We start from the raw sequence: 230,686 nt of genomic DNA on the forward strand, positions 1-230,686 counted from the left end.
GCCAAGTCAAACCCGTGATGGCCACTCACTTATATTGCGCGCTAATGTAGGTAACCTAAATGATATAAGTTCATTAATGCAGGTAGGCGCTGAAGGTATTGGCCTGTTTAGAACCGAATTTTTATTGATGAACGCTAAAGCTTTGCCTGATGAAAATCAGCAGTACAAGTTATATTGCGAGGCTATGCATGCACTCAGTGGGCAAATGTTATCGATTAGAACATTTGATGTTGGTGCAGATAAAGAGATCCCTTGTTTACATCAGCTCACTGAAGACAACCCCGCTTTGGGTGTAAGAGGCATTCGCTATAGTTTGCAGCACCCAGACATGTTTATGGTGCAAATTAAGGCTATTTTGCGGGCGGCCAGTCACGGTCAAATTCGGTTAATGTTTCCGATGATAAGCCAGCTGGAAGAACTGCAACAAGCACTTGAACTCATTGAGCAAGCTAAACAACAGCTGCGCCAACAAGATATCCGCTTTGGCTCGGTTGAGTATGGCATAGTGGTTGAAACACCCGCAGCCGTATTAGCCTTAGCAAGTATGTTACCGTATTTAGATTTTGTCAGTATTGGCAGTAACGACTTAACCCAATACACCCTTGCCGCTGACCGAACAAACCTGAAACTTGTTAGCCGTTACCCCACTTTATCACCTGCAGTACTCAGGCTTATCACCATGGCAATCAGTGACTGTCAAAATGCTAAGGTTAAGGTCTGTTTATGTGGGGAACTTGCAGGAAATGAGCACGTCTTACCTTTATTGATGGGCATGGGATTAAATGAGTTAAGTATTAATCCCAGTAATCTATTAGCGGTAAAATCGCGAGTGATTAATGGTAATTACCAAGCATTTTTTCAACATGCACAACTGGTTAAACAATTAAAAACTAATGCAGCCATTGACGAAGCGATAAAAAAGTTTAACTTAGATAATTAATATTAAATTGGTTTAATAAGTGCCCTAGTTGAATGCGCTATGGACCAAAGATTGATACTGTGCTGGATAAGAAACAGTAGTGAAATAATATAAAGCCCAACACTAAAAACAGTAAATAATATACATTCGCCAACGCTTATGTGTTAGAGCAAAGCTTATGTATTAGAGCAAAGCTTAACCCTTGGCACTTAACAGGTATAAAGTGATATGCAGTTCGCTGTGTACTATAACCATAAAGATAACGACATAATAAGAGGCTTGTTCTAATGGGATTTTTAAGCCGTATTCGACGACTAATATCAGGTCAAACTGAACTCACTGGCGGCATTGCTATTTTAGCGCCAGTATCAGGTCAAATTGTACCAATAGAGAAAGTACCCGACGTGGTATTTGCTGAAAAAATTGTAGGTGATGGTATTGCCATTAATCCTGAGGGTGAGTTTATTGTTGCGCCAATTGACGGCACGATTGGTAAAATCTTTGAAACTAACCACGCATTTAGCATTGAGTCAGCCCAAGGGTTAGAATTGTTTGTCCATTTTGGTGTAGGCACAGTTGAACTTCGTGGTAACGGCTTTAAACGCCTTGCTGAAGAAGGGCAACAAGTTAAAGCCGGCGACCCCATATTATCTTTCGACTTAGCCTTTTTACAAGGTCAAGTCGAAAGCTTATTAACACCTGTGGTACTGGCCAATATGGAAGACATTAAAGGCCTAGACAAATCTGTACAAGGTTATGTAACCGCAGGTAAAGATGTGATTTTTACCGTGCAGCTATCTTAATACAAACGCCATAAAGCGTGACCTATGAGTGTTAAATGCAGAATGAGTATCTGCATTCTTTTCTTTTATGATTGGCTAAGTTAATAACAAATATTTGCATGATTGAATTTTATTCAAATGCACGCCTTTATCTTGTTCAAGCGTAATCACAATGCCACAATACTGACAAAGAGTCGTTTTATCGATTAATTTCAAAACATGAGTTAACAGGCATTCATTCAAACGCTTTCATTCACAGGATTAGCAGCGTAGCGAATAATAAACAATTTAGCTGAGGGAGTATTCAGGTTGAAATTATATGGTATCAAGAATTGCGACACAGTTCGTAAAGCGCGAAAATGGTTAGAGACAAACAAGATAGAACATCAATTCCATGACTTTCGTGAGCAAGGATTAGACCAAGAAACTGTCGCCAAATGGTGTCAAACATTGGGATGGGAAACCGTATTCAATAAACGCAGCACTAGCTTTAGAAGCTTAGATGAGGCGCAAAAAGCAGACCTAACCGAGCCAAAAGCCATTGCCTTAATGCTGCAACACCCTACCCTGATCAAACGTCCGGTATTAGATAATGATTCAACTATTATGGTTGGCTTTAAAGAAGCTGACTATCAAGCGTGGTTTACAAAATGAGTCAAGTTATCGATTTAGCCAAAGATTTACTGTCACGCAAATCTGTTACACCACTAGATGAAGGCTGCCAGCCTGTTATGGCTGAGCGTCTTAGCAAGGTCGGGTTTAATATTGAATCTATGGTATTTCACGACACCACTAATTTGTGGGCACGTCGCGGGACTGAGTCACCGGTTTTTTGTTTTGCGGGACACACAGATGTAGTACCAACTGGCGATTTGAATCGCTGGCATACCCCGCCCTTTGAGCCAACCGTAATTGACGGTTACTTACACGGCCGCGGCGCCGCTGACATGAAAGGATCATTGGCGGCTATGATAGTTGCCACTGAACGCTTTGTTGCAAAACATCCCAACCATAAAGGCTCAATTGCTTACCTTATTACCAGTGATGAAGAAGGCCCTTTCATTAATGGCACCCCAAAAGTCATTGAAACCCTAGAAGCGCGTAACGAAAAAATCACCTGGGCATTGGTTGGCGAGCCCTCATCGACACATAAACTCGGTGACGTAGTAAAAAATGGCCGCCGTGGAAGCTTAACAGGCAATTTAACCGTTAAGGGAATTCAAGGCCATGTTGCCTACCCTCATCTTGCTGATAACCCTATTCATAAAGCCACACCAGCATTAACTGAACTTGCGCAAATGCATTGGGATAGTGGTAATGAGTTTTTCCCGCCAACCAGTTTTCAAATAGCCAATATTAATGGCGGTACTGGGGCATCTAATGTGATCCCTGGCGATCTTCAGGTCATGTTTAACTTCCGTTACTCAACCGAAGTGACCGCCGAAATATTGATACAACGCGTGTTAAGTATTCTTGATGCCCATAGTTTAGATTACGATATAAACTGGGTATACAATGGGCTACCTTTTTTAACCGGTGACGGTCCGCTATTAGAAGCCACCAAGCAAAGTATTTTTGAAATTACCGGTTATAACACCGATCCACAAACCAGCGGTGGTACCTCTGATGGTCGCTTTATCGCGCCAACTGGCGCACAAGTTATCGAGTTAGGCCCTGTTAACGCCACCATTCATAAAGTGAACGAGTCTGTTAATATTGCCGATCTTGAGTTACTGACGTTATGTTATGAGCGCATACTGGAAAAACTGTTGTGCAACTAGAACCGATAGCAGATTCAAATCTTGAACAAGCTTCACTGGCGATCCTCAATCCCCATCTTTATGGTTTGGACGACGCGCATTTAGTTAAGTTTGAATCTGTTTTATTACATCAAAATGCCGCCAATGCGTTTGCAAAAATGCGAGAGGCGGCACAACGCCAAGGTATTGATATAGCGATTTGTTCAGCTTATCGCAGCTTTGATAAACAGTTATCAATTTGGAATGCCAAGGCAACGGGTAATCGGCCACTGCTTGATAAACAACATCAACCGCTTCATTTTGAATCCTTATCAGCACAACAAATTATCGATTCAATTTTGATTTGGTCAGCACTACCTGGTGCATCTAGGCACCACTGGGGTACTGATATTGATGTATATGACCCCAGTAAGATTAACCGTGATGGATTACAGTTAGTTGCCGCTGAATATCAAGCCAATGGCCCTTGTCATGCTTTATATCAATGGCTACTACAACATGCTCATCAATTTGGATTTTACTTTCCTTTTCAACAAGGCAAAAGCGGAGTGAGCACCGAAGAATGGCATTTAAGTTATTTTCCTGTGGCCAGCCATTACACCGAGGCATTTTTATGCGCGGATTTATTTAAGGTTTTCGAATACGCGAACTTTGAATTAAAATCACCCGTAATGGCCAGACTAGATGAACTTGTTAACCATTACGTTAAATTTGTCGCCAGTGTACCAATCTAGAGAACTTTAGGCTTTAGGCTTTAATCGTAAACTGTAAGCATGTGGCGAGCCATTGCACTTACACTACTGGCTAGCCCTAACTGACCCAATACAAATACAAATACAAATACAAACACTACAGCAAAAATCACCCAATTTAATTTACTGAGTCCTATTATGTTATCCAGTTCAAAGCATTGTTTAATTGACCAACAGCCACTGCATTACACTGACGTTGGCCAAGGTAAAGTCATCGTACTATTACATGGCTTATTTGCTAATCGACAAATCTGGCAGGCTCAACTACAAAGTTTAAGCCAATACTACCGTTGTATCGCCATTGATTTATGGGGCCATGGCGACAGTAAAAGCATTCCTGCCACTACCAAAAACTTACTTGATGTCGCACAGCATATTGAATTTGCTTTAGCAGAATTAAATATCGAGCAGTACCATATTATTGGCCACGGTTGTGGCGGTGCGATTGCAGCAGAAATGGTGTTAAGCGCTCCAGCAAAAGTACAGTCGCTGGTAATGATCAACGCATTTATAGGCTTCGAGCCAGAAGTGAATTGTGTTAAATATCAGCAATGGTTGAATATCATGAATGATACTAAAACAATCACCCGCGAATTAGCTGACACTATTAGCCGGTTAATGTTTGCTAAAACAAACCAAGATAGTGCTGCAGTTGAACTATTTAGCCAACAACTGCAAAATATTGATAGTCAGCAAGTGCCGGTATTAAGTCGCTTTGCCCACATGGCAATATTTAAGCGCGATACCATGGAATTAGTAGAACAATTTACCCTACCGACATTGGTAATAGTTGGCGTAGAAAACCATCTACGTACTGTATTAGAAAGTTATCTGATGAGTGATGATATCAGCGGTGCAAAACTCCACCATGTGCAGCTTGCAGGCCATTTAGCTATGCAAGAAAAAGCGGATGAAGTAAATCAATTACTGATTAACTTTTATCAGTAATTGATCCACGCCACTAACATTAACCATAAAACCAGTAACACACGCTAATGGCGGCAATTATGCCGCCCAAGTCTGCCGCGAGTCCACAGCCTAATGCATGACGGCCGTTTCGAATGCCCACCGAACCAAAATAAACCGCTAATACATAAAAGGTCGTTTCTGTACTGCCTTGAAAAATCGCCGCTAAACGCCCAGCAAAAGAGTCAACTCCATGATGCTCCATGGTTTCTAACATCATAGCTCTGGCACCTGAGCCGCTAAATGGCTTCATAATAGCGGTGGGCATAGCATCAATAAATCGTGTGTCGTATCCCAGCATAGACACCACACTTGCCAGCCCTTGTAATACATAATCTAATGCGCCCGATGCCCGTAATAATCCAATCGCCAATAACATTGCTAATAAGTAAGGAATTAACTGCACCGCTTGGTTAAACCCGCCTTTTGCACCTTCAATAAACTCATCATATATTTCGACTTTTTTAATACCCGCCACTATTACAAAACTCATGACCAGTAATAATAAAATGCCATTACCTAATACACTCGACACTTGACCAATGGCCTCAGCGCTTAAGCTTAATAAATAAAACATCGACGCCATAATCAGCGACAATAACAAAGCAGCATAAGCTAAAATAACGCTGTTAAATAATGAAATGCGTTGCACTATGGCCACCACCAATAAGCCGACAATGGTTGAGGCACAAGTGGCTAATAAAATGGGTAAAAAAATCTCCGCAGGCGATGCTGCGCCCTGTTGTGCTCGATATAGAAATACCGTGACAGGCACTAATGTTACCGAAGAGGTATTCAGTACTAAAAAAAGAATTTGAGCATTGGTCGCCACAGTTTTGTTAGGATTTAAGCTTTGTAAATCTTGCATCGCTTTCAAGCCAAGTGGCGTCGCAGCATTGTCTAATCCAAGCATATTGGCGGTTAAATTCATGCTAATGCTACCATACGCTGGATGGCCACGCGGAACCTCAGGCATTAGCTTGCACAATAATGGCTCAAACAATTTAGCAAATAACCCTACTACCCTGGCTTTTTCCCCCACCTGCATTAACCCCATCCACAGGGCTAATACACCAATTAATCCTATGGATATTTCAGCGGCGAGTTTAGCACTAGAAAAAAGTGCGCTCACAGAATCACTCAATACCGCCACATTGCCAGATAATAACTGCAATACGATAGCAATGGCTGCAACAACGAAAAAACCTAACCACACTCGATTTAGCACATAGCCTCCCTTTGCTTGGCAAATTTACTTTGAAACGTTTAACGTATTTGTCGCGGTGAGTTTATATCGCTGAATAACCAAGCGGATACATTCCATGATATTATCTCGGTAATTATGCCACGTGAGTAAACAATGTCTGCATTATGGTTCAATTAAATCCAAATTTTATCAAACACATCAGCGATGAATTACCCAAACATCTTTCATTAGATGAGTTTATTGCTATCTGTGACAAGCCGCTGCGAAAATCAATTCGAGTCAATACATTAAAAATCAGTCGCGCTGAGTTTGTAATGTTAATGCAAAATAAAGGCTGGCAATTTGAGCCCATACCTTGGTGTGATGATGGTTTTTGGATTAATGTGGATGACGAGCAACAACTGGGTAATTTAGTTGAGCATATTCAAGGATTGTTTTACATTCAAGAAGCCAGCTCAATGCTTCCGCCAACCGCGTTATTTGACGGTATTTCAGCGCCTGAACTTATTTTAGATGTGGCCTCTGCTCCGGGTTCAAAAACAACCCAAATAGCGGCATTAATGCAAAATGGGGGTTTATTAGTCGCTAACGAATACTCTGCCAGCCGAGTAAAAGTGTTACACGCCAATGTATTGCGCATGGGCGCGAGTAATGTCGCCATAACCCATTTTGATGGTCGGGTATTTGGCGAATACCTGTATGACACGTTTGATGCCATATTGTTAGATGCCCCCTGTGGTGGTGAAGGTACGGTACGTAAAGATCCTAATGCATTAAAAAATTGGGATATCAGCGATGTTACCGCAATAGCAGAAACCCAGAAAGACCTTATCGAAGCGGCTTTTCTAGCATTAAAAACTGGCGGCACTTTAGTGTATTCAACTTGTACCCTAAGCCAACTAGAAAACCAGCAGATTTGTTACCACCTGCAACAAACCTATCCAGATGCAGTTGAGTTTGTATCATTGAATGACTTATTCCCCAATGCGCAAGCTGCCTGCACGCCCGAAGGATTTTTGCATGTATGGCCACAAATATTTGATAGTGAAGGCTTCTTCGTTGCTAAAATTCGTAAAACAGCTCCAGTAGAGCGAATTAAAAAACAGCCAAAATTACAGAAAAACTTTCCCTTTAATATTGCAACCGATAAACATATTGAGGCACTAAAGGACTATTTATTGTCCTATTTTGATATCACCTTGCCAAGTGATGCCACCGTTATGCAAAGAGACCAGGAGTTTTGGCTATTTCCAAATCAGTTTATGCCCATGATAGGAAAAATGCGTTTTCAGCGTATTGGCCTTAAGCTTGCTGATGCAATGAAAAAAGGCTTTAAAGTAAGACATGAAGCCATTATCGCTTTAGTGGGTCCAACGCAACATAATCAGCACAGTATTGAGTTAACATCGCCACAAGCTCAGCAGTTTTTAATGGGGAGAGACATTGAGACGACAAGCTTTAGCCCAGAACTACAACAGTGGCTTAGTGAACATGCACAGGGGGAGATGGTAGTGAGTCATCATCAATGCGCTTTAGGCGTGGTGAAGCACTTAGGCCATAGATTGAAGAACAACCTGCCACGTGAATTAGTGAGAGATAAAGTCGCTTACACATAATAACGCTTATATCCTCAACTAAAGCGCTACCGTTAAAACAAGAAGCCTGAAATCATTCAGGCTTTTTTACTTTTTTACTTTTTTACTTTTTTATAATAAATTAATTATTTGATAAATAATAAGTTTATTCGATAAGGCTAAAGCATTTAATATAAAAAAGTAAATAATTGATGTTTTTTTAGGCAAGAATTAAAAGCGCTGACTATAATTTGTGCAGAGATTAACTCCTCAACTCTAGCGCACGGCTCTGCAAAGAGCCATTTCCCTAGACCCAAGACAATCGGATCGTTTTGGGTCTTTTTTTTGTCAAAAATTTATCATTTATAGATTAAAAAGTCTTATTTAACCTGAACTCGGGTTATTTATCGACCGATTAATTTTCCAGCGTCTTTAAACAAATTAAAGAAGTTTTCTGAAGTATAATCAGCCAGGTCTTGATACTTTTCACCGCGAAGCTCTGCCACAAACTCAGCGACATCGCGAACATAAGCTGGTTGGTTTTCTTGACCACGATGTGGCACAGGCGCAAGATAGGGAGAGTCGGTTTCAACTAGCAGTCGATCTTTAGGGACTTTACGGATAACGCTACGTAAATCACCGGCATTTTTAAAGGTCACAATACCTGATACTGAAATATAAAAACCCAAATCCATCGCAGCTTTAGCCATTTCCCATGTTTCAGTAAAACAATGAAGCACCCCTGCCACTTTGTCTGCTTGACCATTTTTAAGCATGGCGATAGTGTCTTCCCTGGCATCTCGAGTATGGACAATAAGGGGTTTGTTCACTTCAACGGCTAAGGCAATTTGTTGCTCAAAACATTGCTGTTGCAGTATTTTAGTTTCATCAGCATAGAAATAATCTAAGCCGGTTTCACCAATCGCAATCACTTTAGGATCGGTAGCAAAACGTCTAATTTGATCAACATCTAAGCCTTCTTTAACATCTAAAGGATGCACCCCTGATGATAAAAAAATATTATCAAACTGCGCAACTTTATCACGCATTTGTTCAAAGCCTTGCTGACGCACATTCACGCACAACAGATAATCAACACCCTGGGCTTTGGCATTATCCATAATAATTTGTAATGAGGCTTGATCAGGTGCCGCTTTTAAACGGTCAAGGTGACAATGTGAATCAATTAGCATAATAACAGACAAGGATTAGATAAATGAGATGCAGAGGATACCGAGCTACATGGTACAGGTCAAATCACCTGACGATAATTCTTGTGCTAATAACTTTTCAATATGGTGTTTATGGCTTTCAGGATCGGTTCTAATTTTAATACCAATACCTGCGGGTCTTCCACCTGAGGCACCAATAGGATTAATCCATACCACAGAGCCTTTAAATTCATTAATTTGGCTGGTGTTAGGTAAGCGATAAGCAATGGTGAGCTCTTGACCTAAGAAATGGCTTTCTGTGGTTGCTACAAATAATCCCGCCGGTTTAATAAACGGCATATAGGCACGATATAGCTGATGCAAAGTATCGTAATTAACCACCAAATCGACCATATTATCTCTTAATTCTCTTATAAAATGATGTGAATATTATGTTAAGCGGTTTCAAAATAGCACTTAGCTTAATGCTAGCACGTGTCTGAATTTTAAAACATAATTTTGACATAAAGCTTGTGTGTTTACATTCGCCATTGTAGCCAATTTATGGGTCATGTGCATAACATCACCGGCTAATTCAATCACTTTGGATTGAATTAATGGATTTAACTTATTACTTTTTAACACATATTGCCTTAAGTACAAATATAAAACCTTCAAAGCATCTATTATTTGCATATCAGTTAACTTTAACAAGCTGTTTTGTAAGTGACCCGACTGTAAACTTGCGGACCAATCTTGTCGATATTCTAACAATTGTGGGTAATGTTTTGACTGTAGACTCGCGGCTAACTTTAACGGGCCACCCACCACGCCTAAACACCAGGTCACGTCATGTCGTTGCCCTTGGGCATTGGCACTTGGTAATAAATCCTGCGCGTCAAGCCAATCTGTAATCTGTAATTTAGTCGGTTGAGTAAAAGCAATTTTTTGGCAACGACTTGTAATGGTTGGTAATAAGCTCGCTGGAGTATCTGTTTGTAATAATAATAGTGTATTAGCGCCTGGTTCCTCTAAGGTTTTAAGCAGGGCGTTGGCCGCGGCAATGTTCATTCGCTCACTTTGCTCTATTACAGCGACACGTGCCCCTGATTGCTGAGCGGTATGCAGTAATGATTGACATAACTCACGTACTTGATCGACTTTGATTTGATTACCATCACTGCGAACCCAATGTAAATCAGGATGATTACCTGATTTACATAACAGACAGGTTTTACATCTGCCACAGGCACCCTCTGGGGTTTTGTCGATACATAAGGCCATCTGAGCCATTTCAGTAGCCAGCGCTATGCCGCCTAACGCCATATCGACAGGAATAAGTTGAGCATGACTATGTTGATTTTGGTAACACAACTTAGCGAACCGCTCAAATGGAGTGGCCAACCAGGGCAGTTGTTTCAAAGTATAGTCTGTCATCTTGTTACCTGTATATCAGCGATGGCTTAAGGCTATTTTACCGCTAACAATCTATTAGTTAATTGACTGCGAATATCTTGATGTACTTTGTCGATAGACTGACTTGCATCAATAACAATAATTGACTCATCTTCGGCGGCAAAAGCTAAAAACGTTTCGCGGGCACGTTCAAAAAATGCAATATGTTGTAGCTCTATTCTATCAAGTGCACCACGGGCAGAGGCTCGCTGTAATCCTAAACTGGGTTCAATATCTAAATACAAAGTTAAGTCGGGTTTAAAACCATGCAAACTCGCATCGCTAATAGCTTTGACTAATGGCATTAAGCCTCTGCCACCACCTTGGTATGCTAGGGATGATAAATTATGACGGTCACCTAATACCCACAGCCCCTTGGCTAATGCAGGCTTAATGACATTAGTAATTAACTGGGTACGCGCGGCGTAAAATAATAAACATTCAGCCTCATCGCATAAGGGATCGTTATCATCGGCAATTTTAACGAGGTCGCGGATTTTTTCAGCCAGTGGTGTGCCACCAGGTTCACGAGTACACACAGGAGCTTGACCTGTATGTTCAGTAATAATGCTTTGAACTAACGACACGGCACTGGATTTACCAGCGCCCTCTAGGCCCTCGATAACAATAAACTGTCCTAAATGTTGACTCATTTTTTCTTTCTCTGATATTCGTTTACAGCACGATTATGTTCTTTATAGGTCGATGAAAAAATATGACTGCCATCATTTTTTGATACAAAAAACAGATAGTTTACTTTGGCTGGGTTTGCTGCTGCGTATAAAGACGCTTTGCTGGGTGCCGCTATCGGTGTTGGCGGTAACCCATCTATTCGATAAGTGTTAAAAGCGGTTTTTTCTAATATGTCTTTCTTCCTAATATTGCCTTTATATCTGTCGCCCATACCATAAATAATGGTGGGATCAGTTTGTAAACGCATGCCTTTCTTTAAGCGATTATTAAATACTGCACTGACCCAATGACGCTCTTCATCTTTAGCGGTTTCTTTTTCAATAATTGAAGCGATAATAAGCAGTTCATAGGGCGAGTTTAATTTTAAATCGGGATCACGCTGCTCCCAAGCTTGCGCCAAATGAGTTTGCATCATTAAGTAACTGCGTTGCATCATAGCGAATAACGTTTCATCTACGCGATAATGATACGTCTCAGGAAAAAACTTCCCCTCAGGTAACCCTGTAGTATCACCATTGGCTTCAAGGACTTTAATGAACACATTTTCATCATATTGCATGTGTTCTAACCCCTGTAAAACAGGTATCCATTCCTTGATGGTTTTACCTTCAACAAATGTTACTGAAAATACCATTTCTTGGCCTAATCTCAGTCGGTTGATAAAATCCACTAACCTATCACCGGGTACCATTTGATAAAGCCCCGCTTTAATATCGCCTAAGTAAGGCTCAAGTTTGACTAGAAAGCGTACTTTCCAGCTTTCAGTAATAATGCCTTGTTGTTCTAATTCTTGGGTTAGCTTGAGTAAAGATGTGCCTGGGGCTACGGTAATAGTTGTCGACTCAGTCAAGGTTAGTGGCTGATTTTTGTATTGCAAAATATCTTTTGCATACCAATAACTCACTAAACATATAATGGTCAAAAGTGGGATTAAACTGGCTAACAGTCGTGTTATTATTGTTGTTTTCATAGACATCTAATTAGGTGAATGATTTTTGTTGGTACAAATAAAGTACCTTAGCTTAATAGTGTTTGTAACTGCTGTGCAATAGCTTGCGTGTGAGACCATGGCTGATAGCTGCTTTTATCGACTTGTATCACATCAATCACGCCTAGCAAACTATTACTCATCATAATCGCATCAGCCATAAATACATCATCAATTTTTAGCTCAGTCACATGAACCGCAATGCCGTGCGTTAGGATGGCTTCAATCACAGCTTCACGCATAACACCGCTCACCCCAGCTTGATTAATTGCGGGGTAAATACTTGATTATTTTTGACTATAAAGATATTCGCCATTGAGGCTTCAATCAAATATCCTTGGGTATCATAGACTAACCAATCATCAAATTCACTTGGTAGTGAGTGTGATTTAATCAGCACTTGCTCTAACCGATTTAGGTGTTTAATACCCGCTAAAAGCGGTTGACGAGCTAAAGTGACAGGTGATGTTGCTAAAGCAACGCCCTCTTGTTGCCAAGACTGATAATGTGCAGGTATCTCATGTACTGAGGTTATTTCAGTCACTATTGCGGCTTCAGGGGCTTGATAACCACGTCCACCAACCCCTCGGGTCAGCAATAATTTGATACACGCATTGGGATAAGTGCTAGCAAGATAAATTAAATGATGACGTAATTGACTAGAAGCAAACCAATTAAGGTTGAGCCGTTTACAGCCTTGCTCAAGTCTCGATAAATGTAAATCTAACAACATAATGCCAGCTTTGGCAGCGGAACTCGGATAGGTTCGCATAGTTGCAAACAGACCATCGCCATAGGCTAGACCGCGGTCAAATGGGCTCACATTTGCCATGTGTTGTTGATTTACCCATACTTGCGTCATTTATCGTCCTGACTTATCCGACTGGCTACGGCATCTTGTTGGTTGTTATATTTTGCACTTTTACGCTTATTATATGGCCGAGCCACTGGGCCACTTAAACGCTCAAAATTTAACGCGCCAATGGTCATGCCTGGACGAAGCGCCAATGGCAACTTACCACTGTTAAAAAACTCCAATACTATTTTGCCTTGCCAACCGGGATCGATTCGATGTGCGGTAACGTGTACCATTAACCCTAATCGGGCTAATGATGATCGACCATCTAACCAACCAACAATATTGGCTGGCAAAGTAACAGTTTCAAGGGTCACCGCTAAAGCTAACTCACCAGGATGGAGAAAAAATGCTTCACCGTCAGCAATATTAATTTTATCGCCCATCACTTTATCTAATGCAAGTTGCATTTCGGCAGCAGGACCGCTTAAGTCAATATAAGGAGCGGTATGATCTTGAAATACTCTAAATTGACTACCAAGGCGTACGTCAACACTGACACCTGAAATAGCTTCAACTGGAGGTCTTGGGTCAATAATAATCAACCCGTCATCTAAGCTTTGTTCTATTTCAATATCGGTTAAACGCATTTTCACAAACCTTAAATAAGTTATTGAGCCTTTAAAAATGAGTGATTTTACTTCGCTAACAAGTGTTGGATACGTGCTTTTAATATATCGGTTGCAATACGATTTTTACCGCCACGGGGCACAATGATATCGGCATATTGTTTCGATGGCTCAATGAACTGTAAAAACATCGGACGCACTGTTTTTTTATACTGTGAAATAACCGACTCCATTGTTCTACCACGCTCAGCCACATCTCGGGTTAATCGACGTAGAAAACAGATGTCTAGTGGAGTATCCATAAACACACTGGCATCCATGAGATCACGTAACTTAGGATCGGTTAATAGCAAGATACCTTCTAGAATAATGACTTTTTTAGGTTGCATCTCTAACGTTTCAGTCATACGGGTATGTTCGGTATAACTGTAGCGTGGAATGTTAACAGCCTCACCGCGTTTCAATGTTTCTAAATGGCTAGCAAGCAGTTGATGGTCAAGTGCTTTAGGGTGGTCATAGTTGGTTTGAACCCGCTCACCCATAGTCAAATGAGATTGATCACGATAATAAGCATCTTCATTGATAACGCCTATTTGATTAGTACCGAGATCACGGCAAAGCTCTTGAAAAATAGTATTCGCAATTAAGCTTTTACCTGATGCAGATGCACCAGCAATACCAATAATGACACACTGTGGAGAATTCATGCTTTGACCTTACTCGTCGTCCGATATACTAATAGAAACAGTTGATTTAACTTGTTGTAATGCTAATTGCGCACCTAACTTGCGAGCAATCTCACGATAAATACCAGACACTTCAGATTCAGGTTCGGTGACCACGCTAGGCGCACCATTATCCATCGATTCACGAATATTAATATTCAGTGGCAACGCTCCTAATAATGGCACATTGTAGCGCTCAGCAATTTTACTGCCGCCATGGGTACCAAATGGGTGCTCTTTATGGCCACATTCTGGGCATAAATGGAAACTCATGTTCTCTACAATACCAAGTACCGGGATTTGTACTTTATTGAACATGGTAATGCCTTTTTGTGCATCAGCTAAGGCAATATCTTGCGGCGTAGTGACAATGACGGCACCACTGACTGGAAATTTTTGCGATAGAGTTAATTGAATATCACCTGTGCCTGGTGGCATATCTATGATCAAATAGTCCAATTCTGGCCACTGGGTTTCATTCATTAATTGCACTAATGCACCTGCGGCCATGGGGCCACGCCATACTGCGGCCTCACCATCACCTAACATAAAGCCAATAGATTGTGCTGCAATACCATGAGCTGATGCAGCTGTCATCATTTTGCCGTCTGGGCTTTGTGGACGAAAATTTGGAATACCTAACATAAGCGGAATAGATGGGCCATATATGTCGGCATCTAAAATCCCCACTTCCGCACCTTCAGCTTTTAATGCTAATGCCAAGTTAACTGCCGTAGTTGATTTACCAACGCCGCCCTTACCTGATGCAATCGCAATAACTTGCTTAACATTTTTAATCGGCTCAACAGAAGTAATAGCAGAATAAGCCCGCGGCTGAAAATCGATTTCACATTCCACTTCATCAATAGCATCTAACACCGCAAGCTTGTTGGTTATGGCCATTACAGTATCGCGATATTGGGTCATGCACGGATAAGGATAAATCAACCCTAGCTGTAGTCTTTTGCCTTCAATGGCTAATTTAACAACACAACCGGCAGACACTAAACCTTGTTTTAAATAAGGGTCTTGATGGGCATCTAAAATAGCCAGCACTGGGGTTAATAATTGTGCATCAAGTTGATAATCAGGATAGGAAATAGACAAAAGCATGACTCCCGTTGACAAATTTGTGCAAGTGTATCAGAACTTCATAAAATTTTAGTTATTAATACACCTTTTTAGTTCATGTTTTGGTGAAAAAATTGCATTTTTCAGTTAGTATCTTGGCAATATTTTTAGCGAAATTCGATGTTGAGAAAAAATGACCCAATCACAACGTAAAATTCTGGTTACCAGTGCCCTTCCTTATGCTAATGGTCCTATCCACCTAGGCCATATGCTTGAATACATTCAAACAGACATCTGGTCTCGCTATCAAAAGTTGCGCGGACATGAATGTCACTTTATTTGTGCAGACGATGCCCACGGCACGCCTATCATGCTTAAAGCGCAACAACTTGGTATTGAACCAGAAGAAATGATTGCGCAAGTTCAGCAAGAACATCAACAGGATTTTGCTGATTTCAATATTCAGTTCGACAATTTCCACAGTACCCATAGCCCGGAAAACCGTGAACTGGCCAGTAGCATCTATTTGAAACTTCGTGACGCTGGCTACATCAAAACAAAAACAATTTCACAATTATTTGATCCTGAAAAGTCGATGTTTTTACCAGACAGATTTGTCAAGGGGACTTGCCCTAAATGTAAGTCTGAAGACCAATACGGTGATAACTGTGATAACTGTGGTGCAACCTATAGCCCAACTGATTTAATTAATCCTAAATCAGCAGTATCAGGTGCTACGCCAATCATGAAAGACAGCGAGCATTTCTTCTTCGATCTACCAGCATTTGAAGGCATGTTACACACCTGGCTTAACTCAGGTTCATTACAACCTGAAGTGTCTAACAAACTAAAAGAATGGTTTGAGCAAGGCCTGCAACAATGGGACATTTCCCGAGACGCGCCTTATTTTGGTTTTGAAATACCTGATGCACCGGGTAAATACTTTTACGTATGGCTAGATGCACCAATTGGTTATATGGGCTCATTCAAAAACTTCTGTGATAAAAACCCTCATGTTAACTTTGATGATTTTTGGGCAAAAGATTCAACCGCAGAGGTTTATCATTTTATCGGTAAAGATATTGTCAATTTTCACGGTTTATTCTGGCCAGCAATGCTTCACGGCGCTAACTATCGCCAACCAACAAGCGTTTATGCCCATGGTTATGTCACGGTTAATGGCGCGAAAATGTCAAAGTCAAAGGGCACCTTTATTAAAGCGCGCACTTATTTAGACAATTTAGATCCTGAGTTTTTGCGTTACTACTACGCAGCAAAACTGAGCAGTCGCATTGATGACTTAGACTTAAACCTTGAAGATTTTGCCCAACGTGTGAACTCTGATCTTGTCGGCAAATTGGTTAACCTAGCATCACGTACAGCAGGCTTTATCAGCAAACGTTTTGATGGCAAGTTAGCGACCATTGAAGATAACAGCTTAACTGACTTATTTTTAGCCAAACAAGATCAAATTGCTGAGTTTTACGAAACCCGTGAATACGGTAAAGCAATGCGTGAAATTATGACATTAGCTGACATAGCCAACGCTTTTGTGGCCGAACAAGCACCTTGGCAGTTAATTAAGCAAGAAGAACAGCAACAACAAGCACATCAAGTGTGTTCTATTTCATTAAACCTATTCCGCATCTTAGTGACATACTTAAAGCCAGTGTTACCGCGTTTAAGCCAAGATGTAGAAGCGTTTTTACAGGTAGAATTAACTTGGGAAAGCTTAGATAGAGATATGGCTAACCATGAAATCGTACCCTTTAAAGCGATGATGCAACGTGTCGATTTAGACAAAGTCGCTGCTATGGTTGATGCCTCTAAAGACAACTTACAAGTGACTCAACCCCTGGTTGAAGCCAAAGCTCAAAAGGCAACTAAAGCAGATAAAGCACCTGCAAAAGTCAGCACTGGTAATCCGTTACAAGATGATCCAATCAGTGCCACGATTGAGTTTGACGACTTTGCAAAATTAGATTTACGTATTGCCCGTATTGCTAAAGCGGAACATGTGCCTGAAGCTGACAAATTGCTCAAACTTGAGCTGGATTTAGGCGGCGAGACCAAGCAAGTGTTTGCCGGAATAAAGTCCGCTTACGCACCAGAAGATTTAGTGGGTAAATTGACTGTTATGGTTGCCAACCTAGCACCACGAAAAATGCGTTTTGGCATGTCTGAAGGCATGGTATTAGCTGCTGGTCCTGGTGGTGATGAGTTATGGATCCTTGAGCCCCACGAAGGTGCTCAACCTGGAATGCGAGTAAAATAATCGCTGCATATACTTATTACTATGATAATAACCCGCTATTCATGGGTGAAGCATAAGTTAGTAATGCACAATAAATAATGGTTATGCCATTTAAAGCCAGAAGTGTTCGCTTCTGGCTTTTTTGTGTGTTTTTTCAACACAAAGTCATTAGGTTATAAGTTATTGCCATAAAATGTGTAAATTAATTACCATTTTTGTTTATTCGCTATTGCAAACAACAGTAATAGCGGTTAAGTTTTAAGGCATAGAAGTTTACGGGCGTATGCACGGTAACTTCAGCAGAATTTATAAGATAACCATTTGGGTATCTGTATCAACTTTATTAAGAGACAAACAATGATGTTCATCCAAGCAACTACAAACCACCATCACCACCATATGCGGTAGCCTTCGGATGCTTACTGCCGAGGGTTTATTTCCCTTCCGGCGGTGAAACTATCACAAACCCCTGGAAGCAATTTCAGGGGTTTTTTGTTTTTTTAAGTTTATGTTTTTATTTTTACTGAATATTTTTATTTCTAACTAATTGTTTTTATATTTTAAATTTTATTTCAACTTTAATTAATGGGTACATATCATGACTGAATCAAACCGCTTACGCATCGCCATTCAAAAATCTGGTCGCTTATCTAAAGAGTCACAACAATTGCTAAAAAGCTGTGGGGTGAAATTTAATGTCAATGAGCAGCGCCTTATCGCCCACGCCGACAATATGCCTATCGATCTGCTTCGTGTACGTGATGATGATATTCCGGGCTTAGTGATGGATGGCGTGGTTGACTTAGGTATTATCGGTGAGAATGTTCTAGAAGAAGAACAGTTAGAACGTCAACTAGTCAACAAGCCCGCTAACTTCACTAAACTACGTGAACTTGATTTTGGCGCCTGTCGCTTATCATTAGCAGTACCTAATGAGTTCAGCTACAAAGATGCAAGCTCATTAGAGGGCCTGCGTATTGCCACTTCATATCCCAATATTCTGCGCCGTTTTATGCAAGAAAAAGGCATTAGTTACAGCGACTGTATGCTTAAAGGTTCAGTTGAAGTCGCGCCACGTGCCGGTTTATCTGATGGTATTTGTGACTTAGTGTCTACCGGTGCCACCCTTGAGGCAAATGGCTTATATGAAACTGAAGTTATTTACCGCTCAATGGCCTGTATTATTCAATCTAACCAAACTCAAACACCTGCAAAGCAAGCGTTAATCGACAAAATACTGTCACGAGTTAATGGTGTTATTCGCGCTCGCGAGAGCAAGTACATCTTGTTACACGCTCCAACAGCCACTTTAGATCAAATTGTTGCTTTATTACCAGGTGCAGAAAACCCAACAGTATTACCGCTTAATGATGATTCAAATCGTGTTGCTGTGCATGCTGTTAGCTCAGAAGACTTATTCTGGGACACAATGGAGCAGTTAACAGCCTTAGGTGCCACCTCTATTTTAGTGATGCCAATTGAAAAAATGATGGGGTAATACCGATGAGCATGACACAAGCACCATTACAGTCTTCATCACCAATGCAAATCCTTAATTGGAATAGTTTATCGACTAACCAACAAGTTGCAGCATTAAAACGCTCACCTTTAGTGGGTGATAACAGTGTTGAGCAGCTGGTTCGCAGCATTATCGAACAAGTGGTATTAGATGGTGATGCGGCTATTGCTAAATTTAATCAGCAGTTTGATGGCACTATCATTGATGATTTAGCCCTAACAACTGCTGAGATAGACTCTGCCAGTGCGAGAGTGTCGGACAAGGTTAAGCAAAGCATTGCTCAAGCGGTTGCCAATATTGAAGCGTTTCATCAGGCACAAGTATTTAAGCCGATTGATATTGAAACTCAAGTTGGGGTGCGATGTGAGCTCAGATCAGAAGCGATTGAAAAAGTCGGCTTGTATATTCCTGGTGGCACAGCACCACTCATATCAACAGTAATGATGCTTGCCCTGCCCGCTAGAATTGCCGGTTGTGAGCAACGAGTATTAGTTAGCCCACCGCCTATTAATGATGCAATTATTTATGCAGCCAAGGTGTGCGGTATTACTGAGATTTATCAAGTGGGCGGTGCGCAAGCCATTGCAGCTTTGGCATTTGGTACAGAATCCATCCCTAAAGTCGATAAAATATTTGGCCCAGGTAATCGTTATGTTACCGAAGCCAAGCGCTTAGTCTCACAAGATAACCGCGTGAGTGTCACCATTGATATGCCAGCGGGTCCATCAGAAGTGTTGGTGATTGCCGATGACCAAGCCAACCCCGCTTTTATTGCGGCGGATTTATTGTCGCAAGCAGAACACGGCGTTGACTCGCAAGTCATGTTGGTCACAAATAGTAAAGCGCAAGCTGATGCAGTGAATGCTCAGCTCACTATTCAACTAGCATTGTTACCACGACAAGATATTGCCGCCAAAGCGCTTGAATGTAGCCGAAGCTTGGTGGTTAATGACATAGCCCAAGCAGTACAAGTATCGAATCAATATGGGCCGGAGCACTTAATTGTTCAAACTGAGAATCCACGAGCTTTACTCAGCACCATACGCGCTGCTGGTTCGGTTTTTCTAGGGGCGTATACGCCAGAATCTGTGGGTGATTATGCCAGTGGTACTAACCATGTGTTACCCACTTACGGTTATAGCCGTGCGGTATCCAGTTTATCACTCGCCGATTTTAGTCGACGCTTTACAGTGCAAGAACTCAGTGCACAAGGCCTAAAAAACATTGGCCAAACCGTAATGACCCTGGCAGAAAATGAATTGTTAGATGCACACAAAAATGCCGTCGCGATTAGGTTGGCAAGCTTAAACCCGTAAAAGTAATCTTGGCGCCGTGATGATAAACCCCATCGTTGGCAGCAATAATAGAATTGATTTATGAGCACATGTTTATGAACACATTTGATGCAAGAAAATTAGCCAGACCCGAGTTACTTGAACTAACGCCTTATCAAAGTGCAAGGCGCATTGGTGGTCGTGGCGACATTTGGATTAATGCCAATGAATCACCGTTTAACAATAGTGATTTAGATAAGTTAAATCGCTACCCTGAGTGCCAGCCGCCTGCACTTATCAATGCTTATGCTGATTACGCCAGGGTTAAACCAGAGCAGATTATTGCCAGTCGCGGTGCCGATGAAGCCATAGAATTACTTATTCGTACTTTTTGTACACCGGGTAAAGACACGATTGCGTCATTTGGTCCGACTTATGGCATGTACGCCATCAGTGCTGCCACCTTTAATGTTGGCGTAACAGCATTGGGTTTAACCACTGACTATCAATTACCCGATAATTGGCCAGCTGAAATCGGAAATGCCAAACTGGTGTTTATTTGTAACCCCAATAACCCGACAGGTACCATCATCAGTAAACAAGATATTGCCAAGGCGATTGCAAGCGCGCCTCAAGCAATAGTGGTAGTTGATGAAGCTTATATTGAATTTAGCCCTGAGTATTCGGTTGCTGATTTACTGTCGACATACCCAAATCTTGTGGTATTACGGACTTTATCTAAAGCGTTTGCTTTAGCCGGAGCCCGTTGTGGTTTTATGCTGGCTAATGAAGCCATTATCGATTTAGTCATGCTAGTAATAGCACCTTATCCTGTGCCGCTACCCGTATCGGAATTAGCCACTAAAGCGTTAAGCCCTGATGGTATTAGGTTAATGCGTGAACAAGTGACCAGTTTGAATCAACAAGGTGAGCGACTCACTCAAGTACTGCAAAAAATTGGCGCCAAGGTGCTAACAGCAAAAGGCAACTTTGCCTTAGCACGCTTTAACAACGTTGCCGAAATAGCACAATTACTGACAGATAACGGCATTGTCGCTAGGGCTTATAAAGACCCTCGTTTAGCTGATGCTATACGGTTCAGCTTTACCTCTAGCGCCCAAACAGACAAATTAATTGACGTGCTATTAAGCAGCCAAAACAAATAAATTATAACAATATTCCTACAAATTTAAGGTTAGCAAGATGAAACAGAAAATACTTTTTATTGATCGTGACGGCACATTGGTTGAAGAGCCAGTAATTGATAAGCAACTAGACAGCCTAGCTAAATTAGTGTTTGAGCCGCAGGTGATCCCTGCACTATTAAAATTGCAAAAAGCCGGTTTTAGATTAGTGATGGTCAGTAATCAAGATGGTTTAGGCACACCTTCATTCCCTAAAGATGATTTTGATGCACCGCACAACATGATGATGCAAATTTTTCAAAGCCAGGGAGTCAAGTTCGACGATGTGGTTATTTGTCCGCACTTTAATGACGAAAATTGCAGCTGCCGTAAGCCTAAACTGGGACTGGTAAAAAGCTACTTAACTGAAGGCAGAGTCGACTTTACTGAATCCGCTGTTATTGGTGATCGCATTACCGATGTCGAACTCGCCAATGCAATGGGGATTAAAAGCTTCCTTTACAATCGCCAAACCTTAGATTGGGACGCTATTTGCCAGGCGCTTTTAAGCAAAGGCCGCCAAGCAACTGTTGTGCGCACCACCAAAGAAACCGACATTAAAGTGACCATTGACTTAGACAATCAATCAAAAGGTAAAATTGACACCGGCATTGGCTTTTTTGACCACATGCTTGACCAAATTCAAACCCACGGCAATTTCAAGATGGATGTTCATGTTGATGGTGACTTAGAGATTGATGATCATCACAGTGTTGAAGATACGGCACTGGCCATTGGTGATGCGATTCGTCAAGCCTTAGGGGATAAGCGCGGCATCGCTCGTTTTGGTTTTAGCCTGCCAATGGATGAAGCCAACGGCGAATGCTTAATGGACATTTCAGGCCGTCCATTTATCAAGTTCAAAGCTGATTTCGAGCGTGAAATGGTCGGTGAAATGGCGACAGAAATGGTGCCACATTTTTTCCGCTCATTCGCTGATGGTTTACGTTGTACATTACATATCAGCTCTGAAGGTGACAATGACCACCACAAAGTGGAAGCCTTGTTCAAAGTATTAGGCCGCACTCTTCGCCAGGCGGTGAAAGTAGAAGGTGACATACTGCCTTCCAGTAAAGGCGTGCTGTAAGGAGCTAACGTGACAGACTTATCCATAAAAGCGCTATCAAGGGTGCCTAACGATAAAGACAGTAACTTAAGCGATCTTACTGTGATTATCGATACAGGGTGTGCCAATTTAAGCTCGGTGCGCTTTGCGTTTGAACGCTTAAATGCCAATATCGTCGTCAGTGCTGACTTTGAGGTTATTCGCAGTGCAGCAAGAGTGGTTTTACCAGGTGTAGGTACCGCTGGAGCGGCTATGGCAGCGTTAAAATCGAAAGACTTAATCGGGTTAATTAAAAGCCTGACACAACCCGTTATGGGTGTTTGCTTAGGGATGCAAATGCTTGCTTCCCTGTCAAATGAGTATGGCGGACGCAGCACACAGGCCATTGAATGTTTAGGGCTTATCCCGACAGAGATAGGTGATTTAGACAGCAAAGGACTTCCTTTGCCTCACATGGGCTGGAATCAAATAACCGTATCTGATCATCCACTTTTTGCGGGCATAGAAAACGGCAGTTATGCGTACTTTGTGCATGGTTATCGTGCGCCAATCAGTGAATATACCTTAGCAAGCAGTCATTACGGTGAAGATTTCAGCGCCGCTATTGGCAAAGATAACTTTTTTGGGGTGCAGTTTCACCCTGAAAAAAGCGCTACTGTTGGCGCAAAGATTTTACAAAACTTTTTAAACATGGGGAAAGCACAATGATCATTCCAGCAATTGATTTAATTGATGGTCAAGTGGTGCGTTTATACCAGGGCGACTACCAGCAAAAAACCACCTTTGACTTAAGCCCCCTCGCCCAGCTGCAATCCTATGAAGCTCAGGGAGCTAAATTATTACACATTGTCGATTTGACCGGTGCAAAGGACCCATCAAAACGCCAAATAGCCTTAATTGGCGATCTAGTGGCGGGGTTAAAAGCTGACATTCAAGTCGGTGGTGGCATTCGTAGCGAGCAGCAAGTTGAAGAGTTGTTAGCACTAGGCGTTAAACGTGTCGTGATTGGTTCACTGGCGGTGAAAGAGCCTGAGTTAGTCAAAAGCTGGTTTGTTAAATATGGCAGCGAGACTATTTGCTTAGCGCTTGATGTTAATATTAATGATGCGGGTGAAAAAATTGTCGCAGTATCTGGCTGGCAAACCGGCGGCGGTAAGTCTTTAGAATCACTGGTATCCGAGTACCAAAGCGTTGGCTTACAGCATGCTTTAGTCACCGATATTAGTCGAGACGGCACCTTACAAGGTGCGAATACCGATTTATATCAAGAGCTGGCTGCAAAGTACCCCAACATTACTTGGCAAGCTTCTGGCGGTATCGCCACATTAGAGGATGTTGCAGCAGTACGTGATAGCAAAGCCGATGGCATTATTATCGGTAAAGCACTACTGATCAAAAACTTCACCGTTGAGGAGGCAATCACATGCTGGCCAAACGCATAGTTCCTTGTCTTGATGTCCGTGAAGGTAAAGTCGTTAAAGGGGTACAATTTCGTGACCATGAAATCGTTGGCGACATAGTGCCACTTGCGGCGCGTTATGCCCTTGAAGGTGCTGATGAGCTAGTCTTTTATGATATTACCGCTAGCGCCCACGATAGAGTAATAGATAAGTCATGGGTCAGTCGCGTTGCGGAACAAATTGATATTCCGTTTTGCGTTGCTGGTGGGATTAAAACCATTGAACAAGCCCGTGAAAAATTAGCCTTTGGTGCTGATAAAATATCGATTAATTCTCCGGCATTAACCGACCCAAGTTTAATTTCACGCTTACAGGATGAATTTGGTCGTCAGTGTATTGTTATTGGTATCGACTCATTTTATGACGCAATATCAGATAGTTACAAAGTAAAACAATTTACTGGCGATGAAGCCGCGACTAAAGATACTCAATGGTACACTCAAGATTGGGTTGAGGAAGTACAAAAGCGTGGTTGTGGTGAAATTGTCCTCAATGTGATGAATCAAGATGGGGTGCGGGGCGGCTATGATATTAAACAGCTCAGTATGGTTCGCGCTATTTGTGATGTACCGTTAATCGCATCTGGCGGTGCGGGCACCATGGAACATTTTAAAGACGTGTTCCAACAAGCCAAAGTTGATGCCGCATTAGCTGCCAGTGTATTTCATAAAGGCATTATCGATATTGGTGATTTAAAACGATACCTTTACAGCCAAAAAATTGCGATTAGACTATAAAACGCCTCAAATAAAGAGATAAATTATGACACAAGTAACATTGGACAGTGCAAGCCTAGCTTGGGATAAACAGGATGGATTAATCCCTGCTGTGGTTCAAAACCACTTAACAGGCAAAGTCTTAATGCTAGGCTACATGGACAAAGCCGCCCTTGATAAAACCCTATCGACCCATCAAGTTACTTTTTTTAGCCGTTCAAAGCAGCGTTTATGGACCAAGGGTGAAAGCTCTGGCAATACTTTGCAACTTATCGCTATTGATAAAGACTGCGATAACGACAGCCTATTAGTGCAAGTTATTCCTAATGGCCCAACCTGCCACACTGGGACCGAAAGCTGCTGGCCTGATGGTAATGCTCACCCTTTTATTGATAACCTAACAAACGTCATCATTTCACGTAAGGGCCAGAGTGCTGACTCAAGTTATACCGCCTCATTATTTGAACGTGGCACTAAACGTATCGCCCAAAAAGTCGGTGAAGAAGGATTAGAAACGGCATTAGCTGCGGTTACAAATGACAAAGAAGAGTTAGTCAATGAAGCCTCAGACTTGATGTATCACTTAATTGTGTTACTTGAAGATCAAGGCCTTTCTATGGCAGACATTAATCAAAACCTGCTGGTTCGTCATACCAAAGCGACTAAATGAGAGTAAGTGATTAACACTATAATAAAAAAGACGCATAAGCGTCTTTTTTGTTTTAACAATTTACCTAATCCACAAAAGTGGCATATGTTTATTGCGGTCTATCACTATTAGTAATGGTTAGATTGCCATCAACATGAATATCTCGTTGCGGGAAGGCAATAGAAATATCATGTTTATTAAATAAGTCATAAATTCTATAGCGCATTTCACTGCGACGACGGCGAATATCAGTTTCAGATATGGCATTAACCCAAAAAACCATATCAAATATTAATGCACTATCGCCAAAATCTTCAAATAATACTGTGGGTTTTGGGTGTGGTAAAATATCGTCACGTTCTTCAAGCACACCGAACAATAACTTCTGCACTAGCATTACATCAGACCCATAAGCCACGCCGACTCGTATAAAAGTACGCGCATTCTTATCAATCAAGGTCCAATTAGTCACAGTATTTTCAAGAAGCTGGCTGTTCGGAACCAACATATGAACACCATCATTTCGACGAATTAACGTCGAGCGGGTGTTTATCGACTCAACCACGCCTCTTGCATCACCAACCTCTAAAAAATCACCAATACGAATAGGGCGCTCCCACATTAAAATCCAACCTGAAATAAAGTTGTTAATAATGTTCTGCGCACCAAAACCGACACCAATCGCTATTGCACCAGAAACAAATGCAAATGCCGTAAGGGGGATATTAAGTATATCCATGCTGGTTATCGCCAAAATAGCGATAGATAGGACCAAATACATCCGAGAAAATAAATGCACAGCATCGGCGCTCACATTACGTTTTCTTAATGTACTCGTAATTAACTTACCAACCCGACTAACAATAAACCAGGCTAAAAAGATATACAGCGGTACCTGGATGATTTGCAGCAAAGTGATTGGCCGGCTGTCGTAGGTGTAGACCACAAACGACAGCAACGAAAGTAACTCATTAAAGTCCATTAAATTGCTCTCTTGGTTGTTTTTATTGTTAGTGTTTAAGTTTAAGTTTAAGTTTAAGTTTAGTACAACTCTGCTTCACCTGGCGGACGCGTTTTTAAAATTTTCAAAAACCACATATATTGCTCAGGATAGGCTTTTATCACTTGCTCAACAATTTGGTTAAGCACTAAAGACTCATCTTCTTTAGTGGCCATCGTATCAGGATCTAACGCGGCTGATATGGTGGTATGAAATACCATGGCTTTTCTATCATACCCAATCTTAACCGGAAACACTTTGGCATTACCCGCTTTTGCCAAACGTCCAACTACAGGTAACGTCGCTTTAGTGGTATCAAAAAAAGGGGCAAACACGCTTTGTTCTGGACCTAAATCTTCATCGGGTAAATAAAAGAAACTATTATCTTGTTTAAGTTCTGACAATAATGCCCTAATACCCGCTTCACGCATATACACTCGCCCACCTTGGCTACTGCGTAAACGGTTGCTGAACCAGTTAAATAACCCATTACGGTGTGCTTTAGCCATTGTCACCATAGGTATTTCAATATTTACTCGCAGTCCTGCATATTCCATCGGCCAAACATGAGGCATGATAAAAATAATTGGATGTCCCGCTGACCTTGCTTTTGCGACATGCTCAAAACCCTGTAACTGAACGCGACGTTTAATGTGCTCGTTGGACCGAAACAGCATTTCTGCTTGCGATAATAAAACAAGAATAAAAGCTTCAACATTATCACGGACTAATCTATCGACTTCATCTGGTGTCAGCGCTGGTAGACATTGACCAATATTAATCCGCGCAATACTAATGGGCTTAGTCGCTATACGCATCACTAATCTCGCTAAAACACGGCTAATGGGATCTCGAATATATGCGGGTAAAATCCCAAAAAAAGAGAGTACTAGGATAGCCAGCCAGGTTCCCCAGTAACGCGGATGCAATAACCCTGCATTAAAGCGGGTATCAAAATGCTTTTGTTGTCGAGCCAATAGAAAAACCTCATCAAAAAAATCTGCGGCCGAATAATAGCATGACTATTTAGTTGGGCAAATTCAAAAAAAAAGCCACTCTACTAGAGTGGCTATTTCAATTTTTACTATGTAAAGCAGATAAGCTAATTTAACTAGTGAACTTATTTCTTGCCAGCGTTAGCCGCTTCAACACGTGCTTTTAACTTTTGTCCAGGACGGAAAGTTACAACACGTCGTGCAGAAATTGGAATATCTTCACCAGTTTTCGGGTTCCGTCCTGGTCTTTGATTCTTGTCCCTAAGGTCAAAGTTGCCGAAGCCAGATAACTTGACCTGCTCACCATGTTCGAGTGCTTCACGAATTTCTTCAAAGAAAGACTCCACCATCTCTTTAGCCACACGCTTATTGATGCCAAGTGTTTCAAATAGATGTTCTGCCATTTCGGCTTTGGTAAGTGCCATACTTTAATCCCTCAACGATGCGTTGAACTCGGTCTTTAGCGCCGATACCACTGATTCCATAGTCTCAGTAATATCTTTATCTTCAAGCGTACGAGTAATGTCTTGTAACGTAAGTGCGATTGCCAGGCTCTTTTTGCCAGGTTCAACACCTTTACCTAGGTATACATCGAACAAGTTTAAGCCAACCAACTGATTTTCGCCAACTTTTCTTATCAAATTCATAATATCGGTTGCAGATATATGATCATCTACTACTACTGCGATATCACGTCGATTAGCTGGAAACTTAGATACAGCTTGGGCTAGCGGTAAACTGGCATGCAGCAATGCGTCCAGTTCTAACTCAAAAACTATTGTTTTACCATTAAGTCCAAAAGGCTTTTCCAAGCTAGGATGGATAGCGCCAATATGACCAATGACTCGATTATTTCTTAATATTTCAGCGCATTGTCCTGGATGCAGCGCAGGATGAGTTGCTGCTTTAAAACTAAATTCAGAAGCGGCAACTGTCAAGCCGATTATTGCTTCTAAATCACCTTTTAAATCAAAGAAGTCTACAGACTTGGATTCCATTGACCAATGTTCATCATTTTGAACACCGGAAATTACCGCACCAATCATAGCTTGTTGACGTACACCAGCGTCTGAATTTGCATCAGGCACAAAGCGTAAACCCGTTTCAAATAAACGCACGCGACTTTGCTGGCGATTTTGATTATAGCCCACTGCTGACAATAATCCGGTAAACATCGACAAACGCATAGACGACATTTCTGTCGAAATAGGGTTTGGTAAAATCATGGTGTCTTGTTCTGGGTGAACCAGCGCTTGCATTTTGGGGTCAACAAAACTGTAAGTAATGGCTTCTTGGAACCCACGTGCCACTAACATGTTACGCACACGTTTTAGTGGGATGTTTGATTCTTTGTGATCTGACATATTTAATGCAGCTTGCGGCGCTGTATTTGGAATATTGTCATAACCGTAAATACGGGCAACTTCTTCAATCAAATCTTCTTCAATTGCCATATCAAAACGGTAAGTTGCAGTTGTTACGGCCCAATCATTATCAACTGCTGCAACACTAAACCCCAAACACGTTAGAATTTCTACCACGTCAGCATCAGGAATAACATGCCCTAATGTTTTATCTAGTTTGCTACGACGTAATGTGATTTTAGCTGCTGTAGGTAAATGTTCAACGGCAACCGCCTCAACAACTTGCCCTGCTTCTCCACCACAAATATCCAATACAAGACGCGTGGCGCGATCCATTACCTTATGCTGCAGTTGCGGGTCAACACCACGCTCAAAACGGTGTGACGCATCAGTGTGTAAGCCTAAACGACGTGATTTACCCATAATCGCTAAAGGTGCAAAAAAAGCACACTCTAATAGAATATCTTGAGTATTTTCAGTCACACCTGTTGCTTCACCACCAAAGACACCAGCAAGTGCAACCGCTTGTTTATCATCGGCAATCACTAAGGTATCGTTAGGGACCGTAATTTCATTACCGTCTAATAACGTCAGCTTTTCAACACCGTCACCTAAACGTACATTAATTGCACCGTTTAGGGTATTCAAATCAAAGGCGTGCATTGGTTGACCAAACTCAATAAGCACAAAGTTGGTAATATCAACAATGGGATCGATTGAGCGGATACCACTACGACGTAACTTTTCTTGCATCCATAAAGGCGTATCCGCTTTTACGTTGATATTTTTTACTATACGGCCTAAATAACGTGGGCAAGCTTCTTTTGCCTGTACGTTAATGGTTATCGGCGCGTCAATCGTTGCTTCAACGGTTTTCCAGGTAGGCTCTGTAACCACTTGACGATTTAATACACCGACTTCTCGTGCAAGACCTGCCATGCCTAAACAATCGGCACGGTTGGCGGTTAAATCAACATCAATAATCGCATCATCTAAATCTAAATATTGGCGAACGTCTTGACCAATTGGTGCATCTTGCGGTAATTCGATAATGCCATCGCTTTCAATGCTAATGCCTAGCTCGCTATACGAGCACAACATGCCCATTGATGGTTGACCACGAAGCTTGGCTTTCTTAATCTTGAAGTCACCAGGTAAAACAGCGCCTACCATAGCAACGGCAACTTTTAAGCCTAAACGACAATTAGGTGCACCGCAGACGATATCAATTAACTCATCGCTGCCGACATTAATTTTGGTAACACGTAATTTGTCAGCATCGGGATGTTGGCCACACTCAACAACTTCACCCACAATAACACCGCTAAATGCAGCGGCTACGGGATCTATGCCATCAACTTCAAGACCAGCCATAGTAATTTGGTGTGATAATTCGTCACGACTTACAGATGGGTTAACCCATTCACGAAGCCAAGATTCACTGAATTTCATCGGTTTTGTTGCTCCGTTATTTGAATTGCTTAAGAAAACGTAAATCGTTTTCAAAGAAGGCACGTAAATCATTTACGCCATATCGCAACATGGTCAAACGTTCAACGCCCATACCAAAAGCAAAACCAGAGTATTTCTCAGGATCAATGCCAACACTGCGAAGTACATTGGGATGCACCATGCCGCAACCTAATACTTCTAACCACTTACCGTTTTTACCCATGACATCTACTTCAGCAGAAGGCTCTGTGAAAGGAAAGTATGATGGACGGAAACGAACTTGTAAGTCTTCTTCAAAAAAGTTGCGTAAGAAATCGTGTAATATGCCTTTCAATTCGGCAAAGTTAACGTTTTCAGCAACCATCAAACCCTCGACTTGATGAAACATCGGCGTATGGGTTTGGTCATAGTCGTTACGGTATACACGACCTGGTGAAATGATACGTAATGGCGGTTTTTCATGCTCCATGGTACGGATTTGAACCCCAGATGTTTGCGTGCGCAACATTACTTTAGGGTTAAAATAAAACGTATCGTGGTCCGCACGTGCAGGATGATGTTCTGAGATATTTAATGCATCGAAGTTATGGAAATCATCTTCGATTTCAGGGCCATCTTTAACCGTAAACCCAAGCTCACCAAAAAAGGTTTCGATACGATCAATAGTGCGGGTTACAGGATGCAACCCACCATTATCAATTGTACGACCTGGTAAAGTGACATCAATTTGTTCATCGGCCAATTTAGTGGCTAACTCAGATGCCTTCAAGCCATCAATACGTTCAGATAATTTCTGCTGGACGGCTTGTTTTGCTAGATTGACGGCTTGACCAAATGCAGGTTTTTCTTCTGCACTCAATTTCCCCATCATTTTCATCATGTCAGTGATTTGACCTTTTTTACCAAGGTAGTCGACACGGATATCATCCAATGCCTTCAGATCACTGGCCTGCTCTATCACCACCAAGGCTTGTTCTACGATCTCTGTTAACTGCTGCATTTATTCATCCACTGCATCTGGGCATTACTAATGCGATTTTTACCATTAAACATAACGGCAAGATGTTGATAATTCCTTTTAGATAATTCTAAAGGCACTACCCATCAATTAAAATAAAAGAGATAAATTTTACGTTAGCAGCCAGCATATTACTAGGCCTTTTAAGGGTAATTATAAGCTTTTACTTAGGTTTATTCGCTTAAAACAGCTCTGCCTTGCTGCGTTGAGTATTTATCGTCAATTGAACATGAATATTTTCAATCGCCGCTTTACTATATTAAAAGGTGAAATTAATGTTAGATCCTTAATGTGGCTCAACCAATCTGATTGAAAAGTCGATATATTAATCAAGTAACACTTAAAAAAAGCGTTATATACTAAAGTTTAGCTTTTTCGCCCCGATAGCCTATATACTTACCAAAGTACTTATTTAACTGAAGAACTTATTAACTTAAGTTCGCGGCCAAAGACTAGAAGAGGCACTGATGAGAGAAGTTAAATTTAGATGGATAGATCAATATCTTATCCATATGACCTTACAAACAAAGTTTACTATTTTAGCTGTTGTACCCATGTTGATGATTATTGGTTTAACCCTTTTCTTAAATAATCTTCATGCCGATAACTTACAAGACACCACTAACAACAATCAGTTGCAATTCATTAAGCAAGCCAATAATTACATTGAAAACGCTTATGATTTAGTTGATGAAAGTAAACGTAATGACTTAAAAACTCAATTATCTAGTGCCAGTCAAATAGTCAATATTGAGAACTTAGATAACCGGTTGCTAGTGCTTGCACAGCAAGGTGGTGGTATTAGTAAACAAGATAATACCACCCGTATTGTTAGTGGTATCAATAGTCATGACATGGTGATTGTGAGCGAGTTATCCTCAAAACAACTAACCCAAAACAACTCTAATGCTAACGTTGCGTATATCACTATGGTGATATTATTGGCTGTTCTTGCAGCCTTTGCTTACTACATTTCAACCTTTGTCGGCGGCGCTTTATACACCACTGTAACCGCATTGAAACGGGCTGCTAGCGGCGATTTAACAGGCAGGCTTAATTTTTTCGAAGTCAAAGATGAATTTAGCCTACTGGCTATAAGTATTGATGCTTTAGTTGAACGTCAGCACACTTTGGTTAAGCAAATAACCCAAGCGACGGAGCAAATTCGCACCGTGGTGTCAGGATTTAGAACGACGGCTCAAAATGGCCAATCAATGGCAGTGGATCAGCGTGAGCATTTAGATTCATTGGCAACAGCAATGGAACAAATGACCGCAGCGGTCAAAGAAGTTGCCCGAAATGCAGAGCAATCTTCAAGTGAAACTGAGGAAACCAATAATCAAGTGGCTGCAGGTTCAAAAGATATTGCCACCACTGTGCATGCTATTGATATTTTGTCACAAGAGATTGGTCAAGCTTCTAATGCCGTTGGCGTATTGAATGACAATGCCAGTAAAATTGATGCTGTGGTCTCCACCATTAATGCTATTTCCCAACAAACAAACTTACTGGCTCTTAACGCTGCTATTGAAGCTGCACGAGCAGGTGAGCAAGGCCGAGGGTTTGCTGTTGTTGCCGATGAAGTACGTACGCTAGCGGGAAGAACACAAGCTGCTACGGTAGAAATTAAAACCATGATTGAAGCGCTTCAATCTGGTACGCGTAATTTAACCCAAGTGATGTCTCGTACCGTTGAGCAAGCCAATGAAGGTAAAAAACATGTTCTGCAAACTGGCGAGGATTTGAATAACATTGCCCACCACAGTCATCGTGTGCTTGAAATGAGTGTGTTAATTGCAACTTCAGCGGATGAACAGTCTGCCGTTGCTAACGAGATTGCGACCAATTTAATGGAAATCCGCAATCAGTCACATAATGTAGAGAAATCAGCGAACCAGTCAGTATCTGGTTGCGATGAATTACACGCAACTGCTGAACAACTCGATCAATTATTGGTAGGCTTGAAGTTATAATATTTGAGCTTGTGGTAGTTAAATCTGTCAACATAGTTGAACTTGTGTAAATACAACAATTAATCTAGGCGCTGCGGCGCCTTTTTTATTAATCATATCAACATGAAAACTCATTAAAAAACGCCTTTTAAAGCTCACTAAAATTTAAATATTTGTCAGTGAACAGCCTTCGAAGCAATAAGTAACAACTGCGATATAAATAATGGAATTGGAATGGGTATAGAGACCAACTAAGTGACTTAATCGGCTTGGCGCATGGTTTATCAATTAATACAAAAAAGCCTTAGTGCTTACGCTAAGGCTTTAATATTAAATCTGAGAAAGACTCTCTTTAGACACGTCCACCATATAGGTATCTTGTAACCAATTACGCCCTATTAGTAACTTATGGCCCATATTGGTACGGTCTGTTAAGTTGACATCAACTAAATACTCTTGCCCTGGCTCACCAACACTTAAACGAACCCTATAGCGAATTTCAGATCCTTGTGCATTACGAATAAGTGTTTTGCCATAAATTTTAGTCCGAATATCAACCGCATAACCTTGCTCATTCTCGGTAGTAAATGTCACCATTTTACCGATATTGTTTTGCATATCACTTTCATCTTCTTCTTCAATTCGCATATTGACAGCATGAAGTGAGTTTTGACCCGCTCCGGTATCAATACGCGTTTTAAACATTAAACTGGCTTGTTTTATGTTTAATTTAGCTACCAGGCCAATAATGTTATCAGCCTTGTTTTCTGATATATCAACAATATAGTCATCTTTAAGAAAATTACGTCCAATTAACAACTTATAATTCATGTGGCTACGGTCACGTAAATTTACATGGACTGTCTTTAACGCATCAGGAAAACCGACTTCAAGCTTGACCATATAACGTGTTTCAATGCCTTGAGAATTTCTCACCGTTGAGGTTCTGAGTATTTCTGCTTGTAAACGCTTTTGGTCGCCCTGTTCATTTTCAGTGGTAAACTCAATCATTTTACCAATGTTGTTTTTCATTTTTTGCGACGCACCACCGATAACCTCTAAATCGACAGCATGCAAAGACGAATTGACCGCACCAGTATCCATACGCGCTTTATACATTAAACCTGACTGCGCAACAGTCATCAGTTCCTTTTGTTTTAAAATTTGTTTTTCTGCCGCATTAGCTAAAGACAAACTTAACCACAATACAACAAGCAAGGTTATGCTTTTAAACATGTTCATTCCTAACAATAAATATTAAACAATAAAAAATTAATGCAGTATTTTATCAATTTCTTGATCGAACAGATTCTTAATTAAGCCGGAAAATTCGGTTATAAAAATGCTTTGTTCAGGAGTGGCATTTTGATCAGCAACTTTTGCTAATATCTCTTCTAAATCATAAACAATCGCATCAATTTCACGGATAACCATGTTACGTTGAGCAAATGATAATTGCGGGTTTTGACCACAGACCATAATGATTTGAGCTGATAACTGTTCTTCAAATAACTCTAAAACGGTTTCAGACGCCAAAGCATTATTTTCAAAGGTTTCAAATAACCCTAAATGTTCAGTTAAATACTGAATTAAATGCATATAACCGTCTTTATCTGTAACCATCTGAACTCCGAAATCTTGGATAATAATGTGTTTAAAATCTAAGCTATCCAACATAGTGGGTAATCTATTAAATATTTTAACAGCTCTTTTTAATATACATTTTTTAACGTTTATTACTAACGCCCGTTCATGTTAACGTTCGTAATAACTCAACATTGAGTATTTTTTATTTTGATAAGGTTAACACGAATGACACTGGAACCGCCAAACTGATGCTGGTTAATCCAGCTATATTACGTAGCTTTTCAACCCCGGTCACTAAATCAAAATCTCCCGCATTAATAATCACCGGCGTTAAACTAGTCACTAACATTTTAGTCGCTGACAATTTAGCTATCACCACATTGAAAGGCAAAGCTTGCTGCTCTCCATGGAGTGAAATTGTCGCATCTACTTGGGTTATTAAGGTTTCGCCGACTTTTAAGTCACTTATAAGCTTTGGATTAACCCCCGCTTTAAGCTGTAACTTTGGAAACTGAGCCACTTCAAATAATAAACCTTGCATTCTTTCATCGCGAACACTAATCCCCGTATCTACGCTGCTTAAGTCTATTGTTAAACTAAATCCACCAGAATCACTTAAAGCCCCTTCGATTTGTTTAAAGCGATGAACTTCTCCCACATCAGCTTTCTTTATTGAAATAAAGCTGACTGTAGACTGGCTATTATTTACTTTCCAATCACTTGCTAAAGTCTGACTAGAAAGTAACCCTAGTACCATTAACGATAACCCTAGTTTCATCTTAAAATCCTTTTGCGAGTTTATAACACAATAAGTATAGATCAGCCCCAAGTATAGATCAGCGCTGTTTAACTAACCATTTATCCAACGATTGAGCAAATGCATGTTTATCTGTTTGCGAAAACGTATTCGGGCCTTGGGTATGCACACCACTGCTACGCATCTCCTCCATAAAGTCACGCATTGTTACTGTCTGTTTGATATTTTCAGGCGTATAGACATTACCTCTAGGGTTAATGGCTAAAGCGCCTTTTTCAATTGCATCTGAAGCAAGCGGAATATCCGCGGTGATCACTAAATCCCCTTGATTAAGTTGTTCGACAATATAATTATCTGCTTCATCAAAGCCAGAGCTGACTCGGATCATCTTAATAAAGGGCGATATTGGTATCTTAATCATTTGATTAGCAACCAATACAATGTTTACCGACTTACGCTCGGCGGCCCTAAATAGCATTTCTTTTACCGGATTAGGACATGCATCTGCGTCTACCCAAATCTTAGCTTGCATAGCGCGTCCTCATTAAGGTGCTAAACGATCTATTTGCCATGTTGACTCAGGTGACTGACTGTATATAAATCTATCATGCAATCTATGCTCTCCCCCTTGCCAAAACTCGATGCTTTGAGGACGCACTAAGTATCCTCCCCAAAACTTAGGTAAAGGCACTTGTCCTTGAGCAAATTTAGTCTTCATTTCAGCAAATTTACCTTCTAATACTTGGCGAGCAGAGATTTTACTCGACTGCTTAGACACCCAAGCTGCTATTTGACTATCCTTTGGTCGGCTCATAAAGTATTTAGCGACTTCGACCATAGATAAGGGCTCAGCTTGACCAATAACGGCCACTTGTCGCTCTAAAGGATGCCAAGGAAATAACAAACTTATTTTATTATTAGTCGATAATTGCGCCGCTTTACGACTTTCTAGATTAGTAAAAAATACAAATCCGTTATCATCAAACTTTTTAAGCAATACGATACGCTGAAAAGGTTGACCTTCTTCATCAACGGTCGCCACACACATAGCGGTAGGATCGGTTAAATTGGCATCTTTAGCTTGCGAGAGCCATTTTTCAAATAAATCCATCGGATTCGCCGGTAAATCAGCACGGCGTAATCCACCTTGAGAATACTCTCGACGAATATCACTTAAATCGCTCATACCTTCCCCTTATGGGATAAAAACCCACTTTATGCAGGCTTTATATAGAAATATTATTTTTCTAACCAACCTTAGTTGCCAACTTACAAAAACTCAGGACTCAGCACTTCTGGACAAGTCTGCTGATAGTGGCTGAAGTGTACATTATAACCTTGCTGAATTGGATATGAGCAATGGCCTACGCATATATTTTTAGGAACAGTTGGCGCGGCCATCTCGGTATCGAATCCGATGATATCCCAACTTCTTGGCTTCAATATTGCCAACAAGGTTGCCGCTATATCAAATTGATGTTGTTCAAGGTTCACATTAGTTTCTAAACTGACATAAGAGCTCTGCTCTTGTGGCGTAATATGTATGGTGTAGTAAAAATTATCTTTAATGCCGTTGATTGAAAAGCCAAGCGGAGTAAAAACATGTGCATCATATTCAAAGCCTGCAAATAACTTATCGAGTAACAACAGTTGATATATATCTGCTACAGTTTGTTGCTCAGTACATAAATAGTCTGCCACTGAACCACTAATGTGGTACATCAATAATTCGCAGGTTTTATCCTGCGGCACAATTTGACAACTTTTATCACTGGTAAATAAAAAGTGATGATGATTATCTAAATGACCAACTCGACAGGCGGTGCCAGGCACTCGCTGTCTTAGGGTGCTAATGTCATCTATAAACGTGCTGGCCTGTAAATAGGCTAAATATTCATTTTTACGTTGATAACGGATATATGTCAGCTTATCTACTGTCACTTTATCAATTAATGCACTCACTGAATCAATTAATGTTGATAAACCACATGTCAGTATGACCACACTATGATCCCACACAAATAAACTCGACTCACTGAGTATATAGGCATCGCATTGATCATTCTCAATATGGGACAGAATATCTGCCTTGGCTAAACTGACAATATGCTCCCAGAAGGATAGCGGTAAAGCACGAAGTGAACCGAAACTCGGATCAACGCATAACGCTACTTTTTTTCTGAACCTTCAAAAAACATATTAATGGCGAATAACTCGATTGATTGGAAATAAATAAAGGCTTAGTCATTATTCATAACTAAGCCTTCTATTCAATGATTTACTGATTAAAATTTACATAAATTAATCTTAAAAATCTTCAAGGTAAGTATAACCGTCTAGACCTGCTTGCAATTCTTCAAGGGTACTTACGCGCTCGTCAGGTGTAATGTGCTGTTCTACTAACTCTTCGAAAGTACGCATAAATGCATTAGCATCTAAGTTCACATAACGTAATACATCAGCAACTGTGTCACCTTGTAACACTGATTCGATGTTAGTTTGACCATTGTCATCTAAACGAATAACCGCAGAGTTAGTATCACCAAATAAGTTATGCATATCACCTAAAATCTCTTGGTATGCACCCACCATAAAGAAGCCGATTAGATATGGACTCTCTGCGCTCCATGCTGGTACAGGCAATGTTGTTTCAATCCCTTGACCATCAACATATTGATCAACAATACCGTCTGAGTCACAGGTAATATCCAACATTACCGCACGGCGCTCTGGCGCTTTATCTAATCCAGATAAAGGCAATACTGGGAACACCTGATCAATACCCCATGCATCCGGTAATGACTGGAATAATGAGAAGTTAACAAAGAATTTATCAGCTAATTTTTCATTCAACTCATCAATCACAGGACGGTGATAGCGGTTATTATTGCTTAGTAAACCTTTTACTTCGTGACAAACACGTAAATGAGCCTGTTCAGCCCAAGCACGATGTGCCAAAGTAAATTGACCTACTGCGAATAATGAATGCGCTTCAGCAATGTCACTTTGGGTATCATGATAAATCTCAATGATAGCGCGTTGATCTTGACCACCACTGATTTCTTCCCACGACTGCCACATGTTGTGTAGTAACTGAGGAGCATCTTCATCAGGCGCTACAATCACTTCAGGCATGTAAGCTTCTGTGCCGATAACATCGGTAATTAATACCGCATGATGCGCAGTTAAATGACGACCAGACTCAGAAATAATACGTGGCATTGGCTGCTCGTATTCATGGCATAAGTCAGTTAATACATTAACGATGTTGTTAGCATACTCACTTAAACCATAATTCATTGAGTTGTTGCTTTGGCTTCGAGTACCATCATAATCAACAGCTAAACCACCACCGACGTCAAAACAATCAATTTTGGCACCTAATTCGCGAAGTTCGCAATAAAAACGACCCGCTTCGCCTACACCTTGGCGGATATCACGAATGTTGGCAATTTGCGAGCCTAAGTGGAAATGCAGTAGCTGTAATGAATCCAGCATATCAGCGGTTTTTAGTTGTTCGAGTACTTTAAGTACTTGCGCAGCAGACAAACCAAACTTTGACTTTTCACCACCGCTAGCTTGCCATTTGCCTTTACCCTGGAATGCTAAACGCACACGAAGACCTAAACGAGGTGTCACGCCTAATAGTTTAGCTTGTTCTAATACCATAAGCAGTTCAGACATCTTTTCAAGTACGATGTAAACTTTATGGCCCAACTTTTCACCAATAAGTGCTAAACGTACATATTCTTTATCTTTATAACCATTACACACAATCACAGAACTGGCTTTTTGAGCCATTGCAAGTACAGCCATTAGCTCTGGTTTACTGCCGGCTTCTAAGCCTAGCTGTGGTACTTCTTTAGACTTTTGACTGGCTAAAATTTCTTCAACTACGGTTTGCTGCTGATTAACTTTAATCGGATAAACTAACAAATAATCATTTTGGTATTCGTATTTTTTAATTGCATCATTGAATGCCTCACATAAACTTTCTACACGATGATGTAAAATTTGAGGAAAACGAACTAGCACAGGTAATGAAACACCTTCTTTAACCAAATCCTTGGCTAAAGTACTTAATGCAACTTTATGATCGGGTTGACTTGGATTAGGTGATACAGTCACTTCCCCATCTTCACGAATACCATAGAAGCCATGGCTCCAATGAGTGACATTATAGCCCGCACGAGCATCTTCAATTGACCAATCAGACATAATTATTTTCCGTATTTGCCCTATCACATCAAAATCACATTCTGACGCAATATGGCTTGTGAATAAAATCATCATAACGTTAGCACATTATGAGATGTATAGTAGATGATCAGTTTTTACTTTGACGGCTAAATTAGATTAATTTAGTTACACTGTTATCATCTATACGTACTTTATTTGCCGCATTACTGCCTAGTATTTATCAATGCTAGGGCGACAATACAAACACTTGTCTAAGTTTACTAAACGCATATATGAATACTTATGACTCATAATCGCATAAATACTTAAGCCTATTTTTTAAAGGCTATAAAGACCTATCTGTCAGTATGTTAAACCTTAAAAACTGAGCCTTTAAAAGCGGCGCAATTAAACCGCGCATTGTGCTTCAATGCAAGTAGAATAAGCTTTCGTATAAATAAAAAACCTAGATTCTATTTCTCTTTGCAGATCAATTTTGCACTAATACGGTGTATTTCTATTATCAGCTCACTGTTAACGTAAAATCACTCATAATTTAAAAAAACGTGTATACTAACTGCCTCTGAATATTTGCAATATTCACCTATTATTTTGCTCCCACAGATAGAGATTCACATGATACAAATCGGAAAAAGCTATTCACTCGAAGTCGTTAAAGAAGTCAGTTTTGGTATTTATGTTAATGCCCTTGAGCTTGGCCAAGTGTTAGTTCCGAAAAAGTTTGTCCCTAAAGTATATGAAGTCGGTCAAAACATTACTGTTTTTTTATACCTAGACTCCGAAGATAAAGTGATTGCAACGACACAAAAACCTTTTGCACAGGTAGGCGAATTTGCTTATTTAAAGGTTGCAGCTTTGAGTGAGTATGGCGCGTTTTTAGATTGGGGCTTGGATAAAGACCTCTTCTTACCTTTTGGTGAGCAGCACAAAACCATCGAAGAGGGCCGTTCATATTTAGTGTATGTCCATGCCAACAGAGCCGACGAGCGGATAGTTGCCTCGTCTAAAGTGGATAAGTTTTTAGATAAAACACCAGCAGATTATGAAGTCGGTGAACAAGTTAATTTAATTATTGGTGGCTCTACCGACTTAGGTTTTAAAGCGATTATCAATAATAAGCATTGGGGCGTTATTTATGAAAATGAAGTTTTTCAAAAATTACGCTTTGGCCAAACAATCACTGGCTTTATTAAAACATTACGCAGTGATGGCAAAATTGACCTAGTACTTCAGAAAGGCTCTCAGCAAGAACTGGATAAACAAGCGATTCAAATTATGAATAAACTTGCCAAAGCAGATGGTTTTTTACCTTTGCACGATAAAACAGACGCCGACGTGATTTATGCACAATTGGCTATGAGTAAAAAAGCCTTTAAAAGATCGATTGGTGGCTTATTCAAAGGTGGTCAAATTACTATCGAAAAAGACGGTATCCGCCTGGTTTAATAGATAAACCCTCAGTTATTGTATACTAGATAACCGATTACATTGATATCGTTGTTAAAACCAGCATGGGGATGCTATAACATCTTCATGCTTTTTTATTTGAGGAACACCATCAATGGAATTAAATGCACTTGAAGCCAGAGTTATTGGCTGTTTGATGGAAAAAGAAATCACCACCCCAGAGCAATACCCCTTATCTCTAAACTCAATAACGTTAGCCTGTAATCAAAAAAGTAGCCGCGAACCGGTAATGACGTTAACTGAATCTGAAGTACAAATTATCATCGATGGCTTGAATAAAAAACGATTAATCTGCGAGCAGTCAGGTTTTGGTAGCAGAGTCATTAAATATAAACACCGCTTTTGTAATACCGAGTTTAGTGATTTAAAACTTAACTCAGCCGAATACGCGTTAGTGTGTGTTTTACTGTTAAGAGGCGCCCAAACACCTGGTGAATTAAAAACCCGCACCAATCGCTTACATGAGTTTTCAGATGTTGCCCAAGTAGAATCTATTTTGATCGCGCGCGCAAAACAAGATAAGCCTTTTATTGCACAGCTAGCTCGTGAAGCCGGTAAACGTGACTGTCGTTACATCGAATTATTCAGTTCCTCAATAGAAGATCACCAAGTTAATAGCTCAACAAACTTAGAAGTGTCAGCCCAAGTACAGCAAAACTCTATCCAAGATAATAAAATAGCTGAGTTAGAACAACGAATTGAGGTATTAGAAACTGCGTTAGCAAAATTATTACCACCGTCTTAGCAAGTTTCTCATTTGTTTCATTAATTACGGGCGTTAATCACTGAAGGATCTTTATGAATAACCCAACACTTTCACCTCCATCAGCCCTGTTTCATATTTGGTTGCTTGCCCGCTTCGAACTGACAAAGCGTTTCAGTAGCCGCAGTGGGATAATCGCATTAATCGCCTTTATCATGGTTTGGAGTATTATTTTAATTTACCCTGTTAAAGAAGCCGCTACTATTATTATGCAACCCAGCTTTAAAGAGTTTATGGCCGCGGTATTTGGCCCTACAACCCTTGATCAATTGTTTAATTGGAAGGTTGCTGAATTTGCAGTCTTTTGGGTCGCTGCGCTGTACTTGTTTCCATTATTCAGTATTTTTATCTCGGCAGATCAATTTAGTTCAGATAAACAGCGAGGCACTTTACGTTTTATCAGTTTAAGAGTAAGCCGTAATAGTTTATTTTTAGGACGCTTTATTGGCCAAGTATTGATTCAATCATTACTTATTTTACTGACGTTAATTGTCGCTATTGCGCTAATTATGAGCAGAGACAGTAGCTTACTTTTTCCTGCTATCAACACAGCTATGATTATTTTTGCCAGTGTATTGATTGTTGTATTACCTTATATTGCCATGATGGCGCTATTGTCTATTATTGCCAATAGCGCACGTCAGGCAAGTATCTTCGCCGTGATTTTATGGATTATTGTCTCGCTGGTCATTACCTTAGTTAATGTTCAATTACCAGGTTTTGACGTCGTCAGTTATTTGCTGCCTGGGTCTCAATTATCTGACATGGTTAATACCCAAGGTTTAGCTGCATTTACCTACACTCCCATTCCGTTGCTGCAAACTGTGGCTATATTAATCATAGGCCGCATTGTTATGCAAAGGAGTGCATTATGAATCTAATCCACTGTGAACAACTCAGTAAAAGTTATAACGGTAAGCCAGTTCTGAATAAAGTCGATATATCATTGGTTGCTGGGGCGCCAATTGCCCTTGTGGGTCCCAATGGAGCCGGTAAAACGACGCTTTTTAGTATTTTATGCGGTTATATCAAACCCAGTGCAGGAGACGTTACTATTTTAGGAGAGCCCGTAGGCAGCCCTAAATTACAAGGTCTGTTGTCTGCATTACCACAGGATGCACAATTAGACCCGGACTGTTCTATTTTAAGCCAATTAAAATTGTTTGCTGAACTACAAGGGATTAAAGGCAAAGCTGCCAAGCAAGAAGCTATGCGAGTATTAAAGTTAGTGGACTTGGTTAATGAGGCTAAAGCAAAACCGAAAAGCTTAAGCCATGGAATGAGTAAACGGGTTTCGATTGCCCAAGCTTTAATTGGCTCGCCTAAATTGGTGTTATTAGATGAGCCAACCGCAGGCCTTGATCCGGCTAATGCTAAGAAAATTCGTCAAATCGTTAAAGAACAATCTGAACATACAACTTTTGTGATCAGCTCACACAATTTGGATGAATTAGAGAAATTGTGTGATCAGGTAATTTATCTAGAGGGAGGCCACCTTAAACAGTCGTTATCGATTCATATGGCTCAGGACATCGATTACCTAACCTTAATTATGAAAAAGGCTGATATGGCCGCTGTGCATCAAGCACTACTTGGACTCACTGCTATCACTAAAGTCAGTCAAAGTGCCGATAATCAATTTATTATTGAATACCCTACTCAGTCTAACTTCAATTTAGAACAGCAATTGTTCAGTTTATTAGACCAACACCAATGGCAATATAAATCTATCATGAAAGGTCGAACGTTAGAAGATACCTTATTCTCTTCTTAGGTTGAATACGCACCCTAGAACCAGTTTGTGTGCACATAGTTTGATTGTGTATAGTACAAACAAAAAGCCGGATAACTGTTAAGTTAACCGGCTTTTTATATATCTGAATATATAATTTACCATTCCAATTGATACAAAACATTACGTATATTGAAATAAATTATACTTACGAAGATATTAATTTTTACCTAAAAAAAGGCAAAAAAAACTGCGGCAAATGCCACAGCTTTAAGTCCATTTCACCGTAGTGAAATATTTTAGCTTAAACTAAAGAAACGTTTTCAGCTTGAGGACCTTTCTGACCTTGGGTCACAGTGAAAGAAACTTTTTGACCTTCGTCTAAAGTTTTGAAACCGTCTGAGTTGATTGCACGGAAGTGAACGAATACGTCTGGACCAGACTCTTGCTCGATAAATCCGAAACCTTTGTCAGAGTTGAACCACTTAACAACACCAGTAACTTGAGACATGATATAAATCCTGTAAATATAAAATAAAGCCTAAACGGCGGTAACGCTGGAAAATGCCGGTATTACTTATGTTAACAGGACGAAACGGGTCGTATTGAAACACAAAAAATAAGTCCAACCTTCAAGCTATGTAAACTATAAACCATTTAAAAAATAAGTCAACAAGCATGATAGTCATGACTCAATTAATTAATGCTTAGCCTAATGCTGTTTATCTAAATTCATCAACAAGTTATTGGTGTAATTACTCAGTTTATCCAGCCGTATTATGGCGCTTATGAACCTCAATTTTAAAATCTAATTCACAGTTAAGTCCATCTACCGCCATCTGTTGCTTTTGACTCGAGGATAACTTCCAAGCATATGGGGTCATATTAAGCAAATGTTCAATATCACTTTCGTCCGTTAAGTGCAGCATATACTCAAGACTATACCGACCTAGATAGTCAAAACCTTCCAATAATAGCGACTCTTGTGGATGTAACCTAGGCTGGTCATAAATTTTTTGTTTAATCGCAAGGTGATGTTTAGGCCCTGGAGAAACTGTAATTAATATCCCTTCAGGCTTAATTACCCGTTGTAGCTCTTCAACTTTAGACGGTGCATATATGCGAATAGCTAAATCAAAACTGTTCTCAACAAATGGCATTTCAAATACGCTCGCCACGCAAAAGTGCATATCAGGATATTTTTTAGCCGCATACTTAATCGCAATTTTAGAGATATCTAATCCCCATAATTCACAGTCACTTTGTGTCTGATGAAGCTGATTAATTAAGCGATGACTATAATACCCTTCCCCGCAGCCAATATCTAAAATAGCTTTTGCCAGTGGCTGATACTCACTCGCTAACTGATTTACTTTATCACTGAGCGCTTGGTAATGTCCTTTATTCAAAAACTCACGTCTTGCCAACATCATTTCTTTATTGTCGCCAGGATCTTTCGATTTCTTTTTTTGTACCGGTAGCAAATTCACATAGCCTTCTTTAGCTGTGTCAAATTGATGATTGTTTGTACAACACCAGGTTTTAGTTTGATTTTGAGCTAAAGGAAGCTGACAAATAGGACAGATATAGGACATCAATAATTCTTAATAAGTGGTTAGTTTTCATCATCTGATAGTTGATTAACTAATTCAGTGACATCAAAAGGAGCCAGTATGTTATAGCATTCGAGTTTTTGCTGTAGCTTTTCAATATCTAAAGATGCTTCATTTGCCGCTCTAGATAAACTAGGGCGCTCCAAAGATTGATGATATGTACGTAAAAGCCATTGGCGCTTATTCTGCAGTAAATGATCCAGTTTTAACAGTTCGGTCGACACACCTGGGTGAATTTTCCCAGACTCACCGCGCATATAATCTGCAATTTCACGCCTCACCTGCTCCAATTCACTAATATGAACAGCAAGTCCGGCTGTAGATTCACTGTGTTTAGGTTTTTGACCTAAAATGGTTTTAGCCACAACCAACACTTGTGGCTCACACAATAATCGTAAATCATGCTCCAATGGGATTAATTCAAACTTACCCTGCTCAACCGTACTAAAAAACATCCTGCCATCAGCTTGGATAATGATGTCAATACCAGTTTTTAATTGCTCAATACATACTCTAGGAGCAACAGCCATTCTAGAGTAAAGCCTAACACCTTGGCCAATAACGCGATTAACATCGTATTGTTCAGCAATACAATGTGTTGATTGATAGTCTATATTCACAAATGCTTGCTGGCGAACAATTAAGGTAGCTTTAACGCCTTCGACTTGGCTCACTATCATTTCGAATAATGGATTGGTTAAAGACGCTAAAACCAGTAAATCATCAATATTATCCAATAAACGAACCGTAACTAGAGTTGGATGGTTTATTTGAATCACATTGGGATGACTAAAAATATGCTGGTGCATTCAAAACAATCCTTTTTACATTATGATTTGCGAATGTTATCGGCTGACATCGTATTATCTGCATATTAAACTAGCAATCATTCAATTGATAAATCAACAAGCACTTAACCTAACCAGAATTAATGCTAAGATAATGAAATCATTTAGCAAGAAACTTGATTATGGCTGATGCAATACAACCCACATTATTCTGGCACGATTACGAAACATTCGGCGCAAATCCAGCCAAAGACCGTCCTTGTCAGTTTGCTGGGATCCGTACCGATCTTGAATTAAATATTATTGGCGAGCCTGAAACCTTTTATTGCCAGGTTGCACCTGATTATTTACCGTCACCTGAAGCGATATTAATCACTGGGATAACGCCACAGCTGGCTAATAATAAGGGAATGCCTGAAGCTGAGTTTATGAAGCGTATTAACGCATTATTCAGCCAACCAAATACCTGTGTTGTCGGCTATAACTCGTTACGTTTTGATGATGAAGTGAGCCGTTATGGTTTTTATCGCAATTTTATCGACCCGTATGCAAGGGAATGGCAACAGGGTAACTCTCGCTGGGACTTAATTGATCTTGTAAGAGCCTGTTATGCATTTCGCCCAGATGGTATTAATTGGCCAAAAAAAGAGGATGGCTCTCCTAGCTTCAAATTAGAGCAATTAACTGTTGCCAACGGCTTAAGCCATGAAAAAGCCCATGATGCCATGTCTGATGTATATGCCACTATCGCCATGGCCAAATTGATAAAACAACAACAGCCAAAACTTTATGACTATTACTTCAAATTACGTCGTAAACAAGTTGTTAGTGATCAAATTGATGTCCTAAAAATGCAGCCTTTGGTTCATGTAAGCTCTAAAATTAGCGCGCTTAATGGCTGTACGACTTTAATTGCTCCTGTCGCATTTCATCCGACCAATAAAAATGCCGTTATTTGTGTTAATTTGGCTATGGATATTTCACCACTGCTGACATTAACAGCTGAAGAAATTCAAGCTCGAATGTATACTTCCCGTTCAAATCTGGCACCTGACGAGTTGCCCATCCCAATTAAACAAATTCACATTAATAAATGCCCGTTTATTGGTTCAGCTAAGTTATTAGATGATGATATAGCACTGCGTTTAAATCTAGATAAAGCCTTTGCTAGAGAACAATATAAACGCTTAAAACAATCAAGCGATATTCGTGAAAAATTAAATGCCGTATTTGAAATAGAACCAGATAGGCCTGCTATAACCAACCCTGACTTAATGCTTTATAGCGGTGGTTTTTTCAGTCATGCAGATAAAACCAAAATAGACATTGTGAGTCATACTCAACCGCAGAATTTGGCGGCTCTGGAACTACAATTTGATGACCCTCGTATTAACACCATGCTGTTTCGTTATCGAGCCCGTAATTACCCACAAACATTAAGTCATCAAGAAAGCCTTAAGTGGCGTGAATACTGCCAACAACAACTAATGGATGCCGATTATGTGATGCGTCTCGAAAACTTAGTTGAAGAAACCAGCGACAATGAGCACAAACAAAAGCTATTAAAAGCCCTATATCAATACTTACAATCACTCTAGTTTGTATAATTTGTCATAAGCTTAAGCCTAATATGACGCTTTTTATTTTTAAGGATAAGGGAAATGCAAAATCGATTTATAGACGCTATTAATCAACTTCCAAAACCACTAGCAACAGCTTTAGTTCCATTATTAAGTGATAATTTCGGTGGTCATATTAATGCCAATCAATTATCAAATTTAATGACTGCAAGTCAATTAAATGAACAAGAGCTTTTACTCGCCTTATTACCCATAGCCGCAGCATTAGCAAGCCCACACCTTAGTCAGTTTTATGTTGGCGCAATTGTAAAAGGTAGCAGTGGCGATATTTATATGGGAGCCAATCTTGAATTACCTGGTGAAGCTTTGTTTCATAGTGTTCATGCAGAGCAAAGTGCAATAAGCCATGCATGGCTGTGCGGCGAAACCCATATAATGGACATAGTGGTTAATTTCAGCCCATGTGGACATTGTCGCCAATTCATCAATGAACTAGTTGATGGCAGTAAAATTAATATTCACTTACCGGGTCAGAAAACAGCCCCGTTAAGCCATTACTTACCGTATGCATTTGGACCAGCAGACTTAAATGTGACTCGCCCATTACTATCTAAAAGTCATATTGAATTCGCATTAGAGTCAAATGATCCAACAATTATTGAAGCGTTAGATCAAGTAGGCTTAAGTTACTCACCTTATACTAACTGCCACGCTGCTGTTGTTTTAGAAACGCAAGATGGCGCCACTTTTTGTGGTCGATACGCAGAAAATGCGGCATTTAATCCATCGATGCAGCCTATGCAAATGGCATTATCAAACCTGATAAGACATAACCGTGATTATAGTGAAATTAAACGTGCAGTGTTAATTGAGTCATCTAAAGGCATGATAAGCCTTGTGGGTGCAGCTATGGATGCGCTACATGCTGTCGCGGCTGTAGAGTTAGAACACATTGTGGTAAAGCCAACTGAGATCTAGTTGAAATCAACTCATATAAAAAAGGACTGCATAATGGCAGTCCTTTTTTATTTATGTATGTCATTAAACTGTTAACGATTTTTCTCTAAACGTGCTAATAAACTTGAAGTGTCCCAGCGATTACCTTTCATAGCTTGAACATCGGCGTAGAATTGATCAACAAGCGCTGTAACAGGCAAAGTCGACCCATTACGACGAGCTTCATCAAGTGCTATGCCTAAATCTTTACGCATCCAGTCAATGGCAAACCCAAAGTTGTACTCACCTTGCCACATGGTTTTGTAGCGGTTTTCCATTTGCCAGCTTTGTGCGGCTCCCTGGCTAATAACTTCGATCACTTTCAAACCATCAAGGCCGGCACTTTTGGCAAAATGCAGTCCTTCTGCCAAGCCTTGTACCACACCTGCGATACAAATTTGATTGACCATTTTAGTTAATTGTCCTGAACCTACCGGTCCCAGTAACTCAGCACAGCGACTATAAGCAGCAATAACTGGTTTAACAGTATCAAAAGCTGCCTGTTCGCCACCCATCATAACGGTAAGTATGCCTTTTTCGGCCCCTGCTTGACCGCCCGAAATAGGTGCATCTAAAAAGGCAATATCTTTGGCGGCTAACACAGCAAAAATCTCACGTGCAACATCTGCTGAAGCTGTGGTGTGATCAACTAAAATACTGCCAGCATGCATGCCATAAATAGCCCCATCTACACCTAAAACCACCTGACGTAAATCATCGTCATTGCCAACACAGGTGAAAACAATATCCTGACCCATGACTGCGGTTTTAGGCGTTGGAGCTGATTTACCTTGGTAGGTTTGGGTCCATAAATCTGATTTAGCCTGAGTACGGTTATACACAGTCACTTCATGTCCCTGGCTCACTAAATGACCTGCCATGGGGAATCCCATCACACCCAAACCTAAAAATGCAACCTTAGCCATAACTTCTCCGATAGGTAATTAATTAATATTTATTTTACTCAACGATTGGTTTTACGTGAGCTTCCATCTCTGCTCCAATGCGTTTGCGCATGTCCATTAACCGTAATGCAGAATCTCGTAAACGAATGTCATCTTCGGTCTTTGGGATCCACTCTGGTACATCAGTCGGTTTACCAGCATCATCAACCGCCACCATAATCACAATGCAATGGGTGGTTAAATGACGTTCTGAATATTTTGGATCACCCGCTTTAACATCAATAGCAACATGCATTGATGTTGTGCCTGTGTAGATAATTTTACCTGTCACTTCGACTATATTGCCTACATGAATAGGTTTAACAAAACGAATACCACCGGCATATACGGTAATACAATATTTACCACTCCAACCTGCAGCTGACGCATAAGCAGCTAAATCGATCCATTTCATTACTGCTCCGCCATGCACTTTTCCGCCAAAATTGACGTCTGCGGGCTCAGCTAAAAAACGTAATGTCAGTTGTCTGTCTATACCGGCCATATATTTGATCCTCGAAAATGTCTATTGTCAGTTTACGCTAAATAAACTTAGCAAAGGAATGGTTAATTAGTCACATTAAGACTTAGCATATAAAAAAGGGAAGATATGATCTTCCCTTTCTATGAGTTCTATTTGCCAGTACATTAGATTTTCTTAAATAACAAAGAAGCGTTAGTACCACCAAACCCAAACGAATTACATAAAGCGTAATCAAATTGATGCTTTCGTGATGTATGGGCAACAAAATCTAAGTCACAACCTTCATCAGGGTTATCTAAATTGATTGTGGGTGGAATATGTTGGTCTTGTAATGCCAGTAAGGTAATAATCGCTTCAACAGAGCCTGCTGCGCCTAACAAGTGCCCAGTCATTGATTTAGTTGAACTGACTAATAAATCGTAGGCATGGGCACCAAATACTGACTTCACTGCAGCGGCTTCAGCCTTATCGCCGGCGGGTGTAGAGGTACCATGAGCATTAATATAACCAATCGACTCTTTGGTAATACCTGCATCATTAATTGCATTCACCATAGCGGCTGCCGCACCTGCACCATCAGCTGGAGGTGATGTCATATGAAACGCATCACCACTCATGCCAAAACCGATAAGTTCGCCGTAAATTTTTGCACCGCGTGCTTTAGCGTGTTCATACTCTTCCATCACTAACACACCCGCACCATCACCGATAACAAAGCCATCACGGTCTTTATCCCATGGGCGACTAGCCGCTTGATAGTCATCGTTACGGGTAGATAAGGCTTTAGCTGAACCAAAACCGGCAACGGCTAACGGGCTAGTAACATCTTCTGCCCCGCCAGCAACCATCACATCTGCATCACCATAAGCAATAGTACGCGCTGCAAAACCAATGTTATGCACACCTGTTGTACAAGCCGTGGTGACCGCAAAATTAGGCCCTGTCATACCATACATAATCGATAAGTGGCCCGAGATCATATTAATGATCGTGCTGGGTACATAAAATGGTGAAACTTTGCGGGGGCCGCCTTTGAGTAAAGCGCTATGGTTTTGCTCAATTAGATGCATTCCGCCCATACCTGAGCCGATTGCGGTACCCACACGTTCTGGACGCTCCTGGGCCATATCTAAACCCGAGTCTTTCATGGCTTGGATGCCAGCAACCATCCCATATTGGATAAATAAATCCATTTTACGTGCATCTTTTTTAGTTAAATACTGTTCAACATCAAAATTTTTGACTGAACCACTAAAGCGAGTGCTGAATTCTGTAGCATCAAATTTGGTAATTGGCTCAATACCACTTTGGCCAGCAAGTAATGCTTTCCAAGATGATTCAACATCATTACCCACTGGGGTCACTAATCCTAGACCCGTAATTACCACACGACGTTTAGACATGATTTTCACCTTTAATTCTGAATACACAATGCCAAAGAGTCTAGCAACGGCGATTAACCGGAAGGAGAAATATGGAGAGAGGTTAACCTACTAGAACAGGCGTTTTCTAAATGAACTGTTACAACTAGTTAATTTTATTACTATGCTAGAAACAAAAAAAGACGACAATAAATGCCGTCTTTCTCTGTGAATTCTGGATTACTGATTCTTAGAAACGTAATCGATCGCTGCTTGAACAGTAGTGATCTTTTCAGCTTCTTCATCAGGGATCTCGGTATCAAACTCTTCTTCTAGAGCCATAACCAATTCCACTGTGTCCAGAGAATCGGCACCTAAATCGTCCACGAAAGAAGCAGCAGATTTAACGTCTTCTTCTTTAACACCTAGTTGCTCAATAATGATTTTCTTTACACGTTCTTCGATGTTGCTCATTAGTTCTCTTTCCTATTCAAATTACGCACTTGCGTAAGATTGCGAGTAGTTTATTCGATTTAGATAACATTGCAAGCTTAGATTTTGTGGTCTAACCACAAAAATAAATCTGCCCTGCTTCTAACTCTGACTCAAATGAAGGTAGTTTCCTACCAATCGTCCTTAAACCATGTACATTCCGCCATTCACATGCAGTGTTTCACCTGTGATGTAAGCGGCTGAATCTGAGGCCAAAAACAATACTGCATTGGCAATTTCTTGCGCTTGCCCTAAACGTTCCATCGGAACTTGCGACATAATAGCTTGTTGCTGCTCTGGTGTCAGCTCATCTGTCATATCAGTCTGAATAAATCCAGGTGAAACAGCATTAACTGTTATTTGACGAGATGCAACCTCTCTTGCAAGAGATTTAGTAAATCCTATTAAACCGGCTTTAGCGGCAGAGTAATTGACTTGACCAGCATTACCCATAGTACCAACAACAGATCCGATACTGATGATACGTCCAAAACGCTTTTTCATCATAGATCGCATCACAGGCTTAGACAATTTAAATAATGAAGTTAAATTAGTGTCAATGATATCTTGCCACTCATCATCTTTCATTCTCATTAATAAATTATCACGTGTAATACCTGCATTATTCACGAGAATATCAACATCGCCAGCTTTTTCTTTAATTTGGCTATATAATTGTGCAACAGATTCGCTATCTGTGACATTAAGCACAAGACCTAAACCTTTATCGCCAAGATACTCTTGAATCGCTGCAGCGCCTTTCTCACTGGTTGCTGTACCAATTACCACTGCGCCAGCTTGTACCAATGTTTCTGCAATTGCACGTCCAATACCGCGACTTGCACCAGTGACAAGTGCCACTTTACCTTCTAAATTAAAGCTAATGCTCATTATTATTCCTTACTCAGTTAATGCAGCAAATGATGCAACATCATTGACAGCTTGGGCTGAAACAGATTTATTAATACGTTTTGTTAAGCCAGTTAATACTTTACCTGGTCCCATTTCAACTAATTCAGTGACACCTTTGTCGGCCATATAATTAACAGTATCGCTCCAACGAACCGGGCAATACAGCTGGCGTACTAATGCGTCTTTTATTTCTTCGCCGAGTGTAGGCATAGCCACATCAACGTTATTAATAACATTAATTAGCGGGGCTGAAAATGCAATTTCAGCTAATGCTAGTGCGAGTTTATCAGCAGCAGGCTTCATCAGGGCACAATGAGACGGCACGCTTACTGGCAAGGCTACAGCCATTTTTGCGCCCGCAGCTTTACACGCAGCAGCGGCGCGTTCAACGGCCAGTTTCTCACCGGCTATTACCACTTGCCCAGGACTATTGTAGTTAACAGGGCTAACGACATCGCCTTGTGCTGACGCTTCACATGCTGCTGCAATCGCATCATCGTCTAAACCAATAATGGCATACATAGCGCCGGTTCCCGCAGGAACCGCTTGCTGCATTAATTGACCGCGAAGTTCAACTAACTTAACTGCATCTTTAAATGCTATGACACCTGCACACACAAGCGCGGAATACTCTCCTAAACTATGCCCAGCAAGATAAGCTGGCATGGCTTTGCCGCTAGCTTGATAAGCACGCCAAATAGCGACACTGGCGGTCAGCAATGCTGGTTGGGTTTTATCGGTTTCATTTAATGATTCTACTGGCCCGTCTTTTACAAGTGCCCATAAATCATAGCCAAGTACCTGTGAAGCCTCGATAAATGTTTGGGCAACCACATCATGTTCTAGGGCTAAGTCGGCTAACATGCCGACAACTTGTGAACCTTGGCCCGGAAATACAAAAGCCACATTTTCCATTGTTAATTACCTGTATTAAATAAAAAGAATTAGAAGCGAATTAACGCACTGCCCCAAGCAAATCCTGCTCCAAAGGCTTCTAAAAGTAATAATTGACCACGTTGAATTCGACCATCTCGCACCGCTTCATCTAGTGCAATCGGCACAGATGCTGCAGAGGTGTTACCATGCCTTGCTAAAGTTAAGACCACTTTATCTAAACTCATATTTAATTTTTTAGCGGTGGCATTAATAATTCTAAAATTGGCTTGGTGTGGCACTAGCCAATCAATTTCAGATTTATCGATATTATTAATCCGCAGAGTTTCAGTAACCACATTTGACAGTTGAGTGACCGCCACTTTGAAAACATCATTGCCCTTCATGGTCATATAACCAACCGCTTCTGAGGATTCATTTGCACGGGGAGGAAATGAGCATTTTAGCAAGTCACCCTGACTGCCATCGGCATATATATGAGTATTAATAATACCTGGTGTATCACTTGCTCCAATCACAACCGCGCCTGCACCATCACCGAACAAAATAACCGTTGAACGATCATCAGGTCCGCACATGCGTGATAATACATCTGCGCCAATAACTAGCACTTTTTTAGCCGCGCCAGTTTTAACAAATTGATCTGCTACTGATAATGCGTAAACAAACCCTGAACACGCTGCAGCAATATCAAAAGCAGGTATTTGTTTAACACCTAGCATGGCTTGAATTTCACAAGCTGCTGCAGGAAAAGCATTCGGAGCACTAGTCGTACCACACACTATCATGTCAAGATCTGTCGCTTCAATACCAGCCATTTCAAGTGCTTTAAGTGCAGCTTGATAACCCATAGTCGACACTGATTCATCAGTGGCTGCTATGCGGCGTTCTGAAATGCCTGTCCGATCCATAATCCATTGATCACTGGTGTCGACCATTTTTTCTAAATCTTGATTACTGCGCACTTGCACAGGTAGATAACTACCTGTTCCGAGAATTTTTGTATGCATATGATGGGATCAGCTATTGATGTCTAAAAGAATCGACTCCAAACGATCATTGATCATTTCAGGAAGACGACGTTTCGCTTCAGTTGCTGCTAAATTAATGGCTTGTAGATAGGCAGCTTCATCAGCGTTTCCATGACTCTTTACTACTATTCCGCGCAATCCTATCAGACTTGCACCGTTATAGTGGTCGGGGTTCATCTTACTGAGTACAGCTTGAATGCGTGGCGCGATGAGTTTGGACAATAAACGCACAAATATACCGCTATTTAAACCACGTTTTAATTGATGGACTAATAGCTTGGCAATGCCTTCAGAGGTTTTTAAAGTGATGTTGCCGACAAAACCGTCGCACACTATCACATCTAAATTGCCGGTGTAGATTTCATCACCTTCGACAAAACCAACATAATTGAGTTGATCAGTGTGTTGCAGAAGACGTCCAGCTTGTTGAACTTGATCATTACCTTTAATTTCTTCAATGCCGACATTTAATAAAGCCACTTTAGGACGAGATTTTTTATGTACCGCTTCGCACAAAACTGACCCCATAACAGCAAACTGAAATAAGGTTTCTGAATCGCATGCGACATTAGCGCCTAAGTCTAGCAAATAAACAGGTTTGCCCGTCACTGTTGGTAAACATGAAACTAAAGCCGGTCGATCAATACCTGGTAACGTTTTTAATAGCACTTTTGCCATTGCCATTAACGCACCAGTATTGCCTGCACTAATACAAGCTTCAGCTTTTCCATCTCTGACTTGCTCAAGGGCTACTCGCATTGAACTATTTTTACGAGTACGCAAAGCATGTACAGGTCTGTCATCCATAGTGACTACTTCTGTAGTATGGATACGTTCAATTCGCGATAAAATAGTGGGATCTGCTAACGAAAGAAAAGGGTCAATTTCAGCTTGATTGCCGACAAGAATAATATGAATAGAGGAATTAGATTTCAGTGCCTGCAAGGCTGCAGGCACTGTGACGTGGGGACCATGATCACCCCCCATCGCATCTAACGCGAGCGTCAGATTCGTCATTAGGTCGTCAACAAATTACTTGTTGATAACCTTTACACCGCGATAAAAACCATCAGCAGTCACGTTGTGACGTAGATGTAATTCACCGCTAGTTGCGTCTACAGATAATTGAGCAGTGCTCAATGAATCATGTGAACGGCGCATTCCGCGCTTTGAACGAGATTTTTTATTCTGTTGTACAGCCATTTGACTTGTCTCCTACGATTACTTGCTCTTCAGTTTTTCTAACACTGCAAACGGATTTGGACGCTCCTCATGAGCGGGGTCGATCTCGCCTACAACTATATCTTTCGATCCCAAACTGCAATCAGTATCTTCATGCACTGGAATAATCGGCATAGCGACTATCAATTCATCTTCAATCAATTGATGCAGACGTACTTCACCAATATCATTACACTCAATTGGGTCATACGCATCCAGGAGCTCATCGATTTCTGTTTCATTCTTACAAGGACTGAAACAAAAGTCGACCGTAACCTCAGTAGTATATTGTGTCATGCAGCGTTGACATAGCAGAGTGAGCTCCGTCACAGCCTTCCCGCGAAGGTAGACTATCCCCTGTATGTCGACACCACATTCCAACGACACAACTACGTCGGAACAGTCGCCGGCACATAACTCATTTAATCGCTTATTTTGCTTACTAGGAACGATGCCATCATAACGAAGACTGCTGCTAGCGGCGCGAAAAGGATCAATTGAAACCGGTATCTTTACTGTTTGCATAAGGCGCGCATATTATAGTTTGAAAACGTTGGAGTCAAAGAAAATTTCTGCAAAATGCACTAAAATCTACCCTAAGATATATTCAAGCTCTCTATCACTACCAACATTAAATTTGAATGATGGCAAATTTTACCCAACAGTCCTTGCTTACACAAGCATTTGCAGCGATATTTCCCGCATATTAACGATTAATGGTAAACTTTGTGTCATCAAAGACTGATTAGATAAGAATTTATGCCTATAAAGTTAATTTTAGCCTCGACATCCGTGTATCGTCAGCAGCTGTTATCTAAATTAAATTATCCATTTACTGCTATCAGCCCCAATATTGATGAATCACCGTTAATAGATGAAACAGCAATACACTTGGTTGAGCGTCTAGCACGGCAAAAAGCATTGGCGGGCAGTGTATTAATCGCTACGGACACATCATCACAAGCCGCTGAAGATAACAATATTATTGTTGGCTCTGATCAAGTAGCACTGATAAATGGTGACATTGTGGGTAAACCCCATACGGTTGAAAATGCGATTAAGCAACTCAAACAAACTTCTGGCCAAGCCATTACCTTTTATACTGGCCTAGCCGTTTATTGCACTGACACCAAAGTAATGCACAGTTGTGTTGAACCCTTTACGGTTCATTTCAGACAGTTAACAGAGGCTCAAATTCGCTATTACGTTAATACTGAACAGCCACTGCATTGCGCAGGTAGTTTTAAAAGCGAAGGATTAGGCATTGCCCTGTTTGACAAGCTTGAGGGCGATGACCCCAATACACTTATTGGTTTACCGCTAATAAAGCTTATTGATTTGTTAGCGTTGCACGGAATTGATGTGTTGGCAGAACATTTTTCTCACTAAACCCACATATCATCAGCCTTTAATCTAATGAGTAACCCATTAGATTAAAGGTGATGCACTAGTTCAGCAACATTATCGACAATCGCTAACGGATTAGCGGTTTGCAGTTGTTCCACTAAATTAGCACCATAACTAACCCCTATTGCGGCAACGCCCGCATTATTGGCCATATGTAAATCATGAACTGAATCCCCTATCATCACCGCGCGATGAGCGGGCACATTAAAATGCGCCAACAAGGTATCAATCATCATAGGATCAGGTTTGCTTTTCATTTCATCAGCACACCGACTCGCTGCAAAATAATGTCCCGTACCACTGAGTGTTAACACCCTTTCTAGTCCCGAACGACCTTTACCTGTGGCAATCGCTAATGTGTAACCTTGAGTAAAAAGCTGGTTTAATAACCGTTCACTTCCCGCGAACAATGGACTAACTGTATTAGTTGACAAGAAATGGTGTCTATAACGACTGACAATATCTTCATGTAAATGAACCAAATCAGTGAATAAAATGTTAAGTATTTTTGGCAATGAAAGTCCTATCAAGTCACGAATAGCACGTTCACTTGGCACCTCAATGTTAAGATCCTCAGCCGCAGCTTGCATGCAACTTACAATGGCTCCGATGGAATCCATCAAGGTGCCATCCCAATCAAAAATCACTAAGTCATATTTATTCTGCAATGTCATATCATTCACTTTTCAATCATCACAACTGATATTAAATCTTGTTGAGTTTTTCCAGTGTTTGTAACAGCACATCATCTAACGGGGCACTAACTTGCATGGTAGTATCCGTTTCAGGGTGCGTGAACTTAAGCTCGGCAGCATGTAAAAATAACCGATTCAAACCTATCGCACGCATACTGTCGTCAAATTTCTGCTCGCTATACTTATCATCACAGGCAATTGCATGGCCTGCAAATTGACAATGAACCCGAATTTGATGGGTTCGACCAGTCACAGGACTTGCTTTGACTAAAGTAGCGCCGTCAAAGCGTTGCATAATTCGATAACGCGTTTCGCATTCTTTGCCTTCTGGATTAACCCTAACAATTCGCTCACCCGACTTTAGGGTAATTTTTAACAAGGGAGCTTTTATTACCTTATCTTTTGCCTGCCAATCGCCGCGCACTAATGCTAAATAATCTTTTTGCATTGTTTTACTGCGTAGCTGCTCATGTAGGTGCTTTAACGCGCTGCGCTTTTTAGCCACCAACAAAACGCCAGAGGTATCTTTATCTAAACGATGTACCAGCTCTAAAAACTTTTGTTGAGGTCGAAGTGAACGCAGCCCTTCAATTACACCATAATCTACGCCACTGCCACCATGCACAGCAATACCTGCAGGCTTATTCAATACGATAAGATACTTATCTTCATGAATAATGCGCTCTTCTAACTGAGAGACTCTGGATAAATTAGGCGACGGTGCAGTGCGATTATCTTTTTCTGCCACTCTAACGGGTGGAATGCGCACAACATCATCTATTTGAAGTTTATATTCCGGTTTAATTCGTTTCTTATTAACTCTCACCTCGCCTTTACGCACGATTCGATAAATCATGCTTTTAGGAACGCCTTTGAGCTTAGTTAATAGAAAATTATCAATTCGTTGTTCAACATTATCTTCGTCTATGGTGACGAAGTGAACTTGGGGGGTAGTTTCAGTATTCATGATGCGCCAATTTGTGAGAACGTCGCTATTGTAGCTTATTTCAATAAAACTTGGCTATCACAAGCACGGGGCAATTATATTATCCACATGAATGCTGCTCTATACACTATATAAGGCATGAATAAACGGCGTATAAATGAACAATTGCAACTGTTTTAAAAGAAAAAGAAAAATTAAGTAACACTGTCACGAGGCCAGCTTTCACAGATATAACAATGCTTTAAGCTGTGCCTAAAACAATCATCACTTAAAAGATTATAGGCTTTTGATTGCCGAACTTAGCTAATATTGCTATATTTGCGCATTGAAAGAGAACAAACCGTGGATAAACTGTTTACAACTCATTCAATAAATGAAATTCAGTGCAATTTACACATGAGCTTTATCGGTAGCAAGTCATTGATTTGCAGATTATAAGTTTTTAAAACACGTCATTATTATGTGTTTATAATTAAATCGTAAGTTTATTTTAAAAATGTAAAAACTGCCTGATTTCACCGCCAAATTCGAACAATATTTTAGCTTGTTATCAAACAACCGATTCGATTAGGCATTACTGGAAGATACTGATATTTATGGGGTTGGTTGCAATGCAACGGATTCCTTGTTTTTGTAAACACTAGAAAATAAGCCATAAATTAGGCCGCGACACGCAGAGAATGCGTTTAACAGTCGTACTGCGCGCCTATATAGCCTGTAACAAGCCGTGAGGCTGCTAAACAATTCGCAGGCCCGTAATGCAAATAATTGTTGTTTGATGACCTTTATAGAAGAATCACGTCATCATGAAACGTATGTTAATTAATGCAACTCAATCTGAAGAGTTGCGTGTCGCCCTAGTAGATGGGCAACAACTGTATGATCTGGATATTGAAAGCCCAGGTCACGAGCAGAAAAAATCAAATATTTACAAAGGTAAAATCACCCGCGTAGAACCCTCTTTAGAAGCAGCATTTGTAGACTATGGCGCTGACCGTCATGGTTTTCTTCCGTTAAAAGAAATTGCTCGCGAATACTTCCCTAAAGGTTACTCTTTCCAAGGCCGTCCTAACATCAAAGAAGTGGTGCAAGAAGGTCAAGAAGTTATCGTTCAAATCGATAAAGAAGAGCGTGGCAACAAAGGCGCGGCCTTAACAACCTTTATCAGTCTTGCTGGTTCTTATTTAGTATTAATGCCAAACAATCCGCGCGCAGGTGGCATATCTCGTCGCATTGAAGGTGATGAACGTACTGAATTAAAAGAAGCCATATCAGAACTGGAAGTCCCTAATGGTATGGGCTTAATTGTTCGTACTGCAGGTGTTGGTAAGGAATCAACAGAATTGAAGTGGGACTTAAAAGTCTTACAACATCACTGGGATGCCATTCAAGAAGCCTCTAAAACTAAAGGTGCTCCTTTCTTAATTCATCAAGAAAGTAATGTTATTGTTCGTGCAATTCGTGACTATTTACGTCGCGATGTCGGCGAAATCCTCATCGATCATCCACGTATTTATGAAGAAGCTAAATTACATATTGGCTTGGTTCGTCCAGACTTCCTTGAACGCGTTAAGATGTACGATTCAGAAGTGCCATTATTTACCCATTTCCAAATCGAATCTCAAATTGAGTCAGCTTTCCAACGTGAAGTTCGTTTGCCATCAGGTGGTTCAATTGTTATTGACCCTACTGAAGCATTAACCTCTATCGATATTAACTCAGCCCGCGCCACTAAAGGCGGTGATATTGAAGAAACAGCATTAAATACCAACCTTGAAGCTGCAGACGAAATTGCCCGTCAATTACGTTTACGTGATTTGGGTGGATTAGTGGTTATCGACTTTATCGATATGACGCCTGTTCGTCATCAACGTGAAGTTGAAAATCGCATGCGTGATGCTGTACATCATGACCGTGCACGTGTGCAATTAGGCCGTATTTCTCGTTTTGGCTTAATGGAAATGTCACGTCAGCGCTTACGCCCTTCTTTAGAAGAGTCTGCTGCACATTTATGCCCTCGCTGCCATGGTCAAGGTACTATCCGTAGTACAGAATCTTTAGCGTTATCGATTTTACGCTTAATGGAAGAAGAAGCCATTAAAGAGCATACCACTCAAATTGAAGCCATTGTTCCGGTTGATGTTGCCGCGTTTTTACTTAACGAAAAACGTAAAGCCATTCGCATTACCGAAGAACGTCATGGTGTAGAAGTCTATGTTATTCCTGATGCGCACATGCAAACACCTGAATATCGAGTGATCCGCCGTAAAAATGATGATGAAATCACAGAATCAAGCTTTAAGCGCGTAGAAGCACCTAAATCGGAATTGTACGAGCCTCGTAAATTAGAGCGAACTTTAGCACCAGAGCCTGCTTTAAAAGGTTTTGCCGCACCGCAAAAAACTGTTGAAGAGCCGAAAGCAGCTCCAGTTCAACCGGTAGTTGCTGCTATTCCTGGTTTATTCAGTCGCATTACGTCTGCAATTAGTGCTTTCTTTAACAGTAATGAAACTGAAACAAAAGAAAAGCCTGTAGCTAATAAGCCTGCGGTAACACTAGATAAAACGAACCCTCGTCGCAGTCGTCGTAATGATACTGGTGATAATCGTAATGAAAGTCGTAATGACAGCCGTAACGATACTCGCCGTAAGCGTAACGATAAAGATTCAGCAACAGCTGATAACAAAACTACTCGTGGTCGTAATAAGCCTACCCGTGACAAAGATGACACTAAAACAGTCAACAAATCTGAATCGCTAGCTAAGTCGGTAACAAGTGACGATAAGCCTACCAAAACTGTTGCGGCTGAAAAGACACCTAAACAAGAAGCCGCTCGTGAACGTCGTCAGCGCCGTAATATGCGCAGAAAAGTACGAATAGAGAATGAGCAAACGAGTGACGAAGCCGTTTTAGCCACTACTTTAGCAAAAACGCCTAACGAAGCCACCCCAGCTGATTTAACTAAAGATGTGCGCAATGATGCTAACAATGTTGAGACAGCTGAATTAGTTGCTAATGTTAATACTGATGATAAAGCTAATTCTGAAGTTAACAACTCAGCTAAAGACAGCAAGCCTGTACGTAAACGTCAGCCTCGTAAAGAAAAATCTACTGATGCTCAAACAGTGGATAATTCAGCGACAGTTGAACAAACCAATGTAGTAGCAGAAGACGCAGCAGGCACCCCTGTAGCAGCATCGGAAGAAGCTGTAACCACTACAGAGCCAACTACACTTGTTGATGAAGATGTTAACGTGACAGCAACTGCGTCTGAACATGATGAGTCTGATGATGATAAACGTGATGGTCAGCGTCGCAGTCGCCGCAGCCCTCGCCATCTTCGTGCAGCCGGTCAACGTCGTCGCCGTGATGATGACGAAGGTACCCCTTCTGATGCCGCGCCAGTGTTCACACCTGTTGATGAGCTTGATAGGCAATTAACTGAAGAACTCGCACAAACTCAAGCTGCTAGCGTAGTTGAAGTTAATCAACCGGCTATCACAGTACCAGTATCAGAAAATACAACTACTGAGACAACAGTTACTGAAGTAAAAGTAGAAGCATCAACTGAATTAACACAAGTGGCAGAAGTGCAAACCGCACCTGTCATGGAAAGTAAAGCTGAAGCTGAAACTAAAGCTGAAACTGAAAATAAAGTGGTTGAAGTTACTGCTGAAAAATCGGTATCAGTGACACCTGAAACACAGCCCGCGACAGTAATAACTGAAGTAGCTGAAGTTGTAACACCAGAAAAAGACGTGCTGTCAAAGCCAGCTGAAGTTAAGCAGACTAAATCCGCTGTGAATGCGCCTATGGCGAAGCCTGCTCCAATGGTACGTAAAGCGGTTGAGAAAGCTACTGAGCCAAAAGCTGAGCAAACTAAAGCAGAACCTGTTACGTCACCAAAACCTGCCAGCAATAGCCGTTTTGGTTCAATGGTGAGTTCAACTACAACTAAACCTACGATTGAAGTTCGTGAACAGCAAGCTGTACCTCAAGGTAAAAGCTATGCTGAAACAGACAAGCCGGCTGTAAAATCAAGCTTTGCTAACAGTGCAACGGCTGAGATGACTAAACCGCAGTCATAACAAAGTCTCTCAATGAATGAAAGCCATGCTAATGCATGGCTTTTTTTTGAATCAATTTTGATATAAATGTCATTAATTGTTCTTCATGTCAGATTATTAGTTTAGAAGTGGTACGATTTTTGGTAAGATTGCGCCTCTAATCATCATTAAAATATACTTAATAGAGGCTAAATGTTCGATATCATTCGTCATAAGACTGCCAGTAGTAAAGCAGATATTCTCTCAGGCTTAACCGTTGCACTTGCGCTTATCCCTGAAGCGGTCGCATTTGCGTTTGTTGCACATGTTGAGCCAATGGTCGGGCTATATGCGGCATTCATTATGGGCTTAATAACCGCTGTCATTGGTGGGCGTCCAGGTATGATCTCCGGTGCAACCGGTGCAATGGCCGTTGTAATGGTGTCATTAGTGGTTGAGCACGGGGTACAATATTTATTTGCAGCGGTGGTACTTGCCGGCATAATCCAAATTTTGGCAGGTGCTTTTAAACTCGGAAAATTTATTCGTATCGTGCCATACCCTGTCATGATAGGGTTTGTAAATGGTTTGGCTATTGTTATCTTTCTCGCTCAGCTTGGACAATTTAAAGTTAAAGACGCTGCGGGTAATATGGTGTGGTTAGCGCAAGAGCCCATGATGATCATGATTGGTTTAATTTTACTCACCATGGCTATTATTCATTTTCTCCCCAAAATCACCACTGCCATTCCATCTTCATTAGTAGCCATCCTTACTGTTACCGGATTAGTGGTTGGTTTAGAAATGGATACTCGCAACGTATTGGACTTTTTAAAAACCATGAGTGGCAATGATGCTGTAACGATTGCAGGCTCACTACCCAGTTTCTCTATACCTAGCGTACCGTTTAATTTTGAAACCTTGTATATCATTTTACCGTACGCATGTATTTTAGCCGCGGTAGGGTTAATTGAATCGCTGCTAACATTAACGGTTATCGATGAAATGACCAATACCCGCGGTAAAGGTAATAAAGAATGTGTCGGACAAGGCGTTGGTAATATCACTAGTGGCTTCTTTGGCGCTATGGGTGGTTGTGCCATGATTGGCCAGTCTATGATTAACATTAACTCTGGTGGCCGTGGACGTTTATCTGGCATTACGGCTGCACTCGCCCTGCTAGCATTTATTCTATTTGGTTCTGCATTTATCGAAATTATTCCACTGGCAGCATTAGTCGGTGTGATGTTTATTGTAGTGCTCGGAACCTTTGAATGGGCAAGCTTTAAGGTAATGAACAAAGTGCCTAAGCATGATGCATTTGTCATCGTGCTGGTGACAACCGTGACGGTATTTACTGATTTAGCATTTGCGGTATTTGTCGGTGTTATTGTGTCGGCTTTGGTATTTGCTTGGGAACATGCCAAACATATCAATGTTGAGATAAGTGAAGATGAAAATGGCTGGAAAGTTTATCGTTTAAATGGGCCACTATTTTTTGGCTCTGTCGCTAATTTTCTTGAATTATTTGACGCGCAAAATGATACACAAGATGTCATTGTTGACTTTAAAAACTCACGAGTTGCGGACCACTCGGCATTAGGAGCGATTGATACCTTAGCAGAACGTTATGTTAATGCTGGTAAACGCTTGCATTTAAGACATTTAAGCCAAGATTGTATTACTTTATTGCATAAAGCTGGTGACTTAGTTGAAGTCAATTTAATTGAAGATCCACATTATAAAGTGGCTGATGACAAATTAGATTAGTAGATTCAAACTAGCACATTTTGTGAACTAACCACAAAAAGACTGATAAAAAAGAGGGCGGCAGTAATTAATACTGTCGCCCTTTTTCTATAAAATAATTAATCAAGCCAATCTTCAACTAACTGACTTAAATTATCTGATAGTGTCTTACTTTAATTTGTCCGCAAACAGTGACTTAAATTTATCAAATTTAGGTTTTACCACCAGTTGACAATAAGGTTGTTCACCATGTTTAGCAAAATAATCATTGTGATAGTTTTCTGCTGGGTAAAATACATCAAAGGCTACCACTTCCGTCACAATAGGATCCGGCCAAATTTTAGCTTGCTGTAAAGCATCAATTATCTTATTAGCGCTGTCTACTTGAGCGGCTGTATGAGCAAAAATAACAGAGCGATACTGCGGCCCCTTATCATTGCCCTGTTGATTTAATGTCGTAGGGTTATGGCTTTTAAACAATATTTCTAATAGTTCTTCAAAACTGATGATAGTCGGGTTAAAACTAATATGTACCACTTCTGCATGGCCAGTTCTACCAGAACAAACCGCATCATAGTTTGCATGTTTATCCTCTCCACCAGCATAACCAGACTGCACACTATCAACCCCCTTCAGCGCCGAAAATATTGCTTCGACACACCAAAAACAACCTGCGCCAAAAGTGGCTTGCTCTAAGGTTGCTGTTGAAGCTTTAGCCGTTTCGTCTGCTAAACTTGAGCTTGCCTTAAACACCATGGAAACAGAGTTAACACAATGACGAATATTTTTATCGGTTAATCGCTCGCCTTCAAAAACGTGGCCTAAGTGCCCGCCACACTGATGACAGGTTATCTCGACTCTTTGCCCGTCTGCATCAATTGTGCGATCAACTGCACCTGCAATTTCATCGTCAAAAGCTGGCCAACCACAATGAGCGTTAAACTTATGCTCACTTTTATATAATGGCGCTAAACATTTTTTACAGCAATATAGACCTGCTGCATCATGATTAACGTATTCGCCGGAAAATGGTCTTTCGGTGCCCTTTTGCTCAATGACAAACTTTTCAATTTCGGTTAATAGTTGCATTCATTATCTCCACTTTAATCATTGACCCAACCAAGTTACCTCATTCTACGTTACTTAATCGTAAATCGTTCAATATAAAAGACCGTGAACGACCGCAAAAAATTGCAGCATTCTATGACAAGCGTTACCATTACCGCGGGTCAAAAACTAATAAGAAACTAATATGAAACTAGAAACGATTGATTACCGTGCACCTGACAGTGCCGAGCGATTTGTAAAATCATTGCATGAAACTGGATTTGGGGTGCTATCCAATCATCCTATCAAGCAAGCTTTGGTCGAAACAATATATCAAGAATGGTACGCATTTTTTAATAGCGAAGAAAAACAAGCGTATTTATTTAAGCCTGAAACTCAAGATGGCTTTTTCCCTGCTTCAATATCTGAAACAGCAAAAGGACACAACGTAAAAGATATCAAAGAATATTTTCACGTCTATCCTTGGGGGCGCATCCCCGATACATTGCGTGATAATATTTTGGAATATTACCAACAAGCTAACCATTTTGCTTCGGAGTTGCTTGGGTGGATAGAGCAACACTCGCCTGCAGATGTTGCTGAAAAGTATTCGATACAATTATCTGAAATGATCAGTAACAGCCAAAAAACCCTGTTACGCATTCTGCATTATCCGCCAATGCAAGGCGATGAAGAGTTAGGTGCTATTCGCGCCGCAGCGCATGAAGATATCAACCTTATCACTATTTTACCGGCTGCGAATGAACCTGGTTTACAGGTCAAAAATAAACAAGGTGAATGGGTGGATGTACCCAGCGATTTTGGCAGTATCATCATCAATATTGGCGATATGTTACAAGAAGCGTCAGGGGGATATTTCCCATCAACATCACACAGAGTGATAAACCCACAAGGCGCGGACAAAACTAAGTCACGCATTTCTCTGCCCTTGTTTCTTCATCCAAATCCTGAAGTAGTGTTGTCTGAGCGACATACTGCTGACAGTTATTTAATGGAAAGGTTACGTGAATTAGGCGTAATTTAAACCATTAAGCACCCACAGAGCGCCTTAAGGCGCTTTTTTTATGCTTTTCATTTGGGTTCAAGGTACAATATTGGCATTGTTACTCAGTAGTAAAAAGGCAGCATCATGGCAATTCAGTGGTATCCAGGACACATGCACAAAGCACGCAAAGAGATTGAAGAGGTTATGCCTCAAGTCGATTTGGTGATTGAAGTGCTAGATGCCCGCATTCCGTATAGTAGTGAAAACCCCATGGTGACTCAGTTACGTGGCGGTAAGCCCTGTATTAAACTGCTGAACAAATCAGATTTAGCCGACCCAAAAGTAACCGAGCAATGGATTGAATACCTAGAACGGGAACAAGGTGTAAAGGCCTCAGCCATTACGACGCTACAACCCGCAATGGTCAGAATGATCCCCGATTTATGCCGCAAGTTAGTCCCACATCGCGATATTATTGAAAAAGATATTCGTACCATGATTATGGGTATTCCTAACGTGGGTAAATCCACTATTATTAATACATTAGCAGGACGAGTTATCGCCAAAACAGGTAATGAACCTGCGGTGACGAAAAAGCAGCAACGAATTAACTTACGTAACGGTATTGTATTATCTGATACACCAGGCATTTTATGGCCAAAAGTTGACAATGAAGCAAGCAGTTATCGATTAGCTGTAACCGGCGCAATTAAAGATACCGCAATGGAATATGAAGATGTGGCCATGTTTGCTGCTGAATACTTACTCAAAGCCTATCCAGAGCTTATTTGTGAACGCTATAAAATTGATCATTTACCTAATTCTGACTTTGAATTATTGGAAGAAATTGGTCGTAAACGCGGGGCATTACGTCCTGGTGGGCGTATTGACTTACATAAAGCATCAGAGCTACTGCTGCATGAGTTCCGCTCAGGAAAAATTGGCTTGTTGAGCTTAGAAACCCCAGCGATGATCGAAATAGAGAAAGTTGAAGTTGAACGAATTATCGCTCAAAAAGAAGCTGATCGATTGAAAAAACTAGAACTTAGTAAGCTTAAACAATCTGGTAAACGTCATCAGGGCTAATACTTTCCATTTCCTTATTTGTAAATTAAACGTGTTAAAACGCTAATGAATATAAAAAGCATGAATTTTTATGCTTTTTATATTCCAAGTAAAATCCAAGCCTATTCTAGACTGTCTCACCTATTACTTTGCAATAGCTTAGCCAAAGCGGTCAAACTATTTTCAAGTAAATCAATCACCAGGTCAAAGCCATTGCCACCGCCATAATAGGGATCAGGCACATCTTTGATATTTTTAAGGTCTTTGACATTTGTGTCTCCATAAGCAAGCATCATTGATAGTTTATGTCGATATTGCTTTGGACACCGCGCCACAAGATCTTTCATATTGGCGGCATCGGCTGCAAGAATAAGGTCAAAATCAACAAAGTCTTGTTCAATAACCTGCCTGGCACGAATACCACTAAAATCTATCCCACGAGCCTCACCCGCTTTAACACTGCGAGGATCAGGTAAGTCACCTTGGTGATAGGCTATTGTACCTGCTGAATCTACTTTTATATCAAGCTGATACTGTTGGGCTTTTTGTCTAAAAATAGCCTCTGCAGTGGGAGAGCGACAAATATTCCCCATACAAACAAATAATATCGACTTTACTTCTGTCATCACAATTAGGTTACCTTTCTAACACCGATCAAATCTAGAGAACTTACGGTTCCTTAGGTTCATCATCTCTTATCCGCCAAAAGCTTGCAAACCTTGGCACCCCATTTTTAGTAAAACCAATATGATGATAACTTATCAATGTGCCTATTGAAGGTGGGTTTTGACGTTGAAGATCGGTAAACCCTGTACCAATATCAAACACGATCCCATTTGGCATTTTCACCGTTAATGCGCCCATCACGCCAGTATATTTACCTTTGCCTTCTGTGTGTCCGATGACGATAGCGTCAGCATCACTTTTAAGTTTTAATTTTAATATATTATCTGTACGACCTGTCACATAAGTCGCTTGTTTTCGATGTAACATCAGGCCTTCAGCCCCCTGGCCAACAACATGCTTTAATCGTTGATACAACTCAAGCTCTGAATAAATAGTGACCTGATCTATTGCTTCTAAATATTCTGACTTAGCAGCAATGATTTGTAATTGTTGATACCGCTGCTCAAAAGTTAAGTCTGATAAGGGTAAATCAAATAACATCAACTTTACTTTACTCCAAGCGGTATCATTCGCTTCTGCTTGTCTCACCAGACCTGATACCACCTCAAATTGCCCGCGGCCTATCCATAACTCGCCTTCAAATACAGTATTAGGAAAATCCTCAATAAACCAAGCTGGCGAATGTATCAGTTTCCCGCTTTTTGTTAATAGTTGTTGTCCATTCCAATAAGCTCTGACACCATCTAACTTTTCACTAACAAGATAATTCTCAATGGTCACAGTGCCCGTTAGTGACTTAGCTAATTGTATTTGCGGTTTAGAGTTTTCCTGTTCAGCATGAGCATAGCTGGCGAAAAAATGTAGCAGTAATACGCTAATAATAACGACATAAAAACCAGGGGAATAGCCGTTTATTGAAGCACGTTTTAGATTAACTCGCAGTATATTGGTAGGCATTATATCAGTCAGAAATGTGTTCATTAGCAGTCCTTTGCTTTACCAAACTGACTACAAAAGTTAATCGATATTGAATACTCGATTAACAAATATATAGAAGAATGGCATAATCCGTAAAGAGTTTAGTGTAGTACATAAAATGAAGGCTTGAATGAAACCTAAAAATAATCATGGATTTAAACGCGTTATTAGAGCGACAGGCTTTTCTATACAGGGATTTAAAGCGGCATTTAGAGATGAAGCGGCATTTAGGCAAGAACTCGTATTAGCCGCTATTATGCTCCCCATCGCATTACTCATAGATGTCAGCATATTAGAACGCTTAATGTTAATATTAGGTGTTTTTTTAGTGCTAATTGTAGAGTTACTCAACTCAGCAATTGAAGCTGTAGTTGACCGTTTTGGTGGTGAAATACATCCCTTAAGCGGTCAAGCCAAAGATATAGCTTCAGCCGCCGTTTTTCTTAGTTTGCTATTTTGTGGGATATGCTGGGTCGTTATTATTGGCCCATTAATTTGGTAATTTTTCCAGTCAAAAAGGCAGAAACATGAGTTACATTGAGTTTGCGTTGCTTATTTCTGCCTTGGTTAAATTAGATCTATAGACACTTTATCTTGCAGCAGCATAAGGGCCTTTTCAATTTGTTCTCGCCGTTCATTTCCCGTCCAAAAAGCACCATATACAGTGCGATCAATAGTAGCAGCTTGCTCAACAACAAAGACTTGCTGGGATGCTAAATACGGTTTAATAAATGAGTGTGGTAAAAAAGCACTGCCACCATTCTTGTGTAAAAAATCTAATGCCATTCTTGCCGAACTGGTATGTAAGGTCGGCACTGGCAACATGGTAAATGTCTGTGCATGGGCAATATTAAATGCTGTTCCCCAATCCACTTTAATATAATTTATTGTCCCTATATTGCTTAATGACATCCCCGCTTGGTGGCACACTAAGCACAAACTCACATCCATTAATTTCACCGTGTCTACATCTTCCAATTTTGGCGTGTCAAAACTAATGGCAATATCAATACTTCGTTCAATCAATTGTCGAGTCATAACTTGGGGGGTAATCACTTCTGTACGAAGTAACACTCCAGGTAATCCTTGATGTAAAGACTGAAAAAAGTGTTGTAAATAAGTATCCCAAATATTATGCCCTGTGCCCAAAGTGAGCTGTAACAAGTTCTCTTGATGCAAACTAACATCTTGCTTTGCTTTTTCCCAAGCCGTTAACACCGCTTCAGCATGGCCGAGCATTCTTTCCCCTGCTGGGGTTGGGTGAATATTATTACGAACACGATCGAATAACTCTACCCCGAGTAACGATTCTAACTGCTTAACCCTAAAACTGACTGCACTGCGGGTTAAAAAAAGATTTTCAGCCGCCTTACCAAAATGTCGTGTCTTTGAAACCTCAAGAAAGGTCTTTAATAAATCCGTGTCCATAAAAATTCTTCACCGAAATGGATAAAATATTTTGATTTAAAAAAATTTCAAGCTGGCCAATACTCCAATTGAAATTTTTATTCACTTAATCTTATAGGTAAATGCCATGTCACAGCAATCATATACACATGTAGCTGCCAGTATTGACACTATAGCCAATGGCACAGCTAGCTTTGTGAGCAACAAGCGTTTTTACGACGATGTTAATTTCCCAAAGGGGTTTAAACGTTGTGGAGACTTTACCAACAAGGAAGCTGAATTGCTTGAACAACATGGTCAAGCGCTGAAGAATTTATTTGAAGGCACACAACTGCCTTGTTCGCCAGATGAAGACCAATTTGTAAAAGTAACCCAAGGACTACTTCCACCGACGACTGCAATGGAATTACTATGGTCAAAATACACTCGGTTAGCCAAAGGTAAGCCGTTTTATGCCGTAGTTGGCACTATTCATAACCCTGGTCCATCAGCAAAAGTCGAAATAGAGATTGACTTCGATGACATCAGTGATGATGAAGAAGAAGCCTCAAGTACAGAAGACTAGATAACGCCTAAGGGCTAAACACTCAAGTTTTGTAAATAAAGGGGCTTTCAGCTCCTTTATTTTTTGTTCGAGCTGTCAATTGTTGAATATAAGTGAGTCGCAAGCCCCATAGGACCGCTAATAGCTCGCCTTATAGTAAATAGAAACAACATAAAACAGGCCTTAATTCACATCTATCATCCTCCATACTGAAAAATTTTGATTTTAAGCAGCTTTAATGAAACAAAGTTTTTACATTTCATTACACAATGCTACAATTATTATCGTGTTCTAGTGACAGTATTTTTGTCGCACACATTCAGTCCTGTTACTCGTGAATCTTTAATTGTTATTTTTCTTCTGTCGTCGTTTATTTAGAAGAAGCACTACGAGTAAACAATGTATATTGCCATCAATGAGCAATAACTATAAAAAGAAAAATCCGGAGTTTTTATTTATGTTCAAAACTTTGATGTCATGTGCCTTGCTATTTATAGCAACCTCAGCATTTGCCGACGAGAATAATGTCACCACCTCAGAATCTGTTTATGTTTTTCCAGATTCATTCTCCTTAAATATTGGTGGATTATATGCAAACTCTGACTCGTACATGGTCGTCACTAATCCTCGTACTGGTGGTACTTTTCCATTAGATTTTGAAGATGATCTAAACCTTAAAGAAAAACAATTTTTACCTTTTATAGAATTAGCCTACTCATTTAACCAAAGACACAATATTTATATAGATTTGAAGTCTTTACACCGCACAGCTGTGTCCCCTCAAATTGCGAAAGACTTTCAATTTACATTACCAGATTCAGATATTACCTATGATGTTGAAGCAGGCATCAGCTTAAAATCAACCTTAGATATTGATATTTTACGTTTAGGTTACGGTTATGATATTTGGCAAGGAGAGAACTACACAATAGGCGCATCTGTCGGTGTGCACACTATGTTCGTCAAAACGGCTTTTGAAGGTGAAATAGGGATTTGTGTACCAAACACTCAACTTGAACAGTATTGTGGCGAAAAAATCACCTCCCCTAGAGTTGTCGACAAGAGCTTAACGGCTCCATTGCCCAACTTTGGTGTTTATGGCCACTATGAGTTTATCTCTGGTTGGGTTTTTAAGGCTTACGCACAATATTTTTCACTTGAATATAATGATGCTGAAGGCTCTTTAGTTGATGTTCGGGCAGTAGTAGAAGCGGAATTAAACGAAAACTGGTCGTTAATCGCAGGCTTTAATTACTATGAAGTCGACATAGACTACGAGCAAACATTAACCGCTTTAGACCAAGAATTTTATATTGCTAACTATAATGTTAATTATAGCTTTACTGGACCGATGATTTCTGTGCAGTACACCTTTTAAATCAAATTATTAAATATCACTCGGTACTGGTTTTTTAAGTTACACTCTGCTGTATTACTGTTATATTTTTTTATCACTACAATAGAGAATTAAAGGATTAGAATGTCAACCACGCTTTTACAGCTTTCTGCAGCTAACTTAAAAAAAGCTGTACCTTTAATGCTTAAGTATCAAATACCTACAACGCCGACTAATTATGCGCTCTGGTATGCCTATGTAGGCGAGAAAAACCCACAGTTAAATGTAGAACTTGATAATGCCATCAAGCAAAATCAAACCTGCTCTCCTGTCACCAGTGAATTATTATTTCGTAAACACGTCGCAGATCCTGTTGAACTTGATGTGCGTGATATGCGTAAAAACCTCGATGCCATGGTATGTGATTTATCTCAATCTTTAAAAGACACCAATTCAGATACCGAATCATTTCAAGCACAGATTAATAAAGACTTTACCCGTTTAGCCGATCTTGAAAACCAAGGTTTTTCATTAGAACAAGTTATCGGTGTCGTGCGTAACATAGTTAAAGAGTCTGAAAATATTCGCACCAGTACGATCTGTTTTACCCAGCAATTACAAAAAGCTCAATCTGAAATTGATACGCTTAAAACGCGCTTGGCTGAGTCGGAAAAAGATGTTCTATATGATTCATTAACTAATGTACTTAATCGTCGTGCTTTTGATGAAGATATCAATGCTCAAATTGAATTAGCCCCAGAAGGCTGTTGTTTGATTTTAATTGATATTGATCATTTCAAAAAGTTTAACGACTCTTTTGGCCACCAACTTGGTGATCTTGTTTTAAAAACAGTGGCAAAACGTGTACAAGAAGCATGTCGTGACGGCATTAAGCTTTATCGCTTTGGTGGTGAAGAATTTGCTATTATTGTGCCCAAAAGCCAGCTAAGAGTTGCTCGCCATCTTGCAGAAGCAAATCGACGTGCAATAGAGAAACTCAGTGTAAAAGATAGACGCAGTGAAAAAATGATTGATTCGATCACCGCATCTTTTGGTGTGTCTGAATGGAAACCCAAGCAAGATGTCGGTCAACTAATAGAAGCCACTGACAAATTGCTTTATGAAGCTAAGCGACTGGGTCGTAATCGTGTTATGCCAATATCTAACTAGTTATTGGTCCATTAAATCAAGTTTGATGGACTTATTGATATAGCCTTTGCTTCAACAATGTAACGAAGGTCTGCATCACCTCCCAATTTATCAAATGGGTAGCAGGTTATTAAGGTTAATCGACTGTCATCTGTCATGGCCATTTCATCAACTTGGGTTTCATGTACGACTCGTAAATCAGTCACTATATAACGAGTGTACTGACCCTGGGCATTTTGCAACTCGATAGTATCACCCAATGTTAAGTACTTCAGTTTCAGAAAGTGGCTATCTCGATGTCCTGCAATAATAGTATTCCCTTGCTCACCTACATTCGCCCCACCTAAATATAAACCAGGGCCAAATGCCAATGTTCTGCCCGAGATCCCCGCCAAGACATAAATATCTTGTTTGCTTAGTTTTTTCCGTTGATCAATAAAACGAATTTTTGCCACCGGATGAGTATCAGCCCAAGACCAAGGTTTATGCGGTTTGTTATCAATCAAGGTTTGTACAAATGCACGCTCAATCAAATACTGAGCAAAATGGGCTTTAGTTTGCATGTAACCTCCTTTTATAATCATTGCTGACGCCATAAGTAACAAAGTACAAAAAATTATCCATGGCAAGTTAATTGATCTTATAAATCTAGCTAACATAATGTTACTCCGCACTTTTTAGAATAAGCCTTTGTGCAGGTAATAAACCTTTTAGCCACAGACCGTAGAGTAAGGTCAACGCTAATAAACTCATTCCTACCAGCAACCATAAACGACTCGCCGTTGCTGTCTGTGGCAGCACACCTTGTTGGCTCGCATTAGTTTGCCATCCAGCAGGTAATAACGTCGCTAATTGATGCTCAGGCTTATTAGATTGATGCGGATTCACCGGAGTAACATCTACCGCCAGTAGACTGGTTTGGTTACTGACTAAATGGTACTGCATAGCTAACGCTTCGACTTGCCTTGCAACTTTTTGACGATTCGCATGACTTTGACTTAGCTCCAACGCGGTTATTTGCGTATTAGCCCACAGTAAATCAATTCCCATTGCTGCTCGGCCCAAGTTAAAATCCAGCTGTTGTTGCCAATATTGACCATTTATATGGCCCGAAATAATCACTGGCTGCAGTTGATGTTCGGGTATTTTAAAGCTGACTGTCACCGGATTTTTTTGATAAACATCATCAATTTGTGCAGGCCAATAATCTGGTACGCTACCATCAAGAAAATATAATTCAACATCGGTTAATATCGGCTGACTTATTTTGGTCAATAGCTGGGATATTTTTTGCTCAACCTCCGCTGATTTACCGATATAAGTGAAGGTACCTCGTCCGACGCTAGCTGCACGTGTCATAAAGTGTGAGTTAGGTGCTGAACCAATCCCGACCGTAAATAGCCTTGAATCTTCTAGTTGGTGGCTAATTTGTTCAAATAACTTCGCCTCATTTGATACCGCACCATCTGTCATAAAGATAACTTGTCTTAGGCTACCTTCTTTGCGGCTAGCATTAGTACTGCTAGTCAATGCCCTGTCCAATGCGGGTGCCATTTCAGTACCACCATCCGCATTTAAAGAACTAATGAATCGCTTTGCCTCTTGTAAATACAGACTATTCGCTGGTTTTGCTTCATTGAACAATGCACTGACATTAGAATTAAATTCAATAATATTAAAGCTGTCTGTAGGTTTAAGTCCTGTTAAGGCAATACTTAACGCCTGCTTAGCTTGAATGATGGACTCTCCAGCCATTGAGCCTGATGTATCAATAACCAGAATTAATTCTCGATTAATTTGCTGCAAAGTCCTAGGGGCTAAACTTGGCGGAAACACCATAGCCATCGCATATACATCTTTTGGTTGATCAATCGTTAAGCCATTATCTGGTTTTTTGGGATAAGTTTTACCTGTTTGAAAAAAAACTGTGGCAGCCACTTCATCACCGACATTGGTTTGCCACTGTAAAACAAAATCACGATCTAACGGCACTTTCCCTTGCAGGCTTATATTCGTTTTTCGCCCATTTTGATCTTGTTGTATATCGTGATAAGGACTGCTTAATTGGGTAATATCAAAACCACCGTCTATGTCGATATTTATCGATACCTTATGGCTTGGTGATGTATTTTTTCCCTCGGAATGACTCTGCACACCTGAGAAATCAACTGTGGGGGATATTAGCTGTTTTGCTTCAGAGAATTCACTGCGTTGAAAATCAGGTCTATAGCGCGGCGCGACCACTAGCGGAAAACGTAAGCTGAACAAACCATCTTGATAGCTAATTGTTTGCAGATAAGTAATTTCAACGCTGACTTGCTGTAATGGACCAATATTAGCCAGTTGAGTGGTAAACACATTCGAGCGTTGCTGACTGACTAAACTCGCTTGCTTGCCTTGTTTTTTAGCTTGTTCAAATTGCTGTTTAGCCTGTTGCTTAGGTTTGATCATGCCTTCAATTACACGGTCGCCAATCAGCAAGTTCATTCCATCAACCGCAGCATTGTCAGGTAATGGGAACACATATTTTGCATCAACCCAGCTGTCTTCAACATTATTAAAAATCTGTTTTACCGTCACTCTATTCACTAACCCTGACACCGTCATTTCAACCTGGGTATCTAGGGCAAACATCTGTTTATACTGATTATTAATATGATAACTGATCAAACCTTGGGTGATTTCGTCAGCTTCAGCTGTCGTATTTGGGTTCGAATATGCATTTTGTGATGCCATGCTCGAATAGGAAAAACTTAAACAACATGCGCTGATTAGGCACAACCAAAAGGGTAATTTGACGAACATAACATCTCCTTTGCGGCATGTTATTCATGCCGCTAACTAAATCCATAACGTGGAACAAACGGTTAAATTAATTGGCAGCTAATTGCGCACTTTCAGGAATAAGCGTGAGTGTTACACGACGGTCAAAAAAATCATTTTCAAAATTTTGGGTTTGATGCACAGGTGCGCTGGCACCATAGGCTTGACCTTGTAAACGTGACTTATCAATCCCTTGGGCGACAATATAATGGGTCACTTCAAGTAAACGCTGTTCCGATAACGCTTGGTTATAATCATCATTACCACGACGGTCGGCAAACCCCATTAGATCAACATTAAGTTCAGGCATCGATGCCATCATGTAAGCCACATTATCTAACTGTTGCTTAAACAAAGGTTCAATTTGGCTGGAACCTGTCTTAAATTGCACATTCATGCCAATACTTAATTCTGTTAAGGTTTGTTGTTGATGTGCTTGAACACGCGCTAATTCTGATTTCATTTGTACTAAGGATTGCTGCTGTTGATCCATTTGTGCAATTTTTTGGCTCGTCTCATTAATTTCATATTGCTGCTGCGATAATAAAGACTGTTGTGTTTTAATCTCAGAGTTATCCCCTACAGACTTACCAATTAATGAGCCGGTTAATCCACCAATAAAAGCACCAATAGGCCCGCCTACTACGGCCCCTAATATTATCCCGGAACTTAAGCCAACAAGTTCTTCAGTATTTTCACGTTCAGGTACTACATTAATTTGAGCTGCGTAGCTTATATTGGTAAACAGTACTGATGAGATAACGGCGATAGCGACCAGTTGCTTTTTCATAATGACATTCCTGTTTTTAATATTGATAAATGAGTTGTTCGATATGAGCCCTCGACTCGATGAAACTATTAAACAACACAGAAATGGCTATTTATGGGTTTAAAAATGGCAATCTTATGCTCAATTGTGGCAACAAAATGGCAATTGATTTTGAACCCTTTAACCCGCTATAAATTACTGTATAGTCACAACAATAAACAGATTATGGAATTTGCTGATTAATGAAACGCATCGCGATTGTTGAAGATGAAGCCGCTATTCGCGACAACTATAAAGAAGTACTTCAGCAGCAAGGTTACAGTGTACAAGCCTACCCTAACCGCCCAACGGCGATGTTAGCCTTTAATGCTCGCCTACCCGATCTAGCCATCATTGATATCGGCCTTGAAGGGGAAATTGATGGTGGTTTTACCTTGTGCCAATCTTTACGAGCCATGTCGAGTAGCTTGCCGATTATCTTTCTCACCGCACGAAGTGGCGATTTTGATACCGTTTGTGGTTTAAGGCTAGGAGCTGATGACTATCTCACCAAAGATGTCAGTTTCCCGCATTTATTGGCGCGTATTGCGGCATTATTCCGTCGCTCCGAATTGATTGGTTCAAGCCCGATTGAAGATAATCTAATGATACGCAATCATTTACAAATTGACGGTAACCGTATTCAGGTAACTTGGAAGCTCCAGCCGATTGAATTAACCGTTACCGAGTTTTGGATGGTACACGCTATGGCTAAACATCCAGGACATGTCCGTAGCCGACAGGATTTAATGCAAGAAGCAAAAATTTATGTGGATGACAGCACGATTACTTCCCATGTAAAGCGGATACGAAAGAAGTTTTTAGCCATCGACAATGAATTTGATTGTATCGATACCGTGTATGGCATGGGTTATCGTTGGGATAGTGTATAAAGGAAACGGTTATACATGTATTTGCCATTAGGCCTTAGGGCAAAAGTTATTATTCTGTCACTTTTTTTACTCTGCCTACCTTGGCTTGGGTATGAATATGTATGGGAAATGGAAAAGTACTTACGCCACGGGCAAGAAAAAACCCTAGAAGGTACCACTCAAGCGTTGGCAACTGCACTACATGAACGTCCTAAACTGTTTGACAATCAAGCCAGTTTTTTAACTCAAGTGCAAAAGGGCCGAGACTTATACGCTTACCCGCTATCGGGGCCAATTCAACTTGACGGAAAATTAGAAGACTGGCAATTATACCGCCACCGAAAACTGCATTATGGTAAAGAACACATTGTTTATCAACAAAATGCGCAGCAAGACATCAACCTTAACTTTACCCATATGGTGGGGAAATACGGGGGTTATTTATATGGCTTTTTTGAGGTCAATGATGCAAATGTCATCTACCGCAGTAAGAATAGTTTACGGGTTGATAGAAATGATCACTTAGTCATGGCAACTCTTGCCCCTAACAATTTATTTATGCGCTATGTGATTGCTAACACTAAAGATGGCTGGCTAAGCGCTTATCAGTTGCCTCAAGATCCAACACAATCAATGCCCGTCATTCCGGAAAATCGTATTCAAGGTCAGTGGCAAAAAACAGCCAATGGCTACAATATTGAATTTCGAATTCCACTAGAGATGATTGGCAGTAAGCTCGGATTCGCTATTCATAATGTGGATGACAATGAAGTGCGCAATTTAACCTATATTGTAGGTACTTCAGCCACCACCTCAGTTGCAGAGTTAGGTACCGTTCTGGTGCCTTCGCCTGAAATTGAAAGTATAGTTAAAGGTATGGGCCACAATAGTTCACGCATTTGGGTCGTCGATAATCATGGCAGAGTATTAGCTCGCTCGGGTGATATTCGAACATCAAGTAATACCTGGGACATTGATTTAGTCGATCCCAAAACTGAAAGCGCTTGGGCGCACTTCCATAAACAATACTTATTACCCTTATATTATAAAATTCTCACTAGACCACCGCAGGATTTCATTGATTCATTACAGGACTCAACTGAATTAAGTGGTAGCCATATTGAAAATGCCCTCGCAGGTAAACAAGCTTCAACTTGGCGATTAACCCCCGATAGTAAAGCCGTGGTATTAGCTGCTGCAAGCCCTATTTGGATTGATGACAAAGTGATGGGCGTTGTCATTGCCGAAGAAACAACTCACGGTATCCGTAGTTTGCGCAATCGAGCACTGGAAAAGCTATTTAACGTTATTCTCACTATTATGAGCATGGGCACATTAGCGTTATTCATTTTTGCATCGAGCATTTCTAGCCGAATTCGCCGCTTACGTGACCAAGCAGAATTAGCCATTGACAGCCAGGGACGGGTAAAACATCAAATAACCCCATCTAGAAACCGCGATGAAATTGGCGATCTATCACGCAGCTTTGCCAATATTGTCGGTAGGTTAAGTCAGTATACTCACTACTTGGAAAACATGTCATCGCGGCTATCGCATGAACTACGTACCCCTGTCGCTGTGGTGCGCAGTTCTTTAGAACACCTCAGTAATCAAAGTTTAGATCAAACAAGTAAGAAATATGTCAATAGAGCGCAGGACGGGGTAAATCGGTTACATTTGATTTTAAATAACTTAACCGAAGCAACCAACCTAGAAGCCAGTTTATTGCATGCTGAACGCACCATCTTCCCATTAAAAAAGGTTATCGGCGGCTGTATGCAAGGTTATCAAATGACCTATCCAGAACAGCGCTTTGACGTATTGATTGAAGATAAACTGATGATGTGTAATGGCGTGCCTGAATATATTGCTCAATTAATGGACAAGCTTATTAGTAATGCGATTGAGTTTAGCCATCCCGATACTGCTATTAGTGTCAGGCTAAATCAACACCACAAGCAGGCGATTTTAAAAGTCACCAATATCGGCCCCAAATTACCTGAAGACATGAGCGAGCAGATTTTTGAATCTATGGTTTCAATCAGGCCACAAATGCCAACAAACAAGCCCCACCTTGGTTTAGGCTTGTATATCGCAAGATTAGTGACCGATTTTCACCATGGCACGATTAAAGCGAGTAATGTGAGTGGTAATGTTAGCCGTGTGTTAGAAAGTCAGACTGACAAAACGATTCCTCAATCAGATGAGCTTAATCAAAGCGGCGTTGAATTCCGTTTAATCTTACCCCTAGTGGAAACGGTATAAGCTTTCTGGCAAATGTAGTGGATATTATCTCTCTTTAGCCTCTTTCATTTAGCCGTATAGATGTTAGGATGGCTAAATAGGTTTTTAGTGGATAAATAAATAATGAAAAAACACGGTAAACAAGCAACCCAAATAGTCAGTTTAGGTCGGGACAAAAAATACACTAAAGGCATTATTAACCCGCCGGTATTTAGAGCATCGACAGTCGTGTTTGATACGATGGACGACATGCGTTTTGCCATTAAAAATAAAACTAATGGCGAATTATTCTACGGTCGTCGTGGTACGCCAACACACTTCGCCTTTCAAGAAGCTATTGCAGAGCTTGAAGGCGGCTTTGGCACTGCGCTATATCCATCGGGTGCTGGGGCTATTAGTGCCGCACTATTATCATTTCTAAAAAGTGGTGACCATTTGTTGATGGTCGACACTGCCTATGAACCGACACGCGATTTATGCGACAAAATGCTCGCAGGATTTGGCATAGAAACCAGTTACTATGATCCTATGATAGGTGAAGGCATACGTGAACTAATTCGTCCAAATACTAAGGTGCTATTCCTGGAGTCACCAGGGTCTATCACCATGGAAGTACAAGATGTTCCAACACTCAGTCGCATAGCTCATGAACATAATATCCTTGTGATGCTGGATAACACTTGGGCTTCACCGATTAATTCTCGCCCGTTTGAAATGGGCGTTGATATCTCTATTCAAGCCGCGACTAAATACATTGTGGGTCATTCTGATGTGATGATGGGTACAGCAACAGCAAACGAGGTTCACTGGCCACAATTACGTGAAAACAGCTACTTAATGGGACAGACAACCTCACCCGACGATGTCTTTTTAGCAGCCAGAGGCTTACGCACATTGGGCGTTCGCATGGCGCAGCACCACAAAAATGGTCTTGAAGTGGCTAATTGGTTAGCAAAACGCCCTGAAGTTGACCATGTCAGACATCCTACATTTGAAACATGCCCAGGTCATGAATTCTTTAAACGTGACTTCACCAGTGCTAATGGGTTATTTTCATTCGTACTAAAAGATGGCGATCTCAGAAGCATTACCGCTTTTGTTGAAAACATGCAGCATTTTAAAATGGGCTTTTCTTGGGGAGGCTTTGAGAGTTTAATTTTAGGTGTTTTCGGTATCGATAAAATAAGATCTGCAACTCAATGGGATAGCAGTAAACCGCTTATTCGCTTGCATATTGGTCTTGAAGACACTGAAGATTTAATCGCCGATCTTGAACGCGCTTTTGAGCGATATAATCAAGCGATTGCTAAGTAACTTCAGCTCAAAATAATCAACAACTATCAAATAGGCCGCACCAATATTGGTGCGGCCTATTTTGTTATGCTATCTAAATATAACCTTAATTTTTACTGTCGATTTTCAATGAATCCCATGCTTGAGTACCATAAAGCGGTACCGTTGATAAAGCATGCTTATGGCTGCCGTTGGTCTCTTTAGTTGAATAAGATAAATACAATAAGGTTTGATTTTCTCTGTCCAAAATCCGTCTAACTTTTAAGCTTTTAAATAAAATGCTTAACGACTCTTTAAAGACCACTTCACCACTTTTACTGGTATCTATGTCAGCTAAATCATTTGCTGAAATAGGTCCAGTTTGACGGCAACTAATGCTCATATCAGAAGGATCAGCAAAGTCTAAATCAGCTTTAATACGGCTAATATGACAAGTCACACCTGGTATTTTAGGGTCATGCTTTGCGTCAATAATCACATCTTTGGTAGTAAATAGCCCTAAGCTTACTTTACCGACATCGTCACTGCAGCTCATCATTAATCCGCTCAGTGCGACTAAAGCAACTAATTTCACCTTAATATTCATTAAATTTCCTTAAAATATTGTTGTGCCATACGCGTTAACCCTGCGGTTACAGAACCAAAGTGATCACCCACCACCACGTGTGCTTGAGGATACACTTTGGCAATTTGTTTGTATATTGCAGGGCTTCTAGCGGTACCGCCAGTGATATAGACAATATCAGGGTTATCTAACACATTACCCTGACTATCAAGGCTACTCATAGCCTGACGCATTAATTGACTAACTTTATCCAGTGACGGCGCAATGGCTTGTTCAAACTGCTCGACACTGACCTCGATAGTTAAGCCATTCTCCACAAATGACAGCGCGGCTATATTAACAGTGGAATCAGTTAACGCCACTTTAGCAAGCTCAGCTTGACGCACCACTTGAAAGCTCATTTGATTTTTTTGAATGGTTAATAAACGCTGCAGTAATTCAGGCTGTTCGGCGCCATTAATCAAGGTTTCGATTAATTTCTTGCTGGACAAATGATAAAAATCTCGTTGGGCGCTAATATCATTAACGGCAACAGCATTCCAAAACAAATTCGAAGGGATAGGCTTGCCATCTAACATAGTACTGCCACTGCCAAAACTTGGCATAAAGCCTTGCATTGCAAGGGCTATATCAAGGTCATTACCGCCTATACGTTGCCCGCTGTGACCCAAACAGTCTTGATCTCGTTGTTGGTTATTCATTAACTCAGGGCCCATTTTTACTAATGAGCAATCTGTGGTACCACCACCGACATCGACAACTAATACATTGGCTGACTTGTTAAGCGTTGATTCAAAATCCATTCCTGCGGCAAGTGGTTCAAATAAAAATCCTACCGAGCTAAAGCCTGCTCTCATAGCCGCTAAAGTTAAAATGGCTTCTGCTTGTTGATTGCTTTGTTCACCACCAATACCTTGAAAGTTAACGGGACGGCCAATCATCGCATGGGTAGCCGTACTTAGGCCTTTAGCCGTGAGCTGTTGATCTACACGTTGTTTAACGTGTTGCATCATCAAGGTGACGATATCCTCAAATAAAGCCACTTGTTCAGCTCTAAGCCCTGTCGCGCCCAAAAAAGACTTTGGCGAACGCACATAAAAACCTTCCTCAGGCATTTCAAGATAAGCATCAATCGCGGCTTGACCAACAAATACAGCGGGTTCATCAACCAATAAATCGAGTTCATGACGAATTATTTTCGCCCGCATTAATTGGGAGCTACGTAAATGAGAAAATTCAGCTTTTAAGGCTTCAGGTAAACCGTTATAAACGGCCTCAGCAATCAACTCACGGTCCATGGCATAGAGCGTCGAGGGCATATAACTCGAATTTTCACTAAGGGGGATTAACTCTATTTGCTCATTAATCCAAGCCCCAACTGAACAATTGGCACTGCCATAATCGAAACCCACTATCATGAATAAACTCGCTTAAAAAAATCAAACGAACAAATTACCACACTCAAGCCGTAAATGGATAATTTTTAGCATGAAGATGAGTTGAGTGATGGATTTTAAAACATTAGCGGGATCTAGATTTAACTTGGAATTAAAACTGACATAAGTCGATAACATGACATCAACCTAACCTCTACTTAGGTTAAAAAATCAATAAATCACCATGAGACCACTTAAATCTAAGTATTAACTTGTTAACGTTGAATCGAATGTTAACACCCGCTCACCAAGTGCAAGTTAACGAGGTTAATATACACAATCTATCAAACCAGACTCACCTAAGAGTCAAGTATGGCTACAGGTTATTCCCTTAACAAAAACGCCATCAAAATGATGGCGTTTTTAAATTAAGCATTAAGCAAAAACTACTTTTTAGTTTTTTTCTTAGGCGACTTTGTCGACTCAGTTACCCACTTGCCACCAATAAACTTAGATGACCAACCTGTGGCTTTACCGTCTACGTCGGTAGCAACATATTGCTCTTTCGTTTTACGGCTAAATCTAACAGAAGCTTTGTTGCCATCATCATCTTCAACGGGTGCATCGGCCAAAAAGGCATACTTGTCCCATAATAGATCTCGATATTGAACCAACTCTTCAACTAGCGGCGCACGGGTTTCACGGGATTTAGGGAACGTGCTTGCGGCTAAGAATATGCCAGCAGCCCCATCACGTAATACAAAATGCGCATCCGACTTAGTACACTTAAGATCCGGTAAGAAAATAGGATCTTCTTTTGGTGGTGCCGCTTCACCGCTTCTTAACAGTTTACGGGTGTTTTTACATTCAGTATTGGTACAACCAAAGTATTTACCAAAACGGCCATTTTTCAGTTCCATATCATGACTGCAACGATCACACTCAATCAAAGGTCCTTCATAGCCTTTTATTTTAAACTGACCTTTTTCAATCTCGTATCCATCACAGCTTGGGTTATTACCACAAACATGCAGTTTACGTGACTCGTCAATTAAATAGCTGTCCATTGCGGTACCGCATTTACCACAACGGTGCTTGGCACGAAGCGCATCGGTTTCAGCATCTTCATTATCACTAATGGCTTCATCACCAGGAGTTAAGTTAACCGTAGTTTTGCATCGCTCTTTAGGTGGTAATGCATAACCACTACACCCTAAAAACACCCCTGTTGAGCCGGTACGAATACCCATTTTTCGTTGACATGTTGGACACTCAATATCGGTCAGCACTGGGTCGTTTAAACGCATGCCACCTTCAGTTGGGTCCATTTCTGCCATTAACAGTTGCTTGGTAAAATCACCATAGAAGCCATCGAGTACTTTTTTCCAATCTAACTTACCCTGAGCAACATCATCAAGAGTTTGTTCCATACTGGCGGTAAAGTCATAGCTCATTAAATCTTTAAAGCTTTCAACTAAACGCTCACTGACAATTTCGCCCATTTTTTCAGCAAAGAAACGGCGATTATCTACTCGTACATAACCACGGTCTTGAATAGTTGAAATAATAGTCGCATAAGTTGAAGGTCGACCAATACCACGCTTCTCCAACTCTTTTACTAATGATGCCTCACCGTAACGAGCCGGTGGTTTAGTAAAATGTTGTTTGGGTAAAAGTTGATCAAGCGTTAGTACATCACCCACTTCTACTACAGGTAATGTACTAGTGTCTTCGTTTTTCTTGCTCATTGGCGGTTGTACACGTGTCCAACCGTCAAAGCGCAATGTACGACCACTGGCTTTTAATTCATAATCGCCGGCAACCACAGTTAACCGTGTGGCATCATATTGAGCCGGTGTCATTTGACACGCCACAAATTGACGCCAAATTAGTTCATAAAGACGTTGAGCGTCACGCTCCATATCCGTCATTGACGCCGATTGCACATCCACATTTGAAGGACGAATAGCTTCATGCGCCTCTTGGGCACCTTCTTTGCTACCATAACGAATAGGATCTGCAGGTAAATACTTGGCACCAAATTCTTTGCCAATCATCTCACGCACATTTTCTACCGCTTCTTGGCTCAGGTTGGTTGAGTCAGTACGCATATAAGTAATATGCCTGGCTTCATACAACCGCTGCGCCATCATCATGGTTTTTTTAACGCCATAACCCAAACGTGTACTTGCCGCTTGTTGCAGTGTAGAGGTGATATAAGGTGCAGAAGGCTTGCTTGATGTCGCTTTATCTTCGCGGTTAGCAACCTTGTAAGTCGCCCCTTTTAACGCATCAACCGCAACTTTTGCCTGAGCTTCATTAATGGGTTCAAATGCCGCTGATTGATATTTCAACACCTGCATTTTCAACTGTTCAGCTTTACTGGTGTTCAAGTCCGCGTGAATGTCCCAAAACTCTTCAGGAACAAACGCTTTAATTTCACTTTCTCGCTCAACCACTAATCTAACAGCAACAGATTGCACTCGACCAGCGGATAAACCCCGTGCGACTTTTTTCCACAACAGTGGCGACACCATAAAACCTACAACACGGTCGAGGAAACGACGCGCTTGTTGGGCATTCACCATATTGGTGTCTAATGTAGATGGCTTACTAAAAGCATCTTGAATTGCTGATTGAGTGATTTCATTAAACACCACTCGTTGATACCGTGAAGCATCACCACCGATAATTTCCTGTAAATGCCAGGCGATAGCTTCCCCTTCACGGTCCAAATCGGTTGCGAGATAGATTTGGTCAGCGGACTCTGCGAGTGCTTTTAATTCTTTCACTACCTTTTCTTTACCAGGTAGTATTGCATATTTCGCTGCCCAGCCTTTTTCAGGGTTAATCCCCATGCGGCCAACAAGCGCTTGTTTATCTCTAGCCTGCTTATATATAGCTTTGGCTTCTGGTGACATCTTACGGACTTCTGCAGCAGTTTTTGCTGGAGGAGTGCCATCAGACGTGGATGAAGTCGGTAAATCACGGATGTGACCTACGCTCGACTTCACGATGAAATCTTTACCAAGATACTTATTAATTGTCTTGGCTTTAGCCGGCGATTCGACAATAACTAACGATTTACCCATAGTTTGATTTGCGCCAAATAGTCTCAGAAAATAACAAAATTGATTCCATATATAGAGTGTTGCGGCAAGACTTTCAAGTAAATCTGGTTTTTATCTGCATTAATGAGCAATTTTCCAGCCAAAAATAAAAAAAATGAAAAATAATATGCGATTTTTAAAACTAATTTCTCAAAAAAACACTTTTGAGAGCAACTTGAGTGCATTTTTAGTCAAAAAAGCCCAATTGAACAAAAACCAAACAGCTTGTTAACCCTCTTAGCTTGCGTATACTTGCGGTAATTTAGTCATTTCTTACATGCAAATTTAACGTTATTTCCATGTCGAAATCATAATAACAATAATCAATGAAGGATTAGCCATGAAGCAATTTGAAGCAAATTTTGATGGATTAGTAGGCCCGACTCATAATTATGCCGGTTTATCATTTGGTAATGTGGCATCGTATTCTAATGCCGCACAAGCCTCCAATCCAAAAGCAGCTGCCAAACAAGGGTTATTAAAAGCTAAAGCGCTTGCAGACTTAGGTATGGTACAAGGTGTACTCGCACCTCAGGAGCGCCCAGACCTTTATACACTGCGTAGAATTGGTTTTAGCGGAACAGATTCAGAAGTAATACAAAAAGCCGCTGAGCAAGCCCCTGCGTTACTAAACGCTTGTTGCAGTGCCTCAAGTATGTGGACTGCCAATGCGGCAACAGTATCACCTTCCGCAGATACCCGTGATGGAAAAGTGCACTTTACCCCAGCTAATTTGGTGGATAAATTGCATCGAAGTATTGAACCGCTAACTACCGGAAGCATATTAAAAGCAACATTTAATAACGACCGATATTTCAAACATCATCTACATTTACCTGAGCATGCCAACTTTGGTGATGAAGGCGCTGCCAATCACACTCGTTTATGCAGTGATTACGGTAAAGCCGGTGTTGAGTTATTTGTCTATGGTCAAAGTGCAACAAATCCCAATGCGCCAAAACCCAAAAATTTTCCAGCACGTCAAACATTAGAAGCATCACAAGCTGTCGCACGTTTGCACCAACTTGAAGATGAAAGCTGTGTTTTCATGCAACAAAATCCTGATGTGATTGATCAAGGTGTGTTTCACAACGATGTTATTTCAGTCGGTAACCAGAATGTGCTGTTTTATCATGAGCAGGCATTTTTAAATACTGAGGCAAAATTTGCTGAAATTCGTCAAAAAATGAATTCAGAAGTACATTTTATTAAAGTGTCTACCGATCAAGTATCTATTGATGATGCGGTTAAAAGCTACTTATTCAATACTCAAATCATCACTTTACCTAATGGTGAAATGGCCATCATTGCGCCGACTAACTGCCAAGAAAACCCAGCGGTATTCGCATATTTAAATCAACTTGTTACCTTGGGTACTCCCATTACACAGGTTAAATACTTTGATGTAAAACAAAGTATGCAAAATGGCGGCGGACCGGCATGTCTTCGTCTTCGTGTTGCAATGAATGAGTTAGAAATTGAAGCGGTCAATCAACACACCATAATGAATGACAACTTGTTTACACGTTTAAACACATGGGTTGATAAGCATTACCGCGATAGCCTAACTGTTGCAGATTTAGCTGACCCTCAGTTGATCATTGAGTCTCGCACGTCATTAGATGAATTAACCCAAATATTGAAATTGGGTAGTGTGTATCAGTTCCAGAAATAGTTGACTTGATTGTGGTATAAAAATGGCCATCGTGATTAGCGATGGCCATTTTTATTGAAAGATAATCTTGTGGAAACATAAACATAGATCTATTTATTCAAGTCTCTTTTTTACGTAAATAAAAAGGGCGCTAACTGCGCCCTTAGTATTTATGATTAATGCGTTATTACAGAATGTTTACGCCAATGGAAACAACTTCGGTAACTAATCCATTAGGTGTTTCAACCTCAACCAAGAATACACCAGAGTTAGGCTCATCCTCACCTTTAATTGTTACACCAAAGTCGCGACCACCATTATAACTGCTGCTTGGCCACACATACTCACTTGCACTAACAACTGAACCCGCTGATGTTTTAAATCTGACAATTGAGCCAGCTGGCATTTGTTGGTTATGTAAATCAGAAATAGTGAAAAATACTGATGCAGCACCTTTACCAACGATAGTAATATTGCCACCATAATGCTGACCATCTCTATCATCTATTAGGATTTGACTATGTTCTGTTGCGTACGCAGTACTACCTGACATCACCATAACTAAACTACGACGAACATACAGTGATTTAGAGTTGCTCACGCCATCTGCACAACCTGCATGTGCAGGTGAAGAACACAATACGCCGTTGTACAATCCATCTTTAACATCAAACGTGCCATTTGAGTTAAAATCAACTAACTCTTCTAATGCACCACCATTTTGTCCACCCGCCTGTTGAGGGTTAAACAAAGTATCTTCGTTGTAATCATTAAATGCATCATTCAAGTCAAATGCTTGACCAGTAACATCAACACCTGTAGTGAATTCATTCAATTCACTTGCGTCAAATCGACCATTACCATTTAAATCAGGGAAAGATTCTTCACCAATGGCTGTCGCGGTAATCGTTGCACGACCACCGTATTTTTGGCCGTAAATATTACCATATACATTCAATGCAGCATCATAAGCTAAGGTTGAATTTGGATTGCGGAACATAGCACCAGTGCCATTAATTAACACTTCACCTTCTGGTCTTGGTAATTGGCTAGTCCATTTAACAGAACATGCACCTTTTACCGTTTGACATGCATCTTCAATAGAGCCACCTTCTGTGGTGAATGACACTGTTGTTCCATCTGGTACAGGGTTGTTAAATGCATCCGCCATACGAGCGGTCACTGTCACTTCTGTCCCGTCGATATCCCAACCTTCAGCATTTACATATTCAGCCGAAAGCGAGAAGCTGTCTTGGTCAGGAATGCCGGTAGAAACGATTAATTGTTTTGATTGGCTTGATATAGCTGGCACAGCACCATTTTCAACTTTTGCTGTCACACGTAATGATGTGGCAACAGTACCAGTGTTAACAACTGTTTGAACTATACCTAAATTGTTTGTTGTAGCTATAACGGGTGTAATAGCCACGCCACCAACCTTAGTATTCAATGCAAATGATACCGACTGATTGCTAACCGGATTACTATTTTTATCTAATACTTTAAACTTAACCGTTGAAGATTCAATCCCGCCAGTACCTAGAATACTAATATTTTCAGGTACAGCTGATACAAATGAAATACTGCCTACATCTGCTTGCAATACATTAATAGTGCCTACCGCAGATAAGCTTATGCCCCCTGCATTAGCAGTGACATTTATTTGATCTTCGCCAACACAACCTTGCGCTAAATAAGTTGAGGTAGCAACACCATTACTTGACGAAACTGGTGAACTTAATTCCGCTTGAGCAGGATTTTTGGTCGCACACGTAGATGAAAAATTCACATCAACGGGCTGATTAAAAGGTTGGCCTAGATCATCTTGAATTCGCACGGTAATGGTTGCTGTACCACCAGCTGACAAATCTGTGGTACTGACTTCAGCTTGCCCTGCTACAAATGTAGTGCCTGAACCACTCCCCATAACAACATTGGTTGCGCCAACAACCACGATGGTTTTGCCTACTTCGTTAGTCGGTAAGGTTGCACGCACTTCACCTGCACCTAATGAGCTACCTGCATATATATCTACAGTTGCTTTACCTTGAGCATTTGTTACTGCGGTTTTAATCGGCAGATCACCAATATCAGACTCAAAAGTCACAATCGTTGGCTTGGAAATACCTGTCACTGTCGCGGTTAATTTACCCGGAGACAGTGTACTAATAGTTTGAACGGTTGCCCCAGCAGCATTGGTCAACACTAATGATACTTGTGAACCGCCACCTGCTTCACCGCCATCACCGACCATAGTGACATTTACCGACGCGGTTTCGCCTGAAGTAATTGTTGCAGTAACACTTGCCCCAGTATTTACCGATGCCGTGTTTAACGTCACAGAGGCTACACCATTAGAGTTTGTTGCAACCTGACCCGTTCCCGGTGAGAAAGTACCGTAACTGTCATCGTTTAATTTGAAACTGACTAAAGTGTTTACGGGTTGACCTTTAGAGTCGGTAACGGTAGCAGTAATAATTGCAGGCTCTGCAACAGACACTTGAGTATTGTTAATTGATAACGCGACTGAAATAGTCACAGGAGCAGTGCCACCATCACCACTACCATCTTCTGTAATGCCGCCGCCACCGCCGCCACAAGCGAAGAGTAAAAACGAACAAATTAACGTTATATAGACTTTAATTGCTGACTTCATTGTCAGGCTCCCTGTTACATTAAAATAATACTTATGATTTATAATAGTTACCTATTGAACAATAATACACAAATATCTGATAACTATGCCACAACATGGTCAGTTTAATCGGTACATTTTAGTATAAACTTTAACTTTTATACCATTTCATAACTAAAGTTTTCCTGCTACGCTTTAGTCTATCAGCCAAACAATACTTAAAAAAATAATTGGAAGGAAAGATTGTGAGCAATAAAAGACAGCTCGGACTTACAAGTAAAATTTTAATCGGTATGGGTACAGGTATAATATTAGGCCTGCTTTTAAGAAATATCTTTCCAGACAGCGTATTTATTAAAGACTACATTACTGAAGGTTTATTGCACGTTTTAGGTGCAATTTTTATCTCCAGCTTAAAAATGCTTGTTGTCCCACTCGTTTTTGTATCATTAGTGTGCGGTACTTGTTCTTTAAGTGATCCTTCCAAATTAGGCCGACTAGGCGGTAAAACCATATCTTTCTATCTATTTACCACTGCTATTGCGCTTACCATTTCTATCGTGGCCGCAATTTTGGTTCACCCTGGCAATGCCAGTTTAGTTAGTTCGACTATGGAGTATACGGTAAAAGAAGCCCCAAGCTTGTCAGAGGTGATTATCAATATAGTGCCAGATAATCCTATTCAAGCTATGACTCAAGGCAACATGCTGCAAATCATTTTATTTGCGGTCATATTTGGTTTTGCGATATCTCATATTGGTGAACGTGGCGAACGTGTTGCCCGTTTCTTTAATGACATCAACGAAGTGATCATGCGCGTTGTTACCCTAGTGATGCAGTTAGCACCCTATGGTGTTTTCGCCTTAATGGCAAAATTAAGCTTAACACTCGGAATGGAGACATTTGGCAGTGTGGTCAAATACTTCTTACTTGTGGTTGTGGTACTGCTCATTCAAGGATTAGTTGTATATCCTATTCTGTTAAAAGTATTTTCTGGCTTAAACCCACTGATGTTTTTACGTAAAATGAGAGATGTGCAATTGTTTGCTTTTAGTACAGCAAGCTCAAACGCTACTTTACCTGTCACCATTGAAGCCTCCGAACATCGTATGGGGGTAGATAACAAAATTGCTTCATTTACACTTCCGTTAGGCGCCACCATTAATATGGATGGTACTGCAATAATGCAAGGTGTGGCGACGGTATTTATCGCCCAGGTATTTGGCATTGAATTAAGCTTAACTGATTACGCTATGGTCGTTGTAACTGCTACCTTAGCGTCAATTGGTACCGCTGGGGTTCCTGGTGTTGGACTTATTATGCTTGCAATGGTGTTGAATCAAGTAGGCTTACCGGTAGAAGGCATTGCATTAATCATTGGTGTAGATCGCTTACTCGATATGATAAGAACCGCTGTAAACGTCACCGGTGATACGGTTGCCACTGTGATAATTGCTAAGTCTGAAGATGCATTCAATGAAGATATCTTTAATGACTCTCAAGCGGGTAAAGCGGCTACAAGTTTTGAACAGCAAGTGTTGAACACTAAGGCTGCATCAAAAAATTAACTATCATTGAATTATTTGTTCAATTATTAAAGGCGCATTGATTGCGCCTTTTTTATTTTTCCTTTATAAATAATAAAACAAAGTATTATAAATCAGGAATTTGAATGGACTTCACCCTACTTGCTAGCTTGGCCGTTATTCATACTATTGCGTTGATCAGTCCAGGTCCTGATTTTGCCATTATTGTTAAAATGGCTAGTCAACAAAGCCGAAACACTGCCGTCGCTTGTGCTCTTGGCATCGCCATCGCCATTTTAATTCATACATTATTATCCTTGTTGGGGATAAGTTTAATGATCCGTCAATCACCTCTTGCCTATACCATAGTGCAATGTGTTGGAGTAAGTTATTTAGCCTGGATGGGATTTCAAGCGCTAAAATCCGCGTTAAGCCGCTTTAAATCAATAGCCGCTTCAACCGAAAAAACGATGCAAACATTAACAACAGACAAACCAAACACGGCCAGTTTCGGATCGCTAAAAGGCTTTAAAATTGGCTTACTGACTAATTTATTCAATCCTAAAGCGTTGATTTTTTTTATCACTTTATTTACTGTTTTGATAACCCCTGATGTAAATTTAATAACAAAAATTGCGGCGACCACGCTATTATTCTTCTTGTCACTTATCTGGTTCAGCTTATTAGCACTCGTGTTATCCAAACCGTTAATTCAAAGTAAATTATTAAACGTGAGCCACATTATTGATCTGCTAGTCGGTATTATTTTTATCGGTGTTTCAGTTACTATTGCTGTGAATTTAATTAACGATTTTTAAAGTATTAATCAAACAACAAGCAGTCTCAAAGTACTTACACTTAAGCATTTAGCATCAGGAGCTGAACATGCGAATTTTAGTGATAGAAGACGATCCCATTTTATCTCATCACTTAAAAGTGCAGTTGAGCGAACTGGGTAATCAAGTTCAAATAGCTGCGACGGCTCAAGAAGGCTTTTATCAAGCCAGTAATTACCCAATTGATATTGCTATTGTCGACTTAGGTCTACCCGATCAAGACGGTATTAGTTTAATAAAGTCCATTCGGGACGCTAATGTTACTGCCCCGATCCTCATTCTTACTGCCAGAGTAAACTGGCAAGATAAAGTCGAAGGTCTCAATGCCGGTGCTGATGATTATTTAGTTAAACCGTTTCAAAAAGAAGAGTTAATTGCTCGTCTTGATGCATTGGTGCGTCGCAGTGCAGGATTTGTAAAATCAATTATCACCTGTGGCACGCTGTCAGTGGATTTAGCCAGTAAGCAAGTGTCCCTTAATGACAGCCATTTAGACATAACTGCATTTGAATACCACATATTGGAGTACCTAATGCGCCACAACCATGAGGTGGTGGCTAAACAACGCTTATTAGATGTGGTTTATGCCGATAAAGAAGGTGACCCTAACACAATTGAAGTAATGGTAAGCCGTTTGAGAAAAAAATTAGCCCACGGCGGTATCGAAGACGCCATCATGACAATACGCGGCCAAGGATATAAATTCAATTTACCATGCAACTAATCATGAAACCGCAGAAACGTTTACTCACCAGGATGTTTATTACCTCCTTAAGCATTATCGCCTTAGTGGGGTTTGGATTTGCCTGGCTGGTAACATTATTGAATGCCCAAAATCGTTATACTCAGATCACGGCTGATTATATTGCCGAGCTGCCAATCATTGCCGCAGAGTTTCGCGAGAATAACTTAGTCCCTATTACCGAAGCACAAGATAACGATAATATTGAAACCAGCTACATAATGGCTACCTGTGACGAGCAATATACAAGCTTATGGCGCTCTGAACTGGCTAAAGACTTATCGCTGACTAACATTTGTGAAAAATATAACCTCATCAAAAACGACTCTCAAGCTTACTTTCTGGAATTTGAAGGCTTGCACACTTACTTAGTCTTTAAACTCAGCACTTTAATTGAGGGTAAGCCGTTCCATCTATTAATACTGCAAGATGCTGAAGCCATAAAAAAAGAACTTAAAAAGTTTAATCGTCTTACTTATTTCAGGCTTGCTATTGTATTAGGTGCAGCATTTTTCTTACTCGTTAGTGCCGCTTACTGGGGGATGCTGCCACTGAAGCAATTAAAGCAGGAGTTGCTCAAACTTAAGCAGGGTAAACAGCAAAATCTGTCAAATGATTATCCTGTCGAGTTACAGGAAATTACCCAATCATTAAATCAACTGTTGGATCAAAATCAGCAACGTCAAACTCGTTATCAAAATGCGATGAATGACTTAGCTCACAGTTTAAAAACGCGACTGGCCGCTAGTATTGCACTAATTGATGATACCTCTCTAAATGCAAAGGATAAAGAGAGCCAAATACTAACCCAAATAGAAGACATGGACCATTTAGTTAAGTACCAGTTAAAACGCGCTATGATGGGCAGACAAGGCTTATTAAAAGAACACACTGAGATAAAACCTATACTAGAGCAACTGGTATTAATGTTGTCAAAATTATATCAAAGAAAAAATATTAACTTCATTATTCACTGCCCTGATGAGTTAGCTTTTCCGGTCAGTAAAGGAGATTTAATGGAATTGTGCGGTAATTTGATTGAAAATGCCGCTAAATTTTGTATCAGTACGATTGAAGTCACCGTTCAGCAGTATAACGGCTTGCTAAGGTTACAAGTAGATGACGATGGCCCTGGCGTTGAAGAAGCCTACAAACAAAAAATATTTCAACGGGGAGTGCGAGCGGATACTCAACATAATGGTCAAGGTATTGGCTTAGCTGTTTGTTTTGAGCTTGTTAGCAGTTACGCTGGCACCTTTCAAATACAAACCAGCCATTTAGAGGGGGCTTCTTTTATTATAGAACTCCCCAATACCAGCCAATAAAAAAGCATATCGCATCCCTTTTATGACATAGACCCATCTAGGGTTAAAATCATTTATGGTTTAAGTTAATTGCTGAGTTTATCACTCAGGTCAATTTATAATTTTGGCGAACTTATTTATTGGTAGCGCTGGGCTTAATCGCAGCGTACAAGTGTTCAGCACGATTAAACATAATCCATGAGGTGGCGATAAATTTATCACTGCTTAAGGGAATATTACCCCGATGACTATGGGTAAAGCCCGCAGGTGCTATAACCATTGTCCCTTTTCTGGGTTTTATTTTTTGCTGCTGATAATAAAACTCCGTTTCCCCGCCTTCTTCAACATCATTTAAGTAGAACATATAAAGCACGACTCTATGTAAGGCTTCATTGTGGCCTTCCTGAGGGAATTGTTCAGAATGCCAATGAGGATAACCACCTTTCCCTTGCTGATAATGCTGTATATTAATCGTGCCACTGCGAAATAAATAACGCACAATCGCGTTAACTTTATCGGCGCCTAACTTATCAAAGTTTTCAGGTTGCAGCGCTACAGGTTGGCCATTTTCATCATTAACCGATACTGACACAGCTCCCATCAATGCTAATGCATACTTTTTAAAGTAATCAACGCTATTGGCCAGTGTTAACTGCAATAATTCATTGCGTAACTCGGCTAAGTCAGCATGTTGATCTAACATAAGATCACGACTAAACTTCTTACTGAGATCAACGCCATTACCAGTAACGCCTTGGATCACACTTGGATGATGTGTTATCGCATCAATCAACTTGTCACATAATTCATCACTAATCGCATTAGGGTATACTTCAATAAAGTCCATAATTCACTGCTTAATTTTTAAAGTTAATGTTAATATGCTGCATGTAACTTATCTATTTGTAAAGTCTGACTGAATTTTATTCACCCTTGACGCTTAACGATATCTATCTATGAATTTTACCTGAGCCTAATCACCCACTTTTATGAAAAAAAACGTCAAAATTGCTGTATCAGGACTAAAAGTTGGTGTTTACGTTAACTTGCCTATCTCATGGAAAGATCATCCATTTTTATTCAGTAAATTCAAAATTACCTCACAAACTCAAATTGAGTTAATTAAGTCATTAGGGGTAAAAGATGTTTTTTACGACCCAGAGCGAAGCGATATTCAGCCTGTTACCACAGAGATGCCAATAGAGCCAGAAACGCTTGATAAAGCATCACTTGATACCATAAAACAAGGTATGCTTGATTACAAATCTGAACGTATCGATAAGCAACAAAAGCTAAAACGCAATATCAAAAAAACTGAGGAACAATTTCAACGCTCAGTATCAATGATGCACACCATGGTGGCGAAAATAGCCAGCCGGCCACTCAATGCTGTCAGTGATGCCAAAGATCTGATCAGTAATCTAACCAAGCTATTACTTGACGAAGATAATCTTGCTTTACACTTGATGAAAAATGCCAACCCTAAGGATGTTATCCATCACCACTCATTAAATGTGTCCATGGTGTGTATGTTAATGGCGAAAGAGCTTGGCTGGAGCAAAGAAGAGATAGAGTTATTGGGTATTGGCTGCTTATTTCATGATATTGGTAAATTAAAAGTCCCCTCTAATATCTTGAATAAAGTGGTGCCATTATCAACACCAGAAGACAACTTAGTAAAACAGCACCCTTTAATGAGTATTAACTTTTTAAAGCTAGCTGACACCTTTCCAGAAGAAGCCAAACCTATGATAGCCAATCATCATGAGTATCTAGATGGCAGTGGCAGCCCGCAAGGATTAAAAGCGGGTCAGCTAGATAAATTCTCTCAACTTATCGCTGTAGTCAACACATACGATAATTTATGCAATGGCGGCCATTTTATCAAAGCCAAAACCCCCAGTGTTGCCTTAGGCTTATTATACAGAAATTATAAAAGTAAATTAAACACTGAATACGTGCAAAAATTAATTAAAATGCTTGGGGTTTATCCACCTGGTAGCATTGTAGAATTGTCTAATGGTCATTTTGGGTTAGTGATGTCGGTGAATTTAAATAATATTTTATATCCGTCAATCGTTGCATACGATCCTATTGTTCCTTTAGTACAATCTCCAATAATTGAGTTAGAAAAAGAAGGCATGAGTATTATAAGAAGTCTTCCTGCAGCGGCTTTACCCGATAAAATTTATAAGTATTTAAATCCAAGAGAATCCATTAGCTATGGGTTTGGTAAAGGTTAATGTGGACATCATTAACCTACAAAAATAGGCAATATTAATCTGCCCATTTTTTCAGACTTGCATATATGCTACAGCCAGCCTTTTTGTTTAAAAAAGAAGTAAGTGCCCGCGGCACTGGCAAACATTAACCCAACCGCCATTGGATAACCTAAGCGCCAATCTAATTCAGGCATAAAAGCAAAGTTCATCCCATAACTACTGGCAATCAAGGTGGGGGGTAAAAATACCACTGCCGATACCGAGAAAATTTTAATAATCTTATTTTGTTGCAAACCACTAAAACCCATTGCGGCATCAAGCAAAAATTTTAATTTATCAAAAATAAATTGGCTATGTGGCATCAAAGATTCAATATCAGATAACATTTCTCGAATATCTTTCAAGTTATCATCGGCCAAATGTTGTCGATAATAACGCTGTAAATAACGCAGTGAACGCTGGGTATCAAGTAAACTTAAGCGAATTTTACCATTAGAATCTTCTTGTAAAGTAATCTGTTTAAATACGGCATCTAATTCTTCGTCATTAAAAACCTGCTCACTCAAATTATCCAGCACGCTATACACATCTTCAATCAAATCGGATAGATAATCTACTTTAAGGGTGAATAACTCTAATAACAAACCTTCTGGGGTATCAGTATCTAGCCGACCTAAACGCATATAATTTCGAAGCAAACGAATTAAGCCGATATCTTCTTCACGTATGGTTAATAGAAAATTTTGACGTAAATTAAACGAAACGTTTACGGCTCTCACATCTGAGCCAACACGTTGTGGAAATAACGAGTTAATGTGCAAACCATCTTGGTTTTGGAAAAATCGAGCTGACGCTTCAATTTCGTTGATATCTTCCTCGTCAGACACTTCCTCTGCAGAAAAGTGACGCAGCCAATGACGTTGCTCCTCATTAGGTTTATATAAATCCAGCCAGAGAATATTATCAGGTAAAGAGTCTTCAACAGAAAGTTCAGTCATCGTAAGCTGATGATTTTTGTAGGCGTAAGCGGTGATCATAGAAGTCCCCCATTTGCATATGGTTCACACTATTGTGTAACACAGCAGGATGTTGGTAAAAACTGGTGCTAGTTTACTAATTTCCAATCCAATGAAAAGTAAAAAACACAATTAATACCCATTTATAGTGCAATATAGTCTCAACCTGGCATTTTGACCCTTTAACAGCTTCAAAAAAGTGCCTTTGGTAGGCACTTAATTTTAAAATGCTGCTTTTATACTCACTATTTTTAAAAAAGTCAGCTTTGAATAACACACTGACTATTCACCCTTTAATCGACGATCTAATTGATCTTTTAAATTCGCGGGAACACCTTTTATTAAAATGGTATCTGAAATAGGGTCGTAAATAACTCTCTCGCCTAAATGGCCACCGTCAAAACTGAGGGTTACACCACCACCAGTACCAGAGAACTTTTTCAAACTACGAAGACTGGCTTTATCTGCAGGAAATTCGTCATCTAATTCATAATTTCCACCGCAGGCAAAATCATAAAATGATTCCATACCCTGATCGGCCAATTCATCACCCAAATCTTTCACTTCAATATCAGCACCAACATCGGCACGTTCAGCGCAATACTCAAACACTTTGTCGCGGCATTGCTGACGTTCATCCTTGGTTAACTCACTACCAGCAACAAAGTCTTCAACCGCATTTATCAATGTTTTGTTCTGTGCTTTAGTATTTACGCCCTCAACACAACCCATAAAATCTAAAAAGAAATCAGCTACTTTTCGGCCCGCTCTGCCCCGAATAAATGAGATATATTTTTTTGACGCTTTATCGGCCTGCAATTCGGTTAGGTCAATTCGCGCAGCTAATTGAATATTATTTAAATCTAAATGATTATTCTGTGACAATTCCATATCATCTAGCACTGTCATGGATGATTTAGCACTCAGCAGCGCAACAAAAAGATAATCACTCGCCATGGCTGAATAACATGACATCAATAAAAAACCGCCTTGGGAGAAGTCATACTTAGTTAATTCTTGCTGCAGTAACTTACTGGCGGTCACTGTAAAATCAACAAAGCCCGACTGACCTTCACGGTAAGATTGAAGCGCGTTAGCAAAGGCATCATTAGCATCACCGTCTTCATTTGGCACACCAAAATAGCCAAAGCCTTTGCCCGCTTTACTTGAGTAAGTCTGGTGCAACTCTTCAAGCATAGCCTCAACCGCTTTACTATTTAATAAAGGTTGCGGACGTAAACGGCAGGCCATTTGCCCCTGACTGTCGAGTGATATTTCGTGAATAATGGCTTGTTCAATATTAATCGTCATAAATCCGATAACCTTTGGTAAGTCAAATACTGCTAAGGAGACTGACCATGATATAACTATTTTAATCATGAAGGTATAGAAAACATGAGGCGAGCTTGATTGAAATCCGTTATCATATAACACAATTGAGAACTCATTCAGACAAGAAAAACATGGCCATTAAATCAAAATACAGCAACACTCAAGTAGAAGCCTTAATCAGTGAGATGCTAGCACTATTGAATAAACATCAAGCCCCTACCGATTTAAGCTTAATGGTATTAGGCAATTGCGTCTCTCACTTATTAGAAAAGAAAGTGCCTTCTGAATCACGTCAAATGGTTGCAGAGCAGTTTGCTAAGGCATTAACTCAGTCGATTAAATAACACATTGAAAGTAAGTTAACTAATTCAGGTTAGCTGTCGATAATCTATGTAATAAGGGATCCATTAAGGCATGATTGAGCGTAGAAAGCAGATGACACGAGATAAAGTCTCGCGCCTGATAAATTGGGGGCATTGGTTTGCCTTTTTCAATGGCTTGCTCGCCATGATTATTGGTTCCCGTTATATTGGCAGTGTAGGCCAACCAGACTCTATTATAAGTTGGGGCTATCTCGCGTTAAGTACCATAGGGCATTTCACATTTTTAGCCTTTATTGTATATGTGATTTTTATCTTCCCAGTCAGTCTACTCTTGCCCTACTCCAAAATTCTACGAGGGTATGCCGCCTTTGTTGGGTCAATGGCTTTGTATATTTTGCTCTACGACACCATTATTTATGATGATTACGGCATCCATCTTAGCCCATTTGCGTTTGACTTAGCTTGGCAAGATTTAAATGCGCTATTGCATAGCACCTCTTATATCATCACGCCAATCGTAATCCTTGTTATCGAACTGACTGCTGCCAATTTCATTTGGAAACGCATCGATAAAATTCAAAAGAAACAGTGGGGCAATAAAGTAGTGCTGTTTGTTGGTACCTGTTTTATTAGTAGCCACTTAATTCATATTTGGGCTGATGCCGCCAATGTCACTGATATTACTCGTTTTGATGATGCGTACCTGGTTTCATATCCAGCGACGGCTAGAACCTTTATGGAATCACACGGGGTTGATGGCAACACAGTGACCAGTGATGAACCTTCCCAAAAAACGTCAAATTTACATTACCCTATTGAGCCATTGCAGTGTCAGACAGAGACTCAAACCAATGTGCTGGTTATTGCTATTGATAGCTTACAAGCCGCAATGGTAGATGACGTCACCATGCCTTTTTTAAGCCAGTACACCCGCGAGTCACTTAACTTTACCCAGCATTATACCGGTGGCACTCAATTTAAAAGCAGTATGTTTACCTTAATGTATGGTTTACAAGGCAATTATAGCGATAAGAAAGACTTTACCATTATCCCCCCCATCATCAATCAAGAGCTTACTCGTCAGGGTTATCAGCTAGGACTATTTACGGCACGCTCACTGACTGAACTCGCTTCAACCGGCGCTATGTTTAAGGGGTTTCAACCCCATATTAGTGTCAGTGATGATGGCAGCGCTACCACAGATATTCAAAGTATTACCGCATTGAATCAGTGGCAACATAATCAAACCGCTCCCTGGTTTGCGGTGCTAAACCTCACTGCCCCGCAAGATTACGATACACCGGTAGGCTTTTTGGGGATTGAAACCATTAAAGCACCCACATCGTTAAAACCGGCACAAAAGGTGCTATTTAACCAATACCGTCAATCTTTAAAGTTTATTGATAACCAGCTTAGTCAGTTGTTACCTGAAATTGATGACAATACCATAGTGTTTATTACTGGCACCCATGGCCAGGTTTTCACCAGCAGTATTGAAGATGCAAGGCGCGATTTATCACCTGACAATGTTAAAGTGCCATTAGTCATCCACTGGCCTAACATTAGTCCAAGTGAAACCCATTACCGCACCAGCCATTACGGAATTGCGCCAACGATTTTAAGTAAAATATTAGGCTGTACAACAGCTAGCGAGAAATACAGTTCAGGCAGAAGTTTATTAGAACCTAATCAAGAGTCTTGGATATATATCGGCAATAGTCGTGAATTTGCGATTTATCAGAAAGATGAGATTACAGTTCTGGGTCGATATGGAAAATACCGCATATACGATGCAAACTTTGAACAACGACTCAACAAAAAAATGAGTGCACCTGAATTGATTCAAGTCATGCGTGAAGGTCGCCGACTATATCAAAACTAGCTAATGGCATTTAACCCGCAGTCGTCCTTCTAATAGCGTCAAATGAGTTAACTTGAATAGAATATAATCAGTCAATAAATGCTGATTAACTAAGTGCTTGCGCCAAGCTCGTTCAATTGATAAAGTGCTTGCTCACTAAGTTTACCCCACCTTTTGAAGCTTAGTAATGCAACAACATTCGGTATGTAGCGCAGCTCGGTAGCGCACTTCGCTGGGGGTGAAGGGGTCGGAGGTTCGAATCCTCTCATACCGACCAAATTAAAGAAGCCAGCTTAACCGCTGGCTTTTTGCTTTTGATTTTTTAATCATCATTCTAGCGCTCAAACCTCCATTTATATGAACAAGTAAACAGAACACATTGTTAAGCAAGCGTAAGATAATGACAAATTATCAAAAGGAGCCTGACTATGTGGTGGAGAGTGCTTATCATTACCTTAGCTTATTTATTAATTGGGGCTCACTTCCTAAGATTTAACAACATAGAATTGGCCGTTATCACCACAACATCACCTTTATTAATGTTTATAAAGCATGTTTTTATCACTCGATTATTGCAACTAGGATTAATTCTAAGCAGCATTTTTGTGTGGGGATTTAGTACCGCAGAATTTATTGATATGAGGATTAACTTAGAAGCCCCATGGATGAGGCTTGTATCTATAATGGCTGGAGTTATTGTATATACCTTATTTGCGGCCTATTTATGCAATGGATTAACAAAGCGAAACAAGGGCCTGCACTTATACTACTCGCTTTTCATTTTGTCAGAATGTGAGGGTAATAAATACTCCTAGCTGAGAATAATAAGCTTGGCAGTAACTTTATTGTCGTCGCTTAAATATTTTATGCCGACGTAGGAACAGTAAACACACACAAATCATAATATAGATACTGGGCTCAATAATTTCAGATTTAACCGACCAATAGAAATGAATTGGCGCCAATAAAGCGACGAAATAAACCCAGTTATGCAATTGCTGCCAACGCTTGCCCATTTTTTTCTTAATCGCCATAAACGAAGTCACACTGAGTAAAAGCAAAATACTATAAGCTATCGCACCCACTAATATATAAGGCCGTTTGGCTACTTCTTCGAACAAAAAGCCCCAGGCGAACAATAGATCTAGGCTAATAAATGCCATGATATGTAAAGTGGCATAGGCAAAAACATATAAGCCAATTAAGCGCCGTGTTTGTAATAACAGCCCTTGTTTGAGGTACTTGGCCAAAGGCGACACGACTAATGCCGCCAACAAACTATTTAATCCGCCCATGCCAGTATAATGAATAATATATTGCACAGGGTCACCGCCAGCATTGTCACTTAACACCAAATACACTAGGTACATAATTGGCAAGATAAAGACGATATGCAAAGCGCCTTTTAACCACCACAAGCCACGTGGAGTAATGCGCATTAATAAAACTTCCTTAAGTCGAGATTTTTGTATAAATCTGCAACTGAGTCACCATAACCATTAAACATTTGCGTAGGAATGCGTTTAGCAGAAAACAAACCGCCCTCACCTATGCTTCGCTCCGATGCCTGTGACCATCTTGGATGATCCACTTGTGGGTTAACATTGGCATAAAAACCATACTCATTAGACGCAAGTTGATTCCAACTGGTGGGTGGTTGCTTGTCCATAACCCGAATTTTGACAATCGATTTAATACTTTTAAAGCCGTATTTCCACGGTACAACTAAACGAACAGGCGCACCATTTTGCGGTGGCAGCGTTTTGCCGTATAAACCGACCGCCAGAAATGCCAACGGATTCATTGCTTCAGCCAGAGTAAGCCCTTCAACATATGGGTAATGAATTCCCCCACCCATTAAGCGGCTTTTCTGCCCAGGCATTTGATCTGGGTCAAACAAGGTTTCAAATGCAACATGGGTTGCGGATGATTTCACCCTGGCTTCTTTTAATAAACTGGCCAGTGAAAAACCGATCCAGGGCACCACCATAGACCATGCTTCAACACAGCGTAATCGGTAGGTGCGCTCTTCTAATGCAAAGCGTTTAGTTAAATCATCTAAATCTAAGGTTATTGGCTTGTCTACTAACCCTTCAATTTGCAGTGACCAGGGGTTAACCTTAAATTGTTGTGCGTTTTCAAAAGGGTCTTGTTTACTGGTGCCAAACTCATAAAAATTATTATGGCGGGTAATTTTATTTTCTGGGGTTAAGGTGTCTGGTATAACAAATGCTTTAGGTTGGGCAAATTGCAATGGTGAGGTGGTAAATGAAGGCGTTGATTTATTGCTGCCAAAATCAAATAAACCAGCTTGCACATAACCTGGAATACTGGCACCCAAAGCGCCAAACCCTAGGGCTTTAACAATATTGCGACGGTCTTTAAAAACCGACTCAGGGGTCACTTGGTTATCGGGTAAATCCCATGTTGATTGGCGTTTAATTCCCTTGGTAAAGCGTGCTTTATTGACCATGTTATTCCCTCAATACTGTATAACAACTTATTCATAAGACAGGTTAATACGTTAAAAAATTTCATTTCGATTCAAAAATAAACGAATCAATGAAAAAACATTAAATTGTTCACCATAATACTTGCAGGCCAAACTTTAGCATGCGAACCTTATCGAGTTTTTATTTCAAAGGGTTATGTTATGCCATTCGTTGTTGATTTCACGCCACCACAGATTGCCGCCATGGTTGCAATTGGTGTGCTAAGTTTTTTAATAGGTGCATTACTTAACCAAAGATTGACCCGCCAACGTTGGGAGCAATTGAAACAAAAGTATCAAGCTGAGGCGGATCTAGCCCTGACCGAGCTACAACGTCAAGTTGTTCAAATTCAAGATGTCCTCGATGATAAAATTGATAGCTTAAATCACCTACAGTCAAAGCTTGAATCTTATATTAGTCAGCTTGCTAGAGCGCAGGCGCAAGTTGAGCGCATTCCTCACTTAGAACAGCAGCTAGAAGATAGCCAGCGAAAAATATTAGAATCGCAGCTTAATCTATCAAAATCGAATGCCATGCAACAAACCATCATCGCTAAAAGAGAAGCAGAAAACAAAGCATTAGAAGATAAAATTAATTTACTGGAAGTGGCTGAAGAAAGATTAAAAGTACAATTTGAAAACTTGGCTAATCGTATTTTTGAGCAAAAAAGTGAGAGTTTTAAACAACAAAACGTCACGCAAATTGACGGTGTACTCGGCCCGCTTAAACAGCAGTTAGATGGATTTAGACAACAAATTCAACAGTCATATAACCATGAACAGTCTGAGCGAAGCGCCTTAAAACATCAGTTAAACCATTTACGTGAGCTCAATTTAAAAATGAGCCAAGATGCAATAAATCTGACCAAAGCGCTTAAAGGTGACAATAAGCAACAAGGCAATTGGGGTGAAGTGATACTGGAACGAGTATTACAAGAAAGTGGCCTGCGTGAAGGACATGAATATGACACCCAACAAGATTTAAAAAATGATGAGGGCAAACGATTTAAACCTGATGTGATTGTTCATTTACCCGATAACAAAGATGTGGTGATTGATGCAAAAATGTCACTGGTTGCATATGAACGCTACTTTAACAATGATGATGAAGATGTTCGGCTGCAAGCTTTAAAAGATCATGCCCTGTCTATTCGAATGCACATCAAGGGGCTAAGTCAAAAGGATTACCATAAATTACATGGACTAAAAAGCTTAGATTATGTGCTAATGTTTATCCCTGTTGAACCGGCATTTTTACTGGCGATAGAGTACGATCCCAGCCTAATTAATTTCGCCTTAGAGCAAAACATTATGTTAGTTAGCCCAACTAACTTGTTGGTGGCTTTGCGAACCATTAATAATATATGGCGCTATGAACATCAGAATCAACATGCACAAACCATTGCTAAACAAGCCGCTAAAATATATGACAAATTGTGCAGTTATATTGAGGATATGGATAAGCTAGGACGCGCGCTTGAAACAGCTGATAAAAGTTATCAGCAAGCAATGGCTAAATTATCATCAGGTAAAGGCAATTTAATCCGCCAGGCGCATACTTTACAACGCTTGGGTGTAGATACCAGTAAACAGCTTGATAAGCAGATACTTAACCGTGCACTCGATGAATCGTTAGACAAAACTGAAGGATAATATGGCAAAATTAATCATCAGTTAATTATTTGCTTTAATACTGTTAATGTTTTAACAGTTTCACGAAAAACTATTTTATATCACTTTATCGCAAACGATGTACTGAGGCGGAGATTCTCATTTAAATGCGTAATACATGGGTCAATACATGTTCATCTAAACTGCTAACAAGGTTACTTGTTGTCACGGCGCTGGCTATTTTATCTAGCAACCCAGCCAATGCTTACACGGTTAAGCAACAGCAATATCTTGATGCAAAACAAGCTTTAGACAGCGGCCAAACCAGTCGTTACCAGCAACTTAGGCAACAACTCGGTGATTATCCGTTAGCCGTCTATCTCGATTATCACAACAATATTGACAACATAGTACGCATGACCGGTAATAAGGCGCATGTCGAAATAGAAAAATTTAACACCACACCTTTGTATAATTCAGCCCGCTATCGTTATTTGATGAATGCCGGCAATACACAACGCTGGCAAGATTTTTTAGCTATCTCACCGACCACGCCTAATGACATGCGTTTACAGTGTTATTTCTTACGTGCGCAATTAGCTACAGGTGATAAAACAGCCGCCTATAAAGGCGCTGAGCGACTATGGCTCTATGGTCACTCTCGACCAACAGAATGTGATCCTTTGTTTAACCAGTGGACCAATGAGGGTTACCGCACCCAAGAACTCATATGGGGACGAATGCTGCTCAGTTTTGATGCAGGCCAATCAAGTTTATTAAGCTATTTAAGCCTAAAAGTCAGCAAACACCGTGACGATGCTGAACTGCTACTAAAAGTCTACAAAGACCCTAATATATTAAGAAATACTAAGCTATTTAGCAGTTCTAAACCTATTGTGAGTGATATTGTCGATGCTGGTTTAAGAAAACTTGCCAGAAAAGATCTGAAACAAGCCACCAAACTTTACGTTAAATATCAAAAAGCGGGGCGATTCAGTGACATCAAAGGCCGTCAATTAAATCATTATCTGGTCAGACGTGGATTGATACATCAAGAAGAAGCTTTAAAAGATCATATTGATGCTATGTTACCGCTATTAGAGTCTGATGACTTATACGAAATGCGCCTTCGTTGGGCTATTCGCCAGCAAGACTTTAATACCATAAACATCTACTTGGCGCTATTAAGCCAGCAAGGCAAAGATCACTCTCGTTGGCAATATTGGCAAGCCCGCATGAATGAGCAACAAGATACCCAAATAGCACAGGAAAGCTATTTACGACTGTCTCAGCAACGGGATTTTTACGGCTTTAATGCCGCCAAAATGATCAATAAACCTCTATCACTTAATGATGACAACTTAATCTCAAATAAAGCATTACGCGCCAAATTATTAGATGACTCAGGAATGGCTAGAGTCATCGAACTAAGAGCAATTGATAAATATTTGGATTCGCGCACAGAGTGGATATACCTCATGCGCCGCCATGATAAAGCCATGACAGCTGAATATGGGCTTTATGCCCTAGAGCAAGGCTGGTATGACTTAAGTGTAGAATCAAGTATTCAAGGACAACAATGGAACGCATTAAATCTGCGTTTCCCTAATGCTGCCAATGAAGAGTTTGTTACTGCCAGCAAAAAATACAAAGTCGATATTAATGAAATTAGGGCTATTTCACGCCGTGAAAGTGCATTTAATTACTATGCGACTTCAGGTGTGGGGGCCAGAGGCTTAATGCAACTAATGCCTGCAACAGCCAAACAAACTGCACAAAAGAACAAAATTCCCTTTAACGACGTAAAAGACTTATACAAGCCAAGCGTTAACGTCATGCTAGGCAGTGCCTACTATTCAGAGCTACTAAAGCAATTTAGTAATAATCGTGTATTGGCAACCGCGGCATATAATGCAGGCCCAGGCAGTGTAAGACGTTGGTTAAAAGTATCGAATGGGTCATTAGATGCAATGAGTTTTATTGAAACTATCCCTTACACTGAAACCCGTGAATATGTTCAAGCGGTATTAAGTTATCGAATGATTTACTTACAACAAGACAATCAGAAAGCCGATATGTTTACCAAACAAGAACTGAATTACGCTTATTAAGGCCTCAGTTTGAGTTGATAGCAAACCAGGGTTAAAACAATCGTTGAAAAGGTCAATTGAATAAACAGCTATTACAACTAATATAAAAACAAGAGAGGATTAACAGTGTCCCATAGCGCAATCAAACAGCTAATCAGTCAACTTGAATATGTTTTGCTTGGCAAGCCCTTGCAGATAAAGTTAGCGGTTGCGTGTATTTTGGCCAAGGGACACCTGTTAATTGAAGATTTACCTGGCATGGGTAAAACCAGTTTATCCCATGGTATTGCCACCAGCTTAGGCATGAGTTACCAACGAATACAATTTACCAGTGATATGTTGCCTGCTGATATTCTAGGGGTATCCATTTTTGATCAAAACCAGCAAAAGTTTGAGTTTCATAAGGGGCCGATATTTAATCAAATGTTGCTTGCCGATGAAATCAATCGCGCCAGTCCTAAAACCCAAAGTGCGCTACTAGAAGCCATGGCGGAGCAACAGATTACTCAAGATGCTCACACCTACTCTTTGCCTAATCCGTTTTTTGTTATCGCCACCCAAAACCCACAGGATCAATCAGGTACATTTCCGCTGCCAGAGTCGCAATTAGACCGTTTTATGATGCGTATATCGATTGGCTACCCCAGCGCAGAAGCTGAAATGACCATGCTAAAAAACCAACAACACGGCCATAAACGTCCCCCATTACAGCAATGTTTAACCTCTGCAGAATTAATTAAGCTACAAACGGAAGTTAATCAGGTTTCGGCATCCGATGCGGTACTTAAATATCTATTAGCACTTGTCGAATTGTCTCGTCAACAAAACCAGGCCAGCGGGTTATCACCTCGGGCAAGCTTAGCCCTACTGCAAGCAGCAAAAGCCTGGGCAGTCATAGAACAACGCAATTATTTGGTGCCCGAAGATATTCAAGCGGTATTCCATGCTGTTGCAGAGCACAGAATAAGCACCCATGGACAGTTTCAAGGTAAAGCCTTGTCTGATACGCTTCTCGCCAGCGTTAATCCCATTCTTTAATGATTTTTAGCCGTAAAAGTCGTCAAGTTAATCCTAACCCACCCGAGCGGCAAAGCTGGGTAATGCGGTTTATTCCCAACTCTGTACAAAAAAAATGGTCCCGCTGGATAAGCCGTAGATTACCGCCACAAGAAAGAGTCACCCTAAGCCACAAGGGTATTTTTATTCTGCCTAGTGCGTTTGGTTTGGCTTGGTTAGCACTGATTGTCTTGCTGTACTTATTTGGCACCAACTACCAAAACAACTTGGTGATTGGGCTTAGCTTATTACTGGCCAGCGTTTTTCATACCTGTATTATATACAGTTACAAAAATCTAGCCAGGTTAACCTTTAACGCCATCACTCCTGCCGATGCTTACGCCGGACAAACACACTCCTTTCCGATAATGTTGACCGGGCATAGCAAACAAAAATACCGTGATACGACTCATCAACAAATCTGCCTGCAATTTAGTGGTCAGCGCCATGTGCGTCTGCAACAAACCGAAGATCAATCTATTGCTACTGTGCAATATGCTCAACCCAAGCGAGGTTTATTAACGCCCGGGCGGATTAAAGTTTGGTCACATTTTCCATTAGGGCTATTTAAAGCCTGGTCCTATGTTGATCTCGACTTACATCAGGTTGTTTTTGCACAACCACTGGAATGCGATATCCGCTTAACCAGTCAAACAAGTGATGCTAATAATGATATCAACCATGGTAAAATTCGCCCTGGGGTCGATGATTACACAGGGCTGCGCGGCTATGTAACAGGTGAGTCTTTAAAACAAGTGGCATGGAAACAATGGGCCCAGGGCAAAGGCATGTTAACTAAAGAGTTTAATGAACCCGAGGGCTCACCAGTTTGGTTATCACTTGATGATACCCAAGGCCAAGATTTAGAACAAAAACTGGGTAAACTTTGCTGGCAAGTTAACTATCTTACTCAAAAAAACCAAGTGTTTGGCTTAATATTAAATAACAGCACCTTAGGTCAAAGTAGTGGTGAAAGTCATCGAATAGCCTGCCAAAAAGCCATCGCTATGTACCGCCCAAGTTTTAATATGAATGCTGAACCCGCATCAGGAGGCGATGATGCACGATAACTTTGACAGTATCATCAGCCGTAATACCCTGTTTTGGTTATTAATCACTAATGTCGCTGTGCTTACGCCTCAATTTGCACACGCAACCGCATGGACCACCGCAATCTGCGCGATTTGTTTTGTCTGGCGCATGGGCATTTATTACGGCAAAGTGGCTGCACCGCCTAAAATATTAGTTAATGGCTTAGCCATCGCGGCCGCGGTAACCTTAGGGTTAGTATCATCACAAATTGGGCTGTTAAATGCGCTAATTAACCTGCTGCTTTTGGGTTACGCGTTAAAGTACATTGAAATGCGTGAGCTTAGAGATGTTAAAACCGTAGTATTAGTCGGCTATTTTATTATTGCGCTGACCTTATTAGATCAACAGGCCATTATTAACACCTTACACTTAACCCTTATCGCCATTATCAATACCAGCGTGCTAGTCAGTGTTTATCAAGATAAAAGAAAACCTTTCGCAAACTTACATTTTAGTGTCAAAATTATTCTTCAAAGTATGCCTCTGGCGATAGTTTTATTTGTGGTATTTCCTCGTCTAGGCCCTCTGTGGTTAGTCCCCAGTATGAAAGCGGCCAAAACCGGCTTATCAGATGAAATGTCATTTGGTGATATCAGTAAACTGACCCGCTCTGATGAGTTGGCATTTCGAGTCGGCTTTGATAACGCTGACGGCAGCACAGTAGGCCCAAAAAATGCGGACCTTTATTGGCGCACATTAGTGATGGAAAGCTATGATGGGAAAACATGGCGACAAGACTCGAATATAAAAGAGCTACAAGGTCAATCACGTTACCAAAAATTTAACCGCCCCCTACCACAGGACGACAATCAAAAAACCAATCCACTAGAGTATGTGGTTATTAGCGAGCCAAGCCACCAGCGCTGGCTATACGGGCTTGACCAAGCCTTTAGTCAAGACAGCAATATTGTAGAATTATCCGACTACAGCCTTTACGCCATGCGGCCAGTCGCACAACGTCAAAGTTATCGAGTGGTGTCTTACCCTAATAGCCTAATGGATGAAAGCTTAAGCCCCAATATCCGTAGCATCAATCTTGCTTTACCTGAAAATGCCAATCCGCAAACCAGGCATTTAGCACAAAAGTTTAGTCAGCAATATCCGCAGCCTAAAGCGCGTATTAATGCCATGATGAATTACTTTGCCGAGCAAGCCTATTACTACACACTGAGCCCCCCCGTACTGGGTGATGAACAGATTGATGACTTTTTGTTTAAAAACCGCGCAGGGTTCTGTGCCCATTACGCTTCTGCTTTGGTGTATTTAGCCCGAGCCAGCGGTATCCCAGCCCATATGGTAACCGGCTATCAAGGCGGTGAATACAACCCTAAAGCTGGCTATTACAGTATTTATCAATATATGGCCCACGCCTGGACCGAAGTGTGGTTTGAAGGTGAAGGCTGGCAGCGTTTTGACCCCACGGCCATGATAGCGCCACAACGTATTTTAGATGGCTTTGATGCCACATTTGACAGCCAATCTAGCTACTTACTAGACAGTCCTTTTAGTAGCCTACGTCTGAAGCAATACCCATGGTTAAACGATATACGCAATCAAATTGCCAGCATGGACTATTACTGGAGCGTATGGGTGTTAGGCTTTGATGAGCAACGTAAACAGCAGGTGTTGAAAAAGTTACTTGGTGATATCAGCACCAGTAAAATCGCCATTGCCATGCTGATATGCCTGCTGATTATCTTATTATTTATTGCTTACTTTGCCGGGTTATTTGAGCTTAAGCCAAAACAAGATTTACTGATCCGCCGCTATAAAACCATAACCCAACTGTTAACCTTAAAAGGAATTAACAGCCCACAGCAGCAGCCACCTTTAGCTTATGTGCAACAATTAGCACTTGAGCTAAATGACATTCAGCCGCAACTACTGCAGCAATTTAATCTGTTTACCGCTTGTTTTGTTGCATTAAAATACCAGCCTCTTTCAGCGCCGCAACATAAGCAACACTTACGCCAATACACACGTCTATATTGGACATTAAGGTTCAAACTGCTAATGATTAAGCAATTGAAATAACATTATTATATTAGTCGTTGATGCAAGCGAGCTAACCCCATAGAATGGCATGAGATGTTCTATTGTGAGTGCCCTATGCTGTCATTAATTCAATCCAATCAAATGGAAGTCTTGTCTGAGCAATTAGCTAAAATGCTGGCAACACCTTTGCCTAATACTAGCCTGCTTACAACCGAGCAAGTGTTAGTACAAAGCCCAGGCATGTCGACATGGCTGCGTTTAGAAGTGGCTAAACATAACCAAATAGCGGCAGCACTCACCTTCCCTTTACCGTCTAGTTTTATTTGGCAACTTTGCCATCAATTATTACCCAATGTGCCAAAGGAAAACGCCTTTACCAAAGCGGCGATGACCTGGAAGCTAATGGATTTAATCCCAAGCTTACTTGATGATGCCGATTACCAACCTTTGCAGCACTATCTAACCAATGGTAATTTGGAAAGTGAGAATAACGCCTCATCCAACTCACAAGACGCTATTAAGCTGTATCAACTATCAAATCGCATTGCCGATATTTTTGACCAGTATTTGGTGTATCGCCCAGATTGGATCCAAGCATGGGAAAACAACCACCCACTGACCGAGCTAAACCCACGTTTTAACTTAGATGAAAACCAGTTATGGCAGCCTAAGCTTTGGCGCGCATTAGTGGATTACAACGATACCAAACTACAGGCTAGCCAATATCACCGAGCAAACTTACACCAGTCATTACTGAACGCATTAGCTGAGCCTACAACCAATATCAGTATGTTACCCAGCCGATTATTTGTGTTTGGTATTTCTTCAATGCCACCACAAACATTAGACGTTATTTATGCACTGGCCCAGCGTATTGAAGTGGTCATGCTGGCACTCAGTCCTTGTCAGCACTATTGGGGCGACATTATCGACCCTAAAGTCAGAGCCAGAATGGCGTTAAAATATACCCATAAAAAACAACTTGCCGAAGATTGGGAAGACAAACTTGAGGTAGGGAACCCAATACTGGCCAACAATGGCAAAATGGGCCGTGAGTTATTAGATTTGCTATTGAGCTTGCCGCCTGAAAACACCAATTTTAGCTACGACTGTTATGTCGAGCCCACCCCGAATAACCTATTGCACGGGGTTCAATATGATATTTTACAAATGGAAACCCTAGGACAAGCATTAGGGCCAGATGCTAATTTGTATCAGCAAATTGAAAAACGCCGTTTACTTAACAATAATGACACCTCTATTACCCTGCGCAGCTGTCATAGCCCACTGCGGGAAGTAGAAACATTACACGATCATATCGCAAGCTTATTAGATGCAGATCCCACTTTAGAGCCAAAAGACATTGTGGTAATGATGCCCGATGTTGCCGCCTACGCCCCTTATATTGATGCGGTATTTGGCACAGTAAACAGCCAGTATTACTCCAATTTTCAGCGCGGAGCTAACGCCTCTAATCCAAATAACACCGCAAAAATGCCAAGGCAACTTGCGGTGCCCTATGCTATTGCTGACCGTGGCGCCGCCCAGGAGTCACCACTCATTAATAGTTTTTTAACCCTACTTAATATCAACCAAAGCCGTTTTGGATTAACAGAGGTGCTGTCTATTTTAGAAGTGCCAGCAATTTTAAGACGCTTTGAATTAGATGAAGATGACTTTAATATTATTAAGCGTTGGCTAGATCATGCCAATGTGCGTTGGGGACGGGATGCAAACAGCCGCACTCAATTAGGCTTACCGGCCTTTGGGCAAAACTCTTGGTCATTTGGTATTAAGCGATTAATTTTGGGTTATGCACTTAATGATCAATCCGCTATGTATCAAGGAATATTACCCGTCAGTGGCGTTGAAGGCCAATCAGCACAAGCCTTGGGTAAATTACTTAACTTTTTAGAAGCGATTGACGATCACACCCAGGCTTTTTTCAAGCCCAGCTCAACAGCCGACAGACTGAGCCAAATAAACCAATTAATTGAAGACTTTTACCAAACCGTTGACGATGAGCAAAGCCAAATACTCACCATCAGAAATGCGCTTGCTTGCCTATCAGATGAACTTATCGAAGCGGGTCATCAAGCTCAGATTAATATTGAAGTACTCAAGCAATGGTTTAATCAAACCTTAAATGACTCACGCGTGGGTCAGCGCTACCTTGCCGGCAGTGTTAACTTTTGTACCTTAATGCCTATGCGCTCAATTCCATTTAAAATTGTGTGTTTGCTGGGCATGAACGACGGCGTTTACCCGCGAGTACAGCATCCTGTCGGATTTGATTTAATGGCGCACTTTGGCGCTCAAAAAGGCGACCGTTCACGCAGATTAGATGACAGATATCTATTTTTAGAGGCACTACTTTCAGCGCGTGAACAACTTTATGTTAGCTACATTGGCCACAGCGAACGTGACAATGCAGAACGTATTCCGTCAATGCTGATTTCAGAGTTAGTTGAGTTCTGCCAAATGAGTTATCTGCCGCAGCACTTATCAAGCAACACATTAACCGAAGATGATGTTGAGCGAATTGAACAAGCGGTAAGCCAGCAACTTATTCAAGCTCAGCCACTGCAACCCTTTGATCATAAATTATTTACCCAAGGTAGCCCTTTACAAAGTTATCATCAGCGTTGGTGTCCTCCGCCGTTAGATAAACAGTACGATCAACGTTTTTTCAACCCACAGCAACCGATTATTGCTGAAAAAAATGGTCAACTGAGCAGTAATCAAAGCCAACAGAATGGCAACCAAAGTGATGAACTAGAGCTGTCAGCATTAATTCGATTTTTCCGTAATCCGGCGCAATTTTTCTTCAACCGTAGTCTAAAAGTTGACTTAAACTTAAATTTGCAAGCCGATGATAATGACGAACCTTTTAGTTTAGATGGTTTAGGTCGCTATAAATTACAATCTAATCTTATCGACTCAGCTTTAAGTCAAACTAACAGTGACGTCGATATTGAGCTACTTAATCAACTCAAAGCCAGTGGTAGCTTACCTATGGCTCCATTTGATGATATTTTATTGTCGCAATATCAACGCGATATAGCACCTTTGATTAATCGAATACATTTTTTACAAGATGAGCAAACCAGCGAATCGATTGATATCGACCTAACTATGCAAGTCAACTCACCTGACAATCAGCACTTAAGTCACTTAAACCTGGTTGGACGCATCGATGATGTTAGCCCTAAAGGCTTAATTAATTATCGACCTGGCACCGCCCACGGCAGAGATTTAGTTCAGTGTTTTATCCGCCATTTATGCCTTAATGCACAAGGTATTATCAAATACAGTTACTTGTTAGACATGGGCCATTTTCATTGTTTTGCCCCGTGTACCGCCGAGCAAGCCAAGTTACAATTGAGTCAGTTTGTACAAACTTATATTAATGGCCAACGTCAGCCATTATGTTTTGCCCCCCGTACAGCCTGGCTTTATGCACAAACCGACGGCACGCACACTGAAAAATTGCATGCGGCACAAAAACAGTGGCGAGACGAGCAAACACAATTAGGGGAAGGATTTGAGCCACATCATCAACGTTTATTCACTTTTCCGGATGATTTTAGTCAGGCCACATTTGGCCAGTTAGTGGATACTTTATTGCAACCGATGGTGAGCTTATACCACAAGGGTAAACTCGGTGAGTTAGATGACTTTGTCAGTGGTGATGCGGCTGTGCAACAAGCTGCAATAATCGCTAAAACAGTTAATCTTTAGTTTTTAGCCGCTTTATCTATTGAGCCAACATAACAAACAGCAGACGCACAGTATCGGAGCAAGATATATCACTTATGAATAACGCCAAGTCAGCTAATATTACCGTGTCAGCACTGGATGCGCTCAACTTACCTTTTGCAGGGTCTAGCCTGATAGAAGCCAGCGCAGGCACAGGTAAAACCTATACTATTTCAGGGTTATATTTACGTTTGCTGTTAGGTCATGGCGGCCAAGCACCGTTACTGTGTGAACAAATTTTAGTGGTTACCTTTACCAATGCGGCTACAGAAGAGCTGCGAGATCGAATACGTAAACGGATCCAAATTGCGTATAAACGTTTTTTAGGCGTCACCACAGATGATCTCTTTGTTGAGCAGCTTTATCAGCAGATCCCAGAGGATGAACGCGCCATTGCGTTAAAACGCTTTGATCTGGCACTTAAGTCACTCGACGAAGGCGCTATTTTCACTATTCATGGTTTTTGCCAGCGTATTTTGGCCGATATGGCATTTGAATCGTCATTGTTATTTGAATCAGAATTCACCTTAGACGACAGTGAGTATTTACACCATGCGGTGCGCGATTTTTGGCGCGAAGCCTGTTATCCGCTGCCATTATTTTTAGCCCAACAGATCAGTAATACCTTTGGTGAGCCAGAAAAACTGGCTCAAAAGGTGCGCGCGTTACTCGGTGCTAGCCAAGCGATAGCCTCTGACACGCCGCCAGATTTTATTAAACTGTCTGAGTCATTAGTGCAAAGTCTACAGCGTTTTAAATTACGCTGGCCTACAGAGCACCCAGCTATGTTAGCGCTGTTAGTGGATTTACCCTTAAATGGTCAGCGCTTTGGTAAAAAAGCCGATGGTTACCCTAAATTGCTGCAATTATTCGATGACCTCACCCATTGGGTTAGTTACGGCCAAGGTTTACCGCCGTTAAAGCCAATGGAGCAGTTAGCCTTATCAGAGCTGAGATTAAATAAAGGCGGTGAAATTCCATCAGCGCAGGATGCACCATTACTGGATCATATCGAGCGGTTATTGGGATTAATCAATGCCATTATTCCTGCCTTTTTAGTTCGTGCTCAAGCAGGCATTAAGCAACGGTTTATTCAACAGAAACATCAACGTAATTTGATGACACCCGATGACTTGTTAACTAGCCTTGCCAAAGCGCTTGAGCATAATCCTGATACCTTGCCCAATGCCATCGCAAAGCGCTTTCCAATTGCGCTGATTGATGAGTTTCAAGATACTGACCCATTACAATTTCAAATATTCAATACTGTATATCAAGCGCCAAAAAGTGATCCGCACAGCTCACAAGCGGGCGGCTCTGGCATTACCGAACAACAATCGACCACACCTAACAACGCCATAGGCATCTTAATGATTGGCGATCCAAAACAAGCCATTTATGCCTTTCGCGGTGCTGATATTTTTACCTATATTAATGCCCGTAATCAGACCGAAGCGCACTATAATTTAGATACCAATTACCGCTCGTCAGCACAATTAGTTAACGGTGTTAATCATTTTTTCAATCAGCACCAAGACCCATTTATCAGTGATGCTATTCTCTATGATCCGGTAAAAACCCCAGCATCTGCGCAAAAAAAGATATTGATTGAAGCAAGCGAAAAAACAGCGGCATTGCGGATCAAACTGCTTAAAGAACACGAGCAAACAGGATTAAACAAAACTACCGCACGTCAAATACTTGCCAACGACGCCGCAGCAGAAATAACCCGCTTATTAACAGAAGCACAGGCCGGCCAATGCGTGATAAACGGCGAAGCATTAATTGCCAAAAATATTGCGGTATTGGTCAGGGACAGAAACGAAGCTGCGGTGATTAAAGCCGCCTTAAGTGCCCGCAACATTGGCGCGGTATTTTTAAGTCGCGATAGTGTATTTGACACCAATGAAGCCAAAGAGACCGCCCTTATTCTGCGGGCATTAGCTAACCCCAAAGATGAGCGTGCCATTCGTGCAGCGTTAGCGACTGAGTTAATCGGCTACAACGCCAATAAAATTCATCAATTTAATCAAGACGAAGCACTGCGTCAAAAAGTGTTAGATTTATTTACTCACTGGCACCAGTTGTGGTTATCAAGCGGCATTATGCCTGCGTTACTGAGTCTGGCTAATGACACTCGCTTAGTGCATCGACTATTAGCTAAGCCTGTCATGACTACCTCTTCCGAGTCAGGAGCAGAACTAGAGTCAGACATTGACTCAAACTTAAGCTCAACCACAGCTGATGACGATGAGTTTATGAGTATCAGCGCAAGTGGCGAGCGCCGCTTAACTGATTTTCGTCACCTAGGTGAACTACTGCAACAAAAGGCCACGGAGCTTGACGGTAGCAGTGCATTAATTAACTGGTTTGAGCAACAACTGCTCGGCACTCAGGGCCAAGATGAACAACAACTGCGGTTAGAAAGCGAGCAAAATCTGGTGCAAATTGTCACCATTCACAAATCAAAGGGACTTGAGTACCCTATTTGTTTTGTGCCTTTTATCAGCCTAGCCAGAGGAGGTAATCGCCGCCCTGAGCCTATGCTATACCATAGCCAAGGTAAGTTAATTTGGGATATTTATGGTAGCGATGAAGGTTGGGAGCAATATAAGCGTGAAACCTTAGCCGAAGACTTACGCTTGTTATACGTGGCGCTAACCCGACCCATTTATGCCTGTTACCTGTATATCGCCAACCAATCAAGGCAATTAAAAGCCGGCATTAGCTCGCAACTGCATGAAACCGGTATAGGCTATTTATTAGGTATTACTGATAAAGATTGTGATGGCGAACAAATGGCGGCTAAAGTGGCACAATTAGCCACAATTGATGCTATTAGTGTTAGCCAAGTGGCTGACACTATCGACACTACAGTATTAGTCGACAATATCGATACCCAGCGAACCTATGCAGCCAAACAAACCACTCGAAAACTGGGGTTACCTTGGCGTGTGGGCAGTTACTCAGGGTTAGTCAAACATCTTGCCCATGAAAAAACCATTCCCCGGCGCCGATGATGAGGACTTTAGCGAAGAAGCGCTAATAGAAGTGGTGCTACCTGCGGCAAATATTTTAGACCGCTTCAGCTTTGAGCGCGGCGCTAATGCGGGTAGTTTCATGCATTTAGTATTAGAGCTATTTGATTTCACCCAAGCAGACACTGAATTGCAACCGGCATTAATCAAAGCGATGCAACAATATGGTTTTGATCAGCAAATTTGGTTGGCCCCGTTAACCTTGTGGTATCAACAAATTCTAGCCACCCCCTTAGTGAAATCCTTAGATAGAAACGTGCAGAATAGCTCGCATCAAGCTGATCTCGCCCCAATTTGTTTACAAGAGTTAACTCCCCAACAAACCTTGGTAGAAATGGAGTTTTACTTACCCATCACTGAGCTACATGCCAAAAAGCTTAATCACTTATTAGACCAATTTGGTTATGAGAACAACTTCAGCTTCGATACCTTAAAAGGGATGTTAAAAGGCTTTATCGATTTAACCTTCGAGCATCAAGGTCAGTTTTATATTGCAGATTATAAGTCAAATCACTTAGGCCACCAGCTGCAGGATTACAACCAAACTGCGATGGCTAAAGCCATCAATAGCCACAGATATAACTTGCAGTACATTCTGTATACTTTAGCCCTGCATCGCTATTTACGCCTGCGGATGCCAGATTATAACTACCATCAACATATTGGCGGCTGTTTTTATTTATTCCTCAGGGGCATGAGCCTGGATGCGCTTGGCTCTGGGGTCTTTTTTGATAAACCTGACGCAGCCCTTATTGATCAGTTAGATAAATTATTTTCAACCCCAGAACTTGATGCCCATACAAGTATTGATAATAACAACCATAGTGCAAACGAACGCGGCGCGGAGAAGCGATAATATGTTAACGACTTTACTGCCTATGGCACAATTGCTTAAACAGTGGCAACAAGCAAAATTGATCACCGCGCTGGATAGGCATTTTGCTCTTGAGCTAGCCAACATTGAAAACATGACTGTCTCAACCATTATGCCAATGAGCGATAGCAATGGAAGCGAAAATACCGATACAGTTGACCAAGAAAACAGTGATTTATTGTTATTAATCTGTACCCTACTCAGTCAGCAATTATCTAATCAGCACAGTTGTTTAGTGTTGCATAATATTGTGCTGGCCAATCCTATGGCTGAAGATATTGGTAGCCACCCTTTTGCCGTTGGGGCTCAAGCATCATGCCAAATCACTGTCGACCACAATCACTTAATTAAGCAGCTTAGCCAGCTAAATGCAGTGGGTAAACCTGGCGATAATACCCCGATGGTTATCGAATTCGACCGACTTTATTTAAATAAATACTATGTATTTGAAACTCAAGTGGCGCAAAAATTACGTCAACTTGCCAGTATTGATATACCGGCCGACAACCCATTACTGCCAAGCTACTTAGATAATTTATTTCCGCCACAAGTTAATCATCAATTCGACTGGCAAAAAATAGCCACTGCAACCGCGCTCACTAAAGCACTTGCGGTAATTACAGGCGGCCCAGGTACGGGTAAAACCACCACAGTCACCAAGTTACTGCTGTTATTACTGACTCAGCAGAATATGACCATTCGCTTAGTTGCCCCAACAGGTAAAGCGGCCGCTAGACTGAGTGAATCGATTAAAGCATCTAAAAATCGTTTAAGACAAAGCTTAGCTGATAACCATCAGCCTCAAGCGCTCTTAACCGCACTTCTAGTAGCATTAGAAGCGATACCTGAAGACGCCGCCACTTTGCACCGTTTACTCGGTGTCATACCGCACTCGCACCAATTTAGGCATAACAAAGACAATCCACTGCGGCTTGATTTACTGGTTATTGATGAAGCCTCCATGGTCGACTTACCCATGATGAACAAAATATTAACCGCACTGCCAGACAAGGCTCGACTCATTTTGTTAGGCGATCAAGACCAATTAGCCTCAGTTGAGGCCGGTGCCGTGCTAGCGGATATTTGCCAAGGGTTAAAACAAACTGCAACAACAGGCATAAACGCTAACATCAAAGCAGAGCAAACAAACCTGGCGCCATGGCGTATGCATTATAGCCAGCAACAAGCTGACAATATTAAACGGCTGACAGGCCAGGATGTGAGTCAGTTTGTTGATAGCCTCAAAGTCAATAACGCTCAATCACTTGAGACACATAGCACCGACTCGAATAGCACCGGCATACAGAGTAAAGGCAATCAGTTTGGCGACAGCTTATGTATGTTGATGCATAGCCACAGATTTAAAGGCGATGCCGGTATTGGTCAATTAGCTAACGCGGTCAATGACGCTAATGTCAGCCATATTAGACAGGTTTGGCAACACGGTTATGCTGAATTAAATTGGTTTGAGCATCAAACCCATTCCAATCAGAACAGTGCCAATAAAATCAGCGCCAATCTAGACAATGCAGGTAAACAGCAATTATTAGCCTTGTCAGTCAGTGCTTATCAGCCGTACTTAGATATGATTCATTTTAATCAGAATGTGTTTAATAATAATGTCGCCAACACACAGGTTTATGGCGCGGAACAAATTATTGAGCAATATAATCAGTACCGTATGTTATGTGCCATGCGCGCATCTGAATACGGGGTCGACGGAATGAATGTGGCGATTACCGACAGTTTGCGCCAGGCTCAACTTATTCAACCTAAGCAAGAGTTTTACCTTGGACGGCCAATCATAGTTCAAAACAATGATTATAATTTAGGCTTGTTTAATGGTGATATCGGCCTAATTTTGCAGGATCAGCAAAATCCAGCTCGGTTAATGGCACACTTTATTCAAGCTGATGGCAACTTATTGAAAGTATTGCCCGCAAGACTGCCTAAGCATGACACCTGTTATGCCATGACGGTACATAAATCCCAAGGCAGTGAGTTTGATCAAGTCAGTTTTGTGTTGCCGCCAAGGCCAAGTGTTGCACAGTGGCAACTGCTGACCAAAGAATTGCTTTATACCGCGATTACCGGGCAAAAAATCATTTCTATTGCTTAGGCAGTACCGCGGTGTTTGAACGTGCAGCAAAACAAGTCACCACTCGAGCATCAGGGTTAGCGCAGCGTTTATGGAACACATAAACGTATTCAGGCATCCGATACTGATGCAGATTAAATCAATTAGCCTATGCCTATTGAGTTTATGATAACTGAGTTGATGCAAATTACTTTACATAAACGTGCTAGACGATTCTGCTATTTATAACTGAAATATTGTTAACCTCTACTTGCCATGACCCAGTGTGGATCTTTATCATAAGCAGGTCATTTCAGGGCGCATTCATCTAGCCCTATTTTATTCATTTTTAGGAGCAAGCATGCCAAAAATTAATCTGCTACTGTTATGTGGCGGTGGCGGCGCGGAACACGATATTTCATTAATGTCGGTTAAGTTTTTTGAGTCATCACTGGCTAAGTCAGATAAATTCTCGGTACTACGTTTAGAGCTAGATAAGCACGGACATTACAAAAACCAACACGGTGATGTATGTGAGCTAACTAACCGCCGTGAAGTGCGTTTTGAAGATGAGACAATACCAACATGGCCGGTAGATTATGTTATTCCTTGTATTCATGGTTACCCTGCTGAAACCGGCGATATTCAATCCTATTTTAATTTAATTCAATTGCCCTACTTTGGTTGTGAATCGGAAGCATCGAGTAATTGTTTTAACAAAATCACCGCCAAAATGTGGTTTAGCGCTTTAGGTGTACCTAATACACCGTATATTTTCCTGCATCAATATGATGATGACGCGATAGCCCAAACGACTGCAGCGTTTGATAAATGGGGATCGTTATTTATTAAAGCAGCCTCTCAGGGATCATCTGTCGGGTGTTATAAAGTCGACGATAAAACCCAAATTGCCAGCATATTAAAAGAAGCGTTTAGCTATTCACCCTATGTGATTGTCGAGCAAACCATAGTTGCCAGAGAGCTTGAAGTAGCCGTCTATGAATACCAAGGTGAAATTGTGGCGACAAAGCCAGGTGAAATTGTCTGCGACAGTAATAATTTTTATAGCTTCGATGAAAAGTATGCCACTAACAGCAAAGCTAAAACCTTTATCGAAGCGATTAATGTCCCCGACGACATTAGTGAACAAATTCGCGCTTATGCTATCAAAGCATTTAAAGGAATGAAGCTACGTCATTTATCACGAATTGATTTCTTTTTAACCGCTGACAATCAAATTCTATTAAATGAAATCAACACCTTTCCAGGTTTAACGCCAATTTCAATGTTCCCTAAAATGTTACAAAACCATGGCCATGATTTTACCGCGTATTTAGTGGATGTGATCAACAGGCAAGTCGAATTGTAATCAATCATTACATTGTTTTACTTTAAAAATTCACCATAAAAATAAAAAGGCCAAAGCAAATTGCTTGGCCTTTTCGTGTATAGCTAACAACGATTAGAAGCCTTCTACACCCGCCATATCAGGTAATTGGTGTGCAATCCCTTTATGACAATCGATACAGGTTTTTTCACCACTTGCCAATGACGTGGAATGCATCTGCGACGCACGCTTTGATTGACGCGTAAAATCCATGTAATCAAAGTTATGACAGTTACGACATTCAAGTGAGTCATTTGCCTTCAAGCGTGTCCACTCATTTTCAGCTAAATGGCGACGTTTCGCTTCAAACTTTTCACGGGTGTTAATCGTACCAAACACCTTGCCCCAAACTTCTTTTGAAGCTTGCATTTTACGGGCAATTTTATCAGTCCAGTTATGGGGAACATGGCAATCAGGACACGTTGCACGTACACCACTTCGGTTAGTGAAGTGAATCGTGCTTTGTAATTCCTGATAAACGTTATTCTCCATTTCATGACAACCAATACAGAATTTTTCTGTATTGGTGACTTCTAAAGCGGTGTTAAAGCCCCCCCAGAAAATCACCCCAGCGACAAATCCACCTAAGGTCAAAAAACCAAGGCTGTAGTGAACACTCGGACGGTTAAGTACCTTCCAAAGCAGTTTTAGTTTTTCCAACAAATTAGCCAACATAATCGCTCCTAATGCTTAGCAGGTTTAGTGGCATTCATTAGATGTTCGAGGTCGACAAAGTCGTTTTCGACCAACAACTTGGCATCTAATTGAATCACATGGCACTGGGTACAGTTATAACGTCTTGGAGAAAGCTCTGCCAAGAAGTTATTGTCTCTGTCCATGTAATGAGTCACGCTAACCATAGGCGCTTGAGAGTGCCCAGTGCTAGTGCGAGCATGACACTGCATACACTTATTGACCTTCAAATCCAACTGGTAGCCATCAATTTTGTGAGGGATCAAAGGTGGTTGCATTGGATAATTACGCATTTGCTTCAAGTCGGTATTAAGCACTTTCTGCATTGCAGGTGGCGTTGGCTCAATATTGATTGGCGCCAAACGTAAAGTGTCAATTTGGTCTTCAGGCACACTGGTCGCCAGTACGCTAAATGATAAACCTAAAATCGCAACGATTGACGCAACTTTGATAATATTCATGTGTTTTCCCCTTATGCCTTCATAATCTTAATGGCACACTTTTTAAAGTCTGTTTGCTTAGATATTGGATCGGTAGCATCTAAGGTCACTTTATTAATCAGTTGACTTGCATCAAACCAAGGTACAAACACTAAGCCCACTGGCGGCTTGTTACGACCACGAGTTTCAACACGAGTCTTAATTTCACCTCGACGTGAGATGACTTTAATTTCATCACCACGGCGTAAGCCACGCTTTTTAGCATCTTCAGGATGCATAAAGCACACTGCATCAGGGAAAGCCTTATAAAGCTCTGGAACACGCTGAGTCATTGAGCCTGAATGCCAATGCTCAAGTACTCGACCGGTTGATAACCAAAGATCGTATTCCTCATCAGGTGATTCCGCTGCGGGCTCATAAGGTAGTGCGAAAATAACCGCTTTACCATCTGGCTTGCCATAGAATTCAAATCCCTTACCAGCTTTGACATACGGGTCTGAACCTTCACGGAAACGCCATTTAGTTTCTTTACCATCAACTACAGGCCAACGCAGACCGTGCTCTTTATGGTAGGTATCAAAGTCAGCTAAATCATGGCCATGACCACGACCGAAGGTGGCGTACTCTTCAAACAGCCCTTTTTGCACGTAGAAATTGAACGCTTGGTTTTCATCGTTAAGAAACTTAGGATCCGCATCAGTAACAGGGAATTTATTAACATTGCCATTTTGATACAAGACTTCATATAAAGTCTTACCTTTAAACTGAGGATTTGCAGCCAATACTGCCTCAGGCCAGACTTCGTCTGTGGTGAAGTATTTTGAAAACTCCATTAGCTGCCATAAATCTGACTTAGACTCTCCTGGTGCTTTGACCATTTGATGCCAGAACTGAGTACGACGTTCAGCATTACCATAAGCCCCTTCTTTCTCAACCCACATGGCTGTTGGTAAAATCATATCAGCGGCTTGGGTCGTGACTGTTGGATAGGCATCTGACACCACGATGAAGTTTTCTGGATTGCGGTAACCTGGTAAGACTTCTTCGTTAATATTAGGTCCGGCCTGCATGTTGTTATTAACTTGTACCCAATAACAGTTTAAGTCGCCATCTTTAAGGCGGCGGCTCTGCTCAACGGCATGGTAACCTGGCTTTTCAGGAATAATACCACTAGGGATTTTCCAAATATTTTCAGAAATTTTTCTGTGCTCAGGGTTAGTCACCACCATGTCCGCAGGCAAGCGGTGCGAGAAAGTCCCCACTTCACGTGCGGTACCACAGGCAGAAGGCTGACCTGTCAGAGAGAAAGGACTGTTACCTGGAGTTGAAATTTTACCCACAAGTAAGTGAATGTTATACATCAAGTTGTTACACCAAACACCACGAGTGTGTTGGTTAAAACCCATGGTCCAAAATGAAGTGACTTTTCTTTCAGGGTCAGCATAAAGCTCGGCAAGTTCAAGCAGTTTGTGCTCAGGAACACCTGAAAGCTTACTTACTGATTCAACATCATAATCAGCAACAAACTTTTTAAACTGTTCAAAATCGATTGGGGTTGAATCGTTGGCGGTATCGGCATTTTTAGACTTCATCTGGGTAGGATGAGTCGCACGTAGCCCATAACCTATGTCTGTGGTGCCTTTACGGAAATTGACATGCTTATTAACAAAATCCCAATTAACCTTGTCATTTTGAATAATGTAATTAGCAATAAAGTTCAGAATGGCTAAATCTGTTTGCGGGTTAAATACCATTGGCAAATCAGCTAGATCAAACGATCTGTGCTCAAAGGTCGATAATACCGCCACTTTTACATGAGGTGCACTTAAACGGCGATCAGTTACCCGCGTCCATAAAATCGGGTGCATTTCCGCCATGTTAGAGCCCCATAATACAAACGCGTCAGCCGCTTCCATATCATCGTAACAACCCATTGGCTCATCAATGCCAAAGGTACGCATAAAGCCAGCAACAGCCGAAGCCATACAGTGACGCGCATTAGGGTCGATGTTATTCGTACCAAAGCCAGCTTTCATTAGCTTAACAGCGGCATAACCTTCCCACACAGTCCATTGACCTGAACCAAACATGCCAACGGCTGTCGGTCCTTTTGCCTTAATGGTTGCTTTCCACTTTTGTGCCATTGTTTCAAAGGCTGTACTCCAGCTTACTGGAGTGAACTCACCGTGCTTGTCATACTTACCATCTGTCATACGTAACATAGGCGAAGTTAAGCGGTCACGGCCGTACATAATTTTGGATAGGAAATAACCTTTAACACAGCTTAAGCCGCGGTTAACTTCACTATTAGCATCGCCATGGGTGGCAACAACTTTACCATCACGAGTGGCCACCATCACAGAACAACCTGTACCACAGAAACGACAAGGCGCTTTATTCCATTCAAGCTTTGTTTGCTCTGAGCTGGTAATTAGGTTGCTTGCTGCTGCGGGCAATGCTAATCCAGCGACACTTGCTGCTGCCATTGCGGCATTAGCTTTCATAAAATCACGTCTGTTCATTTTCATATCTCACCCTCTTCAAGCTCTTCACTTTGGTGGTAAACCATGGTCGCTGATAACACGCCAGGTAATGCATTAATTGTCGAAATATCATCCATTAATGACCTTTGGCTTGTACCTTCAATCACCACAACAAGCTTGACGTCATTGTTTGCTGAAAGCTCTGCGTTTTTGATTGCCATAATTTTTTGTCTAACATCAGCCATTTTGTCTGGACGTACTTGGACAATTAAACTGGTTACGTGAAGTTCATTACTCATTAATCACACTCACATGTTTATTTTTAATTTTTATATTAACCAACACCTGGTGGGCCCGTTAAAATTTGGCTAAACCAGATGCTAAAGCCTAGTGCACTGACAAGCAGCACAGATAAAATAGGTGCAAGGAAGACAGTCAAGAAGATAAAAATTTTCAATTCGAGACTTTTTTCACTTTTAATGTCTTTACTCATGGAGCCTCCAAGAGTGGTTGGAATGGGGACTTAATCAATTAAGTCACTGTCATTATTTTGCTTTACGTGGATGTTAACGCTAAACCGTTTGCAATCTATATACTCACAAATTGGTAAACATGTGTTTATTTGATCTAGATCATTAAAATAGACAAACTATTACTCAACACCCCGTTTTTAAACATAAACATCGATAAACAAAGCTCACTTTAATAATGAAACCACGTATTTAAGCCTAGCGTAATTTAGCTTTTTTACTACCACCTGTGGGTGATATAAGTCAGATATGTAACCAAAGTGTGATCTGTATACGGAAACGACGATTAGATAATATGTAACTGATGTGTGTAATTTATCGATTAAATATTAACAGGGGGACAGGATTATTATTGGCATTCAATGACGATAGCTAAAATTGAAATATGAAAGTTAAAATGAGAAGGTTAAGAGCAGAAAAATACAGCGATAAATGGAATCAAACTCTCAACAATTATGCTATTGAGAGCTTGGTCTAAAGCAGAAATAGCACTTAACTATGTTTAAATCATAGCGTAACGTAACACCTTCAACGATTTTTGCTCATCTATATCAGCAAAAACATCAGGGTTGGCGATACGCTCAATATAATGCAATTGCGGTGCGGTATCATCGACTTGTTGCATTAAAAAATCACAACCTAATTCTGGTGCATTTAAACACAATAACACCTCACCATTTGGAGCAAGTAAGCTCGGTAAACGTTTCAATAAACGCTCATAATCCTTAGTCGCCACAAAACTGCCTTTTTGATTACTTGGCGGATCGGCAATAATTAAATCATAGGGGCCTAATTTAGTCAGTTTACCCCAGGATTTAAAAATATCATGGCCAAGATACCTTGCCCCGTGTGGTAAATCATTGAGAACATGATTCTGCTTACCTATACTTAATGCACCTTTGCTCATATCCATATTGACGACTTCGTCCGCGTCACCCAGCAAGGCGGCAACCGAAAAACCACAGGTATAAGCAAATAGATTCAATACTTTCTTGCCCTGAGCATGCTGCCTCACCCAGCGTCTACCATTAGCCATGTCCAAGAACAAGCCATGGTTTTGACCACGCATCAGATGAACATTAAACATGGCTCCCTGCTCTGTGACCACATGGTTATCTGGTACACTACCACAAACCAATTCAGTAACAGTTTGCCCGCCGCTACGATGTTGAAACACTAAGTTAAGCGGTTCAGCGCTGGCTTGTTGCTGATATTGATGGGTAATAGCGCTAAACAAGGCTTGCTGTTCTAACTCATCCAATGATTTAAAGCTGGTCAGCAATAGCACTGGAGGGTACCAATCAAGACACAAATGCTCTTCACCTTGAAACAAACCACCACGGCCATGAAACACACGCTGAACCTCATTATCAAAAGCAAATTGACTTAAGGCTGTTATTAATCCAGACATAAATATAATGTATTCTCTTATCGTTCTATTTTAAGTGGAAGTTATTGATGGCTATTAATACCTTAACATTTAAGGATTATTGGCTTATTAAGATCGCTCTAACACTGGCGCTTAACCAGTGCTAAAGCTGTAGATATGAGTTAACAGTATTAACTCTTCTGACTTACTTCATCATCTGTATCATCGAGCTTATTCACTGCAGCGATTGATTCAACCTGTACATTATCTATCTCGAGCTCTTCACTACCGGCTTGGGTCTCTGTGTCTAACTCAATCATTTTATCCTCGGCATCGTCGACATTATCAGCGAGTAAAATGGCTAACCACATACTTGATTGACTCGACTCCATACCAATTTTAACTACCATAGTCAGCGGTACTGATAATAACATGCCAACAGAACCTAATAACCAGCCCCAGAAAATTAATGAAAGGAAAACCACTAAGGTTGACAGCCCTAACCCTTTACCCATAAATTTAGGCTCAACCATATTTCCCATTACCATATTGGTGCCAAGATAAAGTAATCCGGTTGCCCCAGCAGCGCCGGGACCAAACTGAATAAAAGCCAATAAAACAGCCGGTATAGCGGCAATAATTGAGCCGATATTAGGAATATAATTGAATAAAAAAGCGATGACAGCCCACAACAGCGCATAATCGACGCCAATAATCGATAACCCAATGCCAACAATAATACCGGTAGCCAGACTCACCAAGGTCTTGATCATCATGTACTGGTTAACTGAACTTAAAAATTTATCAATTTGCTGCAAACGCATGTCAGGAGAATCTAATGCCAGGTGGAACTTTTTAGGCATATCTTTCGCTTCAAATAGCATAAATACAATGGTCAAAATAATTAAAAACAAATTAGCCATTACATTACCCACGCCAGACAGCATATTGGTAGTCATACTTAACGCCATGCCGGGGTCAAAATACTCTAATACTTTATCGCGGGAAATATTAATATTGAACGACCTAAGCTGGTCTAACACCCAAGCAAACTGTTCTATTAATTGCGCACGGTAAACTGGCAGTTGTTTTGAAAACTCAGTAATAGAACTGCCCACTAAACTGGCTAACCATAACCCAATCAGCACAATAAATAACATCAGCAGTAACACAGCGAGAGCTTTAGGTATTTTGAATCGACACATTAATGTAATGGCGGGATTACAAATCATCGCTAAGAAAGCGGATAAAACAAAAGGGACGACAATGGGGCTAGCGGTTTTAATACCTGCAAGAATAATAACCACACAGGCCATTATAATAAAACTGCGAATCGCCATAGACGATTGATGTATATCCTTCATAGAAGAAAAATCCTTGTTGCTACCTAAGTGTGAAATTAGTTATGTTAAGCTTACTCATTGAAAAACATTTATTACTCGAACATATTATGAACTCAGAAACCGCTATTATACGCATAAAAAATCTTCGTTTACGCACCTATATCGGCATAAAAGAAGATGAAATTCAAAATCAACAAGATGTAATCATTAATGTCATCATTCATTACTGCGCTGACAAGGCGCGTAACAGTGATAACGTAGCAGACGCGCTCAATTATCGCACTATAACTAAAAAAATCATTTCCTTAATTGAAAATAATCGTTTCTCGTTACTGGAAAACTTAACTAACCAAACCTTAGAGATTGCCAGTGAGCATGACTGGGTTGAGTTTGCCAGTGTTGAAATAGACAAGCCACATGCGCTTAGATTTGCCGACTCAGTATCTATGGAACTTTGTTATCAAAAGTCTGTTTAATTATCGCTATGCGTCAGGACAGTGATCGGCCTAATATGCTACTGCGTATGTAAATTCGAATGATAATTAATTGGCTAGAGGGCGTATGAATATATTGATAACCGGTGCTACAGGCTTTGTTGGTAAACATTTGGTTGCCAAACTAACCGATCACCCATTAACCATCCTCTCTCGCGACATTGAACGTGCTGCAAAAGTGCTCGGTACCCATCACACTTTTATTGAAGATATTAACCAACTGAGCCATTTAAATAACTTCGATGCGGTAATCAATTTGGCTGGTGAGCCTATTGTGGCGAAACGCTGGACTAAAAACCAAAAAATACGTATTTGTCAAAGCCGATGGGATATTACACAAAAACTCAGTCAATTAATCGCTTCAAGCCAAAAACCACCACATACATTTATTAGTGCTTCTGCTATTGGTTACTATGGTCGCCAGGGTGATCAGCCAGTTGATGAGCAAAGTCAATTTTATGATGAATTTAGCCATCAAATATGTCAAAAATGGGAACAACTGGCTCTTGAAGCAAACTCAGCGACAACACGGGTGTGCATTGCCCGTATTGGCATAGTGCTAGGCAAAAATGGTGGTGCTTTAAGCAAGATGCTACCGCCATTCAAACTGGGCTTAGGCGGCCCTATAGGCAAAGGTAAACAAGGCATGAGCTGGATACATCAAGATGATTTAGTGCGTTTAATCACCTGGATGTTAACCACACCTAGTACACTAGGCATTTACAACGCCACCGCACCTAACCCTGTTAGTAATGCCGAATTTTCATCAGCCTTAGGCCTAGCATTAAATCGTCCAGCAAAGATTATCACGCCACCTTTAGCGTTAAGATTGGCCATGGGGGAAATGTCTGAACTACTCACTGAAGGTCAATATGTATTACCTTCACATGCATTGTCAGAAGGATTTACCTTCAAGTTTACTGATATAAATACAGCGTTAACAGCCATAGTTTAGCGCTAGAATTATGCTCATACTTAGCCTCAGGACTAAGGCCAGTTACCCCAATGGTAATTGGGCTAGAATTATTTCAGTTCAATAATCAAGAAAATCCAGAGAACAACATCCAGAGAGCAACTTCGAATACTGGAAAACCGGTATCTTCCACTTCTGTGTTCAAGACCCTGATGTTGAAGGCTTAGCGGAGAAGATTGTTGCCGCTGGCGGTAAGAAACGCATGAAAGCCCCCGTTACTATTATCCGGGTGAAAAACCATACCGTATGATTTATATGGAAGATCCATTTGGTAATATTTTAGAAATTTACAGCCACAGCTATGAGTTACATTATGCCAGTGGCGCCTATAATAACTAGGGTCTGTTATAAATTAAGATCAAAAAAGCTCAAGCTATAACGGCTTGAGCTTTTTATTATCACCACAATTTTATGACTAAAACCGCCGTAATAGGTCTCATCGTTAGAATGGCATTTTCATGCCTGGCGGTAACTGCATACCACCTGTAACGTCGGCCATTTTAGTTTTCTGATTTTCTTCCACACGACGAACGGCATCATTACATGCTGCTGCAATTAAATCTTCCAGCATTTCTTTATCGTCTTCCATTAAACTTGGATCAATTTCAACACGACGTACATTGTGTGCGCCCGTCATGGTGATTTTCACTAAACCTGCGCCTGACTCGCCAACAACTTCCATACGGGCAATTTCTTCCTGCACTTTGGCCATTTTGTCTTGCATCATTTGGGCTTGCTTCATTAAGTTGCCCATGCCGCCTTTTCCAAACATAATCTTTTCTCTTTCTCTATTAAATAATTTGAGTTATAGCAAGTCGCCAAAATTAACCTGATTTTACTGAAATTAATCAGATTAGCAAACGGGTTAATATAAATTTGCGAGCTTATACCTATTCAAAGTGAAGGTTAACGCCTAATAGCGATTGTCAAACTTCACTATATCGAAGCGATGAATTGGATAACAAGTGAATTTTTGCCCATAAATGGCGTTTACCCGAGTAATGCGGGAATTTGTTCCGCCACAGTATTAAGCTGCTCTGGTGGATACACCACTGAGTCATCATCTAATTGTGCAGCAAGCTCATCTATCATCCACTTTACATTGTCATCTGTTAATATTGATTGCTTAGCCTGTAACACTAACTCTCGGTGAAAACGTTTGCGTAACTCTAGCGGCGTTTCCCGTTGTGGATCTTGGCCAATATCAATATTCACTTGAATATCTTGTTGTAAAAAAGCTGATAATCCAGCTTGTAATTGCCCAATAGCAATATCAGCACACAGGTGTTTTTGATCCGGCTTTAAGGTGAGTTGTATCGGATTTGACACCGCTTTACATAAAGAGTTCACCCCAAGCTGTCTAACACGTCCACCGACTTTAACTTGCGCCATCACTTGATACCAATGTAAGTCGACAGCATGGCCAGTAATTTCATGGCCAATAACCGTAACATCGGTCATTGTGGACGTTGTAATAGTGGATGCTGTCGATGTTGCTATCGGTATCGTCGTCTGGCTTATAGCGGGTGCAATTGAAGCTATAGACTCAGCTTGCACATGCTGCTGAGTATCAATATCAGTCATCATATTGGCATGACTGGCAGACACAGACGTTATTTCTGGCTCTGATATTGGCTCTGAAGATAAACTCAAAGGCTCACTTTGCGGTAATGCTAGTGATGTTTTTTGAGCTAGATCTTCATCTGTAGGTGCTTCCCAGGGTGGTCTGTCATAAGCAGTATCAGCCTGATAAGAGTCTGCATTTTGAATAGGCGCTGTCACTGTAGTGGTAGAATTAGAAGCTGATTCTGCTGTTACAGTTAGCGGTACTTCATCTTGGGCTAATGACTGCTGTGGGGCTATTTTATCATGACTTTTAAGCTCAAGAGTGCTTACACTACCAAGCTTAGATTGCTTCACTTGCTGCTTATCTGCCGCTTTTTTATGTGAAGCATCGACTTCATCCTGTGCTTTATGGGCAATGACTTCAGCCAATAAAGTGTCTCGACTGGCTAATACAAGATCAAGAATGTCATCTAATGGATCATCATCCAATTCAACCAATACTGGGGGATTATTTTCGCTGTCATCATGTTGCTGAACGGATGAAACGTCTAATGAATCAAATGGTTCATTATCAGCTCTAAGCTCTTCTGTAGGCTGAATAGGTGATAATGACGCATCTCCTGCAGAGTGTTGATTATAAGCAAGATAATCTTCATAGTGACTATTATCTTGGTCGTCCTCATCATCGTCTTGAATGTCACCATAATCAACATAGTCGGTGACAGAGGATTGATCATTTAAGTGATCCTCTAAGTGTACATTCAAGTGACCGCTTAACTGATTATTATCAATAACATCAGGCCCAATAGTGCCCGCAGCATTGACTTCGGTTTGAGATTGAAGACTTACGTCACTAGTCTCATTATCATCAGTGTCTTTGCTATCATCGCTATTACGTGCAAAGCCCATACTTTCTGCCTGATTAAGCAACATGGCCTGCTGGGCAATTAACTCTGCGGCGGCATCATCTTCATTATCAAGCACAGTTTTATCGTCAAGGTCATCTTGAGGTTGAGATTTAGTTGAAGTTTGAACTGGTTCAGATAACAGCGTGCTTTGCTCAACTAATCTGTCGGCATCACTGACTACTGCGCCAACATGTTCAACATTGGCGCCATCTAAACTCGCTGCATCGGCGCGAATCGTATCATCAGTAACAGCTACTGAAGCCTGTTCAGTAACATTCTCAGCTGCGGACTTTGGGCGAGTCTCTGTGACCTCTTGCGATGTTTGCGCGGCCTCAGTCAAATCGACTTTAGCCGGAGTGTCTGTTATCCAGCGTTTAACCTGCTTTTCTGGCACAAATGCCACCGCGCGCAGTAAAGCCATCTCTAAACCTGATTTAGGATCGGGGGCAAAAGGGAGGTCTTTACGTCCAGCAAGTAGCATTTGATAATAAAGTTGGATCTGTTCTGCGGATATTTGCTGGGCAAAAGCCAAAATCTGTTCGCTGTATAAAGATGACTGCGCTGCTGCGGGCGCAAATTGAGTTAAGGTAATTTGATGCAGCAATTCTAGCAAGCTACGCAGTACTTCTTGCGCATCAGCACCAAATGCTAATACTTTAGCAACGGTATGCATTAAGGGTTCAATATCAGCATCACAAAGCGCTTTTAGTAGTGCAATAACCTGCTGCTGGTCAATACTGCCTAGCATGGTTTGCACTTGTTGATGCATCACTTGACCCGAACCAAAGGCAATAGCCTGATCGGTCAAACTTAATGCATCACGCATACTGCCATTAGCGGCTTTAGATAATAAGGTCAGCGCCTGGTCTTCAAAGGGTAATTGCTCTTGGGTTAAGACAAAATCTAACTGTTTAGCAATTTCTTCTTGGGATAGACTTTTTAAATTGAACTGCAAGCAACGTGATAGCACAGTTACAGGTAACTTTTGCGGATCAGTTGTTGCTAACAGAAATTTTACGTGTTCCGGAGGCTCTTCTAAGGTTTTAAGCAAGGCATTAAAACTACTACGCGAAAGCATATGAACTTCATCGATTAAGTAGACTTTATAACGGCCTCGCGAAGGACGATATTGAACGTTATCTAATAATTCGCGGGTGTCATCAACTTTGGTTCGTGAAGCGGCATCCACCTCAATGAGATCGACGAATCGACCTTGGGCGATTTCTTCACAGCTTGAACATACGCCACAAGGATTTGCCGTCACACCTTGTTCACAATTTAAGCCTTTGGCAAACAGGCGCGCTAAACTGGTTTTACCTACCCCACGGGTGCCGGTAAATAAATAGGCGTGATGTAAACGTTGCTGACTTAATGCGTTGGTCAGTGCTAATAATACATGCGCTTGACCGACCATTTGTTCAAATTTGGCAGGGCGCCATTTACGGGCTAACACCTGATAAGACATGCAATTCCCCAAGCTAACACAGTTCGGGAATTGATCCCGCTAATTATGCCAAACAATAACATGCAAAACAGCTACAGGCTATTGTTTGGCGGCTATTAGCTGGCTTTATCGACAATTTGATCTTGCTAATTAAACTGCTTACTCGCCTTCAAACTCACATAGACTTAATACTTCTATGCCCATATCTTTTAAGCGTGCTTCACCACCAATTTCAGGCAGGGAAATCACAAAGGCAGCATGTTCGACTTCACCACCTAATTGGCGAATCAATTTAACCGTGGCTTCAATTGTGCCTCCGGTCGCTAATAAATCATCAATCACTAGCACTTTGTCATTGGCATTAATGGCATCAACATGAATTTCTAATGTGTCTTTGCCATATTCTAGCTGATAGCTTTGACTGATGGTTTCACGCGGTAATTTACCTGGTTTACGCACAGGAACAAAGCCGATACCGAGTTCAAGCGCTAAAGGTGCACCAAATAAAAAACCACGGGCTTCAGTACCGACCACTTTGGTAAAGCCTTTGGATTGATAATGCGCAACCAATAAAGCAATAGTGGCTTTGTAAGCTTCAGCATTTTCTAGCAGACTGGTGACATCGCGAAACATGATTCCCGCTTTAGGGTAATCAGGAATGGTTTTAATGCTTTGCTTAATCAGCGCTAAACTGTCTTTATTCATCATAATGAAAACTCTTTAAATGTGATGGCAATAAAAAAGCCCCACTGGGGACTATTTTAATTATAGAAGGGATCTTAAGCCTGTTGTCTATGGCTTGCAACTGTTGTGCAATTATTCTGTTAACTCTGGGATCTGCCACAAATAAAGTAACAAACCACATAACATAAACAACAGTATTACTTTTACCCACACAATGGGCACAATGATGATGCTTAACCCAAAACTTAATGTGGTCATTATCATCGCGCGGCGCTTTAAGGCTTTATTCATTGCCCGTTTAGTTTGCCAATTAATTAACGCTTCAGAAAACCAAGGATGAGTCATTAACCATAAGTGCAATTTGTCACTTGAACGCGCAAAACAAAAGGCAGCCAATAGAATAAAAGGCACTGTTGGCAGTAAAGGTACAACAATACCTATGATGCCAAGCACGAAACTAAGTAGTCCTACGCAAAGATATAAGCCACGCTTTAATATCATACTTAGCCACCCTAAAATAAAAAACCACTCTAAATGAGTGGCTCTGGTCATGCTGGCTATTATAACCCAATTATAGGTTTAAATTAAGCCAGATACTTTTAACCAAGTTAACGTCGCTGGCAGGGTAGGAATAAGTAAAACAGCAACAAAACCAATTAAATACAGAATGTTGAATGGATCTTTAAACGGCTCGCTCATGATATTTCCTTGGGCAAAAGTACTTGGTTATGTATGACCTGTGCTCGAGTTAACATTTCGCGTTAAAAATCGTCCGCAAAACGAGAACCTGATCACAACGACGGTATTTTACTGGGAAACATTGACAATAAAAACCTTAAATATTTTATGGCTTTTATTGGCACGCTTATCGGCTGGTCACAACAATGCCTTTTTCTACCATTTGCGACAGCATTTTCACGCATCCATTGGTCAATACCTCGGTTTGCATTTGTGGGTATTGCTCTGTTAACCAGCTCACTATTTCCGCTAATGTAACGCTTTTTTGCGGCTGGCTTGGTTTTGTTAAATCGGTACGCTGTGCAACTAATGCTAATACTTGTGCCGTTAGTGGGTTCAATTGTAAGAATGCTACCTCGTCATCTACGTCACGATAAACACAAAAGTATTGCGCTTGCCTGGTGGTTCAACTGGCTGATAATCAACACTTATATGTTGTACATCAAATTGGTATTGCGCCACTTTGGCACACGCAGACATTTGTAACGGGCAAGTAGCCAACTGCTCAATGGTTAATCTTTGTTGTGTTAGGCTAGCTTGAGTGGTGGCCACCACTAATTCTAACCATTCATAATGCGCCAGCTCTAATAGAAAAATGGGGTCAGTGGGTTTTAATTGATACTGCTGTAAAAACGTTAAAAACTCGCCTGCTATTTCAATAAATATAGGCGTGTGACAATCATGTTCAACAAAAAACTGCTGCACTAACGCAAGCCAATCTTGCTCATCATACAGGGTTTTAACCACCGGAAATGCACTAGAAATAAAACCATTAATGTTATTAAAGAATAATTCACGGTAAATAGTCATTCGCCTAGGCTCAATGCCTTCGGGTAATGGTTGACTAGGATCACGTATATAATTCATAAAGCCTTGTTGAATGGCTGTAAATTCCATTAGGCTTTCCTCAAGGTTAGTGCCGCGGTTGCTTGCTGTTGAAATGCATGTATTTGGTTGATTTCTTGCAATAATACCTCTGTCGGCGGAATATTAAAATCACGCTCTAATAAGGTGGGTTTCACCCCATGAATGCGATAACACTCCTGCAGCAATGCCCATACAGGATCGATAACATCTGCCCCGTGAGTATCAACCATCAAGTCAATATCTTGTTGATAATGTCCAGCGATATGCAAGTAAGCGATACGTTCTGTAGGCATAGCCGCCAAAAATGCATTAGCGTCATATTGATGATTAACGGAATTCACATAGATATTATTCACATCGAGCAACAGTTTACAATCCGCTTCAGCAAGCACTGTATTAACAAACGCTAACTCACTCATCTGTGCACCGAGGGGCAGCATAAAAAGACACGTTTTCGGCAATAAAAGGTCGCTCTAAAATATCTTCAACTTGCTTGATACGTTTGGCGGTATGTATGATCGCCTCTTCAGTAAACGGGATAGGCATTAAGTCGTACATATGCCCCGTACCAGAGCAATAACTTAAGTGTTCTGAATATATATTAATATTATGCGAGTCTAAAAAAGTTTTGATATTTTTGACAAAATTGGTATCAAGTGGTGCTGGGCTGCCAATTGATAATGATAGTCCATGACAAAAAAAAGGATGCCGTTCAGTAAGCTGTTTGAATTGGCGAGCGTATTTACCGCCTAAAGTCATCCAATTTTCAGGTGCAACTTCAAAAAACTCAATCGCTTTAGGGGTATACTGACAGAACTCGTCCAGCATTTCCCGCCTAAGACCTAAACCAACCATAGCATTAGGCATTATTTGATGGGCAACAGACATAGACAAATCCTTACAACAAAGTACTTATTGATAATAAACTTAAGGCCTGAAAACAGGCCTTATTTTAAAAATAACTATTTAGGTAAAATTGTGCTTATTTGTTACCGCCACATTTACCTTCTTTAGCTTTTTCAGCAGTTTTTTTCATCTCGCCGCCACACTTGCCTTCTTTGGCTTTTTCAGCAGCATTTTTCATCTCGCCGCCACACTTGCCTTCGCCGCATTTACCTTCTTTGGCTTTTTCAGCAGCTTTTTTCATCTCGCCGCCACACTTGCCTTCGCCACATTTACCTTCTTTGGCTTTTTCAGCAGCTTTTTTCATCTCGGCGCCACACTTGCCTTCGCCACATTTACCTTCGCCACCATCTAATTGGTAACCTTGGGTAAGTTGCTCAAATCCAAATGGGTTTGCTTGTGCTTCTGTTGCCATGCCAGCACTCATTACTACTGCGCCTAAAGCCACTGCTAAGGTAGTTTGCTTAATTGAGTTCATTTTTGATTCCTTGTAAAATAATTGAATGATGACCAACATCATTGCTGGCTTGCTTATAAAGACCTAGCGACTGAATAATAAATTTCAAACAATTTAAAATAATTTTAACTTGATCAACATTTATCATCCTTAAAGCTGTTAGAAATTAACAAAGTCAGTTAATCATAGAGCATATCTTGATGGTTTCAATACGTTTTTACTTTTTAAGCTGAAACCTATAAAACTAACACTGGCAACATCCGAGTTTCAGGTTAAAATAGCGCCCTTTATTTTAACCTGAGAGAATGCTGTGCGACTTGTATTAGCGCCGATGGAAGGCGTAGTTGATGATTTGATGCGCGATATTTTATCCACTATTAACCCTTTTGATTTAGTGGTCACCGAATTTGTGCGCGTGGTGGATCAACTATTACCTGAAAAAGTCTACTATAAGCTGTGCCCTGAACTGCACAATAACGGTTTAACACCTAATGGCACACCAGTAAGAGTGCAATTATTGGGTCAACACCCTGAGTGGATGGCTGAAAATGCCGTTCGTGCGGTTGAACTTGGTTCTCGTGGTGTAGATGTTAACTTTGGCTGCCCTGCAAAAATTGTTAACAAAAATAAAGGTGGAGCCGTCTTACTTCAATACCCTGACAACCTGCATAATATTGTAAAAGCTATGCGCCAAGCCGTGCCAGCAGATCAACCCGTTACCGCTAAAATTCGTTTAGGTTATGAAGATAAATCACTGTTTATGGAAAATGCCCTAGCCATATATGAAGCAGGAGCGAGTGAAATAGCGATTCATGCTCGCAGTAAAGTAGATGGTTACAAACCCCCCGCTTATTGGGAATACATTACAGAAGTAAAAAAGCGCTTACCTATACCAGTTATTGCCAATGGTGAGATATGGAATGAAGCCGATGCAAAACGTTGTATGGAAGTCACCGGTTGTAGTGACATTATGATCGGTCGTGGTGCAATTTCATTGCCTAATTTAGGGGCCTGTATCAAAAATGGCAGCCAACCCTATACTTGGACTGAAACCTTAGATTTATTGCTCGGTTATACCGATAAACAATTGAATGGTAAAAAAGCCGATTACTTGCCAGCACGGATTAAACAATGGTTTTGTTATTTGAATCGACAATACCCAGAGGCGGATGCTTTATTTCGTGAACTGAGAGTATTTAAAACCGCCAATGAAATTGTTTCTGTGTTAAATAAAGCACAACACGACCTCAATTAAATATCTGCTCCTTTTTCCTATCAACTTTTTAGTTAAGTGTCTTTCTTGCCAGTGTAGATTAACAAAGCTTAATCTACATCGGTTATTTGACGGCTAAAACCTGACTCAGAATTGATCTTCATCATAACTCATCTATTTTTAAGCTCGTAAAATGGCATGCTATATTGCTCATCTCTAATAAAGGTTATGCTGTGAAAAATCAGAACATTCGAGCGCAATTATCACAAATTGAAATCACGCTTAGATCAAAAATTGGTCTTGAGCTTATTCAGCAACATTTCGAAGATTTGCAGCTTAGTATTATTCAGCAAATGGATTTATCTAACCTTATCGATTATCTCAGCGAATTAAAGCTGGCCGACTGCTGTTTATTTGAACGCTTAATGCGTTTGGATGCGGCATTATGTCAACTTGATTTAGGCTTATATGGTCTATGTTCTGATTGTGAGTCAGAAATAGAAGCATCACGCTTACAAAGCGACCTCACTGAACAACGTTGTAGTGTCTGTGCTTCACGTTATAACCAGGAACACCGACATGAATTGCGTTTAACTCATTAATACTGAGATTATTCCCTCTGATTTTATCGTTTCAACCCAATTGCGCCTGGACTCGCCACAGCGTAGAACTAAGCGCTGTTTTTAATTAAATGGCTGTAATTTACCCAGCTTTGGGAACCGAACTCAGCATTATTCTGGCTAAACTATCAAAACGCGCTTCTCTTTGTGTCATGTCATTATTCGGTTCGGTAAACCCTTGCGCTAATACTCGCCAAAAAGGTTGCTCGACAAGCGGATTAAACAAGGCAATTAGTACAGAACCTTTTTCATGCTCGCTATCCACACCTTGAGTCGCAAGCCCGGGCACTAATCCGGCTTTAGCTAAAATTTCTGCATCGCTCATCTCGGATGCTAATGCCATACCAAAACCAATCGTCATTTGTGGAGAGTCATTGTAATTAACCACTTGATAGCCTTTTTCAGCCATGACTTTATCAACTGCCCCACGTAAATGAATTTTTAAGTTTTGCTCATCTATTTTATTGGCCGTATGGACAGAAAACATGCTTGCATGCCAGGCATACGTGCTGGCTACAGAAGATAAATCACCGCTAGTAACCATAGTAATGCGGCTTACTGGAGTCGACTCAATATTGGAAGAGGAACACGCTGTTAGCATAACAAGACATGTAGAAAAAATAACTTGGTTAACGTTTTTAAACATAAATAATAGCCTTATTTTATTTTCGCCAGCCGAACTCAGAAGGCATGTTGTGGTGTTTTACAAACTATCTTTAAAAAATATTTAAAAAAATTAGTCCCTAAAACTACCCCTATAAACCTAAGATAACAATAATTTATTAACCAGTATTTACCCGCATTAAATTTTTATTAGATTGTCATTGCGTTACTGGTTAGAATGCGAGCCATTAATGATATTGATTCGGATAAATTGTACTCAAAATGGAACTGGTCTTCGCCATTGCATTATTTGCATTCTCTTCAGGTATCACCCCTGGCCCTAACAACATCATGTTAATGACCTCTGGGGTTAACTTTGGTATTAAACAAAGTGTACCTCACCTGCTGGGGATTAGCCTTGGATTTCCGTTGATGATCCTTGCTGTTGGTTTAGGCATGGCAGCGGTATTTCAAACCTACCCTATTCTACATACCATCATCAAAGTGCTCGGAATAAGCTATTTGTTATACCTGTCATGGCTTATTGCCAATAGCAGCAGCAAGATGGAAGGTAAAAAAATCAGCAAGCCTTTTAGCTTCCTGCAAGCAGCGGCTTTTCAATGGGTCAATCCAAAGGGCTGGATTATGGCTGTTGGCGCAATAGCCACATTCACCACAGTACAACAGGATCTTACGCCTCAAGTTATCACTATTGCCAGTGTATTTTTATGCGTCGCATTTCCCTGCGCCATCGTTTGGCTTGGGTTTGGTGTTGCCTTAAAACGCATTCTTAAAAATGAACGCCAACAACGAATATTTAATATTACTATGGCGTTATTACTTGTGGCATCCATCATTCCGATGGTTATTCCTAATCACTAAAAACATAGGTTAACTTATGTCAGATTTACACCCATGTATTGCTGAATCAGAAAATTGGGTTAAGCGGGTAATTGTAAAATATAACCTTTGCCCCTTTGCACGACGTGAAGTTGAACGCGGCACGATTAGATATTATGCGTGTGAAGAGGTTAAAGTTAAAAAGGTGCTTGAAGCCTTTGTAATGGAATGTGTATTACTTGAGCAGCACCCAGGCATTGAAACTAGCCTATTTATTTTACCCCGTGGATTTGAAGGCTTTTATCCTTACCTTGACCTCGTCGATTTAGCTAACGACATTTTAGTTGAACAAGGATTTGAAGGTGTGTTTCAAATCGCCAGCTTTCACCCTGACTATTGTTTTGATGGTGAACATCAAGACAGCCCTGCCAATTATACCAATCGCGCCCCTTACCCGACACTGCATATCATTAGAGAAGCCAGTATGGAAAAGGCATTAGCGGATTATGATGATCCAGAATCAATACCTGAACGCAATATCGAGTTTGCTCACCGTAAGGGGAGTGAGTTTTTTATTAAGTTACTTAAAGAGTGTCAGCAGTAAGCCTGTTGCGACGGCTACTTGCTATAACAACAAGCCTTAAGGGATCATCCCTTTAAGGCTTTTTTATTAATCAATATGCCTGATGCACTGACTTAAAAGACTGTACAGCATTAATCCATGCGAATAGAAAAGTATATAGGCAAGATAAATAAACAACCTTAACCACACTCAACAAGCAGTAAATAGTGATAATTTCATCACAAGAAAACTGCATCACGGTTGTTTGATTTATATCGTTATTCGGTTAGCTTAATTAACTATTATCGATTAATGACCAGATATAAATAAAATAATCACAGTTAAAGGGGTAAGGGCATGAATAAGGCACTCATATCATTGTGCATCTTAAGTAGCATAACCGCCACAGCGGCCTTTGCCGAACATAAAACAGTACCACAAACTCCCGTAAAGGTTGCATTAATGGCAGAGCAAACAGAAAACTTTCAATGGCTTGAAGAGGTCGAAGGTAAAAAACCTTTGGCTTGGGTAACTGAAAAAAATGCCCACAGCGCAGCAGCCATAAAATCTTATGAAGGTTTTGAAACCTTAGTCGATAACTCGCTGGCTATTTTAAACAGTAAAGACAGGATCCCCTATGCCGAGCGCAAGGGTGAGTACCTGTATAACTTTTGGAAAGACGAAAACCATACTCGTGGTATATACCGCCGCACTAGCTTAACTGAATACGTAAAAGATGTTCCTAAATGGGAAACCGTTTTAGACATAGATGCCATTGCCAAAGCCGATGACGTCAGTTGGGTGTTTAAAGGCATTAACTGTCGCACGCCAGACAATACACTTTGTTTCGTTTCACTTTCACGAGGCGGTGCTGATGCGACTGAAGTGCGTGAATTTAACCTAAAAACTAAAAGCTTTGTTAATCAAGGCTTCTTTTTACCCGAAGCAAAGTCAGACCTCACCTGGTTAAGTCAGGATCAGGTTTTTGTTGCGACAGATTTTGGCGGCAAAGAAGGCATGACAGATTCAGGCTACCCCAGCGTAGTCAAACTTTGGCAGCGCGGCGATACGCTAGACAAAGCCAGCTTTATTTATCAAGCAGATAAAAGCTCTGTCGCAGCAGGCGCTCAGGTACTCGATGATGGTGATTCACAAGTCGTGCTAATAGGTGATTACCATACTTTCTACACCGCCAGCTACTTTGTTTATATTCAAGGCAAACTCACCGAGCTAAATATACCCAAAGATGCTGAAATTAAAGGGTATTTCAAGGGTAATCTTTATCTTGAGCTTAAAAGTGAGCTAACAAGCCAAAAACTCGCTCAAGGTGCTGTAGTTTATGCGCCTGTCGCCTCCCTTATTAGCGCCAAGCCAGAATATGAGTTACTCAGCGCCCCAAGTGCACATTCAGCTATCGCGCAAGTCGCCTTTAGCAAAAGCGCAGTATATGTGAACTATCTAGAAGATGTGAAAAGTAAACTGGTACGTTTTGAGCCTAAGTCGGATAACACCTGGGTACAAACTCCGGTAGCATTTGATGAAAACGGCAGCCTGACTATTTTTGACATAGAGCAAGACAGCGATGACTTCTATGTCGATTACAACAGCTTTCTCGAGCCTTCTAGCTTGTATGAAGTACAAGGTAAAACATTAGCGATTAACAAGCTAAAGTCACTGCCACAACAGTTTAATGCTGAAAATTTTGTCACAGAACAATATTTTGCCACCTCAAAAGATGGCACTCAAGTACCCTACTTTGTGGTAATGGACAAAAACCTGAAGTTCAATGGTAAAAACCCAACGTTACTTTATGGCTACGGCGGATTTGAAATATCCCTTCGCCCTAAATATTCGGCAACTATAGGCAAAAACTGGCTAGAACAAGGCGGCGTGTACGTATTGTCGAACATACGCGGTGGCGGCGAATACGGCCCAGCTTGGCATCAAGCAGCGTTAAAGCAAAATCGTCATAAGGCCTATGAAGATTTTGAAGCAATTGCAGAAGACTTAATAAGCCGAAAAATCACCTCAAGTCAGCACCTAGGTATTCAAGGTGGCAGTAACGGTGGCCTATTAATGGGCGCAGCGCTGACCCGTCGTCCAGAGTTGTACAATGCTGTGGTGTGCCAAGTGCCATTATTAGATATGAAACGCTTCAGCCAATTACTAGCGGGTGCTAGCTGGATGGGCGAATACGGTAATCCAGATATCGCAGCAGAATGGGCTTATATTAAAACGTATTCGCCATACCATAATTTAGATAAAAGCAAAAAATACCCTAAAGCCTTTTTCACCACCTCAACCCGTGATGACCGAGTCCACCCAGGCCACGCCCGTAAAATGGTCGCTAAAATGGAATCGATGGGAATTGATGTACTGTATTATGAAAATATGGAAGGCGGCCACGCCGGTGCCGCAAATAATAAACAAGCTGCTGAACTTTCAAGCTTAGTGTATGCCTATTTACTACAGCAGCTGAAATAATGGCTAAAGTCACAGCTAAGATAGTTGCTGCGCTAATCACGCTATTTTTGTCGTGATTAGCAAGCTGTATTAACAATCTATACTCGTAATCCGTAATAACAAGCAAAATACAAAACCAGTCAAATGACTGGTTTTTTGAGTAAGAGATTTTAGCATCACAATAGGAACAAAGAGGCTACATTCATTTAAACCGACAGAAAATCTATATTTATCATAGGTAAATAATGCTTCGCTATGCAATTAGAAATGGCCTTGCCATTAATGACAAGGTCATTTCCTATATTAAGATAAACTATCAACCTCAGCTAAGATTAATACTTTTGGCTTACAATAAAAACCAAGCACCCCCTCATTAAGATTGATAACAAAAAGCAACATTACAACAAATCAGACCTAATATACTGATAAAAAATAACTTATTAGCCAACACCAAAATCTACCGCCTATCAAAACCCCTACTTTTGTACTAATACCACTATATATTCAAAGAATCTGCAACTCGTATTTAACGCTTAAAATGTAAACAAAATGTTACTCAATAAACCATTTTATTAACATTTGTATCAGAGCCAAACAACAAAACTGTCATATTTTGCTTTATTTTAATTAAGTCTCGACATTCATGGAGGCAATAACAATATGGAGAATCAAATGGTACAGAAAAATAAAATAGCCCTTGCGGTATTGGCAGCTCTGAGCACACTTCCAATTCAATCCCAGGCAGCAGAGTTACTTTCCGTCGACAATTCAAAAGCGATTAAAGGTAGTTATATCGTGGTATTTAATACCCCTAGCGTGTTGAATCTGCAAGACGTGTCAGCTTTGACTGACTTTTCAACTCAACAAGCTAATATGCTTGCCAATAACTACGATATTAGCGTAGTAAAAAACTTTGGTAGCGCATTAAATGGTGTTTTGATCAATGCTAACGCCAAGCAAATTGCTGAACTTCAGAATGACCCAAAAATTAAATATATAGAACAAGATCAAATGATGTCTATCTCACCCGTGATAACCGCCAGTGGTAATCAGGCGAGCCCGACTTGGGGATTAGACAGAATAGATCAACGTGACCTACCCTTAGATAGTAACTATCACTATGATTTCGATGGTTCAGGTGTCACCGCTTATGTGGTTGATACCGGTGTACTGACTAGCCATAATGAATTTGGTGGCCGCGCCACCAGCGGTTATGATTTTATTGATAATGACTTTGATGCTACCGACTGTAATGGTCACGGTACACATGTTGCGGGCACGATAGGTGGATCCAGTTACGGGGTTGCTAAAAACGTGAACATCGTAGGTGTTCGCGTACTCAACTGTAGTGGTTCGGGCAGTAATTCAGGCGTTATTTCTGGTATCAACTGGGTTAAAAATAATGCTTCAGGCCCTTCAGTTGCTAACATGAGTCTAGGTGGCGGTGCATCACAAGCCACTGATGATGCTGTAAATGCTGCTGTAGCAGCTGGTATTAGTTTTGTTGTCGCTGCCGGTAATGACAATAGCAATGCGTGTAATTACTCTCCTGCTCGTGCGGCTAATGCTATCACTGTAGGCTCAACAACAAGCTCTGACTCCCGTTCAAGTTTTTCCAACTACGGTACTTGTCTTGATATCTATGCTCCTGGTTCGAGTATTACTTCCGCTTGGTATACTTCAAATAATTCAACCAATACCATCAGCGGAACGTCAATGGCGGCTCCCCATGTTGCCGGTGTTGCTGCCATTTATCTGAATCAATCACCTAATATGACACCTTCTCAAGTAACAAACTTACTGACCACTCGTGCCAGTAGCGGTAAAGTATCAGATGCAAAAACGGGATCACCAAACTCACTCCTGTTCTCGTTAGATGAGAGTGGTGGTTGTGGTGCAAACTGCCCACCGCCAACAGAGATAGAGCTTTTAGATGAACAAGCAATCAGTACTTCTGGCGCTCAAGGGTCATCAACATACTATTTCATCGATGTGCCTGCAAATGCTTCAAGCCTTGCTATTGCGTTAGCTGGCGGCTCTGGTGATGCAGATATTTATGTTAGCCAAGGCGTTAAGCCAACAATTAATAGCTATCAATGTCGCCCTTATAAAAGTGGCAATAATGAAAGTTGTAACTTTACCAGTCCAGCTGCAGGTAAATGGTATGTTATGGTACAAGGGTATTCAGCTTACTCAAATGCTAACCTCTCAGCTGACTATAGCGTTGGAGGCGGTGGCACCAGCTGTACAGGTAGCGATTGTCTCGCAAATGGTGTACCAAGAACAGGCCTAACTGGCGCCAGCGGTTCACAGACTTTCTATAAAGTTGTGGTGCCAGCCAACAAAACATTGAATGTAGCCATGAGTGGCGGCAGCGGAGATGCTGACTTATATGTTAAAGCGGGAAGCAAACCTAGCACCAGCAGTTATGATTGTCGTCCCTACAAAAGTGGCAACAATGAGACTTGTTCATTCACCCCTACAGTAGAAACCACTTACCATGTAATGATGCGAGGTTACACTAGCTATTCGGGAACCAGTTTAGTAGCAAACTTTTAATCAACCTATTAAAAGCTTTTAAGTGAGAACATACTGCCTATTTCCAACAAAGAAATAGGCAGTATTTTTGAGTTCTCCCTGTCTTTTTCTATTAACCGATTTTTATAATTAATAATCCGCTACAAAATCGAGAAATGCTTTAGCGGGTATAGGTTTACTAAAATAATACCCTTGTGCTAAGTCACACCCTAACTCATCTAATAAAGTTAATTGTTCGACAGTTTCAACACCTTCAGCAACAACCATTAACCCTAGACTATGGGCCATAGATATAATGGCATTCACTAACTCACAGTCGGCCTTATTTAACGTTATACCATTTATAAAGCTGCGATCAATTTTTAGTACATCAAAATCATATTGTCTTAAATAGCTTAATGACGAATAGCCTGTACCAAAATCATCCATTGATAATTTTATTCCCAATGCATCAATTTGAATCAAGGTTTCATGTACTAAAGGCTGACGGCTCATTAATACACCTTCAGTAATTTCAAGCTCTAAACTCTCAGCATTAATATTATTATCAATAAGCGCTTTGGTAATTATCTCCAATAATTCAATATCGCTAAACTGTCGCGGAGATAAATTAACCGCCATGGTGTACTTTTGTTTTTTAATGCTTTGCCATTGATTTAAAAAATACAAAGCTTGCTGAATAACAAAACGCCCTATTGGAACAATTAAACCAGTATGTTCAGCAATAGGGATAAATTCATCGGGAGTAATATTACCAAGTGTTGAGTTATGCCAACGTAACAAGGCTTCTCCGCCCGTAATCTGCCTTTTTTTAACGTCAAATTGAGGTTGATAATACAGTTCGAACTCTTTGCGCTCTAATGCTCCATGCATTTGCTCTTCAATTTTAAAGCGGCGGAGCATCATGGCGTTCATTTCTTTAGAAAAAAATGAACAACTATTGCGACCTAAATCTTTAGCTCGATACATTGCCGTATCGGCATTTCGTAATAAATCGGATGCAGATTGACCATTTTCAGGATAAATCGCAGCGCCAATACTCACAGTAAGCATTAACTCCCTACCATCTATGATAAAAGGTTTTCTAAATGCTTTAAGTAAGTGTTCAGTAATAACTAATACATCATGGCGCTCATTGATACCCCGTAATAGGACAATAAATTCATCGCCGCCTAAACGGCCGACGGTATCCGCTTCACGCAAAACTTGTTTTAATCGACGACCTGATTCTATTAGCACCTTGTCACCGACCTCATGACCCAATGAATCATTTATTTTTTTAAAATCATCTAAATCAAGAAAAAGTACAGCTGTTTTCTCATTGCTTCTCTCACACTCTACCAACATTTGAGATAAACGATCTAGCGATAGAAAACGATTCGGTAATTGAGTTAAGCTATCAAAATATGCCTGTTGACGGATTATTTCAGCGGATTTGTATTGATCACTAATATCTCGAATAATTGCCACAATTTGGTTATATGCAGATAAATAGTTTAATCTCGCCTCAAAATATACAATACCACGATGCATATTTAGCTCAAATTCAAAGGTAGTCATGCCGTGGTGATGTAAAGCTTTATCTATATGGGTTTGAAATTTACTCACAATATCTTCAGGTAAGAGATCAATCATACGTTTACCGATAAACTGGCTTGGCTTAACAAAAATATTTTTTTTATCAGTACCATGGTAATCAAGAATGGTGCCGTCCATTTCCATCAGGAAAAATAAATCAGGCAAGGCCTCAATAATAGTCTTGAGCATATTATCTTTAAATTGAGCCTGAGATTGAGCATATTTAACATCGGCTAAATTGACATCAAGACAGTACATTTGTTTTTTATTATATTGATTAGTAAATAGTACATGGCTTGAAAAAACGTTAACATCAGTGCCATTTTGATGACGTAAGGTGATTTCTGATGCTGGTATTTCTATCCCTTGTGTTATCCAGTTACTATGTGCTGCAATCACCAGTTCACGCATATGTTCTGGAATGATTAAATCTTCTAGTTTTTGGCCTAATGCTTGCTCTTTAGTATAGCCATATAGTAACTCGCTACCGACATTCCAGTAGATAACCTGGCGCTGTTCGTCGTATCCTTGCACCGAAACAACATTTACCGCATCAAATAATTGATGAAGGGAATCATTGAGAACAAATTGATGAGGTGAAACATTATTACCTTTGATTGATTTCATATCAAAACAAGCCCAAAAAAGTCCTTTATTGTATAATAGACTCCAAGAACCCATTTATCATCTTTAGAGCGCAATAAAGTCTAGGACCTGTTGTTCTTTACAGGTTTAGTTTGCTTGAGTTAAAAACGCTTTAGCCGAGGTGAATGGAGTGATGCCCTACAATTTAAGCAAAATTAATTCAACAAAGAGTAAAACATTTCCCCCCTTCGGACAGCGCTTGTAGGTCATTTTTACTGCGTTATCGACTATAACTAAATTACCAAGCCCTGACTTGTGTAAATGACCTGCAATTCGATGCAAAAACCTTTAAAATTGAAAAGGGCTTAATGCTTTAGAGATAGTGACTAAGGTTTTATTGCACTTAAAGAATACACCAAAGGCATAGCTTGATTACACTTCAGCATTTGGTAACGCGGCGCCTCGCAGTTTTCATCCAAGCTTAGCCCTGCAAAACAATCATAAGGGCTGTAATCAAACTCATTAAAATGTTTTAGTTGTAAACCCGCGGCTAACAATGCATTAATCACATCACTTATCGGATGGGCCCAAGTGACCACCGTATGCTCTGTACCATCACAGTTTTCAGTATAAGTGCCTTCTTGTTCTATATCAGGTTGAGCGCGATTAAAATAACCATAGCCTTCGACGACATCATTAAATGGATGAAACTCAGCCATATAAAATAATCCCCCGGTTTTAAACTATTTACTATAGTGTGCGCCCAAAGAGTTAAATTAGGTAACCAGCAAAGTACGCCAAATGAAGTAAATACAATATCAAATTCAGGTTTAGCTAATTCACCAAATTGATAAACATCCTGACAAATAAACCGAGCATCAAGGTTAATTGCCAACGCCAGTTCATTGGCTTTTGCAATCGCACTATCCGACAGGTCGACACCGGTAACAATGGCGCCTTTTCGTGCCAATGACAAAGTATCTAAACCAAAATGACATTGTAAATGTAATAAGGATTTTCCTTTAACGTCTGGTAGTTCTTGGGTTTCTATTTCAGTTAATGACGATGCGCCATTTAAAAAGCCGTCTACATCGTAGAATTTTGATGTTACATGCACCTGAGTACGAGCATTCCAGGTGACTTTGTTACTCGCGAGATAATCCATAGTTAAATCCATTTGATTCCCAGAAATACCGAACATCGACTCGACTACCACCTTACCTGTATTGATAATGACAGCAAAAAATTACAACCATCTGAATTTACTCACCATTATAGCTATAGCACTGGCATCATTTAAAAGTGTATCGCCCATTCAGCAATTTGATGAGTAATAACTTGGCTATAGACAGTAATACCGTCGTGAACAGTTGAAATGAATTAAACGAGGCAGTGCCAGTGATATGAGTTGTTGAAATATTTTGAGAACACCAATCCATTGCCAATTAATCAAACCTTTATTTAATTAACAATATTCATCAAAAATAGGCGATGCCCGTTAACACTTTGAAAGAATTAGATTTAAATGAACTTAAAATCCAACCATAGTTTAAATAATGAAGTGCATCATAGCATTATGCTAACTGCCGACAAAAGTCAACAATCCGTTCGGGCCACTCGTCGACATCAGCCATACTTTGGGCAATAAGCAAGCTGGCATTAGGTAATACCTTAGCTAACACCTCAGCACTGTATAATGGATGAGTATTATCGCCGTCCCATGCCAGAATTAAGCAGGGAATATTCAAACTCGCTAATTGCTCATGTGTCGGTAAATCATTTTCCGCTGCGGCTAAAAATAGCTGTTCAAGGCTACCTCGCTTCATACTTTTTAAGCCATCAAGCATGCGTAACACGCTGTGTTTATGCGCCTGAATAAGCCATGAAGGCAACATTCTATCGATATGCCTGGCATTAATTTTAGCCAGCCCTTTACCACCAAGCATTTTGGCGGCTTTAGCGACTTTGTGATAATACTCTTTTTGTTTAACCCTTAAGTCCCAAGCGGTAGGAGGGTTCATCAAAATAAGTCCTTTAACCCATTCAGGATGAAGAATCGCACCAAATAAACTGCTTGCACAGCCCATTGACTGACCGCCTAATACTACAGGAGTCTTGCCAAGTACTTTAGTGCCTAGTTGGTAAGTATCTTCAGCAAGGTTTTCCCAAAGGTAATCTGATTTATTGTCCGTTGTGGCAGAAAGTCCATGACCCATAGCATCAAAGCGCAATAAGGTGAGTTTTTTAGAAAATCGGTGCCAAGCATAAATTCCCAAAGCATCTTCACTTTGCATGCAACCAAGCAATCCATGCGACCATATTAACGCGGAACCTTTACCCGTTGAGCGATAATTAAATTGGTTAATATCAAAAGGGGATGTCATTGCAAGCCTCCGTATATAGGGTTCACAATACGTGTGAACTTTTAGCCAGTTACAATTTCAATCAACCTATTAATAAAGGCTTCGACGGCTTTTTCATTATCAAACTTAAAGGCTAAACCGTAGTGAATTTCTGATACACCTTTATTACGTCGAGTTGGAAAACGAGTCATTTGCGCATTGTGATGATAATCATATTTAGCATGTACCCCATCAATAGTAGCTAATTCGCTGGAAAAAACCTCAAAAGCAGGACGAATTATAAGTAAAGGCGTTTTGGCATCAAGGTGTAGATACACCGGCTCCTTTAACTCTGGCAACATATATTCGGTGACATTTTTGATATTAAAATTACTGCGACAATTTACATTTGTTAGCGCTTGAATAACTTGTTCGTGAGTTAGGCTCATAGAATCCTCTATCTTATTAATATTGACTTAAGTCTACCGCCCTAAAAACAAAAAGCCCCGAACTTTCGTTCAGGGCTTATATATTTCGCGTAAAAGCAATTATTTAGCTTTCAATGCCTCGGCTACCAAGGAACTCATCATAAGTGCCTTTGAAGTCATTAATGCCATCTTTAGTTAACTCAATAATACGTGTTGCTAAAGACGATACAAATGCGCGGTCATGGGACACAAAAATTAATGTGCCTTCATATAATTCTAACGCATTGTTCAGTGACTCAATTGATTCCATGTCCATGTGGTTGGTAGGTTCATCAAGTAACAGAATATTTGGCTTCTGCATGATAAGTTTACCGAAATACATACGGCCTTTTTCACCACCAGATAACACAGTAACTGACTTTTTGATATCGTCAGAACCAAACAGCATACGCCCTAAAATACCACGTACAGATTGGTCATCATCGTTCTCTTTACGCCACTGGCTCATCCATTCGAACAGGGTCATGTCATTGGCAAAATCAGCTTCGTGATCCTGAGCATAATAACCAATGTTATGGTTTTCAGACCACTGAATCGTACCTTCATCCTGTGGAATATCATGGACTAGTGTGCGTAACAGTGTTGTTTTACCAATACCGTTTTCACCCAAAATAGCGATACGCTCGCCCACTTCAACCATCAAATTAAGCTTGCTGAATAATGGTGTGTCATACCCTTTGGCTAGGTTTTCAACCACTAACGCATTACGGAACAATTTCTTTTCTTGTTCGAAACGAATAAACGGATTCACGCGGCTTGAGGCTTTAATTTCATCAAGCTTAATTTTATCAATTTGCTTAGCACGTGATGTAGCCTGCTTAGCTTTAGAAGCGTTAGCAGAGAAACGTGCCACGAAGCCTTGAAGCTCAGCAATTTGAGCTTTTTTCTTAGCATTGTCAGACTGCAAACGTTCACGAGACTGCTGCGCGGCAGTCATATATTCATCATAGTTACCGGGATAAACACGTAATGCGCCGTAATCTAAGTCAGCCATGTGAGTACACACTGAGTTTAAGAAGTAACGGTCATGGGAAATAATAACCATGGTACTGTTACGTTGATTGAGCATATCTTGTAACCAACGAATGGTATCGATGTCCAAGTTGTTGGTTGGTTCGTCAAGTAACAATAAATCTGGATCAGAAAACAAGGCCTGAGCCAACAACACTCGAAGCTTAAAGCCTGGGGCGATTTCACTCATTAAACCAAAATGTTGATCAGTACCGATACCAACACCTAATAGTAAGTCACCCGCGCGCGATTCAGCGGTGTAACCGTCCATTTCAGCAAATTCCATTTCAAGCTCAGACACCTTGATGCCATCTTCTTCACTCATTTCTGGTAAAGAATAAATACGATCACGCTCTAGCTTAACTTCCCATAATTCTTTGTGGCCCATGATCACAGTATCAATGACACTAAATTCATCAAATGCGAATTGGTCTTGACTCAATTTACCCATACGCTCATGTGGATCTAACGACACATTACCGCTTGATGGTTCTAAATCGCCGCCAAGGATTTTCATAAAGGTTGATTTACCACAACCGTTTGCACCAATTAAACCGTAGCGGTTACCGCCACCAAATTTAACTGATAGATTTTCAAACAGTGGCTTAGCGCCAAACTGCATCGTAATGTTAGCTGTAGTAATCAAAATGAAATTCCAAATCGAGTATGAGTGTTAGCGCAATAAACCTAAGCTTGGTAACTATAAGCTAAATGGCTAACAGGATAATTAAGTAACCGTTTTGCCTGTCGCTATAAGAATTAAGCAATATAGGACAAAGACAGGCAGGATCAAGCGCGACATTTTAGAGATTTTTGGACTATTTATCAACCTAAGCGAAATGATAGCTTAGCAAATCATAAAATGACGTTCTGTCTATTGAACGTCATCAATATCTAAAGATTATTTTAGCCTAATTTTAAATATTCAATTATGTAATCTAGCCCACCGGTTATTGCTGCAACCTGGGCATCATTACATTCTTTAGCCGTTACATTAGGGCTATCCGGGTAAACTTCTGTTGTGGTATTAAAATGATTATGGGTAATACCTGCGCATAAACTGAGTTTTTTAACCGGATAATTAATCACGCCAAATTGCTCAATTTGCACTTCAATTAATTGGCCGTCATCATCAGGCGCTATATGGGTTACTTTAGCCACAGCATCAATAATCGCTTTTTGAAACTCAGGCGTTGGATTTTCAGAGTCACCGACTAAATAAAAGCCATCAGGAATAATACCAGCCTCATACTCTTTGCCATCTCTTGCAGACAGTAGTGGTCTGAATTCACATTCGTCTGTGTCGGTGGTTTCATGCAAATCAATATGTGCGTACACCTCACCTAATGAGGCAACAAAAGCCATTAACGCTGCCGACTCTTCGGCAGGGCTATCAGCATAAAATGAGCGATTCGGGTCGATTGCTTTAGGGTTCCAACGATTGACCGTTTCATATCCCCATGGGCTGATACAAGGTGCCACGGCAATATTAAAATATTGGCTATAGTGCGCGGCTTTAGTGTCTAAAAATTGAATGGCACCATGAACACCACTGGTTTCATAACCGTGTACCCCACCGGTGACCAGTATCGTTTTTTTAGTGGCACTCCAATTTTTAGTTTTAAAGGCAAACAAAGGGTATTTAGCCGCATCAAATGCCAGAGCGCCATAGTTAACCTGTTCAAAATCTGCTGATAAAGCGGCAAACTTGCTGACCACTTCATCTTGATAACTGCGCTTAATGGTCACTTGGGCTAACCATTGTGCTTTTTCTGACTCATCCCAAGGTTGCCCCGGCGTGCCAATTGGAAAAACTGCTTCTTGTGTCATAAACCCTCTATCATGTTACTAAATGAAGACTTAACTAAATGGTTACTTAGATAATCTTATTTTTCAGCCCTGCATGTTAACTGATTGAGCCAGTCAGATCGAACAATCGCCTAACGAAGTGTTCACCATCGCTGTAAACCATCAAAATAGTAAGACTGTAATTAATTTTTTGTCGAGTAACTGCTAGAGCCAATTGTATTATGATGATGAACGCCAAAACTTAACTGCAACTATTAACGCCACATTTGGTAGCCAATCTAGCTATTGGCATGGACTCTCTTTGATCTCAAACTCACTCCGAACGTCCACTCTAGATTAACATGACTTATTACGTGCGATTAACACCATGGATATGCCGCTTAAGATGATTGCCCCACTTGAGATTAAATGCAGGCTTAAAGTTTCATGATTAAAAATCACACCGCCAATAGCAGCAATAAAAGGTACGCTCAATTGCAGTGCGGCAGCTTTTGATGGTGTAAGCCCAGTTAACGCTTTATACCAAATGGCATAACCAATTCCAGAGGTCAGAGCGCCGGATATGATGGCTAATACTACCCCGCCATAATGCTCACTTTGCAACATATTGCTTAAGGTTAATTGCACTGAATCAATATTCATTGCCAAGCTTAATACCATTAACCCTGCCAGCATTAAGCCTACGCTGCGACTAAAATAATGGGCTGAATCTAACACCGGAAACAGGCTTTGTCGCCCCAGTAGAGAATACATTCCCCATGCCACACCACTTAATACCATTAATATCATTGACCAATATTGAGGCGTACCAATATTAGGCCACAATAAATATCCAAGGCCTGTAAAGGCAATGACACTGCCAACAACTTCCACTATGCTCGGCTTTTGTCCTTGAATAATTGCAGCTATATTCATCGATAATTGCACTGCGCCAAATAAAACTAACGCCCCTGTTGCGGTATCTAACGACTGATAGGCGATCGAAAATAGCCAGGCGTAGGCCAGTAAGCTGAATGCCCCGCACCATTTTCGCCACTTATTAAATTGATGCAACCAAGGTGAGGACGGCTTGAAAGAGGATGAAGGGTCTAAAGACTTGACGGGGTTCTCTTGATAAAAATGCATGCAGCCAACAATAAACCACAGGGTTATTGCACCCGCTAATAATCGAATTAAGGTAAATGAATCAGGATCGATTAAACTTGCGTCGCCACCACTTAATGCCATCCGACTTAATACAGAATTAGCGGCAAACGCTACCAATGCGGTAAAGGTTAAAATAGCAGTAACAAGTGATGATGGCGTTGAAGGTTTATCGGACAAGTTGACTTACCTTTTAAGGATTTTTATTGCTAGTGAAGGTGAATTTATTAACAAACCAACCGATTGTGGCTAACTGGCGAGTTTGTGATAAGCCAAAGTAAATACAGATCCACGGCGATATAAGCAAAAACCAGGGTAAACCAGCTGTCGAGCGACCGCTAAAAAACAGATACAAAAAACCACAATAGATCACAATCACACCCAATATACCCACAAGCAGCATGAGCTTTTTAATCCACAGCTCTATCATTGTAATGTTCATTTTTTCCCTTCATAAAAATGTTGTTTATGCTGATAAATTACCAATGCAAAAAATTTAATCCAAATAAAAGCCGAGCTAGGCTCGGCTTTGGGTCAATATAATACCATGCTTAAGTTTACAAGCGAATGCCGCTGTCTATTTCAAATACACCGTTGTTAACATAATCGTTTTCAATGATAAAATGCACACTGAAGCAATGTCATGTACTTCACCTAAACGGTCAAACAGAGTCGTTAAACTAAGCGTACAGTGAAAATTTGAATGTTTAAAACTTTAGCTGAAACAGAACGTTGGTTAGTCCATACTATTGCAGAAAGTTAATCAGTTAAGACCTAAGCATATATCGACCAGATAATTGACTCATAAATAAGCTTTAATAAAATGACTAGGTGTACCTTTAGAGTGAACGATAACAATAATGACAATATGTAGTTAACACCCTGTATCGACAAAAAGTCTTCATCAATTATCAAGTTGATTAATTAATTCCCACTGACTTATCGGAGTAAACACCATGAGCCAATACTTGGCTAACCTCTTAAAAATAATGATTATATTTTTAGGAGGAATAATATCTTTTTCAATTTTCGCCCACGGGGTTGATGAAACTACTCAGCAGTTTTTAATCCAAAATCAAGGGGTTTCAATTGTACCTTTCATGTATATTGGCGCAAAACATATGCTCACAGGTTATGACCATTTATTGTTTCTTGTTGGGGTCATTTTCTTCCTCTTTAGAACAAAAGATATTGTGTTATACGTGAGTTTATTCACCCTAGGACACAGTCTAACCTTGTTGTGGGGAGTGTTTAACGACATCAACATCAATGCTTATCTTATTGATGCCATTATTGGTTTTTCTATTGTTTATAAAGGCTTTGATAATCTTGGCGGCTTTAAGCGAATACTGGGAGTTCAACCTAATACTAAATTGGCTGTGCTTATTTTTGGTTTATTTCATGGTTTTGGATTAGCCACTAAAATTCAAGAATTTAACCTGCCACAGGAGGGTTTAGTCACCAACATTATTGCCTTTAATGTGGGCGTCGAAATTGGCCAGTTTATGGCACTCGCCGTCGTGCTTATTGGCATGAGTTTGTGGCGACGACATTCCAGCTTTATGCGTTTCGCAACTGCCACTAATTCGCTATTAATGAGCGGGGGCATAATGTTAGTCGGCTTTCAACTCACCTGGGTACTTCATCAATTAACACTTAATACTTTACACCACACAAGCACTACAGGCGCGGTGAATATAAACATCTAAAGCCCTATTTTGAAGAACTGCATAATGTAAGGATTTACCATGCAAAACAATGAAAGCATAAACATTCAAGTTCAGTCGACTGCCACTTTGATTAAAGCCAGTATCAGTGCTGTCGTCATTGGTATCATCGTACTAGTTATTGCGATTTTACCTGCTGAATACAACATTGACCCAACCGGTATCGGCGCAGCATTGGGCTTAACTGAAATAGCCCAGGCATCAGAATCTAAAGCAATAAAATCAAGCACGGATAACGTCAACATCATTGAGAAAGTGAGTGTTGAGCAAATGAGTATTGAAAATTTGGTTATTCTAAATGCCCCAACCGTCGCCGAAATAGCCCAAACAAGACAGCTTGCAGGCATACGTTCAGATGTTATCGACATCGTCATTCCAGCTAATAAAGGTCTTGAATATAAACTGCTAGTGAATGAACATGGCCATTTTGAATATGAATGGAAAACGGATGGTAATGCGCTGTACTTTGACTTTCATGGCGAACCACAAGGCGACACTAGCGGATATTATGAAAGCTACGCCATTACCACGGCCACTGAAATGAAAGGCTCACTTACCACCCCTTTTGCAGGTAATCACGGCTGGTATTGGAAAAACACCACTAATGAGCCCGTAACGGTTACCTTAAATACCAAAGGAACCTATAAAATTAAAGGGTAACGATTAGATGTTGAGGGGGATTAAGCTTATAAAACTCGCCCCTGGATGGTACAGCAATTAATAGCACTTGAAGAAGCTGAACTGAGCAAAAAGCGAATTAACAGTGATGCTTGATCACTTGCATCTAGCAAAGCCTCATCTATCGCGGGTGCATAACAATAGTTAGCCTAAATTTAAAGCGTAACCAGTGCTACTGGGCTATTGCTGTGTTCGTTCAATGGGGAATAGCAGCGTATTTAATTCACTTCGGTGCATTCAATTTGATGTTTGGCGCGAGTAGATGGGTCGACATAAAGCTGCCCAATATTATTGGGCAGTGCTTAATAAAATAGAGTAAATAATAGATGGCCCAACCGAACAAAAAAGGCCCTTCGCGCACCGTCGATATTTTCTGCGCTAAATGTAAAGCGCAACTGTTTAAATATCGTAAGGGAGGTAAAGGCGCCTTAATCAAATGCTTCAAGGAACGTATTGTCGAAGACAACACCAAGGTTGCTTGCACATGCCCAGAATGCGGCCAAATATTTGCCAGAGAGTCATTAGTGAGAGGCGCACCAGCATTTAAAATGGTCGGTGGCAAAGTGACATTTAAATAATGCCATTCTGTAAATAGAAATGCAGCCCAAATAACTAAGGCAGCGACTAACTTGTTTAATCAGTCCTTAGCCGCTCTAATTTCAGTTAATTATCTACACTTTATTGGCTAGCGGTGCAAGTTGCTGTAGGCAGCGAGACTGTTCCATCCAACGATCTTCTAAAGGAATTTTGTTAATACACTTGATGGATGAGTTAACTCGTCGCAAACGCTCTTCAGTCACACCGAGCCTCCTAGGCTTAAACTGTAGGGGTCAAGTAAAATGCTTGGCTATAATTAGCGACGAAGAAGCGTAAGCCAAGCTTTTTACGTCCTTTGTTGAGGCGTTTGTTAGGCCTTTTTTTCATAAATTTTTCGGATTTTTTCGACTTCATTTACTAGTGGATCTCTATCGACTTCCCCACCGGAATAAGCTTCTATATCAATGTAGCTTATTTCAGTTACAGTCTTATTTGCGTATTCATAAGTTGCGGTAACACTAAATTCCGCAGGGCAACTAGACGATGCCTCATCTCCTAGAATCAAGAAACTTTGAGCTAATGGAAAAACTAGCTCACTATTTGGCGAAAATTGCTGAATGGGTAAAGTAAATGCTTTTAAAGTACGTAAATTCTTATTTGGTTTAGTCGCCTCATTAAATTGGTAGAAATCACGATCCAATTCCAACCTTAAATTTTTAGCGCCAACCAACCCTGTATTTTTTATGCTTAAATATATAACAGGAGTATGTTTTTTAAGTAAGGGTTGAATAGTTATATAAGGTCGAGTTAATGCTTCAGTTTGAAGCTTACTTTCTCTGATAGATTCTTCACTCAATTTAACCATACGATAAGTTAAAAATGCGTAAATTGCAGTTAAAAAAACTAAAATCGCTGTTAAGCATTCCATTGGATTCTCTTTAACGAAGAATAAAAAACTTTCCATGTGACGACTCCCTAGGCCTAACGCCGCGTTAAGCGTACTAAAATTGTGGGTTGAAACGCGTAGCGAACAGAAAAGCAAACAGCTGTTTTAGTTGAAATTAAATGCATTACCGCCTATTTTTCTCTGTGGTAATTATGAAAATGATGAGAAACTCCACTTCTAGAATTTATAGAAAGTGCATCATGCTTATCTCGGTAATGTACGTACAACTCATCAACTAACTTAATACATGCCTCCATTGCTTCTTCAACTTCTTTAACAACGATACTACAAATTTTTTCTCTAGACTTTTCATAAACACTTATTAAATCATAACCATTAATCTGAGATTTATGTGCTTCTGCCCATGACATGCTTTTGAATAGTTGGTCATCTTCAGTGTATAAATCACAAAACCCTTTATGTGCTCTCTCATTACGATCTAAACGAAGAGGAATTCCAGTTTTATCTAGTGTTTTTAAATTCTCTAGAATGTCTGAGTGGTTTTCTTTAAGTAATTTACTGAGCTGCTTTATATTGAGTTTATGATCAGGAAGCTCAAGCTCCAAAACCTCATTAACAAAATGAAACGCAATATCACGCAGACTTGAAAATCTAAACAAAGTTAAATCAACGATAGATTTAAGCCAATCGTGTCTATTAATATCCTGTACTGTGGATTTTAACGGAAGACTTTCAACACCAAGCATTTGAGGAATAACTCTCAAATCTACAAATTGTTGCTCTAAAGCATCAAAACGAATGCTCGTTAGATGAGCATAAGCCATGTGAGGATCTGCTTCCGCAAACTCATCCCAATTTTTATATGGATGATCATGAAGAAAATACATATTTATGGAATCATAAAGTACACCTTTAAAAGTTGACTCTTCTAATCCCCACCAATGATACTCGTTGTTCATGGCACTCCCAGAAGGTAACGAAGATAGCTAACAGCTTATTCACGGCCCGACGTATAGAGCCGACCGTTTAAGTTATTGATTTCTATCATCCTACATTTCCTATATCTTTGAAGTAAAGCAATTTACTGACTGTTACCCTCAGATATAAAACTAAAATAGCGCGTTATAAGTGTCGGCGCCAATGTGAAAAATAAATCAAACATGATCAATAGATTAGAGTAGCCCTATTTTTATCAATATAGTCCTTTAGACTGCTTTTTGTTCACATAAGTGATGGGGTTGTACTTGCGGTGTGCTTTAGACACATTGGTATTAAGCAGCAGACTAAATAAAGGTAAATACTCTTCAGCAAAAAAGCCGAGCTAGGCTCGGCTTTGTTTACGAATAATGCCACGTTTGAATTTACAAGCGAATGCCACCGTCGATTTCGAATACACGACCGTTAACATAATCATTTTCAATGATAAAACGCACGGTAGAAGCAATTTCATGGGCTTCACCCAAACGTCCTACAGGAACCATTTTCGTCATACGCTCTAACGCTTCAGGCTTCATCGCGGCTGTCATTTCAGTGGCAATAACACCTGGGGCAACGGCTGCTGAACGAATATTATAACGCGCTAACTCTTTAGCCCAACCGACAGACATTGCAGCAACACCTGCTTTTGATGCTGAGTAGTTAGATTGGCCCATATTACCGGCTTTGGCTAGGCTTGAAATATTGATAATCACGCCCTGCTGGCCAGTTTCAATCATGGCTACAGCAGCTTCACGGCCGCACAAAAATGTGCCGGTTAAATTGACATTAATGACCGACTGAAATTTTTCATAGGACATACGGTCAGTTACTTTGCCATCTTTTGCCTTAACCATTAATCCATCGCGCAAAATGCCGGCGTTATTAATTAACACATTAATATGACCAAAATCTTCGCGAATAAAATTAAAACCCGCGACCACATCTTCTTCGTCGGTAATGTCGAACGCATAACCTTGCACTTCAGTTATTGAACCTAGGTCAGCACACGCTTGCTCAAGTTTTGCTTGGTCTACGTCGATAAGCGCCAATTTTGCACCTTGAGTAGCTAAATCATGCGCCATAGCAAGACCTAAACCACCCGCGCCACCTGTGATGACGACAACCTTATCTTTTAATTCCATTACCGAGTCCTTTTACTTTTTATTTTGATTGGCAAATTGTTCAAAAATGCTAGAAAAATCAAGACGACCATGACCTTGACGAGCATGGTTAACATATAAACTACGCGCTAATGCGCCCATTGGGGTACTTGAGTTTGATCCTAAGGCGGTTTGTTGCGACAAGCCTAAATCTTTCACCATTAGATCAACCATAAAACCACCTTGATAGCCTTTAGACGATGGCACATTTTCCATCACGTCTGGACAAGGATTATATTTTTCAAGGGTCCAGTTACCACCACTGCTGACTTTCATGATATCAGACAATACTTTAGGATCTAAACCGTTATCTATGCCTAATTGCAACGACTCGCTAGTGCCAACCATTAATACTGATAACAGCATGTTATTACAAATTTTAGCAATTTGACCTGCGCCGACTTGACCAGCATGGAAAATATTGGCCCCCATCACAGTTAATACCGTTTGTGCCTTGGCGAAGGCCGCTTCAGTGCCACCACAAATAAAGGTCAATGTCCCTGCTGCTGCGCCTGCTGTACCACCAGAAACGGGGGCATCCATAAAGGCGAGGCCTTTTTCAGCGGCTTTAGCGCCCACTAATTGCGCTGTAGCAGCATCAATAGTTGAGCAGTCAATTAATAAGGTGTCTTTACCAACAACATCGAGTAAACCTTTATTGTTGTCATCACCCATATAGATACTTTGAACGTGTTTACCTGCTGGCAACATACTAATGACATAATCAGCTGACGCTGCGGCGCCACACGCTGTTTTGGCACTTAGTGCCCCTTGTTCGGTTAAGCTGGCTACGGCCTGCGGATTAAGGTCAAATACCGTTACCGTCATACCCGCTTTAATTAAGTTGGCCGCCATTGGGCCGCCCATGTTACCTAATCCAATAAATGCTACTGTTGCCATGTTCAATTCCTTTTAAAAGTCTTTTAATGGGTGGTTATTCGCTTGCCAAGGTGAGGTTAGTAAGGCCGATAAAGCCTCATCTGTCACCTCTGATACATCGGCAAAACGCCATTTTGGATTACGGTCTTTATCAATTAATAGCGCCCTAACCCCTTCACAAAAATCACCATGGGAGCAACAATTCACACTGACACCGAGTTCCCATTTAAAGCAATCGGCTAAGTCTAAATCTGTACCGAGTGCGGCTTGTGCAAACACTAAATGCCAACTTAATGGGCTACCTGCTAATGCGGTTTTTTGTGCCCGTTTAAGCCAATCAAGTTCGGTTTGTAAGCTAGACAATTGATGGTGAACATCTTCAATATCACCCGACATCAATAAATTAATCTGTTGTTGAAATTGCTCTAACGGACTGTCGCCAAGCGCCACAGACACTTTATTCTGCATCGAAGTTAATAGCTGTGTCAGCGCTTGATGATTAACTTGTGCATTATCATTCCAGTGAATATCGGCCAAAGCATCAAATAGCGGCTCTTTATCGTCACTGGCTAAAAAGTGATTACCAACATTGACATACATGGCATCAGCGGCATTCATATTATAAGCAGTAAGGCCTAAAAACAGGCCGATTTTACCTGGCATACGATTTAAAAAGTAACTGCCGCCAACATCAGGATATAAGCCAATAGTCACTTCAGGCATAGCAATGCGGCTGCGCTCGGTTAATACCCGATGACTGCCTCCCGCCATTAAGCCTAGCCCGCCGCCCATAACAATGCCGTCACCCCAAACCAGTACAGGTTTACCAAACTGATGCAGCAAATAATCTAACTGATATTCTTGGGTGAAAAACTCACAAGCTTCATCTGTCATTTTATTCGGTGTGGCAACCGATGCATGGTAAATAGCCCGCACATCACCACCGGCGCAGAATGCTTTATCACCGCTACCCTCTAACACCACCATGGCGATATCATCATTGGTTTGCCATTGCAGTAATTGAGTGGTCATCGCCTTCACCATATCGATATTGAGTGCATTAAGCGCTTTTTCGATATTAAGGGTGACAACGCCAATAGACTTACCCGATAACGTGCCGAGAGTTTGAAATATGACATCTTGGGTCATTAGCAATTTCTCCAGTTTGGTTTACGCTTTTCAAGAAAAGCATTTACGCCTTCGGCTTGATCTTCGGTGTCGAATAAACCGACAAAAAGCTCACGTTCTAAAGGTAAAGCCTGAGTGCGCGGCATAGTGCGTCCAGCTTGAATTAAGGTTTTACATACCGACACGCTACTAGGCGACTGGCGTGCCACTTTAGCCGCCAGCGCAATGGCCGCCTCTAATGCTTGGCCTTGTTCAACCACTTCTTCTACTAAACCAATCTTTTCAGCTTTAGCGGCATCAATGCGCTCACCACACAAAATCATCCGTTTGGCCCAGCCTTCTCCCACCAAAGCGGTTAAGTTTTGTGTGCCACCAGCGCAAGGTAATAAGCCTACAGTTGCTTCAGGTAAGGCCATTTGAGCTTGCGCTTCAGCAATGCGGATATCACAGGCTAAAGCCACTTCTAAACCACCGCCCATGGCATAACCGTTAATAGCGGCAATTGATACACCGCGAAAGGCACTTAAAGCTTCAAATGCGGCGCCAAAATGCTTAGCCATACTGGCAGCATTGCCTTTGTCGCCATCGGCAAATAAATTTAAATCTGCACCCGCGGAGAAAAACTTGTCACCTTGGCCGGTAATCACTAAAGCATAAATGTCTTTATTGTCATTCAGTTCAAGCACTTTGGCTTTCAATGCTTGTAAGCTTTGTGCCGTCCAGGTGTTAGCTGGCGGGTTATTCATTTTAATAATGGCGGTATTGCCTTCAATACGCACCCAAATAGCCTCTGTCGTCATAGTCATAACCTTCATTATTGGTTTACTTTATTACCAGTCATATTGCCAATCAACCTACTGCCAAAGCATGACAGCAGGTTGAGTACCGTAAGCTCGCTAATTCATTTGATTAACGAATGGGGTGCGCGTTTGCATCCAGTAGTCGACGGGCAATAATCAACCGCATGATTTCATTCGTCCCTTCAAGAATTTGATGTACGCGTACATCACGGAAATGACGTTCTAACGGATATTCGCGAATGTAGCCATAACCGCCATGAATTTGCAGTGCGGCATCACAAACTTGAAAGCCAACATCGGTAGCAAAACGTTTTGCCATGGCACAATAAGCACTTGATTCAGGGTCTTGCATGTCTAGTTTAAACGCGGCTAAACGCACCATTTGACGCGCGGCAACTAATTCTGTCGCCATATCGGCTAACTTAAATTGTAATGCTTGAAATGCCGCTAACGGTTTACCAAACTGCTTACGCTCGTTCATATATTGAGTAGCGCGATCAAGTGCTGATTGCGCAGTACCTATAGAACAGGTAGCAATGTTAATTCGGCCGCCATCTAGGCCTTTCATTGCAAAGGTAAAACCTTGACCTTCTTCACCCAGAAGATTAGCAACCGGGACACGGACATTTTCAAAACTAATTAATCGTGTTGGCTGGGCATTCCAGCCCATTTTATCTTCCGCTTTACCGTAAGTGACCCCTGCGGTATCGGCCGGGATCACTACCGCAGATATGCCTTTAGGACCGGCTTCGCCTGTGCGGCACATCACCACTAATAGCTCGGTTTCCCCCGCACCTGAGATAAACATTTTAGAGCCATTGATAATGTAATCGTCACCGTCACGCACCGCTTTGGTTTGCAGTGATGCTGCATCACTGCCTGCTCCAGGTTCGGTTAAACAATATGAAGCTAATAACTGACCTGTGGTTAACCCTTCTGACCATTGAGTTCGCACCGTCTCGGTTCCCCAGGTGGTCACCATCCAGGTGGCCATATTATGAATGGTCAACATAGCAGTCGTCGCGGTACAACCGTAAGACAACTCTTCAAAAATAATTGAGGCATCTAAACGCGATAAGCCCATACCGCCTTCAGATTCTGGCGAATACAAAGAACAGAACCCCAACTCACCTGCTTTTTGAATCACGTCTTTGGGGAAATGATGTTCTTCATCCCATTTAGCCGCAAATGGGGTTAGTTCATCGGCAGCAAATTGACGGGCAAGATCGGCGAATTGGCGTTGATCTTCATTTAAATTAAAATCCATTGAGGGACTCCTAACGTTGTTCTGTCTGATGACTCTTGGGTCATTTGTTGGCAGGTTAAGGGGAATTAACCTGCCACTAGGGGGGGATTTTTCGCTAGCTTAAATAACGCTAACTATCTGCTTATTTAAGATTAATACTCATGTTTGGACCGCTAACGGCATCGGTTTCAAACCAACGTGAGGTAATGGTTTTAGTTTCTGTGTAGAAACGCACCGCTTGTTTACCGTACGCGTGTTGGTCACCGTAAAAACTGCCTTTCCAACCTGTGAATGAAAAGAAAGGTAACGGCACAGGAATTGGCACGTTAATACCCACTTGACCCACTTCAATTTCATGTTGATATTTACGTGCTGCGCCACCCGATGCAGTAAAGATTGAAGTGCCATTGCCGTATGGGCTGTTATTCACTAGCTCAATTGCATCATCTAAATTATCAGCTTCCATACAACATAAAACAGGGCCAAAGATTTCTTCTTTGTAAATGCTCATATCTGTGGTGACTTTGCTGAACATAGTTGGGCCAACCCAGTTACCAGACTCGTAACCTTCAACGGTAAAATCACTGCCGTCTAACAAACATTCTGCGCCTTCTTGTTTACCTTGTTCAATCAAGCTTAATACCCGTGTTTTAGCCGCAGGGCTGATGACTGGGCCATAGGCAGCGTCAGCATCATTCCATAAACCTGGACGCACTTTGGCTAAAGCCTCTTTCAATTCTGGGATCCACTCTTTGGCTTTGCCGACAAATATAGCCACCGAAATGGCCATACAACGTTGACCCGCTGCGCCAACTGAGGCGCCAACTAAGTTATTAATGACATGTTGTTTGCTGGCATCAGGCATGATCACGCAGTGATTTTTTGCCCCAGCAAAAGCTTGCACACGCTTAAGATTGTCAGTACCGGTTTTATAGATATATTGACCAACCGCAACAGAGCCGACAAACGATATAGCCTTGATGGCTGGGTCACGTAGTAAAATATCAACCGCCACTTTGTCACCATGAATAAGCTGTAATACGCCTTTTGGCGCCCCAGCTTCAACAAATAACTCCACTAAACGTTGTGGGGTCATAGGGTCTTGCTCAGACGGTTTTAAAATAAAGGTGTTACCGCATGCAATGGCTAATGGGAACATCCATAACGGGATCATTGCAGGAAAGTTAAAGGGGGTAATACCGGCACATACTCCAAGAGGCTGAGTATAGCTGTAGGTATCAATGTTACGGGCGACGTTTTCAACGGTTTCGCCCATCATTAATGAGGCAACATTACAGGCATGTTCTGCCACTTCAATACCACGCCATACATCGCCTTTAGCATCTTCAAAGGTTTTACCGGTTTCTTGGGCTAAAATAGTCGCGATTTCATCATGGTGTTCTTTGAGAAGATGCTGATAACGCAACATGACTCGAGCACGTTCTGAAACGGGCACTTCTTTCCAGGTTTTAAAGGCTTCTTTTGCACTGTGAATGGCTTGCGCAACTTCTGCAGGTGTCGCTGCGTTGATTTTTGCAATCACACCATTATTGATAGGGTTAGTGACGTCGATATTTTGCGTACCAGTACCGACTGTGAACTCGCCATCAATATAATGTTTTACTTGTATGGTCATAATATATCCTTTGAACCTAATTAAATCGTGGTAAGCATTGATGGCAATGGTGTTGTATTTTTCCCGCTGACGCTAACGTCACAAGGTTATGGCTCATCAATGCTGATCTTGTTGAATGTTATGATTTCTAAATCACACTAAACTTCTATCAAATTAAACTTCAATCGCCATGGCGGTAGCCTCACCGCCACCAATGCACAATGACGCGACACCACGGCTTAAACCGCGTGCTTTTAATGCATAAATTAATGTCACTAATAATCGTGCGCCAGAACAGCCAATTGGATGGCCTATTGCACATGCTCCGCCATTAACGTTCACTTTGTTAGCATCTAAACCAAGTTCAGAAATTGCCAACATTGTGACCATGGCAAAGGCTTCATTGATTTCATATAAATCAACATCATCTTTGGTCCAGTTTACTTGACCCAGTAGTTTATTCATTGCCCCTACTGGCGCGGTAGTGAACAAAGATGGCTCTTGCGAATGGGTTGTATGACCTTTAATGGTGGCTAACACGGCTAAGCCTAAATTGGCGGCTTTTTCACGCGTCATCAATAATAGCACTGCTGCGCCATCAGAAATTGAGCTAGAGTTTGCGGCGGTAATAGTACCGTCTTTAGTAAATGCAGGACGTAACGTTGGAATTTTTTCAGGGCGGGCATTACCAGGTTGCTCATCGGTGTCGATTGTGATGTCACCGCGACGGTCACTGACCGTAACTGGGGTAATTTCAGCTTTAAACGCACCAGAATTAATCGCATTATTGGCTTTTTCAAGTGAGCCTAAAGCAAAAGCATCCATTTGCTCGCGAGTTAAACCAAAATCATCAGCAGTTTTTTGTGCAAAAGTCCCCATTGCACCGCCAGTGTAAGCGTCTTCAAGACCGTCTAAAAACATGTGGTCCATGACTTTACCATGCCCCATACGCATGCCACTGCGCGCTTTATCAAGTAAATAAGGTGCTTGGCTCATGCTTTCCATACCACCAGCAATAACCACTTCACTGCTACCGGCTTTAATTAAATCATGGGCCAACATGACAGTTTTCATTCCTGAGCCACATACTTTATTGATAGTTGTCGCGCCAACAGAAAGCGGTAAATCAGCCCCCAAAGTGGCTTGACGCGCAGGCGCTTGTCCAAGGCCCGCAGGTAATACGCAGCCCATTAGCACTTCATCAATACTGGCTGGCGATATACCACAGTCAGCAATTAACCCTTTAATGGCAGTGGCTGCTAAAGTAGGTGATTTCACTGAGGAAAGTGAACCTTGAAACCCCCCCATTGGGGTACGCTTTGCTGCAACAATAACAATATCTTGAGCCTGATTGCCCATCCCAGCTTGCTGTGAACTCATAACCACTCCATAAAAAATCTAAATATAACTAAAATACTTATCACCACTTTGACGTTTACGCGAACGTAAAGCAAGTAGTAATTAGTCGAACATAGTGATGAAATCTAATGTCATTGTCAGTCAAGATTTACACCTAGACAAATACAGTCATTCGACAATAGATTTACACAAGCATTATCAATAATATAATTGTATTTCAAGTACGAACTTCAAGTGTAAATTGAATCGAAAAAAGATGGAGATAATGCAGTTTACGTCTAAACACTTAGCGGTAAAGTTGGACTTGATTGCGTCCTTGGTTTTTAGCTTGATACATGGCTAAGTCGGCTTTTTTAACCAAATCGGTAAAGTGCTGCTCGGTTGAATCTTGGTGCCAATTTGAATATGCATCATCTTGCACCACTGCAACACCTAAACTAATCGTAAATTCAAGTGCAATATCACTAAATTGAAACGGTTTTTCGGCAATAACGCTCCTTAAACGCTCGGCTATTTGCATCGCTTCATTTTCATCCACATTGGGTAAAATGCATAAGAACTCTTCCCCGCCCACACGGCCCACAATATCGGTCTGTTTAATGTAACTTTGACAACGCCCTACAGCGGCAATTATCGCTTTATCACCTATGTCATGGCCAAATTGATCATTTATTTTTTTAAAATGGTCAATATCAAACAAAATAACAGCAAAAGGCTTTTGATTTTCCTGGCATTGCTGCAGACGCTTTCGTCCCTCTTCAAAGGTAAAGCGGCGATTAGCTATGCCTGTTAAAAAATCTGTTTGTGCTCGTCGAATAAATTGTCTTCGTGAATAAATCAAAAATATCACCAATACCGCTAAACTCGCTGCAATAACAATAAATATAAACATAGATAATTTGGTGATTCTTTGTTTATCGATCTGGTTAGTGAGACTTAATTGATTTATCGCTAATTCTTTTTCAAGCAATTGGTTTTCATACCGAGTGACTTTGACATTATGATTTAACGAGACAAGTACCACATCATTTGCCATAGAATCTTCCATATTATGTTTTTCAAATTCTATTGCAGAAAATAAATATCCTAACGCTGTGAAATACTCGCCTTCAGAAGCGAAATAAATCGACCTAACTTGCTCAATTAAACTCGCCGACTGAGCATTAAGCCCATCTGAATTAAGAAATCGCTCTGCTACTTGCCCTGCCGTTGCAACATCTTGATAATGAAACAAACCTAACGCCCACAACCCCAAACTTTGAGTCACAAAAAATGCTTCTTCCGTCTCTTTTGAAGCATCATTAGCCATTTCAAATGCTTGAATTGCTGTTGAATATTCTTGTCGTCCAAGGTGATAACGGCCTTTGTTGAAGTAATAGAAAAATGGCAGGTCTTTATTCTTTTTCATTTGCACAATTAAAGCAGACATTTGCTGGAGATAACCGTCGGCACGTTTCCATTTAGTCAACGTCACCGCTTCGCCAACTAAATTATGTAACATATTGAACATATTCTTTTTATCATCAACTTGCTGCCAATGATTGAATGCTTGTTGAAAATAGTCTTCCGCTTGTTTATGCAAATGATTATCACGGTATATCGCCGCGGTCGCATTAAAAATTTTCGCCAGTTTGTCGGGGGATAATTGATATTCTTTTGCAATATCTAATGCTTCAGATAAGTGCATTAGGCCAATATCAAAATTATTGGCTTGATTAAAACAAAAAGCCGTTTGAGTAAGTGCATCCGCTAATAGAGCCTGATCTGATTGTTTATGGGCTAATTCAACGGCGATAATCCTATCTGGACAATACTGTTTATAATCATTTGTTTGCAAATACACCATAAATGAACGGGCAAGATAACCTTTAACCAAGAGTGGCGACTGAGGAGTAGCTGACAGTATGTTTATTGCTTGTGAATAACTTTGAAAGGCTTGTTCCAGTTGTTTATCTTGTTCTTGCGCAGCGGCGAGATGTAACAATAACTGGGCTTTATCTTCGGCGGGATGGTGGCTTACCTGCGACAATTGCAGAGTGATATAGTCAATTTTATTCGCAGGGGTATCAATACCAGTTAGATGTTGTTCAATAATCGTCAAATTGGGTGAGTTGGCGGCAAAGCTTATTGGCCCACATAATAGATAAGCCAATAGCGCCATGCCTTTAAAGACAGTCAAGTTACCTACAAGTTGATGATTTACAATTGCCGATAAATCAAACATATTTTAAATTCATCTGGAAAGATCAACAGACTCTAACATAACGCTAATGCAGACCAATTGGAAACACCTATTGATACATTATTGGTAATAAATAGTTAACCCGACTTAATATCAATTAACCGCTGGTTTTCTTACTTTCCCAGGGTGTCATTTTACTCATATCACTTAAATCGTATGGCGTTAACTGATAAACATAATAGTTAAGCCAATTACTGACAAGTAAGCTGCCGTGACTGTGCCAACGGACAATTTGATCCTGCGATGGGTCGTCATTGCGATAATAATTTAAGGGCACACTTGGATTCAAACCTTGGGCTAAATCGCGTTGATATTCATCGTTTAAGGTACCCTTTTGATATTCTGGATGCCCCATAACAAATAAATTACGACTATCGCAGCTTAAGGCTATATACACACCAGCTTCTGCTGATTCAGCCAAAATATCGACCTCAGGATGTTGACGAATATCATCAATATTGACTTCAGCAAAACGCGAATGGGGAGCGTAAAACTCATCATCAAAACCACGCAGTAAAGGATGAGGCTCACTGGCCCTAACATGATTAAATACACCTGAGCGCTTTTGCGCTAACAAACCACGGTTTATGCCATATAAATGAAATAACCCCGCATGTGCCGCCCAACACAAAAACAATACCGAGGTAACATGACGCTGCGACCAATCAATAATCTCTTTGATATGATCCCAATAAACAACATCTTCAAAATCAAGTTGTCCTAAAGGTGCACCAGTAATAATCAGTCCGTCGTAATTGTTGTGCCTGACGTCTTCAAAATCACGATAGAAAGTATTCATATGGTCAACCGAGGTATGCTTAGATTCTTTATCATGAATACGCAGTAAATCAACACCGACTTGTAATGGCGTATTGCCTAATAAACGTAGAAGTTGAGTTTCGGTCTCAATTTTATTGGGCATCAAATTCAAGATAAGCACCCGCATAGGACGAATATCCTGGTTGGCTGCGCGAGTTTCTGACATCACAAAGATGTTTTCTGACTCTAAAATACCTGCTGCGGGTAAATCATCTGGAATTCGAACTGGCATACTCGTTCCCTTACCTAATTATTAATCGACAAATACGGCTGACATTATCGCTTTACGAGATCAACAACCACAGATAATGGCTGAGGATTAGCTAGGTTTACTGGATAAGATTGCGTATTAATAAACCACAATTCATCAGCAACAGTAATCCGTGCACTAATGGCATAACGATGGCCTGTTTTAAAAACATCTGTTGGCACAACAAACTTGAAAGGTGTGACACCTGTGACTGGGCTTATTTGATATTCAGCCAAGACTTCTGCTTTAACATCTTGCAAAGACACATCCTGTAATTGGATTTTGATCACAGAATCAGCAGATAAAGCAATACGTTGTTTGTATAACACTTCACCAATAATATTGATGTTGTCTGGTGCAGGTTGACAAGCTGATAAGCCCGTAACCATTACTAGAGTGCATAAAAGAGCTTTAATCATAAGTCTCCTGTGCTAATTTTGTAATATTGCATCATCATACATTAAGACGTCTGGAAGTCTACACTTCCAACATTGAAATATTTTCGTGCTTGTTATCGCTAGCGCTTATTTCTATCATAAACCTTACTTGAAAATAACGAGCGCCATAAACCCCATGACCACTATTGCCACCGCTATGATTATTGGTGCTAGCTCGCAGCTAAGTAAAGAATTAGCCCGCCAGCTTGCTGCTCAAAACGTCAAGTTGCTGTTATTTGTGCAACAACCAGAGTTGTTAACCGAATTTGCTAAAACACTGCCCGTTTCAGTGCAAGTTTTGCCATTATCAATCACAGAACCTGCCAAGTTAATTGAACAAATAACCACTTCATGGCAGCAAGAAAACGGCGCCCATTTGGTGATTGTTAATACTGGCATGAATGGTTACGATGCCACCCTTCCCTGGCAATTAGAACAAGATATTATTGATGTCAATGTAAAAGGCTTTGCTGCTATTTGTCACTGTGTATTCAAATTGATGACAGAACAAGGTTATGGCCAGCTGGCAGCAATTAACTCAATAGCAGGACAGAGAGGTGGGCCAAGCATGGCTTACCATGCATCTAAGGCATTTGCCGCTAATTATTTTGAAGGCTTAAGCATGCATGCACAGCGATTAAAACTGCCTATTACCATTAGCGATATTCAATTAGGCTTATTAGATAAAGCCGCATTGCAACAAAAGCAGGTTTTATTAGCCCCTTTAGACAAAGTTGCTAAACAAATTTTGATTGCGTTGCAAAAGGGCAAACGCCAAGTATATGTGACCAAACGTTGGCGTTTTGTTGCTTGGCTGAATCGGTTGTTACCTGAGTATATTTATAATACTCGCCATTGGCAGTCGAAAAAGCGCAAATAACCTCATCACACTACAACTAAAATAATCGAATAAAAAAGCTTAAAGTTTGGGCCTAGATCACCCTTGCAATAAATACTCTTCGGCTTTTTCAATACTGCGCGGTTTACCCACTAGCATTAAAATATCATTGCGGCGAAATACCCAATCATCCGGTGCAGGCTCGATCTCAGAGCCTTTTCTGCGCACAGCTCTAAGTTCAACCTCTAATTGATGCCATGGAATGTCTGCGACTTTTTTACCGACACTGCTGGCACTGGTCGTTAAGGACACTGCATGCAACAAATCCAAAGTAAAGTCCGTTTCTGTGCCAGAAAAAAATCCATGTAAATATTGATAATGGTTACGCCGCTCTGATTCAAGCCGTTTAAGAATGCGCTGCAAGGGCACGCCACACTTGTAGAGCACCTGAGAAACCAACATCAGACTGCCTTCCAACGACTCAGGTATCACCTGTGTTGCCCCAGCCTCTTTAAGGCCTTTAAGATTTGAATCATCTCGCGTACGGATAAGAATTTTAGCATCAGGAGCTAATTTTCGACTTACCGCTAACGCTTCTTCAGCCTGGCGTTCTTCTGTAAAGGTCACTACCACCATACTGGCTTGGCGGATCCCTATTCGCTTTAAAATCCCCATTTTACAGGCATCGCCAAAATAAACCGGTTCACCAGCTGCGCGGGACTCTGTTACACGGGTGGGATCAAGATCTAACACTATATAATTAATCGCTTCGGTTTTTAAGAAACGGGCAATGGTTTGCCCTACACGGCCGTAACCTAAAATCACCACAAAATCATCATCATCGCTGTTAGGTAAAGTAATGGTTTGTGACGCCATCCCTTTAGGTGGCTTACCGCCCTTAATCTTTTTGGCTATATCGACACTGTTGCGGATTAACCACGGGGCAAATGACATTGAAATAACGGCTACCGCAACCAGTATAGTACTGACTTTATTTTCTAATAACTGATAGTTAACCGCCAAGGCCAACAACACAAAACTGAACTCGCCTACCTGTCCTAAACTGATTGCGGTACTTAATGCCACTTTGGCGTGTTCACCCGCCAACTTTAATAACCCATAAACGATTATTATTTTAAGTGCAATAACGGCGATCAAAGTGGTTAATATTTGCCACCAATATTGTATTATCAAGTCAAAATTCAGCATCATTCCAATCGAGATAAAAAATAGTCCCATCAATAAATCTCTAAATGGGCGAATATCGGCTTCTAATTGACGGCGATACTGGCTTTCTCCAAGTAACATACCGGCAATAAATGCCCCTAATGCCATTGACAGCCCTAGCCACTGAGTAAATGCCCCTGTCAATAATGCGACAACTAAAGTCGATAATACAAATAACTCATTAGAACGTGAACGAGCTACTTCATCAAAAATTCGTGGCAATATCCATTTACCAAATGACATGAGTCCGAGAAAGGCCAAAATACCGGTTAGCAAACCATACACTATGCTATTTATGCTCATTTGACTGCTATCATTAGCCAGCAGAGGTAATAGAATTAGCATGGGCACCACGGCTAAATCCTGAAATAACAGTACGCTGACCGATAATTCTCCGTGGCGCCTTCTAAGCCAACCTTGTTCGTTCATCAGTTTAAGCACAATGGCGGTAGAGGATAATGCGATAGCTGAGCCAATGACCAATGATGCTACCCAATTTTGCCCCAATAGGTAAGCGACACCACCCGCTATTAATGTGGTGATAATCATTTGAGCGCTACCCAAGCCAAACACAGTACGACGCATTGACCATAAACGCGGCACAGAAAACTCAAGCCCTAAAGTAAACATCAACAGCACCACGCCAAGTTCAGCAACATAGTGCATCTCATGTTGAGTAAACCAGTGAAAACCACTTGGGCCACTGATCACCCCGGTCAAAAGATAAGCCAGAATCGCAGGTAATCCTACCCGCCCTAAAATAGCAATTGTTGCTATGGCGATAACTAACATAAATAAAATATGAATAAACATATTGTTTTCCATAGGCAAAAAACTCCCTGTCAAGAAACTGTCGAAAGCGTTGCATCCTGTTTGTCAAAATAACAAATAAATTACAAACACTTAAAAAACATAGAAAAATAAATTTAGGCATGTAACTTGCTTAATACCGGTATCACAGTGACACGTTTTGGAGTACCCCTATGGATTTTGCAATTGCAACCGAACTTTTCCCAGAAGAATATGGGTATAGGTCAAACACCTATCTACGGATGGAGCCTGAGCTTGATCTGGTCCAAGTGATCCAGCAATTACATGCAAGTTTAGATCCTCGGACAGTTTTTGCCTGCTATGGCAAAATTGTCGGTCAACATTTGCCGATAAAAGCACTGCAACTGTTCGTCGCAGACCAAAAGTTTACCTGGGGGCGTCACAATGGCATTGAGTTAGTACGCCATATTAAAACTGAATCCGATACCTTAAAGATACATTACTATCTTTCAGTGCCACTCAGCCCAATACAACTAACACTACTTAATCACATTGAAGCATTGATATTACAGCCATTTAATAACGCCCTTAAGTATCAACAGGTGTCTAACCAGGCTATGTTTGATGCATTAACAGGCCTTGGTAATCGTTATTACTTGAAAAAAGTGATACATACAAGCATTGCCAGAGCGCAGCGTAAACAAGGTCATGTGTCTTTAATCGTATTAGATTTAGATAAGTTTAAACAACTTAATGATAAATTTGGTCACATTGTAGGGGATAACGTACTCGCCAGCTTTGCGACCTTAATTAATGATTCTATACGAGATACCGACCAAGCATTTCGCATTGGTGGCGACGAATTTGTTGTTATCACCGAAGGGGGTCATCCGCGGCAAGCTTAGTATGCCAACGCATTTTAGATAACTTACCTCAGTGCCCTGAACTGATGGAGTATAATGTTAAGTGTAGCTTAGGTATTGCTCAGTCGCGTGCTAAAGAAGAGCTGGCCACACTTTATGAGCGTGCCGATAAAGCCATGTACAGTGCAAAGGCAGCAGGCAGAAACTGTTTTAAAATTTGTGCAGACACGCAATAGTTAGCATAAAAATCATCATAATGACCATAGCCTTACTCCACTATGGTCATTGGTGAAATGATGAATCTACATAGTTATTTTACAACCCTCTAAGCTGAATACGTCTTAAAAACTCCGTCATCACCCGATCATAAACTAAATCACCTAAAAACAAGTCCTCTACCCCATGGTCAATACTCGGGTTATCATTCACTTCAATCACAAAGGCTTTACCGTCAATTTCTTTTAAATCGACACCGTATAAGCCGGCACCAATTAAATTAGCCGCTTTACTGGCAGCATCAATCACTTGTTGCGGCACCATCTTTAAGTCAACACAATCAAAATCACCACTGCTCACACGACCACTTTGATGATGTTGATAAATTTGCCAGTGACCGCGGCTCATAAAATAGCGGCAAGCATATATAGGCTGACGGTTTAACATGCCAATACGCCAGTCGTAATCTGTTGGCATAAAGGCTTGGGCTAAAATTAACGCACTGTGTTCAAAAATTTTATTCGCCTGTTCAATTAAAGTTTCTCTGTCTTTAACTTTTAATACCCCAAGCGAAAACGCCCCATCAGGTACTTTAAGTACCGCAGGTAAGCCTATGGCCTCAATAACATTATCTACCCAGTTTTCATCAGACTTTTTAAAAATTAAACTTTTAGGGACTGGCACTTTGTGGCGATTCAATAACTCAGTTAAAAATACCTTATTGGTACACTTCATTATGGATTCAGGGTCGTCCATTACTACTAGTCCTAACTGCTCTGCCGCTTTAGCAAATCGATAAGTAAAGTTACTAATATTGGTGGTTGAGCGAATAAATAAACCATCAAACTCACTTAAGCGCGCTAAATCACGGGAGCCAATTTGAACCAGATCCATCCCAATACGGTTGGCTGATTTAGTAAATAATTTAAGGGCAGCTTTGTCCGATGGCGGCATTTTCTCGTGTTCATCGACCAACATGGCAATTTCATAGCGATACCGTTTAGCTGCTTTAGGTAACTTCCATACCTTTTGCGAAAACACTTCTAAATACTTAGCAAACAAATCTTGCTCAATATCAGTTAAGTTTTGAAATGTCGCAGGTTCAATGGTATCCACTTGCCATTTATCGGACTGTTTAGATAAACGCACTTCAAGAATAGGTACGGTGAATCGTTCAAATATTTTACGGGCGATTTTTTCTAATGCAGGGTTATCACAATAACCGAAAAAGATTTTCATCGAAATATCATTAACGGTCGCGGCTAATTTATCCAAGCCAGACTGAGGCAGGCTAAAAAAACGGTCTTGAGATAAATCATTAATGGTCATTACCCGAGGGATAACCCTGTGCCCCCGCGCCTCTGCCATTAACGAACAATAATATCCGGTACTTAAATAGTCATAGCTACGACACAAGTTAATCACTTGCATAGCGCCTTTGTCTGAATAGGCTCCCATGTTTAAATAATCGTGAACAGTGACCATGTTGTCACTTGGAAGGTAAGGACGCCAATCACTTGCGTCATCAGTAACAATTAAAAACTGAGCCATAAATATCTATTGCCTCTTGTGTGGTTTAGCGCGTAAATTAACTCACTATCATGTTTGCCAACCCGAGCCTACTCATGCTGCTTCGCCAAGCTATTGCCAGCGATTTACCCCAACTAAACCACATAGAAACCAATGCATTTAGTGGTGATAAAATCAGCTCTCGGCAGATGAAACGCTTTATAAACTCGCCACTGGACTGCTTATTAGTGGCCGAGGTCGACGGCACACTAGCAGGCTATGCTTTAGTGTTATTTCATCGTGGCACCCGTTTAGCCAGGCTGTATTCAATTGCCGTAGCAGCTGAATTTAGAGGCCGCAACATTGCCTTTGAATTGGTAAAGCAATGCGAGCATACCGTAGTTGAGCGTGGCTTCATTACATTACGCCTAGAAGTACGAAACGACAATATAGCCGCAAAAAATCTTTATTTAAAAATGGGTTATAAGATACTTAAAACCTTAGTACATTATTATGATGATCTAGCGGATGGCGTGCGTATGCACAAACGCCTAGACCCACCAGGACCAAGTAAAGTCATCAAAATGCCTTTATATGTGCAAACCACCCCATTCACCTGTGGCGCAGCATGTTTAATGATGGCCATAAGTGCGGTAAAGCCACAGTATAATCCTAGCCGAGTCGATGAACTGAGTATTTGGCGTGAAGCCACCACTATTTTTATGACCAGTGGTCATGGTGGTTGCAGCGTACATGGCTTAGCGTTAGCCGCCATTAAACGCGGATTACAAATAGAGATGTACAGCCAATCAACCTCAGTACCGTTTATTGATAGCGTGCGTGATACCAATAAAAAGGCTGTTATCACCTTGGTACACGATGATTTTTGTCAGCAACTGACTTCGCAAGGCATTGCAATCAACAATGCCTCCCCCACACTAGCGCAACTACGCGGTTGGATTGACTCAGGCTTTGTTGTGTTATTGATGATAAGCACCTATCGATTTAATGGCGAAAAAGGCCCACATTGGGTGGTATTGAGCGGCTACAACGAGCAGTTTATGTTTATCCACGACCCCTTTGTTGAAGCACAAAAAGATGCCATAAATGCCGCTTATGTGCCGATAAGTCAATCTGAGCTAGCGCAGGTAATGTCTTATGGGAAGCAGAAATTGGTGTCTTGTTTAGTGGTTAAATCGGCTGCGGTTTAATGGTTAATATTTGGGTTTGTACTTGTGTTCTACGCCGATAACATAGCGCTGACCTCAAGTGAAAAGTGACATGAGATTATTTTAAAATACTGACTTGTTTATGCCCCAAGGTTTGTTTGGAATATGGCCTACGACCACTATGAACATGAAGCTTCGCTCACAGTAAAGAATGTATCGTGAAATTTATCTTTATAGTTTCAGTATGGTATTTACTCACCGACACGCAGCAAGTACGTCTGGTAGTCGAGAAGAATGGGGCAAACAGTGGTGTGAGTATTTGAGCAATAGCTTGCTGAATCACACGGTCAATGACGTTAGGGATCCCCAATTTGCGTTTACCGCCATCGGTTTTGTCGATCTCTACGCGCCTGACCGCTGAGGGTTGGTATTCACCTTGCTCTAATTGAGATTTACATTGTTGCCCGCCTTGTTGCATCCAAAGCGGGAAGGCTTCGATGGTCATGCCATCGATGCCAGCCGCGCCTTTATTGGCTTTCACTTGACGCCAAGCTCTGTGTAAATTTTCAGGCTTGAGTAGTTGCTGAAATAGATCGCGGTTGAAGGCCGGTTGCATATCAATACGCTGCCGATAGTAATCGTCTGGCGACGTAGTGGGTATCGACAAGTTTGACAAGACTCCTCCTTCTTCTAAATGTTCAGGCCTTCACCATGTCCCAACCATTACGCTGGGCGTTGGGTTACTCGGCAACTGCTCCTGCGTTGCTCTACCTCCTGCATCCATGCTGTCGTATGCCGTCTGCTGACTTCTGCTTAATCACATGTCAAGTTACCTCGTCATGCGCTATCGGTTTTGACCGCCACGGATGGCGGAAATGCAGATATTGCAGGAGCAATATATCTGCCATCTGGTTCGCTCTTTTCAGTCGATGAAATTGAAAAGCCAAGGCACTTATAAACCAGAGCCTTACTGGTTAATAGCCAATCGCGTGTTAAACAGATCTCCCCACTCTGTATTAAAAAGGAAGGAACATGAACTTTCTGTGCACGACTGTATCATTTACGGTGGCCATTAGATCACGTGGTTTCGTCGTCTTGTGCCCTTGCTTCGCGGGGCAGCCCCTGCCAACTCACCTCTAGCCTACGCCTCATATGATGTTCTTGTTCATCAGCTCGCCTTCTTTGTAAATAAACAAGGCTAGCGGCTTCCTCCAGACCAAACCTCGCGGATAAGCCCTTGCCATTCGCTAGTAGTTAACGTTTAATAACAGTATGTTATTCTCTTTTAGAAAGAGTAACGGTGATCTTCCTACAGAGGACTTTCACCTCATTAGTTCATGCCCATGCTGGGCGTACACAAGCAAAGGCAGCATCGCCCTGCGGGCTGGACACGCTAACGCGCGCCGCTGCTTTGGGCGTTAGCCGGTAGGAGGTACTATGCTAATCATCGCGTCAATGTTACTTATCCTATGTGGGGTTATTCATTCGGTCCTTGGTGAGCGCTACATACTGATTCGTTTGTTTAAGCGTGACAATTTGCCACATATTTTGGGAAACGATCAATTTACAAAAGGTACTCTTCGATTTGCGTGGCATATAACAAGTTTGGCTTGGTTTGGTTTTGCGGCACTTTTAATCTTGCTACCAGGTTCGAAAATACTGCTATTAACAGTCAGCGCGGTATTTGCGGTAAGTGGTGTTTTTTCAGCTTACTTCACAAGAGGTAAGCATTTATCATGGTTGGTTTTTTTGGCTATCAGCGCATTAACACTAGCGAGTGCTGTGAGTGGCTAATCGGGTTACCGGAGGTATCTAGCCTCCAGCCCCTACACCACACTGTATGCGGCTCTGCACACGACTGAATGGATTCAGGAGGTAGAGCAGCGCAGGAGCATGTTGCCGAGGGCGGTTAATTTACTCTCTTTAAAGAAATGACTTAACTCACTTTCTGGTTAGCTATTTATTACAAAAAATGAACTGCGATCCATCTCTTAGTGAATATAATCCTGCTTTCTTAACTATTTATTCGAGCTGGCATTACTCAAAATTTAGTCGGTCAGGGTAAACTTTTTATAAAATAAAACCTTCCACCCGCTTTCTTCAAATATTATACTCGGTATGTCAATTAGTTCTAGGACGCTAAATATTGGTTTTGATTTTTTCAAGCCTGCAGGTACCCAAATACTATAAAGGCGAACCATGAGTGTTTGCGAGACGACCGTCCGCCCCATGGACGGGTCGGCCGAGCTATAGGGACATACTTGCGCGTGTCGGTAAGTAAATGTCATGGTAAGCCTGTAGATAGAGTTTCAGCAAGCTCACTTTTCTCCAAAAATAAGTTAACTTTTGTGTTTATCGTTTTGTAATAACCAAAAATGAAGCTAAATCGAAGAGATAAAGATTCGGGTGCAGATGAGCCAGCGAGTATCTAAAACAGGGCGAAGTTTCACTACGTGAAACATTTCTGAGCGAGAGGCATGGATGACGAACTGGCTGTTTAACAGGATGTTATTGGTTTGGTTAAGCCCACATGGATGCTGATTTTAAAACCAAGAGCCGGCGTCTCGCTGGATCATTTGCACTTGAAGTGAATATGAGGTCTATGAGTATAAAATTGTATCTGGTTACACTTTTATAAAGTGAAATCTTCCAACCCGCTTTTTTCCAAAAGTGAGTGAACTGTTATTCTGATTTAATTTTTGCCACCGCCATCAATGAAGCATGAGCTAATCTCTTCACGCTTAAAACAAACTGATCCCTTTCAGCCCAGCTTGAGCTAGATAGCGCTTATCGACCCATAGGCCGATTGCAGCGACTAATATCTCATCATAAAAAACTAACGGAATTTGTTGGCGACGCCAGGGGGGAATATTGCACTCTTGCCACAGCTTCTTTAATTCACGTGGTTTCACGCGGTGTGAACTGGTAAATTGAGGGTGACATTTAATCGAACCTGTAGCGCCAAAACGAATGGTCACTTTACTGTTAGCTATCGGTAATGCCAGTAAAGGTTTATCAACCGATATTTGCTGACTTAACTGACATTGGTGCTGACCCATATTTATGGTTAGCTCCGCTATTTCGCCGTTTAAAAGATTTATAAACTCAGCGCTTAGTTGGGCTGCCTCTGGTACGTCAAGCTCACAGGAGTGAAGCACATATGCGACACCTGCAAAACGTTTAACTTGATAACTGCCCCATTGAATTGACACATTCGCATCATCTTTGGCAATCAGCAGTTGTGACAGTATCTGCTGTAATTGCGCCTGCGACGGTAAACTTACGCCGCAATGGACTAAATATCCGCGAAACAGTAATGCTTGCCAGGCAGCGGTTAGCTGTTCAAAACCGCTGAGTGTAAAACCGCTTGATTCAGTCAGTAATGCATTATCATCACTGGCTAGCACTAGCCATTGGGGTAAGCGATGACTGACTTCGTTATCAATCACTTCTTGCTGTTCGGCGCATAAGGCTGCACTTCTGGCTGCGGTTGTGGCGATACTTGGCCAGCGTTGCTTTAAGCGTGGAATAATATCAAGGCGCAAAAAGTTTCGATCATAACTGTCGTCTTGATTACTTTCATCTTCGATATGAATTAACCGCTGCAGAAGGGAAAATTGTTCTATTTGATCGCGGCTAATGTCTAATAACGGCCTAACCAACCAGGCTTGCTTATAAGCTTGAATAGCCGCCATAGCCCCTAGCCCTTTTGGGCCTTGACCGCGTTTTAACGCTAGTAGCAGCGTTTCGAGCTGATCATCTTGATGATGAGCCGTGAGTAAAATATCACCGGAATTAAGGTAACGGTCAAATGCCTGATAACGGGCGTCTCGTGCTTGCGCTTCTAGACTTTGTCTTGGGCCTTTATCGACAGTAACCCGCTCAATTTGTATGGGTAACTGATAATGCCCTGCGCGAGTGATGCAGTGCTGCACCCAGGTGTTGGCATTGGCACTAAGGCCATGATGAACATGAATAAGTAAACAGGCAATATGTGGATATTTGTGTGCGAACGCGCTCAGTCCTGACGCTAATACTTCCGAATCAACCCCACCACTGTAAGCCAGTACTAACTTAGCCGCGCGCGCCCCCTGCTCTGTCGTTAATTGATAAAGCGGCATTACCGACTGCTCTAACAAGCTCAGTAATTGCTCTTTGGTCATCTGCGCTGAAGCTAAGTTATTTGAAGCAGGGTTACTTGAAACTACGTTATTTGAAGCTTGGTTATTCGCTGTCATGGTGTGCGCCTAATTAAAGACAATTTTAACATTCGACGAGCCCATCAGGGTTTCTAGGGCGAGCATTAAATCATCTGATGGATTGACCCGCCATTCATCTCCCAGCACTAAGCGCCCTGCTGCGGCGTCTTTGGTATAATTGATCACCACAGGCACAGCGCCTGCTTTCCACGGCATTAATATTTGCTGAAAATGAGTTAACCATTCTGGCGATAACATATCGGCATGGATATTAAGCTCAACCGCTTTGGCAAAATGACTTCTTGCTTCGCCAATTTCAATAATATTACGGCCATTCATTCTATTGCCACCGGCAAAATCATCATAACTGACATCGCCTTCACAGATTAAAATGCGATCTTTTTCAAGTAAATGACCGAATTTTTCAAATGGTTCAGTGAATAACATCACCTCTAAGCGAGCACTTTTATCGTCAAGCGTCACTAAACCCATTTTTGAGCCGCGCTTAGTGATCATCACGCGGGTGGCAACCACTAGTCCCGCGACTTTAACCGTTTTACCCCGCTCAGTCGGGTGAATGTCTTTTAAGCGACCTGATGTATATTGTTTCAACTCAGCTAAATACTGGTTAATTGGATGACCGGTTAAGTACAACCCAAGGGTATCGCGCTCACCTTCTAACCATATTTTGTCTGGCCACGGCGTACATTCAACAAAGTTTTGCTTATTATCGTCTGGCTCATCATTGAGCAAACCAAACATATCATGTTGACCGATTTCTTGCGCTTTGGCATGTTGCGCCGCGGCTCTGATAGCTTCGGGTAATGTGGCCATCATCGAAGCTCGATGTGGGCCAAGATTATCGAGTGCGCCGGCACAAATAAGCTTTTCGATAACCCGTTTATTGAGCTTTTTCAAATCAATACGGGCACAAAAATCAAATAAATCGATAAAAGGGCCATCTTTGCGTGCTTCAAGAATAGAATCGACTGGGCCTTCACCCACGCCTTTAATCGCGCCAATGCCATACACAATATTTAAGTCATCATCAACGGTGAACTTAAATTGGCCTTTGTTCACATCTGGCGGAATAAGCGGCAAGCCCATACGTTCACATTCATCAACTAAGGTAACAATTTTATCAGTGTTATCCATATCCGCAGACATTACCGCTGCCATAAATTGCGCGGGATAATGGGTTTTAAGCCACAATGTTTGATAAGACACCAAAGCGTATGCAGCAGAATGCGATTTGTTAAAACCGTAACCGGCGAACTTTTCAACCAAGTCGAAAATCTTCATCGACAAGTCGCCGTCAACGCCGTTATTAATCGCGCCTTCTTTGAACGTGCCGCGCTGCTTAGCCATTTCTTCAGGTTTTTTCTTACCCATAGCACGGCGAAGCATGTCTGCGCCGCCTAGGGTATAACCCGACAGCACCTGCGCAATCTGCATGACTTGCTCTTGATACAAGATAATGCCGTAGGTCGGTGACAGTAATTCTTTTAGCGATTCATGCTGATACTCGGCGTCAGGATAAGACACGGCTTCGCGGCCATGTTTACGCTCGATAAAGTTATCTACCATGCCTGACTGCAAAGGCCCTGGACGGAAAAGGGCTACCAGTGCGATCATATCTTCAAAACAGTCTGGTTGCAGACGTTTAATCAGATCTTTCATGCCGCGGGATTCAAGCTGGAATACCGCTGTGGTTTCATAGCGTTGCAGTAATTTAAAACAGGCGGGATCGGCCAGCGGAATCGCTTCAATACGAACCGGTTCTTTACCTTGTTTGGCTAGGCGCGGATTAATCATCTGCAATGCCCAGTCAATAATGGTTAAAGTACGTAAACCCAAGAAGTCGAACTTAACTAAACCTGCGGTTTCAACGTCATTTTTATCAAACTGCGTGACCGGATTTAAGCCTTCAGCGTCACAATATAATGGCGCAAAGTCCGTTATACGAGTCGGCGCAATAACCACACCACCGGCATGTTTACCCGCGTTACGCGTTACGCCCTCTAAACGACGACACATGTCGATAAGTTCTTTGACATCTTCATCCGCGGCATAGGCTTCAGATAGCGCAGGTTCTACTTCAAATGCTTTAGCCAGCGTCATGCCAGGTTCTGCGGGGATCATCTTAGTTAGACGTTCAACAAAACCATATGGATGACCTAATACACGTCCAACATCACGTACAACCGCTTTAGCCGCCATAGTACCAAAGGTAATAATTTGTGATACCGCTTCTCGGCCATATAGTTCGGCTACGTGATCAATAACTTCGTCACGGCGATCCATACAAAAATCGACGTCGAAATCGGGCATAGATACACGTTCAGGGTTTAAGAAACGCTCGAACAGTAAATCGTACTCTAACGGGTCTAAATCTGTAATTTTAAGTGCGTAAGCTACTAATGATCCCGCACCAGAACCACGGCCAGGACCTACCGGAATGCCTTGGTCTTTACCCCATTGAATAAACTCCATCACAATTAAGAAGTAGCCTGGGAATCCCATTTGATTAATAACTTTTAGCTCAATTTGAAGACGCTCATCGTATTCAGGTCTTCTTTGGGCTCTAACGGTTGGATCCGGGAATAAAAACTCAAGACGCTCTTCTAAGCCTTTTACCGACACGTCAACCAAGAAGTCTTCTATCGATAAGTCGCCGGTTGGAAAGTTAGGCAAAAAATATTCATATAATCTGATGGTAACATTACAACGTTTAGCGATTTCTACCGTATTAGTAATGGCTGAAGGAATGTCTTTAAACAGTTCACACATTTCATCTTCACTGCGAAGATACTGGCTATTACTGTATGTTTTAGGCCGTCTAGGGTCGACTAGGGTATAGCCATCGTGAATAGCGACGCGAATTTCATGCGCCTCAAAGTCATCGGCTTTTAAAAACACCACCTGGTTTGTGGCAACTACCGGAATCCCCGTTTGAGCAGCAAGATCGACCGCCATGTGTAGATAGCGTTCTTCATCTGGGCGGTCGGTACGAATAAGTTCAAGAAAATAGCGATCACTGAAGTGGGTTTGATAAAAGTTTACGAGGTCGTTAACTTGGTTTTGGTTACCTTTTAATAACGCTTTACCTATATCGCCTTCTTTGGCACCCGATAAGACTAAGATCCCTTTGTTATAGGTTACAAGCCAGGCTTGGTCGATAACAACGCGACCGTCGACTTGGCCGCGAAGATAAGCTTCACTGATTATCTGGGTTAAATTTTGGTAACCGTCGTTATCCATTGCAAGAATGGTTAGTGCACATAATTCTTTTTCAAAACCAGGCACACGCATCCAAAAGTCAGCACCCACAATTGGTTTAATACCCACGGCATGTGCACCGCCATAAAACTTCACTAAACCACAAAAGTTGTTTTGATCTGTCAATGCGATTGCGGCCATTCCCTGCGCTTCTGCTGCCGCTAAGATAGGTTTAACTTTAGCCACACCATCTGTCATGGAATAGTCACTGTGAACGCGCAAATGCACAAAACGAGGATCGGACATAAATAAAATTCTTATTTTTCGAAGCTAAAAAAGATGCCAATAATGTGGTTGAAACTATCAATAACACTAGCAAACATTCACATTACAGCCAATGCTTATTAAAAGTGGAATTATCGAAATCAACACCTTGAAATAGAAACCGCTAAGGTTAACAAATGGCTTGACGCTTGAGTGATGTAAAGCGAGTTTAATTAGACCCTATCACATCAAACACTATGATACTCATGCAACACTATTGGTTTTAAAAGTAAGCGCAATTAAAGCGAGATCCCATAAAATCTTTACATTTAAAACATCAATATCTCGGGATTATTTTGCCGCGTTTGCTAAACATTCAGCAACCGGTTTAAAGCTTTTTCTATGTTCATCGATCACACCAAACTGTGCAAGCGCTTCAAAATGTGCTTTGGTAGGATAACCCTTATGTTTAGCAAAACCATAATGCGGATACAGGGCATCAAGATCATCCATTTCTTTATCACGGGTCACTTTAGCAATAATTGATGCAGCACTGATTGAAGCCACTAAACCATCCCCTTTAATAATCGCATGGGCTGAAATACCAAAATCAGGCACGCGGTTACCATCCACTAATACCCGTTCAGGCAAAATGGTCAACCCCGCCACAGCACGCTGCATGGCTAACATAGTCGCTTGTAAAATATTAATTTGATCAATTTCAGTAGGGCTTGCTCGGCCAACACTGACAGCTAACGCATTGGCCATAATATCTTGATATAACGCATTGCGACGTTTTTCTGTCAACTTTTTAGAATCATTCAACCCGATTATCGGTTTAGTTGGATCTAAAATCACTGCGGCTGTAACCACATCACCCACTAAAGGGCCACGGCCAACTTCATCAACACCGGCGACAATACCTTCAGAAATCATCGCCACTTGTTCTGGGGTGATCTGTTTTATCACTTGCGGTAATGTCGACATATAAGCTTATCCTAGGTGTGAGCATCAGCCAATTAATGTGCTGGCAATAATGCCACGACAGCATCGGCAGCACGCTCGCTGGCATTACATTTAAGTAATAAATGTAACTGTTCAAATTTTGCATTAAGTGGTGCGAAATCTTGATTCAGTTGTTTCATCAGTGCATCTGCAATTAACTCTGGCTGGCAATTAGCTTGCATTAATTCAGGCACGATTGTTTCGTTAGCTAATAAATTAGGCAGCGAATAGTTTTTGATTTTCATCATACGAATAGCAATGGCATACGTAATAGGGCTAACGCGGTAAGACACCACCATAGGGCGTTTGACCAACATAGCTTCTAATGTGGCTGTACCTGATGCTAATAAAATGCAATCAGCGGCGGCCATCACTTCCCGAGATTGCCCTTCGATAAGTTCAACCTCTAAATCTGGCGCATGTGCCACCAAGGCATCCAGAAACTGTTGCCGACGCGCTTCATTAACTAATGGAGTAACAAACTTTATATCGGGAAAATGTTGTTTAACTAACATTGCTGCTTTAACAAATGGCTCGGCAAGTAACTTTAGCTCACCACCGCGAGAACCGGTAAAATCGCCAAGTATTCAGCATCAGGATCTAAGTTAAGCAGTTTACGCGCTAGCGCTTTATCGCTTTTAAGCGGTATGTCATCCGCTAAAGTATGACCAACAAATGTACAAGGAACATTATGTTCATCATAAAAGGCTTTTTCAAATGGCAGTAAAGACAACACCATATTAGTGGCTTTGGCTATTCTAAAAATCCGCTTAGGACGCCATGCCCATACAGAAGGGCTGACATAATGAACCGTTTTGATACCTTGTTTTTTAAGCTTAAGCTCAAGGCCAATATTAAAATCAGGCGCGTCAATACCAATAAAACAATCAGGTTTAATGGCAGTGATTTTATCTATCAAAGTGGCACGCACTTTCAATAGACGTGGCAAACGCGATAGCACTTCAACAATGCCCATCACCGCCAACTCTTCAATCGAAAACCAAGACTGGAAGCCTAATTTTTCCATACGAGGCCCACCAATACCCACAAACTGTGCATCTGGATAGCGTAGCTGTAAGGATTTGATTAAACCAGCACCTAGAATATCGCCGGAGATTTCTCCGGCGACCATGGCAAATATACGGGGGGTTGAGTCGCTCATTAGATCACTTAACGAATAATGCCACGGGAAGAGTGAGTAATAAAATCAACCATGGCTTGAACATGGGGGTCATTCTCAGCGTCAGGTTGTATTTCAGCTAATGCTTCTTCAAGGGTCAAGTTTTTACGGTATAGGGCTTTGTAAGTTCGACGTATAGCATGTTGTGTTTCTTTGCTAAAACCACGACGCTTTAAGCCTTCAACATTTAATCCACGCGGAATAGCTGGACTACCAGCGGCCATCACAAAAGGTGGCACATCTTGAAAAATGGTTGATGAACCAGCAGTAAATGCATGAGCACCAATATGAACAAATTGATGCACACCGGTCATGCCACCTAAAATAACATGGTCATGTACATGGACATGGCCTGCAATAGAGGCGTTGTTAGCCATAATCACATGATTACCGACCACACAGTCATGTGCCACATGCACATAAGCCATTAACAAGTTATGTGACCCAATGCGTGTTTCGCTATTATCTTGCACAGTACCACGATGGATGGTAACAGATTCACGGATAATATTATTATCACCCATAATTAAACGAGTCGGTTCGCCTGCATATTTTTTATCTTGGCATTCTTCACCTACTGAGGCGAATTGAAAGATACGGTTGCCTTTACCGATAACGGAAGGGCCTTTGATAACAACATGCGAACTAATCCAAGTATCATCGCCGATTTCTACATCAGCACCGATATAACTCCACGGTCCAATGGTGACATTGTTACCGATTTTGGCGCTTGGATGAACGAAAGCTAATTTATCTATCACGTTTGAATCTCTCTTCGGGCACACATAATTTCAGCTGAACACACCACGACTCCATCAACGCGTGCTTCGCCTTCAAATACACCAATTCCACGGCGCTCTTTAATCATCTTCACATGGAAATGAATTTGATCACCTGGTTCAACAACGCGCTTAAAACGCGCTTTATCTATACCTGCAAAATAATATAAGACATTAGGCGATGGCTCCATGCTCATCGTTTTAAATGCTAATAGGCCTGTGGCCTGAGCCATAGCCTCTAATATCAACACACCTGGCATAACAGGCGCTACAGGGAAATGACCTTGAAAAAATGGCTCATTAATCGTCACGTTTTTTATCGCGTGCAAATGATCGCCAACGGCGTAATCTAACACCCGGTCAATTAATAAGAATGGATATCTATGGGGAAGATACTTAAGAATTTCTTTAATATCCATTGTATTTAATTCGTTCGACACTCTTGTTTCCTTAACAGGTTCAATGAGAGGTTTAGTATGACAGTTAATCTTGTTTTTGCGTATTCTCAAGGTGTTTAACGCGAGAGAATAATTCATCTAATTGGCGGAAGCGCACAGTATTACGACGCCATAACTTATTATCCATTGCTATGGTGGCAGAAGAATATACACCTTTATCACGAATAACACTGGTCACATTAGTGCCACCAGAAATGTGTACGCCATCGGCAATACTGATATGGCCAGAAACACCACAACCACCACCAATTATACAATATTTACCAATCGTCGCACTGCCTGCAATGATAGTTCCACCGGCTATTGCGGTATTTTGACCAATAATCACGTTATGGGCGATTTGAACTTGGTTATCTATTATGACACCGTCGTGAATTTCAGTATGGGATAACGCCCCTCGGTCAATACTGGTTGATGCACCAATTTCAACGCGATTACCTATTCTAACGCCCCCTGTTTGCGGGATTTTTATCCAATTACCTTTCTCATTGGCATAACCAAAACCATCCGAGCCGATAACCGTTGCCGAATGGATAGTACAATCTGTACCGATATGGACATTATGGTATAAGGTCACATTAGCCCATAAACAGCTATTTTTCCCAATAATACTAGACTCGCCAACCACAGAGCCTGGCCCTATTTGCACATTATCGCTTAAGATGACATTGGCGCCAATAACTGCATTTGCACCAATTGAGACGTTCTCACCGAGTTGAGCACTGCCCTCTATTTGCGCACTTGGATGAATACCAATAGCCGCTTTAGGCGAGGTATCAAGCAATTGCGCCACACGAGCAAAACCGACATAAGGGTCAGCAACTATAATTGCTGTCCCTTTATAATCTGCTGCATCTTTTTCAGTAAGCAATACCGCGCTCGCTTGAGTTGCCTCAAGTTGAGCGCGATACTTACTGTTGGCTAGAAAAGATAATTGACCTTCAATTGCATCTTCTAAAGTGGCAACGCTGGTCACAAGTTGAGTATCATCACCTCTAATCGTGGCATTAAGCAGTTGGCCAATTTCTTTTAAAGTCACTTGTTGCATAGTGTTTATCGCCTTAAATTCGGGCTTATTTACCTTTACTTAATGCTTCAACCACTTTAGCGCTAATATCAGCGTCTGGCTTAACAAAAATTACTGCACCGCGTTGTAATACCATGTCATATTTTTCTTTCTCAGCAATGGTATTAATCGCTTTTTGAACTTGTACTAGCAGTTTGTTTTGCTCTTCACCTTGACGACGACGCATGTCTTCATCAAGAGCCTTACCTTTTAGTTGAAACTCAGACTTTAGCGATTCCATTTTACGAACCATTTCTGTCTTTTGAGTCTCACTCATTAACGCACCATCACGTTGCTGCTTTTCAACCAATGAACGCATTTCTTCCTGCATTTTTTGGACTTGAGCAACACGATCACCAAACTCAGCTTTTAATGATTTTGAGATTTGTTCACGTTGTGGCAATTGTTCAAATACTTCGCCCATATCGACTACTGCAATGTTTTCAGCATGTGCCATTATTGGTGCAGCTAAAAAAGCTAATGTAACTAATGCGCGATTTACCATCTTTTTCAAAGTAGACTCCTTGTTAATAATACTTGTTCAGCAAAGCCTGCTGAGTTTATTTGTTTTAGAACGTTTTGCCAATATTGAACGAGAAAATCTCTGTTTCATCATCTTCATATTCTTTAAGCGGCCACGCCAAGCTAAAGACCATTGGGCCCATAGGAGACAACCATTGCACACTCATGCCCCATGAAGCACGAAGACGCGCAGGATCACTATAATCTTCAAGCTTATTAAATTCTTCTGATGGAAGATTTCGATAAGAATCATAGTCAAACTCAGTATCCCACACGTTACCAGCATCAACAAAGAAACTGGTACGAACAGAATTGGTATAAGCTTCATCTAAGAATGGCGTTGGAACAATTAGCTCCATACTTGCTGTTGCAATGGCATTACCACCAATTGAGCGACCTTGGCTAACCTGAATTTGATTAGGATCACCAGGTAAGCTACAGCCATCTCCTGAAGAATCAGGGGCACAAGGCTCACTACCACGCACTAAGTAGAATGATCTAGGACCAACCGAGTTCGATTTAAAGCCGCGTAATGAGCTACTACCACCTGAGTAATAGTTTTCCCAAAATGGCAGGATTTGATCGTTATCATTATATTGACCATAACCGTTGGCATAGCCCAAACGTGCTCGGGTCAAAAATACAAAACTGTGTGTGCGTGTTAATGGGAAATAAAAGTTGGTATCAAGATCCGCTTTAAAATATTGTAGATCAGATCCTGGTATTGTCGTTTTACCGTTTAAGCGCTGTGACGAACCATCTGTTGGGAAGGTACCGCGGTTTAATGTACTTCTATACCAACCACCATTGAGCTCAAAATTATCAAAAGATAGGTCAGAATTAGGATCTTCACTGTCACGATACACATTATAAAAACGCAGCGCTTGTTCGTAGGCGGAGATTTCAGAAATGGCATTATGACGATAACCAATCCCCCCATTTAAGCGGTTATATTCATTAATCGGAAAACCAGAGTTTAATGCCACACCATAAGAGTTATTCTTGTAGCGCTCTAAGTTAGCTTCATTGGCATCAAACTCACTCCAGTAAACACTGCCGCCTAAGCTAACACCATCTTTAGTAAAATAAGGGTCAGTAAAGGAAAGGTTTGCACTTTTTGAATATTTGTTAGTATTGATACTTACACCGGCTTGATTGCCTGTGCCAAGGAAGTTATTTTGTTCCACACCAAACTGTAAACTTACACCAGACTCGGTGCCATAACCGACACCCGCATTAAACGAGCCTGATGGCTGCTCTTTAACCGACACAGCAACATCCACTAAGTCATCACTGCCTGGCACTTGTATTGTTTCAGTATCAACGGTCTCAAAATAGCCTAAACGGTTTAAACGCGCTTTGGACTGCTCAATTTGAGCAGAATTCAACCACGCACCTTCCATTTGGCGTAATTCACGGCGCATGACTTCATCTTTCGTCACTGTGTTACCCGTGAAGTTAATTGCGCGAACATAGACACGTTTACCCGGTTTAATATTGACGTTTAAAGCAACTTCTTTGTTTTCATCATCAATTTCTGGGTAGACTTTAACTTCAGGGTAAGCATAACCAAAACGGCCAAGATACTTACTGTACATTTCTTCGGTGTAAGTGACATCTGCGCCATTGTACATACTGCCAGCTTTAAGTGGCAATATAGCTTTCAGTAACGCTTCACGGCCCATTAAATCACCGGTTAAATTAACGTCTTTAATCTTGTACTTTTCGCCTTCATTGACGTTAATCGTAATATATAATCCTTTACGATCTGGGGTCATAGCAACTTGTGTAGAGGTCACATCAAAACGAATATAACCTTGGTTGTGGTAATAGGTTTTAATCGTCTCTAAGTCAGCTTGTAACTTTTGTTTTTGATAGCGACGCTCACCAAATAAATCCCACCATGCAACAAAGTCTTTCAACTCAAGCATGCTAATTAATTCAGAGTCAGTGAAAACCGTGTTACCGACCACGTTAATTTGACGAATTTCAGCCGCTAACCCCTCGGTAAAGTTAAACTGCAACTCCACTCGGTTACGCGGTAGATTGATAATTTGAGCTTCTACTTTAGCGCCATACTTACCGACACCATAATAGAAATCTTGTAAACCTTTCTCTATGCCAGATAACATAGTGCGATCTAAAGATTCACCAATTTTGACACCAGAACCATCAAGACTCTCTTGAAGCTGCTCATCTTTAATATCTTTGTTACCTTCAAACGTCACCGCACTAATCGTTGGGCGCTCTTTGACGGTAACGTACAACACGCCATTTTCATGACTGACATTGATGGTTTCGAAATTGGTCGAACCATATAAGCTTTTTATCGCCTGTTGTATTTTAACTCGATCAACTGTGTCACCGACTTTAACCGGTAAGTTTAATAATGCAGCTCCTAATGCTACACGCTGTAGACCTTCAACTTGAATGTCTGTGACTTCAAATGGTTGGAATGTATTTGCCCAACCGTTTCCCGCATAAGACGCACCGACGAATAACATCGAGGCAAAAATTTTATTCAATCTCATAGAGCACTTCTAATTATTTGTCTGTCCTGCTCAGAGTCGGGCAAAATCGTTGAAAAGCGCTACGCTCATCAACATTAGCAGCAAAGCTGCGCCGAACCTGAATCCAATTTCCTGCACCTTTTCAGGTACAGGCCTACCCGTAATCACTTCAATAAAGTAATACAGCAAGTGTCCACCATCTAGCACTGGTAGAGGCATTAAGTTAATGATGCCTAAGTTAACGCTAATTAGTGCGATAAACCCAAGAAAGTACACCAATCCATAATTTGCACTGGCTCCTGCACCCTGCGCAATAGAAATGGGACCACTTAAGTTTTTCACCGACACATCGCCGGTAAATAATTTGCCGATCATTTTGAAACTAACCACCACTAACTGCCACGTTTTATCAGCAGCGGCGGAGACGGAATCTATCATGCCATATTGTAAATCAAAGCGCATATTTTCAGGCCACTGCGCCGCAGTAGGGCTAACCCCTATCATACCAATGACTTCACCTTTAGCATTTTTTTGAGCCTGGGGTACAATTTCGACTAGCTGCTGTACACCCGCTCGCTCAATTAACATTGCTATCGGTTTATTGGCAGACGTTTGTATCACATCAACAAACGCATTCCAATCTTTGTAATCTTGTTGATTAATACTCACAATTCGATCGCCAAGCATTAATCCTGAAATTTGTGCCGCGCTACCATCGCTTATCGCGGCAATAACAGGCTCGATGCCAGGTCTAAATATACCTAATCCTATCGCAGTGATAGGGGATTCTTTCTCAGGATCAAATTGCCATTGGCTAATATCTAGCTCATATGTGGTACCTGCTACCCCATCGACGTCTAATCGAGACAATGGCGCAAGGGTTATATCGACCTGATCATTACCGATATAGCCTACTAAGGCTAAATTCACTTCTTCCCAATTGCGCACCGATTGCCCAGAAACGGCAATGATTTGTTGCGGTTCTGACAACTGAATTATCGCAGCTGGAGAATTTGCTTTAGTGGAATCAATAACGGGTTTTATTGAAGGTACGCCAATTAGATACATGGCATACAATGCAATAATCGCAAAAATAAAATTAGCTACTGGTCCTGCTGCCACAATGGCAATACGTTGCCATACATTTTTACGGTTAAATGCTTGGTCAAGCATGTCCTCTGGCACAGTTTCAACACGCTCGTCGAGCATTTTGACATAGCCTCCAAGAGGGATCATTGCTACCACATATTCAGTGCCATCTTTGCCGACTTTTCGCCAAATAGCTTTACCAAAACCAATAGAGAACTTTTCGACTTTTACGCCGCACTTGCGTGCAACCCAAAAATGCCCATATTCATGTACTGTAATTAAAATGCCTAAAGCGACAATAAACGAACCTAAATTCCAAAAAAAATCGAACATCTCACTCCTGATCACACCAAGGTTTTAATCGTTAATATCGCTTGCTGTCTTGCTTCGCCGTCTAAGCGAATAATATCTTCAATTGAATTCAATGCCGTTGGACTGACTGAAACAAGGCATTGTTCATTTATTATTGCAATATCCGTAAATTTAATTCGCCCCTGTAAAAAGGCGTCTACCGCAACTTCATTAGCGGCATTTAATACTGTTGTCGACTCTTGACCTTGTTTGCATGCTTCGATTGCTAACTTCAAACAAGGGAAACGATTAAAGTCAGCCTCAAAGAAGCTTAACTGTCCGACTTTGAAAAAATCTAAAGGTTCAACTCCGGCCGTAATTCTTTGCGGATAGCTCATACAATGAGCAATCGGCGTACGCATATCAGGATTACCCATCTGTGCGATAACTGAACCATCTTTATATTGCACCATTGAATGAATAACGCTTTGAGGATGGATGACGACTTTTAACTGTTCAGGCTGAGTATTAAACAACCAACGTGCTTCGATATACTCTAACCCTTTATTCATCATCGAAGCAGAATCAACGGAAATTTTACGTCCCATAGACCAATTAGGATGATTACAAGCTTGATCAGGAGTCATCTGGGAGAATGATGCTAAATCGGCGGTTAAAAATGGACCACCAGAACCTGTTAGTAAAATATGCGAGATCCCTTCAGCAGCAATATCACAATAACCTAAATTCGCTTGAACAGCTTCAGGCATGCATTGAAAAATAGCATTATGTTCACTGTCTACAGGTAAGATGGTTGCACCTGATGTCTTTGCGGTATGCATGAAAAGCTCACCAGACATAACTAGCGCTTCTTTATTGGCTAGTAACACTCTTTTACCCGCTTTTACTGCGGCAAAGGTTGATACTAACCCTGCAGCACCAACGATGGCAGCCATTACAGTATGCACTTCATGGCTTGTTACCAAACCAATCAAATCTTGCTCTGAGGTGGTCACAATCGTTTTACAACAAGCCGGTAAAGATGCTTTAAGTTTTACCGCAGCCTGCTCATTAACCATATGAGCATAAACAGGCTGGTGAGTCACACATAAAGCATGCATTTTCTCGACGCTAGTATTGGCAACCAAGGCGTAAACACGAAACTTATCAGGGTTTGCTCCAATGACACTTAACGTACTTGCGCCAATTGATCCTGTTGCGCCAAGGATAACCATATTTTGCATCAAGATTACATCCACATCGCAATGTAAATAAGCGTAAATACAGGTAAAGCGGCGGTTAAGCTATCAATTCTATCGAGAATGCCACCGTGACCCTGGCAATATGCTGCCCGAATCTTTAATTTCTGCCACACGTTTAAACATACTTTCTGACAAATCACCAAACGCAGAAGCTAATGCTGTAATGATTGTTACTACAACTAACAGTCCCACTTCTTGCTCTGGAGAGACATACATCACTGCGGCAACAATTAACATAGTGGTTAGTAATCCGCCCGCTAAGCCCTCTAAGGTTTTCGCTGGACTAACACTTGGCATCAACTTATGTTTACCTAAAGTACGCCCAGCAAAATAAGCACCAGTGTCGGTTGCCCACACCACTAACATAACAATAAACACTAACCAACCACCAAAATAAGGGTCTGCATGACTGCTTAATGATTTGAGAGCAATTAAAGACACAAAGCAAGGGATCAGCGTTAATTGGCCAAACATAGATTTAAACATGTGGCTATCGCGCCAAAACTTAGCGCTTTTAGGAAAACTAAACACCAATATGGTACTGCACACCCACCAGACAACACCAATGCTGATAATAGCTAAAAACATTGGGTTAATATGACCTTTAAACCAAAGACTATCGGCAGGGAACATCACATTAATGACAACCAATAAAATGGTCACGGTCACAGTAAATGACCATTGGGTAACATGACATTCTTTATCAATAAATCGACCCCACTCTTTTGCTGCAATCGCAAAGATAGGAACTAAACACCACGCAAAATAAACCGTAGGTACCCAGAAAATACCGGCCAATACAAGTGGGATTAAACAAAGTGCTGTTATTATTCGTTGTTTTAGCAAAAAAATAATCCTTTTTAAAATTATAGCGTACGTATTTCTTCGATTTGACTCCTGGTCAAACCAAAGCGACGCTGGCGGCTGGCAAACATTGCCAGTGCATGATGAAAAGCTTTCTCATCAAAATCAGGCCACAGTGTTTCAGTAAACACTAATTCAGCATAGGCGGCCTGCCATAAAATAAAATTACTGATGCGGTAATCACCGCCCGTTCTTATCATTAAATCAACTTCGCTTTGATTTTGCATGCACAAATGTTGATTTAATGCCTCTTCAGTCATCTGACTGCTGCTGATTTCGCCACTCTCGACCTTTTTGGCCAATTTTTGAGCAGCCTGCATAATATCCCAACGTCCGCCGTAGTTAGCTGCAACATTTAAGATAAGACCAGTGTTATGTGCAGTTTTGTCTTGAGCTTGTGCAATTTGAGTTTGCAATCTAGCAGAGAATCGACTGATATCACCAATAATATTTAGTCTAACTTGGTTTTTGTCCAGACGTTTAATTTCACGTTGTAACACACTGAAAAAAAGCTCCATCAACAAGCTGACTTCTTTATCGGGTCTGCGCCAATTTTCACTTGAAAAGGCGAATAAAGTCAGCGACGCTATTCCCAACTGACTCGCTGCACTTACTATGCGTCTTACTGCTTTAACGCCTGCTTTATGGCCTACGACTCTTGGCATACCTTTATTTTGCGCCCAACGTCCATTGCCATCCATAATGATAGCAACGTGTTTAGGCAAAGACTGCCTAACGATGTCAGATAATTGTCCAGGTAAACATTCTGATGAAGCTAAGTCAGAAGGGGAAGCAATACCTGATCCATAATCATTTGTAGATGACATTAACAACAACCCTATAAAAAACAAACGCCGTGTAGTATACACTTACACGGCGTATTAACTCTAGCGTTGAACGCTGAAGTTTAAACTTCCATTAGCTCTTTTTCTTTAGCGGCTAAAAGTTGATCAACCTGCTTGATAGCAGTATCGGTAAACTTTTGGACACTATCTTCACTACGACGTACATCATCTTCAGTACAGTCTTTGGCTTTTTCAAGCTTTTTAACTTCTGTAATAGCGTCACGACGCACGTTACGGATAGCAATACGGCCATTTTCAGCTTCGTTGCGAACCACTTTAATGAAGTCTTTACGACGTTCTTCAGTTAGCGCTGGAAGTGGTATACGCATTGACGTACCCGCTGTCATTGGATTTAAACCCAAATCAGAAGACATAATAGCCTTCTCTACCGCTTGAACCAATGTTTGATCAAACACTGTCACGTTAAGCGTGCGAGAATCTTCAATACCTATGTTCGCCACTTGCTTAAGAGGGGTCATTGTACCGTAGTAAGATACTTGAATTGAATCTAAAAGGCTCGGGTGTGCACGACCTGTACGCACTTTCGCCATTTGATTTTTACTTGCATCAACACATTTTCCCATGCGCTCTTGCGCATCTAACATAATTGTCTCAATCACAATAATTTCCTTTTTCACAAAATTTTTTTGAGCTGATAGATAAAGAATGACACAGACAGTAGATCAGCTCAAATAGGGATTGCACTTTATTTAATGCAATAATGAATGTTATTTTGGACTACTATTTTTTTGACTGCTAATAATAGTGCCTTCACCTTCGCCCATAATCACACGTCTAAGTGCGCCAGGTTTGTTCATGTTAAACACTAAAATAGGTATATCGTGATCACGCGCCATTGTAAATGCAGCAAGGTCCATTATCTTAAATTCAGACTCTAATACTTCAGCATAAGTGAGCGTGTCGTACTTAACCGCTTCAGGGTTTTTCATCGGGTCAGCAGAGTAAACACCATCTACTTTAGTCCCTTTTAATACTACTTCAGCTTCAATTTCAATACCGCGTAAGCAGGCTGCTGAATCTGTGGTGCAAAATGGATTACCCGTACCTGCGGCAAAAATCACTACCGGCCAGATTTAAGCAAACTAATCGCCTCTGCCCAGTTGTAATCATCACAAACACCCTTTAACGGAATGGCTGACATGAGACGTGCATTAACATAGGCACGGTGCAGCGCATCACGCATCGCTAAACCATTCATTACCGTCGCTAGCATTCCCATGTGATCACCTACTACACGGTTCATGCCTGCTTGCGCAAGACCTTCACCACGGAACAGATTACCACCACCAATGACCACACCAACTTGAATACCTAACTCAACTAGCTCTTTTACTTCTTGAGCCATACGATCAAGTACTTTAGGGTCGATGCCGAAGCCTTCTTCGCCCATTAATGCTTCACCGCTTAATTTAAGCAGAATACGTCTAAACGCAGGTTTTGGATTGGTGCTCATAATTTTTATCCTGATCATAACAAGACCGCAGCGATTGCTGCGGTCTTAGGGTATTTAGAGAGAAAAGCGATTACGCCTTTTTAGTTGCAGCGATTTGTGCAGCTACTTCAGCAGCAAAATCTTCTTGCTTCTTCTCGATACCTTCACCCACTTCTAAACGAATGAAGTTAGTTACTGTGGCTTTTTTCTCTTTAAGAATTTCACCAACAGTTTTCTTTGGTTCCATGATGTAAGCTTGACCAGTAAGAGAGATCTCACCAGTAAACTTCTTCATACGACCAACAACCATCTTCTCAGCGATTTCTTGTGGCTTGCCTTCGTTCATCGCGATTTCTACTTGTAGAGCTTGTTCTCTTTCAACAAGTTCTGCAGGTACATCTTCAGGGTTAACGAATTCAGGCTTAGAAGCAGCAACGTGCATTGCGATGTGCTTTAAGGTTTCTTCATCAGCTTCACCAGTAACCACAACACCGATACGGTCGCCATGGCGGTAAGAAGCTAAGTTAGCACCATCGATGTACTCAACGCGACGAATGTTGATGTTTTCACCAATTTTAGTCACAAGTGCAACACGAGTCTCTTCAAACTGTGCTTTTAAGTCTTCGATGGTCACTTTTGATGCAGCAGCAACATCTAGTACTGCGTTAGCAAATCCTAGGAAGTTTGAATCTTTTGCAACGAAGTCAGTTTGACAGTTAACTTCTAATAGCGCAGCGAAACCTTCACCATTCTTAATTAGAATAGTACCGTCAGCAGCGATGTTACCCGCTTTTTTAGCAGCTTTGGCAGCGCCACTTTTACGCATATTATCAATCGCTAGTTCGATGTCACCGTCAGTTTCAGTCAGTGCATTCTTACAGTCCATCATGCCAGCGCCAGTGCGGTCACGAAGTTCTTTAACTTGGGCAGCAGTAATCGCCATTGTTAAATCCTCTAATTTAGTTGGTCTAATTTTACATTATAAAACAGGGGCCATTAGGCCCCTGTTCACCAATTTTTTATTGGCAAATAAGGGGGATGGTTAACCATCTCACCTTATTAAACAGCTTCTACGAAACCGTCTTGTTCAGCTTGAACAGCGATATCTTGACCACGGCCTGAGTTAGCGGCAGCAGCAACAGATGAAGTGTACAAACGAATTGCACGCATCGCATCATCGTTACCAGGAACGATATAGTTAACGCCATCTGGTGCAGAGTTAGTATCAACAACTGCAACAACTGGGATACCTAGGTTGTTTGCTTCTTTAATAGCGATATGCTCATGGTCAGCACCGATAACGAATAATACGTCAGGTAAGCCGCCCATGTTTTTAATTCCGCCTAAAGATTTTTCTAACTTGTCTAACTCGCGTGAGCGCATTAACGCTTCTTTCTTAGTTAGCTTGTCGAAAGTACCATCGATAGATTGGCTTTCTAGCTCTTTAAGACGCTTGATTGACTGACGAACAGTTTTCCAGTTGGTTAACATGCCGCCTAACCAACGGTGATCAACATAGTACTGGTCACAAGAAATAGCAGATTCTTTAATAGCTTCGCCAGCAGCGCGCTTAGTACCTACGAATAAAATCTTACCTTTCTTAGAAGCAACATTGCTAATGAAAGCTAAAGCTTCATTGAACATTGGTACAGTGTGCTCAAGGTTGATGATGTGTACACCGTTGCGAGCACCGAAGATGAAAGGCTTCATCTTTGGGTTCCAGTAACGTGTTTGGTGACCGAAGTGAACACCAGCTTGAAGCATTTCGCGCATTGTAACTGTAGTCATTTTATATACCTTAATGTAATAAAGGGGTTAGACCTCCACGCATCCCATTTCTCGACCCTTAGCAACCTATTAGGCTTTAAGAGCACCCCGAAAAATGTGCCGATACGTGTGTGATTTAGTATTTAAGTTAATTGCCATGTATAATAGCCGCAAATTTTGACAGTTTGTAGAAACAGGGAGTATTTTAGCCACCCTAAAGTGGATATTTATTCTACAAGGTTCGACAAACAGCAAACACGATCTTATACATAACGGCGCGCTTTATACCATAAACAGCTATCAAACACAAATTTTTACATGTAATTGATGACTAAAAACGTGCCTTTTTTGAACGTTAAAAACCAAGAGAAGATCCATGAGTATTGTGATTAAAAATGCCGACGAAATTGAAAAAATGCGTGCTGCAGGTAAACTTGCGGCCCAAGTACTGGAAATGATCGTGCCACACGTGGTTGTAGGTGCGACAACGGATCAATTAAATGCCATTTGCGCTCAATATACTGAAGAGCAAGGAGCCATTTCTGCGCCGTTGAATTATCATGGTTTTCCTAAATCTATTTGCACTTCAGTCAATGATACTATTTGTCATGGCATCCCTTCTGATTACGTATTAAAAGACGGTGATATTTTAAATATTGATATCACGGTAATAAAAGATGGCTATCATGGCGATACGTCAAAAATGTTTTTAATTGGTGACGTTAGCCCTAAAGACAAACGCTTATGCCGTATTGCACAAGAAAGTCTTTACCTTGCTATCCGTAAAGTCCGTCCTGGTGCAAAATTAGGCGAAATTGGCACCTGTATCGAAAAATTCATCAAAGCGAGTAAATCAGGGCTTGATAAGTATTCCATCGTACAAGATTATTGTGGTCACGGCATTGGTTCAGGCTTCCATGAAGAGCCACAGGTTGTTCATTATAAAAATAATGACAAAACCGTGATTAAACCTGGAATGTGTTTCACTATTGAGCCGATGATCAACGCAGGCCGCCACACATCGATATTAGATAAAAATGACAACTGGACCGTTACTACCTCAGATGGTAAAAATTCGGCGCAGTGGGAACATACGCTACTTGTAACTGAAACGGGTGTTGAAGTGCTTACCTTACGTGAAGAAGAAGACTTTCCGAGAATCATTAACTTTTAACTCTTAAATCAGTCAAGGATATCGATGAATACCGCGCTGGCAGCAAAAAATACTTTACTTGAACTTAACCAGCGCTTAGTTGAGCAATATAAAGCGAAGCACCCTATCGCAGACATTGTTAGTCAACGCAGCGCATTTATCGATAACTTACTCCAAAGTGCCTGGATTGATTGTCAACTAAACCAATATCCAATGACATTAATTGCCGTTGGTGGATACGGACGGGGTGAGCTACTGCCTTATTCTGATGTCGATTTATTGTTTTTAGTTGAACAAGACGAAATATGCCAAAACACCCAAGCTAAACTCAGTGCACTGATAACTTATCTTTGGGATGCAGGGCTTGAAATTGGTCACAGTGTTAGAACAGTTACGCATACAATCGAGCAAGGCAAAGCTGACATTACCATTGCCACAAATCTGATTGAAGCACGATTTCTGTGTGGCGATACCACTTTATTTGACACCTTGTATCAACGAATTCGCCTAGATGATTTTTGGCCTTCGGCTGATTTTTATAATGCAAAAAAAGAAGAGCAAACTCTACGTCATTCAAAAGCCAGCGCCTTTGACCTCGAACCCAATATCAAAACTTGTCCTGGTGGTTTAAGAGATATTCAAACCATTGCTTGGGTAGCCATGCGCCATTTTGACGCGGCCAACCTAACCGAATTAGTTGAACACGATTTTCTTGAGCCATCAGAGCTAGAAGAGCTTCTCGAGTGCCAAAATTATCTATGGGAAATTCGCTTTGCGCTGCACATCAGTGCTAATCGCAATGAAAACCGCTTATTGTTCGACTTACAACGCCAAATTGCCAGCCTACTGGGTTATGAAGATGCCACTCAGTTGGCAGTAGAGCAAATGATGAAACGCTATTATCGCACCGTAAGGCGGATAATGGAGTTGAATCAAATGCTGTTACAATTATTCAAACGGGCAACACTGGGGCATATAAAAGCGCTTGAAATACAAAAGATTAATGATAACTACCAACGCCGTGGTCATTACATAGAAGTCTTAGATGATCAATTGTTTAATCACTATCCAGAAGAGATTTTACGATTATTTCTGCATTCTATTAGAAACTCGAATATTGAAAATATTTATGCACCAACATTACGCTTACTGAGAAAAGCTCGCCGCAGCTTAACTGGCCCGCTGCAAGCTAGTGCAGCTTGTCGCAAAGTGTTTATGGAAATATTAAAACACCCTCGCGGTATTATTGCGCTGTCGATGATGCATAAACACGGTATTTTATCATCGTACCTTCCGGCCTGGAGAAGCATTGAAGGACAAATGCAATTTGACCTATTTCATGCCTATACAGTGGATGAACATACCCATAGATTATTACTTAACATTGATCGTTTCTCACAGGCTGAACAAAAAGACGAATTCCCGCTAGGCGCTGTACTGATTAATCAACTGCCCAAAAAAGGCTTATTAGTATTAGGCGCTATCTTTCATGATATAGCCAAAGGCCGCGGTGGCGATCACAGTAAACTGGGTGCACAAGATGCGCTCGATTTTTGTAAACTGCACGGTTTAAATGATCATGACGGACGCTTAGTTGCCTGGCTTGTCGAAAATCACTTAGTAATGTCGATAACCGCACAAAGACGTGATATTTCAGACCCTGACGTAGTGGCAGATTTTGCCGATAAAGTATACGATGCGGCGCATTTAAGTTATTTGTATTGTTTAACTGTCGCTGACATTTGCGCAACCAATGAAAAAACCTGGAATAACTGGAAAGGCTCTTTACTGCGTGATTTATACTTCTCGACCCAAAGGGTACTGGCAAGAGGTAAAGAAAAGCCAGTAGATGAGCAAGCTAGAGTTGATGAGGTGCAGGCTAAAGCGCAGAAAGAACTATTTCGTCGCGGCTTAAAAGATAAAGATATGCAGGCATTATGGCGTCGATTTAAACCTGAATATTTTTTACGCCATCAACCCAATCAGGTCGCATGGCACACCGAAGCCATTCTTAAACATAACCAAGATGAACCTTTGGTATTAATGTCAAAACACACCACCCGTGGTGGCACTGAACTATTTGTCTACAGCAAAGATAGACCCAAACTCTTCGCCACCGTAATGACTGTATTAGATAATAAAAACATCAACGTACATGATGCAAATATCATGACGTCAATTGATAATTTTGCACTAGACACCTTCGTTATTTTAGAACAAGATGGCGAGCCTATTTTACAGCTATCCCGCATACAGAGTATCAGAAAGGCGCTTGAAAAAGCCCTTGCAAACGAAAACCCTAAATTACCTAAATTTAGGAAACTTGCACGAATAATGAAGCCCTTTAATGTGCCGACGCAAGTCAGTTTTCTACCTAGCATTCGTCAAGACACCAGTATGATGGAGCTAATCGCCCTTGATTCACCTGGATTATTAGCAAAAGTGGGTGATATTTTTTATCGCTGTGAAGTCATTTTATTAGCAGCCAAGATCACCACCATTGGCGAGCGAGCAGAAGATTTTTTTATCTTACAAACACAAGCTGGCCAAGCGCTAAATGAAACGCAACAACAAAATTTATCTTATGCGCTACATGTAGCGTTAAATCAATCTAATTAATTACTATGATATTAGGAGAGTTCCATGGAGGCATTACGCCAACGAATAGAGGCGGCATTTGAAGCACGTCAAACTATCACCCCTAGCACAGTAGAGCCAAGTGTACGTGCTGACGTAGAAACAGTGATAAACATGCTTGATAAAGGTCAAGCACGTGTCGCTGAAAAAATCGATGGCGAATGGCATGTTCATCAGTGGTTAAAAAAAGCAGTGTTATTATCATTCCGTATTTTTGATAACGGTGTTATAGAAGGCGGTGATACTAAATATTTTGATAAAGTGCCACAAAAGTTTGCCGACTATGATGAAGCTCGCTTTAAAGCAGAAGCTATTCGCGTTGTGCCGCCAGCGACTGTGCGTAAAGGATCATTTATCGGTAAAAACACTGTGTTAATGCCATCTTACGTTAACTTAGGTGCTTATGTTGATGAAGGAACTATGGTTGATACTTGGGCAACCGTAGGTTCATGTGCACAAATCGGTAAAAATGTTCACTTATCGGGTGGTGTCGGCATAGGTGGCGTACTCGAACCATTACAAGCAGGACCAACCATTATTGAAGACAACTGCTTTATTGGTGCCCGCAGCGAAATTGTTGAAGGTGTCATTGTTGAAGAAGGCAGTGTGATTTCTATGGGTGTTTACATTGGTCAAAGCACACGTATTTTTGATCGTGAAACCGGTGAAGTGCATTACGGCCGAGTTCCTGCAGGCTCTGTAGTCGTTTCAGGTACCCTACCATCAAAGTGCGGCACTTATAGCCTGTACGCCGCTATTATTGTCAAAAAAGTAGATGCTAAAACCCGTGGTAAAGTCGGCATTAACGAGTTGTTACGTATCGTAGATTAATCTAGAACATCAACTGGCATGTTCAATGCTGGTTAACAAAAAAGGCTCTTAGGAGCCTTTTTTAATACTTAACCTTAGTTGAGGCTACTTAACAATAAAACATATCCGCTTGATTTTTTAAATACTTTTATTTTTCACAGCTTCTTTTCCAATTAGAACACGACAGTCTTATTACCATAAACAACCACTTGTTCATTCAATACTAACTGTAATGCTTTACTGAGTACGCTTTTCTCAACATCACGGCCTTGATGAGCCAACTCTTCAGCACTGTAACTGTGATCAACAGAAATCACATCTTGCTTAATAATCGGTCCTTCATCTAAACAGTTATTGACGAAGTGGGCTGTCGCACCAATAATTTTAACCCCACGGTCCCAAGCTTGTTTATAGGGCGAAGCGCCAATAAAGGCTGGTAAAAATGAATGGTGAATATTAATAATTCGGTCAGGAAATTGGGTCACAAACTCAGGGGTTAGCACCCGCATATATTTCGCTAATACAAGATAATCCGCTTCATAGGGCTTAATCACCTCAAGCATTGCCTGCTCATGCTCTTCACGATTAAGCCCTTCATGGCTAACATAATGGAAAGGGATGTCAAATTTTTCAGTTAAATTTTGCAATACATCGTAATTACCCACCACGGCAGCAATTTCAACATCTAAACCACCGTAATATGACTTCATTAATAAATCACCTAAACAATGTGCTTCTTTGGTTACCATCACTACAATACGTTTTTTACCCGCATCGACTAATTTTAGATGATTTTTAGCGGGTAATACGGCTTTTAATTCGCTGATAAATTCGGCATCATTAATTTTGCCATCCAATACTGTGCGCATAAAAAACCGCCCTTGGGCATGGTCAACAAACTCAGTATTTTTAATGACATTAAGGTGATGAGCAAAACATACACTCGAAATTTTTGCGATTAACCCTTGGGCATCTGCACAGTCGATGATCAGTATTTTTCTGCTCACTGGAGGTTGCACGGTATGATTGTTGCTGGCTGTAGGCGTTGATATTCCCATGGATAGATCTCTTATAGTTTATGACTTATTTGACTTTACTCGAGTCTGCCATTAATCAATCATCATTAGGTAATTTTTATACGGATACTGAGTAAATATCTCATCAAAATGTAACTGTACTAAAGATTGAGCATAAAAATTGATGAAATATTATTAAAATGAAATTTATCGACGGGAATCTATGTATTTCTGTAACAGTTTCCTGAGGGTTTCAGCTTTAGTACCATAGACCACTTGTACCCCTTTACCAACCACGACCACACCTTTTGCTCCCAGGTGAATTAAGCGAGCCTTATCAATTAACCTGGCATCTTTTACACTCACTCGCAGTCGTGTTAAACATGCAGATAGATCAATAATATTATCTCGTCCACCTAAGCCTGCGACCATCCCCCTTAAACTTTCTTTTTGTTGCGGTAACGCGTTTGTTGGCGTTAACCTACCTGGAGTTTTTAAATTGAAGCCAATAATACTGATCCGAAACAAGCTGTAATATACAACCGCAGTTAATGGACCTAATACCATAAACCAATAACTATTACGGGATTGGGGAAACAACAAACTAAAATCGACTAAACCATGGGAAAACACAATGCTATGGTGAATATCTAGCAATATACAAATATTATAAGCAACGCCGGACAACACAGCATGTACCAAAAACAGTAAAGGCGCCACAAACATAAAGGCAAACTCAATGGGCTCAGTAACCCCCGTCAACCAACTAGCCATAGCAGCGGACAACATAATACCCGCGACTCTATTTCGCTCAGTTTTGTCAGCACAGCGCCAAATGGCTAATGCCGCTGCAGGCAATCCCCACATTTTAATTAGATAGCCACCCGCAAGATTACCAGCCATTGGATCACCGGCTAAATATCGGCCGACTTCACCACGTATTAATTGGCCATCATGCCAAAAATTGCCAAACTCTAAATAAAATGGCGCATTCCATATATGATGTAATCCCAATGGAATCAGTAAACGCTCTACAAAACCATATAGTCCGAATGCTATGGAAGGGTCTTGATAAACGGCCCAATTAGATAACAACTCAATATTTAAGGCTAATGGCGGCCAAACATAAGCAAGTAAGCTGGCAAGTATCATAGCTAGCGGCAAAATAATTAAGGGCGCACTTCGCCGCCCTTCAAAAAAGGAAAAAATAGCCGGTAGAGATAGTTTTTCACTTGCATTAACCGCTATGTAAGTTATCGCCCCCACTAACATGCCGCCGGCAATGCCGGTGTCTATAGTGTCGATTCCCCACAGCGGCCTTGAAGGTAATTGATAAAGAGAGCTAAGCGCCCCCATGGTTGAAATAAATACCCCAAATCCAAATACTGCGGTAAAAGCGGCAAGCCCCTGATCTTTACAAAATCCAATTGCAATCGAAATAGCAAAAAGCAGTGGCATCATAGTAAAAATAAGATGTCCAACCGAAGAAAAGATTAAATTAATCGCTTCAGGAATGAAGGGTAAAGGATTAGCCGTTATCCCCAACATAACACCAGCAGCGGGTAATATCGCAATCGGGATCAATAAAGCCTGGCTTAATCGCTGCGCGAACTTAAACCATTGCTGGGTGATAACGTGTTTAGACAAGTTAGCTATAACATGTCTGCATTAGCTGCAGCTTGCCAAGTTGTTAGCCATTCAACAGCATCTAGCTCAGGTTCCATAGTTTCTGTGGCATCGATTTCTAATCTTGGCGTTAATGCCTGTGCGCCCAATTCTGTGAATAATTCATCAAACTGCTTTGCCGCGCCACAAAAGGTGTCATAACTTGAATCACCTAGGCCAACTATACTGTATTTCAATTTAGGCAAATATGGCGCCGCTGATTTCATTTGGGTAAACCAAGGCTGAATATCTTCTGGTAAATCCCCTGGCCTGTGGTTGAGCAAACAATAATAAGATAATCGGACTCTGCTGGAATAAATCCAGCTAGTTCACTCGGTTGTTTTAAACTTGTAGTAAAACCCATCGCTGTAATTTTTTTTGCTAATGTTTCAGCGGTAAATTGCGCACTACCATAAACAGTACCAAAAACAAGATTAACATTTGCCACTACTTTTTCCTTCTTATGCCATGATTTAAAAATCGATTACATTATAGCTAACATACTGTATAAATTCACTTTGTAGCAAGTGTGATTTATTGATGGATTTAAATAAGCATACTGGCTTCAGTATCCAAATCATTCCACCCCAGTAAACTGAAAAGATCTAACCACTCTTGTTCTAACTCAGTCTCTATGTGCATTTTCTCACCCGTTATTGGGTGAGTAAATTGCAAGCTTTTGGCAATAAGCCATAAGCGGTTAACGCCAAAATGTTCACGACCGAATTTATTTTGTTTACCATCGCCATGGGTAGTATCACCAATAATAGGATGACGTAAATGTGCCAGGTGACGACGCAGTTGATGTTTCCTACCCGTTTTAGGGGTAAGTTTGACCAATCCAAAACGACTGGTTGGGTAACGACCAGAGCTAAAAGGAATTTCACTATTAAGTAAGGGTTGATAAGATGTGACAGCATCTTGAGCGGGTTTATTTGCAGCCGCAAATTTGTCTGCCACATCATCAAGTTCAACCTTTAAAGCATAGTCGAGCTCACCAGCATCATGCATATTACCGCGCACTAAAGCCAAGTAGCGTTTTGTCACCGTATGATTTTCAAATTGCTCACATAAATTACGTGCGCATTCACTGCTTTTGGCAAATAACAACACGCCAGATGTCGGGCGGTCTAAACGATGCACCGGAAAAACATGGCAACCAACCAGATCCCGCGTAAGTTGCATAGCAAAGAAACGTTCTTTTCGTGCCAAGTAGCTGCGATGCACTAACAGCCCTGCGGGCTTGTGAATAGCGACAATATGCTCATCTTCAAATAAAATATCTAATTCTGGCGGGCTTTGCTGTGCTTCATCGTCATTGACATCAGTATTATCCTCGGGGGCAGACTCAATATCAGCCATTAAAAGATCATATAAGTTTGGGTCGCTCATCATTATTAGGTCGCTTATGTAGTCGCAAATATATACTATTTTGAGTGAGTTATCAGTTGATCAAATTGTTCCAATAGCACAATAACATCTTGTTTTTCGGGTTTAGTTTGCCACACTTGCTGTGCCATTGGCGCTATCGCCATCTGGTCTGGCAAAGGGCTTCTCATGTCGATTAATTGCTGCATTTTGGGGATAAAAATAAATTGTAACCATTGCTCAAATGCTAAGGTATCGCATGCAAATGGTGCCTTACTCGCTAGCGCGATAGATGAAGGAACCGATGGAGACCACAAGCCTGTTAACTTAAGCTGCAGCTCTAATTTTACTAAAAAGGTCAAACTCGCTTCATAAAGCATAAAATAATCGCTCAAAGACAATGGCAAAGGTTGAATATGATAACATTAGCCACCATTAATACCCACAGATTGCCACGTTTTGTATAGCGAGTTCCCATGACAGAAATCACCACCCTTAGCCAATTTCTTGCCACAGCTAACACTCAATTCCAAGTTTATGATTTAGGCCGAAGAGTGCAAAATATAGATATGATGGCATTTCATCAAATTGAGTCATTGGTAACCCCCTACCCTTATCCCATTCAAGGCCATGCACAGTTTGCGATTGTTTTTTGGCAACAAAGTCAGCAACCTTATATTTGGTTTATCAAGCTTGCTCTTGATGAGCAAGGATTACTCTCTCCTGCACCAAGGCAACAATTCATTAAGATGATCTTAGAGGCATTAGGCCGGGATCCGACCCAAACACTGACAAATGAGCAGCAACAGAAACTGGCTAACCATCCGTTTAGCTTTAAACCGAATCAACATAAATTGGCCATTTTTAATGCGCTAGTAAAAAAACAACTGGGTGAGCAAGCTTCAAGTCAATATGAAGCTGCAGCTCAGTATCTTGCCAGGAAAATGCCATCCGAACAATGGCAGCAAATTGGCATGCAAGGCTTGGCCGATGTATGCGTGAGAATGTCATCATTTGCTCACCAACAAGATATTATCAACACATTACCACTTGCCCCTGTAGAAATGCAGGCAGCATTATGTAGCTGCTTTGAACACCTTGTGATTGAACCGCCCTTAGCTGAGGTATTAGTGACATTATTGGAACAGTCCCCAGTAGAAAATAAAGGGCTATTTTTAAAAGCATTGGCATCAAATACAAAACTCAGTCAACAGGCAATACATAGATTAAATGCCCAAGACCAACTTGATGAAACGATGCTGATCACCATAGCGGCACGTAATTGGTTAGCATTGAAAGATGACACCACCCGCAAATTCTTTTTAGAAGCGCTGGCAAAACAGCCACAAAGCTTTTTTAATCAAGTTTTTGCTGATATTGTTGCCATACCCAGCTTGCGTAATGCTTTACTAACGGATTTACGTAATCCAGATCGCAGCGAACAACTCTCTCTCGCCATTGGCGGTTTATTTAAGGCAACAAGCCTATGATGTCTGATTTTTTAATAATGGCAGCACTGATTGTCACGGCGGCTTTCTTTTGGCAGTTACGCAATATGGCTGAACTAAGCCGCATTTTCGCTGAACAGGCTTGTGGCAAACAAAAAGTGCAGTTACTTGCCATTGCTATGGAATCTGCACGCCCAAGTTTAGGTGGGCACACGGGCTTATGCTGGCGAGCTAAGTTTATGTTTGAATTTAGCACTGATGGGATAAACCAATACCAAGCGCATATTTATATGCATGGAAAAAGAGTCACTAAAATAGACTGGCCTATTTTCCCTGAACCTGAGTGGTTTGATGCGCCAATGTCAAAAGGAAAGTTTGGCGGTTGTGGCACTAAAACAAGTTGTGATTCAGGTAAGTGCCATTAGTTAGAATTAAAATGAACCTAGTAAGCTAACACATCAAAATGAACTAGAATGCTATCTTAACCGATAGCATTTTTATTTGTACTAATGTCAATATTCTTGCGACTGGAATAGCCCAGTAATAAATTGAAAGTATGATTAAAAACACACAAACATAAAAAAGCCCCGACGCATTGTCGAGGCTTGTTTATCCATCGCTTAAACTTTATATTCACATACAAAATTAAGCTTAATAATGGTACCCGAGGCCAGACTTGAACTGGCACGCTTATTCAGCGAGGGATTTTAAATCCCTTGTGTCTACCGATTCCACCACTCGGGCAAACTGTGACGAATTGAATTTCAACTCGTAGAATCTATTGTCAACTTAACAGCTTAGGTTGCGCCGTTGAACTTGCTGCACACTTTACTGTTTTTTTGAAATCTCGCAACAATTAATTTTAACTAAACGATTCAAGTGATTTAAAAAACAACAAAGTGAAGTGTTTTTATCCATTAATGAGCCTGTGCAGCATGAAACACTCATTCTTACTTTATTGATTTTAAGTAGATAGTGGAGCGGTGAAGACGGATAGTGAAGGATGGAGAGTTGAAGGCAGAAAGATAACACGACAAGTTAATCCCAAATACGCTAAAGATGATTACCCTACTTGCCTTTACCTTACGATATGGCTATCAAGGCGCACTTCTATCGTAGCGCTCAGCTTTAACGTCTACCACTTTAAGCTCTACCACTTTAACGCCTACCTTTAGTAGAACAATGACTCACGAAAGACAACATATGGGTCGATATTGTTAATCCTACAGCTTGTAGCAAGATCGCGCCTAAGAGGTTCAGGGCAACTGTATTGACATTTTTTGGGCGCAGCATAATTAACAGTAAATAAACGCCATCAATCGAATCGGCAAGAAACATTTTATAAGTTTTAATAACTCGTTAAAAACAAAATGTTGTTTAAAGATGTTCTCACTCTCACTTCACCCATAAATGGCGGAGTTATTTCTAGCGTGGGTCTAAAATACAATAAAACTATCGCCAACCGGTTTATTAAAAATAACCACCATTAACAATGAATATTAATTTAAAATTAAAATATTGCAACTTAACAAATAATAAAACCCAACACAATTAATTTATAAATGCTGACCATTCATGGCTTTATAGCCAACCTCACCATTTAAGTTGAGACAAAAAAATTTGTTTTTGAAAATTCCTTCTGACAGGCTTGAAGTTATTATTTAAGCTGCTATATTGAGCTTATGAAAACATTAATCCCTGTATTTTATTCTATTATTTTTTTAGGGAGCTTCGCCCTAAAATTCCCCGTTTAAGCGGGCGCAACCCCGCGCCCATCTGTTCTGTAGATTACATAGCACTGACTTACTTAATTTGCAGTCAATACTCATTCCATGTGTATTTTGCAACGCATATTAATAATGTGAGTTTAAGCAACCTGTTATTTAAGCATTATTTCACTCGTACATATAGATTGATTTTTAACTCGGTCATTTAAAAAGAGTAAACGATGCCACTTAAAAAACACGTTTAAACGTATTTTTAAAATATAACAATGTAATTTATTAATAACAGATAACCAAGAGGGATATTAGTTTGCTTTATTTATATGCTCACTAATTCTTTTAAAAAATTTTATTAAATTATTATTTATTAATAGGTGATAACATGTCTAAAAGTGAAATGAAAAAACCGGCGTTGACGTTAAAAGAAAAACGTAAGGTAAAAAAAGAATCAAATACGATAGAAATAGTAAAACCTAGAAAGAGAAGAGGTTAAACCTGCTGGGCGTCGATATTATCGACGCCTTTTTTATACTATATGTAAAGTATGTGATAAAAATCATCCACTAACACGCAATCGCTTAGAATTATCTACTAGCAAGACAGTGCCTATGCATAACTCAACCTCTATCAACATGTCGACGCTAAGGTAAATAGCTAAACCACAATAAAAAAAGGCCGCTAAGCGGCCTTCTTATAGTGTTACTGCGATATATTCTAGCTACGTTGACGTGTAGGCTTAGTTTTACCACCCACCACTTTCGTTTTACGCACAGCACGACGAATTTTAGCACTTTTCACTTTAGAACGTGAAACACTGTGTTTATCGTGGCCGATTAGTGAACGGGTTTCAGCCTCTAAGCTAGCCAGTTGACGCAAATAGTTCACTTGATCTAAAGAAAGCTCTAACCAACCGCCACGTGGCAGTGATTTAGGTAACTCAATCATGCCATAGCGAATACGGATAAGGCGGCTTACTTGTATTTCTTGTGATTCCCATAAACGACGTACCTCGCGGTTACGACCTTCACGTAATGTTACATGCCACCACTGGTTTATACCTTCACCGCCGGCAGGTTTAACACTATCGAACATGGCTGGGCCATCTTCTAAGGTCACGCCAGTACGTAAACGTTGCACCGCAGCCTCTGGTACTTCACCAAAGGTACGCACCGCATATTCACGCTCAACTTCATTCGATGGATGCATTAAGCGGTTAGCTAACTCACCATCTGAGGTAAATAACAATAAACCTGAGGTGTTAATATCTAAACGTCCAACCGCAACCCAGCGAGAGTCACGCATGTTAGGTAAACGTTCAAACACCGTTGGACGGCCTTCAGGGTCTTTGCGCGAACAAATTTCACCTTCAGGTTTGTGGTACGCCAACACACGACAAATAACTTCGTCTACTGACTTTAATGCAATCGCACGTCCATCGATACGTATTTTAGCACTTGCCTCAACACGATCGCCAAGATTAGCAATTTCACCATCAATACTAACTCGGCCTGCAGCAATCCATGCCTCCATCTCACGACGGGAGCCATGGCCTGCACGGGCCAAGACTTTCTGCAACTTTTCGCTCATTAGTATTACTCTTTAGTTTGCTCTTTCGAGACTTGCTCTTGCGAGGTTTGTTCCACATTCTGTGGTGCCTGTTGGGCTTTTTCAAACATCGCTTGAAGTGACTCAATATCATTTAGCTCAGGTAAATCAGCTAACTTGTTTAAGCCAAAATAAGATAAAAAATCTATGGTGGTTGCATACAGTGCTGGTCTACCCGGCACCTCTTTATGTCCGACCACTTTTATCCAATGTCTATCAGCTAAACTTTTTATGATGTGACTGCTGATCGCCACACCTCTTATTTGTTCAATATCGCCCGGGTAACGGGTTGTCGATAGGCAATCACGGCTAAGGTTTCCATGGTTGCACGAGAATACTTAGGTGCTTTTTCTTGCCACAGAGGCTGTAAAAAAGGGCTGAGTATTTCTTGAGTTTGAAAACGATATCCACCAGCAACTTGCACCAGTTGAACACCGCGTTCTTGGTATTCTTGCTGTAATTCATCGACAGCGGCTTTAATTTTCACCCGTGACACATTGAAATCTGCCAGTACAGTTTCTTTCAACGCTTTAATGGTCATCGGCTTGGCTAATACAAATAAACTGGCTTCGATTAATTGCTTTAATTGAGTCGGGTTTATTTGCATCATGGTTTACGCTTCTTTAACATTACTTGGCTTTAATATAAATGGTGGCAAAAGGTTCGTTCTGCACCACGTCTACTAATAACTCTTTAATTAATTCCATTAGCGCTAAAAAACTCACCACAACACCGGCACGGCCTTCTTCAAAATCAAATAACTGCTCAAAATGCAGGTATTCATTACTGGATAGCTTAGCTAAAATTTGGCTCATTCGCTCTCGAGTAGACAGCTGCTCGCGCTTTACGTGGTGATCTTCGCTCGCATCAATACGTTTCAGTACCTCACCAAATGCACGTGCTAATTCTAACAAGGTCACATCGGGTGGCACAATAATAGGTTTGATATTGGGCGCTTTCGCTGCACTGACTTGAAACACATCACGCTCTAGCCGCGGTAATTCATCAATATCTTGTGCAGCCTGTTTAATCACTTCATAGGCTTTTAATTGACGAATAAGTACAACCCTAGGGTCTTCCTCGTCATCGTTTTCTGTGACCATTTTGGGTAACAATAAACGTGATTTTATTTCAGCTAACGTTGCCGCCATAACTAAATAATCAGCAGCCAGCTCAATTCTAGCCTCAGTTAATACTTCAATATAAAGTAAATATTGCTGAGAGATTTGCTGAATGGGTAAATCAACCACATCCAACTTTTGCTTACGAATTAAATATAAAAGTAAATCTAACGGTCCTTCAAATGACTCTAGAAATACCTCTAATGCTTCAGGGGGAATAAATAAATCAATGGGCATAGCGTCTAGCGCTTTACCGCGAACAATCGCTAATGGAAGGCTTTGTTGATGACCCTGCATAGCGCTCCGTTTGTTATGATTATTAATAAGTAATGATTGTTTTTTCGCCCAATAAAATGAGAGGCTGAAAGCAAACGCGCGATTATACGCATTAATGGGTAAGGATTAAACAATTATCTATTACATAACCCAGGCTATTCAAATGCTGCCGTATCACCTGCACCATAGCGCAGTATATTGATCTCGCCTTCTGACATATCAATCACGGTTGTTTGCTTTTCAGGCAAGTAACCACCCAATACGATACCTTCAACTTGATGCTCAAGAATATCGCGAATATGTTCTGGATCAGACTCAGCATGCTCTTCATTTGGCATAACTAAACTGGTCGACATTAAAGGCTCACCCAAGGCTTCTAATAACGCTTGTAAAATCAAGTTATCCGGTACACGAATACCAATGGTACGTTTTTTCTCACACTGTAAACGGCGAGGCACTTCTTTACTGGCTTTAAAGATGAAGGTGTACGGGCCAGGAGTACAGCTTTTTAGCAAACGATAAGCTTGATTATCTACTTTGGCGAAATTAGCTAGTTCAGATAAATCACGGCACATCAGCGAAAAATTTTGATCATTATCAATCTGGCGAATGCGAGCCATACGTGTCATTGCATTTTTATCGCCAATCATACAACCCAGCGCATAGCCTGAGTCGGTTGGGTAAACGATAACCCCACCCTGCTTTAAAATTTCCACAACTTGATTGATTAATCTGGCTTGTGGGTTTTCTTCATGTATATAAAAAAATTGGCTCATTACCGTTCCATCCAAGATTCCGATTGCCAAACCCAAGTCACTCCTTGGGGTTGATATAAATTTTTACCTAATTCTATCCAGTTGCTTATAAAGTGAAAATCACTGCCCAACGAACCGAGTAACTGGTGTTGATGGCATAAAGCAAGTAAGTTATTGCGATCATCAATCGTTTGTTGACCGAGTACGACTTCCATCGCATCGCCACCCGCTTCAGCAAAGTCTTTGACTAATTTTTTAAGCCACTTTGCCGAGAGTTTATAACCGCTTGGGTGCGCTAATGCCGCAACGCCACCGGCTTGATGGATAACATTTATCGCATTGGCCATATCGCCCCAATTATTAGGGACATAACCTGTTTTACCCGGGCGAGGTAGCGCTTGAACACGCTGGGCATATCGCTGGCATAGCCATTTTCAGCCAACCACCTAGCATAATGTCCACGACTTAATGCCGCATCACCAGCAATGGCTTTCGCGCCTTCATAAGCGCCTTCAATACCTGCTTTTGCCAAACGTAAGCCAATCTCTTGGGCACGAACTTCGCGCAGTTCACGTTGTGATGATAAAAACTCAAGCAACGCAGGCTGAGTTTTATCAATATTTAAACCGACTATGTGAATGTCAAAATTATTCCAACGGGTGGATATTTCGGTGCCATCAATCAAATTTAATGGTTGAGCTTGTTGATTATTAAATGCATGTGCTTCCGCTAAGCCACCAACAGTGTCGTGGTCAGTAATCGATAGCATTTGCACGCCTTTTTCAAGCGCGCGAGCAACAAGTTCTGACGGTGACAACATGCCGTCTGATGCAGTGGTGTGGCTGTGTAAATCGGCCAAGATAGATTCAGTATTCATGCAGTTATTGTACTTGATACTCCAAATAAAAGCTTTGGGTATGTGCAAATAAATCGCTAATTAAGAGCAGGATACCGCAATAAAACCATTAATTAGCAAATCTATATGTTAATTATTCAAATAATGAATAATATTCAATTGACATTAAGCGCCAGCTAAGGTTTCCTATAGGCACTAAAACACATTAATTAGATGACACGCATGACACTCTTTATCGCTTCTCAAAACATTACATGGTGGTGGCACTTCCCAAATTATCGGGTTGTGTGAAGCGTTGCGCTCATTTTAATAGAGACAAAATTTTACAAGAAAGCCCGCAGAGATGTGGGCTTTCTTGTTATTTGGCCCATGCTCAGAAGCTGAATAACTCTAACAATTTAGCGATGTATTTATTTAAGCGGTAATTAATTACCCTTTTGATAATGCACTCGATACAGAATTAAACGAAGGCAGTACTATGAAACATGACCAAATAGCCCAGGTTAACACGGTAAAACAACCATTAACCTATCATGCAGATCCTTTAAGCCTTTATGAGCACGTCACCCAGAATGCTCCCCATACTATGTTGTTAGAATCAGCAGAGATTGAGAGTAAAGACCATCTTAAAAGTATTGTATTAACCCACGCAGCGTTAATGATTCGGTGCGATAGTTATCAACTAACCTTTACCGCCTTAAGTGCCAATGGCTTAGGTTTACTTAGCCCTATAGAGGCATACTTTGCAGCACAGTTTAATAGCCAAAATCAGTTAACCGATAACCGCTTAGTGATTCAATTATCCAAGGCCACTAGCCTGCAAGATGAAGATGCTCGATTAAAGTCAACCTCTCCACTTGATGGTTTACGCGCTCTGGTTAACCATATTCACACCGACACACAACCTCAATTTGAAGACTTATTTTTAGGCGGCGTACTTGCTTATGATTTAATTGATACCGTTGAGCCATTGCCTATGGTGCCAAATGCCAGTAACGAATGTCCTGACTATTTATTTTACCTCGCTGAAACCCTTATCTTAATTGATCACAAGCTACAAAAAGCCGATATCATCAGTCAGCAGTTTAATCAGGATGCTGTCATCACATCACAGCTGGTAGCGCAACGTCAGCAAGTGATAACCCAATGTCAAACAATTGCCGCACCTAAACCATTAGTGACTATCAATACCGCTGAAACGGTTAACATTAGTGATGAAGAATATAAAAAGACCGTTATCGATTTGAAAGAGCACATTGTAGCCGGTGATATTTTTCAAGTGGTGCCATCACGTAGCTTTAGTTTACCTTGCCCCAATACACTCGGCGCTTATCGTGCATTACGTAAAACTAACCCTAGTCCTTATATGTTTTATTTTCGTGGTGCTGATTTTACCTTATTTGGCGCTTCACCTGAGTCCGCTCTGAAATATGAAGCGGCCACTAATCAAGTTGAAGTTTATCCCATAGCGGGCACTCGAAAACGCGGCAAAACAGCAGAAGGTGAAATTGACTTTGATCTAGACAGCCGTATTGAACTTGAACTGCGCTTGGATAAAAAAGAGTTATCTGAACACCTTATGCTAGTCGACTTAGCCCGCAACGATATTGCCCGTATCAGCCAAAGTGGTAGCCGCAAAGTCCCTGAGCTTCTAAAAGTAGACCGTTACTCACATGTGATGCATTTAGTCAGCCGCGTAACCGGCCAATTAAGAGTAGATTTAGACGCCCTACACGCCTACCAAGCTTGTATGAACATGGGTACCTTAGTCGGCGCGCCAAAAGTACGCGCATCGCAACTGGTCCGCCAGGCCGAACAAGCGCGCAGAGGCAGTTATGGCGGCGCTGTGGGTTACTTAAATGGCCTTGGCGATATGGACACCTGCATTGTGATCCGTTCAGCTTTTGTCAAAAATGATATTGCCCATATTCAAGCTGGCGCAGGTGTGGTATTTGATTCAGATCCGCAAGCCGAAGCCGATGAAACCCGCCAAAAAGCACAAGCTGTGATCACCGCAATTAAATTAGGAGGCGGCCTATGAAAAACTCAAACGGCTTAGATAAACAACACGCCAATCAATACACTCAAAAAATGAAACTGTATTTACTCGATAATTTTGACTCATTTACCTATAACCTGGTTGATCAATTTAGAAGCCTAGGTTTCGAAGTGGTTATTTACCGTAACGATGTTAGCGCCGAATATTTGGCAGACAAACTGCTCAATGAAACTCAGCAAGCTGCATTGGTATTATCACCTGGCCCTGGTGCGCCCCACGAAGCAGGCTGTATGATGGCATTAATTGGTAAAGTGGCGGGCAAAGTACCTATGCTAGGTATTTGTTTAGGTCACCAGGCGATGGTCGAATATTACGGCGGAAAAGTAGCGCGCGCGCCTTTTGTTGTCCACGGTAAAGCCAGCCCGACCATTCATAATGGCCAAGGGGTATTTGCCAACCTTCCCTCGCCATTACCGGTGGCGCGTTATCACAGCTTAGTGGCAACAAAAGTACCTGATTGTCTTGATATTATTGCCACCACAGATGACATGCCAATGGCAATTTTACATGATGATCATAAAGCGGTTGGATTTCAATTTCATCCAGAGTCAATTTTAACCACCCTTGGCAGTCAATTGCTGACCCAAACACTGGCGTATTTAACCACTACCTCTATGTCTCAAGGAGGCCAATAATGTCTACCACAGCGCAAACCTTGCCGACACACAAAGAGTCAATGCGGCCGCTACTCGATACCTTATATCAAGGTAATGCGTTAACTCGTCAGCAAAGCGCCAGCTTATTTGCCAGCATAGTGGCAGGTGAGATGGATGCCGTCACTATGGCAGGAATGTTAGTTGCCTTAAAAATGCGCGGCGAAACCATAGATGAAATTACCGGCGCAGCAGATGCATTACGCCAAGCAGCAAAAGTTTTTCCTCGCAGTAATCAATCTATTATTACTGGCGTAGTTGATATTGTTGGTACGGGTGGTGATGGATTTAATACGATTAATATATCCACGACAGCGGCGTTTGTTGCCGCTGCAGCAGGCGCTAAAGTGGCTAAACACGGTAATCGCAGCGTAACAAGCAAGTCAGGTTCATCAGACTTACTTGCCCATTGCGGCATTGGGCTAACCATGACCCCAGAGGCATCAAGTCACAGTGTCGACACCCTAGGGTTATGTTTCTTATTTGCGCCACATTACCATGCCGGAGTTCGCCATGCAGTGCCAGTTCGTCAAATGCTTAAAACTCGCACCATATTTAACATTCTTGGACCACTGATTAATCCGGCAAAGCCTGAATTTATGTTACTTGGGGTGTATTCACCTAAATTACTGGCTCCTATCGTTAATGTGCTTAATGCATTGGGCGTAAAACGCGCCATGGTTGTTCATGGCAGTGGCCTAGATGAGGTCGCTTTACACGGCGAGACTCAAGTGGCTGAGCTCAATAATGGCGCTATTCGCTTTTATACCCTAACACCTGAAGAGTTAGGCGTCACCAGAGCGGATATCAGTTTATTAACCGGCGGTGAACCAAGTGAAAATGCGCAAATAACTCAAGCAATTTTACAGGGTAAAGGCCAAGCTGCACAACGTGATGCCGTGGCAATTAATGCCGGCTGCGCATTATATATCAGTGGCGTTGTTGACTCAGTACAAGCCGGTACCCAGTTAGCATTAGCGACCTTGGCAAGCGGTAAAGCGTTCCAAGTACTGACACAATTAGCCGCCATAAGCCAAGCCACTGAGTCAACTCAAGTGCACGCTAACACTCAAGGGTAATGCCAAATGAATCAAGCTAATCAAGCTGTAAAAGAAACGAATGTATTAACTAAAATAGTCGATACTAAAGTCGCCCACATTGCCGCACTCAAACTGCGTTTTCCTGAGGCGACATTACAACCAAAAATATCTGACCGTAGCTTGTTTGAGGCGTTAAAACAGCCAAATGCGCAATACATATTTGAATGTAAAAAAGCCAGTCCATCAAAAGGCCTCATTCGTCCGGTATTTGATGTGGAAGCTATTGCTGATATTTATACCAAGTACGCGGCGGGCATTTCAGTGCTCACCGATGAAGCGTTTTTTCAAGGTGACATGGATTATATTCCGCAAGTGCGAGCTCGTGTTACTCAACCTATTCTGTGTAAAGACTTTTTTGTTGATGTATACCAAATCAAATTAGCCGCCCATCAGGGCGCAGACGCAGTGTTGTTGATGCTTTCGGTACTTGATGATGCACAATATAAATTACTGGCTGAAGAAGCGGCAAAGTATCAATTAGATACATTGACCGAAGTCAGTAATGAGGAAGAATTACACCGGGCTATTGATCTTAACGCGCTTATTATTGGTATCAACAACCGTAACTTACGTGATTTATCGACAGATTTAGCCACCACAGAACAATTGGCACCGCATATTCCCTCTGATCGCGTGGTGATAAGTGAATCAGGTATTTATTCACATGACCAAGTTAAACGCCTCAACCCACTGGTTAACGGTTACTTGGTTGGTAGCTCAATTATGGCGCAACAAGATATCGATTTAGCGTGTCGTCAGTTATTATTTGGCAACAACAAAGTGTGCGGCTTAACCCGTATTGAAGACATTAAAGCGGTCGCCGACTTAGGCGGAGTTTATGGCGGTTTGATTTTTCACCCTGAATCACCACGTGCAGTGAATTTAACCCAAGCAAAAAGCTTAGTTAAAAACATGCGCACACTGGGTATTAGCCTTAATATGGTGGGTGTATTTGTTAATGCAGACATACGCGACATAGTTGAAACCGCTAATACACTAGAGCTACATGCAGTGCAATTACACGGCAGTGAAACAGCGCTTGAAATAGCGGCATTAGCAGAGCAATTTAACGCGTTAAATATTGACTGTGCTATTTGGAAAGCCATTGCTGTTGACAGTACCAGTGGCAACATTGGTGTTATGCCAAAAGGTGTACAGCGTTACTTGTATGACAGTAAAAATGACCAACAATTTGGCGGCACGGGACAGGCTTTTAACTGGCAATTAGCTATCGATAATAAAGCCCAAGCTATGCTAGCTGGCGGATTAAATGTCGATAACGCTTATCAAGCTAGCCAACAAGGATTCTACGGCTTAGATTTTAACTCAGGCGTAGAGTCAACTCCTGGCAATAAAGATCACTTACTATTGGCACAGGTATTTAACGCCCTAAGACGCAGCTAGTAGTGATGATTATTAGCTCATAGCTAACTGAGCTAACTGAGCCAAAAGATTGATGTAACCCATTTAGGATTGCGCTGTTTAGTTAGCGTAATCGACAAATATCCGATTTAAATTTTGAATCGAGAACTGACTGAAACCCAGAATCGACAACTGACTCAAAAACAGCTTCGATTTAGCAACAGGACAACATTATGGACAAGCTCAAGCTTAACCCTTATTTCGGTGAGTATGGCGGTATGTATGTACCACAAATTCTAGTGCCAGCCTTAAAGCAATTAGAAACGGCATTTGTAGAAGCACAGCAAGACCCTGAGTTTCAAGCAGAGTTTACTGACCTGCTCAAAAACTATGCGGGTCGCCCAACGGCGCTCACACTGACCCGTAATTTAAGCCCTAACCCATTAGTAAAAATCTATCTTAAAAGAGAAGATTTACTCCACGGCGGCGCCCATAAAACCAACCAAGTATTAGGCCAAGCATTACTGGCTAAACGCATGGGTAAAAAAGAAATCATTGCCGAAACAGGCGCAGGTCAGCACGGTGTAGCAACAGCGCTAGCCTGTGCGCTGTTAAACCTGAAATGTAAAGTGTATATGGGCGCAAAAGACATTGAGCGTCAATCCCCTAACGTCTTTAGAATGAAGTTAATGGGCGCTGAAGTTATTCCGGTAACCTCGGGTTCATCTACCCTAAAAGATGCTTGTAATGAAGCGATGCGTGATTGGTCTGGTAGCTATGATAAAGCGCATTACTTATTAGGTACTGCAGCTGGACCGCACCCATTTCCGACCATAGTGCGTGAGTTTCAACGTATGATTGGTGAAGAAACCAAAAAACAAATTCTTGAAAAAGAAGGTCGGCTACCTGATGCCGTTATAGCCTGTGTGGGCGGTGGCTCAAATGCTATTGGTATGTTCGCCGACTTTATTGATGAGCCATCGGTGGAGCTTATTGGTGTAGAGCCTGCAGGTAAAGGCATTGACACGCCAATGCACGGCGCGCCGCTTAAACACGGTAAAACCGGTATTTTCTTTGGTATGAAAGCGCCCTTGATGCAAGATAGCCACGGTCAAATTGAAGAATCATATTCGGTTTCAGCAGGCCTTGATTTCCCCTCTGTCGGCCCACAACATGCACATCTTAATGCTATTGGCCGTGCTAGATACGAATCAGCCACCGACGATGAAGCATTAGAAATGTTCCAGTTACTGGCCCGTAAAGAAGGCATTATTCCCGCGCTTGAATCAGCTCACGCAATTGCTTATGCAGTCCGTCTAGCCAAGGAAGCCACCAAAGAGACCATTTTAGTGGTCAACTTATCAGGTCGTGGCGACAAAGATATTTTTACCGTAGCAGATATTTTAGAAGCCAAAGCACAGGAGAGCGGCAATGAGTAATCGATATCAGGCAGCCTTTGCCGCATTAAAAGTTAAAAAGCAAGGTGCCTTTGTGCCATTCGTGACCATTGGAGACCCGAGTGTAGACATCTCTTTTAATATTATAAAAACCTTGGTTGAAAGTGGTGCTGACGCATTGGAATTAGGCTTTCCTTTTTCAGACCCGCTTGCTGATGGCCCGGTAATTCAAGGCGCAAACTTACGTTCCTTGGCAGCAGGCACCACGCCTGACGACTGCTTTGAATTAATCGCTAAGGTGCGAGGACTATACCCTGAATTACCTATTGGCTTATTACTGTACGCCAACTTAGTGTTTGCCAATGGTATCGGTAATTTTTATGCCAAAGCACAAGCGGCTGGTGTCGATTCAGTGTTAATTGCTGATGTGCCGGTAGAAGAATCTGCGCCGTTTATTGAAGCGGCTAAAAAGCATAATGTCGCACCAATATTTATTGCACCGCCGAATGCCGACAGCGAAACATTAAAGCAGGTCAGTGAGTCTGGTGAAGGTTATACCTACTTATTATCCCGTGCAGGCGTAACAGGGACAGAATCTAAAGCGGGTACTCCGGTTGATCAAATTCTCGCCCAGTTAGCACAGTTCAATGCACCACCACCACTATTAGGCTTTGGTATTTCAGAGCCTGCACAGGTAAAGGAGGCCATTAAAGCCGGGGCTGCTGGCGCCATATCGGGGTCAGCGGTGGTTAAAATCATTGAAACCCATCAATATGATGAAGTCACATTACTCGCCAAACTGGCTGTATTTACGACAAGCATGAAAGCTGCCACTGCTTATTAATTGAACCCAGCTTAAGATAATAAACAATTATCAAACTGCCTTTCAGTCATAAAATAATGGAGCCAACTATGGCTTCATTATTTTGATCAAACTTACAGAATGTAATCAGCTACACAAAATAGACAAAATAAATAAAACAACCTTGCAGGCTACTTAATGCGCCGACCTATTTATATTGATTCATTTGGGTGTAAAAAATTAATAATAAAATTGATTCCTCAATATTAAAACCGACCGCTATGTTTCTTTAACTCGATTTTACTCAACAAATGTCGATTACGTTTTTATGAAAAAATGTTAATTATCATACATCATTTTAGCCGTGCTAAAGGTTCTCGATTAACCATGTTGCGTGGTACACTCATGGCTTATTCTTCCATGCAATGGACCTTGCATCCAACAGTGAATCTTATCTAACATGAAACAATTGCTCGATTTCTTACCGCTAGTTATTTTTTTCGCAGTGTATAAGTTTGCCGATATTTATACCGCTACGGCTGTACTTATCGCCGCCACCGCAGTGCAACTTGTTGTGACCTATTTATTGTATAAACAGATAGAGAAAATGCATCTAATCACTTTTGCGATGGTAACCGTGTTTGGTTCATTAACCTTGTTTTTTCAAGACGATGCCTTTATAAAATGGAAAGTCACCATAGTATATGGACTGTTTGCCGTTGGCTTAGCCGTAAGCCAGTTAATGGGTAAACCCGCACTAAAAAGTATGCTTGGCAAAGAAATGGTCGTAAAAGACAACATCTGGGCTCAAGTAACATGGTATTGGGTCAGTTTTTTCATTATTTGCGGTATCGTCAATATTTATGTCGCCTTTAGTTTACCGCTAGAAACTTGGGTTAACTTTAAGGTATTTGGTTTAACTGCCTTAACCTTAGTCAATACTGTAATCACAGTGGTTTACTTGTTTAAACACATGGAAAACCCACCGGAAGACCAGAAAAGCTAATTTGATTTGAGTCGTTATTGAAACGATTACAGTGCGTTATATTCAACAATGCTTAACAGCAAATTTAAGAACAAATGGAGCCTTGACTATGTGGTACATGATCTCTTCTCAAGATGTTGAAAACAGTTTAGCAAAACGTTTATCCGTTCGTGCCGATCATCTTGCACGCTTACAAACTTTAGCTGACGAAGGCCGCTTATTAACCGCAGGTCCACATCCTGCCATTGATAATGAAAACCCTGGCGAAGCTGGCTTTACCGGTTCGTTAGTGATTGCTGACTTCGCTTCATTAGCAGATGCACAAGCTTGGGCTGATGTTGACCCTTATATTGCTGCGGGCGTTTACCAAAGCGTGATTGTTAAACCGTTTAAGCGAGTCCTACCGTAATGAAAATTGTCTCTTTTAATATCAATGGCATTCGGGCGCGGTTACATCAACTACAGGCATTGATTGATAGCCACCAGCCAGACATTATTGGCCTACAAGAAACCAAAGTACACGATGAAGCATTTCCATTAGCCGATGTCGAAGCCATGGGTTACAAGGTTCATTTTCATGGTGGTAAAGCTCACTATGGTGTGGCTATGTTATCTAAAGCCGAACCACTTAAGGTTATAAAAGGTTTTGAAAGTGATGGTGACGATGCCCAGCGGCGTTTAATCATCGGCCAATTCAGCCAAGCGAATGGGCGTGTATTAACCGTCATCAACGGCTACTTCCCTCAGGGTGAAAGTATTCACCACGAAACAAAATACCCTGCTAAACGCAAGTTTTACCAAGACTTAATGACCTACTTAACCACTCACCACACCCCCGATGAAGACATCGCTGTGATTGGTGATATCAATATTTCACCACTTGATTTAGATATCGGTATTGGTGAGCCTAATGCTAAGCGTTGGTTAAAATCAGGCAAGTGTAGTTTTCAACCTGAAGAGCGTGAATGGTTAAAAACCTTATTAGATTGGGGTTTTGTTGACAGTTTCCGTCAATTACACCCTACACGTACAGAGCGTTACTCATGGTTTGACTATCGCAGCAAAGGCTTTGATGACAATCGTGGTCTGCGTATTGATGTGGTATTAGCCACGCAATCGTTAGTGGCTAATGTTATTGAATCTGATGTGGATTATGACCTACGCGCTATTGACAAGCCATCTGATCATGCACCGATCTGGAGCACGTTTAAAGCATAAATAGCAGCTTTAATATTTGTGTTCACTTTAAAAAAAGGTTTAATCTATTCGATTAAGCCTTTTTTTAAGAAAACCGCCACTAAAAAGCACCGACTTTGTTGTACAGCCTATTGCCATTGTGAGAATTTATTTTTCCCATTTCGTTTTGAGTCATATAAAGCACTATCTGCGCGATGATAAATTTGCTCTACATCTTTATCACTGGGCAAGAACTGACTGATCCCAATACTGATTGACGGACCACACTGCAGTTTTTTATCGTTAATATGCATATCTGCAATCTGCTGATTTAAACGTCGGGCTAAATCAATACAAGATTCTGCAGACATATTAATATGAATAACACCAAATTCATCACCACCAAGGCGGCCAAATATATCGGTTTGCTTAAGTTCAGCTTGACATATTTTAACAACTTTTTTGAGAATATCATCGCCAAAAAGGTGTCCATGGATATCATTAATATTTTTAAAATTATCTATATCGAAAACTAACAAGCTGTAACCTTGTTGACCTTGTTTGAAATTTAAATAAGCATCATTTAAATACTCAATAAATTTCCTGCGGTTAATAATGTTCGTTAGAAAATCAGTTTGAGATTGATAAATCAACTTTTGCTCTAATTGATAACGTTCTGTGATGTTACGAGCGACC

Annotated in this window: 188 protein-coding genes, 2 tRNA genes and 15 pseudogenes (2 of these 205 cut by a window edge); 83 read left to right on the forward strand and 122 right to left on the reverse strand. The window is 41.0% G+C overall.

The window, feature by feature from the left end; genetic code table 11:
* The 6 genes from ptsP to L0B17_RS12620 all read left to right on the forward strand — a co-directional run.
* Positions 1–940, forward strand: partial view of a phosphoenolpyruvate--protein phosphotransferase gene (gene ptsP / locus L0B17_RS12595; RefSeq protein ID WP_235085250.1) — the 3' portion only. It extends 779 nt beyond the left edge of the window; the window shows 940 of its 1,719 coding nt (coding positions 780–1,719); its start codon lies off the left edge, out of view; it ends in the stop codon at positions 938–940.
* Between the two features lie 266 nt (positions 941–1,206).
* Complete coding sequence (gene crr, locus L0B17_RS12600) at positions 1,207–1,722, forward strand: PTS glucose transporter subunit IIA (RefSeq protein ID WP_235085252.1); 516 nt, start codon at positions 1,207–1,209, stop codon at positions 1,720–1,722.
* 288 nt (positions 1,723–2,010) lie between these two features.
* Complete coding sequence (locus L0B17_RS12605) at positions 2,011–2,355, forward strand: ArsC family reductase (protein ID WP_235085254.1); 345 nt, start codon at positions 2,011–2,013, stop codon at positions 2,353–2,355.
* Positions 2,352–3,482, forward strand: a complete 1,131-nt coding sequence (dapE, locus tag L0B17_RS12610; protein ID WP_235085255.1) for a succinyl-diaminopimelate desuccinylase — start codon at positions 2,352–2,354, stop codon at positions 3,480–3,482. Before L0B17_RS12605 ends, dapE begins: the two co-directional genes overlap by 4 nt.
* The gene (locus L0B17_RS12615) at positions 3,473–4,195 is read left to right on the forward strand and encodes a M15 family metallopeptidase (protein ID WP_235085256.1); all 723 of its coding nucleotides are present in this window, start codon (positions 3,473–3,475) and stop codon (positions 4,193–4,195) included. Before dapE ends, L0B17_RS12615 begins: the two co-directional genes overlap by 10 nt.
* A 156-nt stretch (positions 4,196–4,351) precedes the next feature.
* Positions 4,352–5,161, forward strand: coding sequence for an alpha/beta fold hydrolase (locus tag L0B17_RS12620; protein ID WP_235085258.1), 810 nt, complete (start codon positions 4,352–4,354; stop codon positions 5,159–5,161).
* 19 nt (positions 5,162–5,180) lie between these two features.
* On the opposite strand, the gene L0B17_RS12625 is transcribed toward L0B17_RS12620, so the two are convergent.
* Complete coding sequence (locus L0B17_RS12625; protein ID WP_235085259.1) at positions 5,181–6,407, reverse strand: nucleoside recognition domain-containing protein; 1,227 nt, start codon at positions 6,405–6,407, stop codon at positions 5,181–5,183.
* 143 nt (positions 6,408–6,550) lie between these two features.
* Here L0B17_RS12625 and rsmF point away from each other — a divergent pair, with 143 nt between their 5' ends.
* Positions 6,551–8,002: a 16S rRNA (cytosine(1407)-C(5))-methyltransferase RsmF gene (rsmF, locus tag L0B17_RS12630; RefSeq protein WP_235085261.1), complete on the forward strand. Its 1,452-nt coding sequence runs from the start codon at positions 6,551–6,553 to the stop codon at positions 8,000–8,002.
* A gap of 362 nt (positions 8,003–8,364) precedes the next feature.
* On the opposite strand, the gene L0B17_RS12635 is transcribed toward rsmF, so the two are convergent.
* From L0B17_RS12635 to apbC, 9 genes and pseudogenes are all read right to left on the reverse strand, one after another.
* A complete protein-coding gene (locus L0B17_RS12635; protein ID WP_235085263.1) occupies positions 8,365–9,153 on the reverse strand; it encodes a TatD family hydrolase in 789 nt (262 codons plus the stop codon).
* 45 nt (positions 9,154–9,198) lie between these two features.
* A complete protein-coding gene (locus L0B17_RS12640; RefSeq protein ID WP_226410088.1) occupies positions 9,199–9,525 on the reverse strand; it encodes a PilZ domain-containing protein in 327 nt (108 codons plus the stop codon).
* Positions 9,526–9,588: 63 nt separating this feature from the next.
* A complete protein-coding gene (gene holB / locus L0B17_RS12645; RefSeq protein ID WP_235085265.1) occupies positions 9,589–10,548 on the reverse strand; it encodes a DNA polymerase III subunit delta' in 960 nt (319 codons plus the stop codon).
* A 32-nt stretch (positions 10,549–10,580) separates the two neighbouring features.
* A complete protein-coding gene (tmk, locus tag L0B17_RS12650) occupies positions 10,581–11,219 on the reverse strand; it encodes a dTMP kinase (protein ID WP_235085266.1) in 639 nt (212 codons plus the stop codon).
* A complete protein-coding gene (gene mltG, locus L0B17_RS12655) occupies positions 11,216–12,229 on the reverse strand; it encodes an endolytic transglycosylase MltG (RefSeq protein ID WP_235085268.1) in 1,014 nt (337 codons plus the stop codon). Before mltG ends, tmk begins: the two co-directional genes overlap by 4 nt.
* 47 nt (positions 12,230–12,276) lie before the next feature.
* Positions 12,277–13,109, reverse strand: a pseudogene (gene pabC / locus L0B17_RS12665) (aminodeoxychorismate lyase).
* The gene (gene dcd, locus L0B17_RS12670) at positions 13,106–13,693 is read right to left on the reverse strand and encodes a dCTP deaminase (protein ID WP_235085272.1); all 588 of its coding nucleotides are present in this window, start codon (positions 13,691–13,693) and stop codon (positions 13,106–13,108) included. The pseudogene pabC and the gene dcd overlap by 4 nt, the downstream one beginning before the upstream one ends.
* Before the next feature lie 47 nt (positions 13,694–13,740).
* Positions 13,741–14,379, reverse strand: coding sequence for a uridine kinase (gene udk, locus L0B17_RS12675; RefSeq protein WP_235085274.1), 639 nt, complete (start codon positions 14,377–14,379; stop codon positions 13,741–13,743).
* A gap of 9 nt (positions 14,380–14,388) precedes the next feature.
* Complete coding sequence (apbC, locus tag L0B17_RS12680) at positions 14,389–15,510, reverse strand: iron-sulfur cluster carrier protein ApbC (protein WP_443019892.1); 1,122 nt, start codon at positions 15,508–15,510, stop codon at positions 14,389–14,391.
* A gap of 151 nt (positions 15,511–15,661) precedes the next feature.
* Here apbC and metG point away from each other — a divergent pair, with 151 nt between their 5' ends.
* From metG to hisIE, 9 genes are all read left to right on the forward strand, one after another.
* A complete protein-coding gene (gene metG / locus L0B17_RS12685; protein ID WP_235085278.1) occupies positions 15,662–17,743 on the forward strand; it encodes a methionine--tRNA ligase in 2,082 nt (693 codons plus the stop codon).
* A 577-nt stretch (positions 17,744–18,320) separates the two neighbouring features.
* Positions 18,321–19,220, forward strand: a complete 900-nt coding sequence (hisG, locus tag L0B17_RS12690; RefSeq protein ID WP_235085280.1) for an ATP phosphoribosyltransferase — start codon at positions 18,321–18,323, stop codon at positions 19,218–19,220.
* Between the two features lie 44 nt (positions 19,221–19,264).
* A complete protein-coding gene (hisD, locus tag L0B17_RS12695) occupies positions 19,265–20,557 on the forward strand; it encodes a histidinol dehydrogenase (RefSeq protein ID WP_235089803.1) in 1,293 nt (430 codons plus the stop codon).
* A 74-nt stretch (positions 20,558–20,631) separates the two neighbouring features.
* Positions 20,632–21,681: a histidinol-phosphate transaminase gene (gene hisC / locus L0B17_RS12700; RefSeq protein ID WP_235085281.1), complete on the forward strand. Its 1,050-nt coding sequence runs from the start codon at positions 20,632–20,634 to the stop codon at positions 21,679–21,681.
* Between the two features lie 37 nt (positions 21,682–21,718).
* Complete coding sequence (gene hisB / locus L0B17_RS12705) at positions 21,719–22,786, forward strand: bifunctional histidinol-phosphatase/imidazoleglycerol-phosphate dehydratase HisB (protein WP_235085283.1); 1,068 nt, start codon at positions 21,719–21,721, stop codon at positions 22,784–22,786.
* Between the two features lie 42 nt (positions 22,787–22,828).
* A complete protein-coding gene (gene hisH / locus L0B17_RS12710) occupies positions 22,829–23,473 on the forward strand; it encodes an imidazole glycerol phosphate synthase subunit HisH (RefSeq protein WP_443019952.1) in 645 nt (214 codons plus the stop codon).
* On the forward strand, positions 23,470–24,207 hold the full coding sequence (gene hisA / locus L0B17_RS12715; RefSeq protein WP_235085285.1) for a 1-(5-phosphoribosyl)-5-[(5-phosphoribosylamino)methylideneamino]imidazole-4-carboxamide isomerase: 738 nt from the start codon (positions 23,470–23,472) through the stop codon (positions 24,205–24,207). The genes hisH and hisA overlap by 4 nt, the downstream gene beginning before the upstream one ends.
* A complete protein-coding gene (hisF, locus tag L0B17_RS12720) occupies positions 24,189–24,962 on the forward strand; it encodes an imidazole glycerol phosphate synthase subunit HisF (RefSeq protein ID WP_235085287.1) in 774 nt (257 codons plus the stop codon). The genes hisA and hisF overlap by 19 nt, the downstream gene beginning before the upstream one ends.
* 25 nt (positions 24,963–24,987) lie before the next feature.
* Complete coding sequence (gene hisIE, locus L0B17_RS12725) at positions 24,988–25,611, forward strand: bifunctional phosphoribosyl-AMP cyclohydrolase/phosphoribosyl-ATP diphosphatase HisIE (RefSeq protein ID WP_235085289.1); 624 nt, start codon at positions 24,988–24,990, stop codon at positions 25,609–25,611.
* Between the two features lie 88 nt (positions 25,612–25,699).
* On the opposite strand, the gene L0B17_RS12730 is transcribed toward hisIE, so the two are convergent.
* The 5 genes from L0B17_RS12730 to pheS all read right to left on the reverse strand — a co-directional run bounded on the left by L0B17_RS12730 (position 25,700) and on the right by pheS (position 31,401).
* Entirely contained in the window at positions 25,700–26,572 is an 873-nt protein-coding gene (locus L0B17_RS12730) for a mechanosensitive ion channel family protein (protein ID WP_235085291.1), read from the reverse strand.
* Between the two features lie 59 nt (positions 26,573–26,631).
* The gene (gene lpxM, locus L0B17_RS12735) at positions 26,632–27,567 is read right to left on the reverse strand and encodes a lauroyl-Kdo(2)-lipid IV(A) myristoyltransferase (protein WP_235085292.1); all 936 of its coding nucleotides are present in this window, start codon (positions 27,565–27,567) and stop codon (positions 26,632–26,634) included.
* 143 nt (positions 27,568–27,710) lie between these two features.
* Entirely contained in the window at positions 27,711–28,010 is a 300-nt protein-coding gene (ihfA, locus tag L0B17_RS12740) for an integration host factor subunit alpha (RefSeq protein ID WP_226410105.1), read from the reverse strand.
* A 3-nt stretch (positions 28,011–28,013) separates the two neighbouring features.
* Entirely contained in the window at positions 28,014–30,401 is a 2,388-nt protein-coding gene (gene pheT, locus L0B17_RS12745) for a phenylalanine--tRNA ligase subunit beta (RefSeq protein ID WP_235085294.1), read from the reverse strand.
* Between the two features lie 16 nt (positions 30,402–30,417).
* Positions 30,418–31,401 carry a phenylalanine--tRNA ligase subunit alpha gene (gene pheS, locus L0B17_RS12750; protein WP_235085296.1) on the reverse strand — a complete coding sequence of 328 codons (984 nt, stop codon included), beginning with the start codon at positions 31,399–31,401 and terminating at the stop codon, positions 30,418–30,420.
* A gap of 485 nt (positions 31,402–31,886) precedes the next feature.
* Between pheS and L0B17_RS12755 the strand changes: the two genes are divergently transcribed.
* The gene (locus L0B17_RS12755; protein ID WP_235085297.1) at positions 31,887–33,392 is read left to right on the forward strand and encodes a methyl-accepting chemotaxis protein; all 1,506 of its coding nucleotides are present in this window, start codon (positions 31,887–31,889) and stop codon (positions 33,390–33,392) included.
* Between the two features lie 309 nt (positions 33,393–33,701).
* Here L0B17_RS12755 and L0B17_RS12760 read toward each other — a convergent pair whose 3' ends face one another.
* The 7 genes from L0B17_RS12760 to speA all read right to left on the reverse strand — a co-directional run bounded on the left by L0B17_RS12760 (position 33,702) and on the right by speA (position 39,933).
* On the reverse strand, positions 33,702–34,607 hold the full coding sequence (locus L0B17_RS12760) for a putative ATP-dependent zinc protease (protein ID WP_235085299.1): 906 nt from the start codon (positions 34,605–34,607) through the stop codon (positions 33,702–33,704).
* Between the two features lie 36 nt (positions 34,608–34,643).
* Complete coding sequence (locus tag L0B17_RS12765) at positions 34,644–34,994, reverse strand: DUF3802 family protein (RefSeq protein WP_235085301.1); 351 nt, start codon at positions 34,992–34,994, stop codon at positions 34,644–34,646.
* A 166-nt stretch (positions 34,995–35,160) separates the two neighbouring features.
* A complete protein-coding gene (locus L0B17_RS12770) occupies positions 35,161–35,736 on the reverse strand; it encodes a YceI family protein (RefSeq protein WP_235085303.1) in 576 nt (191 codons plus the stop codon).
* A 58-nt stretch (positions 35,737–35,794) separates the two neighbouring features.
* Positions 35,795–36,247 (reverse strand): YaiI/YqxD family protein, encoded by a 453-nt coding sequence (locus L0B17_RS12775; protein WP_235085304.1) that lies wholly within the window; start codon positions 36,245–36,247, stop codon positions 35,795–35,797.
* Between the two features lie 12 nt (positions 36,248–36,259).
* Complete coding sequence (gene pdxH, locus L0B17_RS12780) at positions 36,260–36,901, reverse strand: pyridoxamine 5'-phosphate oxidase (RefSeq protein WP_235085307.1); 642 nt, start codon at positions 36,899–36,901, stop codon at positions 36,260–36,262.
* An 83-nt stretch (positions 36,902–36,984) separates the two neighbouring features.
* Positions 36,985–37,821 carry an adenosylmethionine decarboxylase gene (locus tag L0B17_RS12785; protein WP_336246503.1) on the reverse strand — a complete coding sequence of 279 codons (837 nt, stop codon included), beginning with the start codon at positions 37,819–37,821 and terminating at the stop codon, positions 36,985–36,987.
* A 201-nt stretch (positions 37,822–38,022) separates the two neighbouring features.
* Positions 38,023–39,933, reverse strand: a complete 1,911-nt coding sequence (gene speA / locus L0B17_RS12790; protein WP_235085309.1) for a biosynthetic arginine decarboxylase — start codon at positions 39,931–39,933, stop codon at positions 38,023–38,025.
* A gap of 597 nt (positions 39,934–40,530) precedes the next feature.
* Between speA and L0B17_RS12795 the strand changes: the two genes are divergently transcribed.
* From L0B17_RS12795 to L0B17_RS12810, 4 genes are all read left to right on the forward strand, one after another.
* Positions 40,531–41,361: a CvfB family protein gene (locus L0B17_RS12795; RefSeq protein WP_235085311.1), complete on the forward strand. Its 831-nt coding sequence runs from the start codon at positions 40,531–40,533 to the stop codon at positions 41,359–41,361.
* A gap of 115 nt (positions 41,362–41,476) precedes the next feature.
* Positions 41,477–42,127 carry a YceH family protein gene (locus L0B17_RS12800; protein WP_235085312.1) on the forward strand — a complete coding sequence of 217 codons (651 nt, stop codon included), beginning with the start codon at positions 41,477–41,479 and terminating at the stop codon, positions 42,125–42,127.
* 53 nt (positions 42,128–42,180) lie between these two features.
* Entirely contained in the window at positions 42,181–43,020 is an 840-nt protein-coding gene (locus tag L0B17_RS12805) for an ABC transporter permease (RefSeq protein ID WP_235085314.1), read from the forward strand.
* The gene (locus tag L0B17_RS12810) at positions 43,017–43,919 is read left to right on the forward strand and encodes an ABC transporter ATP-binding protein (protein ID WP_235085316.1); all 903 of its coding nucleotides are present in this window, start codon (positions 43,017–43,019) and stop codon (positions 43,917–43,919) included. Before L0B17_RS12805 ends, L0B17_RS12810 begins: the two co-directional genes overlap by 4 nt.
* Before the next feature lie 262 nt (positions 43,920–44,181).
* Here L0B17_RS12810 and L0B17_RS12815 read toward each other — a convergent pair whose 3' ends face one another.
* The 3 genes from L0B17_RS12815 to L0B17_RS12825 form a co-directional block, all read right to left on the reverse strand.
* On the reverse strand, positions 44,182–44,388 hold the full coding sequence (locus L0B17_RS12815) for a cold-shock protein (RefSeq protein ID WP_226410119.1): 207 nt from the start codon (positions 44,386–44,388) through the stop codon (positions 44,182–44,184).
* Between the two features lie 253 nt (positions 44,389–44,641).
* Positions 44,642–45,472 carry a 23S rRNA (guanine(745)-N(1))-methyltransferase gene (gene rlmA / locus L0B17_RS12820; protein ID WP_235085317.1) on the reverse strand — a complete coding sequence of 277 codons (831 nt, stop codon included), beginning with the start codon at positions 45,470–45,472 and terminating at the stop codon, positions 44,642–44,644.
* Positions 45,473–45,492: 20 nt separating this feature from the next.
* Positions 45,493–46,299 carry a hypothetical protein gene (locus L0B17_RS12825; RefSeq protein ID WP_235085319.1) on the reverse strand — a complete coding sequence of 269 codons (807 nt, stop codon included), beginning with the start codon at positions 46,297–46,299 and terminating at the stop codon, positions 45,493–45,495.
* 161 nt (positions 46,300–46,460) lie between these two features.
* On the opposite strand from L0B17_RS12825, the gene sbcB reads away from it, so the two are divergent.
* Entirely contained in the window at positions 46,461–47,876 is a 1,416-nt protein-coding gene (gene sbcB / locus L0B17_RS12830; RefSeq protein WP_235085321.1) for an exodeoxyribonuclease I, read from the forward strand.
* A gap of 63 nt (positions 47,877–47,939) precedes the next feature.
* A complete protein-coding gene (gene cdd, locus L0B17_RS12835; protein WP_235085322.1) occupies positions 47,940–48,836 on the forward strand; it encodes a cytidine deaminase in 897 nt (298 codons plus the stop codon).
* Positions 48,837–48,907: 71 nt separating this feature from the next.
* On the opposite strand, the gene L0B17_RS12840 is transcribed toward cdd, so the two are convergent.
* The 10 genes from L0B17_RS12840 to yceD all read right to left on the reverse strand — a co-directional run bounded on the left by L0B17_RS12840 (position 48,908) and on the right by yceD (position 56,718).
* The gene (locus tag L0B17_RS12840; RefSeq protein WP_235085324.1) at positions 48,908–49,780 is read right to left on the reverse strand and encodes an NAD(P)-dependent oxidoreductase; all 873 of its coding nucleotides are present in this window, start codon (positions 49,778–49,780) and stop codon (positions 48,908–48,910) included.
* A 34-nt stretch (positions 49,781–49,814) separates the two neighbouring features.
* A complete protein-coding gene (locus L0B17_RS12845; RefSeq protein WP_226410177.1) occupies positions 49,815–50,303 on the reverse strand; it encodes an acyl-CoA thioesterase in 489 nt (162 codons plus the stop codon).
* Positions 50,304–50,446: 143 nt separating this feature from the next.
* Positions 50,447–51,685: a beta-ketoacyl-ACP synthase II gene (gene fabF, locus L0B17_RS12850; RefSeq protein ID WP_235085325.1), complete on the reverse strand. Its 1,239-nt coding sequence runs from the start codon at positions 51,683–51,685 to the stop codon at positions 50,447–50,449.
* A gap of 198 nt (positions 51,686–51,883) precedes the next feature.
* Positions 51,884–52,117, reverse strand: a complete 234-nt coding sequence (acpP, locus tag L0B17_RS12855; protein ID WP_011496723.1) for an acyl carrier protein — start codon at positions 52,115–52,117, stop codon at positions 51,884–51,886.
* Positions 52,118–52,279: 162 nt separating this feature from the next.
* The gene (fabG, locus tag L0B17_RS12860) at positions 52,280–53,026 is read right to left on the reverse strand and encodes a 3-oxoacyl-ACP reductase FabG (protein WP_235085327.1); all 747 of its coding nucleotides are present in this window, start codon (positions 53,024–53,026) and stop codon (positions 52,280–52,282) included.
* Between the two features lie 9 nt (positions 53,027–53,035).
* Positions 53,036–53,962: an ACP S-malonyltransferase gene (fabD, locus tag L0B17_RS12865; RefSeq protein WP_235085328.1), complete on the reverse strand. Its 927-nt coding sequence runs from the start codon at positions 53,960–53,962 to the stop codon at positions 53,036–53,038.
* 29 nt (positions 53,963–53,991) lie between these two features.
* Positions 53,992–54,951 (reverse strand): beta-ketoacyl-ACP synthase III, encoded by a 960-nt coding sequence (locus L0B17_RS12870; RefSeq protein WP_235085330.1) that lies wholly within the window; start codon positions 54,949–54,951, stop codon positions 53,992–53,994.
* Positions 54,952–54,960: 9 nt separating this feature from the next.
* The gene (gene plsX, locus L0B17_RS12875; protein WP_235085332.1) at positions 54,961–55,989 is read right to left on the reverse strand and encodes a phosphate acyltransferase PlsX; all 1,029 of its coding nucleotides are present in this window, start codon (positions 55,987–55,989) and stop codon (positions 54,961–54,963) included.
* Between the two features lie 15 nt (positions 55,990–56,004).
* A complete protein-coding gene (rpmF, locus tag L0B17_RS12880; protein ID WP_226410183.1) occupies positions 56,005–56,175 on the reverse strand; it encodes a 50S ribosomal protein L32 in 171 nt (56 codons plus the stop codon).
* Positions 56,176–56,193: 18 nt separating this feature from the next.
* The gene (yceD, locus tag L0B17_RS12885; protein ID WP_235085334.1) at positions 56,194–56,718 is read right to left on the reverse strand and encodes a 23S rRNA accumulation protein YceD; all 525 of its coding nucleotides are present in this window, start codon (positions 56,716–56,718) and stop codon (positions 56,194–56,196) included.
* A gap of 234 nt (positions 56,719–56,952) precedes the next feature.
* Between yceD and L0B17_RS12890 the strand changes: the two genes are divergently transcribed.
* Positions 56,953–57,582, forward strand: coding sequence for a Maf family protein (locus L0B17_RS12890; protein ID WP_235085335.1), 630 nt, complete (start codon positions 56,953–56,955; stop codon positions 57,580–57,582).
* 44 nt (positions 57,583–57,626) lie between these two features.
* On the opposite strand, the gene L0B17_RS12895 is transcribed toward L0B17_RS12890, so the two are convergent.
* Positions 57,627–58,274 (reverse strand): HAD-IA family hydrolase, encoded by a 648-nt coding sequence (locus L0B17_RS12895; protein WP_235085337.1) that lies wholly within the window; start codon positions 58,272–58,274, stop codon positions 57,627–57,629.
* 31 nt (positions 58,275–58,305) lie between these two features.
* Positions 58,306–59,262 carry a 23S rRNA pseudouridine(955/2504/2580) synthase RluC gene (gene rluC, locus L0B17_RS12900; protein WP_235085339.1) on the reverse strand — a complete coding sequence of 319 codons (957 nt, stop codon included), beginning with the start codon at positions 59,260–59,262 and terminating at the stop codon, positions 58,306–58,308.
* A 785-nt stretch (positions 59,263–60,047) separates the two neighbouring features.
* Here rluC and rne point away from each other — a divergent pair.
* Complete coding sequence (rne, locus tag L0B17_RS12905; RefSeq protein ID WP_235085340.1) at positions 60,048–63,329, forward strand: ribonuclease E; 3,282 nt, start codon at positions 60,048–60,050, stop codon at positions 63,327–63,329.
* Between the two features lie 171 nt (positions 63,330–63,500).
* Complete coding sequence (locus L0B17_RS12910) at positions 63,501–65,057, forward strand: SulP family inorganic anion transporter (RefSeq protein ID WP_235085342.1); 1,557 nt, start codon at positions 63,501–63,503, stop codon at positions 65,055–65,057.
* A 147-nt stretch (positions 65,058–65,204) separates the two neighbouring features.
* Here the strand turns inward: L0B17_RS12910 and L0B17_RS12915 are convergent, their stop codons facing one another.
* Complete coding sequence (locus L0B17_RS12915) at positions 65,205–66,125, reverse strand: bifunctional methionine sulfoxide reductase B/A protein (RefSeq protein WP_235085344.1); 921 nt, start codon at positions 66,123–66,125, stop codon at positions 65,205–65,207.
* A gap of 163 nt (positions 66,126–66,288) precedes the next feature.
* Between L0B17_RS12915 and L0B17_RS12920 the strand changes: the two genes are divergently transcribed.
* Both L0B17_RS12920 and ylqF read left to right on the forward strand, forming a co-directional pair.
* Positions 66,289–67,128 carry an isopenicillin N synthase family dioxygenase gene (locus L0B17_RS12920; protein ID WP_235085346.1) on the forward strand — a complete coding sequence of 280 codons (840 nt, stop codon included), beginning with the start codon at positions 66,289–66,291 and terminating at the stop codon, positions 67,126–67,128.
* 105 nt (positions 67,129–67,233) lie between these two features.
* Positions 67,234–68,175 carry a ribosome biogenesis GTPase YlqF gene (gene ylqF, locus L0B17_RS12925; RefSeq protein ID WP_235085347.1) on the forward strand — a complete coding sequence of 314 codons (942 nt, stop codon included), beginning with the start codon at positions 67,234–67,236 and terminating at the stop codon, positions 68,173–68,175.
* A 116-nt stretch (positions 68,176–68,291) separates the two neighbouring features.
* Here the strand turns inward: ylqF and L0B17_RS12930 are convergent, their stop codons facing one another.
* Positions 68,292–68,780 carry a low molecular weight protein-tyrosine-phosphatase gene (locus tag L0B17_RS12930; protein WP_235089807.1) on the reverse strand — a complete coding sequence of 163 codons (489 nt, stop codon included), beginning with the start codon at positions 68,778–68,780 and terminating at the stop codon, positions 68,292–68,294.
* A 43-nt stretch (positions 68,781–68,823) separates the two neighbouring features.
* Positions 68,824–69,762 carry a DNA ligase gene (locus L0B17_RS12935; RefSeq protein WP_235085349.1) on the reverse strand — a complete coding sequence of 313 codons (939 nt, stop codon included), beginning with the start codon at positions 69,760–69,762 and terminating at the stop codon, positions 68,824–68,826.
* 127 nt (positions 69,763–69,889) lie between these two features.
* On the opposite strand from L0B17_RS12935, the gene L0B17_RS12940 reads away from it, so the two are divergent.
* On the forward strand, positions 69,890–70,261 hold the full coding sequence (locus L0B17_RS12940; protein WP_235085351.1) for a diacylglycerol kinase: 372 nt from the start codon (positions 69,890–69,892) through the stop codon (positions 70,259–70,261).
* Positions 70,262–70,326: 65 nt separating this feature from the next.
* Here the strand turns inward: L0B17_RS12940 and L0B17_RS12945 are convergent, their stop codons facing one another.
* The gene (locus L0B17_RS12945; RefSeq protein WP_235085353.1) at positions 70,327–71,187 is read right to left on the reverse strand and encodes a LysR family transcriptional regulator; all 861 of its coding nucleotides are present in this window, start codon (positions 71,185–71,187) and stop codon (positions 70,327–70,329) included.
* A 106-nt stretch (positions 71,188–71,293) separates the two neighbouring features.
* Between L0B17_RS12945 and L0B17_RS12950 the strand changes: the two genes are divergently transcribed.
* From L0B17_RS12950 to L0B17_RS12960, 3 genes are all read left to right on the forward strand, one after another.
* Positions 71,294–71,731 (forward strand): DUF413 domain-containing protein, encoded by a 438-nt coding sequence (locus L0B17_RS12950; protein WP_235085355.1) that lies wholly within the window; start codon positions 71,294–71,296, stop codon positions 71,729–71,731.
* 436 nt (positions 71,732–72,167) lie between these two features.
* Positions 72,168–73,088 (forward strand): hypothetical protein, encoded by a 921-nt coding sequence (locus L0B17_RS12955; RefSeq protein WP_235085356.1) that lies wholly within the window; start codon positions 72,168–72,170, stop codon positions 73,086–73,088.
* Between the two features lie 102 nt (positions 73,089–73,190).
* Positions 73,191–74,216 carry a GGDEF domain-containing protein gene (locus tag L0B17_RS12960; protein ID WP_235085358.1) on the forward strand — a complete coding sequence of 342 codons (1,026 nt, stop codon included), beginning with the start codon at positions 73,191–73,193 and terminating at the stop codon, positions 74,214–74,216.
* An 11-nt stretch (positions 74,217–74,227) separates the two neighbouring features.
* On the opposite strand, the gene L0B17_RS12965 is transcribed toward L0B17_RS12960, so the two are convergent.
* The 3 genes from L0B17_RS12965 to pdsO all read right to left on the reverse strand — a co-directional run bounded on the left by L0B17_RS12965 (position 74,228) and on the right by pdsO (position 77,808).
* On the reverse strand, positions 74,228–74,758 hold the full coding sequence (locus L0B17_RS12965; protein ID WP_235085360.1) for a class GN sortase: 531 nt from the start codon (positions 74,756–74,758) through the stop codon (positions 74,228–74,230).
* A gap of 100 nt (positions 74,759–74,858) precedes the next feature.
* Positions 74,859–77,000 carry a marine proteobacterial sortase target protein gene (locus tag L0B17_RS12970; protein ID WP_235085362.1) on the reverse strand — a complete coding sequence of 714 codons (2,142 nt, stop codon included), beginning with the start codon at positions 76,998–77,000 and terminating at the stop codon, positions 74,859–74,861.
* A 67-nt stretch (positions 77,001–77,067) separates the two neighbouring features.
* Positions 77,068–77,808, reverse strand: a complete 741-nt coding sequence (gene pdsO, locus L0B17_RS12975) for a sortase-associated OmpA-like protein PdsO (RefSeq protein ID WP_235085363.1) — start codon at positions 77,806–77,808, stop codon at positions 77,068–77,070.
* Between the two features lie 221 nt (positions 77,809–78,029).
* Here pdsO and pdsR point away from each other — a divergent pair, with 221 nt between their 5' ends.
* The 3 genes from pdsR to L0B17_RS12990 all read left to right on the forward strand — a co-directional run bounded on the left by pdsR (position 78,030) and on the right by L0B17_RS12990 (position 82,256).
* Entirely contained in the window at positions 78,030–78,719 is a 690-nt protein-coding gene (gene pdsR, locus L0B17_RS12980; RefSeq protein WP_235085365.1) for a proteobacterial dedicated sortase system response regulator, read from the forward strand.
* Positions 78,720–78,734: 15 nt separating this feature from the next.
* Positions 78,735–80,963: a proteobacterial dedicated sortase system histidine kinase gene (pdsS, locus tag L0B17_RS12985; RefSeq protein ID WP_235085367.1), complete on the forward strand. Its 2,229-nt coding sequence runs from the start codon at positions 78,735–78,737 to the stop codon at positions 80,961–80,963.
* A gap of 102 nt (positions 80,964–81,065) precedes the next feature.
* Complete coding sequence (locus L0B17_RS12990) at positions 81,066–82,256, forward strand: cystathionine beta-lyase (protein ID WP_443019893.1); 1,191 nt, start codon at positions 81,066–81,068, stop codon at positions 82,254–82,256.
* A gap of 85 nt (positions 82,257–82,341) precedes the next feature.
* On the opposite strand, the gene L0B17_RS12995 is transcribed toward L0B17_RS12990, so the two are convergent.
* The 3 genes from L0B17_RS12995 to topA all read right to left on the reverse strand — a co-directional run bounded on the left by L0B17_RS12995 (position 82,342) and on the right by topA (position 87,268).
* A complete protein-coding gene (locus L0B17_RS12995; RefSeq protein WP_443019894.1) occupies positions 82,342–82,821 on the reverse strand; it encodes a CreA family protein in 480 nt (159 codons plus the stop codon).
* Complete coding sequence (gene yegD, locus L0B17_RS13000; protein WP_235085369.1) at positions 82,821–84,218, reverse strand: molecular chaperone; 1,398 nt, start codon at positions 84,216–84,218, stop codon at positions 82,821–82,823. The genes L0B17_RS12995 and yegD overlap by 1 nt, the downstream gene beginning before the upstream one ends.
* A gap of 404 nt (positions 84,219–84,622) precedes the next feature.
* Positions 84,623–87,268, reverse strand: a complete 2,646-nt coding sequence (topA, locus tag L0B17_RS13005) for a type I DNA topoisomerase (RefSeq protein WP_235085371.1) — start codon at positions 87,266–87,268, stop codon at positions 84,623–84,625.
* A 358-nt stretch (positions 87,269–87,626) separates the two neighbouring features.
* Between topA and astB the strand changes: the two genes are divergently transcribed.
* Positions 87,627–88,961, forward strand: coding sequence for an N-succinylarginine dihydrolase (astB, locus tag L0B17_RS13010; protein ID WP_235085373.1), 1,335 nt, complete (start codon positions 87,627–87,629; stop codon positions 88,959–88,961).
* 166 nt (positions 88,962–89,127) lie between these two features.
* Here astB and L0B17_RS13015 read toward each other — a convergent pair whose 3' ends face one another.
* Positions 89,128–91,596 (reverse strand): hypothetical protein, encoded by a 2,469-nt coding sequence (locus L0B17_RS13015; protein WP_235085374.1) that lies wholly within the window; start codon positions 91,594–91,596, stop codon positions 89,128–89,130.
* Between the two features lie 272 nt (positions 91,597–91,868).
* On the opposite strand from L0B17_RS13015, the gene L0B17_RS13020 reads away from it, so the two are divergent.
* From L0B17_RS13020 to L0B17_RS13035, 4 genes are all read left to right on the forward strand, one after another.
* Positions 91,869–93,143 carry a dicarboxylate/amino acid:cation symporter gene (locus tag L0B17_RS13020; protein WP_235089812.1) on the forward strand — a complete coding sequence of 425 codons (1,275 nt, stop codon included), beginning with the start codon at positions 91,869–91,871 and terminating at the stop codon, positions 93,141–93,143.
* Positions 93,144–93,247: 104 nt separating this feature from the next.
* Positions 93,248–93,919 carry a LysE family translocator gene (locus L0B17_RS13025; RefSeq protein WP_235085376.1) on the forward strand — a complete coding sequence of 224 codons (672 nt, stop codon included), beginning with the start codon at positions 93,248–93,250 and terminating at the stop codon, positions 93,917–93,919.
* A 67-nt stretch (positions 93,920–93,986) separates the two neighbouring features.
* Complete coding sequence (locus L0B17_RS13030) at positions 93,987–94,661, forward strand: response regulator (protein ID WP_235085378.1); 675 nt, start codon at positions 93,987–93,989, stop codon at positions 94,659–94,661.
* Positions 94,652–96,004: an ATP-binding protein gene (locus L0B17_RS13035; RefSeq protein WP_235085380.1), complete on the forward strand. Its 1,353-nt coding sequence runs from the start codon at positions 94,652–94,654 to the stop codon at positions 96,002–96,004. Before L0B17_RS13030 ends, L0B17_RS13035 begins: the two co-directional genes overlap by 10 nt.
* Before the next feature lie 112 nt (positions 96,005–96,116).
* Here the strand turns inward: L0B17_RS13035 and L0B17_RS13040 are convergent, their stop codons facing one another.
* On the reverse strand, positions 96,117–96,830 hold the full coding sequence (locus L0B17_RS13040; protein WP_235085381.1) for a 2OG-Fe(II) oxygenase: 714 nt from the start codon (positions 96,828–96,830) through the stop codon (positions 96,117–96,119).
* Positions 96,831–96,972: 142 nt separating this feature from the next.
* Here L0B17_RS13040 and L0B17_RS13045 point away from each other — a divergent pair, with 142 nt between their 5' ends.
* Positions 96,973–98,226 carry an HD-GYP domain-containing protein gene (locus tag L0B17_RS13045; RefSeq protein WP_235085383.1) on the forward strand — a complete coding sequence of 418 codons (1,254 nt, stop codon included), beginning with the start codon at positions 96,973–96,975 and terminating at the stop codon, positions 98,224–98,226.
* Between the two features lie 68 nt (positions 98,227–98,294).
* Here L0B17_RS13045 and corA read toward each other — a convergent pair whose 3' ends face one another.
* Both corA and yejK read right to left on the reverse strand, forming a co-directional pair.
* Entirely contained in the window at positions 98,295–99,242 is a 948-nt protein-coding gene (gene corA / locus L0B17_RS13050) for a magnesium/cobalt transporter CorA (RefSeq protein WP_235085384.1), read from the reverse strand.
* Positions 99,243–99,503: 261 nt separating this feature from the next.
* Complete coding sequence (gene yejK / locus L0B17_RS13055; RefSeq protein WP_235085386.1) at positions 99,504–100,532, reverse strand: nucleoid-associated protein YejK; 1,029 nt, start codon at positions 100,530–100,532, stop codon at positions 99,504–99,506.
* Positions 100,533–100,684: 152 nt separating this feature from the next.
* Here yejK and L0B17_RS13060 point away from each other — a divergent pair, with 152 nt between their 5' ends.
* The 3 genes from L0B17_RS13060 to L0B17_RS13070 all read left to right on the forward strand — a co-directional run bounded on the left by L0B17_RS13060 (position 100,685) and on the right by L0B17_RS13070 (position 103,014).
* Positions 100,685–100,897: a YejL family protein gene (locus L0B17_RS13060; RefSeq protein WP_235085388.1), complete on the forward strand. Its 213-nt coding sequence runs from the start codon at positions 100,685–100,687 to the stop codon at positions 100,895–100,897.
* Between the two features lie 70 nt (positions 100,898–100,967).
* Complete coding sequence (locus tag L0B17_RS13065; protein ID WP_235085390.1) at positions 100,968–102,758, forward strand: DUF3413 domain-containing protein; 1,791 nt, start codon at positions 100,968–100,970, stop codon at positions 102,756–102,758.
* Between the two features lie 179 nt (positions 102,759–102,937).
* Positions 102,938–103,014, forward strand: a tRNA-Pro gene (locus L0B17_RS13070).
* Positions 103,015–103,579: 565 nt separating this feature from the next.
* On the opposite strand, the gene msrQ is transcribed toward L0B17_RS13070, so the two are convergent.
* On the reverse strand, positions 103,580–104,176 hold the full coding sequence (gene msrQ / locus L0B17_RS13080; protein WP_235085393.1) for a protein-methionine-sulfoxide reductase heme-binding subunit MsrQ: 597 nt from the start codon (positions 104,174–104,176) through the stop codon (positions 103,580–103,582).
* Complete coding sequence (gene msrP / locus L0B17_RS13085; protein ID WP_235085395.1) at positions 104,176–105,210, reverse strand: protein-methionine-sulfoxide reductase catalytic subunit MsrP; 1,035 nt, start codon at positions 105,208–105,210, stop codon at positions 104,176–104,178. The genes msrQ and msrP overlap by 1 nt, the downstream gene beginning before the upstream one ends.
* 180 nt (positions 105,211–105,390) lie before the next feature.
* Between msrP and rmuC the strand changes: the two genes are divergently transcribed.
* The 9 genes and pseudogenes from rmuC to L0B17_RS13130 all read left to right on the forward strand — a co-directional run bounded on the left by rmuC (position 105,391) and on the right by L0B17_RS13130 (position 124,189).
* A complete protein-coding gene (gene rmuC, locus L0B17_RS13090; protein ID WP_235085397.1) occupies positions 105,391–106,881 on the forward strand; it encodes a DNA recombination protein RmuC in 1,491 nt (496 codons plus the stop codon).
* A gap of 125 nt (positions 106,882–107,006) precedes the next feature.
* Positions 107,007–108,950: a transglycosylase SLT domain-containing protein gene (locus L0B17_RS13095; protein WP_235085399.1), complete on the forward strand. Its 1,944-nt coding sequence runs from the start codon at positions 107,007–107,009 to the stop codon at positions 108,948–108,950.
* Between the two features lie 105 nt (positions 108,951–109,055).
* The gene (locus L0B17_RS13100) at positions 109,056–109,967 is read left to right on the forward strand and encodes an AAA family ATPase (protein WP_235085401.1); all 912 of its coding nucleotides are present in this window, start codon (positions 109,056–109,058) and stop codon (positions 109,965–109,967) included.
* A 62-nt stretch (positions 109,968–110,029) separates the two neighbouring features.
* Positions 110,030–111,055: a DUF58 domain-containing protein gene (locus L0B17_RS13105; protein ID WP_235085402.1), complete on the forward strand. Its 1,026-nt coding sequence runs from the start codon at positions 110,030–110,032 to the stop codon at positions 111,053–111,055.
* A complete protein-coding gene (locus tag L0B17_RS13110; RefSeq protein ID WP_235085404.1) occupies positions 111,045–113,111 on the forward strand; it encodes a transglutaminase family protein in 2,067 nt (688 codons plus the stop codon). The genes L0B17_RS13105 and L0B17_RS13110 overlap by 11 nt, the downstream gene beginning before the upstream one ends.
* A 75-nt stretch (positions 113,112–113,186) precedes the next feature.
* Positions 113,187–116,813, forward strand: coding sequence for an exodeoxyribonuclease V subunit gamma (gene recC / locus L0B17_RS13115; protein ID WP_235085406.1), 3,627 nt, complete (start codon positions 113,187–113,189; stop codon positions 116,811–116,813).
* Positions 116,814–116,887: 74 nt separating this feature from the next.
* A pseudogene (locus L0B17_RS13120) lies at positions 116,888–120,725 on the forward strand (UvrD-helicase domain-containing protein).
* Between the two features lies 1 nt (position 120,726).
* Positions 120,727–122,945: pseudogene (gene recD, locus L0B17_RS13125) on the forward strand (exodeoxyribonuclease V subunit alpha).
* A 236-nt stretch (positions 122,946–123,181) separates the two neighbouring features.
* Positions 123,182–124,189, forward strand: a complete 1,008-nt coding sequence (locus L0B17_RS13130) for a D-alanine--D-alanine ligase (protein WP_235085407.1) — start codon at positions 123,182–123,184, stop codon at positions 124,187–124,189.
* A gap of 93 nt (positions 124,190–124,282) precedes the next feature.
* Here L0B17_RS13130 and L0B17_RS13135 read toward each other — a convergent pair whose 3' ends face one another.
* The 7 genes from L0B17_RS13135 to L0B17_RS13165 form a co-directional block, all read right to left on the reverse strand.
* Positions 124,283–124,870, reverse strand: coding sequence for a cytochrome c3 family protein (locus tag L0B17_RS13135; protein WP_235089814.1), 588 nt, complete (start codon positions 124,868–124,870; stop codon positions 124,283–124,285).
* A 20-nt stretch (positions 124,871–124,890) separates the two neighbouring features.
* Positions 124,891–125,361: a nitrate reductase cytochrome c-type subunit gene (locus L0B17_RS13140; RefSeq protein WP_235085408.1), complete on the reverse strand. Its 471-nt coding sequence runs from the start codon at positions 125,359–125,361 to the stop codon at positions 124,891–124,893.
* A gap of 11 nt (positions 125,362–125,372) precedes the next feature.
* A complete protein-coding gene (gene napA, locus L0B17_RS13145) occupies positions 125,373–127,862 on the reverse strand; it encodes a nitrate reductase catalytic subunit NapA (RefSeq protein WP_235085410.1) in 2,490 nt (829 codons plus the stop codon).
* 2 nt (positions 127,863–127,864) lie between these two features.
* Positions 127,865–128,122, reverse strand: a complete 258-nt coding sequence (locus L0B17_RS13150) for a chaperone NapD (RefSeq protein WP_235085412.1) — start codon at positions 128,120–128,122, stop codon at positions 127,865–127,867.
* Positions 128,123–128,157: 35 nt separating this feature from the next.
* A complete protein-coding gene (locus tag L0B17_RS13155; RefSeq protein ID WP_235085414.1) occupies positions 128,158–128,316 on the reverse strand; it encodes a periplasmic nitrate reductase, NapE protein in 159 nt (52 codons plus the stop codon).
* Positions 128,317–128,855: 539 nt separating this feature from the next.
* Positions 128,856–129,764 (reverse strand): class I SAM-dependent methyltransferase, encoded by a 909-nt coding sequence (locus tag L0B17_RS13160; protein ID WP_235085415.1) that lies wholly within the window; start codon positions 129,762–129,764, stop codon positions 128,856–128,858.
* Positions 129,765–129,913: 149 nt separating this feature from the next.
* Positions 129,914–131,086: an AI-2E family transporter gene (locus L0B17_RS13165; RefSeq protein ID WP_235085417.1), complete on the reverse strand. Its 1,173-nt coding sequence runs from the start codon at positions 131,084–131,086 to the stop codon at positions 129,914–129,916.
* Between the two features lie 86 nt (positions 131,087–131,172).
* Between L0B17_RS13165 and folX the strand changes: the two genes are divergently transcribed.
* The 3 genes and pseudogenes from folX to L0B17_RS13180 form a co-directional block, all read left to right on the forward strand.
* Complete coding sequence (folX, locus tag L0B17_RS13170; protein ID WP_235089816.1) at positions 131,173–131,541, forward strand: dihydroneopterin triphosphate 2'-epimerase; 369 nt, start codon at positions 131,173–131,175, stop codon at positions 131,539–131,541.
* Positions 131,542–131,626: 85 nt separating this feature from the next.
* Entirely contained in the window at positions 131,627–132,514 is an 888-nt protein-coding gene (locus L0B17_RS13175) for a TIGR01777 family oxidoreductase (RefSeq protein ID WP_235085419.1), read from the forward strand.
* A 56-nt stretch (positions 132,515–132,570) separates the two neighbouring features.
* A pseudogene (locus tag L0B17_RS13180) lies at positions 132,571–132,871 on the forward strand (VOC family protein); the annotation flags it as partial.
* Between the two features lie 103 nt (positions 132,872–132,974).
* On the opposite strand, the gene L0B17_RS13185 reads toward L0B17_RS13180, so the two are convergent.
* The 7 genes and pseudogenes from L0B17_RS13185 to L0B17_RS13215 form a co-directional block, all read right to left on the reverse strand.
* Positions 132,975–133,304: a YbaB/EbfC family nucleoid-associated protein gene (locus L0B17_RS13185; RefSeq protein ID WP_235085420.1), complete on the reverse strand. Its 330-nt coding sequence runs from the start codon at positions 133,302–133,304 to the stop codon at positions 132,975–132,977.
* A 218-nt stretch (positions 133,305–133,522) separates the two neighbouring features.
* A complete protein-coding gene (dnaX, locus tag L0B17_RS13190; protein ID WP_235085422.1) occupies positions 133,523–136,471 on the reverse strand; it encodes a DNA polymerase III subunit gamma/tau in 2,949 nt (982 codons plus the stop codon).
* A 138-nt stretch (positions 136,472–136,609) separates the two neighbouring features.
* A complete protein-coding gene (apt, locus tag L0B17_RS13195) occupies positions 136,610–137,161 on the reverse strand; it encodes an adenine phosphoribosyltransferase (protein WP_235089817.1) in 552 nt (183 codons plus the stop codon).
* 105 nt (positions 137,162–137,266) lie between these two features.
* Positions 137,267–137,635, reverse strand: coding sequence for a YbaN family protein (locus L0B17_RS13200; RefSeq protein ID WP_235085423.1), 369 nt, complete (start codon positions 137,633–137,635; stop codon positions 137,267–137,269).
* A gap of 364 nt (positions 137,636–137,999) precedes the next feature.
* Positions 138,000–138,769, reverse strand: a pseudogene (locus L0B17_RS13205) (HvfC family RiPP maturation protein).
* A pseudogene (locus L0B17_RS13210) lies at positions 138,769–139,609 on the reverse strand (HvfB family MNIO-type RiPP peptide maturase). Before L0B17_RS13210 ends, L0B17_RS13205 begins: the two co-directional pseudogenes overlap by 1 nt.
* 112 nt (positions 139,610–139,721) lie before the next feature.
* Positions 139,722–140,120: an HvfA family oxazolone/thioamide-modified RiPP metallophore gene (locus tag L0B17_RS13215; RefSeq protein ID WP_235085425.1), complete on the reverse strand. Its 399-nt coding sequence runs from the start codon at positions 140,118–140,120 to the stop codon at positions 139,722–139,724.
* A gap of 289 nt (positions 140,121–140,409) precedes the next feature.
* On the opposite strand from L0B17_RS13215, the gene L0B17_RS13220 reads away from it, so the two are divergent.
* Together L0B17_RS13220 and L0B17_RS13225 are read left to right on the forward strand one after the other, a co-directional pair.
* Positions 140,410–141,354, forward strand: coding sequence for a tRNA-dihydrouridine synthase (locus tag L0B17_RS13220; protein WP_235085426.1), 945 nt, complete (start codon positions 140,410–140,412; stop codon positions 141,352–141,354).
* 191 nt (positions 141,355–141,545) lie between these two features.
* Positions 141,546–141,914 (forward strand): TraR/DksA C4-type zinc finger protein, encoded by a 369-nt coding sequence (locus L0B17_RS13225; protein ID WP_235085428.1) that lies wholly within the window; start codon positions 141,546–141,548, stop codon positions 141,912–141,914.
* Positions 141,915–142,014: 100 nt separating this feature from the next.
* On the opposite strand, the gene L0B17_RS13230 is transcribed toward L0B17_RS13225, so the two are convergent.
* Positions 142,015–142,578: a DUF4136 domain-containing protein gene (locus L0B17_RS13230; RefSeq protein WP_235085429.1), complete on the reverse strand. Its 564-nt coding sequence runs from the start codon at positions 142,576–142,578 to the stop codon at positions 142,015–142,017.
* 239 nt (positions 142,579–142,817) lie between these two features.
* Between L0B17_RS13230 and L0B17_RS13235 the strand changes: the two genes are divergently transcribed.
* The 4 genes from L0B17_RS13235 to L0B17_RS13250 all read left to right on the forward strand — a co-directional run bounded on the left by L0B17_RS13235 (position 142,818) and on the right by L0B17_RS13250 (position 148,959).
* Positions 142,818–143,417 (forward strand): LysE family translocator, encoded by a 600-nt coding sequence (locus L0B17_RS13235; protein WP_235085431.1) that lies wholly within the window; start codon positions 142,818–142,820, stop codon positions 143,415–143,417.
* A 16-nt stretch (positions 143,418–143,433) separates the two neighbouring features.
* The gene (locus tag L0B17_RS13240) at positions 143,434–143,979 is read left to right on the forward strand and encodes a DUF1415 domain-containing protein (protein WP_235085433.1); all 546 of its coding nucleotides are present in this window, start codon (positions 143,434–143,436) and stop codon (positions 143,977–143,979) included.
* 315 nt (positions 143,980–144,294) lie between these two features.
* Entirely contained in the window at positions 144,295–146,421 is a 2,127-nt protein-coding gene (locus tag L0B17_RS13245; protein ID WP_443019895.1) for a prolyl oligopeptidase family serine peptidase, read from the forward strand.
* A 651-nt stretch (positions 146,422–147,072) separates the two neighbouring features.
* Positions 147,073–148,959, forward strand: a complete 1,887-nt coding sequence (locus L0B17_RS13250; protein WP_235085434.1) for a S8 family serine peptidase — start codon at positions 147,073–147,075, stop codon at positions 148,957–148,959.
* A 108-nt stretch (positions 148,960–149,067) separates the two neighbouring features.
* On the opposite strand, the gene L0B17_RS13255 is transcribed toward L0B17_RS13250, so the two are convergent.
* From L0B17_RS13255 to L0B17_RS18300, 9 genes and pseudogenes are all read right to left on the reverse strand, one after another.
* Complete coding sequence (locus tag L0B17_RS13255; protein ID WP_235085436.1) at positions 149,068–151,143, reverse strand: bifunctional diguanylate cyclase/phosphodiesterase; 2,076 nt, start codon at positions 151,141–151,143, stop codon at positions 149,068–149,070.
* 344 nt (positions 151,144–151,487) lie between these two features.
* Positions 151,488–152,266: pseudogene (locus L0B17_RS13260) on the reverse strand (class I SAM-dependent methyltransferase).
* A gap of 409 nt (positions 152,267–152,675) precedes the next feature.
* Positions 152,676–153,485, reverse strand: a complete 810-nt coding sequence (locus L0B17_RS13265) for an alpha/beta fold hydrolase (protein ID WP_235085438.1) — start codon at positions 153,483–153,485, stop codon at positions 152,676–152,678.
* A 41-nt stretch (positions 153,486–153,526) separates the two neighbouring features.
* Complete coding sequence (locus L0B17_RS13270) at positions 153,527–153,892, reverse strand: hypothetical protein (RefSeq protein ID WP_235085439.1); 366 nt, start codon at positions 153,890–153,892, stop codon at positions 153,527–153,529.
* Between the two features lie 103 nt (positions 153,893–153,995).
* Positions 153,996–155,588, reverse strand: a complete 1,593-nt coding sequence (locus L0B17_RS13275; RefSeq protein WP_235085441.1) for an ABC-F family ATPase — start codon at positions 155,586–155,588, stop codon at positions 153,996–153,998.
* Positions 155,589–155,848: 260 nt separating this feature from the next.
* Entirely contained in the window at positions 155,849–156,772 is a 924-nt protein-coding gene (locus tag L0B17_RS13280; RefSeq protein ID WP_235085442.1) for a M14 family metallopeptidase, read from the reverse strand.
* A gap of 315 nt (positions 156,773–157,087) precedes the next feature.
* Entirely contained in the window at positions 157,088–158,074 is a 987-nt protein-coding gene (locus L0B17_RS13285; protein ID WP_235085444.1) for a DMT family transporter, read from the reverse strand.
* A gap of 13 nt (positions 158,075–158,087) precedes the next feature.
* Positions 158,088–158,336, reverse strand: a complete 249-nt coding sequence (locus tag L0B17_RS13290; protein ID WP_235085446.1) for a hypothetical protein — start codon at positions 158,334–158,336, stop codon at positions 158,088–158,090.
* A gap of 115 nt (positions 158,337–158,451) precedes the next feature.
* Positions 158,452–158,555 (reverse strand): annotated as a pseudogene (locus L0B17_RS18300) (short chain dehydrogenase); the annotation flags it as partial.
* Between the two features lie 295 nt (positions 158,556–158,850).
* Between L0B17_RS18300 and L0B17_RS13295 the strand changes: the two are divergent.
* From L0B17_RS13295 to L0B17_RS13305, 3 genes and pseudogenes are all read left to right on the forward strand, one after another.
* Positions 158,851–159,547: pseudogene (locus L0B17_RS13295) on the forward strand (HupE/UreJ family protein).
* Between the two features lie 95 nt (positions 159,548–159,642).
* Positions 159,643–160,281 carry a hypothetical protein gene (locus tag L0B17_RS13300; RefSeq protein ID WP_235085449.1) on the forward strand — a complete coding sequence of 213 codons (639 nt, stop codon included), beginning with the start codon at positions 159,643–159,645 and terminating at the stop codon, positions 160,279–160,281.
* A gap of 344 nt (positions 160,282–160,625) precedes the next feature.
* Positions 160,626–160,877 carry a hypothetical protein gene (locus L0B17_RS13305; protein ID WP_235085451.1) on the forward strand — a complete coding sequence of 84 codons (252 nt, stop codon included), beginning with the start codon at positions 160,626–160,628 and terminating at the stop codon, positions 160,875–160,877.
* A gap of 93 nt (positions 160,878–160,970) precedes the next feature.
* Here the strand turns inward: L0B17_RS13305 and L0B17_RS18120 are convergent, their stop codons facing one another.
* From L0B17_RS18120 to L0B17_RS13365, 13 genes are all read right to left on the reverse strand, one after another.
* Positions 160,971–161,099, reverse strand: coding sequence for a hypothetical protein (locus tag L0B17_RS18120; RefSeq protein ID WP_268833997.1), 129 nt, complete (start codon positions 161,097–161,099; stop codon positions 160,971–160,973).
* A gap of 107 nt (positions 161,100–161,206) precedes the next feature.
* Entirely contained in the window at positions 161,207–161,800 is a 594-nt protein-coding gene (locus tag L0B17_RS13310) for a hypothetical protein (RefSeq protein WP_235085452.1), read from the reverse strand.
* A gap of 113 nt (positions 161,801–161,913) precedes the next feature.
* Positions 161,914–162,702: a Cthe_2314 family HEPN domain-containing protein gene (locus L0B17_RS13315; RefSeq protein ID WP_235085454.1), complete on the reverse strand. Its 789-nt coding sequence runs from the start codon at positions 162,700–162,702 to the stop codon at positions 161,914–161,916.
* A gap of 402 nt (positions 162,703–163,104) precedes the next feature.
* On the reverse strand, positions 163,105–163,863 hold the full coding sequence (locus tag L0B17_RS13320; protein WP_235085455.1) for an SDR family oxidoreductase: 759 nt from the start codon (positions 163,861–163,863) through the stop codon (positions 163,105–163,107).
* Positions 163,864–163,875: 12 nt separating this feature from the next.
* Positions 163,876–164,781, reverse strand: coding sequence for a 3-hydroxyisobutyrate dehydrogenase (gene mmsB, locus L0B17_RS13325; protein ID WP_235085457.1), 906 nt, complete (start codon positions 164,779–164,781; stop codon positions 163,876–163,878).
* Positions 164,782–164,793: 12 nt separating this feature from the next.
* Complete coding sequence (locus tag L0B17_RS13330) at positions 164,794–165,909, reverse strand: enoyl-CoA hydratase/isomerase family protein (RefSeq protein ID WP_235085459.1); 1,116 nt, start codon at positions 165,907–165,909, stop codon at positions 164,794–164,796.
* Positions 165,909–166,694: an enoyl-CoA hydratase gene (locus tag L0B17_RS13335; RefSeq protein WP_235089819.1), complete on the reverse strand. Its 786-nt coding sequence runs from the start codon at positions 166,692–166,694 to the stop codon at positions 165,909–165,911. Before L0B17_RS13335 ends, L0B17_RS13330 begins: the two co-directional genes overlap by 1 nt.
* A 103-nt stretch (positions 166,695–166,797) precedes the next feature.
* On the reverse strand, positions 166,798–167,955 hold the full coding sequence (locus L0B17_RS13340; RefSeq protein WP_235085460.1) for an acyl-CoA dehydrogenase family protein: 1,158 nt from the start codon (positions 167,953–167,955) through the stop codon (positions 166,798–166,800).
* A gap of 121 nt (positions 167,956–168,076) precedes the next feature.
* A complete protein-coding gene (locus L0B17_RS13345; RefSeq protein WP_235085462.1) occupies positions 168,077–169,570 on the reverse strand; it encodes a CoA-acylating methylmalonate-semialdehyde dehydrogenase in 1,494 nt (497 codons plus the stop codon).
* Between the two features lie 153 nt (positions 169,571–169,723).
* Positions 169,724–170,908 carry a thiolase family protein gene (locus L0B17_RS13350; protein WP_443019953.1) on the reverse strand — a complete coding sequence of 395 codons (1,185 nt, stop codon included), beginning with the start codon at positions 170,906–170,908 and terminating at the stop codon, positions 169,724–169,726.
* Between the two features lie 286 nt (positions 170,909–171,194).
* A complete protein-coding gene (locus L0B17_RS13355; protein ID WP_235085465.1) occupies positions 171,195–173,132 on the reverse strand; it encodes a tetratricopeptide repeat-containing diguanylate cyclase in 1,938 nt (645 codons plus the stop codon).
* 115 nt (positions 173,133–173,247) lie between these two features.
* On the reverse strand, positions 173,248–174,201 hold the full coding sequence (metA, locus tag L0B17_RS13360; RefSeq protein ID WP_235085467.1) for a homoserine O-acetyltransferase MetA: 954 nt from the start codon (positions 174,199–174,201) through the stop codon (positions 173,248–173,250).
* Between the two features lie 44 nt (positions 174,202–174,245).
* Entirely contained in the window at positions 174,246–174,638 is a 393-nt protein-coding gene (locus L0B17_RS13365) for a YbaY family lipoprotein (protein ID WP_235085469.1), read from the reverse strand.
* A gap of 154 nt (positions 174,639–174,792) precedes the next feature.
* On the opposite strand from L0B17_RS13365, the gene L0B17_RS13370 reads away from it, so the two are divergent.
* A complete protein-coding gene (locus L0B17_RS13370; protein WP_235085470.1) occupies positions 174,793–175,536 on the forward strand; it encodes an SDR family NAD(P)-dependent oxidoreductase in 744 nt (247 codons plus the stop codon).
* 57 nt (positions 175,537–175,593) lie between these two features.
* Here the strand turns inward: L0B17_RS13370 and L0B17_RS13375 are convergent, their stop codons facing one another.
* Positions 175,594–177,546: a monovalent cation:proton antiporter-2 (CPA2) family protein gene (locus L0B17_RS13375; protein WP_235085472.1), complete on the reverse strand. Its 1,953-nt coding sequence runs from the start codon at positions 177,544–177,546 to the stop codon at positions 175,594–175,596.
* Positions 177,547–177,704: 158 nt separating this feature from the next.
* Between L0B17_RS13375 and L0B17_RS13380 the strand changes: the two genes are divergently transcribed.
* Positions 177,705–178,397, forward strand: a complete 693-nt coding sequence (locus L0B17_RS13380; protein ID WP_336246468.1) for a GGDEF domain-containing protein — start codon at positions 177,705–177,707, stop codon at positions 178,395–178,397.
* 44 nt (positions 178,398–178,441) lie between these two features.
* Positions 178,442–178,591 carry a diguanylate cyclase domain-containing protein gene (locus L0B17_RS18220; RefSeq protein ID WP_336246469.1) on the forward strand — a complete coding sequence of 50 codons (150 nt, stop codon included), beginning with the start codon at positions 178,442–178,444 and terminating at the stop codon, positions 178,589–178,591.
* 79 nt (positions 178,592–178,670) lie between these two features.
* Here the strand turns inward: L0B17_RS18220 and L0B17_RS13385 are convergent, their stop codons facing one another.
* Positions 178,671–180,122 (reverse strand): RimK family protein, encoded by a 1,452-nt coding sequence (locus L0B17_RS13385; protein WP_235085474.1) that lies wholly within the window; start codon positions 180,120–180,122, stop codon positions 178,671–178,673.
* A 74-nt stretch (positions 180,123–180,196) separates the two neighbouring features.
* Between L0B17_RS13385 and L0B17_RS13390 the strand changes: the two genes are divergently transcribed.
* On the forward strand, positions 180,197–181,291 hold the full coding sequence (locus L0B17_RS13390; protein ID WP_235085475.1) for a GNAT family N-acetyltransferase/peptidase C39 family protein: 1,095 nt from the start codon (positions 180,197–180,199) through the stop codon (positions 181,289–181,291).
* Positions 181,292–181,448: 157 nt separating this feature from the next.
* Here L0B17_RS13390 and L0B17_RS13395 read toward each other — a convergent pair whose 3' ends face one another.
* From L0B17_RS13395 to rpsB, 18 genes and pseudogenes are all read right to left on the reverse strand, one after another.
* Positions 181,449–181,925 (reverse strand): hypothetical protein, encoded by a 477-nt coding sequence (locus L0B17_RS13395; RefSeq protein WP_235085477.1) that lies wholly within the window; start codon positions 181,923–181,925, stop codon positions 181,449–181,451.
* 2,065 nt (positions 181,926–183,990) lie between these two features.
* Positions 183,991–185,487, reverse strand: coding sequence for a tRNA lysidine(34) synthetase TilS (tilS, locus tag L0B17_RS13400; protein WP_235085478.1), 1,497 nt, complete (start codon positions 185,485–185,487; stop codon positions 183,991–183,993).
* A gap of 9 nt (positions 185,488–185,496) precedes the next feature.
* Positions 185,497–188,973 carry a DNA polymerase III subunit alpha gene (gene dnaE / locus L0B17_RS13405; RefSeq protein WP_235085480.1) on the reverse strand — a complete coding sequence of 1,159 codons (3,477 nt, stop codon included), beginning with the start codon at positions 188,971–188,973 and terminating at the stop codon, positions 185,497–185,499.
* 309 nt (positions 188,974–189,282) lie between these two features.
* Positions 189,283–189,867, reverse strand: coding sequence for a ribonuclease HII (gene rnhB, locus L0B17_RS13410; RefSeq protein ID WP_235089820.1), 585 nt, complete (start codon positions 189,865–189,867; stop codon positions 189,283–189,285).
* 83 nt (positions 189,868–189,950) lie between these two features.
* Positions 189,951–191,098, reverse strand: a pseudogene (gene lpxB / locus L0B17_RS13415) (lipid-A-disaccharide synthase).
* A gap of 8 nt (positions 191,099–191,106) precedes the next feature.
* A complete protein-coding gene (gene lpxA, locus L0B17_RS13420) occupies positions 191,107–191,877 on the reverse strand; it encodes an acyl-ACP--UDP-N-acetylglucosamine O-acyltransferase (protein WP_235085482.1) in 771 nt (256 codons plus the stop codon).
* A complete protein-coding gene (gene fabZ / locus L0B17_RS13425; protein WP_235085484.1) occupies positions 191,874–192,335 on the reverse strand; it encodes a 3-hydroxyacyl-ACP dehydratase FabZ in 462 nt (153 codons plus the stop codon). Before fabZ ends, lpxA begins: the two co-directional genes overlap by 4 nt.
* 43 nt (positions 192,336–192,378) lie before the next feature.
* Positions 192,379–193,401 carry a UDP-3-O-(3-hydroxymyristoyl)glucosamine N-acyltransferase gene (lpxD, locus tag L0B17_RS13430; protein ID WP_235085485.1) on the reverse strand — a complete coding sequence of 341 codons (1,023 nt, stop codon included), beginning with the start codon at positions 193,399–193,401 and terminating at the stop codon, positions 192,379–192,381.
* A 25-nt stretch (positions 193,402–193,426) separates the two neighbouring features.
* A complete protein-coding gene (locus L0B17_RS13435; protein WP_235089821.1) occupies positions 193,427–193,924 on the reverse strand; it encodes an OmpH family outer membrane protein in 498 nt (165 codons plus the stop codon).
* Positions 193,925–193,988: 64 nt separating this feature from the next.
* Positions 193,989–196,472, reverse strand: a complete 2,484-nt coding sequence (gene bamA / locus L0B17_RS13440) for an outer membrane protein assembly factor BamA (protein WP_235085487.1) — start codon at positions 196,470–196,472, stop codon at positions 193,989–193,991.
* Between the two features lie 30 nt (positions 196,473–196,502).
* Entirely contained in the window at positions 196,503–197,873 is a 1,371-nt protein-coding gene (gene rseP / locus L0B17_RS13445; protein ID WP_235085489.1) for a sigma E protease regulator RseP, read from the reverse strand.
* A gap of 11 nt (positions 197,874–197,884) precedes the next feature.
* A complete protein-coding gene (gene ispC, locus L0B17_RS13450; RefSeq protein ID WP_235085491.1) occupies positions 197,885–199,075 on the reverse strand; it encodes a 1-deoxy-D-xylulose-5-phosphate reductoisomerase in 1,191 nt (396 codons plus the stop codon).
* A 5-nt stretch (positions 199,076–199,080) separates the two neighbouring features.
* Positions 199,081–199,939, reverse strand: a pseudogene (locus L0B17_RS13455) (phosphatidate cytidylyltransferase).
* A gap of 20 nt (positions 199,940–199,959) precedes the next feature.
* Positions 199,960–200,784 (reverse strand): isoprenyl transferase, encoded by an 825-nt coding sequence (locus L0B17_RS13460; protein WP_235085493.1) that lies wholly within the window; start codon positions 200,782–200,784, stop codon positions 199,960–199,962.
* 80 nt (positions 200,785–200,864) lie between these two features.
* Positions 200,865–201,407, reverse strand: a complete 543-nt coding sequence (gene frr / locus L0B17_RS13465) for a ribosome recycling factor (protein ID WP_235089822.1) — start codon at positions 201,405–201,407, stop codon at positions 200,865–200,867.
* A gap of 123 nt (positions 201,408–201,530) precedes the next feature.
* A pseudogene (gene pyrH / locus L0B17_RS13470) lies at positions 201,531–202,276 on the reverse strand (UMP kinase).
* A 70-nt stretch (positions 202,277–202,346) separates the two neighbouring features.
* Positions 202,347–203,198 carry a translation elongation factor Ts gene (gene tsf / locus L0B17_RS13475; protein ID WP_235085494.1) on the reverse strand — a complete coding sequence of 284 codons (852 nt, stop codon included), beginning with the start codon at positions 203,196–203,198 and terminating at the stop codon, positions 202,347–202,349.
* A gap of 116 nt (positions 203,199–203,314) precedes the next feature.
* Entirely contained in the window at positions 203,315–204,043 is a 729-nt protein-coding gene (gene rpsB / locus L0B17_RS13480; protein WP_235085496.1) for a 30S ribosomal protein S2, read from the reverse strand.
* Positions 204,044–204,398: 355 nt separating this feature from the next.
* On the opposite strand from rpsB, the gene map reads away from it, so the two are divergent.
* The 3 genes from map to dapD are packed head-to-tail and all read left to right on the forward strand — an operon-like array spanning position 204,399 to position 208,643.
* A complete protein-coding gene (gene map, locus L0B17_RS13485) occupies positions 204,399–205,196 on the forward strand; it encodes a type I methionyl aminopeptidase (RefSeq protein WP_235085498.1) in 798 nt (265 codons plus the stop codon).
* 24 nt (positions 205,197–205,220) lie between these two features.
* Positions 205,221–207,794, forward strand: a complete 2,574-nt coding sequence (gene glnD / locus L0B17_RS13490) for a bifunctional uridylyltransferase/uridylyl-removing protein GlnD (RefSeq protein ID WP_235085499.1) — start codon at positions 205,221–205,223, stop codon at positions 207,792–207,794.
* Between the two features lie 24 nt (positions 207,795–207,818).
* Positions 207,819–208,643 carry a 2,3,4,5-tetrahydropyridine-2,6-dicarboxylate N-succinyltransferase gene (gene dapD, locus L0B17_RS13495; protein WP_235085501.1) on the forward strand — a complete coding sequence of 275 codons (825 nt, stop codon included), beginning with the start codon at positions 207,819–207,821 and terminating at the stop codon, positions 208,641–208,643.
* A 152-nt stretch (positions 208,644–208,795) separates the two neighbouring features.
* Here dapD and purU read toward each other — a convergent pair whose 3' ends face one another.
* From purU to L0B17_RS13520, 5 genes and pseudogenes are all read right to left on the reverse strand, one after another.
* Positions 208,796–209,680, reverse strand: a complete 885-nt coding sequence (gene purU / locus L0B17_RS13500; RefSeq protein ID WP_235085502.1) for a formyltetrahydrofolate deformylase — start codon at positions 209,678–209,680, stop codon at positions 208,796–208,798.
* Between the two features lie 165 nt (positions 209,681–209,845).
* Positions 209,846–211,285 (reverse strand): PTS transporter subunit EIIC, encoded by a 1,440-nt coding sequence (locus tag L0B17_RS13505; RefSeq protein ID WP_443019896.1) that lies wholly within the window; start codon positions 211,283–211,285, stop codon positions 209,846–209,848.
* A 5-nt stretch (positions 211,286–211,290) separates the two neighbouring features.
* Positions 211,291–211,751 (reverse strand): annotated as a pseudogene (locus tag L0B17_RS13510) (flavodoxin).
* A gap of 98 nt (positions 211,752–211,849) precedes the next feature.
* Positions 211,850–212,665, reverse strand: a complete 816-nt coding sequence (gene truC, locus L0B17_RS13515) for a tRNA pseudouridine(65) synthase TruC (RefSeq protein WP_235085504.1) — start codon at positions 212,663–212,665, stop codon at positions 211,850–211,852.
* A gap of 65 nt (positions 212,666–212,730) precedes the next feature.
* Entirely contained in the window at positions 212,731–213,033 is a 303-nt protein-coding gene (locus tag L0B17_RS13520; protein WP_235085506.1) for a YqcC family protein, read from the reverse strand.
* 114 nt (positions 213,034–213,147) lie between these two features.
* Between L0B17_RS13520 and L0B17_RS13525 the strand changes: the two genes are divergently transcribed.
* Together L0B17_RS13525 and L0B17_RS13530 are read left to right on the forward strand one after the other, a co-directional pair.
* Complete coding sequence (locus L0B17_RS13525; RefSeq protein ID WP_235085507.1) at positions 213,148–214,161, forward strand: DUF3549 family protein; 1,014 nt, start codon at positions 213,148–213,150, stop codon at positions 214,159–214,161.
* The gene (locus L0B17_RS13530) at positions 214,158–214,544 is read left to right on the forward strand and encodes a DUF3301 domain-containing protein (RefSeq protein ID WP_235085510.1); all 387 of its coding nucleotides are present in this window, start codon (positions 214,158–214,160) and stop codon (positions 214,542–214,544) included. The genes L0B17_RS13525 and L0B17_RS13530 overlap by 4 nt, the downstream gene beginning before the upstream one ends.
* A gap of 233 nt (positions 214,545–214,777) precedes the next feature.
* Here L0B17_RS13530 and L0B17_RS13535 read toward each other — a convergent pair.
* From L0B17_RS13535 to rnm, 6 genes and pseudogenes are all read right to left on the reverse strand, one after another.
* A tRNA-Leu gene (locus L0B17_RS13535) sits at positions 214,778–214,863 on the reverse strand.
* A gap of 1,694 nt (positions 214,864–216,557) precedes the next feature.
* A complete protein-coding gene (gene rluB, locus L0B17_RS13540; RefSeq protein WP_235085512.1) occupies positions 216,558–217,430 on the reverse strand; it encodes a 23S rRNA pseudouridine(2605) synthase RluB in 873 nt (290 codons plus the stop codon).
* Between the two features lie 5 nt (positions 217,431–217,435).
* Positions 217,436–218,055: pseudogene (gene scpB, locus L0B17_RS13545) on the reverse strand (SMC-Scp complex subunit ScpB).
* 22 nt (positions 218,056–218,077) lie between these two features.
* Positions 218,078–218,866: a segregation and condensation protein A gene (locus tag L0B17_RS13550; protein WP_235085513.1), complete on the reverse strand. Its 789-nt coding sequence runs from the start codon at positions 218,864–218,866 to the stop codon at positions 218,078–218,080.
* A gap of 134 nt (positions 218,867–219,000) precedes the next feature.
* Positions 219,001–219,621 (reverse strand): L-threonylcarbamoyladenylate synthase, encoded by a 621-nt coding sequence (locus L0B17_RS13555; protein ID WP_226410316.1) that lies wholly within the window; start codon positions 219,619–219,621, stop codon positions 219,001–219,003.
* Positions 219,621–220,477 (reverse strand): annotated as a pseudogene (gene rnm / locus L0B17_RS13560) (RNase RNM). The gene L0B17_RS13555 and the pseudogene rnm overlap by 1 nt, the downstream one beginning before the upstream one ends.
* Positions 220,478–220,934: 457 nt before the next feature.
* Here rnm and L0B17_RS13565 point away from each other — a divergent pair.
* The 9 genes from L0B17_RS13565 to xthA all read left to right on the forward strand — a co-directional run bounded on the left by L0B17_RS13565 (position 220,935) and on the right by xthA (position 230,032).
* Positions 220,935–222,497: an anthranilate synthase component 1 gene (locus L0B17_RS13565; protein ID WP_235085515.1), complete on the forward strand. Its 1,563-nt coding sequence runs from the start codon at positions 220,935–220,937 to the stop codon at positions 222,495–222,497.
* Positions 222,498–222,547: 50 nt separating this feature from the next.
* Positions 222,548–223,150, forward strand: coding sequence for an aminodeoxychorismate/anthranilate synthase component II (locus L0B17_RS13570; protein ID WP_235089826.1), 603 nt, complete (start codon positions 222,548–222,550; stop codon positions 223,148–223,150).
* The gene (gene trpD / locus L0B17_RS13575) at positions 223,150–224,247 is read left to right on the forward strand and encodes an anthranilate phosphoribosyltransferase (protein ID WP_235085517.1); all 1,098 of its coding nucleotides are present in this window, start codon (positions 223,150–223,152) and stop codon (positions 224,245–224,247) included. Before L0B17_RS13570 ends, trpD begins: the two co-directional genes overlap by 1 nt.
* A gap of 6 nt (positions 224,248–224,253) precedes the next feature.
* On the forward strand, positions 224,254–225,672 hold the full coding sequence (trpCF, locus tag L0B17_RS13580; RefSeq protein ID WP_235085518.1) for a bifunctional indole-3-glycerol-phosphate synthase TrpC/phosphoribosylanthranilate isomerase TrpF: 1,419 nt from the start codon (positions 224,254–224,256) through the stop codon (positions 225,670–225,672).
* A gap of 191 nt (positions 225,673–225,863) precedes the next feature.
* Positions 225,864–227,069: a tryptophan synthase subunit beta gene (gene trpB / locus L0B17_RS13585; protein WP_235085520.1), complete on the forward strand. Its 1,206-nt coding sequence runs from the start codon at positions 225,864–225,866 to the stop codon at positions 227,067–227,069.
* Positions 227,062–227,871 carry a tryptophan synthase subunit alpha gene (gene trpA, locus L0B17_RS13590; protein ID WP_235085522.1) on the forward strand — a complete coding sequence of 270 codons (810 nt, stop codon included), beginning with the start codon at positions 227,062–227,064 and terminating at the stop codon, positions 227,869–227,871. Before trpB ends, trpA begins: the two co-directional genes overlap by 8 nt.
* Before the next feature lie 418 nt (positions 227,872–228,289).
* A complete protein-coding gene (locus L0B17_RS13595) occupies positions 228,290–228,835 on the forward strand; it encodes a septation protein A (protein WP_235085524.1) in 546 nt (181 codons plus the stop codon).
* A gap of 88 nt (positions 228,836–228,923) precedes the next feature.
* Positions 228,924–229,223, forward strand: coding sequence for a YciI family protein (locus tag L0B17_RS13600; RefSeq protein ID WP_235085525.1), 300 nt, complete (start codon positions 228,924–228,926; stop codon positions 229,221–229,223).
* Positions 229,223–230,032 (forward strand): exodeoxyribonuclease III, encoded by an 810-nt coding sequence (xthA, locus tag L0B17_RS13605; protein WP_235085527.1) that lies wholly within the window; start codon positions 229,223–229,225, stop codon positions 230,030–230,032. The genes L0B17_RS13600 and xthA overlap by 1 nt, the downstream gene beginning before the upstream one ends.
* A 107-nt stretch (positions 230,033–230,139) precedes the next feature.
* On the opposite strand, the gene L0B17_RS13610 is transcribed toward xthA, so the two are convergent.
* Positions 230,140–230,686 carry the 3' portion of a GGDEF domain-containing protein gene (locus tag L0B17_RS13610; RefSeq protein ID WP_235085529.1) on the reverse strand. It continues 368 nt past the right edge of the window, so the window shows 547 of its 915 coding nt (coding positions 369–915); its start codon lies beyond the right edge, outside the window — the gene reads right to left on this strand; the stop codon is at positions 230,140–230,142.

Source organism: Shewanella sp. OMA3-2 (assembly GCF_021513195.1).
Classification (GTDB): domain Bacteria; phylum Pseudomonadota; class Gammaproteobacteria; order Enterobacterales; family Shewanellaceae; genus Shewanella.

Excerpts from the sequence above, each read along its gene's own strand:
- L0B17_RS13435 (WP_235089821.1), bottom strand. The coding sequence starts at position 193,924 with ATGGTAAATCGCGCATTAGTTACATTAGCTTTTTTAGCTGCACCAATA.
- rsmF (WP_235085261.1), top strand. The coding sequence starts at position 6,551 with ATGGTTCAATTAAATCCAAATTTTATCAAACACATCAGCGATGAATTA.
- rpmF (WP_226410183.1), bottom strand. The coding sequence starts at position 56,175 with ATGGCTGTACAACAGAATAAAAAATCTCGTTCAAAGCGCGGAATGCGC.
- dcd (WP_235085272.1), bottom strand. The coding sequence starts at position 13,693 with ATGCGTTTAACCGATATTGAAATAGAACAAAGCTTAGATGACGGGTTG.
- L0B17_RS13255 (WP_235085436.1), bottom strand. The coding sequence starts at position 151,143 with ATGAAATCAATCAAAGGTAATAATGTTTCACCTCATCAATTTGTTCTC.
- lpxD (WP_235085485.1), bottom strand. The coding sequence starts at position 193,401 with ATGCAACAAGTGACTTTAAAAGAAATTGGCCAACTGCTTAATGCCACG.
- msrP (WP_235085395.1), bottom strand. The coding sequence starts at position 105,210 with ATGGTCAATAAAGCACGCTTTACCAAGGGAATTAAACGCCAATCAACA.
- L0B17_RS13460 (WP_235085493.1), bottom strand. The coding sequence starts at position 200,784 with ATGTCATCTACAAATGATTATGGATCAGGTATTGCTTCCCCTTCTGAC.
- L0B17_RS12755 (WP_235085297.1), top strand. The coding sequence starts at position 31,887 with ATGAGAGAAGTTAAATTTAGATGGATAGATCAATATCTTATCCATATG.
- L0B17_RS13095 (WP_235085399.1), top strand. The coding sequence starts at position 107,007 with ATGCGTAATACATGGGTCAATACATGTTCATCTAAACTGCTAACAAGG.
- L0B17_RS13310 (WP_235085452.1), bottom strand. The coding sequence starts at position 161,800 with ATGGAAAGTTTTTTATTCTTCGTTAAAGAGAATCCAATGGAATGCTTA.
- fabF (WP_235085325.1), bottom strand. The coding sequence starts at position 51,685 with ATGTCTAAACGTCGTGTGGTAATTACGGGTCTAGGATTAGTGACCCCA.
- L0B17_RS13335 (WP_235089819.1), bottom strand. The coding sequence starts at position 166,694 with ATGACTATGACGACAGAGGCTATTTGGGTGCGTATTGAAGGCAATACC.
- trpCF (WP_235085518.1), top strand. The coding sequence starts at position 224,254 with ATGAATCAAGCTAATCAAGCTGTAAAAGAAACGAATGTATTAACTAAA.
- L0B17_RS13105 (WP_235085402.1), top strand. The coding sequence starts at position 110,030 with ATGCGGTTTATTCCCAACTCTGTACAAAAAAAATGGTCCCGCTGGATA.
- hisF (WP_235085287.1), top strand. The coding sequence starts at position 24,189 with ATGCTGGCCAAACGCATAGTTCCTTGTCTTGATGTCCGTGAAGGTAAA.
- frr (WP_235089822.1), bottom strand. The coding sequence starts at position 201,407 with ATGTTAGATGCGCAAGAGCGCATGGGAAAATGTGTTGATGCAAGTAAA.
- L0B17_RS12945 (WP_235085353.1), bottom strand. The coding sequence starts at position 71,187 with ATGGACACGGATTTATTAAAGACCTTTCTTGAGGTTTCAAAGACACGA.
- L0B17_RS12805 (WP_235085314.1), top strand. The coding sequence starts at position 42,181 with ATGAATAACCCAACACTTTCACCTCCATCAGCCCTGTTTCATATTTGG.
- L0B17_RS12765 (WP_235085301.1), bottom strand. The coding sequence starts at position 34,994 with ATGGTTACAGATAAAGACGGTTATATGCATTTAATTCAGTATTTAACT.
- yegD (WP_235085369.1), bottom strand. The coding sequence starts at position 84,218 with ATGATAGTGGGTTTCGATTATGGCAGTGCCAATTGTTCAGTTGGGGCT.
- L0B17_RS13165 (WP_235085417.1), bottom strand. The coding sequence starts at position 131,086 with ATGAAGGATATACATCAATCGTCTATGGCGATTCGCAGTTTTATTATA.
- L0B17_RS13525 (WP_235085507.1), top strand. The coding sequence starts at position 213,148 with ATGACAGAAATCACCACCCTTAGCCAATTTCTTGCCACAGCTAACACT.
- L0B17_RS12825 (WP_235085319.1), bottom strand. The coding sequence starts at position 46,299 with ATGCACCAGCATATTTTTAGTCATCCCAATGTGATTCAAATAAACCAT.
- dnaX (WP_235085422.1), bottom strand. The coding sequence starts at position 136,471 with ATGTCTTATCAGGTGTTAGCCCGTAAATGGCGCCCTGCCAAATTTGAA.
- L0B17_RS13370 (WP_235085470.1), top strand. The coding sequence starts at position 174,793 with ATGACCACTATTGCCACCGCTATGATTATTGGTGCTAGCTCGCAGCTA.
- L0B17_RS13380 (WP_336246468.1), top strand. The coding sequence starts at position 177,705 with ATGGATTTTGCAATTGCAACCGAACTTTTCCCAGAAGAATATGGGTAT.
- hisA (WP_235085285.1), top strand. The coding sequence starts at position 23,470 with ATGATCATTCCAGCAATTGATTTAATTGATGGTCAAGTGGTGCGTTTA.
- pdxH (WP_235085307.1), bottom strand. The coding sequence starts at position 36,901 with ATGAGCGATTTAAGTGATATTCGTCGAGAGTATTCTCAAGGTGGATTA.
- L0B17_RS13330 (WP_235085459.1), bottom strand. The coding sequence starts at position 165,909 with ATGACCCAAGATGTCATATTTCAAACTCTCGGCACGTTATCGGGTAAG.
- truC (WP_235085504.1), bottom strand. The coding sequence starts at position 212,665 with ATGGCTGATATTGAGTCTGCCCCCGAGGATAATACTGATGTCAATGAC.
- L0B17_RS13385 (WP_235085474.1), bottom strand. The coding sequence starts at position 180,122 with ATGGCTCAGTTTTTAATTGTTACTGATGACGCAAGTGATTGGCGTCCT.
- L0B17_RS12620 (WP_235085258.1), top strand. The coding sequence starts at position 4,352 with ATGTTATCCAGTTCAAAGCATTGTTTAATTGACCAACAGCCACTGCAT.
- astB (WP_235085373.1), top strand. The coding sequence starts at position 87,627 with ATGAAGCAATTTGAAGCAAATTTTGATGGATTAGTAGGCCCGACTCAT.
- hisIE (WP_235085289.1), top strand. The coding sequence starts at position 24,988 with ATGACACAAGTAACATTGGACAGTGCAAGCCTAGCTTGGGATAAACAG.
- L0B17_RS12970 (WP_235085362.1), bottom strand. The coding sequence starts at position 77,000 with ATGTTCGTCAAATTACCCTTTTGGTTGTGCCTAATCAGCGCATGTTGT.
- L0B17_RS13185 (WP_235085420.1), bottom strand. The coding sequence starts at position 133,304 with ATGTTTGGAAAAGGCGGCATGGGCAACTTAATGAAGCAAGCCCAAATG.
- L0B17_RS13555 (WP_226410316.1), bottom strand. The coding sequence starts at position 219,621 with ATGAGCCAATTTTTTTATATACATGAAGAAAACCCACAAGCCAGATTA.
- L0B17_RS13230 (WP_235085429.1), bottom strand. The coding sequence starts at position 142,578 with ATGTTTAAAAACGTTAACCAAGTTATTTTTTCTACATGTCTTGTTATG.
- acpP (WP_011496723.1), bottom strand. The coding sequence starts at position 52,117 with ATGAGCAACATCGAAGAACGTGTAAAGAAAATCATTATTGAGCAACTA.
- fabG (WP_235085327.1), bottom strand. The coding sequence starts at position 53,026 with ATGAGCATTAGCTTTAATTTAGAAGGTAAAGTGGCACTTGTCACTGGT.
- L0B17_RS12770 (WP_235085303.1), bottom strand. The coding sequence starts at position 35,736 with ATGAAACTAGGGTTATCGTTAATGGTACTAGGGTTACTTTCTAGTCAG.
- L0B17_RS12990 (WP_443019893.1), top strand. The coding sequence starts at position 81,066 with ATGAAAAAACACGGTAAACAAGCAACCCAAATAGTCAGTTTAGGTCGG.
- napA (WP_235085410.1), bottom strand. The coding sequence starts at position 127,862 with ATGAACAGACGTGATTTTATGAAAGCTAATGCCGCAATGGCAGCAGCA.
- cdd (WP_235085322.1), top strand. The coding sequence starts at position 47,940 with ATGCAAAATCGATTTATAGACGCTATTAATCAACTTCCAAAACCACTA.
- sbcB (WP_235085321.1), top strand. The coding sequence starts at position 46,461 with ATGGCTGATGCAATACAACCCACATTATTCTGGCACGATTACGAAACA.
- L0B17_RS13270 (WP_235085439.1), bottom strand. The coding sequence starts at position 153,892 with ATGAGCCTAACTCACGAACAAGTTATTCAAGCGCTAACAAATGTAAAT.
- L0B17_RS13320 (WP_235085455.1), bottom strand. The coding sequence starts at position 163,863 with ATGGAATTAAAAGATAAGGTTGTCGTCATCACAGGTGGCGCGGGTGGT.
- folX (WP_235089816.1), top strand. The coding sequence starts at position 131,173 with ATGAACTCAGAAACCGCTATTATACGCATAAAAAATCTTCGTTTACGC.
- L0B17_RS13390 (WP_235085475.1), top strand. The coding sequence starts at position 180,197 with ATGCTGCTTCGCCAAGCTATTGCCAGCGATTTACCCCAACTAAACCAC.
- L0B17_RS12810 (WP_235085316.1), top strand. The coding sequence starts at position 43,017 with ATGAATCTAATCCACTGTGAACAACTCAGTAAAAGTTATAACGGTAAG.
- metG (WP_235085278.1), top strand. The coding sequence starts at position 15,662 with ATGACCCAATCACAACGTAAAATTCTGGTTACCAGTGCCCTTCCTTAT.
- L0B17_RS12775 (WP_235085304.1), bottom strand. The coding sequence starts at position 36,247 with ATGCAAGCTAAGATTTGGGTAGACGCAGATGCATGTCCTAATCCGGTA.
- topA (WP_235085371.1), bottom strand. The coding sequence starts at position 87,268 with ATGGGTAAATCGTTAGTTATTGTCGAATCGCCGGCTAAAGCCAAGACA.
- dapE (WP_235085255.1), top strand. The coding sequence starts at position 2,352 with ATGAGTCAAGTTATCGATTTAGCCAAAGATTTACTGTCACGCAAATCT.
- L0B17_RS13110 (WP_235085404.1), top strand. The coding sequence starts at position 111,045 with ATGCACGATAACTTTGACAGTATCATCAGCCGTAATACCCTGTTTTGG.
- corA (WP_235085384.1), bottom strand. The coding sequence starts at position 99,242 with ATGATCACCGCTTACGCCTACAAAAATCATCAGCTTACGATGACTGAA.
- L0B17_RS12960 (WP_235085358.1), top strand. The coding sequence starts at position 73,191 with ATGTCAACCACGCTTTTACAGCTTTCTGCAGCTAACTTAAAAAAAGCT.
- purU (WP_235085502.1), bottom strand. The coding sequence starts at position 209,680 with ATGGGAATATCAACGCCTACAGCCAGCAACAATCATACCGTGCAACCT.
- rmuC (WP_235085397.1), top strand. The coding sequence starts at position 105,391 with ATGCCATTCGTTGTTGATTTCACGCCACCACAGATTGCCGCCATGGTT.
- L0B17_RS12730 (WP_235085291.1), bottom strand. The coding sequence starts at position 26,572 with ATGGACTTTAATGAGTTACTTTCGTTGCTGTCGTTTGTGGTCTACACC.
- pheT (WP_235085294.1), bottom strand. The coding sequence starts at position 30,401 with ATGAAATTCAGTGAATCTTGGCTTCGTGAATGGGTTAACCCATCTGTA.
- L0B17_RS13025 (WP_235085376.1), top strand. The coding sequence starts at position 93,248 with ATGGACTTCACCCTACTTGCTAGCTTGGCCGTTATTCATACTATTGCG.
- L0B17_RS12950 (WP_235085355.1), top strand. The coding sequence starts at position 71,294 with ATGTCACAGCAATCATATACACATGTAGCTGCCAGTATTGACACTATA.
- L0B17_RS13245 (WP_443019895.1), top strand. The coding sequence starts at position 144,295 with ATGAATAAGGCACTCATATCATTGTGCATCTTAAGTAGCATAACCGCC.
- L0B17_RS13375 (WP_235085472.1), bottom strand. The coding sequence starts at position 177,546 with ATGGAAAACAATATGTTTATTCATATTTTATTTATGTTAGTTATCGCC.
- L0B17_RS12870 (WP_235085330.1), bottom strand. The coding sequence starts at position 54,951 with ATGCATACAAAAATTCTCGGAACAGGTAGTTATCTACCTGTGCAAGTG.
- L0B17_RS18220 (WP_336246469.1), top strand. The coding sequence starts at position 178,442 with ATGGAGTATAATGTTAAGTGTAGCTTAGGTATTGCTCAGTCGCGTGCT.
- L0B17_RS12840 (WP_235085324.1), bottom strand. The coding sequence starts at position 49,780 with ATGGCTAAGGTTGCATTTTTAGGTTTGGGTGTGATGGGATTCCCCATG.
- L0B17_RS13130 (WP_235085407.1), top strand. The coding sequence starts at position 123,182 with ATGCCAAAAATTAATCTGCTACTGTTATGTGGCGGTGGCGGCGCGGAA.
- mltG (WP_235085268.1), bottom strand. The coding sequence starts at position 12,229 with ATGAAAACAACAATAATAACACGACTGTTAGCCAGTTTAATCCCACTT.
- L0B17_RS13235 (WP_235085431.1), top strand. The coding sequence starts at position 142,818 with ATGGAACTGGTCTTCGCCATTGCATTATTTGCATTCTCTTCAGGTATC.
- pheS (WP_235085296.1), bottom strand. The coding sequence starts at position 31,401 with ATGCAGCAGTTAACAGAGATCGTAGAACAAGCCTTGGTGGTGATAGAG.
- L0B17_RS13350 (WP_443019953.1), bottom strand. The coding sequence starts at position 170,908 with ATGGGCAATCAGGCTCAAGATATTGTTATTGTTGCAGCAAAGCGTACC.
- L0B17_RS13045 (WP_235085383.1), top strand. The coding sequence starts at position 96,973 with ATGAAAAAAAACGTCAAAATTGCTGTATCAGGACTAAAAGTTGGTGTT.
- hisG (WP_235085280.1), top strand. The coding sequence starts at position 18,321 with ATGACTGAATCAAACCGCTTACGCATCGCCATTCAAAAATCTGGTCGC.
- hisD (WP_235089803.1), top strand. The coding sequence starts at position 19,265 with ATGCAAATCCTTAATTGGAATAGTTTATCGACTAACCAACAAGTTGCA.
- pdsR (WP_235085365.1), top strand. The coding sequence starts at position 78,030 with ATGAAACGCATCGCGATTGTTGAAGATGAAGCCGCTATTCGCGACAAC.
- rnhB (WP_235089820.1), bottom strand. The coding sequence starts at position 189,867 with ATGATTTCTGAAGGTATTGTCGCCGGTGTTGATGAAGTTGGCCGTGGC.
- L0B17_RS13305 (WP_235085451.1), top strand. The coding sequence starts at position 160,626 with ATGGCCCAACCGAACAAAAAAGGCCCTTCGCGCACCGTCGATATTTTC.
- rlmA (WP_235085317.1), bottom strand. The coding sequence starts at position 45,472 with ATGTCCTATATCTGTCCTATTTGTCAGCTTCCTTTAGCTCAAAATCAA.
- L0B17_RS13365 (WP_235085469.1), bottom strand. The coding sequence starts at position 174,638 with ATGATTAAAGCTCTTTTATGCACTCTAGTAATGGTTACGGGCTTATCA.
- fabD (WP_235085328.1), bottom strand. The coding sequence starts at position 53,962 with ATGGAAAATGTGGCTTTTGTATTTCCGGGCCAAGGTTCACAAGTTGTC.
- trpA (WP_235085522.1), top strand. The coding sequence starts at position 227,062 with ATGAGTAATCGATATCAGGCAGCCTTTGCCGCATTAAAAGTTAAAAAG.
- L0B17_RS13150 (WP_235085412.1), bottom strand. The coding sequence starts at position 128,122 with ATGAGTAATGAACTTCACGTAACCAGTTTAATTGTCCAAGTACGTCCA.
- rluC (WP_235085339.1), bottom strand. The coding sequence starts at position 59,262 with ATGAATACTGAAACTACCCCCCAAGTTCACTTCGTCACCATAGACGAA.
- L0B17_RS13300 (WP_235085449.1), top strand. The coding sequence starts at position 159,643 with ATGCAAAACAATGAAAGCATAAACATTCAAGTTCAGTCGACTGCCACT.
- map (WP_235085498.1), top strand. The coding sequence starts at position 204,399 with ATGAGTATTGTGATTAAAAATGCCGACGAAATTGAAAAAATGCGTGCT.
- L0B17_RS13160 (WP_235085415.1), bottom strand. The coding sequence starts at position 129,764 with ATGTCTGGATTAATAACAGCCTTAAGTCAATTTGCTTTTGATAATGAG.
- L0B17_RS12635 (WP_235085263.1), bottom strand. The coding sequence starts at position 9,153 with ATGCTAATTGATTCACATTGTCACCTTGACCGTTTAAAAGCGGCACCT.
- L0B17_RS13240 (WP_235085433.1), top strand. The coding sequence starts at position 143,434 with ATGTCAGATTTACACCCATGTATTGCTGAATCAGAAAATTGGGTTAAG.
- L0B17_RS12910 (WP_235085342.1), top strand. The coding sequence starts at position 63,501 with ATGTTCGATATCATTCGTCATAAGACTGCCAGTAGTAAAGCAGATATT.
- tsf (WP_235085494.1), bottom strand. The coding sequence starts at position 203,198 with ATGGCGATTACTGCTGCCCAAGTTAAAGAACTTCGTGACCGCACTGGC.
- L0B17_RS13020 (WP_235089812.1), top strand. The coding sequence starts at position 91,869 with ATGGGTACAGGTATAATATTAGGCCTGCTTTTAAGAAATATCTTTCCA.
- L0B17_RS13315 (WP_235085454.1), bottom strand. The coding sequence starts at position 162,702 with ATGAACAACGAGTATCATTGGTGGGGATTAGAAGAGTCAACTTTTAAA.
- hisC (WP_235085281.1), top strand. The coding sequence starts at position 20,632 with ATGAACACATTTGATGCAAGAAAATTAGCCAGACCCGAGTTACTTGAA.
- L0B17_RS13565 (WP_235085515.1), top strand. The coding sequence starts at position 220,935 with ATGAAACATGACCAAATAGCCCAGGTTAACACGGTAAAACAACCATTA.
- L0B17_RS13215 (WP_235085425.1), bottom strand. The coding sequence starts at position 140,120 with ATGAACTCAATTAAGCAAACTACCTTAGCAGTGGCTTTAGGCGCAGTA.
- trpD (WP_235085517.1), top strand. The coding sequence starts at position 223,150 with ATGTCTACCACAGCGCAAACCTTGCCGACACACAAAGAGTCAATGCGG.
- pdsO (WP_235085363.1), bottom strand. The coding sequence starts at position 77,808 with ATGAAAAAGCAACTGGTCGCTATCGCCGTTATCTCATCAGTACTGTTT.
- plsX (WP_235085332.1), bottom strand. The coding sequence starts at position 55,989 with ATGACGAATCTGACGCTCGCGTTAGATGCGATGGGGGGTGATCATGGT.
- L0B17_RS13290 (WP_235085446.1), bottom strand. The coding sequence starts at position 158,336 with ATGAACATTACAATGATAGAGCTGTGGATTAAAAAGCTCATGCTGCTT.
- L0B17_RS13030 (WP_235085378.1), top strand. The coding sequence starts at position 93,987 with ATGCGAATTTTAGTGATAGAAGACGATCCCATTTTATCTCATCACTTA.
- metA (WP_235085467.1), bottom strand. The coding sequence starts at position 174,201 with ATGCCAGTTCGAATTCCAGATGATTTACCCGCAGCAGGTATTTTAGAG.
- msrQ (WP_235085393.1), bottom strand. The coding sequence starts at position 104,176 with ATGCGCATTACTCCACGTGGCTTGTGGTGGTTAAAAGGCGCTTTGCAT.
- yceD (WP_235085334.1), bottom strand. The coding sequence starts at position 56,718 with ATGCAAACAGTAAAGATACCGGTTTCAATTGATCCTTTTCGCGCCGCT.
- L0B17_RS13550 (WP_235085513.1), bottom strand. The coding sequence starts at position 218,866 with ATGCAGGGTCATCAACAAAGCCTTCCATTAGCGATTGTTCGCGGTAAA.
- L0B17_RS13140 (WP_235085408.1), bottom strand. The coding sequence starts at position 125,361 with ATGAATATTATCAAAGTTGCGTCAATCGTTGCGATTTTAGGTTTATCA.
- pdsS (WP_235085367.1), top strand. The coding sequence starts at position 78,735 with ATGTATTTGCCATTAGGCCTTAGGGCAAAAGTTATTATTCTGTCACTT.
- L0B17_RS13595 (WP_235085524.1), top strand. The coding sequence starts at position 228,290 with ATGAAACAATTGCTCGATTTCTTACCGCTAGTTATTTTTTTCGCAGTG.
- L0B17_RS13530 (WP_235085510.1), top strand. The coding sequence starts at position 214,158 with ATGATGTCTGATTTTTTAATAATGGCAGCACTGATTGTCACGGCGGCT.
- L0B17_RS13200 (WP_235085423.1), bottom strand. The coding sequence starts at position 137,635 with ATGATATTAAAGCGTGGCTTATATCTTTGCGTAGGACTACTTAGTTTC.
- L0B17_RS12845 (WP_226410177.1), bottom strand. The coding sequence starts at position 50,303 with ATGGCCGGTATAGACAGACAACTGACATTACGTTTTTTAGCTGAGCCC.
- L0B17_RS13345 (WP_235085462.1), bottom strand. The coding sequence starts at position 169,570 with ATGACCATACAAGTAAAACATTATATTGATGGCGAGTTCACAGTCGGT.
- trpB (WP_235085520.1), top strand. The coding sequence starts at position 225,864 with ATGGACAAGCTCAAGCTTAACCCTTATTTCGGTGAGTATGGCGGTATG.
- L0B17_RS12815 (WP_226410119.1), bottom strand. The coding sequence starts at position 44,388 with ATGTCTCAAGTTACTGGTGTTGTTAAGTGGTTCAACTCTGACAAAGGT.
- L0B17_RS12915 (WP_235085344.1), bottom strand. The coding sequence starts at position 66,125 with ATGCAACTATTAACCGAAATTGAAAAGTTTGTCATTGAGCAAAAGGGC.
- tilS (WP_235085478.1), bottom strand. The coding sequence starts at position 185,487 with ATGACAGCGAATAACCAAGCTTCAAATAACGTAGTTTCAAGTAACCCT.
- dapD (WP_235085501.1), top strand. The coding sequence starts at position 207,819 with ATGGAGGCATTACGCCAACGAATAGAGGCGGCATTTGAAGCACGTCAA.
- L0B17_RS12895 (WP_235085337.1), bottom strand. The coding sequence starts at position 58,274 with ATGACATTGCAGAATAAATATGACTTAGTGATTTTTGATTGGGATGGC.
- L0B17_RS12930 (WP_235089807.1), bottom strand. The coding sequence starts at position 68,780 with ATGACAGAAGTAAAGTCGATATTATTTGTTTGTATGGGGAATATTTGT.
- L0B17_RS13155 (WP_235085414.1), bottom strand. The coding sequence starts at position 128,316 with ATGAGTAAAGACATTAAAAGTGAAAAAAGTCTCGAATTGAAAATTTTT.
- L0B17_RS13060 (WP_235085388.1), top strand. The coding sequence starts at position 100,685 with ATGGCCATTAAATCAAAATACAGCAACACTCAAGTAGAAGCCTTAATC.
- tmk (WP_235085266.1), bottom strand. The coding sequence starts at position 11,219 with ATGAGTCAACATTTAGGACAGTTTATTGTTATCGAGGGCCTAGAGGGC.
- apbC (WP_443019892.1), bottom strand. The coding sequence starts at position 15,510 with ATGCTTTTGTCTATTTCCTATCCTGATTATCAACTTGATGCACAATTA.
- L0B17_RS12995 (WP_443019894.1), bottom strand. The coding sequence starts at position 82,821 with ATGAATATTAAGGTGAAATTAGTTGCTTTAGTCGCACTGAGCGGATTA.
- udk (WP_235085274.1), bottom strand. The coding sequence starts at position 14,379 with ATGAATTCTCCACAGTGTGTCATTATTGGTATTGCTGGTGCATCTGCA.
- yejK (WP_235085386.1), bottom strand. The coding sequence starts at position 100,532 with ATGACGATTAATATTGAACAAGCCATTATTCACGAAATATCACTCGAC.
- glnD (WP_235085499.1), top strand. The coding sequence starts at position 205,221 with ATGAATACCGCGCTGGCAGCAAAAAATACTTTACTTGAACTTAACCAG.
- L0B17_RS13175 (WP_235085419.1), top strand. The coding sequence starts at position 131,627 with ATGAATATATTGATAACCGGTGCTACAGGCTTTGTTGGTAAACATTTG.
- L0B17_RS12965 (WP_235085360.1), bottom strand. The coding sequence starts at position 74,758 with ATGCAAACTAAAGCCCATTTTGCTCAGTATTTGATTGAGCGTGCATTT.
- ispC (WP_235085491.1), bottom strand. The coding sequence starts at position 199,075 with ATGCAAAATATGGTTATCCTTGGCGCAACAGGATCAATTGGCGCAAGT.
- hisB (WP_235085283.1), top strand. The coding sequence starts at position 21,719 with ATGAAACAGAAAATACTTTTTATTGATCGTGACGGCACATTGGTTGAA.
- L0B17_RS13355 (WP_235085465.1), bottom strand. The coding sequence starts at position 173,132 with ATGTTTGATTTATCGGCAATTGTAAATCATCAACTTGTAGGTAACTTG.
- bamA (WP_235085487.1), bottom strand. The coding sequence starts at position 196,472 with ATGAGATTGAATAAAATTTTTGCCTCGATGTTATTCGTCGGTGCGTCT.
- crr (WP_235085252.1), top strand. The coding sequence starts at position 1,207 with ATGGGATTTTTAAGCCGTATTCGACGACTAATATCAGGTCAAACTGAA.
- ihfA (WP_226410105.1), bottom strand. The coding sequence starts at position 28,010 with ATGGCACTTACCAAAGCCGAAATGGCAGAACATCTATTTGAAACACTT.
- L0B17_RS12640 (WP_226410088.1), bottom strand. The coding sequence starts at position 9,525 with ATGGTCGATTTGGTGGTTAATTACGATACTTTGCATCAGCTATATCGT.
- L0B17_RS12890 (WP_235085335.1), top strand. The coding sequence starts at position 56,953 with ATGCCTATAAAGTTAATTTTAGCCTCGACATCCGTGTATCGTCAGCAG.
- ylqF (WP_235085347.1), top strand. The coding sequence starts at position 67,234 with ATGGCAATTCAGTGGTATCCAGGACACATGCACAAAGCACGCAAAGAG.
- xthA (WP_235085527.1), top strand. The coding sequence starts at position 229,223 with ATGAAAATTGTCTCTTTTAATATCAATGGCATTCGGGCGCGGTTACAT.
- L0B17_RS12940 (WP_235085351.1), top strand. The coding sequence starts at position 69,890 with ATGAAACCTAAAAATAATCATGGATTTAAACGCGTTATTAGAGCGACA.
- L0B17_RS12935 (WP_235085349.1), bottom strand. The coding sequence starts at position 69,762 with ATGAACACATTTCTGACTGATATAATGCCTACCAATATACTGCGAGTT.
- L0B17_RS12760 (WP_235085299.1), bottom strand. The coding sequence starts at position 34,607 with ATGTTTAAAAGCATAACCTTGCTTGTTGTATTGTGGTTAAGTTTGTCT.
- L0B17_RS13040 (WP_235085381.1), bottom strand. The coding sequence starts at position 96,830 with ATGGACTTTATTGAAGTATACCCTAATGCGATTAGTGATGAATTATGT.
- L0B17_RS13340 (WP_235085460.1), bottom strand. The coding sequence starts at position 167,955 with ATGGATTTTAATTTAAATGAAGATCAACGCCAATTCGCCGATCTTGCC.
- L0B17_RS13265 (WP_235085438.1), bottom strand. The coding sequence starts at position 153,485 with ATGACATCCCCTTTTGATATTAACCAATTTAATTATCGCTCAACGGGT.
- L0B17_RS12955 (WP_235085356.1), top strand. The coding sequence starts at position 72,168 with ATGTTCAAAACTTTGATGTCATGTGCCTTGCTATTTATAGCAACCTCA.
- speA (WP_235085309.1), bottom strand. The coding sequence starts at position 39,933 with ATGTCTGATTGGTCAATTGAAGATGCTCGTGCGGGCTATAATGTCACT.
- mmsB (WP_235085457.1), bottom strand. The coding sequence starts at position 164,781 with ATGGCAACAGTAGCATTTATTGGATTAGGTAACATGGGCGGCCCAATG.
- rpsB (WP_235085496.1), bottom strand. The coding sequence starts at position 204,043 with ATGACTACAGTTACAATGCGCGAAATGCTTCAAGCTGGTGTTCACTTC.
- L0B17_RS13570 (WP_235089826.1), top strand. The coding sequence starts at position 222,548 with ATGAAACTGTATTTACTCGATAATTTTGACTCATTTACCTATAACCTG.
- recC (WP_235085406.1), top strand. The coding sequence starts at position 113,187 with ATGCTGTCATTAATTCAATCCAATCAAATGGAAGTCTTGTCTGAGCAA.
- rluB (WP_235085512.1), bottom strand. The coding sequence starts at position 217,430 with ATGAGCGAAAAGTTGCAGAAAGTCTTGGCCCGTGCAGGCCATGGCTCC.
- rne (WP_235085340.1), top strand. The coding sequence starts at position 60,048 with ATGAAACGTATGTTAATTAATGCAACTCAATCTGAAGAGTTGCGTGTC.
- holB (WP_235085265.1), bottom strand. The coding sequence starts at position 10,548 with ATGACAGACTATACTTTGAAACAACTGCCCTGGTTGGCCACTCCATTT.
- dnaE (WP_235085480.1), bottom strand. The coding sequence starts at position 188,973 with ATGTCCGATCCTCGTTTTGTGCATTTGCGCGTTCACAGTGACTATTCC.
- L0B17_RS13280 (WP_235085442.1), bottom strand. The coding sequence starts at position 156,772 with ATGACACAAGAAGCAGTTTTTCCAATTGGCACGCCGGGGCAACCTTGG.
- rseP (WP_235085489.1), bottom strand. The coding sequence starts at position 197,873 with ATGTTCGATTTTTTTTGGAATTTAGGTTCGTTTATTGTCGCTTTAGGC.
- L0B17_RS12800 (WP_235085312.1), top strand. The coding sequence starts at position 41,477 with ATGGAATTAAATGCACTTGAAGCCAGAGTTATTGGCTGTTTGATGGAA.
- L0B17_RS12795 (WP_235085311.1), top strand. The coding sequence starts at position 40,531 with ATGATACAAATCGGAAAAAGCTATTCACTCGAAGTCGTTAAAGAAGTC.
- L0B17_RS13035 (WP_235085380.1), top strand. The coding sequence starts at position 94,652 with ATGCAACTAATCATGAAACCGCAGAAACGTTTACTCACCAGGATGTTT.
- L0B17_RS12920 (WP_235085346.1), top strand. The coding sequence starts at position 66,289 with ATGAAACTAGAAACGATTGATTACCGTGCACCTGACAGTGCCGAGCGA.
- L0B17_RS13250 (WP_235085434.1), top strand. The coding sequence starts at position 147,073 with ATGGTACAGAAAAATAAAATAGCCCTTGCGGTATTGGCAGCTCTGAGC.
- L0B17_RS13600 (WP_235085525.1), top strand. The coding sequence starts at position 228,924 with ATGTGGTACATGATCTCTTCTCAAGATGTTGAAAACAGTTTAGCAAAA.
- L0B17_RS13065 (WP_235085390.1), top strand. The coding sequence starts at position 100,968 with ATGATTGAGCGTAGAAAGCAGATGACACGAGATAAAGTCTCGCGCCTG.
- L0B17_RS13015 (WP_235085374.1), bottom strand. The coding sequence starts at position 91,596 with ATGAAGTCAGCAATTAAAGTCTATATAACGTTAATTTGTTCGTTTTTA.